This is a genomic window from Bacillus sp. RK1064, assembly GCF_051488405.1.
Taxonomy (GTDB): Bacteria; Bacillota; Bacilli; order Bacillales; family Bacillaceae; genus Bacillus.
This window is the reverse complement of sequence record NZ_JBPSCZ010000001.1, coordinates 978,588-1,204,174: the sequence shown is the minus strand read 5'-3', so window position 1 is coordinate 1,204,174 and position 225,587 is coordinate 978,588. Positions and strand designations below refer to the sequence as shown.

Annotated in this window: 268 protein-coding genes, 1 tRNA gene, 6 pseudogenes, 8 riboswitches and 2 other annotated features (2 of these 285 cut by a window edge); of the genes and pseudogenes, 213 read left to right on the top strand and 62 right to left on the bottom strand. The window is 42.9% G+C overall.

Going from position 1 to position 225,587, the window contains the following annotated elements:
* The 8 genes from fabF to ACSSTM_RS06460 form a co-directional block, all read left to right on the top strand.
* Positions 1–109: the end of a beta-ketoacyl-ACP synthase II gene (fabF, locus tag ACSSTM_RS06495; protein ID WP_034663293.1), read on the top strand. 1,133 nt of this gene lie to the left of the window's left edge; the window shows 109 of its 1,242 coding nt (coding positions 1,134–1,242); its start codon lies beyond the left edge, outside the window; its stop codon occupies positions 107–109.
* A gap of 77 nt (positions 110–186) precedes the next feature.
* Positions 187–981 carry a DUF2268 domain-containing protein gene (locus ACSSTM_RS06490; protein WP_034663290.1) on the top strand — a complete coding sequence of 265 codons (795 nt, stop codon included), beginning with the start codon at positions 187–189 and terminating at the stop codon, positions 979–981.
* 168 nt (positions 982–1,149) lie between these two features.
* Positions 1,150–2,130, top strand: coding sequence for an ABC transporter ATP-binding protein (locus ACSSTM_RS06485; protein ID WP_045210037.1), 981 nt, complete (start codon positions 1,150–1,152; stop codon positions 2,128–2,130).
* Positions 2,127–3,149, top strand: a complete 1,023-nt coding sequence (locus ACSSTM_RS06480; protein WP_034663288.1) for an ABC transporter ATP-binding protein — start codon at positions 2,127–2,129, stop codon at positions 3,147–3,149. The genes ACSSTM_RS06485 and ACSSTM_RS06480 overlap by 4 nt, the downstream gene beginning before the upstream one ends.
* 83 nt (positions 3,150–3,232) lie before the next feature.
* Complete coding sequence (locus ACSSTM_RS06475; protein ID WP_034663286.1) at positions 3,233–4,867, top strand: peptide-binding protein; 1,635 nt, start codon at positions 3,233–3,235, stop codon at positions 4,865–4,867.
* A 228-nt stretch (positions 4,868–5,095) separates the two neighbouring features.
* On the top strand, positions 5,096–6,046 hold the full coding sequence (locus ACSSTM_RS06470) for an ABC transporter permease (protein WP_034663283.1): 951 nt from the start codon (positions 5,096–5,098) through the stop codon (positions 6,044–6,046).
* 33 nt (positions 6,047–6,079) lie between these two features.
* Positions 6,080–6,979 carry an oligopeptide ABC transporter permease gene (opp4C, locus tag ACSSTM_RS06465; protein WP_080869534.1) on the top strand — a complete coding sequence of 300 codons (900 nt, stop codon included), beginning with the start codon at positions 6,080–6,082 and terminating at the stop codon, positions 6,977–6,979.
* A 179-nt stretch (positions 6,980–7,158) separates the two neighbouring features.
* Entirely contained in the window at positions 7,159–7,911 is a 753-nt protein-coding gene (locus tag ACSSTM_RS06460) for a YjbA family protein (RefSeq protein WP_034663278.1), read from the top strand.
* Positions 7,912–7,946: 35 nt separating this feature from the next.
* Here ACSSTM_RS06460 and trpS read toward each other — a convergent pair whose 3' ends face one another.
* Positions 7,947–8,942: a tryptophan--tRNA ligase gene (trpS, locus tag ACSSTM_RS06455; RefSeq protein ID WP_034663275.1), complete on the bottom strand. Its 996-nt coding sequence runs from the start codon at positions 8,940–8,942 to the stop codon at positions 7,947–7,949.
* A gap of 53 nt (positions 8,943–8,995) precedes the next feature.
* Positions 8,996–9,214, bottom strand: a binding site (T-box leader).
* 481 nt (positions 9,215–9,695) lie between these two features.
* Between trpS and ACSSTM_RS06450 the strand changes: the two genes are divergently transcribed.
* From ACSSTM_RS06450 to spxA, 7 genes are all read left to right on the top strand, one after another.
* Positions 9,696–11,333, top strand: a complete 1,638-nt coding sequence (locus ACSSTM_RS06450) for a peptide ABC transporter substrate-binding protein (RefSeq protein WP_034666712.1) — start codon at positions 9,696–9,698, stop codon at positions 11,331–11,333.
* A gap of 116 nt (positions 11,334–11,449) precedes the next feature.
* A complete protein-coding gene (locus ACSSTM_RS06445; protein ID WP_034663268.1) occupies positions 11,450–12,394 on the top strand; it encodes an ABC transporter permease in 945 nt (314 codons plus the stop codon).
* Positions 12,395–12,397: 3 nt separating this feature from the next.
* Positions 12,398–13,315 carry an ABC transporter permease gene (locus ACSSTM_RS06440; RefSeq protein WP_034663265.1) on the top strand — a complete coding sequence of 306 codons (918 nt, stop codon included), beginning with the start codon at positions 12,398–12,400 and terminating at the stop codon, positions 13,313–13,315.
* 12 nt (positions 13,316–13,327) lie between these two features.
* Complete coding sequence (locus ACSSTM_RS06435) at positions 13,328–14,407, top strand: ABC transporter ATP-binding protein (RefSeq protein WP_034663262.1); 1,080 nt, start codon at positions 13,328–13,330, stop codon at positions 14,405–14,407.
* Position 14,408: 1 nt separating this feature from the next.
* Entirely contained in the window at positions 14,409–15,329 is a 921-nt protein-coding gene (locus tag ACSSTM_RS06430) for an ABC transporter ATP-binding protein (protein ID WP_034663259.1), read from the top strand.
* Between the two features lie 434 nt (positions 15,330–15,763).
* Entirely contained in the window at positions 15,764–16,342 is a 579-nt protein-coding gene (locus ACSSTM_RS06425) for a GNAT family N-acetyltransferase (protein WP_034663254.1), read from the top strand.
* A gap of 193 nt (positions 16,343–16,535) precedes the next feature.
* The gene (spxA, locus tag ACSSTM_RS06420; RefSeq protein ID WP_003211421.1) at positions 16,536–16,931 is read left to right on the top strand and encodes a transcriptional regulator SpxA; all 396 of its coding nucleotides are present in this window, start codon (positions 16,536–16,538) and stop codon (positions 16,929–16,931) included.
* Between the two features lie 39 nt (positions 16,932–16,970).
* Here spxA and ACSSTM_RS06415 read toward each other — a convergent pair whose 3' ends face one another.
* A complete protein-coding gene (locus ACSSTM_RS06415) occupies positions 16,971–17,636 on the bottom strand; it encodes a TerC family protein (RefSeq protein ID WP_095285018.1) in 666 nt (221 codons plus the stop codon).
* A gap of 175 nt (positions 17,637–17,811) precedes the next feature.
* Here ACSSTM_RS06415 and ACSSTM_RS06410 point away from each other — a divergent pair.
* The 5 genes and pseudogenes from ACSSTM_RS06410 to pepF all read left to right on the top strand — a co-directional run.
* Positions 17,812–17,932 (top strand): annotated as a pseudogene (locus ACSSTM_RS06410) (hypothetical protein); the annotation flags it as partial.
* The gene (mecA, locus tag ACSSTM_RS06405) at positions 17,899–18,564 is read left to right on the top strand and encodes an adaptor protein MecA (RefSeq protein ID WP_012009573.1); all 666 of its coding nucleotides are present in this window, start codon (positions 17,899–17,901) and stop codon (positions 18,562–18,564) included. The pseudogene ACSSTM_RS06410 and the gene mecA, both read left to right, overlap by 34 nt.
* An 85-nt stretch (positions 18,565–18,649) precedes the next feature.
* Positions 18,650–20,170 (top strand): cardiolipin synthase, encoded by a 1,521-nt coding sequence (gene cls, locus ACSSTM_RS06400; protein WP_034663247.1) that lies wholly within the window; start codon positions 18,650–18,652, stop codon positions 20,168–20,170.
* A gap of 161 nt (positions 20,171–20,331) precedes the next feature.
* Positions 20,332–21,492 carry a competence protein CoiA gene (locus ACSSTM_RS06395; RefSeq protein WP_095285019.1) on the top strand — a complete coding sequence of 387 codons (1,161 nt, stop codon included), beginning with the start codon at positions 20,332–20,334 and terminating at the stop codon, positions 21,490–21,492.
* Between the two features lie 214 nt (positions 21,493–21,706).
* A complete protein-coding gene (pepF, locus tag ACSSTM_RS06390) occupies positions 21,707–23,533 on the top strand; it encodes an oligoendopeptidase F (protein WP_302621039.1) in 1,827 nt (608 codons plus the stop codon).
* 102 nt (positions 23,534–23,635) lie between these two features.
* On the opposite strand, the gene ACSSTM_RS06385 is transcribed toward pepF, so the two are convergent.
* The 5 genes from ACSSTM_RS06385 to ACSSTM_RS06365 all read right to left on the bottom strand — a co-directional run bounded on the left by ACSSTM_RS06385 (position 23,636) and on the right by ACSSTM_RS06365 (position 27,056).
* Positions 23,636–23,809 (bottom strand): hypothetical protein, encoded by a 174-nt coding sequence (locus ACSSTM_RS06385; RefSeq protein ID WP_034663238.1) that lies wholly within the window; start codon positions 23,807–23,809, stop codon positions 23,636–23,638.
* A 296-nt stretch (positions 23,810–24,105) separates the two neighbouring features.
* The gene (locus ACSSTM_RS06380) at positions 24,106–25,017 is read right to left on the bottom strand and encodes a ClpXP adapter SpxH family protein (RefSeq protein WP_437404103.1); all 912 of its coding nucleotides are present in this window, start codon (positions 25,015–25,017) and stop codon (positions 24,106–24,108) included.
* Positions 25,014–25,412, bottom strand: a complete 399-nt coding sequence (locus tag ACSSTM_RS06375; protein ID WP_003211417.1) for a thiol management oxidoreductase — start codon at positions 25,410–25,412, stop codon at positions 25,014–25,016. Before ACSSTM_RS06375 ends, ACSSTM_RS06380 begins: the two co-directional genes overlap by 4 nt.
* Before the next feature lie 276 nt (positions 25,413–25,688).
* A complete protein-coding gene (locus ACSSTM_RS06370) occupies positions 25,689–26,456 on the bottom strand; it encodes a lytic transglycosylase domain-containing protein (protein WP_034663232.1) in 768 nt (255 codons plus the stop codon).
* Between the two features lie 21 nt (positions 26,457–26,477).
* Positions 26,478–27,056, bottom strand: coding sequence for a CYTH domain-containing protein (locus tag ACSSTM_RS06365; protein ID WP_034663230.1), 579 nt, complete (start codon positions 27,054–27,056; stop codon positions 26,478–26,480).
* Positions 27,057–27,292: 236 nt separating this feature from the next.
* Here ACSSTM_RS06365 and ACSSTM_RS06360 point away from each other — a divergent pair, with 236 nt between their 5' ends.
* The 4 genes from ACSSTM_RS06360 (at position 27,293) to ACSSTM_RS06345 (ending at position 30,098) form a co-directional block, all read left to right on the top strand.
* Positions 27,293–27,658 carry a hypothetical protein gene (locus ACSSTM_RS06360; protein WP_034663228.1) on the top strand — a complete coding sequence of 122 codons (366 nt, stop codon included), beginning with the start codon at positions 27,293–27,295 and terminating at the stop codon, positions 27,656–27,658.
* Positions 27,659–27,691: 33 nt separating this feature from the next.
* The gene (locus ACSSTM_RS06355; protein WP_034663227.1) at positions 27,692–28,321 is read left to right on the top strand and encodes a GTP pyrophosphokinase; all 630 of its coding nucleotides are present in this window, start codon (positions 27,692–27,694) and stop codon (positions 28,319–28,321) included.
* Between the two features lie 65 nt (positions 28,322–28,386).
* Positions 28,387–29,187 (top strand): NAD kinase, encoded by an 801-nt coding sequence (locus tag ACSSTM_RS06350; protein WP_034663225.1) that lies wholly within the window; start codon positions 28,387–28,389, stop codon positions 29,185–29,187.
* Between the two features lie 44 nt (positions 29,188–29,231).
* A complete protein-coding gene (locus ACSSTM_RS06345; protein ID WP_034663222.1) occupies positions 29,232–30,098 on the top strand; it encodes an RluA family pseudouridine synthase in 867 nt (288 codons plus the stop codon).
* A gap of 42 nt (positions 30,099–30,140) precedes the next feature.
* Here ACSSTM_RS06345 and prpE read toward each other — a convergent pair whose 3' ends face one another.
* Positions 30,141–30,884 (bottom strand): bis(5'-nucleosyl)-tetraphosphatase PrpE, encoded by a 744-nt coding sequence (prpE, locus tag ACSSTM_RS06340; protein WP_034663218.1) that lies wholly within the window; start codon positions 30,882–30,884, stop codon positions 30,141–30,143.
* A 162-nt stretch (positions 30,885–31,046) separates the two neighbouring features.
* Here prpE and ACSSTM_RS06335 point away from each other — a divergent pair, with 162 nt between their 5' ends.
* From ACSSTM_RS06335 to ACSSTM_RS06290, 10 genes are all read left to right on the top strand, one after another.
* Entirely contained in the window at positions 31,047–32,888 is a 1,842-nt protein-coding gene (locus ACSSTM_RS06335; RefSeq protein ID WP_034663215.1) for a monovalent cation:proton antiporter family protein, read from the top strand.
* A gap of 59 nt (positions 32,889–32,947) precedes the next feature.
* Positions 32,948–33,057: riboswitch (TPP riboswitch) on the top strand.
* Between the two features lie 78 nt (positions 33,058–33,135).
* Positions 33,136–33,846 (top strand): thiaminase II, encoded by a 711-nt coding sequence (gene tenA / locus ACSSTM_RS06330; protein WP_034663213.1) that lies wholly within the window; start codon positions 33,136–33,138, stop codon positions 33,844–33,846.
* Positions 33,821–34,438 (top strand): thiazole tautomerase TenI, encoded by a 618-nt coding sequence (gene tenI, locus ACSSTM_RS06325; protein ID WP_034663211.1) that lies wholly within the window; start codon positions 33,821–33,823, stop codon positions 34,436–34,438. The genes tenA and tenI overlap by 26 nt, the downstream gene beginning before the upstream one ends.
* Positions 34,422–35,534: a glycine oxidase ThiO gene (gene thiO / locus ACSSTM_RS06320; RefSeq protein WP_106037854.1), complete on the top strand. Its 1,113-nt coding sequence runs from the start codon at positions 34,422–34,424 to the stop codon at positions 35,532–35,534. The genes tenI and thiO overlap by 17 nt, the downstream gene beginning before the upstream one ends.
* On the top strand, positions 35,531–35,734 hold the full coding sequence (thiS, locus tag ACSSTM_RS06315; protein ID WP_034663206.1) for a sulfur carrier protein ThiS: 204 nt from the start codon (positions 35,531–35,533) through the stop codon (positions 35,732–35,734). Before thiO ends, thiS begins: the two co-directional genes overlap by 4 nt.
* Before the next feature lie 4 nt (positions 35,735–35,738).
* Entirely contained in the window at positions 35,739–36,506 is a 768-nt protein-coding gene (locus ACSSTM_RS06310; RefSeq protein ID WP_034663204.1) for a thiazole synthase, read from the top strand.
* Entirely contained in the window at positions 36,503–37,516 is a 1,014-nt protein-coding gene (locus ACSSTM_RS06305; RefSeq protein ID WP_034663202.1) for a thiazole biosynthesis adenylyltransferase ThiF, read from the top strand. The genes ACSSTM_RS06310 and ACSSTM_RS06305 overlap by 4 nt, the downstream gene beginning before the upstream one ends.
* A gap of 16 nt (positions 37,517–37,532) precedes the next feature.
* Positions 37,533–38,339 (top strand): bifunctional hydroxymethylpyrimidine kinase/phosphomethylpyrimidine kinase, encoded by an 807-nt coding sequence (thiD, locus tag ACSSTM_RS06300; RefSeq protein WP_034663200.1) that lies wholly within the window; start codon positions 37,533–37,535, stop codon positions 38,337–38,339.
* Positions 38,340–38,489: 150 nt separating this feature from the next.
* Complete coding sequence (fabI, locus tag ACSSTM_RS06295; RefSeq protein ID WP_034663198.1) at positions 38,490–39,266, top strand: enoyl-ACP reductase FabI; 777 nt, start codon at positions 38,490–38,492, stop codon at positions 39,264–39,266.
* Between the two features lie 113 nt (positions 39,267–39,379).
* A complete protein-coding gene (locus ACSSTM_RS06290) occupies positions 39,380–40,066 on the top strand; it encodes a CotO family spore coat protein (RefSeq protein WP_034663195.1) in 687 nt (228 codons plus the stop codon).
* Between the two features lie 35 nt (positions 40,067–40,101).
* Here ACSSTM_RS06290 and ACSSTM_RS06285 read toward each other — a convergent pair whose 3' ends face one another.
* The 5 genes from ACSSTM_RS06285 to ACSSTM_RS06265 form a co-directional block, all read right to left on the bottom strand.
* On the bottom strand, positions 40,102–40,545 hold the full coding sequence (locus tag ACSSTM_RS06285) for a CotY/CotZ family spore coat protein (protein ID WP_034663193.1): 444 nt from the start codon (positions 40,543–40,545) through the stop codon (positions 40,102–40,104).
* Between the two features lie 206 nt (positions 40,546–40,751).
* On the bottom strand, positions 40,752–41,243 hold the full coding sequence (locus ACSSTM_RS06280) for a CotY/CotZ family spore coat protein (protein WP_034663191.1): 492 nt from the start codon (positions 41,241–41,243) through the stop codon (positions 40,752–40,754).
* Between the two features lie 146 nt (positions 41,244–41,389).
* The gene (locus ACSSTM_RS06275) at positions 41,390–41,887 is read right to left on the bottom strand and encodes a spore coat protein (RefSeq protein WP_034663188.1); all 498 of its coding nucleotides are present in this window, start codon (positions 41,885–41,887) and stop codon (positions 41,390–41,392) included.
* 88 nt (positions 41,888–41,975) lie between these two features.
* Positions 41,976–42,311 (bottom strand): hypothetical protein, encoded by a 336-nt coding sequence (locus ACSSTM_RS06270; RefSeq protein ID WP_034663892.1) that lies wholly within the window; start codon positions 42,309–42,311, stop codon positions 41,976–41,978.
* A 43-nt stretch (positions 42,312–42,354) separates the two neighbouring features.
* A complete protein-coding gene (locus ACSSTM_RS06265; RefSeq protein WP_034663185.1) occupies positions 42,355–42,741 on the bottom strand; it encodes a spore coat protein in 387 nt (128 codons plus the stop codon).
* 177 nt (positions 42,742–42,918) lie between these two features.
* On the opposite strand from ACSSTM_RS06265, the gene ACSSTM_RS06260 reads away from it, so the two are divergent.
* The 5 genes from ACSSTM_RS06260 (at position 42,919) to ACSSTM_RS06240 (ending at position 44,395) form a co-directional block, all read left to right on the top strand.
* Positions 42,919–43,269 carry a DUF1360 domain-containing protein gene (locus ACSSTM_RS06260; RefSeq protein ID WP_034663889.1) on the top strand — a complete coding sequence of 117 codons (351 nt, stop codon included), beginning with the start codon at positions 42,919–42,921 and terminating at the stop codon, positions 43,267–43,269.
* Positions 43,270–43,340: 71 nt separating this feature from the next.
* On the top strand, positions 43,341–43,469 hold the full coding sequence (locus ACSSTM_RS06255) for a hypothetical protein (RefSeq protein WP_258182060.1): 129 nt from the start codon (positions 43,341–43,343) through the stop codon (positions 43,467–43,469).
* A gap of 86 nt (positions 43,470–43,555) precedes the next feature.
* Positions 43,556–43,777 carry a hypothetical protein gene (locus ACSSTM_RS06250; protein WP_060596024.1) on the top strand — a complete coding sequence of 74 codons (222 nt, stop codon included), beginning with the start codon at positions 43,556–43,558 and terminating at the stop codon, positions 43,775–43,777.
* Between the two features lie 84 nt (positions 43,778–43,861).
* On the top strand, positions 43,862–43,999 hold the full coding sequence (locus ACSSTM_RS06245; RefSeq protein ID WP_003212017.1) for a YjcZ family sporulation protein: 138 nt from the start codon (positions 43,862–43,864) through the stop codon (positions 43,997–43,999).
* Positions 44,000–44,137: 138 nt separating this feature from the next.
* Entirely contained in the window at positions 44,138–44,395 is a 258-nt protein-coding gene (locus tag ACSSTM_RS06240; protein ID WP_003212292.1) for a stage VI sporulation protein F, read from the top strand.
* A 16-nt stretch (positions 44,396–44,411) separates the two neighbouring features.
* Here the strand turns inward: ACSSTM_RS06240 and ACSSTM_RS06235 are convergent, their stop codons facing one another.
* Positions 44,412–46,724 (bottom strand): UvrD-helicase domain-containing protein, encoded by a 2,313-nt coding sequence (locus ACSSTM_RS06235; protein WP_034663179.1) that lies wholly within the window; start codon positions 46,722–46,724, stop codon positions 44,412–44,414.
* Positions 46,725–46,850: 126 nt separating this feature from the next.
* Here ACSSTM_RS06235 and ACSSTM_RS06230 point away from each other — a divergent pair, with 126 nt between their 5' ends.
* Complete coding sequence (locus tag ACSSTM_RS06230; protein WP_034663177.1) at positions 46,851–47,108, top strand: hypothetical protein; 258 nt, start codon at positions 46,851–46,853, stop codon at positions 47,106–47,108.
* 79 nt (positions 47,109–47,187) lie between these two features.
* On the opposite strand, the gene ACSSTM_RS06225 is transcribed toward ACSSTM_RS06230, so the two are convergent.
* The 3 genes from ACSSTM_RS06225 to ACSSTM_RS06215 are packed head-to-tail and all read right to left on the bottom strand — an operon-like array spanning position 47,188 to position 48,937.
* Complete coding sequence (locus ACSSTM_RS06225; RefSeq protein ID WP_034663175.1) at positions 47,188–47,622, bottom strand: GNAT family N-acetyltransferase; 435 nt, start codon at positions 47,620–47,622, stop codon at positions 47,188–47,190.
* A 6-nt stretch (positions 47,623–47,628) separates the two neighbouring features.
* Positions 47,629–48,144 carry a YjcG family protein gene (locus ACSSTM_RS06220; protein WP_034663172.1) on the bottom strand — a complete coding sequence of 172 codons (516 nt, stop codon included), beginning with the start codon at positions 48,142–48,144 and terminating at the stop codon, positions 47,629–47,631.
* A 52-nt stretch (positions 48,145–48,196) separates the two neighbouring features.
* Positions 48,197–48,937 (bottom strand): alpha/beta hydrolase, encoded by a 741-nt coding sequence (locus ACSSTM_RS06215; RefSeq protein ID WP_034663170.1) that lies wholly within the window; start codon positions 48,935–48,937, stop codon positions 48,197–48,199.
* Between the two features lie 221 nt (positions 48,938–49,158).
* A riboswitch (SAM riboswitch) is annotated at positions 49,159–49,280 on the top strand.
* A 78-nt stretch (positions 49,281–49,358) separates the two neighbouring features.
* On the opposite strand from ACSSTM_RS06215, the gene ACSSTM_RS06210 reads away from it, so the two are divergent.
* The 18 genes from ACSSTM_RS06210 to ACSSTM_RS06125 all read left to right on the top strand — a co-directional run bounded on the left by ACSSTM_RS06210 (position 49,359) and on the right by ACSSTM_RS06125 (position 61,173).
* Entirely contained in the window at positions 49,359–50,477 is a 1,119-nt protein-coding gene (locus ACSSTM_RS06210; RefSeq protein ID WP_034663169.1) for a methionine biosynthesis PLP-dependent protein, read from the top strand.
* Positions 50,474–51,652, top strand: coding sequence for a cystathionine beta-lyase (gene metC, locus ACSSTM_RS06205; protein ID WP_034663166.1), 1,179 nt, complete (start codon positions 50,474–50,476; stop codon positions 51,650–51,652). Before ACSSTM_RS06210 ends, metC begins: the two co-directional genes overlap by 4 nt.
* A 129-nt stretch (positions 51,653–51,781) precedes the next feature.
* A tRNA-Val gene (locus ACSSTM_RS06200) sits at positions 51,782–51,854 on the top strand.
* A gap of 158 nt (positions 51,855–52,012) precedes the next feature.
* Entirely contained in the window at positions 52,013–53,059 is a 1,047-nt protein-coding gene (locus ACSSTM_RS06195) for a tyrosine-type recombinase/integrase (RefSeq protein WP_437404102.1), read from the top strand.
* A gap of 134 nt (positions 53,060–53,193) precedes the next feature.
* Positions 53,194–53,637: a group I intron-associated PD-(D/E)XK endonuclease gene (locus ACSSTM_RS06190; RefSeq protein ID WP_437404101.1), complete on the top strand. Its 444-nt coding sequence runs from the start codon at positions 53,194–53,196 to the stop codon at positions 53,635–53,637.
* A gap of 89 nt (positions 53,638–53,726) precedes the next feature.
* Complete coding sequence (locus ACSSTM_RS06185) at positions 53,727–54,050, top strand: helix-turn-helix domain-containing protein (protein ID WP_437404100.1); 324 nt, start codon at positions 53,727–53,729, stop codon at positions 54,048–54,050.
* A 241-nt stretch (positions 54,051–54,291) separates the two neighbouring features.
* The gene (locus ACSSTM_RS06180) at positions 54,292–54,594 is read left to right on the top strand and encodes a hypothetical protein (protein ID WP_437404099.1); all 303 of its coding nucleotides are present in this window, start codon (positions 54,292–54,294) and stop codon (positions 54,592–54,594) included.
* Positions 54,584–54,919 carry a hypothetical protein gene (locus ACSSTM_RS06175; RefSeq protein WP_437404098.1) on the top strand — a complete coding sequence of 112 codons (336 nt, stop codon included), beginning with the start codon at positions 54,584–54,586 and terminating at the stop codon, positions 54,917–54,919. The genes ACSSTM_RS06180 and ACSSTM_RS06175 overlap by 11 nt, the downstream gene beginning before the upstream one ends.
* Before the next feature lie 23 nt (positions 54,920–54,942).
* Entirely contained in the window at positions 54,943–55,137 is a 195-nt protein-coding gene (locus tag ACSSTM_RS06170; RefSeq protein WP_437404097.1) for a hypothetical protein, read from the top strand.
* Positions 55,134–55,526: a hypothetical protein gene (locus ACSSTM_RS06165; protein ID WP_437404096.1), complete on the top strand. Its 393-nt coding sequence runs from the start codon at positions 55,134–55,136 to the stop codon at positions 55,524–55,526. The genes ACSSTM_RS06170 and ACSSTM_RS06165 overlap by 4 nt, the downstream gene beginning before the upstream one ends.
* On the top strand, positions 55,519–55,878 hold the full coding sequence (locus ACSSTM_RS06160; RefSeq protein ID WP_437404095.1) for a hypothetical protein: 360 nt from the start codon (positions 55,519–55,521) through the stop codon (positions 55,876–55,878). The genes ACSSTM_RS06165 and ACSSTM_RS06160 overlap by 8 nt, the downstream gene beginning before the upstream one ends.
* Before the next feature lies 1 nt (position 55,879).
* The gene (locus tag ACSSTM_RS06155) at positions 55,880–56,722 is read left to right on the top strand and encodes a hypothetical protein (RefSeq protein WP_437404094.1); all 843 of its coding nucleotides are present in this window, start codon (positions 55,880–55,882) and stop codon (positions 56,720–56,722) included.
* Positions 56,723–56,905, top strand: a complete 183-nt coding sequence (locus ACSSTM_RS06150) for a hypothetical protein (protein WP_437404093.1) — start codon at positions 56,723–56,725, stop codon at positions 56,903–56,905.
* On the top strand, positions 56,895–57,656 hold the full coding sequence (locus ACSSTM_RS06145; RefSeq protein ID WP_437404092.1) for an ATP-binding protein: 762 nt from the start codon (positions 56,895–56,897) through the stop codon (positions 57,654–57,656). Before ACSSTM_RS06150 ends, ACSSTM_RS06145 begins: the two co-directional genes overlap by 11 nt.
* Positions 57,656–58,012 (top strand): DUF2493 domain-containing protein, encoded by a 357-nt coding sequence (locus ACSSTM_RS06140; protein ID WP_437404091.1) that lies wholly within the window; start codon positions 57,656–57,658, stop codon positions 58,010–58,012. The genes ACSSTM_RS06145 and ACSSTM_RS06140 overlap by 1 nt, the downstream gene beginning before the upstream one ends.
* A 16-nt stretch (positions 58,013–58,028) precedes the next feature.
* Positions 58,029–58,661, top strand: a complete 633-nt coding sequence (locus ACSSTM_RS06135; protein ID WP_437404090.1) for a hypothetical protein — start codon at positions 58,029–58,031, stop codon at positions 58,659–58,661.
* The gene (locus ACSSTM_RS06130) at positions 58,658–60,049 is read left to right on the top strand and encodes a DnaB-like helicase C-terminal domain-containing protein (protein ID WP_437404089.1); all 1,392 of its coding nucleotides are present in this window, start codon (positions 58,658–58,660) and stop codon (positions 60,047–60,049) included. The genes ACSSTM_RS06135 and ACSSTM_RS06130 overlap by 4 nt, the downstream gene beginning before the upstream one ends.
* Positions 60,050–60,171: 122 nt before the next feature.
* Positions 60,172–61,173 (top strand): toprim domain-containing protein, encoded by a 1,002-nt coding sequence (locus ACSSTM_RS06125; RefSeq protein ID WP_437404088.1) that lies wholly within the window; start codon positions 60,172–60,174, stop codon positions 61,171–61,173.
* Here ACSSTM_RS06125 and ACSSTM_RS06120 read toward each other — a convergent pair.
* Positions 61,170–61,460 carry a helix-turn-helix domain-containing protein gene (locus ACSSTM_RS06120; protein ID WP_437404087.1) on the bottom strand — a complete coding sequence of 97 codons (291 nt, stop codon included), beginning with the start codon at positions 61,458–61,460 and terminating at the stop codon, positions 61,170–61,172. The genes ACSSTM_RS06125 and ACSSTM_RS06120 overlap by 4 nt on opposite strands.
* Before the next feature lie 19 nt (positions 61,461–61,479).
* Positions 61,480–61,698, bottom strand: coding sequence for an XRE family transcriptional regulator (locus ACSSTM_RS06115; protein WP_437404086.1), 219 nt, complete (start codon positions 61,696–61,698; stop codon positions 61,480–61,482).
* A gap of 130 nt (positions 61,699–61,828) precedes the next feature.
* Here ACSSTM_RS06115 and ACSSTM_RS06110 point away from each other — a divergent pair, with 130 nt between their 5' ends.
* The 33 genes and pseudogenes from ACSSTM_RS06110 to ACSSTM_RS05950 all read left to right on the top strand — a co-directional run bounded on the left by ACSSTM_RS06110 (position 61,829) and on the right by ACSSTM_RS05950 (position 83,575).
* Positions 61,829–63,016 carry an AimR family lysis-lysogeny pheromone receptor gene (locus ACSSTM_RS06110; protein ID WP_437404085.1) on the top strand — a complete coding sequence of 396 codons (1,188 nt, stop codon included), beginning with the start codon at positions 61,829–61,831 and terminating at the stop codon, positions 63,014–63,016.
* A 281-nt stretch (positions 63,017–63,297) separates the two neighbouring features.
* Complete coding sequence (locus ACSSTM_RS06105) at positions 63,298–63,828, top strand: hypothetical protein (RefSeq protein ID WP_437404084.1); 531 nt, start codon at positions 63,298–63,300, stop codon at positions 63,826–63,828.
* A 134-nt stretch (positions 63,829–63,962) separates the two neighbouring features.
* Positions 63,963–64,106 carry a hypothetical protein gene (locus tag ACSSTM_RS06100; protein WP_437404083.1) on the top strand — a complete coding sequence of 48 codons (144 nt, stop codon included), beginning with the start codon at positions 63,963–63,965 and terminating at the stop codon, positions 64,104–64,106.
* A complete protein-coding gene (locus tag ACSSTM_RS06095; protein ID WP_309415880.1) occupies positions 64,103–64,627 on the top strand; it encodes a hypothetical protein in 525 nt (174 codons plus the stop codon). The genes ACSSTM_RS06100 and ACSSTM_RS06095 overlap by 4 nt, the downstream gene beginning before the upstream one ends.
* A gap of 249 nt (positions 64,628–64,876) precedes the next feature.
* On the top strand, positions 64,877–65,656 hold the full coding sequence (locus ACSSTM_RS06090; protein WP_437404082.1) for a hypothetical protein: 780 nt from the start codon (positions 64,877–64,879) through the stop codon (positions 65,654–65,656).
* A 13-nt stretch (positions 65,657–65,669) separates the two neighbouring features.
* Positions 65,670–65,924: a hypothetical protein gene (locus ACSSTM_RS06085; protein ID WP_437404081.1), complete on the top strand. Its 255-nt coding sequence runs from the start codon at positions 65,670–65,672 to the stop codon at positions 65,922–65,924.
* Positions 65,925–66,359: a hypothetical protein gene (locus tag ACSSTM_RS06080; protein WP_437404080.1), complete on the top strand. Its 435-nt coding sequence runs from the start codon at positions 65,925–65,927 to the stop codon at positions 66,357–66,359. It abuts the gene before it with no gap.
* A gap of 40 nt (positions 66,360–66,399) precedes the next feature.
* Positions 66,400–67,149 carry a hypothetical protein gene (locus tag ACSSTM_RS06075; protein ID WP_437404079.1) on the top strand — a complete coding sequence of 250 codons (750 nt, stop codon included), beginning with the start codon at positions 66,400–66,402 and terminating at the stop codon, positions 67,147–67,149.
* Positions 67,150–67,302: 153 nt separating this feature from the next.
* On the top strand, positions 67,303–67,443 hold the full coding sequence (locus ACSSTM_RS06070) for a hypothetical protein (RefSeq protein WP_181462041.1): 141 nt from the start codon (positions 67,303–67,305) through the stop codon (positions 67,441–67,443).
* Positions 67,444–67,476: 33 nt separating this feature from the next.
* Positions 67,477–69,720 (top strand): DNA polymerase, encoded by a 2,244-nt coding sequence (locus tag ACSSTM_RS06065; RefSeq protein WP_437404078.1) that lies wholly within the window; start codon positions 67,477–67,479, stop codon positions 69,718–69,720.
* Complete coding sequence (locus ACSSTM_RS06060; RefSeq protein ID WP_437404077.1) at positions 69,717–70,439, top strand: 3'-5' exonuclease; 723 nt, start codon at positions 69,717–69,719, stop codon at positions 70,437–70,439. The genes ACSSTM_RS06065 and ACSSTM_RS06060 overlap by 4 nt, the downstream gene beginning before the upstream one ends.
* On the top strand, positions 70,440–71,507 hold the full coding sequence (locus ACSSTM_RS06055) for a hypothetical protein (RefSeq protein WP_437404076.1): 1,068 nt from the start codon (positions 70,440–70,442) through the stop codon (positions 71,505–71,507).
* 253 nt (positions 71,508–71,760) lie between these two features.
* Entirely contained in the window at positions 71,761–71,958 is a 198-nt protein-coding gene (locus tag ACSSTM_RS06050; protein WP_437404075.1) for a hypothetical protein, read from the top strand.
* Positions 71,955–72,515: a hypothetical protein gene (locus tag ACSSTM_RS06045; protein ID WP_437404074.1), complete on the top strand. Its 561-nt coding sequence runs from the start codon at positions 71,955–71,957 to the stop codon at positions 72,513–72,515. Before ACSSTM_RS06050 ends, ACSSTM_RS06045 begins: the two co-directional genes overlap by 4 nt.
* Entirely contained in the window at positions 72,516–72,779 is a 264-nt protein-coding gene (locus ACSSTM_RS06040) for a hypothetical protein (protein WP_437404073.1), read from the top strand.
* Entirely contained in the window at positions 72,772–73,161 is a 390-nt protein-coding gene (locus ACSSTM_RS06035; RefSeq protein ID WP_437404072.1) for a hypothetical protein, read from the top strand. The genes ACSSTM_RS06040 and ACSSTM_RS06035 overlap by 8 nt, the downstream gene beginning before the upstream one ends.
* A 2-nt stretch (positions 73,162–73,163) precedes the next feature.
* On the top strand, positions 73,164–73,367 hold the full coding sequence (locus tag ACSSTM_RS06030) for a hypothetical protein (protein WP_437404071.1): 204 nt from the start codon (positions 73,164–73,166) through the stop codon (positions 73,365–73,367).
* Complete coding sequence (locus ACSSTM_RS06025) at positions 73,364–73,537, top strand: hypothetical protein (protein ID WP_437404070.1); 174 nt, start codon at positions 73,364–73,366, stop codon at positions 73,535–73,537. Before ACSSTM_RS06030 ends, ACSSTM_RS06025 begins: the two co-directional genes overlap by 4 nt.
* Positions 73,534–73,698 (top strand): hypothetical protein, encoded by a 165-nt coding sequence (locus tag ACSSTM_RS06020; protein ID WP_437404069.1) that lies wholly within the window; start codon positions 73,534–73,536, stop codon positions 73,696–73,698. Before ACSSTM_RS06025 ends, ACSSTM_RS06020 begins: the two co-directional genes overlap by 4 nt.
* Positions 73,695–74,051: a class Ib ribonucleoside-diphosphate reductase assembly flavoprotein NrdI gene (gene nrdI / locus ACSSTM_RS06015; protein WP_437404068.1), complete on the top strand. Its 357-nt coding sequence runs from the start codon at positions 73,695–73,697 to the stop codon at positions 74,049–74,051. The genes ACSSTM_RS06020 and nrdI overlap by 4 nt, the downstream gene beginning before the upstream one ends.
* Positions 74,048–75,178, top strand: a pseudogene (locus tag ACSSTM_RS06010) (ribonucleotide reductase N-terminal alpha domain-containing protein); the annotation flags it as partial. The gene nrdI and the pseudogene ACSSTM_RS06010, both read left to right, overlap by 4 nt.
* Before the next feature lie 161 nt (positions 75,179–75,339).
* The gene (locus ACSSTM_RS06005) at positions 75,340–75,846 is read left to right on the top strand and encodes a hypothetical protein (RefSeq protein WP_437404067.1); all 507 of its coding nucleotides are present in this window, start codon (positions 75,340–75,342) and stop codon (positions 75,844–75,846) included.
* 195 nt (positions 75,847–76,041) lie between these two features.
* Positions 76,042–77,010 (top strand): annotated as a pseudogene (locus ACSSTM_RS06000) (ribonucleoside-diphosphate reductase subunit alpha); the annotation flags it as partial.
* A 185-nt stretch (positions 77,011–77,195) separates the two neighbouring features.
* On the top strand, positions 77,196–77,993 hold the full coding sequence (locus tag ACSSTM_RS05995) for a DNA-methyltransferase (RefSeq protein ID WP_003212938.1): 798 nt from the start codon (positions 77,196–77,198) through the stop codon (positions 77,991–77,993).
* A gap of 279 nt (positions 77,994–78,272) precedes the next feature.
* Positions 78,273–79,265, top strand: coding sequence for a class 1b ribonucleoside-diphosphate reductase subunit beta (nrdF, locus tag ACSSTM_RS05990; protein ID WP_437404066.1), 993 nt, complete (start codon positions 78,273–78,275; stop codon positions 79,263–79,265).
* 385 nt (positions 79,266–79,650) lie between these two features.
* The gene (locus ACSSTM_RS05985; protein WP_340910216.1) at positions 79,651–79,860 is read left to right on the top strand and encodes a hypothetical protein; all 210 of its coding nucleotides are present in this window, start codon (positions 79,651–79,653) and stop codon (positions 79,858–79,860) included.
* Entirely contained in the window at positions 79,857–80,411 is a 555-nt protein-coding gene (locus tag ACSSTM_RS05980; RefSeq protein ID WP_437404065.1) for a dUTP diphosphatase, read from the top strand. The genes ACSSTM_RS05985 and ACSSTM_RS05980 overlap by 4 nt, the downstream gene beginning before the upstream one ends.
* On the top strand, positions 80,411–80,587 hold the full coding sequence (locus ACSSTM_RS05975) for a hypothetical protein (RefSeq protein ID WP_366560722.1): 177 nt from the start codon (positions 80,411–80,413) through the stop codon (positions 80,585–80,587). Before ACSSTM_RS05980 ends, ACSSTM_RS05975 begins: the two co-directional genes overlap by 1 nt.
* Positions 80,588–80,590: 3 nt before the next feature.
* Positions 80,591–80,803 carry a hypothetical protein gene (locus ACSSTM_RS05970; protein ID WP_437404064.1) on the top strand — a complete coding sequence of 71 codons (213 nt, stop codon included), beginning with the start codon at positions 80,591–80,593 and terminating at the stop codon, positions 80,801–80,803.
* 15 nt (positions 80,804–80,818) lie between these two features.
* The gene (gene thyX / locus ACSSTM_RS05965) at positions 80,819–81,601 is read left to right on the top strand and encodes an FAD-dependent thymidylate synthase (RefSeq protein ID WP_437404288.1); all 783 of its coding nucleotides are present in this window, start codon (positions 80,819–80,821) and stop codon (positions 81,599–81,601) included.
* A complete protein-coding gene (locus ACSSTM_RS05960) occupies positions 81,601–82,113 on the top strand; it encodes a 3D domain-containing protein (RefSeq protein WP_437404063.1) in 513 nt (170 codons plus the stop codon). The genes thyX and ACSSTM_RS05960 overlap by 1 nt, the downstream gene beginning before the upstream one ends.
* Positions 82,114–82,127: 14 nt before the next feature.
* Positions 82,128–83,018 carry a hypothetical protein gene (locus ACSSTM_RS05955; RefSeq protein WP_437404062.1) on the top strand — a complete coding sequence of 297 codons (891 nt, stop codon included), beginning with the start codon at positions 82,128–82,130 and terminating at the stop codon, positions 83,016–83,018.
* The gene (locus tag ACSSTM_RS05950) at positions 83,015–83,575 is read left to right on the top strand and encodes an AAA family ATPase (RefSeq protein WP_437404061.1); all 561 of its coding nucleotides are present in this window, start codon (positions 83,015–83,017) and stop codon (positions 83,573–83,575) included. Before ACSSTM_RS05955 ends, ACSSTM_RS05950 begins: the two co-directional genes overlap by 4 nt.
* Here the strand turns inward: ACSSTM_RS05950 and ACSSTM_RS05945 are convergent.
* Positions 83,554–83,928 (bottom strand): hypothetical protein, encoded by a 375-nt coding sequence (locus ACSSTM_RS05945; RefSeq protein ID WP_100325186.1) that lies wholly within the window; start codon positions 83,926–83,928, stop codon positions 83,554–83,556. The genes ACSSTM_RS05950 and ACSSTM_RS05945 overlap by 22 nt on opposite strands.
* A gap of 77 nt (positions 83,929–84,005) precedes the next feature.
* Here ACSSTM_RS05945 and ACSSTM_RS05940 point away from each other — a divergent pair, with 77 nt between their 5' ends.
* The 5 genes from ACSSTM_RS05940 (at position 84,006) to ACSSTM_RS05920 (ending at position 86,924) form a co-directional block, all read left to right on the top strand.
* On the top strand, positions 84,006–84,755 hold the full coding sequence (locus ACSSTM_RS05940; RefSeq protein ID WP_437404060.1) for an N-6 DNA methylase: 750 nt from the start codon (positions 84,006–84,008) through the stop codon (positions 84,753–84,755).
* Positions 84,755–85,138 carry a sigma factor-like helix-turn-helix DNA-binding protein gene (locus ACSSTM_RS05935; RefSeq protein WP_437404058.1) on the top strand — a complete coding sequence of 128 codons (384 nt, stop codon included), beginning with the start codon at positions 84,755–84,757 and terminating at the stop codon, positions 85,136–85,138. The genes ACSSTM_RS05940 and ACSSTM_RS05935 overlap by 1 nt, the downstream gene beginning before the upstream one ends.
* Entirely contained in the window at positions 85,138–85,335 is a 198-nt protein-coding gene (locus ACSSTM_RS05930) for a hypothetical protein (RefSeq protein ID WP_437404057.1), read from the top strand. The genes ACSSTM_RS05935 and ACSSTM_RS05930 overlap by 1 nt, the downstream gene beginning before the upstream one ends.
* Before the next feature lie 234 nt (positions 85,336–85,569).
* The gene (locus tag ACSSTM_RS05925; protein WP_437404056.1) at positions 85,570–86,073 is read left to right on the top strand and encodes a hypothetical protein; all 504 of its coding nucleotides are present in this window, start codon (positions 85,570–85,572) and stop codon (positions 86,071–86,073) included.
* A 41-nt stretch (positions 86,074–86,114) separates the two neighbouring features.
* Positions 86,115–86,924 (top strand): hypothetical protein, encoded by an 810-nt coding sequence (locus tag ACSSTM_RS05920; protein ID WP_437404055.1) that lies wholly within the window; start codon positions 86,115–86,117, stop codon positions 86,922–86,924.
* Between the two features lie 129 nt (positions 86,925–87,053).
* Here the strand turns inward: ACSSTM_RS05920 and ACSSTM_RS05915 are convergent, their stop codons facing one another.
* From ACSSTM_RS05915 to ACSSTM_RS05890, 6 genes are all read right to left on the bottom strand, one after another.
* Positions 87,054–87,230, bottom strand: coding sequence for a hypothetical protein (locus tag ACSSTM_RS05915; protein ID WP_404841336.1), 177 nt, complete (start codon positions 87,228–87,230; stop codon positions 87,054–87,056).
* 43 nt (positions 87,231–87,273) lie between these two features.
* Positions 87,274–87,405: a hypothetical protein gene (locus ACSSTM_RS05910; protein ID WP_264188711.1), complete on the bottom strand. Its 132-nt coding sequence runs from the start codon at positions 87,403–87,405 to the stop codon at positions 87,274–87,276.
* Positions 87,406–87,418: 13 nt separating this feature from the next.
* Entirely contained in the window at positions 87,419–87,760 is a 342-nt protein-coding gene (locus tag ACSSTM_RS05905) for a hypothetical protein (protein ID WP_437404054.1), read from the bottom strand.
* 35 nt (positions 87,761–87,795) lie between these two features.
* Positions 87,796–88,248: a hypothetical protein gene (locus ACSSTM_RS05900; RefSeq protein WP_437404053.1), complete on the bottom strand. Its 453-nt coding sequence runs from the start codon at positions 88,246–88,248 to the stop codon at positions 87,796–87,798.
* Positions 88,248–88,433, bottom strand: a complete 186-nt coding sequence (locus ACSSTM_RS05895; protein ID WP_437404052.1) for a hypothetical protein — start codon at positions 88,431–88,433, stop codon at positions 88,248–88,250. The genes ACSSTM_RS05900 and ACSSTM_RS05895 overlap by 1 nt, the downstream gene beginning before the upstream one ends.
* A gap of 404 nt (positions 88,434–88,837) precedes the next feature.
* Complete coding sequence (locus ACSSTM_RS05890) at positions 88,838–88,978, bottom strand: hypothetical protein (protein ID WP_226014778.1); 141 nt, start codon at positions 88,976–88,978, stop codon at positions 88,838–88,840.
* Positions 88,979–89,096: 118 nt separating this feature from the next.
* On the opposite strand from ACSSTM_RS05890, the gene ACSSTM_RS05885 reads away from it, so the two are divergent.
* The 4 genes from ACSSTM_RS05885 (at position 89,097) to ACSSTM_RS05870 (ending at position 92,278) form a co-directional block, all read left to right on the top strand.
* Positions 89,097–89,324 (top strand): helix-turn-helix domain-containing protein, encoded by a 228-nt coding sequence (locus tag ACSSTM_RS05885; RefSeq protein WP_437404051.1) that lies wholly within the window; start codon positions 89,097–89,099, stop codon positions 89,322–89,324.
* Between the two features lie 1,203 nt (positions 89,325–90,527).
* Positions 90,528–90,830 (top strand): hypothetical protein, encoded by a 303-nt coding sequence (locus ACSSTM_RS05880; protein WP_437404050.1) that lies wholly within the window; start codon positions 90,528–90,530, stop codon positions 90,828–90,830.
* Complete coding sequence (locus ACSSTM_RS05875) at positions 90,827–91,102, top strand: hypothetical protein (protein ID WP_437404049.1); 276 nt, start codon at positions 90,827–90,829, stop codon at positions 91,100–91,102. Before ACSSTM_RS05880 ends, ACSSTM_RS05875 begins: the two co-directional genes overlap by 4 nt.
* A gap of 930 nt (positions 91,103–92,032) precedes the next feature.
* Complete coding sequence (locus ACSSTM_RS05870; protein ID WP_437404048.1) at positions 92,033–92,278, top strand: hypothetical protein; 246 nt, start codon at positions 92,033–92,035, stop codon at positions 92,276–92,278.
* 14 nt (positions 92,279–92,292) lie between these two features.
* On the opposite strand, the gene ACSSTM_RS05865 is transcribed toward ACSSTM_RS05870, so the two are convergent.
* Positions 92,293–92,838, bottom strand: coding sequence for a tyrosine-type recombinase/integrase (locus ACSSTM_RS05865; RefSeq protein WP_437404047.1), 546 nt, complete (start codon positions 92,836–92,838; stop codon positions 92,293–92,295).
* Between the two features lie 102 nt (positions 92,839–92,940).
* On the opposite strand from ACSSTM_RS05865, the gene terL reads away from it, so the two are divergent.
* From terL to ACSSTM_RS05735, 26 genes are all read left to right on the top strand, one after another.
* A complete protein-coding gene (terL, locus tag ACSSTM_RS05860; RefSeq protein WP_437404046.1) occupies positions 92,941–94,707 on the top strand; it encodes a phage terminase large subunit in 1,767 nt (588 codons plus the stop codon).
* A 17-nt stretch (positions 94,708–94,724) separates the two neighbouring features.
* Entirely contained in the window at positions 94,725–95,150 is a 426-nt protein-coding gene (locus ACSSTM_RS05855; RefSeq protein ID WP_003213159.1) for a phBC6A51 family helix-turn-helix protein, read from the top strand.
* A 3-nt stretch (positions 95,151–95,153) separates the two neighbouring features.
* On the top strand, positions 95,154–96,755 hold the full coding sequence (locus tag ACSSTM_RS05850) for a phage portal protein (RefSeq protein ID WP_437404045.1): 1,602 nt from the start codon (positions 95,154–95,156) through the stop codon (positions 96,753–96,755).
* A complete protein-coding gene (locus tag ACSSTM_RS05845; protein WP_437404044.1) occupies positions 96,755–97,585 on the top strand; it encodes a phage minor capsid protein in 831 nt (276 codons plus the stop codon). Before ACSSTM_RS05850 ends, ACSSTM_RS05845 begins: the two co-directional genes overlap by 1 nt.
* Before the next feature lie 63 nt (positions 97,586–97,648).
* The gene (locus tag ACSSTM_RS05840) at positions 97,649–98,335 is read left to right on the top strand and encodes a phage scaffolding protein (protein WP_437404043.1); all 687 of its coding nucleotides are present in this window, start codon (positions 97,649–97,651) and stop codon (positions 98,333–98,335) included.
* 11 nt (positions 98,336–98,346) lie between these two features.
* Positions 98,347–99,450 carry an SU10 major capsid protein gene (locus ACSSTM_RS05835; protein WP_437404042.1) on the top strand — a complete coding sequence of 368 codons (1,104 nt, stop codon included), beginning with the start codon at positions 98,347–98,349 and terminating at the stop codon, positions 99,448–99,450.
* Positions 99,451–99,499: 49 nt separating this feature from the next.
* Positions 99,500–99,784 (top strand): hypothetical protein, encoded by a 285-nt coding sequence (locus ACSSTM_RS05830; protein ID WP_066030316.1) that lies wholly within the window; start codon positions 99,500–99,502, stop codon positions 99,782–99,784.
* Positions 99,784–99,993 (top strand): hypothetical protein, encoded by a 210-nt coding sequence (locus ACSSTM_RS05825; RefSeq protein WP_309415805.1) that lies wholly within the window; start codon positions 99,784–99,786, stop codon positions 99,991–99,993. Before ACSSTM_RS05830 ends, ACSSTM_RS05825 begins: the two co-directional genes overlap by 1 nt.
* 15 nt (positions 99,994–100,008) lie before the next feature.
* Entirely contained in the window at positions 100,009–100,395 is a 387-nt protein-coding gene (locus ACSSTM_RS05820) for a hypothetical protein (RefSeq protein ID WP_309415804.1), read from the top strand.
* The gene (locus ACSSTM_RS05815; RefSeq protein WP_437404041.1) at positions 100,396–100,734 is read left to right on the top strand and encodes a hypothetical protein; all 339 of its coding nucleotides are present in this window, start codon (positions 100,396–100,398) and stop codon (positions 100,732–100,734) included. It begins immediately after the preceding gene.
* The gene (locus ACSSTM_RS05810) at positions 100,731–101,141 is read left to right on the top strand and encodes a hypothetical protein (RefSeq protein ID WP_437404040.1); all 411 of its coding nucleotides are present in this window, start codon (positions 100,731–100,733) and stop codon (positions 101,139–101,141) included. Before ACSSTM_RS05815 ends, ACSSTM_RS05810 begins: the two co-directional genes overlap by 4 nt.
* Positions 101,141–101,515 carry a minor capsid protein gene (locus tag ACSSTM_RS05805; RefSeq protein WP_105926449.1) on the top strand — a complete coding sequence of 125 codons (375 nt, stop codon included), beginning with the start codon at positions 101,141–101,143 and terminating at the stop codon, positions 101,513–101,515. Before ACSSTM_RS05810 ends, ACSSTM_RS05805 begins: the two co-directional genes overlap by 1 nt.
* Before the next feature lie 42 nt (positions 101,516–101,557).
* A complete protein-coding gene (locus tag ACSSTM_RS05800) occupies positions 101,558–102,100 on the top strand; it encodes a hypothetical protein (RefSeq protein ID WP_437404039.1) in 543 nt (180 codons plus the stop codon).
* 56 nt (positions 102,101–102,156) lie between these two features.
* On the top strand, positions 102,157–102,540 hold the full coding sequence (locus ACSSTM_RS05795; RefSeq protein ID WP_437404038.1) for a hypothetical protein: 384 nt from the start codon (positions 102,157–102,159) through the stop codon (positions 102,538–102,540).
* Positions 102,541–102,596: 56 nt separating this feature from the next.
* A complete protein-coding gene (locus ACSSTM_RS05790) occupies positions 102,597–102,854 on the top strand; it encodes a hypothetical protein (protein ID WP_437404037.1) in 258 nt (85 codons plus the stop codon).
* 21 nt (positions 102,855–102,875) lie between these two features.
* Entirely contained in the window at positions 102,876–105,677 is a 2,802-nt protein-coding gene (locus ACSSTM_RS05785) for a phage tail tape measure protein (protein ID WP_437404036.1), read from the top strand.
* A 15-nt stretch (positions 105,678–105,692) separates the two neighbouring features.
* Positions 105,693–107,120 carry a glucosaminidase domain-containing protein gene (locus ACSSTM_RS05780; protein WP_437404035.1) on the top strand — a complete coding sequence of 476 codons (1,428 nt, stop codon included), beginning with the start codon at positions 105,693–105,695 and terminating at the stop codon, positions 107,118–107,120.
* An 11-nt stretch (positions 107,121–107,131) separates the two neighbouring features.
* Positions 107,132–108,523: a phage tail protein gene (locus ACSSTM_RS05775; protein ID WP_437404034.1), complete on the top strand. Its 1,392-nt coding sequence runs from the start codon at positions 107,132–107,134 to the stop codon at positions 108,521–108,523.
* 12 nt (positions 108,524–108,535) lie between these two features.
* Complete coding sequence (locus tag ACSSTM_RS05770) at positions 108,536–110,416, top strand: right-handed parallel beta-helix repeat-containing protein (RefSeq protein WP_437404033.1); 1,881 nt, start codon at positions 108,536–108,538, stop codon at positions 110,414–110,416.
* 14 nt (positions 110,417–110,430) lie between these two features.
* Positions 110,431–111,867, top strand: a complete 1,437-nt coding sequence (locus ACSSTM_RS05765) for a BppU family phage baseplate upper protein (protein ID WP_437404032.1) — start codon at positions 110,431–110,433, stop codon at positions 111,865–111,867.
* Positions 111,868–111,878: 11 nt separating this feature from the next.
* Positions 111,879–112,166, top strand: coding sequence for a hypothetical protein (locus tag ACSSTM_RS05760; protein ID WP_437404031.1), 288 nt, complete (start codon positions 111,879–111,881; stop codon positions 112,164–112,166).
* Complete coding sequence (locus tag ACSSTM_RS05755; protein ID WP_074041882.1) at positions 112,166–112,306, top strand: XkdX family protein; 141 nt, start codon at positions 112,166–112,168, stop codon at positions 112,304–112,306. Before ACSSTM_RS05760 ends, ACSSTM_RS05755 begins: the two co-directional genes overlap by 1 nt.
* Positions 112,307–112,338: 32 nt before the next feature.
* The gene (locus tag ACSSTM_RS05750; protein ID WP_309415785.1) at positions 112,339–112,650 is read left to right on the top strand and encodes a hypothetical protein; all 312 of its coding nucleotides are present in this window, start codon (positions 112,339–112,341) and stop codon (positions 112,648–112,650) included.
* A 25-nt stretch (positions 112,651–112,675) separates the two neighbouring features.
* The gene (locus ACSSTM_RS05745; protein WP_437404030.1) at positions 112,676–113,503 is read left to right on the top strand and encodes a peptidoglycan recognition protein family protein; all 828 of its coding nucleotides are present in this window, start codon (positions 112,676–112,678) and stop codon (positions 113,501–113,503) included.
* Entirely contained in the window at positions 113,500–113,739 is a 240-nt protein-coding gene (locus ACSSTM_RS05740) for a phage holin (RefSeq protein ID WP_437404029.1), read from the top strand. The genes ACSSTM_RS05745 and ACSSTM_RS05740 overlap by 4 nt, the downstream gene beginning before the upstream one ends.
* A 92-nt stretch (positions 113,740–113,831) precedes the next feature.
* Complete coding sequence (locus tag ACSSTM_RS05735; protein ID WP_437404028.1) at positions 113,832–114,383, top strand: hypothetical protein; 552 nt, start codon at positions 113,832–113,834, stop codon at positions 114,381–114,383.
* 15 nt (positions 114,384–114,398) lie between these two features.
* On the opposite strand, the gene ACSSTM_RS05730 is transcribed toward ACSSTM_RS05735, so the two are convergent.
* From ACSSTM_RS05730 to ACSSTM_RS05720, 3 genes are read right to left on the bottom strand one after another with little or no spacing between them, the layout of a single operon-like run.
* Positions 114,399–114,743: a YolD-like family protein gene (locus tag ACSSTM_RS05730; RefSeq protein ID WP_437404027.1), complete on the bottom strand. Its 345-nt coding sequence runs from the start codon at positions 114,741–114,743 to the stop codon at positions 114,399–114,401.
* Between the two features lie 45 nt (positions 114,744–114,788).
* On the bottom strand, positions 114,789–115,040 hold the full coding sequence (locus ACSSTM_RS05725) for a hypothetical protein (RefSeq protein WP_047204072.1): 252 nt from the start codon (positions 115,038–115,040) through the stop codon (positions 114,789–114,791).
* Between the two features lie 59 nt (positions 115,041–115,099).
* Positions 115,100–115,315 (bottom strand): helix-turn-helix domain-containing protein, encoded by a 216-nt coding sequence (locus tag ACSSTM_RS05720; protein ID WP_437404026.1) that lies wholly within the window; start codon positions 115,313–115,315, stop codon positions 115,100–115,102.
* A gap of 143 nt (positions 115,316–115,458) precedes the next feature.
* Between ACSSTM_RS05720 and ACSSTM_RS05715 the strand changes: the two genes are divergently transcribed.
* The 3 genes and pseudogenes from ACSSTM_RS05715 (at position 115,459) to ACSSTM_RS05705 (ending at position 117,127) form a co-directional block, all read left to right on the top strand.
* A complete protein-coding gene (locus tag ACSSTM_RS05715; RefSeq protein WP_437404024.1) occupies positions 115,459–116,250 on the top strand; it encodes a helix-turn-helix domain-containing protein in 792 nt (263 codons plus the stop codon).
* A 346-nt stretch (positions 116,251–116,596) separates the two neighbouring features.
* A pseudogene (locus ACSSTM_RS05710) lies at positions 116,597–116,844 on the top strand (peptidoglycan-binding domain-containing protein); the annotation flags it as partial.
* A 106-nt stretch (positions 116,845–116,950) separates the two neighbouring features.
* A complete protein-coding gene (locus tag ACSSTM_RS05705; RefSeq protein WP_187704447.1) occupies positions 116,951–117,127 on the top strand; it encodes a hypothetical protein in 177 nt (58 codons plus the stop codon).
* 138 nt (positions 117,128–117,265) lie between these two features.
* Here the strand turns inward: ACSSTM_RS05705 and ACSSTM_RS05700 are convergent, their stop codons facing one another.
* The gene (locus tag ACSSTM_RS05700) at positions 117,266–117,541 is read right to left on the bottom strand and encodes a hypothetical protein (RefSeq protein ID WP_106037847.1); all 276 of its coding nucleotides are present in this window, start codon (positions 117,539–117,541) and stop codon (positions 117,266–117,268) included.
* Positions 117,542–117,829: 288 nt separating this feature from the next.
* Here ACSSTM_RS05700 and ACSSTM_RS05695 point away from each other — a divergent pair, with 288 nt between their 5' ends.
* The 4 genes and pseudogenes from ACSSTM_RS05695 to ACSSTM_RS05680 form a co-directional block, all read left to right on the top strand.
* Positions 117,830–118,663, top strand: coding sequence for a sialate O-acetylesterase (locus tag ACSSTM_RS05695; protein ID WP_187704448.1), 834 nt, complete (start codon positions 117,830–117,832; stop codon positions 118,661–118,663).
* Between the two features lie 154 nt (positions 118,664–118,817).
* On the top strand, positions 118,818–119,480 hold the full coding sequence (gene catA, locus ACSSTM_RS05690; protein WP_034663155.1) for a type A chloramphenicol O-acetyltransferase: 663 nt from the start codon (positions 118,818–118,820) through the stop codon (positions 119,478–119,480).
* A 204-nt stretch (positions 119,481–119,684) separates the two neighbouring features.
* Positions 119,685–120,803 (top strand): tetratricopeptide repeat protein, encoded by a 1,119-nt coding sequence (locus tag ACSSTM_RS05685; RefSeq protein ID WP_437404023.1) that lies wholly within the window; start codon positions 119,685–119,687, stop codon positions 120,801–120,803.
* Positions 120,804–121,059: 256 nt separating this feature from the next.
* Positions 121,060–121,428, top strand: a pseudogene (locus ACSSTM_RS05680) (SMI1/KNR4 family protein); the annotation flags it as partial.
* Positions 121,429–121,470: 42 nt separating this feature from the next.
* Here the strand turns inward: ACSSTM_RS05680 and ACSSTM_RS05675 are convergent.
* Positions 121,471–121,719, bottom strand: a complete 249-nt coding sequence (locus ACSSTM_RS05675; RefSeq protein ID WP_095285027.1) for a DUF2651 family protein — start codon at positions 121,717–121,719, stop codon at positions 121,471–121,473.
* Positions 121,720–122,263: 544 nt separating this feature from the next.
* Here ACSSTM_RS05675 and ACSSTM_RS05670 point away from each other — a divergent pair.
* A complete protein-coding gene (locus ACSSTM_RS05670) occupies positions 122,264–123,160 on the top strand; it encodes a macrolide 2'-phosphotransferase (RefSeq protein WP_095285028.1) in 897 nt (298 codons plus the stop codon).
* A 43-nt stretch (positions 123,161–123,203) separates the two neighbouring features.
* On the opposite strand, the gene ACSSTM_RS05665 is transcribed toward ACSSTM_RS05670, so the two are convergent.
* The 4 genes and pseudogenes from ACSSTM_RS05665 to ACSSTM_RS05650 form a co-directional block, all read right to left on the bottom strand.
* Positions 123,204–124,079, bottom strand: coding sequence for a LysR family transcriptional regulator (locus ACSSTM_RS05665; protein WP_034663143.1), 876 nt, complete (start codon positions 124,077–124,079; stop codon positions 123,204–123,206).
* A gap of 23 nt (positions 124,080–124,102) precedes the next feature.
* Positions 124,103–124,801: an aspartate/glutamate racemase family protein gene (locus ACSSTM_RS05660; protein WP_034663141.1), complete on the bottom strand. Its 699-nt coding sequence runs from the start codon at positions 124,799–124,801 to the stop codon at positions 124,103–124,105.
* Between the two features lie 160 nt (positions 124,802–124,961).
* Positions 124,962–125,462 (bottom strand): annotated as a pseudogene (locus ACSSTM_RS05655) (GNAT family N-acetyltransferase).
* Positions 125,463–125,478: 16 nt separating this feature from the next.
* Positions 125,479–126,369, bottom strand: coding sequence for a LysR family transcriptional regulator (locus ACSSTM_RS05650; RefSeq protein WP_106041620.1), 891 nt, complete (start codon positions 126,367–126,369; stop codon positions 125,479–125,481).
* Positions 126,370–126,496: 127 nt separating this feature from the next.
* On the opposite strand from ACSSTM_RS05650, the gene ACSSTM_RS05645 reads away from it, so the two are divergent.
* From ACSSTM_RS05645 to hag (ACSSTM_RS05595), 11 genes are all read left to right on the top strand, one after another.
* On the top strand, positions 126,497–127,654 hold the full coding sequence (locus ACSSTM_RS05645) for an MFS transporter (protein WP_095285031.1): 1,158 nt from the start codon (positions 126,497–126,499) through the stop codon (positions 127,652–127,654).
* A 427-nt stretch (positions 127,655–128,081) separates the two neighbouring features.
* Positions 128,082–128,603 carry a ClbS/DfsB family four-helix bundle protein gene (locus tag ACSSTM_RS05640; protein ID WP_095285050.1) on the top strand — a complete coding sequence of 174 codons (522 nt, stop codon included), beginning with the start codon at positions 128,082–128,084 and terminating at the stop codon, positions 128,601–128,603.
* Positions 128,604–128,847: 244 nt separating this feature from the next.
* Positions 128,848–129,981, top strand: coding sequence for a Rap family tetratricopeptide repeat protein (locus ACSSTM_RS05635; RefSeq protein WP_268496166.1), 1,134 nt, complete (start codon positions 128,848–128,850; stop codon positions 129,979–129,981).
* Positions 129,971–130,102, top strand: coding sequence for a hypothetical protein (locus ACSSTM_RS05630; RefSeq protein WP_262417147.1), 132 nt, complete (start codon positions 129,971–129,973; stop codon positions 130,100–130,102). The genes ACSSTM_RS05635 and ACSSTM_RS05630 overlap by 11 nt, the downstream gene beginning before the upstream one ends.
* Positions 130,103–130,348: 246 nt before the next feature.
* Positions 130,349–130,807: an AraC family transcriptional regulator gene (locus tag ACSSTM_RS05625; protein ID WP_106037839.1), complete on the top strand. Its 459-nt coding sequence runs from the start codon at positions 130,349–130,351 to the stop codon at positions 130,805–130,807.
* Positions 130,808–130,940: 133 nt separating this feature from the next.
* Positions 130,941–131,561, top strand: a complete 621-nt coding sequence (locus ACSSTM_RS05620) for a hypothetical protein (protein ID WP_437404022.1) — start codon at positions 130,941–130,943, stop codon at positions 131,559–131,561.
* A 167-nt stretch (positions 131,562–131,728) separates the two neighbouring features.
* Positions 131,729–132,910: an alanine racemase gene (gene alr / locus ACSSTM_RS05615; protein WP_034663119.1), complete on the top strand. Its 1,182-nt coding sequence runs from the start codon at positions 131,729–131,731 to the stop codon at positions 132,908–132,910.
* A 102-nt stretch (positions 132,911–133,012) separates the two neighbouring features.
* Positions 133,013–134,584, top strand: coding sequence for a Kelch repeat-containing protein (locus tag ACSSTM_RS05610; RefSeq protein ID WP_437404020.1), 1,572 nt, complete (start codon positions 133,013–133,015; stop codon positions 134,582–134,584).
* Positions 134,585–134,816: 232 nt separating this feature from the next.
* Positions 134,817–135,719, top strand: a complete 903-nt coding sequence (gene hag / locus ACSSTM_RS05605) for a flagellin Hag (RefSeq protein ID WP_034663114.1) — start codon at positions 134,817–134,819, stop codon at positions 135,717–135,719.
* 290 nt (positions 135,720–136,009) lie between these two features.
* On the top strand, positions 136,010–136,915 hold the full coding sequence (hag, locus tag ACSSTM_RS05600) for a flagellin Hag (RefSeq protein ID WP_034663110.1): 906 nt from the start codon (positions 136,010–136,012) through the stop codon (positions 136,913–136,915).
* Positions 136,916–137,203: 288 nt separating this feature from the next.
* Positions 137,204–138,103: a flagellin Hag gene (gene hag / locus ACSSTM_RS05595; RefSeq protein ID WP_034623420.1), complete on the top strand. Its 900-nt coding sequence runs from the start codon at positions 137,204–137,206 to the stop codon at positions 138,101–138,103.
* Positions 138,104–138,135: 32 nt separating this feature from the next.
* On the opposite strand, the gene ACSSTM_RS05590 is transcribed toward hag (ACSSTM_RS05595), so the two are convergent.
* Positions 138,136–138,273 (bottom strand): hypothetical protein, encoded by a 138-nt coding sequence (locus tag ACSSTM_RS05590; protein ID WP_252067763.1) that lies wholly within the window; start codon positions 138,271–138,273, stop codon positions 138,136–138,138.
* A 331-nt stretch (positions 138,274–138,604) separates the two neighbouring features.
* Here ACSSTM_RS05590 and ACSSTM_RS05585 point away from each other — a divergent pair, with 331 nt between their 5' ends.
* The gene (locus ACSSTM_RS05585; protein ID WP_095285039.1) at positions 138,605–139,429 is read left to right on the top strand and encodes a methyl-accepting chemotaxis protein; all 825 of its coding nucleotides are present in this window, start codon (positions 138,605–138,607) and stop codon (positions 139,427–139,429) included.
* 35 nt (positions 139,430–139,464) lie between these two features.
* Here the strand turns inward: ACSSTM_RS05585 and ACSSTM_RS05580 are convergent, their stop codons facing one another.
* A complete protein-coding gene (locus ACSSTM_RS05580) occupies positions 139,465–139,836 on the bottom strand; it encodes a DUF5412 domain-containing protein (RefSeq protein ID WP_034663103.1) in 372 nt (123 codons plus the stop codon).
* Between the two features lie 247 nt (positions 139,837–140,083).
* On the opposite strand from ACSSTM_RS05580, the gene ACSSTM_RS05575 reads away from it, so the two are divergent.
* Positions 140,084–140,707, top strand: coding sequence for a poly-gamma-glutamate hydrolase family protein (locus ACSSTM_RS05575; protein WP_034663100.1), 624 nt, complete (start codon positions 140,084–140,086; stop codon positions 140,705–140,707).
* A 26-nt stretch (positions 140,708–140,733) separates the two neighbouring features.
* Here ACSSTM_RS05575 and ACSSTM_RS05570 read toward each other — a convergent pair whose 3' ends face one another.
* Positions 140,734–141,282: an ImmA/IrrE family metallo-endopeptidase gene (locus ACSSTM_RS05570; protein WP_095285040.1), complete on the bottom strand. Its 549-nt coding sequence runs from the start codon at positions 141,280–141,282 to the stop codon at positions 140,734–140,736.
* A gap of 310 nt (positions 141,283–141,592) precedes the next feature.
* On the opposite strand from ACSSTM_RS05570, the gene ACSSTM_RS05565 reads away from it, so the two are divergent.
* The gene (locus ACSSTM_RS05565) at positions 141,593–142,492 is read left to right on the top strand and encodes an N-acetylmuramoyl-L-alanine amidase (RefSeq protein WP_309415451.1); all 900 of its coding nucleotides are present in this window, start codon (positions 141,593–141,595) and stop codon (positions 142,490–142,492) included.
* Between the two features lie 220 nt (positions 142,493–142,712).
* On the opposite strand, the gene ACSSTM_RS05560 is transcribed toward ACSSTM_RS05565, so the two are convergent.
* The 5 genes from ACSSTM_RS05560 to ACSSTM_RS05540 form a co-directional block, all read right to left on the bottom strand.
* Positions 142,713–142,883, bottom strand: a complete 171-nt coding sequence (locus ACSSTM_RS05560; RefSeq protein WP_034663884.1) for a type II toxin-antitoxin system SpoIISB family antitoxin — start codon at positions 142,881–142,883, stop codon at positions 142,713–142,715.
* On the bottom strand, positions 142,858–143,628 hold the full coding sequence (locus ACSSTM_RS05555) for a type II toxin-antitoxin system SpoIISA family toxin (RefSeq protein ID WP_034663092.1): 771 nt from the start codon (positions 143,626–143,628) through the stop codon (positions 142,858–142,860). The genes ACSSTM_RS05560 and ACSSTM_RS05555 overlap by 26 nt, the downstream gene beginning before the upstream one ends.
* 146 nt (positions 143,629–143,774) lie before the next feature.
* Positions 143,775–144,773, bottom strand: a complete 999-nt coding sequence (locus ACSSTM_RS05550; RefSeq protein WP_034663089.1) for an inorganic phosphate transporter — start codon at positions 144,771–144,773, stop codon at positions 143,775–143,777.
* A gap of 15 nt (positions 144,774–144,788) precedes the next feature.
* Positions 144,789–145,406 carry a DUF47 domain-containing protein gene (locus ACSSTM_RS05545; RefSeq protein WP_003212390.1) on the bottom strand — a complete coding sequence of 206 codons (618 nt, stop codon included), beginning with the start codon at positions 145,404–145,406 and terminating at the stop codon, positions 144,789–144,791.
* Between the two features lie 206 nt (positions 145,407–145,612).
* A complete protein-coding gene (locus tag ACSSTM_RS05540; RefSeq protein WP_060596067.1) occupies positions 145,613–146,071 on the bottom strand; it encodes an ASCH domain-containing protein in 459 nt (152 codons plus the stop codon).
* 227 nt (positions 146,072–146,298) lie between these two features.
* Here ACSSTM_RS05540 and ggt point away from each other — a divergent pair, with 227 nt between their 5' ends.
* The 14 genes from ggt to ACSSTM_RS05470 all read left to right on the top strand — a co-directional run bounded on the left by ggt (position 146,299) and on the right by ACSSTM_RS05470 (position 160,122).
* The gene (gene ggt, locus ACSSTM_RS05535) at positions 146,299–148,050 is read left to right on the top strand and encodes a gamma-glutamyltransferase (protein WP_106037834.1); all 1,752 of its coding nucleotides are present in this window, start codon (positions 146,299–146,301) and stop codon (positions 148,048–148,050) included.
* 496 nt (positions 148,051–148,546) lie between these two features.
* Positions 148,547–149,014 carry a PTS sugar transporter subunit IIA gene (locus tag ACSSTM_RS05530; protein ID WP_095285042.1) on the top strand — a complete coding sequence of 156 codons (468 nt, stop codon included), beginning with the start codon at positions 148,547–148,549 and terminating at the stop codon, positions 149,012–149,014.
* Positions 149,015–149,068: 54 nt separating this feature from the next.
* On the top strand, positions 149,069–150,442 hold the full coding sequence (locus ACSSTM_RS05525) for a PTS galactitol transporter subunit IIC (protein ID WP_095285043.1): 1,374 nt from the start codon (positions 149,069–149,071) through the stop codon (positions 150,440–150,442).
* Between the two features lie 19 nt (positions 150,443–150,461).
* Positions 150,462–150,740 (top strand): PTS sugar transporter subunit IIB, encoded by a 279-nt coding sequence (locus tag ACSSTM_RS05520; RefSeq protein WP_003212259.1) that lies wholly within the window; start codon positions 150,462–150,464, stop codon positions 150,738–150,740.
* A 61-nt stretch (positions 150,741–150,801) separates the two neighbouring features.
* Positions 150,802–151,248 carry a hypothetical protein gene (locus tag ACSSTM_RS05515; protein ID WP_003211419.1) on the top strand — a complete coding sequence of 149 codons (447 nt, stop codon included), beginning with the start codon at positions 150,802–150,804 and terminating at the stop codon, positions 151,246–151,248.
* Positions 151,245–152,276, top strand: a complete 1,032-nt coding sequence (locus tag ACSSTM_RS05510) for an alcohol dehydrogenase catalytic domain-containing protein (protein WP_437404018.1) — start codon at positions 151,245–151,247, stop codon at positions 152,274–152,276. The genes ACSSTM_RS05515 and ACSSTM_RS05510 overlap by 4 nt, the downstream gene beginning before the upstream one ends.
* 182 nt (positions 152,277–152,458) lie before the next feature.
* On the top strand, positions 152,459–153,442 hold the full coding sequence (locus tag ACSSTM_RS05505) for a thiamine pyrophosphate-dependent dehydrogenase E1 component subunit alpha (RefSeq protein ID WP_437404017.1): 984 nt from the start codon (positions 152,459–152,461) through the stop codon (positions 153,440–153,442).
* 31 nt (positions 153,443–153,473) lie between these two features.
* Entirely contained in the window at positions 153,474–154,454 is a 981-nt protein-coding gene (locus ACSSTM_RS05500; protein WP_034620051.1) for an alpha-ketoacid dehydrogenase subunit beta, read from the top strand.
* 17 nt (positions 154,455–154,471) lie between these two features.
* Positions 154,472–155,794: a dihydrolipoamide acetyltransferase family protein gene (locus tag ACSSTM_RS05495; RefSeq protein ID WP_106037832.1), complete on the top strand. Its 1,323-nt coding sequence runs from the start codon at positions 154,472–154,474 to the stop codon at positions 155,792–155,794.
* Positions 155,795–155,806: 12 nt separating this feature from the next.
* The gene (gene lpdA, locus ACSSTM_RS05490) at positions 155,807–157,189 is read left to right on the top strand and encodes a dihydrolipoyl dehydrogenase (RefSeq protein ID WP_268496358.1); all 1,383 of its coding nucleotides are present in this window, start codon (positions 155,807–155,809) and stop codon (positions 157,187–157,189) included.
* A 25-nt stretch (positions 157,190–157,214) separates the two neighbouring features.
* Complete coding sequence (locus tag ACSSTM_RS05485) at positions 157,215–157,916, top strand: SDR family NAD(P)-dependent oxidoreductase (RefSeq protein WP_437404015.1); 702 nt, start codon at positions 157,215–157,217, stop codon at positions 157,914–157,916.
* Complete coding sequence (locus tag ACSSTM_RS05480; protein WP_268496406.1) at positions 157,894–158,679, top strand: SDR family NAD(P)-dependent oxidoreductase; 786 nt, start codon at positions 157,894–157,896, stop codon at positions 158,677–158,679. The genes ACSSTM_RS05485 and ACSSTM_RS05480 overlap by 23 nt, the downstream gene beginning before the upstream one ends.
* A gap of 93 nt (positions 158,680–158,772) precedes the next feature.
* Positions 158,773–159,729 carry a sugar-binding transcriptional regulator gene (locus ACSSTM_RS05475; protein ID WP_034663059.1) on the top strand — a complete coding sequence of 319 codons (957 nt, stop codon included), beginning with the start codon at positions 158,773–158,775 and terminating at the stop codon, positions 159,727–159,729.
* Between the two features lie 63 nt (positions 159,730–159,792).
* Positions 159,793–160,122, top strand: coding sequence for a hypothetical protein (locus ACSSTM_RS05470; RefSeq protein WP_008358910.1), 330 nt, complete (start codon positions 159,793–159,795; stop codon positions 160,120–160,122).
* A 174-nt stretch (positions 160,123–160,296) separates the two neighbouring features.
* Here the strand turns inward: ACSSTM_RS05470 and ACSSTM_RS05465 are convergent, their stop codons facing one another.
* Positions 160,297–161,622: an APC family permease gene (locus tag ACSSTM_RS05465; RefSeq protein ID WP_034663056.1), complete on the bottom strand. Its 1,326-nt coding sequence runs from the start codon at positions 161,620–161,622 to the stop codon at positions 160,297–160,299.
* Positions 161,623–161,951: 329 nt separating this feature from the next.
* On the opposite strand from ACSSTM_RS05465, the gene ACSSTM_RS05460 reads away from it, so the two are divergent.
* Entirely contained in the window at positions 161,952–162,908 is a 957-nt protein-coding gene (locus ACSSTM_RS05460) for a ring-cleaving dioxygenase (RefSeq protein WP_034663055.1), read from the top strand.
* 230 nt (positions 162,909–163,138) lie between these two features.
* Here ACSSTM_RS05460 and ACSSTM_RS05455 read toward each other — a convergent pair whose 3' ends face one another.
* Entirely contained in the window at positions 163,139–164,455 is a 1,317-nt protein-coding gene (locus ACSSTM_RS05455; RefSeq protein ID WP_034663053.1) for a S1C family serine protease, read from the bottom strand.
* Positions 164,456–164,622: 167 nt separating this feature from the next.
* Here ACSSTM_RS05455 and proG point away from each other — a divergent pair, with 167 nt between their 5' ends.
* The 10 genes from proG (at position 164,623) to ACSSTM_RS05405 (ending at position 175,018) form a co-directional block, all read left to right on the top strand.
* A complete protein-coding gene (gene proG, locus ACSSTM_RS05450) occupies positions 164,623–165,447 on the top strand; it encodes a pyrroline-5-carboxylate reductase ProG (protein ID WP_034663051.1) in 825 nt (274 codons plus the stop codon).
* A 189-nt stretch (positions 165,448–165,636) separates the two neighbouring features.
* The gene (locus ACSSTM_RS05445; RefSeq protein WP_034663049.1) at positions 165,637–166,461 is read left to right on the top strand and encodes a M55 family metallopeptidase; all 825 of its coding nucleotides are present in this window, start codon (positions 165,637–165,639) and stop codon (positions 166,459–166,461) included.
* Between the two features lie 18 nt (positions 166,462–166,479).
* A complete protein-coding gene (locus ACSSTM_RS05440; protein WP_034663045.1) occupies positions 166,480–167,415 on the top strand; it encodes an ABC transporter permease in 936 nt (311 codons plus the stop codon).
* Positions 167,412–168,374 carry an ABC transporter permease gene (locus tag ACSSTM_RS05435; RefSeq protein WP_044138912.1) on the top strand — a complete coding sequence of 321 codons (963 nt, stop codon included), beginning with the start codon at positions 167,412–167,414 and terminating at the stop codon, positions 168,372–168,374. The genes ACSSTM_RS05440 and ACSSTM_RS05435 overlap by 4 nt, the downstream gene beginning before the upstream one ends.
* Before the next feature lie 7 nt (positions 168,375–168,381).
* Positions 168,382–169,392: an ABC transporter ATP-binding protein gene (locus ACSSTM_RS05430; protein WP_034663040.1), complete on the top strand. Its 1,011-nt coding sequence runs from the start codon at positions 168,382–168,384 to the stop codon at positions 169,390–169,392.
* Complete coding sequence (locus ACSSTM_RS05425; protein ID WP_437404014.1) at positions 169,392–171,014, top strand: peptide ABC transporter substrate-binding protein; 1,623 nt, start codon at positions 169,392–169,394, stop codon at positions 171,012–171,014. The genes ACSSTM_RS05430 and ACSSTM_RS05425 overlap by 1 nt, the downstream gene beginning before the upstream one ends.
* Positions 171,015–171,125: 111 nt before the next feature.
* The gene (locus ACSSTM_RS05420; RefSeq protein WP_034663036.1) at positions 171,126–172,067 is read left to right on the top strand and encodes a S66 peptidase family protein; all 942 of its coding nucleotides are present in this window, start codon (positions 171,126–171,128) and stop codon (positions 172,065–172,067) included.
* Positions 172,064–173,143, top strand: a complete 1,080-nt coding sequence (locus tag ACSSTM_RS05415; RefSeq protein WP_034663034.1) for a mandelate racemase/muconate lactonizing enzyme family protein — start codon at positions 172,064–172,066, stop codon at positions 173,141–173,143. Before ACSSTM_RS05420 ends, ACSSTM_RS05415 begins: the two co-directional genes overlap by 4 nt.
* Positions 173,143–174,060 carry an NlpC/P60 family protein gene (locus ACSSTM_RS05410; RefSeq protein WP_437404013.1) on the top strand — a complete coding sequence of 306 codons (918 nt, stop codon included), beginning with the start codon at positions 173,143–173,145 and terminating at the stop codon, positions 174,058–174,060. Before ACSSTM_RS05415 ends, ACSSTM_RS05410 begins: the two co-directional genes overlap by 1 nt.
* Positions 174,050–175,018 carry an ABC transporter ATP-binding protein gene (locus ACSSTM_RS05405; RefSeq protein WP_106037823.1) on the top strand — a complete coding sequence of 323 codons (969 nt, stop codon included), beginning with the start codon at positions 174,050–174,052 and terminating at the stop codon, positions 175,016–175,018. Before ACSSTM_RS05410 ends, ACSSTM_RS05405 begins: the two co-directional genes overlap by 11 nt.
* 39 nt (positions 175,019–175,057) lie before the next feature.
* On the opposite strand, the gene ACSSTM_RS05400 is transcribed toward ACSSTM_RS05405, so the two are convergent.
* Positions 175,058–175,939: a dimethylarginine dimethylaminohydrolase family protein gene (locus tag ACSSTM_RS05400; RefSeq protein WP_342689938.1), complete on the bottom strand. Its 882-nt coding sequence runs from the start codon at positions 175,937–175,939 to the stop codon at positions 175,058–175,060.
* Between the two features lie 179 nt (positions 175,940–176,118).
* Between ACSSTM_RS05400 and ACSSTM_RS05395 the strand changes: the two genes are divergently transcribed.
* The 5 genes from ACSSTM_RS05395 to ACSSTM_RS05375 all read left to right on the top strand — a co-directional run bounded on the left by ACSSTM_RS05395 (position 176,119) and on the right by ACSSTM_RS05375 (position 179,011).
* A complete protein-coding gene (locus ACSSTM_RS05395; protein WP_060596084.1) occupies positions 176,119–176,640 on the top strand; it encodes an acyl-CoA thioesterase in 522 nt (173 codons plus the stop codon).
* Positions 176,641–176,754: 114 nt separating this feature from the next.
* Positions 176,755–177,081, top strand: coding sequence for a PadR family transcriptional regulator (locus ACSSTM_RS05390; protein ID WP_034663027.1), 327 nt, complete (start codon positions 176,755–176,757; stop codon positions 177,079–177,081).
* A 4-nt stretch (positions 177,082–177,085) separates the two neighbouring features.
* Positions 177,086–177,838 carry an HAAS domain-containing protein gene (locus tag ACSSTM_RS05385; protein WP_106037822.1) on the top strand — a complete coding sequence of 251 codons (753 nt, stop codon included), beginning with the start codon at positions 177,086–177,088 and terminating at the stop codon, positions 177,836–177,838.
* Positions 177,839–177,958: 120 nt separating this feature from the next.
* Complete coding sequence (locus ACSSTM_RS05380) at positions 177,959–178,447, top strand: small multi-drug export protein (protein ID WP_034663025.1); 489 nt, start codon at positions 177,959–177,961, stop codon at positions 178,445–178,447.
* Positions 178,448–178,465: 18 nt separating this feature from the next.
* On the top strand, positions 178,466–179,011 hold the full coding sequence (locus ACSSTM_RS05375) for a GNAT family N-acetyltransferase (RefSeq protein ID WP_034663021.1): 546 nt from the start codon (positions 178,466–178,468) through the stop codon (positions 179,009–179,011).
* Positions 179,012–179,029: 18 nt separating this feature from the next.
* Here ACSSTM_RS05375 and ACSSTM_RS05370 read toward each other — a convergent pair whose 3' ends face one another.
* Positions 179,030–180,073 (bottom strand): bifunctional transcriptional activator/DNA repair enzyme AdaA, encoded by a 1,044-nt coding sequence (locus ACSSTM_RS05370; RefSeq protein ID WP_034663018.1) that lies wholly within the window; start codon positions 180,071–180,073, stop codon positions 179,030–179,032.
* A 279-nt stretch (positions 180,074–180,352) separates the two neighbouring features.
* Positions 180,353–180,460: riboswitch (guanidine-I (ykkC/yxkD leader) on the top strand.
* Positions 180,461–180,526: 66 nt separating this feature from the next.
* On the opposite strand from ACSSTM_RS05370, the gene ACSSTM_RS05365 reads away from it, so the two are divergent.
* Positions 180,527–180,856, top strand: a complete 330-nt coding sequence (locus tag ACSSTM_RS05365; protein ID WP_034663015.1) for a DMT family transporter — start codon at positions 180,527–180,529, stop codon at positions 180,854–180,856.
* The gene (locus tag ACSSTM_RS05360) at positions 180,853–181,167 is read left to right on the top strand and encodes a DMT family transporter (protein WP_034663013.1); all 315 of its coding nucleotides are present in this window, start codon (positions 180,853–180,855) and stop codon (positions 181,165–181,167) included. Before ACSSTM_RS05365 ends, ACSSTM_RS05360 begins: the two co-directional genes overlap by 4 nt.
* A gap of 32 nt (positions 181,168–181,199) precedes the next feature.
* On the opposite strand, the gene ACSSTM_RS05355 is transcribed toward ACSSTM_RS05360, so the two are convergent.
* On the bottom strand, positions 181,200–181,385 hold the full coding sequence (locus ACSSTM_RS05355) for a hypothetical protein (protein ID WP_034663011.1): 186 nt from the start codon (positions 181,383–181,385) through the stop codon (positions 181,200–181,202).
* Between the two features lie 162 nt (positions 181,386–181,547).
* Between ACSSTM_RS05355 and purU the strand changes: the two genes are divergently transcribed.
* The 6 genes from purU to ACSSTM_RS05325 all read left to right on the top strand — a co-directional run bounded on the left by purU (position 181,548) and on the right by ACSSTM_RS05325 (position 187,141).
* Positions 181,548–182,450 carry a formyltetrahydrofolate deformylase gene (gene purU / locus ACSSTM_RS05350; RefSeq protein WP_034663009.1) on the top strand — a complete coding sequence of 301 codons (903 nt, stop codon included), beginning with the start codon at positions 181,548–181,550 and terminating at the stop codon, positions 182,448–182,450.
* 43 nt (positions 182,451–182,493) lie between these two features.
* Positions 182,494–182,712: a binding site (T-box leader), on the top strand.
* A 55-nt stretch (positions 182,713–182,767) separates the two neighbouring features.
* A complete protein-coding gene (gene proB / locus ACSSTM_RS05345) occupies positions 182,768–183,865 on the top strand; it encodes a glutamate 5-kinase (RefSeq protein WP_034663006.1) in 1,098 nt (365 codons plus the stop codon).
* A 12-nt stretch (positions 183,866–183,877) separates the two neighbouring features.
* Positions 183,878–185,125, top strand: a complete 1,248-nt coding sequence (locus tag ACSSTM_RS05340; protein ID WP_034663003.1) for a glutamate-5-semialdehyde dehydrogenase — start codon at positions 183,878–183,880, stop codon at positions 185,123–185,125.
* Positions 185,126–185,254: 129 nt separating this feature from the next.
* Positions 185,255–186,391, top strand: a complete 1,137-nt coding sequence (locus ACSSTM_RS05335; protein ID WP_095285060.1) for a Rap family tetratricopeptide repeat protein — start codon at positions 185,255–185,257, stop codon at positions 186,389–186,391.
* Entirely contained in the window at positions 186,381–186,515 is a 135-nt protein-coding gene (locus tag ACSSTM_RS05330) for a hypothetical protein (RefSeq protein WP_034662996.1), read from the top strand. Before ACSSTM_RS05335 ends, ACSSTM_RS05330 begins: the two co-directional genes overlap by 11 nt.
* Positions 186,516–186,712: 197 nt before the next feature.
* On the top strand, positions 186,713–187,141 hold the full coding sequence (locus tag ACSSTM_RS05325; RefSeq protein ID WP_437404012.1) for an organic hydroperoxide resistance protein: 429 nt from the start codon (positions 186,713–186,715) through the stop codon (positions 187,139–187,141).
* A gap of 32 nt (positions 187,142–187,173) precedes the next feature.
* On the opposite strand, the gene ACSSTM_RS05320 is transcribed toward ACSSTM_RS05325, so the two are convergent.
* Entirely contained in the window at positions 187,174–187,620 is a 447-nt protein-coding gene (locus tag ACSSTM_RS05320; RefSeq protein ID WP_034662988.1) for a MarR family winged helix-turn-helix transcriptional regulator, read from the bottom strand.
* Between the two features lie 161 nt (positions 187,621–187,781).
* On the opposite strand from ACSSTM_RS05320, the gene ACSSTM_RS05315 reads away from it, so the two are divergent.
* Complete coding sequence (locus tag ACSSTM_RS05315; protein ID WP_034662985.1) at positions 187,782–188,198, top strand: organic hydroperoxide resistance protein; 417 nt, start codon at positions 187,782–187,784, stop codon at positions 188,196–188,198.
* Between the two features lie 59 nt (positions 188,199–188,257).
* Here the strand turns inward: ACSSTM_RS05315 and ACSSTM_RS05310 are convergent, their stop codons facing one another.
* The 3 genes from ACSSTM_RS05310 to ACSSTM_RS05300 form a co-directional block, all read right to left on the bottom strand.
* Positions 188,258–188,728: a nucleoside deaminase gene (locus ACSSTM_RS05310; RefSeq protein ID WP_034662982.1), complete on the bottom strand. Its 471-nt coding sequence runs from the start codon at positions 188,726–188,728 to the stop codon at positions 188,258–188,260.
* A 138-nt stretch (positions 188,729–188,866) separates the two neighbouring features.
* Positions 188,867–191,155 (bottom strand): 5-methyltetrahydropteroyltriglutamate--homocysteine S-methyltransferase, encoded by a 2,289-nt coding sequence (gene metE, locus ACSSTM_RS05305; RefSeq protein ID WP_309415470.1) that lies wholly within the window; start codon positions 191,153–191,155, stop codon positions 188,867–188,869.
* Positions 191,156–191,308: 153 nt separating this feature from the next.
* Positions 191,309–191,500: riboswitch (cobalamin riboswitch) on the bottom strand.
* A gap of 112 nt (positions 191,501–191,612) precedes the next feature.
* Positions 191,613–192,572, bottom strand: a complete 960-nt coding sequence (locus ACSSTM_RS05300; protein WP_034662977.1) for a S8 family peptidase — start codon at positions 192,570–192,572, stop codon at positions 191,613–191,615.
* 434 nt (positions 192,573–193,006) lie between these two features.
* Between ACSSTM_RS05300 and ACSSTM_RS05295 the strand changes: the two genes are divergently transcribed.
* The 4 genes from ACSSTM_RS05295 (at position 193,007) to ACSSTM_RS05280 (ending at position 196,415) form a co-directional block, all read left to right on the top strand.
* Positions 193,007–193,693 (top strand): response regulator transcription factor, encoded by a 687-nt coding sequence (locus ACSSTM_RS05295; protein WP_034662974.1) that lies wholly within the window; start codon positions 193,007–193,009, stop codon positions 193,691–193,693.
* Positions 193,694–193,696: 3 nt separating this feature from the next.
* Entirely contained in the window at positions 193,697–195,046 is a 1,350-nt protein-coding gene (locus tag ACSSTM_RS05290) for a HAMP domain-containing sensor histidine kinase (protein ID WP_034662971.1), read from the top strand.
* Between the two features lie 67 nt (positions 195,047–195,113).
* Positions 195,114–195,803: a PepSY domain-containing protein gene (locus ACSSTM_RS05285; RefSeq protein WP_034662968.1), complete on the top strand. Its 690-nt coding sequence runs from the start codon at positions 195,114–195,116 to the stop codon at positions 195,801–195,803.
* A gap of 93 nt (positions 195,804–195,896) precedes the next feature.
* A complete protein-coding gene (locus ACSSTM_RS05280) occupies positions 195,897–196,415 on the top strand; it encodes a PepSY domain-containing protein (protein WP_034662966.1) in 519 nt (172 codons plus the stop codon).
* A gap of 166 nt (positions 196,416–196,581) precedes the next feature.
* Here ACSSTM_RS05280 and ACSSTM_RS05275 read toward each other — a convergent pair whose 3' ends face one another.
* The gene (locus ACSSTM_RS05275; protein ID WP_262417166.1) at positions 196,582–197,874 is read right to left on the bottom strand and encodes an aminotransferase class V-fold PLP-dependent enzyme; all 1,293 of its coding nucleotides are present in this window, start codon (positions 197,872–197,874) and stop codon (positions 196,582–196,584) included.
* 261 nt (positions 197,875–198,135) lie between these two features.
* Here ACSSTM_RS05275 and ACSSTM_RS05270 point away from each other — a divergent pair, with 261 nt between their 5' ends.
* The 3 genes from ACSSTM_RS05270 (at position 198,136) to ACSSTM_RS05260 (ending at position 200,639) form a co-directional block, all read left to right on the top strand.
* Positions 198,136–198,276, top strand: a complete 141-nt coding sequence (locus ACSSTM_RS05270; RefSeq protein ID WP_003212346.1) for a hypothetical protein — start codon at positions 198,136–198,138, stop codon at positions 198,274–198,276.
* 132 nt (positions 198,277–198,408) lie between these two features.
* A riboswitch (M-box (ykoK) riboswitch) is annotated at positions 198,409–198,572 on the top strand.
* A 208-nt stretch (positions 198,573–198,780) separates the two neighbouring features.
* A complete protein-coding gene (mgtE, locus tag ACSSTM_RS05265; protein WP_034662959.1) occupies positions 198,781–200,139 on the top strand; it encodes a magnesium transporter in 1,359 nt (452 codons plus the stop codon).
* Between the two features lie 101 nt (positions 200,140–200,240).
* A complete protein-coding gene (locus ACSSTM_RS05260; RefSeq protein ID WP_034662956.1) occupies positions 200,241–200,639 on the top strand; it encodes a hypothetical protein in 399 nt (132 codons plus the stop codon).
* A 110-nt stretch (positions 200,640–200,749) separates the two neighbouring features.
* Here the strand turns inward: ACSSTM_RS05260 and ACSSTM_RS05255 are convergent, their stop codons facing one another.
* Positions 200,750–201,613 carry a LysR family transcriptional regulator gene (locus ACSSTM_RS05255; protein ID WP_437404011.1) on the bottom strand — a complete coding sequence of 288 codons (864 nt, stop codon included), beginning with the start codon at positions 201,611–201,613 and terminating at the stop codon, positions 200,750–200,752.
* 187 nt (positions 201,614–201,800) lie between these two features.
* Between ACSSTM_RS05255 and ACSSTM_RS05250 the strand changes: the two genes are divergently transcribed.
* Positions 201,801–202,172: a cupin domain-containing protein gene (locus tag ACSSTM_RS05250; RefSeq protein WP_080869519.1), complete on the top strand. Its 372-nt coding sequence runs from the start codon at positions 201,801–201,803 to the stop codon at positions 202,170–202,172.
* A 118-nt stretch (positions 202,173–202,290) separates the two neighbouring features.
* Here the strand turns inward: ACSSTM_RS05250 and ACSSTM_RS05245 are convergent, their stop codons facing one another.
* Positions 202,291–202,620, bottom strand: a complete 330-nt coding sequence (locus tag ACSSTM_RS05245; RefSeq protein ID WP_012009715.1) for a MerR family transcriptional regulator — start codon at positions 202,618–202,620, stop codon at positions 202,291–202,293.
* A 188-nt stretch (positions 202,621–202,808) separates the two neighbouring features.
* On the opposite strand from ACSSTM_RS05245, the gene ACSSTM_RS05240 reads away from it, so the two are divergent.
* The 3 genes from ACSSTM_RS05240 to ACSSTM_RS05230 all read left to right on the top strand — a co-directional run bounded on the left by ACSSTM_RS05240 (position 202,809) and on the right by ACSSTM_RS05230 (position 203,994).
* Positions 202,809–202,967, top strand: coding sequence for a hypothetical protein (locus ACSSTM_RS05240; protein ID WP_412072003.1), 159 nt, complete (start codon positions 202,809–202,811; stop codon positions 202,965–202,967).
* A gap of 38 nt (positions 202,968–203,005) precedes the next feature.
* Positions 203,006–203,170 (top strand): hypothetical protein, encoded by a 165-nt coding sequence (locus ACSSTM_RS05235; RefSeq protein WP_034662950.1) that lies wholly within the window; start codon positions 203,006–203,008, stop codon positions 203,168–203,170.
* Between the two features lie 359 nt (positions 203,171–203,529).
* A complete protein-coding gene (locus ACSSTM_RS05230; RefSeq protein ID WP_088004396.1) occupies positions 203,530–203,994 on the top strand; it encodes a MarR family winged helix-turn-helix transcriptional regulator in 465 nt (154 codons plus the stop codon).
* A gap of 230 nt (positions 203,995–204,224) precedes the next feature.
* Here ACSSTM_RS05230 and ACSSTM_RS05225 read toward each other — a convergent pair whose 3' ends face one another.
* On the bottom strand, positions 204,225–206,648 hold the full coding sequence (locus tag ACSSTM_RS05225; RefSeq protein WP_034662947.1) for a bifunctional diguanylate cyclase/phosphodiesterase: 2,424 nt from the start codon (positions 206,646–206,648) through the stop codon (positions 204,225–204,227).
* 246 nt (positions 206,649–206,894) lie between these two features.
* On the opposite strand from ACSSTM_RS05225, the gene ACSSTM_RS05220 reads away from it, so the two are divergent.
* The 4 genes from ACSSTM_RS05220 to ACSSTM_RS05205 all read left to right on the top strand — a co-directional run bounded on the left by ACSSTM_RS05220 (position 206,895) and on the right by ACSSTM_RS05205 (position 210,731).
* Positions 206,895–207,509 (top strand): DedA family protein, encoded by a 615-nt coding sequence (locus tag ACSSTM_RS05220; protein WP_034662945.1) that lies wholly within the window; start codon positions 206,895–206,897, stop codon positions 207,507–207,509.
* A 78-nt stretch (positions 207,510–207,587) separates the two neighbouring features.
* A riboswitch (yybP-ykoY riboswitch) is annotated at positions 207,588–207,759 on the top strand.
* Between the two features lie 31 nt (positions 207,760–207,790).
* Complete coding sequence (locus ACSSTM_RS05215) at positions 207,791–208,582, top strand: TerC family protein (protein WP_034662942.1); 792 nt, start codon at positions 207,791–207,793, stop codon at positions 208,580–208,582.
* Between the two features lie 215 nt (positions 208,583–208,797).
* Positions 208,798–209,553: an RNA polymerase sigma factor SigI gene (sigI, locus tag ACSSTM_RS05210; protein ID WP_034662939.1), complete on the top strand. Its 756-nt coding sequence runs from the start codon at positions 208,798–208,800 to the stop codon at positions 209,551–209,553.
* Positions 209,550–210,731 (top strand): anti-sigma-I factor RsgI family protein, encoded by a 1,182-nt coding sequence (locus ACSSTM_RS05205; protein WP_437404010.1) that lies wholly within the window; start codon positions 209,550–209,552, stop codon positions 210,729–210,731. Before sigI ends, ACSSTM_RS05205 begins: the two co-directional genes overlap by 4 nt.
* A 39-nt stretch (positions 210,732–210,770) precedes the next feature.
* Here the strand turns inward: ACSSTM_RS05205 and ACSSTM_RS05200 are convergent, their stop codons facing one another.
* Positions 210,771–210,965 (bottom strand): alpha/beta-type small acid-soluble spore protein, encoded by a 195-nt coding sequence (locus ACSSTM_RS05200; RefSeq protein WP_003211343.1) that lies wholly within the window; start codon positions 210,963–210,965, stop codon positions 210,771–210,773.
* A 105-nt stretch (positions 210,966–211,070) separates the two neighbouring features.
* Entirely contained in the window at positions 211,071–211,799 is a 729-nt protein-coding gene (locus ACSSTM_RS05195; protein ID WP_034662934.1) for a DUF1836 domain-containing protein, read from the bottom strand.
* A gap of 280 nt (positions 211,800–212,079) precedes the next feature.
* Here ACSSTM_RS05195 and htpX point away from each other — a divergent pair, with 280 nt between their 5' ends.
* The 5 genes from htpX to ACSSTM_RS05170 all read left to right on the top strand — a co-directional run bounded on the left by htpX (position 212,080) and on the right by ACSSTM_RS05170 (position 215,434).
* A complete protein-coding gene (gene htpX / locus ACSSTM_RS05190) occupies positions 212,080–212,979 on the top strand; it encodes a protease HtpX (RefSeq protein ID WP_034662931.1) in 900 nt (299 codons plus the stop codon).
* Between the two features lie 143 nt (positions 212,980–213,122).
* Complete coding sequence (locus ACSSTM_RS05185; protein ID WP_080869518.1) at positions 213,123–214,472, top strand: TrkH family potassium uptake protein; 1,350 nt, start codon at positions 213,123–213,125, stop codon at positions 214,470–214,472.
* Positions 214,473–214,569: 97 nt separating this feature from the next.
* Entirely contained in the window at positions 214,570–215,088 is a 519-nt protein-coding gene (locus tag ACSSTM_RS05180; protein WP_034662926.1) for a DUF421 domain-containing protein, read from the top strand.
* A gap of 6 nt (positions 215,089–215,094) precedes the next feature.
* The gene (locus ACSSTM_RS05175) at positions 215,095–215,259 is read left to right on the top strand and encodes a hypothetical protein (RefSeq protein WP_088004399.1); all 165 of its coding nucleotides are present in this window, start codon (positions 215,095–215,097) and stop codon (positions 215,257–215,259) included.
* Positions 215,252–215,434, top strand: a complete 183-nt coding sequence (locus ACSSTM_RS05170) for a hypothetical protein (RefSeq protein ID WP_034662925.1) — start codon at positions 215,252–215,254, stop codon at positions 215,432–215,434. The genes ACSSTM_RS05175 and ACSSTM_RS05170 overlap by 8 nt, the downstream gene beginning before the upstream one ends.
* Positions 215,435–215,461: 27 nt before the next feature.
* On the opposite strand, the gene ACSSTM_RS05165 is transcribed toward ACSSTM_RS05170, so the two are convergent.
* Positions 215,462–216,481: an acyltransferase family protein gene (locus ACSSTM_RS05165; RefSeq protein ID WP_034662922.1), complete on the bottom strand. Its 1,020-nt coding sequence runs from the start codon at positions 216,479–216,481 to the stop codon at positions 215,462–215,464.
* 292 nt (positions 216,482–216,773) lie between these two features.
* On the opposite strand from ACSSTM_RS05165, the gene ACSSTM_RS05160 reads away from it, so the two are divergent.
* From ACSSTM_RS05160 to ACSSTM_RS05150, 3 genes are all read left to right on the top strand, one after another.
* Positions 216,774–218,969: a PAS domain-containing sensor histidine kinase gene (locus tag ACSSTM_RS05160; RefSeq protein ID WP_034662920.1), complete on the top strand. Its 2,196-nt coding sequence runs from the start codon at positions 216,774–216,776 to the stop codon at positions 218,967–218,969.
* A gap of 1 nt (position 218,970) precedes the next feature.
* Positions 218,971–219,462: a methylated-DNA--[protein]-cysteine S-methyltransferase gene (locus ACSSTM_RS05155; RefSeq protein ID WP_066030983.1), complete on the top strand. Its 492-nt coding sequence runs from the start codon at positions 218,971–218,973 to the stop codon at positions 219,460–219,462.
* A 91-nt stretch (positions 219,463–219,553) separates the two neighbouring features.
* Positions 219,554–219,688, top strand: coding sequence for a hypothetical protein (locus ACSSTM_RS05150; protein WP_262417168.1), 135 nt, complete (start codon positions 219,554–219,556; stop codon positions 219,686–219,688).
* Positions 219,689–219,713: 25 nt separating this feature from the next.
* On the opposite strand, the gene mtnA is transcribed toward ACSSTM_RS05150, so the two are convergent.
* The gene (gene mtnA / locus ACSSTM_RS05145; protein ID WP_034662913.1) at positions 219,714–220,775 is read right to left on the bottom strand and encodes an S-methyl-5-thioribose-1-phosphate isomerase; all 1,062 of its coding nucleotides are present in this window, start codon (positions 220,773–220,775) and stop codon (positions 219,714–219,716) included.
* A gap of 6 nt (positions 220,776–220,781) precedes the next feature.
* Complete coding sequence (gene mtnK / locus ACSSTM_RS05140) at positions 220,782–221,975, bottom strand: S-methyl-5-thioribose kinase (protein ID WP_034662911.1); 1,194 nt, start codon at positions 221,973–221,975, stop codon at positions 220,782–220,784.
* A 79-nt stretch (positions 221,976–222,054) separates the two neighbouring features.
* Positions 222,055–222,213, bottom strand: a riboswitch (SAM riboswitch).
* Between the two features lie 163 nt (positions 222,214–222,376).
* Between mtnK and ACSSTM_RS05135 the strand changes: the two genes are divergently transcribed.
* From ACSSTM_RS05135 to ACSSTM_RS05125, 3 genes are all read left to right on the top strand, one after another.
* Positions 222,377–223,567, top strand: coding sequence for a pyridoxal phosphate-dependent aminotransferase (locus ACSSTM_RS05135; protein WP_034662908.1), 1,191 nt, complete (start codon positions 222,377–222,379; stop codon positions 223,565–223,567).
* Between the two features lie 44 nt (positions 223,568–223,611).
* A riboswitch (SAM riboswitch) is annotated at positions 223,612–223,713 on the top strand.
* Between the two features lie 101 nt (positions 223,714–223,814).
* A complete protein-coding gene (gene mtnW / locus ACSSTM_RS05130) occupies positions 223,815–225,035 on the top strand; it encodes a 2,3-diketo-5-methylthiopentyl-1-phosphate enolase (RefSeq protein ID WP_095285067.1) in 1,221 nt (406 codons plus the stop codon).
* On the top strand, positions 225,036–225,587 hold the 5' portion of the coding sequence (locus ACSSTM_RS05125) for a 2-hydroxy-3-keto-5-methylthiopentenyl-1-phosphate phosphatase (protein ID WP_034662901.1). 144 nt of this gene lie beyond the right edge of the window; only the first 552 of its 696 coding nucleotides appear in the window; its start codon is at positions 225,036–225,038; the stop codon falls past the right edge of the window.

The window sequence follows — 225,587 nt, the reverse complement described above, 5'->3', positions numbered from 1 at the left end:
TTATGTGGCAAATGAAGCACGTTCAAAAGAAGTACAAGTGGCTCTAAGTAACTCACTTGGCTTTGGCGGACATAATGCGACAATTATCTTTAAAAAATACGAAGCGTAATATTTCCTAAGAAGGCGGCGATCTATAAACAGATCGCCGCTTTTTTGCATATGATGAAAATGGAGGTGTTTAGCGGTATGGGTCTAGTCAATACACAATATCTCATTCATCAATCATCATCATTTCAGGAGCTGGCATCGCGCTTTATTCCTTATTTTAAAGGGGCAGAGGAAAAAGAATGGTCCTCTATTCTCTCCCACCTGCAGCATCACGGAATGATTCGGTCTTTTAGATCATGCAAAGACATGATCGACAAGCTCAAAGAAAAAGGGTACTTCCAGCTCGTCATGAAAGAATACCAAACGCTGCAAAAGCAATGGAAAGGCCCTGACATTCCTGTCTTTATTTTGCCAGTTAATGAGAGCAGCAAAGAAATTAGAGAACAATTTTATTATCAATCCGGCATGGCATTTGACGACAAGGTCTTTCTCTTTTTGTCGCCAAATACTCCGAAAGAACGTATCGGTACATTGCTGACTCATGAATATCACCATGTATGCAGGTTGCATTTTCTCACGAAAGAAGAAAAAGATTTTACATTCCTTGATACAATCATGATGGAGGGGCTCGCTGAATATGCTGTGTATCATAGATACGGAGAAAGCTATACAGCCAAATGGACCACTCTCTATGACGAAACGCAGCTTCAGCACTTGTATAAGAAATGGGTATCCAGTCATCTTGATCAAAAAGTGCAGGACGACGAAAGACTGATACAGAACCTCCTTTATGGAAAAGGGAACTACCCCAAAATGCTTGGTTACGCCACCGGGTTTTATATCGTGAAAAAGTATTTCAGTGAGCACCGAATCAGCGAGGAGTCTATGATTGCAGAGCCGTCCGAAACTTTTTTAAAGGCGGTAGACTCATAAAGTGAATGATTAACATAAAAAGAGACATATTACAAATTTACTAAATTCTTCTTGATTTCGTCATAACAATGTAATAATATACAAATATAAATTTTGATAATTCTTTTTATTCAAAAAAGACAGAATTTTTTATTCATTTCTATTGTCTATGGAGAAAGGGGCGAATGAATGACCAAGCTGCTTGAAGTGCAAAACTTAAAAACATATTTTTTTCGAAAAAAAGAACCGATACCTGCTGTTGATGGCGTTGATTTCAGCATCAACAGAGGAGAAACTGTCGCATTAGTCGGTGAGTCTGGATCTGGTAAAAGCATTACGTCCTTATCCATTATGGGGTTGATAAACGGCACTGGTGGAAAAATTATGGACGGTTCCATCAAGCTTGATGGAAAGGACCTAGTTACATATGGAGAAAAGGAATTATGCAGCATTCGTGGTAATGACGTATCTATGATCTTTCAGGAACCCATGACCTCACTTAATCCCGTCCTAACCATCGGGGAACAAATAACAGAAATCCTCATCTATCACAAAAAACTTTCAAAAAAAGAAGCGACGAAAAAAGCGATTGATCTGCTGAAGATTGTTGGTTTTTCCAGACCGGAACAAATCATCAAAGATTACCCGCACCGTTTATCAGGCGGCATGCGGCAAAGAGTGATGATTGCCATTGCGCTAAGCTGCGATCCGAAGCTTCTCATTGCAGATGAACCGACAACTGCCCTAGATGTAACGATTCAAGCCCAGGTGCTCACATTGATGAAAGATTTATGCACGACATTTGGTACATCTATTCTTCTCATTACTCATGATCTAGGTGTCGTGTCTGAAGTGGCAGATCGAGTCATTGTCATGTACTGCGGACAGGTTGTTGAAAATGGGACCGTCGAAGAATTATTTGATCAGCCGCTTCATCCTTACACAGAAGGGCTGCTTGAATCGATTCCTGTCATTGACGGAGACATACAGCCGTTAACGGCGATCAAAGGGAATGTCCCTGCGCCAGATCAGCTTCCGGCTGGCTGCCGCTTTGCTCCTAGATGCCCGCAAGTGAAGGAGCGCTGCCTAGGAGAGCTGCCTAAGCTGAGGACATTTGAGAATGGCAGAAGCGTCAGATGCTTCTTATATGAGGAGGCAGACCATACATGACCCTTGCTCAAAATCAACCACAGCCAACAGATCTAACAGAGAAAGAAACCATCCTTGAACTGAAACAGATCCGAAAACATTTTCCGATTAAAGCGGGCGTCTTTCAGAAGAAAGTCGGTGCAGTTAAAGCTGTTGACGGCATAGACTTGAAGATTTATAAAGGTGAAACGTTAGGCATTGTTGGGGAGTCAGGGTGCGGTAAATCTACACTAGGCCGGACAATGATTCGCTTATATCAGCCAACTGACGGTCAAATCTTTTTTAAAGGGCAAGATATCTCCCGCGTATCAGAATCAAAGCTAAGACAATCAACACGAAAAAACATCCAAATGGTTTTTCAAGATCCCTTTGCATCACTCAACCCTAGAAAAACACTTCGAAGCATCATCAAAGAACCCTACAAAACACATCACTTATATTCCTTAAAAGAAAGAAATGAAAAAGTAGAACAGCTTTTATCAAAGGTGGGCCTTCATCCAAGCTTTGCAAATCGCTACCCTCACGAATTTTCTGGCGGGCAGAGGCAGCGAATCGGCATCGCTCGTGCGCTTGCCATGAATCCCGAAATGATCATCGCAGATGAGCCGGTATCAGCACTTGATGTATCCATTCAGGCGCAGGTGATTAATCTGATGGAGGAGCTTCAGGAGGAATTTGACCTGACATATCTATTTATCTCTCACGATTTAAGTGTGGTCAGGCACATTAGTGATAGAGTCGGCGTGATGTATCTGGGCAAAATGATGGAGCTTGCCGATAAGCACAGCCTGTATGATGAACCGCTCCATCCATATACACAGGCACTGCTTTCTTCTGTTCCTGTTACCCGTAAAAAGGGTCAGATCAAAAGAGAACGTATCATGCTTCAAGGCGATCTGCCAAGTCCTGCGAATCCGCCAAAAGGCTGCGTATTTCACACAAGATGCCCGCATGCAAAGGGAATCTGTAAAGAAAAAATACCAGCATTTCAGGAATTAAAAACAAACCACTTCGTTGCCTGCCACCTCTACGACGCTTAATCAGCTTGGAAGATCTCATCTTTGAGAGGGGGGATGAAGCGGCATCTGTCGTCATTTCTAAAAAAGGATAGGGGGAATTGTATATGAAAGGTAGAAATAGAAAACCCATTTTGGTCAGTTTACTGCTGATCTTTACACTCATGCTTGCGGCTTGCTCTAGTGGAAATAAAACATCTGGAGACAGTGAAAAGAAATCAACTGGAAAACCTGTACAAGGCGGAGACCTTGTCATCGGTTCAATTGCAGAGCCTACGTTATTTAACTCGCTGTATTCAACAGACGTGGCAAGCTCTGATATTGAGGAAAGAATCTACAGCTTCTTACTTCAAACTGACGGAAAGCTGAACCCTCAGCTATCGCTGGCAGAGGATATTAAAGAATCTGATGACGGCAAGCAGTTTGATGTGACCATTAAAAAAGGCGTAAAGTTTCATGATGGTGAAGAACTGACGGCTGATGATGTTGTGTTTACATACAGCATTCCGATCAATAAGGACTACAATGGAGAGCGCGGATCAGGCTTTGAAGTATTAGATTCCGTTAAAAAGACAGGGGATTACTCAATCGAATTCAAGCTCAATAAAAAAGATCCCTATTTCTATAATGTCACACTAGGAAGCTATGGCATTTTGCCTAAGCATATTTTAGGTGATGTGCCTGTAAAGGATCTCGGTGAAAATGAATTTAACCGAAAAAATCCAATTGGTTCAGGTCCATTTAAATTTGCCGAGTGGAAAGAAGGAGACTACGTTAAACTAGAAGCCTTTGACGATTATTGGGATGGACGTCCATACCTTGATACCGTCACGATTAAAACCATTCCTGATCAGAATGCAGCGATTGCCCAGCTGTCAGCAGGCGATATTGATTTCTTTGCTGTACCGGGAGCAGAGCTGCAAACAGCTGAAAAAGTCAGCAACATTAAAATTGAATCTGATCTAGGGCTCAATTATTCATACATTGGCTGGAACCAGAAAAATGATCTCTTTAAAAGTAAAAAGATCCGCCAAGCGCTGACACATGCCATTGATCGCCAAACGATTGTCGATCAAGTGTTAGATGGAGACGGCAAAGTAGCCAACATTCCAGAAAGTCCGCTGTCATGGAACTATCCGAAGAATGATCGTGTTCCAGTATTTGAGTTTGATCAAGAAAAAGCGAAAAAGATGCTGAAAGAAGAGGGCTGGGAGGATACAGATGGAGATGGCTATCTTGATAAGAACGGCAAAAAATTCTCCTTTGTCTTAAAGACCAACCAAGGAAACAAAGTCCGTGAAGACATCGCTGTCGTTGTCCAGCAGCAGCTCAAAGAAATTGGTGTTGAAGCGAAGCCGCAAATTGTGGAATTCAGTGCACTCATTGAGCAGACGACACCGCCTAAATGGGATTACGATGCGCTGCTGCTCGGCTGGAGCCTTGCCACATTCCCTGATCAATTCAGCATCTTCCACTCAAGCCAGTCAGAAAAAGGCTTGAATAACATCTGGTATAAAAATGAAGAGGTCGATAAGCTGTTAGTGGATGCTAAGAACTTAAGCGATCGAAAAGAATATTCAAAGGCATATGAAAAAATTTATGAACTGATCGCAGAAGATCAGCCATATACGTTCCTTTATTATGCCAACTCACATCGCGCGATGCCATCTAATCTCCAAGGCTACTCTTACCACCCGAAAGATGAGTATTACAAAATCGAGAAATGGTGGATTGAACAGTAGGCTGCTATTGAAGAAGGGGAGGGTTCTCCCCTTTCAGTGTGAAGACAAACCTTTCTATTCGGTGTCAGTCCGGCGCGCTGGTGCTCACGGTGATTTCATTCACCAAGCACCAGTTAGATTTAAAGGGTTCTCATATCACGCTGCAAAGAAGACAGAGGGCTAAAATAAAGACTATTTTAGCCCTTTTTCATCACAGTATGGCGATCCGATGAAAAAGGAGTTGTGCATATGGTTACATATATCATTAGAAGGACACTGCTTTCCATTCCCATCTTATTTGGGATTACCATTTTGTCCTTCGCCATTATGAAAGCAGCACCAGGCGATCCGATGTCACTCATGATGGACCCGACCATTAGTGCCACAGACCGGGAAGCCTTTATTGATAAGTACGGCTTGAACGATCCTGAATATGTGCAATATATGAAATGGCTTGGCAATATGCTTCAAGGTGACTTTGGCACCTCCATTGTTAAAAAGGGAACGCCCGTGGCTGATTTGATTTTTGCCCGGCTGCCAAATACCCTCATCCTCATGATCTTTTCTACATTAGTCGCACTGATTATCGCCATCCCATTTGGTGTTCTTTCAGCAAAACGTCCATATACAAAGCTTGACTATGGCATTACGGTTACATCTTTTATCGGACTGGCTATTCCGAACTTTTGGTTTGGACTCATTCTGATTATGGTTTTATCTGTGAATCTAGGATGGTTCCCGACAGGCGGTGTTTCTACCTTAAATGCCGATTTTAATGTGTTTGACCGGCTCCATCACATCATTTTACCAGCCTTTGTTTTAGCAACTGCTGATATGGCAGGGCTCACCCGGTACACAAGGTCGAGTATGCTTGATGTCATGAGGCAGGATTATATTCGCACCGCAAGAGCGAAAGGCTTTCGAGAAAACAAAGTCATTTTCAAGCACGGGTTAAGAAACGGTCTTATGCCTGTCATTACGATTTTCGGATTGATGGTTCCATCCTTTATTGGCGGCGCAGTCGTGGTGGAACAAATTTTCACTTGGCCAGGGCTTGGAAAGCTGTTCATCGATTCTGCCTTTTCGAGAGATTATCCGGTCATTATGGCGATGACTGTTATTTCCGCAGTGCTCGTGGTGGTTGGAAATTTAATAGCGGATATTCTATATGCGATCGTTGATCCGCGTATTGAATATTAGAAGGGAGCTGAAGCACAATTGGCACAGCCTAATATGGGAACACCTCCTGTTGATCTCAAATTAAAAGAGGGTCTTCCGCCAAAGCCAGAGACGATGCTGCGTTTATTTTGTGAGAAATTTTTCAAAAATAAACTGGCGGTTGCCGGCTACGTGATCTTATTGGTCATTATCTTTTCAGCCATTTTCGCTCCAGTGATTGCCCCTTATGCACCAGAGCAGCAAGATTTATTGAAGCGGCTCCAGCCGCCAAGTGCTGAGCATTTGATGGGAACTGACAAGTTTGGCCGAGATATTTTCTCAAGGGTGCTTTATGGAGCGAGGGTCTCTCTGCTAGTTGGCTTCGTCTCAGTGGTCGGGGCGATCACCATTGGCACCGTCGTTGGAGCGGTAGCAGGGTATTTCAAAGGATTTGTTGATTCTATCTTAATGAGATTTGTTGATGTGGTATTGTCGATTCCTGACATTTTTCTATTGATCACGCTTGTTACCATTTTCAAACCGGGCATTGATAAATTGATATTAATCTTTGCTTTGACCGGCTGGACCACAACCGCGAGACTGATCCGCAGTGAATTCTTATCACTACGAACAAGAGAATTCGTACTTGCGGCAAGAACCATTGGAACGAAAAACCATGTCATCATCTTTTCGCATATTTTACCGAACTGTATCGGTCCTATTATTGTGTCAGCTACACTAAAAGTAGGTTCCGTCATTTTAGCCGAATCAACGCTGAGCTATCTAGGGTTTGGCATACAGCCGCCAACAGCAAGCTGGGGCAACATGCTGCAAGATGCACAAAACTTCTCGATTATGGTGCAAGCGTGGTGGTATCCGCTCTTCCCAGGTTTACTGATATTGCTGACCGTTTTATGCTTTAATTTCTTAGGAGATGGGCTGAGAGATGCGCTTGATCCTAAAAAGCTAAAGTAATGCCTCATTTTTTATGACAAGATGAAAGGGACTCTGCGACACGCACTTTGTTTTCTTTATAAAAATAAAAAAATGCACGCCATCATACGCTCCGCTTGAAGTTTTGATAAAGTTGGAATAATTTCTCTATCCCTTGCCCATACTGTGGACAACAGTTTTTAAAAAGTGAGGGATTGGTTATGTTATTTCTTCATGACGTATGGGTGAATTGGTTTGAAGGGGAAGAAAATGGCTACAATGTGTGTCATTTTCATGAGTGGCGCAAGGAGGACAGCGTTGAGCTGTTAGATCAAGTGCCTTTACTCAAGGTGCAGAGTCCTTTGTTTGATTACATAGAGAATGATCTTTCAGAGCTGCCGAAGACGCTGCTAGAATCTGTATTTGAGAAATCATATATTCGAAAAAATCATGAACGGCGTAAATTAGAGTATTGCTTTGTGGTCACAGACGGCATTCGAATCATTGCCGTGGATACGATTGGGTACTCCATTCCTGTGAGGAAAAGCCGCTTAATCCCAAGGCAGGAGCAATTGGTGTATGAAATGGTGAAAGATGTGAAGGCTGAGGAATATGAATTCTCTCAGGGCAGCCTTGAGTCGGCGAAGGAGTATCATATTTTGTCATTGCCGCCGCAGCACATCAGTGGATTAACGAGAAAAGAAAGACAGCTGAAGCAGCTAATGTTTATGGCGCTCGATCAATTAAAAGGTCTTCAAAACAGGGCGGAGATTGCGTATTGGTATACGGAATGGAACCCGCACATGTACAACCAAATCAAACGAATGTCATTCGAAGAGATTTGGAACATGCTTTACAATGAAACCATTGATGGATGGTCAGAGAATCATTTAGCTTTCTGTGAAAAAATGATTAAAGGACAGCCGTTTTTTGAAAAGCTTTGGGAAATGGAAAACGAATCAAAGGTGAATTAGAAAAAGCTTGCAGCGTGATGTGCTGCAAGCTTTTTTTATTTGCGTTTTCTGCCAAGACCCATCGCATTCTCCATTTTTTTCAGCATTTTGTTTGCCGCGCGGTTTGCTTTTTCAGCACCTTCGTCAAGAATGCGGTCAAGCTCGTCTGACTCAATGAGTTCATAGTACCGATCTTGTATTGGTTTTAAAGCATCAACGACTACGTTCGCAAGATCTCCTTTAAACTCACCATACCCTTTGCCTTCGTACTTTTGTTCCAGCTCTGAAATCGATACGTTACCTAATACAGAATAAATCGTCAGCAAGTTGGCAATACCAGGCTTGTTCTCTTTGTCGTATTTGACGATGCCTTCTGAATCCGTCACAGCACTTTTGATTTTCTTTTCTAGCTGCTTTGGTTCATCTAATAAGGTAATGAAGGATTTTTGGTTCGGATCGGATTTGCTCATCTTTTTCGTTGGATCTGTTAAGGACATAATCCGAGCGCCTTCTTTTGGAATTTTCACTTCAGGTACAGTGAAGATGTCATTGTATTTTCGATTAAAACGTTCAGCAAGCGTTCTAGTCAATTCAAGATGCTGCTTTTGATCTTCTCCAACAGGGACTAAATCAGTACCGTATAATAAAATATCGCCAGCCATTAATGGGGGATACGTTAATAGGCCTGAAACAACCGCTTCCTTACCAGCGGATTTGTCCTTAAATTGGGTCATTCTTTCTAATTCCCCAATATAAGCAACACATTGCAGCATCCATCCTGCCTGGGCGTGAGCAGGTACCTCTGATTGGATAAACAATGTTGCCTTCTCTGGATCAAGTCCAACTGCTAAATAAAGAGCTGCTAAGCTTCTAATATTTTGGCGAAGAGCTAGCCGGTCCTGACTCACCGTAATCGCATGTTGATCGACTACACAAAAATAGCCATGATAATCATGCTGCAAATCGACAAATTGCTTCATTGCTCCAATATAGTTCCCTAAAGTCACAGAACCGCTCGGCTGAATGCCTGAAAAAATTGTCTTCTTTGTCATACTAAAACCTCTTTTCTTCAATATAAAAAGGCCCACCCGTCACTTTTCAACAGAAAAGGGACGAATGAACCGTGGTACCACCCTTGTTATTTCACATAGAAATCACTCAAGACGTTGATATCGGAGACTGCTCCGTCTAAGCCTACTGACTTTCAAAAGTGTTCGGTTAGCTGCTCCAAAGCCCATTCCATACATGCCATTATCTGCTCGCACCAGCCGCAGACTCTCTGTAAATGGTGAATATATGTACTCTTCTTTTTCATCGCAACAGTATGTCTATCTATTATAAAGGATGACCATAAAAAAGTCACGAAGCCCTCATGTGACCTTCTCATCATGCCGTTTGACACTTAAAATTTTAGATAAAAAACCAACTATCTGTCAGAATTTTTTAAAAAATGAGGATTAATTATATGTATAAAACATTATTCCTGCTGAATTTGTTAAATTATTTTAATCAATTTACGCTTTAATTTGTTGAAGTGATTGAGACTTTAGTTTATAAAAATCCCTCTTTATCCCCATTTACGTTTTTTAAAAATATATGAAATTGATATTGCAATAAATTATTCTATTCATTATAATTAATTTGTTCACACGTTTGTGCTAGGCTCTATACATAGTGAAAATTCAGAAAAAACAAAAGAAATAGAAAGTAAGCTATTTAGGGACTTTTTTACGCTATTTCTTAAATCTGAATCTCATCTTCTATCGAGACCTTTGAACTAAAACATATTATAAGGGGGAATACAGTTGAAAAAGCGTTGGTCTGTTGTTACTTTAATGCTTATTTTCACACTTGTATTAAGCGCTTGTGGTTTCAGCGGAAACAAATCAGGCGACAGCACGAGCAGTTCTGGAGAGGCTAAAACAACATTAAATGTGAATATCTCCACTGAGCCTTTTTCTCTACATCCGGGATTGGCAAATGATTCAACTTCAGGAAGTGTCATCCGTCAGACTTTTGAGGGATTAACAAGAATTAACGCTGAAGGTAAGCCAGAAAATGCAATGGCTTCTGATATCAAAACAAGTGCTGATGGTAAAACATACACATTCACACTTCGTGATGCAAAATGGTCTAATGGTGACCCTGTCACAGCTAAAGATTTCGAATATGCTTGGAAATGGGCATTAGATCCTAAAAATGAATCTCAATATGCTTACCAGCTTTACTATATTAAAGGTGCTGAAGCAGCGAACAAAGGGAAAGCGAAAGTTGCTGATGTTGGCATTAAAGCTAAAGACGACAAAACGCTTGTAGTTGAGCTAGAGAACCCAACACCGTTCTTTACTGAACTAACTGCATTCTATACGTATATGCCAGTCAACAAAAAAGTGGCTGAAAAGAATAAAAACTGGTTCACAAATGCTGGTGAAAACTACGTATCTAACGGTCCATTCGTTCTTTCTAAATGGAAACATGGCGGTTCTATCACGCTTGAAAAGAACAATGAATACTGGGATAAAGATACTGTGAAATTGAAAAAGATCAACATGTCTATGATCAAAGATACAAACACTGAGCTTAGCATGTTCAAAAAAGGCGAGCTTGACTGGGCTGGTTCACCAACTGGAAGCCTTCCAACTGAGTCTTTAAAAACATTGAAAAAAGAAGGCGGTCTTAAAATCCAAACGATCGCAGGTATCTATAACTACAAATTCAACACAGAAGTAAAACCTTTAAACAATGCAAACATCCGTAAGGCCCTTGCATACTCAATCAACCGTCAAGCGATCGTTGACAAAATTACGCAAGGTGAGCAAGTGCCAGCTATGGCAATCGTTCCTCCAACAATGGAAGGATTCACTGATAACAAAACGGGCTACTTCAAAGATCACGATGTAGCAACTGCGAAAGAATTTCTTGAAAAAGGTGTGAAAGAATTAGGTTATAAGTCAGTTTCTGATCTTCCAGCATTGAAACTTTCTTACAACACAGATGAAGGCCACCAAAAGATTGCTCAAGCAATTCAAGAAATGTGGAAAAAGGATTTAGGCGTGAAAGTTGAACTTGATAACTCTGAGTGGAACGTATACATCGACAAAATCCACAGCGGAGATTACCAAATCGGACGTATGGGCTGGTTAGGTGACTTCAACGATCCAGTGAACTTCCTTGAGCTTTACAAAGATAAAGACGGTGGAAACAACGACACTGGATGGGAAAGCAAAGAGTACAAACAATTGTTGAATGATTCTGCTAAAGAAACAGATAAAACGAAACGTGAAGAAATGCTGAAAAAAGCAGAAGAAATCATCATCAACGATATGCCTATAGCACCAATTTACTTCTACACTCAGCTTTGGGTACAAGATCCAAAACTAAAAGGTGTGGTTGTATCTGGACTAGGTGATGTTCAATACAAATGGGCACATTTCGAAAAGTAAGAATTATAGTGTAAGAGATCTACGGCAAGGATCTTAAGGTATATGGAGGATGTCTCTCCATATACCTTTCTTGCTGATTAGAGAAAATGTTGTAAAATCATGGAGGTGCAATTCCGTTGCTTAAATATATCGGTAAGCGATTAATATATATTTTAATCACACTGTTTGTTATTGTAACTGCAACTTTCTTTCTCATGCAGGCAGCACCGGGTGGTCCATTCTCTGGTGAGAAGAAACTTCCTGCTGAAATTGAAGCAAACCTAAACGAGCACTACGGGTTGGACAAGCCCTTATTTGTTCAATATGTAAACTACTTAGGTTCAGTTGCAAAATTAGATTTTGGTCCCTCATTTAAATATAAAGGACAAACTGTAAATGACTTAATCAGTTCTGGATTCCCCGTTTCCTTTACCCTCGGAATTGAGGCAATTCTCCTCGCATTAGCATTTGGTGTATTGTTTGGGGTCCTTGCAGCGCTCTATCATAACAAGTGGCAGGACTATACGATTGCCATTTTAACGATCTTTGGAATTTCAGTTCCAAGTTTCATTTTAGCTGCGCTGCTACAATATGTATTTGCATCTGAGGCAAGCGTTATAGCGATTTTCCCAGTTGCAGGATGGGAGTCTTGGGCCAGCACCGTACTACCTTCTATTGCACTTTCCTTCATGCCTATGGCATTTATCGCTAGACTTGCACGGTCAAGTATGCTTGAAGTTCTAAACAGTGATTACATTAGAACGGCTAGAGCGAAAGGATTAACGAAATCAGCTGTGACGATTAAACACGCAATTCGAAACGCATTGTTACCTGTCATTACATATATGGGACCAATGGCTGCTTCAGTGTTAACAGGTAGTTTTGTCGTGGAGAAGATTTTCGGTATTCCTGGATTAGGCTCTCACTTTGTCACAAGTATTACAAACCGTGATTACACCGTCATCATGGGTGTCACAGTCTTCTACAGTATTATTCTATTAATCAGTATTCTAGTCGTTGACGTCCTCTACGGTATTATCGATCCTAGAATTAAACTGACGAAGGCGAAGAAAGGGGTCTAACACATGGAAGAGATGAGAAAAGATTTATTTGTTCCTGCGACAGCTGACGCAGCAGAATCTGAAAAAATTTCTAAACCTAGTCTATCTTTATGGAAGGATGCTATGCTTCGCTTCCGTGCAAATAAACTTGCAATGGTTGGTCTTTCAATCATTTTTATTATTGTGATGCTGGCCATCTTTGTTCCGATTTTTTCTAAATATGATTACTCGACGACCGATTTACTGAATGCAGACCAGCCACCTTCAAAAGAGCACTGGTTCGGTACAGATGATTTAGGACGTGACATGTTTGTCCGTACATGGGTCGGGGCAAGAATTTCGATCTTCATCGGTCTTGCTGCAGCGGTCCTTGACGTGATCATCGGTATTATCTGGGGAAGTATTGCTGCGTTCAAAGGCGGCCGTACAGATGAAGTCATGATGCGTATCGCAGACGTTTTATGGGCAATTCCAACACTATTAATGGTTATCTTAATGATGGTTGTTCTGCCAAAAGGATTATTAACAATTATCCTCGCCATGACAGTCGTAGGCTGGATAAACATGGCACGTATCGTTCGGGGACAGGTTCTACAATTAAAGAGTCAAGAGTACGTTCTTGCTGCACAAACATTAGGTGCGAAAACATCTAGACTTTTATTTAAACACTTAATTCCAAACTCAATGGGACCAATTCTTGTCACAATGACACTCACCATTCCTTCAGCTATTTTCACGGAGGCATTCTTAAGCTATCTAGGACTTGGTGTACCGGCTCCATTAGCGAGCTGGGGAACAATGGCGTCTGACGGAATTCCGGCCATGACGTACTATCCTTGGAGATTATGGTTCCCAGCCGCATTTATCTGTATAACAATGTTTGGTTTTAACGTGGTTGGAGACGGACTAAGAGACGCTTTAGATCCGAAGTTGCGTAAATAAGGAGTGATTAGGATGGAACGTGAACGTATTCTAGAGGTGAAAGACCTTGCAATCTCATTTAAAACATATGGTGGAGAGGTTCAAGCCATTCGTGGTGTGAACTTCCACTTAAATAAAGGCGAGACACTTGCTATTGTAGGTGAATCTGGCTCTGGTAAAAGTGTGACATCACAGGCCATCATGAGATTAATACCGATGCCGCCGGGTTATTTCAAGCGCGGACAGATCCTGTTTGATGGGCAAGATATCGTCAAGAAAACAGAAAAACAAATGCAAACCATTCGAGGAAAAGACATCTCAATGATCTTCCAGGATCCGATGACTTCTTTGAATCCAACGATGAAAGTCGGGAAGCAAATTACAGAAGTACTGTTCAAGCACGAACAAATTTCAAAAGAAGCGGCTGAAAAAAGAGCCATTGAATTACTGGAGCTTGTTGGAATTGCAATGCCTGAAAAAAGAATCAAGCAATACCCGCACGAATTTAGTGGCGGGATGAGACAAAGGGTTGTCATCGCGATGGCGCTCGCAGCAGATCCAAAGCTATTGATTGCCGATGAGCCGACGACAGCACTAGATGTAACGATTCAGGCGCAAATTTTAGAATTAATGAAAGAAATTCAGCAAAAGGTGGAAACATCTATTATCTTTATTACGCATGATCTAGGTGTTGTCGCCAACGTCGCTGATCGTGTAGCCGTTATGTATGCAGGACAGATTGTGGAGACAGGGACTGTTGATGAAATTTTCTACAATCCAAAACATCCATATACGTGGGGGCTTTTAGCATCAATGCCGAGCCTTGACACAGATGGCGGAGATGAAGGAAAGCTGACTGCAATCCCAGGAACACCGCCAGATCTGACAAACCCGCCGAAAGGAGATGCATTTGCACTCCGAAGCGATTATGCAATGAAAATTGACTTTGAACAAGAACCGCCAATGTTCAAAGTATCAGATACGCATTATGTGAAATCATGGCTACTTCATCCAAATGCACCTAAAGTTGAACCGCCTGCTTCTGTAAAGGCGAGAATGCGTGAACTAGAAGGTAGCTACGAAAAACCTGTATTAGTAAAAGAGGGTGAATAGCATGGCAGAAAAACTGTTAGAAATCAAAAATTTGAAGCAGCATTTCCATACAGCAAGAGGGACTGTGAAAGCAGTTGACGGAGTTTCATTTGATATTTATAAAGGTGAAACACTTGGCCTTGTAGGGGAGTCTGGTTGTGGTAAATCCACTACGGGCCGCTCCATCATTAGACTTTATGATGCGACAGATGGTGAGGTTCTTTATAAAGGGGAAAGTGTACACGGGAAGAAATCAAGACAAAAAATGCTTGAGTTCAACCGTCAAATGCAGATGATCTTCCAAGATCCATATGCCTCACTCAACCCTAGAATGACAGTGCTTGATATCATTGCAGAAGGCATCGACATTCATGGCCTTGCAAAAACAAAGCAAGCACGTAAAGAGCGTGTATACCAATTGCTTGAAACCGTTGGATTGAACAAAGAGCATGCAAACAGATACCCGCATGAATTCTCAGGTGGTCAAAGGCAGCGTATCGGAATTGCCCGTGCATTAGCAGTTGAACCAGATTTCATCATTGCCGATGAACCAATCTCTGCATTAGATGTGTCGATCCAAGCACAGGTTGTCAACTTAATGAAAGAACTTCAAGAAGAAAAAGGCTTAACGTACTTATTCATTGCCCATGACCTGTCTATGGTAAAATACATCAGCGATCGTATTGGTGTGATGTATTTCGGAAAATTGGTAGAGCTGGCACCAGCGAATGAATTATACGAAAATCCGCTTCATCCATATACAAAATCATTACTATCTGCGATTCCGCTCCCAGATCCAGATTATGAGCGTAACCGCAAACGAATCAAGTATGATCCATCTGTTCACAAAGGAACGAACACCGAGTTCCGTGAAGTGAAGCCAGGTCACTTTGTGAGCTGCACAGAGGAAGAATTCAAAGAGCTTCAAGCTAAACAATCATAAGAAGAAAGAAGCGCTGCTATGTCAGTGCTTCTTTTTTTATTTTACAAAAAATAAGATGATGGTAATTTCTAGATAACAACAAGCGGTTTCTAGGAGGAAATCAGATGTCGATATGGAAGACGTTTCGCTGCTCATTGGCATCGTGTCTTTTTCCGTGGAATATATGCTAAACCGAAAGACAAGCAATCAGAAGCAAGAATCACGGCGCATGAAGTATCTTTATTTCATTATGTTTCAAACTGGGATGACACTCATCCTCTTTGTTTGTTTTCAATTACTCATGGACCGTACGATATAAAACTTTTTTCTGTTGTTTGAAAAAAAGTGAAACTAGTGAAGTCTTTACTGCGTCTTACTAGTACAGGCGTTTAAATAGCAGAAAATCGGGAATATCTAAGGAAGTGGTTCTTAACGATATCATAAGGAGCGGATCCATGAATTGGTATGAAAAGCTCAGTGAATACTTCCCGATAGAAGAAATGAAGTCAAAAGAGCATATGGAAGCTTTATTAAAGGAAAGAAGTGATATTTATCATAAGGAGGAAGGACCTCATCATGTGATGATGTACGCCGAATTTGATTCTTTCATCTTTATTGATTATTTATTTGTTTCCAGAGATGCAAGAGGTGAAGGCCTCGGATCAAAGCTCATTCATAAGCTGAAGGAAAAAAAGAAACCGATCTTGCTTGAGGTCGAGCCTGTAGATGAAGATGATGCAGATACTGCAAAACGCCTAAAGTTTTACCAAAGAGAGCACTTCAAGCACGCAGAATCAATCGGTTATAAACGCAGGTCACTTGCAACAAATGAAGTGAACCGCATGGAAATCCTTTATTGGTCGCCTCTTACAGATAATGAGGAAGAAATGATGGAGGCTATGAGGAAGACCTATGAACGAATCCATACGTATAAAGATGAAGAATGGTATGGGCAGTCGTATGAGGATGTTGATGATGTATTGAAGGTCATTGAAAATAGAAAACAAAAAAATATTTTCGATCATCTCGACTAAATGAGAATGTTCAGACATCAAACGGCACCACAAAATGAATGAAATTGTCTAGTTTTTGTCACAAAAATTGCAAGAAAATCTGTTCACACTTACTTTTTTATAGTATAATCACTATAAAGATTACTTATTTAGAACAATTTTAATTTAAGAATACAGATCAATATTCATTCTACAAATTGAGGAGTGAAGATTTATGGTAACATTATACACATCACCAAGCTGTACATCATGTAGAAAAGCAAGAGCGTGGTTAGAAGAGCACAATATCCCGTATCAAGAGAGAAACATCTTTTCTGAGCCTCTTTCAATCGATGAAATCAAAGAAATTCTTCGAATGACTGAAGACGGTACAGATGAAATTATCTCAACACGTTCAAAAGTATTTCAAAAGCTAAATGTGAATGTTGAGACAATGCCGCTTCAACAATTGTATAAACTGATCAATGAGCATCCAGGTCTTTTAAGACGTCCAATCATCTTGGATGAAAAAAGACTACAAGTTGGCTACAATGAAGATGAAATTAGACGTTTCCTTCCAAGAACGGTTCGTACATTCCAACTAAGAGAAGCTCAGCGACTTGCTAACTAATAGAAAATTGAAAAGCTGCCGATCATTTGGCAGCTTTTTTTATTTGTTTTCAGCTGTTTGTTCGTAAAATAGGCTGGCTAAAATGACCATTACGACCGTTAAAAACGGAAGCATAAATTCGAGAGTCGCATGCTGAGCCATAAATTCATTCAATTTCACATCACGAACAATCATTTCACCGCCAGTAAAAGCCAAAAGAGCACTTCCTCCGTATAAAAGAAACGGGAATTTGGTTAAAGCGGCATGAATCAGTTTACTTCCCCAAATAATAATCGGTACTGAAATCATAAGGCCGAAAGCGGTCAGCAGCATGTTGCCTTTTGCCGCACCTGCAACTGCAATCACATTATCAAGTGACATAAAGAGATCTGCAATCACAATGGTCTGAACCGCACGCCAAAGGGAGCCGCTGCTTTTAATGCGAATCGATTCTTTCTTTTGTTCAATTAACAAATTGTATCCTATATAAAGGAGAAAAAGCCCGCCGATAAATTGCAAATAAGGGATGGTCAATAAATAAACTGCGGCACCCGTCATCATAATTCTCATCAGCACTGCCAAAAGTGTGCCGATCCATATGGCTTTATTGCGTTTGTCATTTGACAAGTTGCGGCTAGCCATCGCAATGATCAACGCGTTATCCCCGCCTAAAATCAGATCTATGCCAATAATCATTAGTAAGGATACGATCCACTCTGTTTCCATCCATTTCACCTCATGTCTAATAGAGCTCGTACAACCAATATATGAAGACAATTCAAATATATGTTTCTGCAAGTTTTCTCTGCAAAAAATGCGTTTTTATTTCTTTTATTCATGTTTTATCATAAAATAGACAGTACGAAGTAATACCTCAATTCTTTAAACGGTTAACATGTAGACGGAACGGGTAAAGTGTAGTAAAGTACTATTAATTGGGAGCTTGTATGTCCCTTCAACATCTTATATAGAAGGGAAGGTTGGCAAAATGGAAATTGAAAGAATTAATGAACATACAGTGAAATTTTATATTTCCTACGGTGATATTGAAGATCGCGGATTTGACCGTGAAGAGATTTGGTATAATCGTGAACGCAGTGAAGAGCTGTTTTGGGAAGTAATGGACGAAGTGCACGAAGAAGAAGAATTTGCAGTAGAGGGACCGCTTTGGATTCAAGTGCAGGCACTTGACAAAGGTCTTGAAATTGTCGTGACGAAAGCCCAACTTTCTAAAGATGGACAAAAGCTCGAATTGCCGATTCCAGAAGATAAAAAAGATCAAACAGATGAAGAAAGTCTAGACGCACTGCTTGATGATTTTCAAAAAGAAGAGCAGGATCAAGAAGACCATAATGAGAAAGACAAAAAACTTCAACTTCAATTTGTGTTGAAAATGGATGACTTTGAAGATTTGATTGCACTTTCTCAATTAAATATGCAGGATTTTACCACAAGTTTATATTCGTTTGAAAACCGTTATTATCTATATGTTGACTTCCACGAGGATTTGTCAGATGAGCAAGTGGAGAATAAGCTCAGCATTTTGCTTGAATATGCTCATGAATCAGTGGTCAGCATTTACAGACTGAAAGAATACGGTCAGCTGATTATCGAAGGAAACGCCCTTGAAACGATTCAACAGCACTTCTCGTAACCAACAAAAGTCGATTTCTATAGAGGAATCGGCTTTTTTATCTGAATGAATAGGTAAATAAAGAGATCGGCAAGGAGAAAATGAAATGAGAAATTTAGTCAAAGTTCTATTTTTTCTTATCATTACGATAGGTGCTTATTTAGTCATTCAATTAATTGCCGGTGATTTAGCGGTAAGTGTATTAAGTTCTGTCAGTGTTCTATTCACTTTATCGATTATCTTCATCGGGTTTGTCATATTCTTGGAGAACCGGAATCCATCTCAAACGATTACGTGGCTTGTCCTGCTTGGCAGCTTTCCGTTATTCGGCTTTTTGTTCTACATTTTCTTTGGACGCAATATCAAAAAGCGCCGGCTGTTTGAAAAGAAAGCCATCCTGGACGAACAGTTAATCCAGGAAGATGAACATATTCATAGAGAAGCGATTGAGAAAATGACGCATATGGGTGATCATCAGCAGCTCTTATTTAAGCTGGCTCACAGACTTGGACATACCCCTATTACGTATCGCACGTCCTCTAAAGTCCTGACCAATGGAGAAGAAACATTCTCTCATATTTTTGAAGAAATCAAAAAAGCGACACATCACATTCATCTAGAATATTATATTCTTCGCCACGATGACCTTGGGCAAGAATTAAAGGATATTCTAATTGATAAAGCGAAAAATGGCGTGATTGTCCGCTTTTTATATGACGATGTAGGAAGCTTAAAGCTCTCTCGTCAATATATTGCTGACCTCGAAAAGGCTGGCGTTCAGATCGTTCCGTTTTTACCAGTCAGGCTCCCCCTGTTAAATAATAAAATCAATTTCCGAAATCACCGAAAAATTGTCGTGATTGATGGAGAAGCCGGATTTGTCGGCGGGCTGAACATTGGAGACGAATATATGGGCAGAAGCAGACAATATGGATTTTGGCGTGACACGCATTTGATGATTAAGGGGGAAGCTGTTCGTGACCTGCAGCAGATTTTCATGCAGGATTGGTACTATATGACGAATGAGAGATGCGCAGGTGTGGACTACTTCAAAGATTTCAGCCACCTTGAGAGCACAACAGAAGGCGTACAAATGATTGCTGGCGGTCCTGATAAACAGTGGGAGGTCATTAAAAATCTCTTTTTCTCCATGATTATCTCTGCCAAAAAGTCTATTTGGATCGCTTCACCGTATTTTGTGCCGGATGATGATATTTTGTCTGCATTGAAAATTGCTGCATTAAGCGGAGTAGACGTACGGATTATTGCTCCGAAGAATCCAGATAAACGGATCGTCTTCCATGCGTCCCGTTCATACTTCCCAGAGCTTTTAGAAGCAGGAGCAAAGGTGTATGAGTATGATCAAGGCTTTATGCATAGTAAATTTATCATTGTGGACAGCGAGCTGGCTTCGATAGGAACGGCCAACATGGATATGAGAAGCTTTCATTTGAATTTTGAAGTGAATGCCTTCCTATATAAAACGAAAAGCACAGAGAAGCTCGTGAACGACTTCTTAGGTGATTTAGAGCAGTCGCATGAAATTGTCCCAGAAGAATTTGCAAAGAGACCGTTAAGGGTAAGACTGTTTGAATCCACAGCAAGATTATTATCACCATTACTATAAAGATTGTATTTTCCCCCTTTTTATCAGGGGGTTTTTTCATTTTCCTCAGGAAAACATTAGTAAAATCATGTTTTGATACGATAAAAGTTCATTTTGCCTATTCGCTTCATAATAGACGAACAAGCTATAATACGGTCATCAAAGAGTAAGGGGCGAGCTGAATGAATACAGCGATCATGGATAATGGAAAGCTTATTCGAATTACACATCATTTATCGAAAAACCGGCTGGAGCATGTAAGAACGACATGCAAATTTTATTGTCCTGATTGCAGGGAGGAGGTGCAATTAAAGCTTGGTGAACAACGTGTCTATCATTTTGCACATAAACAGCTGACAGCATGTCCACTAGCCTCAGGCGAAACGGCTTATCATCAGGCGGGGAAAGAAGCCATCATGAATTGGCTTCAGCAGCTGGGACATAAACCGGTGCTTGAAAAGTATGTGTCAAAAGTTCATCAGCGTCCTGACGTGGCCGTCTCTATTGGAGGAACAAGCTATGCAATTGAATATCAATGTTCAAATATTTCCCGGCAAGAGCTGCGTAAAAGAACGGCAGGACTCCGTGAAGCGGCGCTCATCCCTATATGGGTAATAGGGGCAAATCGTTTAAAGCGAATATCTGCCCAGCTCTTTTCCTTCTCCTCCATTCATTGGGGAATGTTAAGGGAATCACAGAAAGGGAGTCTGATTTTTTACTGTCCGCTCCAGAATAGATTCATCCATCTTGCTCAACTTCTCGTATTTCAACCAACGAAAATATGTGCCGCCATGACTGTCAGACCGCCAACAGCATACCGCGAACTTTCGGCGCTCCTATCTCAGCCCTCAAGCAAGCGTCCAGTCTACAAGCAATGGCTTAGATGTATACAGCAATTTAGGCAGCGGCCTCCCCGCATTTTATCAAATGAAAGCAAACGGTTGAGAGACATTTTCTATGAGCATCATCAAATGACTTTCCCTTTTCTGCCAACTGAATTATTTATCCCGCTGAAAGAAACGTATATTTTTACAAGTCCTGTTTATGTCTGGCAGGGGTGTCTATATGATTGGATGATGAGGAAAAAAGGAAGCAGTCCAGTAACGGTTCAACTGCTGATGAAAGAAATCAAGCGGTGTGTCCAGATGAAAGAAGTAAAGCTCCGATACGGTGATGTTTCAATAGAAGAAATACAAGAGGTCATCACTGCATATGTTAAGGCGCTTGTCAGACAAGGGTTTTTACACATGACGAAAGAGGGTAATTATGAAGTAGCGTCGAATCAAATGCCGATACGAACAGTAGATGAAGCGTTCAAACGAGATGCTTTCTTATTTCATTAGCATGTTTCATGCCCACTTTGATCATGATAAGAAAAAGGTGGTGCTGCGATTGAATAGAAAGAAACGCTTTTTTCTTATTTTTTTAGTCTGTTTGGTATTTATTTCTGCATATGATTTGACAAATATAGTTCAAAACAAAGAAGATAAATACAACACCAATTTCTTTCACTTTCCGAAAGGTTGGTTCAACACAACTTATGCAAGGGGGATTCATATGACTTCACAAAGCAAAAATAACCATTTACCAGACAGAAGCGAAGTAAAAGAAGAAAACAAATGGCGTCTTGAAGATATTTTCGAAAGCGTTGATGCATGGAACAAGGAATTCGAAGCTGTCAAAAAAGAAATTCCTAAGCTAGCCCAATTTAAAGGCAAGCTGGCCCATTCTGCTGATGTGCTGTATGAAGCCCTAACCTTTCAGGATCAGCTTTCTGAAAAGCTTGGTAAGCTTTATACATATGCGCACATGAAATACGATGAGGATACAACTAACTCATCATTTCAAGCGCTGAATGATAAAGCATCGAATTTATTTACACAGCTCTCTAGTACTTCTGCTTATATTGTTCCAGAGATTTTATCGATTCAAGAAGATAAGTTGCAGCAGTTTATTCTGGAAAAAGAAGAATTAAAACTGTATTCCCATGCTCTCGAAGAAATTAATAAAGAGCGTCCACATATTTTAAGTGAGGAGCAAGAAGCTTTATTAGCTGAGGCCTCTGAACCACTCTCAACTTCATCTACTACTTTTAGTATGTTTAACAATGCTGATATTTCGTTCCCTTCTGTAAAGGATGAAAATGGGGAAGAAAAGAAGATTACCCACGGCAACTTTATCACATTTTTAAACAGTGATGACCGTGAAGTGAGAAAGAATGCCTTTAAAGCTGTGTATAAAACGTATGATCAGTATAAAAACACGCTTGCTTCGACACTGAGCGGTTCGATTAAAAAGGATAATTTTTATGCAAAAGTACGAAATTATAACTCAGCAAGAGAAGCGGCACTATCTCGGAACAGTATTCCAGAAGAAGTATATGACAATCTGATTGATACAGTTCATCAATATTTACCGTTATTACACCGTTATATTGAATTGCGTAAAAAGGTATTAAAGCTTGATGAAGTGCACAATTATGACTTATATACACCACTTGTAAAAGATGCTGGTATGAAGCTAACCTACGATGAAGCAAAGGATTATATGCTAAAAGGGTTAGCGCCATTAGGAGAAGAATATGTGTCCGTGTTAAAAGAGGGACTGAGCAATCGCTGGGTAGACGTTTATGAGAATAAAGGGAAACGCAGCGGTGCGTATTCATCTGGAAGCTATGGCACAAATCCATATATCCTCATGAACTGGCAAAATAATATTGATAATTTATTTACTCTGGCTCATGAATTTGGGCACTCTGTCCACAGCTACTATACAAGAAAGCACCAGCCATATCCGTATGGAAACTATAGCATCTTTGTAGCTGAAGTGGCTTCTACGACAAATGAAGCGTTACTAGGCGAATACCTGCTGAATCACCTAGATGATAAAAAGCAGCGTTTGTATGTGTTAAATCACTTGTTAGAAGGATTTAGAGGAACGGTATTCAGACAGACGATGTTTGCTGAGTTTGAGCATCTTATTCATGTGAAAGCGCAAGAAGGAGAGGCTTTAACGCCGGAATTTATGACGAACCTTTATTACGACCTGAATAAGAAGTATTTTGGAGACGGCATGGTTGTGGATAAAGAAATCGGATTAGAATGGACGAGAATTCCTCACTTCTATTACAACTATTATGTATATCAATATGCAACAGGCTATAGTGCTGCTCAGGCATTAAGCAAGCAAATATTAGAAGAAGGAAATCCTGCGGTGGAGCGCTACACAGACTTCCTTAAAGCAGGAAGCTCTGATTATCCAATCAATGTGTTGAAAAAAGCAGGCGTTGATATGGCTTCCAAAGAACCAATCAAAGCAGCATGTCAATTGTTCGAAGAAAAGCTGAAAGAAATGGAAGAGCTCATCTCTAAAACGGGTGAGTGATGAAAAGACTTCTGTCAGACGCGTGAGTGCAAACTCATCTTTTGACAGGAGTTTTTTTCTCATAAAAAAAGACCTCTTCGCATGTAGAGGCCGTTCCTTACATCAACCTTTAAATCCCTTAAAGGTCTTCCGGTGGTTCATTCGATAAAGTGTAAAAAGAATAGAAGCAAATAAGAGTGGGGATGTTAGATAAAGAGGAAGCATTTTCATTAAGCCTAATATATTTAAAAAGAAACATAAGCCAATGGAAACAAGTCCAATGGTTGTGCTGCGCATGCAGATCCCTCCATTTTTTCGTTACTTTCACTATATGAAAGTGACAACCCTCTTATGTTTTGTGACAAAAATATGAACATATAGTATATCTGTTGTCATAAGTCGACAAAATTTGATATACTACAGATGTGAAATTAATCACATACAAACATTACCCCTTTGTTTGACCGTGAAAAATTTCTCCCATCCCCTTTGTTGTCGTTAAGACATAGTGAAACCGCGCTTATCCCGGCGCGGTTTCTTCGTGCTTAAAAATAGAATGTATGTTCCTTTTTAGGGTAAAGAAAAAACATGGGTCAGCACCCATGTTCATTCTCACAGCGGTAGAGATCAAGATCTGAATGATGATCATTTACTTTATAGCGCCAAAACATTTCTTGATGTACTTGTACACGTTCTACCTTTTTAGCGAAAGCCAGCTTTTTCATTTCTCGTTCAACTTCTTCAAGTGTCAGGTCATAAACGACAGCAATCTCTTTTGCAGATGCAAATTGAAAGTAAGCAATAAACCATTCAATTGGAGGCCGTTCTGAAGGTGTTGGTTTTTCACCAATCATTTCAAAAAGGATTTCCTCGTATACATCATAAGAGTACGCACCTGAAATTTTTAATCCTTCATCCCCGTTTACTGTATTAAAAAAGGCAAAGGTCGGAAGCTCAGATACGTCCATTTCAGCTGCAATTTTCATATCACATTGTAGTGCTTTAACAGCACTTTGAGAATGAATATCGCGCTGGAATTCCTCGATGTCCAGTCCAGCACTTTTTGCATTTTCTAGCAGCACATGTTCACTTGTCACATCTTGCTGATGGCAAAAAAGTGATTCTTGAATGAGACGCAGAAACTTCATTCCGCATTTTCTGCCTTGAAGCTCAGCCGCTTTTAATGCAAGCGAGGCGAGGTAGGGAGAAGTCACAATTTGTTCGGACAGCATTTGTTCTTTTTTGGTCTGAGTTTTGGTAGCAAATTTCCCCCATGCTTCGGTCAGTAAATGCTTTTTTCGTTTTCGATTCAATGCATTAATACTAGAACTTGTCACCGTTCGTAAAGTGAAAAAACGGCCGTACTTCATTTTCAATTTTTTAATGGATGGCTCTAATAACCAGCAGTCTGGACTTAGAGGGTCAATGAATACATAGATTTCAATCGGCTTTTGAGGATGTCCGTGACAGTGTGAGAAATATTGATCGTGCGTATTGCAGCTCAAGATCGTCCATCCTTTTCAGGTGTTTGATTGACCATATGACGAGCCGTTAGAGAAAGCCGCTCAAATAAAAAGTCACGAATATCGCCGGTTAATCCTACTTGATCCATCGCATCCTCCATGCATTCAAGCCATGCGTCAGCCCGCTCCTCAGTAATCGGAAAAGGGAGATGTCTCGCCCGCAGCATAGGGTGGCCATGCTCCTCTGTATAAAGCGAGGGTCCGCCTAAATATTGAGTTAAAAACTGTTTTTGTTTTCTTGCTGTTTCTTTTAAGTCATCCGGGAAAATAGGATGAAGCAAAGGATGACACTTTACATTTTCATAAAAAGTATCAACAAGTTGCGATAGAAGTTCCTCTCCAACCGCTTCGTAAGGTGCGTTAAACGATTGTACCATGTTGACTACTCCTTTTACTCGTAGTTAATAGGATGAAGCGCCCTATTGTAAATTCATTTATTTCAAAAGTGATATTCAGTTTGTTCTATTTTATTGTTTCTATTCTTGTATACTTATTTTAACAACCTCAACTCAATTCCACAAACAAACCGCTTTGGTCTATTGGAAATAAGGGGAGAGGCGGGTTCCGTGATCAATTGACCATATCATAACACATTCAGTCAAAAAAGGGTGAAAAGCGACATACAAAAAACCGAAGAGGTTATTCTCTTCGGTTTAAGCGAAATATTGTGCTGTGATTTTCTTTACATAATTTTGTGTTTCTTTAAATGGTGGTATGCCACCGTATTTATCAACATTTCCTGAGCCTGCATTATAAGCAGCTAAGGCGAGTGAGACATTTCCATTATATTTCTGAAGCATTTGTTTTATATACTTCGTGCCGCCTTCGATGTTTTGAGCCGCATCAAAGGCATTATTCACACCAAGTGACTTAGCAGTAGATGGCATAAGCTGCATGAGGCCAAGTGCTCCTGCATGACTGACTGCATTCGTACGATAGCCGGATTCTTGCTTGATGACCGCATGAATCAGCTTCTCTGGAACGCCATGCTTTTGAGCCATTTGTGACACGATTTGATTAATTTCTTTTGATGATGAGCCGTTTGAAACAGCCTTTTGAAGCGGCGGCGTGTAGCTGTTGTTTAAGACATTCCCAATGCCGTTCGCTGTATTCAATTGAGCGTCATTCGCATATGAAGATGGAGATTGAAGCTGCTCACTGCCAGCGATAGCAGACAAGTATGGGTTTGTACGTGCGTATTGCGTGTTCGGAGCCGTTGATGGGTCCGTTCCCATAAACGCAGAAATAGAAAGCGGCAGGCGTGATAATTCTGATCCGCCTAAAAAATCTTGCAGCAGCGACTGAAATGAAGCTTGTGCATTCGATTCTTGGCCGGCCGGTATTTGTGTTTGTCCAGGGTCTGATTGTAACGTTTTAAGCGCTTGAAGCTGCATAAAGGATTGAAGTTGATTGACGTTCATCATGTTCCTCCTTCAAGGAATTCATCTATTCTGTGTTTTCATTTTCTCTTCATAAAAACGTACGACTTTGTTTTTCGTGTTTCGTACAGGGATTTGGAATTTTTGGAGCAATGCGGAGAATGCGGCTTGTCCGATTTCCAGGTCGCTCACTTCAAATTCAAGTTCATAGTCCTCTACTGTTAAATATCGGCTGTGATCCAAAACAATTAAGCCTTCTTTGATCATTTTTTCAGCTCTTGATGTTTCAAGTGAACCAAAATACACAATTTGATCCTTTTGAATGTTCAGATGGTCTAACCTGTCAGCTACTTCACCTTCTGGCAGCTGAAAATCGTCAAGGCTTGAAGGAGGAGCGATCGTTTGGTGGGTTTCGAGCAAGCCTATTTCGTGTGGTTCCTTTAACGTGAGAACCCACTGACCGTCTTTTTCTCTCATTCTTAGTGCAGCGAATTGAGATTTTATATCAAATTGAGGTGTATCAAAGTAATAGTTGGTTTGTGTGTGAAAATCCGAATCCTTCAATTGAAAATGTTGTTTCAGCTGTTCAAATTCTTCTTTCATTAACAATTGCTTTAGCTCTATTTCAATTTCCTGTGCCATTTTGACATCAACCTTTCATTTAGAGGAAATATGATTATTGTACATGAAGTGTGTTCATCATGTAAAAGGCTGTTTTTATCTCTTATTTCTCTTTCCACATGTGCCAAAATAAATGGAGAATCATGTGAAAGGATCATTTATAAGAAGAAAATAGGATTTTCTCAAAAAGTTCGGTTTATCAATATTGAACTTGATATGATAAAATAAAGCTGTACTTTGTTGTAAAGGAGATCATGATGCAAAACCGAATTGAAATCACAGAAGCAACTTTAAAAGAAGACAGGCTAATTTTGACGACCACGTCAGAAGAGCAAATCCAAAAAGCAAAAGCATCAGGACAAATGCTTGTTGATTCTGATCACTTTGCGTTCGTTTACATACTTGAAAACGAGGAGTCCTTTTCGTATCTTATCTTAGGGGAACATACATGGGCTCCATTAAAAGAAGCAATGAATCTTGACATCCCTGTCTATTTGGCAGCGGGAGAACATTCGTTAGAACTCATTCAGCTTCATCAAGAATTACATTATTTAATCGACAATATTAAAGACAATGCCAATTACGGAGATATGGAAGAGAAAGTGAAGAGCACATTCCTCTGAAATAATTAGGTATATGGAATTGGGGGAAGTTTCATGGACAAAAAACAATGGGATCAATTCCTCGCACCGTATAAACAAGCAGTCGAAGAATTAAAAGTGAAACTAAAAGGCATTCGAAAGCTGTATGAATTCGAGGATGACCATTCACCAGTAGAATTTGTCACAGGCCGAGTGAAACCTGTTGCCAGCATATTAGAAAAGGCAAAGCGTAAAAACATCCCGATGCATGAAATTGAAACGATGCAGGATATTGCTGGGCTTCGCATTATGTGCCAGTTTGTAGAAGACATACAAGTCGTGAAAAAAATGCTCCAGTCACGAAAAGACTTTGTGGTTGTTGATAAACGCGACTATATTGCAGAACATAAAGAAAGCGGATACCGTTCGTACCACCTTGTTGTGTTATATCCGCTGCAAACGATCAGCGGAGAGAAGCAGCTCCTCGTCGAAATCCAAATTCGTACACTTGCGATGAACTTTTGGGCGACCATTGAGCATTCTCTGAATTATAAATATAGCGGGAATATCCCGGAGAAAGTCAAGCTGCGCCTTCAAAGAGCTTCTGAGGCAGCATCTCTTCTTGATGATGAGATGTCTGAAATTAGAGGGGAAATTCAAGAAGCACAAGTGGCATTTTCCCGGAAAAAGAAAAACGACAGCTGAGCCTGAGCTTGATCAAATATGATGCTGCCCTCTCATAGCAGCAAGGTGGAAAAGGAGAAGAATTCATGAAATTTGCAGTTTCTTCGAAAGGGAATTCTGTATCTGACACACTCAAAAATAAAATTCAGACCTACTTATTGGATTTTGGGATGGAACTCAATGAAGAGGAACCGGATCTTGTCATTACGGTTGGTGGAGACGGCACCCTTCTTTATGCGTTTCACCGCTATAGCAACCGTCTGAATGAAACAGCTTTTGTCGGTGTTCATACAGGTCATCTTGGTTTTTATGCTGACTGGGTGCCAAGTGAAATTGAAAAACTCGTCTTAGCTATTGCGAAAACGCCTTATCACATTGTGGAATATCCGATCTTAGAAGTCATTGTCAGATACAACGACGGCGGCAGAGAAGAGAAATATTTAGCGATGAATGAATGTACCATTAAAAGTATGGAAGGGACGCTTGTGGCAGATGTTGAAATTAGGGGTCAGCTGTTTGAAACATTCAGAGGTGACGGTCTTTGTCTGTCTACACCGTCTGGCAGTACAGCCTATAATAAAGCACTTGGGGGCGCCATTATTCATCCTTCCATTAGAGCCATTCAGCTGGCAGAAATGGCTTCAATCAACAACAGAGTGTTTCGAACGGTCGGTTCACCGCTTATTTTGCCAGACCACCATACTTGTGTCATTAAACCGATGAATGATGTCGATTTTCAAGTAACCATTGATCATTTGACGCTGCTTCATAAGGACGTCAAATCCATTCAATGCCGGGTAGCCGATGAGAATGTCCGTTTTGCCCGATTTAGACCATTTCCGTTTTGGAAAAGGGTGCAAGATTCCTTTATCGGAAAAGGAGAATAAGAAAGAGGTCGTTCTCGCTGGAATACTTTACGCTAAACAAAACCATGACAGCCAAAGAAGAAGGGCTGCTTTTAAAGAATTATTTAATAGATCTTGGCATTTCAAAAAGAATGCTGGCGGATATTAAATTTGATGGCGGTGATCTCCTCATTAATGGAGAGCATGTGACTGTGAGATACAAGCTGCATAACGGAGACAGGCTCACCATTTTATTCCCAGAGGAAAAAGTGAGTGAAGGGCTGAAGCCTGCTCCGATTCCGCTTGATATTTTATTTGAGGATGAGCATGTCCTTGTGCTGAATAAAAAGCCATATATCCCGTCCATTCCTTCTCGGGAGCACCCAGAGCACAGTATTGCGAATGGATTGCTGCACCATTATACAGAGCATTCTGTTCGGCTGACGGTTCATTTGGTGAACCGCCTTGATCGTGATACATCGGGCGTCATGCTCGTGGCCAAGCATCGCTTTGCCCACAGCCTTTTATCAAAGGCGCAAAAAAGTGGAGCGGTCAAACGAACATACAGAGCGTTTACACATGGCATGATCTCGGAAAAGTATGGAACCATTCGTGCAAAAATTGCCCGAAAAGGAGATAGTATCATCGAGCGAATGGTCGATGATACTGGACAGGAAGCAGTGACGCATTTTACAGTGCGAGCGGTGGACGCTGAGTTGAACATGTCAGATGTGGCTCTATCACTTGAAACTGGGAGAACACATCAAATTCGTGTTCATATGAAGTATCTTGGTCACCCCCTCATCGGAGATACGCTATATGGCGGAACGAGTGAGCGGATGAACCGACAGGCACTGCATAGTGAGACTCTTGTCTTTCCTCATCCGATGACTGGGGAGGAAATGACATTCTCGGCTCCGCTTCCTGAAGACATGAAATCATTGCTGCTTTAAATAAAAAAACCCGGCTACCTGCAAGCGCAGGACCGGGTTTTTTTATGATGTGAAATGCTGAAACCTTGAATCGTCATAAGGCATAGAGGAAGGAACAGAGACCGTTTCAAGCTCAGGATATGTGAGGGCAGACAGCCGGTGGCCAAATACGCAGCCTGTATCAATATTGACGGTTCTGCCAACGAATCGGGGTTCTTTCACTGGTGTATGTCCGTATACAATCCACGGTTTTCCGCGATATTCCTTTGCCCAATCCTTCCGCACAGGTCGTCCATCTGGCCATGTTTCTCCTGTGACCGCGCCAAATAATAGATAGGATCGCATCTGTTTGTTCGGCTTTCTTCCAATGTCCTTTTCCTTCATCGCTGCGTGAGCAATAATCAGTTCATCAGGAATGAGTACATCGTAAAGCGGAGCCTTCTCAAATAGCTGCTTAAATTCATGTGACAATTTGGTTTGTTCATGAAGGGGCAGCTTTTTTATTTCGTTCACTGTGGTTTCGATGCCATGAAGTAATTTCACGGGATTTCCTTTCAAATAGCGATAAAGCTTAAAGCAATGGTTGCCAGGTACGTAGCGGATCGCGCCGTGTGCGTAGGCATGAATGACAAATCGCATCACATCTACTGACTGAGGGCCTCGATCTGTTAAATCACCGACAAGGGCTAGCGTTCTCTTATCAGGATGGACGGGTAATCCATGTTTGAGTTCGTATCCTAGTTTGTGTATGAGGGTAAGCAGCTCTTCGTAGCAGCCGTGGATATCTCCAATGATATCAAATTTCATAAGATTTCCTCCTGATCTTTCTCATCCATTCATCGGGGTTAAAGAAGTTTGAATTTTAGAACATATAACGAATGGCTTTCTTTTCATTTAGGCAATTGTTAGAATCAATGCTTTAATGTAAAACTTAAAAGATTAAACATCAATGTTAGGAGGCTTTAGCCAATGGAGCATACATCTGTTTCATCACTCGTTGTCGTTATTATTGTCGCCTTTTTCACCCCACTTTTATTGCACCGATTTAAGCTGACCATTCCGGTCGTTGTTGCTGAAATCATCATGGGGCTCATCATTGGAAAAAGCGGTCTTCAACTGGTAGTTGAACATGATGCATGGTTAGACACGTTATCCATGCTCGGTTTTATTTTTCTGATGTTTTTAAGTGGACTTGAAATAGATTTCTCTTCTTTTGAGTCAAAGAAGAAAGCACGAGAACTGCCAAATGGTCTAAAAGAACCAAATACGTTTAAGGCAGCCACGATTATTTTTGTTGGCGTATTTAGTATTTCTTTTATCCTGTCCTATGCGTTTGTACTTGCAGGGTTTATCCAAAATGCCTTTTTAATGACGCTCATTATATCGACCATCTCATTAGGGGTCGTGGTTCCCACCTTAAAAGAGGAAAAGTTAATGCAGACGAATATCGGTCAAATCATCTTGCTTGTCGCCGTCATTGCTGATTTGGTGACGATGATTTTACTTGCTGTGTTTTCCTCCATTTATGGCGATGGTACAGGGAATATGTGGCTTCTGCTCTTATTATTTGCTGCGGGCATTCTGCTTTATTTATTTGGCCGCGTATTTAAGACAAAGTCAATTTTTCAGTCCATGTCAAAAGGGACCGTGCAAATTGGGACAAGGGCGATCTTTACTCTCATTATAGTCTTAGTTGCCTTATCTGAATCACTCGGTGCTGAAAATATTCTTGGGGCGTTTTTAGCGGGCGTACTTGTGTCCCTTCTTTCGCCGAATAAAGAGCTTGTCCAGCAGCTGGATTCATTTGGCTACGGATTTTTGATCCCCATCTTCTTTGTGATGGTCGGAGTGGATTTGAATATATGGGCACTGTTCAAGGACCCAACCATTATGATCATGATCCCGCTGCTGTTTATTGCATTACTGGTTAGTAAGCTCATCCCGATTCTTTATTTGAAAAAATGGTATGACATGAAAAAAGTGATCGGTTCTGGCTTTTTATTAACATCGACGTTATCACTCGTCATTGCAGCTGCGACGATCGGGGAGCGGCTCGGAGTCATTGACCATAAAATGTCTGGAGCGCTGATTCTAGTCGCGGTACTGACGAGTATTTTAACGCCTGTTTGGTTTAAAGCGCTGTTTAAAAAAGAACAAGCTGCGAGCCATAAAAAACGTGTGACCTTTATTGGTGCAAATCAGCTGACCTTACCTGTCACACTTGATTTACATCAGGATGAATATGATATTCGGATTTTGCATGTCTTTCAAGAAAATAAAGAAGCGCTGCTTGCTGACTCCATCTTTGAAGTCGAATCGATTGAAAAGTACGACGATGAGACGCTGCGAAAGGCAGGCGTTGGCCAGGAGGATGTCCTCGTCGTCGCAACAGGCAGTGAGACGAAAAATAAGGAAATTGCTTTATTTGCAAAGGAAGAAGGAGCGAAACAAGTCATTGCTAGTGTCAACAAAGCTGAGACAGAGCTGACATTGAAGGAAGCAGGCATTGATACGTTTTCTAATTTCCTATCATCTAAAACGGTGCTAAGAGCCTTGATTGAAGCACCTGATGCGATTCGATTATTAACAAATGAGGATACTTCCTTGTATCAAATTCAAATGAACAATCATCGTTATCACAATGTCATGCTGAGGGAATTTCCGTTTACCGGTGATTTGGTCTTTGTCCGTATTTTCAGAGGGGTAGACAGCTTAGTACCACATGGAGATACCACGCTTAGAAGCGGCGACCGTGTGCTTGTGTCAGGCTCTCGTGAGTATGTGGCAGGACTAAGAGCCCAATTAGAGTAAGAATGAACCCTTGACCAATGAACAATTCCTGATTAAGATAGAAGTACAACATCATATATTTGATCCACTAGGGGAGTCCTTTAAAAGGGCTGAGATAAAAGTGTCGACTTTTAGACCCTCATTACCTGAACAGGTTCATACCTGCGTAGGGAAGTGGTGCGGTTTTTGACTATGCTTTTTACAAATTCCAAGCCACTTTCCACGAGGAAAGTGGCTTTTTTATATGGAAAAACAGGAGGAGAGAAACATGACGTTTTCAACTGAATGTAAAGAAGCAGCAGCAACATGGTGGAATGGAAGCTTCACACACCCATTTGTCAAAGGGATTGGAGATGGCACGCTTTCACTCGATCGTTTCACGTATTATGTGATGCAGGATTCATATTATTTAACTCATTTTGCAAAGGTGCAAGCATATGGCGCAGCGATTAGTGAGGACTTACATACGACGGGCAGAATGGCGTATCATGCGCAGGGTACGTATGAAGCAGAGCTGTCGCTGCATAGAAAGTTCACAGAGCTTTTGCAGATTTCAGATGAAGCCATCGAGAACTTTAAGCCTTCTCCGACTGCTTATGCGTATACCTCTCATATGTACCGATCTGTGAAAAGCGGACGATTTGAAGAGATTTTAGCCGCATTATTGCCGTGCTACTGGCTATATTATGAGGTGGGTGAAAAGCTGAAACAAACCACACCTGACCATCCGATTTATCAGGAATGGATTTTGACATATGGAGGGGATTGGTTTAAGGAGCTCGTCTTTGAACAGGTCAACCGCTTTGATGAACTAGCTGAGAAAGCACCAGAACATGTACGGGCCAATATGAAAGAAAATTTTGTGATTTCAAGCTATTACGAGTACCATTTCTGGGAAATGGCGTATCAAAAAGAAACATGGCAAACAGCATGCTTAGATGGGGTTGGTGCAAATGGAACTCCACGCAGTGACAAATGATTCGCTTCCTGTGGATGAACTGATCAAACAAATAAAAGCCATCGCACCTGAAGTGGATTTTATTCATATCCGGGAACGGTCTAAAACAGCAAGTGAGCTTGTTGATCTCGTGAAAAGACTCTTTTTAGAAGGTGTACCGAAAGAGAAGCTCATCATCAACGACAGAGTAGACGTTGCACTGCTCACCAATATTCACCGGGTACATCTCCCAGGCCATAGCTTTTCGCCAAAAGAGCTGCGGCAAAAATTCCCTCACCTTCATGCGGGTGTCTCTGTTCATTCGATAGAAGAAGCGAAAGCAGCGGAGAAAAATGGAGCAGAGTATGTCATGTTTGGGCACGTATATGACACTACTTGTAAACCAGGACTTCAGGCAAGAGGCGTACAGCTTGTGAAAGAACTGACATCTGCACTGTCTATTCCAGTGGTGGCGATCGGTGGATTGACACCTGACCGCATTCCAGAATTGAAACACGCGAATGTGAAAGGGATTGCTGTCATGTCTGGGATTTTTACTCATCATCAGCCGCGCATGATGGCACAAGCATTTTCTAAACAGGTAAAGGAGCATCCTTATGAAGAAGCATTATGACGTTGCAATCATTGGTGGTGGAATCATAGGAATGTCCATTGCCTATCACCTTGCAAAAGCAGGAAAGCATGTCGTCTTACTTGAGGCGAATGAGGTAGGGAAGCAAACGACAAGTGCGGCTGCTGGGATGCTCGGTGCACATGCTGAAGGAGAGGGTCATGAGGATATTTTTTTTCAAGCAGGCAGAGCAAGCCAGGCATTGTACGAGAAGTTAAAAGTCGATCTACAGCATGAATCTGGCATTGATATTCGGACATCAGCGGGCGGTATCATGAAGGTAGCCTTTACAGAAGAAGAGAAACAAGCACTTTGCCGGATGCAGTATTTGTCTACATTTGATTGGCTTGACGCAAGCAGCGTAAAAAAATGCATGCCTCAAATGGCAGATAACATCTTAGGGGCAGGTTTGATTAAAGAGGATGTTCATGTCGAACCTTATGCGGTATGCCGGGCATTTTGGCAGGCGGCGGTAAGGTTCGGGGCAGATGTGAAAGAATGTACACCCGTGATCGAAGTGAAGCGGGAGAAAGAAGCGTTAGCAATTAGAACAACGAAGGGAACATTCACATGTGATGATCTGACTGTAGCGAGTGGTGTATGGTCTGGCCGTTTTTTTGAAGAGCTTGGATTATCTCATTCTCTTTATCCAGTAAAGGGGGAGTGTGTGTCTGTATGGAATAATGGCCCAGCACTCGCACACACCATTTACCATGATCATTGTTATATCGTTCAACGAGATAGCGGCAAACTGGTCGTTGGCGCAACGATGAAGCCAAACGAATGGCAGGCTGTTCCAACGCTTGGCGGCATCGAAGCAGTGATTCAAAAGGCGTCTCAGCTTATGCCTTCGATCAAGGAGATGCCGATTGATCAGTGCTGGGCTGGTCTTCGTCCGGCTACAACTGACCGGCATCCCTACATTGGAAGACATCCAGAAGATCAGCGTATTCTTTTTGCTGCAGGGCATTACAGAAATGGCATTTTACTTGCCCCGATTACTGGAGAGATCATTCGCGACCTGATATTAGGTGAACCGGTCAAAAAGGAATGGCTTCACGCGTTTCGTATTGGCCGAAAGGAGGCACTGTTTGTATGAAAATTCAATTGAATGGCAGAATCGTTGATTTCGATCAAGAGAATGGAACGATCTATGATCTGCTATCAGCCTATCAACTTGAAAATCGAGTAGTGATCGTGGAAAAGAACCAAGAAATTATTGACAAAGAAGCGTTTCAACAAGTCAAAATTCAATCTAATGACACGATTGAAATCGTTCACTTTGTAGGAGGAGGATGACAACATGCTGCACATTGGCGGAAAAACATTCACATCAAGATTATTACTTGGTACAGGGAAGTATCCATCATTTGAAGTTCAAAAAGAAGCCGTGAACGTATCAGAAGCAGAAATTTTAACCTTTGCTGTGAGAAGAATGAACATTTTTGAAGCATCTCAGCCTAATTTTTTGGAGCAGCTTGATTTATCAAAATATACGCTGCTTCCGAATACAGCTGGTGCAAGTACAGCCGAAGAGGCAGTTCGTATTGCTCGTTTAGCGAAGGCTTCTGGACTGTGTGACATGATCAAGGTAGAAGTCATTGGCTGCTCAAGGTCTCTTCTGCCAGATCCAGTCGAAACGTTAAAAGCAGCGGAAATGCTACTCGAAGAAGGGTTTATCGTGCTGCCCTATACATCTGATGATGTGGTGCTGGCGAGAAAATTAGAAGAGCTCGGTGTCCATGCTATCATGCCAGGGGCTTCTCCGATTGGTTCAGGTCAAGGCTTACTAAACCCTCTGAATCTCTCATTTATTATCGAGCAGGCGAAGGTACCGGTGATTATTGATGCTGGTGTAGGCTCTCCAAAGGATGCAGCTTATGCGATGGAGCTAGGGGCTGACGCTGTATTACTGAACACAGCTGTGTCTGGTGCAAAGGACCCTGTGAAAATGGCAAAAGCCATGAAACTGGCGATTGAATCAGGAAGACTAGGCTTCGAGGCAGGACGGATTCCTTTGAAAAACTATGGGACAGCAAGCAGTCCGCAGGAAGGAATGCCGGCATTTTGAGCACACGTTATTCGCGCCAAGAGCTATTTCAGCCAATCGGCACAGAGGGGCAAAAGCGGTTAAAAGACTCAAAGGCTGTCATTATTGGCGCAGGGGCACTTGGAACAGCCAGTGCTGAAATGCTCGTTCGTGCTGGCGTTGGATCTGTCACCATTTTGGATCGAGATTATATTGAATGGAGCAACCTTCAGCGACAGCAGCTTTACACGGAGCAAGATGTGCATGATCGGCTGCCAAAGGCTGTGGCGGCTGAAAAAAGACTCAAGCAGGTGAACAGTGACGTGCATGTCAAAGGAATTGTCATCGATGTGACCGCTCAACATATTGATGAACTTGTCAGCGGGGCTTCGATTATCGTGGATGCAGCGGATAATTTTGAGGTGAGGATGATTGCAAATGATGCTGCTGTCAAACATCAAATTCCGTTCCTTTACGGAGCCTGTGTAGCCAGCTATGGTATTCAATTCACTGTGATTCCTGGTGAGACGCCATGTTTACACTGCCTGCTTGAACATTTACCCGCACAAGGCATGACCTGTGATACAGCCGGTATCATTAGTCCAGTGGTGCAGCAGGTGGCGGCATATCAAGTGGCAGATGCCCTTAAATATTTAACAGGCCATCAAGTGACGCCAATTTTAAGATCCTTTGATTTATGGACCAATGAACGATCTGACATCCGATCAGCCAGTTCCTTAAAGAAGAAGCAATGTCCAAGCTGTGGGCTGAAGACATATCCTTTTCTCTCCTATGACAAGAGAGCGAAGGCAGATGTACTATGCGGCCGCAATACGGTACAAATCCGCAGTGCTGCTGAAATCCCGCCGCCATTACACGAAGTGGCTATTCGCTTAAAGAAAGCAGGAATGGATGTGCTTGAAAATCCGTATTTACTTTCTTGTCAAAAGGATGAATATAAGCTTGTTTTATTTAAAGATGGCAGAGCACTTGTACATGGTACAAATGATATGGCCAAAGCAAGAACCATTTATCATCAATGGATTGGCTAATGAGAGGTGTGATGAAATGACGATCAAAAAAGCATTCACCATCGCGGGTTCTGATTCTGGCGGCGGAGCTGGCATTCAGGCAGATTTGAAAACCTTTCAGGAGCTCGGTGTATATGGAATGTCTGCGATTACAGCGATTACAGCGCAAAACACACTTGGCGTTCACGGGATATATCCACTTTCAATCGAGGCGTTAGAGCGCCAAATAGATGCAGTGGCAGAAGATTTACGGCCAGATGCCGTCAAAACAGGAATGCTGTGGAGTGCCGAAATGATCAATACGGTTGCTGAAAAAACGGTTCAATATGAGATGAAGCTGATTGTCGATCCAGTCATGATCGCAAAGGGAGGGGCTTCTTTATTAAATGAAGATGCGGTCTCTGCGTTGAAAACACACTTGCTGCCTGTCAGCTATGCCGTAACGCCGAATCTTCCTGAGGCAGAAGTGCTGACAGGCATGCGCATTCAGACAAAAGAGGATCGCTATCTAGCAGCGGAACGTCTATATGAGCTTGGTACGAAACATGTCGTGATCAAAGGGGGACACGGCCCCTCTGGCGGTATGATAACAGATCTGTTGTATGATGGAAAAGGCTTTATAGAAGTCACAAACGAACATATTGATACCCCACATACACATGGCACAGGCTGCACGTTTGCAGCGGCATTAACAGCTGAAATTGCGAAAGGATACTCCATGAGAGAGGCTTTTGAAACAGCAGAAACCTTTGTCCATGAAGCCATCAAATTCCCTTTGAATATTGGCGCTGGACATGGACCTACCAATCATTTTGCTTATCAGCAAAACAGGCTCAAACGATAAGAGAATCGAACCGTCTTCACTTGCGAGGACGGTTTTTTGATGAAAAAGAAACTTTCTTTCAGCGGAAATTGTCATTCTCTCATGATCTGTGATAATATTATGATCAGGTACTAATACTATGTCTTGAAAAAATAGGAGGCTTTATTACATATGAACTTTTCTTTAGAAGGCCGTAATATCGTGGTGATGGGTGTTGCCAATAAACGAAGCATCGCTTGGGGAATTGCCCGCTCACTTCACGAAGCTGGAGCTCGTTTGATTTTTACTTATGTTGGAGATCGTCTTGCTGAATCTGTAAAAGAACTTGCAAGCACACTTGAGCGCAATGATTCAATCATTCTTCCATGTGACGTGACAAGTGACGAAGAGATTGAAAAATGTTTCGCTACAATTAAAGAAAAAGTACAAGTCATTCATGGCGTTGCGCATGCGATTGCATTTGCAAACAAGGAAGAGCTTGTCGGTGAATACTTAAACACGAACCGTGAAGGTTTCCTTTTGGCGCACAACATTAGTGCATACTCATTAACAGCTGTAGCAAAAGCAGCACGTCCATTGATGACAGAAGGTGGAAGCATCGTCACGCTTACATACCTAGGCGGAGAGCGTGTGGTATCTAACTACAACGTAATGGGTGTAGCGAAAGCAGCACTTGAAGCAAGTGTGAAATACTTAGCAGCTGATTTAGGCGCAGAAGGTATCCGTGTGAACAGTATTTCTGCTGGTCCAATTCGTACGCTGTCTGCAAAAGGCATCAGCGGCTTTAATACAATCCTGAAGGATATTGAAGAACGTGCACCGCTTCGCCGTACAACGACTCCTGAAGAAGTTGGCGATACAGCTCTATTCTTATTCAGTGATCTATCACGCGGCATGACAGGTGAGAATCTGCATGTTGATTCTGGCTTCCATATCATTGCCCGCTAAACGAATTATTGACTTGCAGCATACCAAAGATGGTATGCTGTTTTTTTATTTTTCTTCTGATTTGAGACATCCGCTCATATATATAAGGAATGAATCATTCGGGAGGGATTAGTATGTCAAATAAAGGTGATGAGAACCAGAAGCCGCTTATGTATATTGTTCAGCCGAGCTATGATGAATCAATGCCGGCCATGCAAAATATCGTGAGAAAACGAAAGAAATCAGAAAAACCGCAAGAAAGTCATCAGAGTGCAAAAGACGTGATCGAAGAAAGCACGCACGAGGAACCCGTGGCTCAAGAAATAGAGAAGAAAAAAGAAGTCGGGCCGCCTGAACTTCAGCAAGAACAAGACATGATGCAAGAAGCAGAACTTGCACAAGAACAAGACTTCACACAAGAAGCAGAGCTTACACAAGAACAAGACATCACGCAAGAAGCAGAGCTTACACAAGAACAAGACATCACACAAGAACCAGAACTTATACAAGAACGAAAACCCCAGCGAGAAGAGGAAAAGCCGCCAGAAGGTGTATTTCATGAAACAAAAGAAGAACGTAGAAGAAAACGAGTGAAAAAGCCTTTAAGTCAGATGAGTATTGACGAAAAAGTCGATTTTCTCACAAGCCTGCCTCATAATATGCCAAGAGCCCTTTGCCTGATTGAAGCTGATGGTAAAACATATAGAGGGATTATCATGGATCGAAAAGAAGATCTAGTGGTCATTCGAACAGCGGGCGGGGGAAATCCAGTTGAATTAGCAATAGATGAAATTTCCTCGATTCATCCGCTTGGCTTTTAACGAATAAAAAAAGTCCCATAGAGGGACTTTTTTTGTTAGCAGTTACGGTTGATGAGTCGTGGATTTAAGCACTCGATTGCGCAGAAGCAGTCAAGATCTACTTCAATGCAATACTTCGATTTTTCTAATCGGAACACATCACATAAGGAATCTTTATCTGTAAAATCTAAAATATGACGGTCTTTGTCAAATGCAATAAGCAAGCTGAGTGTTGCGCAGTGATCACAGATGTGTTCGACTCTGAAAAATGCAGTGCTGAAGCAAGGACCTGCATCTACTTCTCCGACGTTTCCGAATGCGACGAATGGTTTTGATTTGGATGTAAAGAGAACAAACGGGACAGTGTCACCTAATGAATGGGATGTAGAAAGGAGATTGCTGTAACAGCTGGTCGGGCAATCTTCTTCGACGGCACTTTGTAAGTCGTTAATATTTTCAACAGCCTCTGCTACACAGCTCCATGAATGTTTGCGGCTCATATTCAACCCTCCTATACTAGGAAATTTGTTTGAGTGTTTGAGCACTGTCATCATCTACAAGCTTTTTTGTTTTGCCAGTTGATACTTCTACTTTCAATCAATGCGGAAGCGGCAGCTCTTATGCTGACTGCTCCGCATGATTGGCTGTCATTCGTAAGGAAGGGGATGCTTTGACTCATGACAAGTTAGGTCAACGGACGATTGGTTTAGCCGTGGTGATGATGCTTTTTATCTTTCGATGGCATGACTCTGTCGACAAGCTCTGGGTTTAAACATTGGATCGCGCAGAAGCAGTTTAGATCAACCTCAATACAAAAGTCCGTTTTTTCTAGACCAAAGAAGTCAGGGTCACAAGGGTGACACACGCTTAGCGTATGTCCGTGTACATCAACAGGTCTTAATACAGATAACGTAGCACAGCAGTCGTGTAATTTTTCAACCCGGAAGAAAATGGATTCGAAGCATTGGCAATCGTCAACAAATCCTCCAATGTTTCCGAAAGTAGAAAACAATCCGCCCTTTTTATCAAAAATTAAAAACGGAATTGTATCTTTTCCAGAAACTGTCGGGCTTAATAAATTACTGTAGCAGCTCGTAGGACACTTATCTTCTACAGCTTCCTGCTCTGCTAAAATCTTATCAACCGCATCGCATACACAGTTTTCATCATGTCGGCCATGGTGTTTTCCGCAGCTCATGGATTTCAGCTCCTTTAACAAGGTATTTGACTTTAGTCCTTAACAACATATGTATGCGCCCTCTAGTTGGTGTGGGTAAATGACTATTTATATTTGTTGTATTTTTATAAAAGGAAAAGCAGAGCTTTTCGCTCTGCTTTTGGACATTAGAGGATACCAATTGCAACGATTGTCGCAACAAGTGTTTGAGTAAGTGTTTGAATCGCGATCGAGATATCCGCATCGATTGTCGATACTGTAACGTTTCTAGAGTTTTCGATGACAAGTTTCTGGCGGTTTGTTTGTTTGTGAGTAGCGGCTTGTAAAAGATCTTGTGTGACGCGGTCAGCCAGATCACCGTCTGCGATTGAGATATTTGTAATGGTGATGATCGCTGTTTGAACAGCTACTTGGATAGATGCTGCAACCTGTGCATCAACAGAAGAGACGTTAATGTCACAAGAGTCTCTGACGATAATGACTTCCTCAGATGTCTGCTTTGTAAAACTCAATTGATCAAAGTCTTGCAAGACATCTTCATCATCATAATAGTGGCCATCACAAACTGCTTTTCTTTCATAGTTGTAATCGCCGTGGTGTCCGTGGTGTCCGTGGTGTGTACAGTTACGATCTAGAGCGACCCAAGAATATGGTTTAGAATCCATTTCTATTCCTCCTTCCGTTTACTTTATTAAATGCTGGAATGCGTGGTTTTGTCTCGGGCATTTACCCTAGGAGGCAACCCATTTTTATTTAATCGTTATTACGCTGCGCATCACGGCGCTGCTGAATACGATCTCGAAGTGAATTTCGTTTTGGACGTACTTTTGGTTCAGGCTGTACTTCTTCCGCATGTTTTGCTGCCTCAGCCTGCCTTTTTTTCTCCTGCTGCTGTTCTACGAAATCATTTGCTTTCTTTTGTAAGTCCTCGACTAATTTCAAAATCATTCTTCTTTGATCATCTGAGATATTTGCTTTCTGATCATCTGTGATATTGTTTTTGTTTAACACATCACTTACAAGAAGACTCGTTAATGGATCAACATCAGTATTGATTTGAAACTCCTTTTTTTCGTTCTCTTCAGCCACGATGATTTCACCTCTTTCATACGTCATGTTAGAAAAGAAAGGGTCAAAGAATGCCGGCTTCAACTAAGAGTACATTCAATGTTTGAGTGAGAATTTGGACGGAGTTCATAATGGATGCATCTGATAATGTAATCGTAATGTTATAGCAGTTGATGATTTGAATCACAGTTTTCTTTTGGACTGTCACTTGTTGTGTGGATAAAAGCTGATCTGTGATGTCTGCAGCCAATTCATCGTCTGGTACAAGAAGTTGAATTAAAAGAGTAATGATTGTCGTTACGGTCGCTTGAAGGGAGAGTGCAGCTGTTACATCTGTTTTATGAATTGTGACATTTTCGGAATCTTTGATCTCAATGAAATCATCATAATTGCTGATTAATTCGTTTAACAGTTGTGTGTATAATAAATCAGCACTTTCTTCAATAGACAATACTTTCACTCCTTTCTTATCTATACATTATTTAATGCAGCAGAGGCTCAAGGTGGAATCGGAAAGCGTGAAAAAGTACAACCCAATTTTATTTCCGCTCGATTCATCATGGCGGTCTTTCTTTTTGCATATATAAAGAAAGGACGCAAAAAAGAAGAAAGAAGGAGGTGGAGGCTCCTGAGCGGTGCTTTGTCATTTGTCGTGTTTGCCCTCGCATCCTTTAGACTGACGAGGCTGATTGTGTTTGATACCATTACTGCTCCTTTCCGCCGTTTATTTCATGAAGAACAGGAAGAGGTCAATGAACAAGGTGAAGTGGAGACATATATCATCATTAAAGGTAAAGGGCTGCGGTCTTGGGTAGGAGAGCTGTTAAGCTGTTATTGGTGTACTGGCATGTGGTGCACTGCTGCTTTACTTCTGATATACATACTATTTCCTGTCTTTAGCATGTGGCTTAATTTACTATTAGCAATTGCCGCAGCAGCAGGCATTATTGAAGCGATCGTCTCAAAGCTGGTGAAATAAACAGGCATACTGATCAGACACGCTTTCAAAAAATGCATATACTATCATGGAATAGGAAAGGAAGGGTTGCGATGAAACCAACTGAAACACCGTCACATATGCTTCAAGGTTATCCAGCGCAGTCAAATCAACAATCTGTTTATACGAAGAAAATCAAAAAAGCAGATTGCGGCTGTGGAAAGAAAAAGAAACCTCAATAGAACAAAAAACAAAAGCCGGATTTATCCGGTTTTTTTGTTGCCCTTTTTTTGAGTGATGCATATGTAAGAGAGAAGGGGTGACCAGAATGGATGCATTCGAACAATTAATCGGCTCCTTGTTCACTAAACCTCATGATGGAAAAGAACAAGCGCACGAAAAGGGTGAAATGGATCTAGCGGATAAAGCGAATGATCTTGAGCAGCACTTAAAGGTATTTGGCGAGAAGATGGATGCTTTTGCGAAAGAAACAGAAGCATTCATGATGCGTCATGGAGAGGCAGATTACGTCTTTAAACAGCAGAAATAAAAATTCCGCACTTTTTTATGTGATCGTCCAAACCATTTGTAGTATTTTTCATATTTTGTAAGGGAGAAGAGGAGGTGCTTATATATGAGTTGTTACGGTTACGGTGGCGGTTCTTGCGGCGGCTACGGCGGAGGTTATGGCGGCGGATATGGATCAACATTTGTTCTTGTCGTCGTGCTTTTCATCCTTCTAATCATCGTTGGTGCTTCTTTCTTTAACTAAACAGTAAGAAGGTGAGGGAAGCAATGGGGGAGCCTTTTGCTTTCCTTTCTCTTTGGGCAAACAAGGCTTTAGGATAGGCACATATCTCGCCTATTTTCATATAGTAAGGTGATTACTCCACAAAGAGGAGGCAAATGAATGGATAATAAATTCTTTAAAAGCGTTGAAAATAAAACGGGTGTGAATATGAATGATGTTTTTAAGCTTGCAGGTTCTTTGCAAAATGCCAACTTTAAAGATGAAGCAACGGTTCGAGGCGTCATTAAAAAAGTAGCGCAGCTTGCGAATAAGCGTGTACCTAAAGAAATGGAAGACAAAATCGTTCAATCGATTACAAGTGGAAAAGAAAAGCTTGATTTCAATACAATCGCTAAAATGATGAACAACAAAAAATAAACAACAGGTCCTCCGCTTAAAGGGGGGCCTGTTGTTTTTCTGTGAATAATTCTCGGTTTTTCTTTAGTAGGGGATACAAAAAGCGCGAGCGATGAGCGGTTTTTCCACGTCTAAATGATGGAACAGATAGATAAAGAGATTGTTCAGCTCTTGTCATGGCCACGTATAATAAACGGCGTTCTTCTTCTAGGGCTTCTTCATCACCGTTTCTTAGTTCATCGAGTGAGAAATCATGAGGCAGTGCTCCGTCGACCACGCAAGTGATGTACACCGTTTGGAATTCAAGTCCCTTTGCGCGGTGAATCGTCATGAGCTGAACACCTGGTTCATCTGTTTTTTCCTTTTCGGCAGATTTCATATGTTCGGCATGTGCGAGAAAGGCTTCAATCGTTTCAAAGCGTTTGGCGGCGGTTTTTACATCTCGTACATCATCCGCCCCTTTTTCAAGCACATTCGTATCGTTCACTCGTTTTTTTAAGTAATCACCAAGTCCCATCTTTTGTTCAATAAACGCCACAGCGTCAGACGGCTTTAACGTTCGTAACGTGCGGAACAGAGGAACAATGGATTGCAGCTTTTTCCGTTGAAACGGCTGAATATCTGTTAGTTTTCCGAGTGCGTCTACCATTGAACAATCTTCCGTGATGGTCGATGCCTTCATCGTGTTCAAGGTCTGCTGCTTTAAAAAGAAAACCGGAAGCAGCTGTTTCATAGCAGCCACATCATCGGCATCCTGACTTAAAGAGAGAAAGGCGAGAAGAACCCGAACAATTCGTCTGCTGTAGAAGGCTTTGACACCAGCCTCCGTCTCATACGGAATCGCGGATTGATGCAGACGCTCATAAATCGCGCGGCCTCCTGTATTGGTGCGAAAGAGCACGCAGATATCATTCGGCTTTGTGCCGTTTTTAATTTTCTCCTGAATATCTGCCACGATCATGGTCGCTTCCTCTTCCTCGTCATATGGATAAAAGAGCGTAGGCGGGATTGTCTCCGCACGGACGGCTTTTAACGTTTTTTCATAACGATGCTGATTTTTCTTAATAATGGCATCCGCACTTGCGACAATCGTATGATGCGACCGGTAATTCGCATGTAAATGGACGATTTGAGCCGAAGGATAGTCACGTTTGAATTCAAGAATGAAAGCAGGATTGCTGCCCCTAAAGGCATAAATGGCTTGATCATCATCACCTACACAAAATAGCTGCTCAGATTCTCCAGCTAAAAGCTGAATCAATTGATATTGAACTGGATTAATATCCTGAAATTCATCCACTAAAATATACTTGAACCGTTCTTGATATCGTTTCAGCAGTTCAGGCTGTTCTGTCAGCATGTGCAAGCAGGCAATCGCCATGTCATCAAAGTCAAATTGCTGATTGTCGCGTTTTTGTTGTTCATAAGATTGATAAATCGTCCACATATGCTTTTCCTTTTCATCTTTCAAATCAGGAAGCTCGCCTGGTAAAAAAGCATTTTTCCAAAAGCCGATCGATTGCAGTACTTGATCGGTAGGGTAGTCTTTTTCATCAAGTCCTTCATTCATGATGGCTTTTCGAATGTACTGTTCCTTCTGCCAGTCAAACTTGATCAGGTGCTGGCCGTTCCATTTGCTTGCGTCATCGTGAAGCAGCATTTTATAAAAAAGACTGTGGAAGGTGCCTGTCACCACTTGGCTTGCTTGTGATGGGTGCAGCTGGTATTGCTTGCGCAGTCTTTCTTTCATTTCACTGCTGGCTTTTGTGGTGAAAGTCACGAGTAAGATATGGTGAGCAGGAATATGATGATGTGACATGAGATATGCCGCTCTTGCTGTCAGGACTCTTGTTTTCCCGCTGCCAGCGCCAGCCAGCACAAGCATCGGACCGTCTTTATGTGTGACAGCTTGAAGCTGCGGTGTGCTAAAGGTAATATGCGGAAAGAGATCGATGGTATGTGCTTGTTCATTCTCTTCTAAATGTAACGCATCGCTAAATTGAATCGACCTTGGTTCCTGCCAGTCATATGATTCATTCGTTTGCGAGATGATTTGTTTACCTGTTGGAAAACGGAAGCCCCCAAGTTCTTTATAGGAAGCACTTTCCTCTTGCTCTGCATTTTTTTTCTGATCTTCTTGTTCTTCTGCTTGTTCACACATCTCTTGCTGAGTCATATGTTTATGAATAAAGGCAGGTTCTTCATGTATATTTAATCTGAAAAAGACTGGTTGTCCGCAATATGGGCAGGATAAGTGCCCTTTTTTTCCCTCGTCATGGAGGAATTGATAATGTTCTCTCGAATACGTATGTAATGAGATCGTTCGATCATGTCGTCGTGCGCATTTCAAAGCTAGTCCTCCAATAGTTAATCAATCTTAAAAAGAAACACATCTAATCATATCAAATGAGACGTGTTTCAAACAGTCATAATTAGGGAATAGTAGAGTAGAAGAGAAGCAAAGGAGGCGTTCTTGATGGGATATATAGCCCCGATTCAGCCGGATCTGTATTTTCAATATATCAATCGTCCTGCTCCTCAGGATAAAGAAGACTACGCGAAAGTAACAAAGGTTACTCGCACCTTTCATGACAAGGTATACAGAGAGCTGGAGAAAAAAGAGGACTTAGTGACAGAAGCAGAAACGAAAGTCCAGCAAAAAAAGCGGGAACGCTTTGTACGAGATATGTTTATGGAAGAAGGCAAAGGCGTTCATATTAATGCGTATATATAAATGATTACGCTTTCTTCCCTTGACGAACGATGATAAAGAAAAGCGAGGGCATCATGGATGCTCTCGCTTTTTCTTTTGGTCAAACAGATAGTGTTTTTGTCATTTTGACATGTGTGATCCCTGCTTCTTCAAACGGTTCAGAAACGGCTTTGTAGCCTTTCTTTTCGTAGAAAGGAAGAGCTTGGACTTGTGCGTGCATAACCGCTTCCTTCGCTCCATTAGCAATGGCTTCTGTTTCCAGCGCTTCTAATAGTTTGTGGCCAAGGCCGAAAGCGCGCGCCTCTTTTAACACACAAATTCGTTCCAGCTTTGCCTTTGGTCCTTCAATGATCCGCAGTCTAGCGGCTGCCTGAGGCTTCATTTCATCATTATAAATGACAAAATGAATGGCCTCGTCCTCTAGTTCATCTATTTCAATCTCTAACGGGACTTCTTGTTCTTTTACGAACACTTCTTTTCGAACGTAGTATGCATCTTCTCGTTGTATTTGTGCTGTTGCGATGACTGTTTTCAAATGTCTTTAACCCTCTTCTCCTAAAATAAATGTTTCATAGACGGTCCAAGATCCGTTCTCTAACTGATATAAAAGGTGGAAGCGATCCACGGTTTCTTCATGGTCAATCTTTCTCAGCTTTAATGTACCAAGTACGTCTGAATGCTCATCATCTGATAGTTTTTGAGCTACTGTCACATGCGGAACAAAAGCATATTCAGGTGTGCCAGCAAGTGGATCTGCGTACAACCTTTCATTGAGCGCCATGATTTCCTCGTTCGGTTCTACTTTCATATAAATGACGTTGTTTACAGGAGCGAATGAACTGAATTTTTTAATACGTAACGTAATAGGAGAAGCATTTTTTGCATACTCTCTTAACGTTGAGACGACCTCAGCCGCTTCTAGATCCGTTAATTCAAAAGGTGTTCTTAATGTTAAATGAGGCGGTATAAGTGCATAGTTCGGATCATAACGCTTCCGGTAAGAGTTCGCAATATCTTGCAATTTTTTTGATGGAAATATAACAACTCCGTATTTCATCGTGTTCCCTCCTGATTAAGAAAGTATTTATTATTGTTTATTATAACAAAATTCAGTTGATTAACGAATATGGGAGCATTCTTTTTAACGAAGGCGCAATGAGCGGCTGCCAAAACGTCCATTTATGATCCCCTTCGAATGTCTCAAATAAATAATCCGCACCTGACTGTTCAAGAAGGGCTTTTAAATCTTCGTTCGGCTGAATAAAATCAAGCACTTGGCCATCTGTCGTTTTCACAGCCGTTTCTTCCACCCCAATTTGATGGATAATGGCATAAGGAGAAAGGGCTGTCGACTGTTTAACGGCTTCTAGGACTGAATCATCAACGTAAGGAGACTGCAAAATCAGCCCGCCAAATAAAGAAGGATAATCAATCGCTGTCATAAGAGAAATCGTAGCACCTAGCGAATCACCAATAAACGTGCGTCCTGATCCAATTTGATAGGTTGGATAGTGCGTATCAATATAAGGGACAAGTTCATTTGCTAAAAAGCGTTTATATGCTTCAAACTTTGTGCCATCTGGATGATACGTATTCCGTCTTTCCGAGACATTTTCATAAGGGACACCAATGATAATCGAGCGTTCCATTTCTTTGTTTTGCATCAATTCTTCCGCCTGTCTGCCTATTTTGCCTAAGCGGAAATAATCATGACCATCTTGGGCAATGATGACATGATATGTATAAAGGGGGGAGTAATTGACTGGTAAATAGATCAAAAGGGTCATATCCGCCCCAAGTTCTTTTGAATGTAAGGTTTCTTCTTGAATAATGCCTGTTTTCTTCACCATAATCCATTCCTCCAGCTAACCAATTTCATCACAAAGTGAAACGTTTCCATTCATTGTAACATGAAAAACAGCGTTGTTCCTATATGCTAACATGCAATCCATTCAGTTGACATCGAATCTGTTATAAAATACAGAAAATTTTAATTAATTGGTCCGATTCCTCTTGAAAAATGAGATTTAATGCGTTACAGTATTAAGAATTAGAACAGACAGACAACACATTCTTATCGTGAGAGGTGGAGGGACTGGCCCTTTGAAACCTCAGCAACCGGTATGCATCACTTCATGTGATGTACCAAGGTGCTAAATCCAGCAAGCAGCTTTTTTGCTTGGAAGATAAGAGGAAGCGATTAAACCCCTTCTTCTTATGAAGAAGGGGTTTTCTGTTTTGAAATCAGATTTTTACTTAGGATGGTGTCAAATGACAGAACATGTGGAAACGACATTAGCGCAAATTGGAAACCGCAGCGAAGAGGCGACTGGCACGGTCAGTCCCCCCGTTTATCTCTCAACAGCATACAGACATAGAGGCATAGGGGAATCAACCGGATTTGATTACATTCGAACGAAAAACCCAACAAGGCAGCTTGTAGAGGATGCGATTGCTTCACTCGAAGAAGGGACGGCCGGCTTTGCCTTCAGTTCGGGAATGGCTGCGATCCAAACGATCATGGCATTATTTGAAAGCGGAGATGAACTCATCGTCTCATCAGACCTATATGGCGGTACATACCGTTTGTTTGAAAACGAATGGAAAAAGTACGGCTTACGTTTTCTTTACGATGATTTTTCAGATGAAGACTGTTTACGTTCTAAAATCACGCCAAACACAAAAGCGGTCTTTATTGAAACGCCGACAAATCCACTTATGCAGGAAGCGGATATTCAAAAAATAGCGAAGATTGCAAAAGAACACGGCGCTTTGGTCATTGTCGATAACACCTTTTACACACCCGTTTTGCAAAAGCCGATTACGTTTGGAGCGGACATTGTTATCCATAGCGCAACCAAATATTTAGGCGGACACAATGACGTCCTTGCCGGTCTTGTGGTGACAAAAGGAGAGCAGCTGTCTGAAGACATGTTCCAGCATCAAAACGCAATTGGAGCCGTTTTATCTCCGTTTGACTCATGGCTTTTAATGAGAGGAATGAAAACACTGGCTCTTAGAATGCGCCAGCACGAGGCAAATGCGAAGGAGCTGGCAGAGTTTTTAAAGAAACAGCCAGAAATTCAAGATGTCCTTTACCCAGGCAAGGGAGGAATGCTGTCATTCCGTGTAGCCAAGGAGGACTGGGTCAATCCATTTTTGAAGCAGCTGAAAACGATCTGTTTTGCTGAAAGTCTTGGCGGAATCGAAAGCTTTATTACGTATCCTGCAACGCAAACGCATATGGATATCCCAGAGGAGATTCGCATTGCAAATGGCGTTTGTAACAAACTGCTCCGTTTCTCCGTTGGCATTGAGCACGTAGATGACCTGAAAGTAGACCTGAAACAGGCACTATCACAAGTAAAAGAGGAGGTACACGCCAAATGACCACACACGATTGGACACTCGAAACCCAACTCGTTCATAATGCATTCAAAACAGATCGTTCAACAGGTGCAGTCAGTGTGCCAATTCAGCATGCATCCACCTTTCATCAAAGCAGCTTCGATGATTTTGGCCAATATGACTACTCAAGATCGGGGACTCCTACACGTCAAGCGTTAGAGGATACGATTGCGGCGCTAGAAGGAGGAACAAGAGGGCTTGCTTTTGCATCAGGCATGGCAGCCATTTCAACTGCTTTTCTACTATTATCAAAGGGAGATCATGTCCTTGTCACAAGAGATGTGTACGGTGGTACATTTCGAATGATCACCCAAGTTCTTTCGCGATTTGGCATCGAGCATACCTTTGTGGACATGACCGATTTGAATGAAGTCAAAAGAGGCATTCAATCAAATACAAAGGTCATTTACATGGAAACACCGTCCAACCCGACTCTAGGTATTACGGATATTGGGGGCGTCGTCCAGCTTGCCAAAGAACATGACTGTCTGACATTCTTAGATAATACATTTTTAACACCTGCTCTTCAGCGTCCGCTGGACCTTGGCGTTGACGTAGTCCTGCACAGCGCAACGAAATTTTTGAGCGGTCACAGTGATGTACTGTCAGGCTTAGCTGTCGTGAAAGACGAGAAGCTGGGAGAAGAACTCTATTCGCTGCAAAACTCCTTCGGTGCGGTGCTTGGCGTGCAGGATTGCTGGCTCGTGTTAAGAGGGTTAAAAACCCTTCAGGTCAGATTAGAAAAAGCAAGCCAAACGGCCTTCGAACTGGCCTCATTTCTCAAAGAGCATCCTGCGGTGAAAAAAGTGTACTATCCAGGCTTAGATGACCATCCAGGGGCGGACATTCAGCGAAAGCAGGCAAGCGGAGCAGGAGCTGTTCTTTCATTTGAATTAGAAAACCAAGCAGCTGTCAAAGAATTGGTGGATGCTGTCACATTACCTGTATTCGCCGTCAGCCTTGGCGCCGTCGAATCCATTCTGTCATACCCAGCCAAAATGTCACATGCTGCTATGCCAAAAGAAGAAAGAGAAAAAAGAGGGATTACGGACGGCCTGCTTCGATTAAGTGTAGGGGTCGAAAACGGAGAAGACCTCAAACGCGACTTCAAACAAGCACTAGATCAACTTAAGCCTGTTCTTGTAAACCAATCATAAAAGAGAGAAAAAAGCCGGTCCATCTGCCGGCTTTTTGACCTTTTTTGAACAAAACCATTGACGACTGATCATGATGGTTATATAATAGAGAATGTCAGTAACAGAAAGCCCAGAACTGATACATAACCCGATTCCGTAGCTCAGCTGGGAGAGCGCTACCTTGACAGGGTAGAGGTCGCTGGTTCGAGCCCAGTCGGAATCATCCACGGCGGTTAGAGGCGTTATATCAACGTTTCTAGCCGTTTTTTATTGCGTTGACTTAGCGGTGACTTAGGCGTTTTAGGACGCAGGGTAGCGGTCGTATAGTCGGCAAGGTAGCGGTTTTCATTTCGATGTCTTAATCGATTTGGAGGCGATACTATGTCCGCAAATAGATCGGGCAAGCGTGTTAAAAAAGAACGGACTTTACGTAAAACGTCGAGCAATCTCGATGTATTATTTATTCAATTCCGCGCGATAAAGAAATCGGAGGGGCGAGCTGAAGGTACGATAGAGCAATACGAAAATAACTACGGCTTCTTCATCGAATATCTAGACCGCCACAAAATAGCGCGGTCAATCAATGAAATAAATAGGGACGTCATTCGTAGATATATCGTCTACATGAAGGATGAGTGGGTGAAATTCGAGGACCACGCATTTAAGAAAGAACGACATATGACAAAAGGGTTGGCACCGTCTACTATTAATACCCGACTTAAAACCTTGCGGGTGTTCTTTAAAACGATCCATGACGAAGGGTTAATTGAATCGAATCCAATGTACGGTATAAAGAACGTTAGAGAGCCGGAAGAAGAGATCATTATACTAGATGAGGATGAACTTAGGTTATTGTTTGCGGCACCAAACCAGCGTGATTATGCTGATTTTAGAGATTACGTTTTAATGAACGTCTTATTGGATGGCATGATGCGTATCTCCGAAGCGTTGGGTTTGCGGACAGAGAACTTCGATTTTAAAGGGAGTTCATTATATATTCCGGCTTCTATCGCTAAAAATAGGAAAGCGCGAACCGTTCCCATCGAGTTTGGTACAGCGAAACTTTTAAACGAATTAATTACCGAGAATAAAGCCGATTTTGATTCTGACTATTTATTCCTTGCAAACTACGGAGAGCCGTTAACGCGTGATCATTTTAGAAAAAGGTTAGTAGAATACGCAAAGGAAGTCGGTATAAAGAAACGTGTACATCCGCACCTTTTCCGGCACACATCCGCAACAATGTACTTAGAAGCCGGGGGAGATATAAGACATCTTCAGATGTTACTAGGTCATAGCGACTTGCGTATGGTTATGAGATATACTCATCTGTCGGGAAGGTCTTTAACAGAACAACACGATAAATATTCCGCAATCAATGCCGTAAGAAAAAAACTGAATAAACAACGGAAACTTAAAAGAAGATGACTCGGCCACTAGGTCGGGTTATTTTTTTTTGTTTTGAATGTCCCGATTTCGACCGACTACATGCGACTGTACTTATGAAAGCGAAATTAGACGAAACATTATCCAATAACAACGTAAAAATCGGAGGTGATCGAATGTTACCTAAAATGAGAATAACCGGTGCGGCAGCGGAATTGTTTGTGGCTGGCGACCTAGTAACGCAAGGAATGATTCCGGCGTTCCCATCGATTGAAAACACAGCTTACGATGTTCTCGCGGAAAAGGACGGAGTGGCTTATCGCGTTCAGGTAAAAAGCTCTTCGGGTGACGGGGAGAAGGTAAAATTCGACTTAACTAGGCCGAGCGCTTCAAATCGATACTACGATAAGAGTGATTTCGATATACTCGCGCTATATGACTTCAATAGTAAACAGATTGCATATCTTTCGTGGGATACGCTTCCTCATAAAAGGAGCATTACTCTTAGATACGTAGATACGGTAAGGAAGAACGCATTCGTTTCGGGAAATGGTCGGTTATTCTTCGATGACTTTACATCGTTTCCTAACGAAGTAAGGACGGGTGGTGTGGTAGCGTGACAAACGAACATCAGCGGCTCGTCTCCGTAGAATCTCAGTCGGAATATAACTTAACGTCCGGAAAGTCAGAGACTCGTATCTTCGTTAAGATGTACGTCGATGCCGTAAAGAAAGGGCTAATCGCGGATATCGGACCCGAACGTTGGCAGACGCTTTGCGTACTATCATCGTTTATGAACGCAAACGGGGAATGCTACCCGACGCAGGAACAGATAGCCGGCGCATTAAACGTAAGCCGAGAGACGGCAAACAGACGGATTAAGGCGCTTTGTGAATATCGGTGGCAGGATCGTCCTCTCGTCATTAAGAAACAAGGACGCGAAGGAAAGTCGCAGCGGTGGGAAAATGCGCGGTATACGATACTTCCGATTAGCCAGCTCGCGATATTTGACGGAGATACGGAAGAGTTATAAAACGCCGTGTGACGTCTATTCATATACGGCGGACCCGCACACGGCTCGGCGTCACACTAACTAGAACCATCTTTTAACTAGAGCCATTAATAACTAGATAAATAATAGCGCTCAATTAAAACCTTTCGCGCAGATACTTATTTTAAAAGATATATCTATCGCGATAAAGGATATATGCAAAGAGTGAGCGTAAGCGAACGAATTGCTACGGTTTTAAATAACAAACGGAAAGAGGTGCGCTATGTTTACGGAATATGAACTCGTTACTATATACGAAGCACTTGACGAACTTCACCCATGTACTCGCGCCCAATTTAAAGACGGCGTAGAGGTAGCGGTATCTGATCTAAGCGCCAAAGTATTGCGTCTAATAAACGAAAGTGAGTCGACAATTTCCGAAGAACAGGCGATGAGGATTCTCGCACTCGATCCGGTCAATTTACCGCCATCTCAGTACGAAATAGATGAACTCGATAAGGCACGAAAGATTCTAGAATCGCGTCGACTAATTAACGAAAAGGAGTCCGATAATCATGACGATTGAAATTCCGATCTCACCCGACTACCGCCTTACATCCGACGTCCACAACATCATCGTAAATGAACGCTATTTCACCGACCCGACCAAAGCGCCGGGCTGGGCGCGCCGACTAGCCGAAAACCCTGACGCCGACCCAACGCCTGTCGAGCGCTGGCGAGAAGTTTCGTTCCATTCTACGATTGATCGCGCTGTTCTAAACGTAATGAATCGACGGATCAAAACGTCGGACGCGGCTTCACTCGCCGAGATCGCGCAAATGGTACAGGAATTTCGCACGGAATTAGCGGCGGCACTGACGATCGAGGGCGATAATACTGCCGACAAATAAAACGGCTGGGAGGAGGTTAAATCGTGACTAAAACGAAGGATCAAGAAATCGCAGAATTACGTCAGGCAATGGCGGCGCTTATCGCGGAGAATGAACGAATGGCGCGCCTATTGAAATTAATCGAATGGAAGTCTGATATAGTTGACGAAAATGTCGATACCGTTTCGATAATTCTACTATACGAAATTAATTCACACGCAAGGGAGGCGTTAAAATGAAACCGGAAATCACGAAAGAACAGGCGGAAGCTATCGAGTTTCTACGGGAGCACTACGACGACCATCGAATACTGGAACTATATGACGAGGATGTTATCGGGCATGTACACGACGCATACGGGCATGACTGCGGTTCTTTACACGATCTTGATTTAATAGATTTTGCAGCCGCATTAATCAACGGGTACGAAATCGAAAAGTCGCCGGAACAAAAGGTACGAGAGCATTACGAAAAACTAGCCGCTAAAAGACGCTATGTTCCCGGCTGTATTGACGAAATTAAAATTTATACGGAAATGGATGCGATTAGACGTACGCTTGATATGCTCGGAATCGAAATCGATTTTGTAAACGTCAGACGTGAGGAGGCGGTTGACTGTGATGGATAAACCCATCGAAAAATGGACGGCACGCGACTTTATCGTCTATCTACACGACCGCCATCTCGAAGTCTACGGCATTAAGTACGTCGCCAATAATCGCGGCATGGAAGCGCGGAATTTAAAGACGATGGTTGACGAACATGGGGCGCCTATCGTACGGGACTTTATCGACGCATGCTTTGCGGCTAAAAAGCCGACGGCGCAATGGCCTGGCTGCAACTTCGGCTTTATGTTTTCGTATATGCGAGATCGACACTTGCCGCCGTTACTCGTAAAGCAAAAGACGGCCGAACAGACGGAAGAAGACGATCAAAGGGCGGCGGCACAGTCGCAAATAAACTACGGGGAGTTGTTTTAGGATGACGCAATATAAGACGGAGAAACGTAAGGCGCGTGCAGGCGAGCGGATATTGATTACGAATGTCTCGGAAGTCGAAGACGAATATGAGAACGGTGATGTATTTGAAGTAGATCGCGTTAATAGTGACTGCTCTGCGGTTAACACTGAAGGCGACATTATACTTGATTATGAATACGAAGTCATCATTGGTGAACAATCGCCAGCACCGAACCTAGATGAAATGAGCTATGACGAATTAATCTCGCTAGTCGAGGACGCAATGAAGGCGCTAAGAACGCGGTCATATAAGCTAGGCTACGATCAAGGACGTTTTGATGCGGATATTGAAGCGACGCATGGTACGTATGAAAAGTCCGATCAGCAGAAACGGGATGAGATCGTAGCGCAGGCGAAAAGAGACGTATCAGCGTTGATCAGACGAAACTTCACAGCTAGAACCGCGTTTATCGTCAATACTGAAAAAAGAACCGTTGTTGCTTTACGAAAGTCGTATAGACTCGGTTACGTTAGCGAGAAGGGAATCGCCAAATGCGCACCTAACGACTGCTTCAACGAACATATAGGCAAAGTTATTGCGCTAAGACGTGCGCTAGGGCTTTCGGTGCCGGCGGAGTATCTAAACGCTCCGCAGCCGACAGAAGTACGTGTGGGAGACGTGGTTGAGACGACATTTCTTAACGGCGAAACCTTAAAGTTTACAGTAGAACGTATTGAGAACGGGAGGGCGTATAGGAATGATGTACTAGGAACTTACGTCCGCTTAGACGCTGGTAGGCGCTACGGATACCCTGCATCAGATCCGAAAACGATTGACGATTCGAGGACGGAAGGAGGCGCTTAATTGAAGCTTCATCGATGGCTTAAAACGCAGACTTTCAAGAACTATAGCGGGTACGACTACGCCTACGATGGGATGTACCCAAAGCCTCGCGTTAAAGGCGAAGATAAAAAGATGCGCTCAAAGCACGAACGTACTTTACGTAAACGAATTGACCGAAAGGAGGCGGCTATGAATGACGAATGAATCACGATGCCTACTCGCAAGCAAATGCGCCCAAGCAGGCGGCGTTAATTGTACGAAACACTGCGAACTGTACCTCGGCTTGCACGGCCTAGATGGCGGAGGCGGACGGTCGGGCGCGGCTGGACTGGCGGAGGACTATCGCCTAGTGACGCTCAAGAATTCGCCGGCTCGCGCAGACCAGCCCGGGGCTTACAAGGCGGCGGATGCGTATGCGCAGACCTTCGACCGTCAATTTGACGCAGAGGCCGAGCGCCTTAAGTCGTTATATTTATACAGTGCGAAATCAGGAACCGGCAAAACGACAACGGCGGCGGCTTTACTAAACGAATATTTAACGGTCCATTACATCGGCGCCTTAAAACGCGGCGTTCAGCCCGACCAGCGACCGGCGTACTTTCTCGACGTCAACGCGTGGCAGAATGAATACAACGAGTTTAATAGACCGCGTGTTCCGGATTCGATCGCAGAACCGGCAGCCAAGCGATATTATGCCGCGCTAGAAGCAGCAAAACGGGCGCCTTTCGCAGTGCTGGACGAAATAGGCATGAGAGACGTAACGGAGGGATTTCGCGGCGATTTGCATACGATAATCAACTATCGCGTGACTAACCGAATGCCGACCGTTTATACGTCGAACATTAAATTGGAAGACCTGCCGGAAGTATTCGGAGAAGCACGACTGGCGGACCGTATTGCCGACCAGTGTAAAGAAATCGTCTTCGCGGGCAGATCAAAAAGGAGGCCTTTGTAATGTTTAAAGTTATAGTGGCGGGCGGACGTGAATTTAACGATTACGCACTTCTTCGGACGAAGTTAGATCAAGCGCTCAGAAATCGCCAAGGCGACGATATTTTAATAGTATCCGGGAAAGCAAGAGGAGCAGACGCTTTAGGGGAGCGGTACGCGAAAGAGAGGGGATATGAGGTTAGCGAACACCCGGCGGATTGGGATAAGTATGGAAAATCAGCGGGCTATATTCGCAATAAAGAGATGGCCGAAGAAGCAGACGCTTTGATGGCTTTTTGGGACGGTAAAAGTCGAGGCACAATGCACATGATAAATTTAGCGAAGGAAAAAGGGCTAAAAACGTTAGTTGTACGTTATTAAAAGGAGGCGACCGTAAATGAGCGGATTATCATTGACGGAAATTCAATACTTACGTGACCTACTCGTTGCGGATTCGTTGGCTAACGGAGACGGCGCCGCCAAGCTCGCCATTTTAGATAAACTAGATGCGCTTGAATTTGCGGACCATGAACCGGCCTATAAAACTGGCGATCTAGTGGCGGTCGAAGGCTACGAGGGACGCGTCTTCTACGTTGATTGCACCCGTTATATCGAGGAGACATCGAAAGAGGTCGTCTTTAATTTCATTGAATACGACCTGTATGACGCGATCAATGGCGAATGGCTAGAAGCGTTCGAGTCCGATATGCGACTGATTGCAGATGCGCTTGTTGCGGAGGATTTTTTGGCGGACTTTAATCTCGAAGGGTATCCGCCTGCTAGAAGTACCGTTTATCTAATAAACTACGAAACGGAGGCGGTTGATATGGCGGCAAAAGAACAGCCGATAATGAGCCGAGTGCAAAAGCGTAAGCAGGAACGTAAAGAGTCGGCGGCACAAACCGATAACCTACTCGATATTTACAACTGGAACAAAGCGCAATATGAAAAGACGGGTGAATTGACGTTTAAGGCGAAAATGGACGAAACTATGGCGCGATTGACAGGCGAGGGAGCTGATCGCCGATGAGTTTCGGATCTAGCTTGTTATCGAAAGTAATCGAAGCGAACGATCCGTCGGCTTTATTGCGATACGGTCTAACGCGCAAAGATTTTCAAACGGATGGCGAACGGGCAGCCTTCGAATACATCAGCGCCTATGCGGAAAAGCACGGAAACCAAGCGCCGACCGCCGAGATGGTTGCGACTGAAGTACCGACCTTCCAGCCGGAATTCAGTATCGATGCCACGTTTGAATACCTAGCGCAGAAGGCGAAGGAAACGGCAGCGATGAACGATTTCGCTTCGAAATTTAACGATAAATACGGAGCTAACGGCGTCAAGACGGCAGACTCCGAGTTCGTTCAAAGGTTCAATCGCGTCCAAGAAGGCGGGAACCCACAGGAATTTTTTGATTGGTTGCAAACCGTAGCAGAACAGAGTAAAATAAGAACAAGCGTTCGTAAAACGGTAGGAACAAACGTCGTAAGAGACGTAGATAAATTCCGTGCCGAATATGAAAAACGGAAGGCTGGCGAGTCATTCCGCATTTGGAACAGCAAATTTCCGGCGCTTAATAAGGCGATCGGTGGCTACGTCAGTTCGAACATGTACGTCGTATATGGAAAATCAGGGCGAGGTAAGTCGGCGATCACGCTTGAAGAATCGATAAATTGCGCAGTTCAAGGCGCTAACGTGCTTATATGGTCGATGGAGATGGGATGGTTCGAGGTACTCGTGCGTATCTACGTTTCACTTTCCGGCGATCAAGGCGTCGCATTAACTGAAATCGACGGTCAACAAATGGAGGCCGGCTTTGATTCGAGGTCAGTTCGCCAGGGCAAGTTATCGGAGGAATTCGAGGCGGCCTTTATGGACTTTATCGAGACGTTAAATACGATTATCGACGGTTCTATTACAGTGCGTGCAGTTGACGACAAAGACTTCGATTCTCGTTCGCTAAAAGACCTTAAAGCGGACATTGAACAAACGAACGCAGACGTCGTGATGATCGATCCGTTCTATTACTTAGATTACGAATCCAACTCGAATAAGACGACGGGTGGGGCAGCCGCCGATACGTCTAAAAAGATGCGCCGTTTAGCCGGAACGATGGACGTTGTTATTTTCGCAATTACTCAAGCCGGAGAAGATGACGCGACAGAAGACGATGCCGGAAACCGAGAAATTAAGTTGCCGAAGCGTAAGGACGTAATGAAAACGTCTGCCCTTCTTCAAGACGCAGCGGTACTAATTCCGGTCGATACGAACGTACGAGAAGGACGTGGCTTGATTGGCGTCAATAAGGGGCGCGATGGAGGCGAGGATGAAGTCGTCGAGATCGTCTATCTTCCGCAAGTTGGCCTCATCAAGCAGGTGGCAGCCGGAGAGATTGAGTTAAAAGCCTACGGTTTCTAGCGATATGGTTTTAAATGTAATACGTACCAACAATTACACTAAATAATTCTGAATTTTTTCGACAAATTACGACTACAATGTCGATTGGTTTAGTGTAATATAACGAAAGGAGTCGTATATACATGTCGATAATTACGATCAATGGCGTTGCTGTAGACGTCGACATACGCGAAGAATTAGAACTTTTTGAATGGGATCGTCCAACGTGGCACGCTGACCGTTTAACGGCGGCAAGCCCTTTTCGCGATGATCGTACTCCTAGTTTTTATGTTTATTACGAGGACACAGAAACCGCAAAGGCCGGTTACTTCGGCGACAGCGGAACAGGTGAACGCGGCGGCTTCATTAAACTGCTTGCGTTCCTGCGTGAAGAAACCGAAGAAGAAACGGCTTATTACCTCGTCGAGACTTATGGTACCGGAGAGGGTGAAACACGCCTGAAACTCCGCATTCCACGTTTGAAAATCGTTGAACCTAGACGCCCATTAACTGAGGACTTATTGGCAGGCGTAGAGATCGGGCCGAATTCGTACTTAACTAATCGCGGCATAAGCGTAGAAGTCCAGCTCAAAGCAGGCGTAGGTCTAACCGGACAAACGGCGGTGATACCGTGGCGGCTGCCTAATAAGCGCCTGGCGAACGTAAAATATAGATCAACGCGTAATAAAGCGTTTTGGTACGCTAAAGGCGGCTGGCCGATCCGTGAATTAATATACGGAATAGAAACTGCTTATGATGATCGCGCTAAAACAGCGGTTTTGGCCGAGGCTGAAATCGATGCGCTTTCGTGGCGTACGGCGGGCTTTTGTGGCATTGCGACAGGCGGCAGTAAGTTTTCCGCAGAGAAGGCGGACATAATTGCGCAATCGCCAATCGAATGTTTAATAGTAATTACGGACAACGACGAAGCCGGTGAGAAATTACGGAAGGATGTCGAGCTAAAGATGCGCGGCAAAGTCAGGCTTGCGCACGGTTATATAACGGAGGGACTTAAGGATGCGAATGAATTATTGATGGCGGAAGGTGAGGAAGCTCTTAAGCGAGTTGTTGATCGTGCGGAGGCGGTAAGTATTAACGTGAGGTTCGGGAATATCCGAACTATCGGTCGGCGGAGGTTGTCTTAACCCTCCGTGTTGCTACCGGATAAAGGACGCCAATTATATAAGGCTTCGACCGGGCAGTCGAGGCAGCGCGCTAAGGAATACGCCATTTCAACGTTAGGGACGTTTCTAAGCGCTATATAATCGGAAAGCTGTGTTTTTGAGATTCCGACCATTTCTGCGAGTTGAGTAAGTGAATAACCGCGATTATAGCACAGCTCCTTTATCCGGCAATCGACGACCGAATACTGCGAGATAAACACCTCCGCAAAGCGAATGCTACGTGCTTTACGAAGGAAATTATACCACATAACCGCGCCGATTCCATCGTCATTCGGGCGGATTTGGAAGAATACGGACAACCTTTTCGATAGGCACGTCCAATTCGAGGCAAATACGTTCTATGACACGGAACTCCATGTTAGCGCCGTTCATCGCAGGCTCTTTTGTAATCTTGGCCTGAGTGGACGACGACATAAAATTACGCAAATAACTTTTTGATTTACCCTGTTCTTTCAGGGTGTCAAAAAGAGGCGAGAAATCAACCAATTTAAACACCTCCATAACTTATTGGAAAAATATTTAAAATAAATGTTTACGTACGCGAACATTTACTGTATACTTCAATTATACTCAACCTATACAAAAAGACAAGAAGAAACGAAGGGGGTCAGAGCTTTTGGAATCGATTAGACGAGAATTATGTAGTTTGATTGAAGATAGTGATTTGAAGTATAAAGAGATCGCAAAAATCATTCGAGCAGATAAATCAACCATGACACACTTCCGGAACAATGGGACAATTAGTTTTAGGTCACTAGTAATCCTCGCACATTTCCTATTTCCGAATAACTCCAATAAAAAAATTACCGAATGGTGTTTGTCGATTCAAAAGACTGATAATAATGATTACTTAAAACAAATGATGGAGTACGCAGCAGTCACAAGGAATACAGATTTACTGAATTCATTAGTCGATGTTCACAAAAATACACTCGGTTTAGAAGATCATGTTCAAATTTACAAAACTATCTTGAATTACATTAATGCGGAAATTAGTATTGATGATATGATCAAAGAAATGAGCCTTTTTTCAAAGAGTAAGCATAAAGAATTACGAATATTATCTTCAATCTATATGTGTTATGGTTATTATGGAAAGGGTCAGATTCACTCGATCATTGAGAAGGCGTCCTCAATCGGAGACAGCATCAAGTCCTTAGGCGATAAAAAGAAGCTATTCATAAAAGAGTGCTACGTGCATCGTTTCGCTGAGTTAATGGCGCCTGTATATTTACGTTTAAATAATCTTGGGGCAGCAGAACACTACGCAACCATAATAAAGAATGGGAACATCTCAAATAAGTCAGTTTCCGACGCGAACTATATCTTAGGTATGATCGCAATGTCAAAAGGTAAACGAGACGCGATGGACATTTTCGAAGAGAGCTATAAGTACGCTTATAAAACGGGTGTTGATTTCATTATCACAAATGCAAAAAACAACTTCTTACTCGCAGAAGCGTATGTTAATAGGAAAGACCCCGATAAACTGTCGGCATTACTCGATCAATTAAAGGAGGTGATATACGAAGAGAGAACGGACGACTTTTACATATACCTCGAAAAATATAAAAAAGGTAGTGTCGAAGGGTTATTCGAATGCCATCGTCAATTTCTTTTCAATTCAGATTTTTTCTTTTCAGCATTAGTAATGAGAGATTTTAAAGACGCAGGGGTGCCTAAGTACCTAATTGATACATTTAGGCACTATAACTACACACAAAAGGGGATGCTTTATTTTGAAGAAGATTTTATTGAGTGTTTTATTGATTTCAGCAATCGCGGTATCAACTGTACAGCTTAACAAAGGAACGGAAGGCGCGCTAGAAGCGGATCAACCGTACAAAACAGCAGATATACGTCCAGGAGGATAACGAGGCCATTAGGCTTCTTTTTTTTGTCTAAAAATAGAATCTAGTTTAAAATCAAAATCTTTTTTAAGTTTTTCAACTTTCAAATAATACATAGTTGCTTTTGGTACTATATGGACATGGAAGAAAATTTATAAAAAACTTTAAATCAAATGTCCCGATTCTAACAGACCTCATGCGACTGTATAAGTGTAAGGGACGGGAGGAGAAAAACTTGAATAAAGAAAAATTTAATAGACTTCAGATGGCCGCAGATTACGGAGCGATTCCGTATGTACAAAGAGAATCGCAACGAATCGCACACTTAGTTCCCGACCAAACATCGTTCGAGCAGCGGTGCTTAAACTCGATAGGCTACTGGTTGGAGCGCTATGAAGGTAATGGTCGCGATAAGAAAGCGCTGATCCAGCGCATTATCGTAAGGGAACGGAACAAGTACCTAAAGGCATCACGAAAAGAAGCGGCCTTATCTATAGAAGGAATGCGAGACGACGGTAATGTCTCGTGGGAGCCTGAAGACGTTTTAGCGGACGTCGAAGGCGAAGTTGTACTAAAGGAAAAGACCGCCCTGTTAGCGCAAGGCGATCTTCGTAAAGAAATGATATTAACGAACTGGTCACGGGGATGCACGAATAACACTGAAATCGCCATGCTGTTAGCGCAGCACTTTGGCGGCAATATCGAGGGTTATCGAAAATACATCCAACGTTTCCGATTAAAATGCCAGCGGGAACTGGCTTTTTAATCACGTATCTAGGCACGAGGGCTTCGCTACGTAACCTAATAATAATCGCTTGACAAGCGAATTTCAAGCGAACACCATGCGAACAATCCTCTGTCTAGTACGTTTTACCTAAAAATTAAGGAGGCTAACGTACTATGAAACAACCTACAAACGATTTCCCACCCGTAGTAAACATCCAAAAATTAACGGAATTACAATACGAAGGCGCGTTATACCGCGAAGATGATCCGGCTGACTTTTACCGACCAACTACGATCAAGGCGGTGCGCGTCGGATGAAACCTTCCGAAATAACCATTACTCACCACGCGAAGCAGCGATTTAAAACCCGATTTGGCATCGATAATCATTATGCCGCACGTAATTGGATCGCGCAGAAAATGGAACACGCTCAGTATCTCGGAATCACTGTAGATGAATCCGGCAAAGAGGCCCGCATGTACGCGAGTAAAGGCGTAGTTATTCATTTTGCGGTAGACACAAACGTCGTTATTACCGTTTATAAGGAAAAAGATAACGCAGGATCAATCGCCAAGCGTTTACTTATTGACGCCTATAATATCGTACAAAAGAACGCAAACGAGGCGCTTAGTAAAACAGAAACGTTCTCGGAGGAATTAGACGAAGAATTACGATGGTTAGCCGATGAACTCAAACGTACTCGTTCGAAAGCTAAAAGAATGGCGCTACAAGCACGAATTAATGCCGTTCAAATGCGTGTCGACGAGCTTCCAACTGAATCACTCGAAATCAAGCGCCAGGTAACGCGTTATGCGAGAGGAGTTGCCGCGTATGTTTGACGACTTTCTAATGTATTTTTCATTCGTCGGCAGTATCTCGACCTTTATTATCGGCGGTATGTACTGGTCAATTGTGTGCGAAGAGAGACGGAATAAAGGCGGCAACTGACCGCCGACGCTCGGAGAATACCGGGGCGTTCGTTAAGTAAAACTGTCGCGTCGCTATGTCGTGCGCTGGCGGCGTCTCGGGCGCAGATACCGGTGTTTTGCGAGGGTCAAACCCTAAAACAAATTAACGGAGGTAATCGGATGACAAAGTACACTAGCGGAGCTGACGCTCTAAACGCATTGAACGCAACAAATGAAGGTAATGGCGGTAATAGCGCTGAGTTTGCGAGCTTTAAGACGGGCACGGTTTATAAGGTACGCGTAATGAGTGCGTTCGATCTGATTCGCTTCTTCTCATACGGAATCTATAAGAAGGTAAATTCGTTCTCGGCGGCTAATCCAAGCACGCTAAATAAGAACGGCTTTCCTGAGTCGAACCTAACGTCATGGGATCGCGCATGGAAGTATTATCAAGACCAAAAGAAAGCGGCTGCTGATCGCGGAGATGCTAAAGCGGAAGAAGCGGCTAAGCAAGAAGCGGCTAAATATCGCGTAAAAGAACGTTATGCGCTAGGATTTATCAACCTCGAAACTGGCGAGCCAATCATCGTCGATCTTTCTAAGCCGCAGGCTACGACTGTTCATGCGGTCATTAAGAAACAAGAGAAGAAGCTCGGTCGTATCGCGTTTGAGTTAGAGAAGTCCGGCTCAGGAACGAGTACAGTCGTTTCGCTAACGCCTCTTATCGATATGGAAGAGGATTTGACGGAAGTGGAACGCAAGCATTTCGCAGCGCAAGACGGCAAAGAGTTCGACATGTCTTTATTTGACGGCTTAATTTACGAAGCTGACGAAAAGGAAATGCTCGAAAACCTTGTCGCGGCAGGATTTGATCTATCGCTAATTGGCGAATCACTTGGCGGCGGATCTCAGACGGAAGCAGACGAAGAATTACCGGCTGAAGAAAACTTCGGATTCTAAGGAGGGCGAATAGATGCGAGAAATTAAAACGGAAGCGCAGACGTTAGATTTATCGAAAAAGGTCACCGTAGAAGTTTCGTTGGCGGAATTGATTGTTATTAAGGCGTCAATTTACGAAGCAGCAACTTCGACCGTGTGGAGACTCATCGAGGCAGTTTACGGTGAGAAAATAGCGAATAATGCGCGTCAGTTAATGACAAACGACGTTGAAGTTGCGGAATCTATTAGCGATATTTTAGCCGGGCATATCACGAAGGAGGACGAATAGATGGCGCACAAAGAAGAAACGATCGGCAAGTTCGCCGAAATGATCGCCCGAGCTGCCTTAATGGCGGCCGGCTGGTCAGGCGTCAGCAAGCCGGAAACCGAAGAGCCTTATGATATTCTCGCAGCCGATCCGTTTAGCGGCGAGATCAAGCGGTTTCAAGTAAAGACGATTCGTGATCGCAGGAAGAAGCGTGATACTTTAACAGTTAGTGGGCGCAAGAACACCGGCAAACCGTACACGAAAGCCGACACGGACTATTTTATCGGCGTGCTAATCGAAGCCGACGTAACCAAAGCGTACATGTTCGAGTGCCGCGGCATTACGGACTATTGGATGCCGAAGCGAAACGAAGGTAAGCGGGAATGGACCGAACTAAAACTTAATTTGGATCGCGATTTCTTGGCGACGATTGAAAACGAAGCGGAGGCGGTTTGACCTTACCGGGTCGGACGGTCAATAAAAGGAGGACGAACCAATGGCGGCATTAAAAGGCGTAAAGACGATCGATATGGTCGGCGGAGAAATCACGAAAGTAGCGTATAAAGGTGCGGAGTATGAGCGCGTTGAGGGAGACGCAAAGGTTGGCGATTTATTTTTGCCGAGGAAGGGATTCCACGATATGACCGCTGGATCATTTTATGTAATCGAAGAGGTTGATCCCGATGGCGACGCTTATTTCGTTGACGATGGGGGTTGGTCAGCCGTCATTTGTAGCGATGATTACTTTCCATTTCGCAAGAAGCGTGTACGCCTAAAGGCCGGTGATTATGCGAAGGTGATCGATTGCGCTGAAGAATGGAAAGTTGCTCAGGGAGACTTCGTTAAGGTTTTGATCGATGACAAAAAGTACCGTCCGTTTCAGTGCAAGGTTCAGAACGGAGAGTTTGTTGGAGAAACCGTTTGGATGCATGAATCCGAACTAGTCCTCGCAACCGAAGACGAAGTGACAGCCGCCAAAGAAGCGGAAGCAAAACGCTCTGTCGAAGCGAAGTGGGCGAAGATCGGACGCAAAGTTGGTGAGTATCGTAAAGGCGATATTGTAGCGTATGATGATCCGGCATGGTTCGGAAATAAAGGAATTGGAACGGTGATTAAGGACACTGACCAGTGTTGCGATCCTCTCGTAGAGGCTGTAACTTCGGCAGGTGTGCTTATGCCGTATTGTTTGAGAGAGTCAAAACTAACGCTAATCACTCCGGTCGAGGCACGTTTTGACCGCAGCTAAATGCGCCGCCTGCCAAGCGCCCATAAACGAAGGCCAGCGCGCCATCTACGACTCGCTATACGATGTGTATTTTTGCGATGTGAGGTGCTGGTCGGAGTTTTATGTGGAGAATGAGGCGGCTCATAGACGGAAGTGGACGGAGGAGGTCGATCTATGAGAACCGCTATCTACACGTGTATATCGTTAAGCATAGTCGGCGTTGCATACGCGTTGACACAAGGAGATTACGGACTTGCGATTCATAACGGGATCAACCTCGTTTTGTTCGCATTCTTAAACCGATATTACGGCTAACATCGACTTTTAACGAAGAAAGGAGGACGCGACGTGGAAATCAAGCCGTTAAAACTAAACGTAAATGCGGGCAAGGCGGCTCCGGCGACCGAAGTTGCCCAGCGCAAAAAAGCGGCCAATGCCGTCGAGCCAATCGAGGATGCATGGCGACGCATCTACGCAAGCAAACTAAGCGATTCGGACCGGCAGAAATTAAACGAAGTCAAGGCGGCTATGGAGGACGGCCGGTTGGCGCGCGATCCTTCTGACCGAGTTAATAAAGCCGGCAAGCCGAAGAAATTCAGCAAGGCGGAAGCGCTGCGTCTATGGAAAACGGTGCAGGCGCAGAACCGCGAAGAAAAGCTACGCAAGATGGTCGAGGAAACGCCGGATAATTACGAACTTATTACGACTGAACATAAACTTGCGAATTTACTCGACGATCTTGGGAACGAAAAGATAATCGCAGTCGATACGGAGACAACGGGCGTAGATGTGTACACGGACGTTATTGTCGGCATTTCACTCACTTTACCGCAAGCTGACCGACATGTGTATATACCGGTTGATCACGTTGATTGCGAACAGCTTAGTCGAGAATACGTACTCAGCGAATTAGCGGTCGTATTTAACGACGATAAGATCGGAAAGGTCTTGCATAACGCTATATTCGATATCGCAATGCTACGAAGACATGGGCATGACATTAAAGGCGTCGTGTGGGATACGATGACCGCGATGCATATTCTCAACGAGAACGAAGGAGATCGAAGCACAGGCGGCGCCGGATCGTTTAAGTTAAAAGACTTGGCGCCTAAATATCTAAAAACGCCCTCGGACACCTACGACAGTCTATTCGGAAAGAATGCACAATTTCGGGAAGTTCCTGTAGATATCGCGCTAGTTTATGCTGCGAAGGATACGGAGTTAACTTGGAGACTTTACGAATTTCAGCGAAAACATATGGCGCAAATGCCGACGGTCTTAGAGTACTACGAAACCGTAGAAGTACCGTTACTATATGTAATCGTAACCTTAGAAGCCAACGGATATGTACTCGACTTAGACTTTGCTAAGGAATACGGAGAAAAGTTACGTAAGCGTGCAGAAGAGTTACGCAAGGAATTAATTTCGGAGTTAACACCATTCCACGAAGGCGACGGACCATTAAATTTAAACTCGACCCAACAGATGCGCCCTGTCCTTTCGAAGAAAATCGGCAAAGAGCTTCCGAACATGGACGCAAAAAAGACGTTAAAGCCGTTGAAAGGCGAGCATGAGGTAATCGCTAAATTACTAGAGTATAAAAAAATCACAAAGCTATCGGGCACCTACATTGAAACTCTACCGTTAAAGCAAAACCCGACAACAAAACGCTGGCATTCGCGATTTAATCCGATGGGGACGGTAACGGGTAGATTTAGTTCTGGAAAGGACGAAGAAGCTAAAACGGAACAAGGATTCAACGTACAAAATCAGCCGAAAGATGCTCGTAAAATGTTCGTTGCTCCTCCTGGAAAAGTCATTATCGGTGCGGATTTCAAGGCGCAGGAAATAAGATGTGTGGCGCGTTTATCCGGAGAACGGGTACTGATTGACGCCTTTTTAAATAATCGCGATCCATATGCGACGCTGGCGGCAAAGTTTCATCAGAGGCTATACGAAGAAGTATATAAGCTTTCTAATGGAGACGACACGCCAGAAAGGAAGCAAATGAAAGTCGGAATGCTGGCGGCTATATACGGTACATCAAAATGGACTCTCGCGGAACAGTTAGATACAACACCAGACGAAGCACAAAAATTTCTCGACGACATGTTCGCGACTATGCCGGACTTAGCCCGTTGGATTGAAGATACGCAAGAGTTCGCGGCTAGATACGGGTTTGTATGGATGGATAACCAACAACGAAAGCGGCGATTGCCTGACGCTAAATTGAAAGCGAAGTGGGGCGATAGAGATACTTGGCGTAAGGTAAATCGGGCTAAACGACAAGGACCGAACGCCCGTGTACAAGGATCGTCATCTATTCAAACGAAAGTAACGATGATAAAAGCAGCGGAAATGTGTTCGCAAAAAGGAAACGGTTGGAGGTTGTGGGGGACGGTCCACGACGAATTGCTTTTCGAGGCGCCGATCGATTTTACTCGACAGGATATCGAGGATGTTAGAAGCGTAATGATTGATTCATATACGTGGGGGGAAGTGCCAAACGGAACGGATATAGAAGTCATGACGCGGTGGGGTGAAGGTGTCCCTGTCGATAAATGGTTTAAAAACAAGGAGGCGATTAAATGATTCCACAAACATACGTAGTGCTCGATTTAGAAACGACGGGACTCGATCATAAAAAGGATCAGATTATCGAGATCGGCGCAATTAAAATTCGACTTGGCGGGCGACTACGTGCATTCGAAGAAGTAGACCGATTTCACACGATGGTCGCGCTAGATGAAGGACGTGATCTACCGGAATTTATTACGAATTTAACCGGAATTACAGAAGAAGACCTCGAAGATGCTCCGGAAGAATGGGACGCGCTGGACGATTTAAAAAACTTCATCGGAGACGCTGTCGTTGTTGCGCAGAATGCACCGTTTGACCTTTCGTTCATTAGCCGCGGCGGCATCGAGCCGGAACGTTTCTATTGCACGAGAGCTATGGCGCGTTTTGTAGAGCCGGAGTTATCGGCGTCATTAAAGGACGTGACCAAACGAAACGGAATTTCGCTAGACGGTCATCACCGCGCGCTGAATGACGTGGAAGCTACAATCGAAGTTTTCCGTAACTACTTACCGCAAGTAGTCGGTGAATATAACGATTTTATGAACGTTGTTATGGAGGCGCCGGACAGACCGTTGAACTTCGTTCCCAAGCGCGCCATGGTTTGGGAGGTTCAGATGGTTGCGCTATCTAAAGCGGATCTGCTGCGCATTTATCAAGCGTTGAGAGATAACGAAGCGATGTCGTTAAAGATCGGCTCTATCATCGAGCGCAATATGAAGGGACGTGATTAATTGACGACAGACAAACGAAAATTAGCGGCTCAATTACTTAGTAACGGCGGAAATATACCATCACCGTTTTCTCAAATGATTGCGGACGATTTTAACGATATGTTATACGAATTTCACAAGCACCCGCAGCCGTATGACGATTTAATGGACGCAGAACTCCATGAACAATATGCGCGTGTACTACGAGAGCAATCGAAGTACGGCTATTTTAATTGGAAAACCGCACCTGACGGAACACCTCGGCCTGTTTTTTCGCCAAGCAGCGCAAGTAAAACGGAAAGAGAACTTTACGAAAAAGCGCGCAAGTCAGTGCGTGATCCACAGACACCAACGCCTAATCAGCGAGATTGGACCGGGCTCGGTTCGCAGGTCGGCGACTATATTCAACGTGAAGTTCTGCTAATAGAACGTCATTTTGAGAGACTTACGGGCACTAAGCCGAAATTTAGATTTGAACGGACGGAGCGAAACGAGCCAGCGTTTGAGCATTTCAAAAAGACAATGCACGAAGTGACTTCCGGCGAAGAAAAGTTCGCAATTCACGGACTTCCCGACGGCATTCTGATCTATACCGCAGATGATGGTCAGGAGTATCGCGTAGGTTTAGAAGTTAAGTCTTTTCAAAAAAGCTACGTAGATTTCAAGAAAGTCGTAGAGCCGAAAAAGGAGCATGTTGAGCAATCGATTTGCTATTCGGAAATGTACGGACTCGATTATTACATCGTCATTTACCACTTGACTTACGGCGTGAAATGGGATAAGGAGATTAACCGTAATAAAGTGTTTGGGATTGAGATTCGCGATGAAGACCGTACTAGGATATTTGAGAAATTTGAGCGTGTAACTAAAGCCGTCAGATTGAGCGAAGCACCGTCGTTAGATTTATTTGAATGGGCGTTCTATGAATACAAACGATCTACAGCTAAGAATTTAACGGACGGAGAACTGGCGGATCTATACGATCTTAAAAGTCGGATGATGCGTACTAGACTTCCGGATTGGAAGAAGCAAAGAATCATAGATGCGCTCGCATTTATCGAGAGAGTACGAGAAGGGGAGGCGGTTTGATGTCGTTTAAACTTATCCGAGTTCGAAGTATAAAAAACAAAGAGGTGCCGGAGTGGAAGAAAAGCCTTACGGGAGAATTATGCCGTATCGGAATCGTTCGTTTGGGGGAACGTCTAGTAGTCAATTTTCCAGACGTAGATTCACACCTTGTCACTACCGAAATAGTCGCATACAACTCCGACTGGAGGGCGAGTAACAGTTTAATCGTGCAAACCGAAAATACAGTTTACGTGTTCTCAAAGGAGGCGGTTTGATGACGGTCGATGACGTTCGAAAACGCGTTGAAGATATCCGAAAAGCATCCTTCGATGATGAGGCGGCACACTGTATGGAGTCCGAATTGTATTCCGAGGTTTTAAAGGAAATCGCAAAAGGCGCAGATAACCCGGATAAACTTGCGTCAGAAGCGTTAAAGACGGAGAAAATCGAATTTTTTCGGTGGTTCGGATGACTAGCGCCAAGCCTATCCGATGCCTTGCGTTCGACACGTCGATGACCTGTCCGGGCGTCGCGATCATAGAAGTCCGTAAAGGCAAGCCGACCATCAAGGCGCTAAGCCACGTTAAGCCGAATACGAGCCGATCGCATGCGCACCGAGCGGAGGTTATCGAAGGATGGGCGATGCTGTTTCTCGATAAGCATGTCGGAACCGCCGGCTTTGATTACGTGGTTCGCGAAGACTTTGCGGGCAAGACGTCACGGTCGAATTATCCGGTACTCAGTGCATGGAATGCGTGCGAACGAGCGACGTCGCGATTCGGGCTCACGTTCGACAAATACAAGAAGCCGGGCAAAAAGACGGAAGACCTCGGCATATCAGCGACGCGCGTTAAGTCATTGGTCACCGGATCGGGCAACGCAGAAAAAGACGAAGTAGAAGCGGGCGTAAGACGGCTAACAGGCTACGAAGGCACCTTCGCAAACTATGATGAATCGGATGCGGCTGCGATTGGGCTTGCGTGGCTGATCGATGAAGGCGTACTTGAGAAACCGAAAGGGGCGAAATAGATGGATAAACACGAACAATATACGATTAAAATTGCATGCGCATTAGAGGAAGTATTTAACGAGGATTCCGAGCATTTTATTGCGGAATTAAAGAACGTCGATCTAACGGCTTTCTATACAGCGGCCAATGCTGCGTTAGGAATAATGTTCAACCGACATACAGGCGATCATAAGAATGCGATTGAATTTACGTATTTGCTAAACGGATTGGCGGTTCAGAAAGCGATCGAGAACGTGGAAAAGGAGGCGGGCGCAAATGGATAAGGCGGTGGCTTACATCGACAAATTAGCCGCAAAGCTCGGAGTGGCGGCGGAACATGTTTACGGGGTTCTCGTTAAGCAGAGTTACGTCTTCGGAATAATTAACATAATTGTAGGAACGATCTTGTTGGCGGGATTTGCTGTACTACTCCGTTTGAATTACCTTATTATCGCAAAAGGCGAAAGCCCTTCGTGGGGAGAAGAGGAGACGATTTACTGTAAGCTGCGAGAGGTTGGAGACGGTATGTTATTTATCGCAATAATCATCGCTACAATTTTAGCTGTGATCTTCGGAATGGTCGCATTGTTCAGCGGTATCATGCAAACGTTGAACCCGGAATACTACGCAATCAAAGAAATACTCGACACGATCGGAGGTAAATGACGATGGAATATGGAGATATTTTCGTTGCGCCAATCGCTAATTTACTCGACATGAAACGTCGCCTTGAATCGGATTTAGGCGATCATGAATACGCATTAAGCCGGCTAGAACTAAAGCGTACCGAGACGGAAATCGAACGAGATCGGACGGCTGCTAGAATCGCGGAATTAGAAGCGGAAATTGAACGGAGAGGTGGACGCGGATGAGAACGAGAGGAGAAATCGAAGCAGAGCTATTAGAAATTTACGACAACATCGACATGATCCAAAACGATATTGACGATTTACGGGACGAGATGGGTACCCTATTCAAGGTAGTTAACGGACTAGAATCCGAACTTTCCGCGCTAGATCAATCGGAAGGTGGAGACGAATGAGTACGTACATTGCGTTATTCAGCCTCGCGATCCTCATCATTTTTGTGGGCGGAATGAAGGCGAAATCATACGAAGAAATCACGACGAAAATCGCCGGCCTCGTCTTGCTGATCATTCCTACTGCGGTGTTGTTGGCGTACGCGACCAGGGTTCAACCGTGAACGTATATTTCTACTCACTGACGGGGAACGTGCGGCGCTTCATCGCTAAGACCGGACTAGGCGGTCAGGCACGTGAACTAAAAACGGGCGAGGTCGTCGAGGAACCGTTCGTGCTGGTAACGCCGACTTACGACTTCGGTCAGCCGCCCGCAACGGTAAGCGAATGGCTTAAGGATAACGTCGACTTGATGGTCGGGGTGGCTGCGTCGGGAAATCGTAATTGGGGTGACGGATTTGGTGCGGCTGCTGACGTTATTGCGGCGCTTTATGACGTGCCGGTGGTCGCCAAGTTCGAATTAGCAGGGACGGAAGAGGACGTACGATTATTTACGGAAAGGGTGAAGGCGCTTTGAAGCGACACATAGAGTTAAATAACGAAATTATGATTCAAAAAGACGGACGGTTTCAGTTTGAGAAAGACGCAGAAGCCGTCCGTGCTTATTTTATAGACTACGTAAATCAAAACACCGTATTTTTCCACGACTTACGCGAGAAGCTCGACTATCTACGCGATAACGATTACTACGAGACGGAGTTCCTAGACGCTTATACATTCGATGAAATCAAAGCGGTCTATAAAACCGCCTATGCCGCCAAGTTTCGATTCCCTTCGTTCATGAGCGCATTCAAATTCTATAACGACTACGCGCTGAAGACGAATGATCGCAAAAAGATCCTCGAACGCTACGAAGATCGCATCGCTTGTTGTGCGTTGTACTTCGGAAAAGGAGACGGCATCAAAGCGATCGAATTTGCGAAACTAATGATTCGCCAGGAATATCAGCCGGCGACGCCTACGTTCTTAAATGCCGGACGCAAGCGCAGAGGCGAGATGGTGTCGTGCTTCCTGCTCGAGGTAGGCGATTCACTAAACGATATCAACATGATGAATTCGACGGTGCGCCAGTTATCGAAAATCGGCGGAGGCATCTCGGTAAACCTTTCAAAGACTCGCGCAAAAGGTGAGTCGCTTATGGATTACGAGGGCGTGACTAGCGGTGTCGTTCCGATCATGAGAAACCTCGATCAATCCTTGCGTCATATTAACCAAGCCGGACAACGAAGCGGCGCAGGTGCGGCGTATCTAAACGTATTCCACGCGGACATTAACGATTTCCTAGATACGAAGAAAATCTCGGCAGATGAAGACGTCAGAGTCAAAACGCTATCGATTGGCGTCGTTGTGCCCGATAAATTCATCGAACTAGCGCGAGAAGATCGTCCGGCTTACGTTTTCTATCCTCATACGGTTTACAAGGCGTACGGTACGCATCTTGACGAGATGGATATCGGCGCAATGTACGATGAACTCGTAAATAATCCGGCGGTACGTAAAGAACGTATCAATCCGCGCCAGCTACTCGAAAAAATGGCCGTGCTGCGTTCCGAGTCGGGCTATCCGTATATCATGTTCGAGGACAACGTGAACGCCGCACATGCGCTGAACCATATCAGCCGCGTTAAATTTTCTAACTTGTGTTAACTGTAGCACCTTCGATCAGTAATGATCGTAGCAAACCCGCCTAAACGGTGAAACTCTTTTATAAGACAATACCGTGCTAAATCTTCGTCGCAGGAGAAAGGGAGCGGGAGGGCATACGTTATGGATTCATTTATATAACGGTTAATAAAAAGAACAACATGAGATATATAGGTAAGTGTGTTTATACAAGGATAAATTCATGGGAAAAGTATCTCGGCAGCGGTGTCTACTTAAAGAGAGCAATAAGGAAATACAGCAGAGATAACTTCTATCGGATTATTATAGACGAAGCTGATTCAGAGGAAGAATTACGTGAAATCGAAGAATACTACATTGATATGTTTGACGCGGTTAGTAGTAAAGAGTTTTATAACTTAAAAGGAACTTCGATCGGCGGAGATACATTCACTTGCCATCCGGAAAAAGAGAGAATAAGAAAATTAAAGAGCCGTAACTCAAGCGGCAGCAGAAATCCTATGTTTGGTGTTCCTAAAACGGAAGCAATGATTGAGGCAACGAAAAAAGCGAATAGTAAGCCGGTAGAGATAGACGGCGAAATCTATAGAAGCTCTACTGAGTACGGCAAACTATTCGGCATAGGAGTTACGACGGTTTTATACCGCCTAAACTCACCTAATTACCCGAATTATAAACGAACTGGCTAAGTAAGTCAAAAACCTGCGACGAAGAAAATGCCGAACGACTATCGAAACCACGCGCAAGGCGGAAGGGAGTAGAGTACACCGCAAGTGTATGGCGGTGGAAACGGCGGGCGGCCCTAGTGGTCGATGATATAGTCTACTCTTACGAGTGATCGTAAGCAGTTCATAAGAGAACGGGCGAGTGTGTTGCGTCATTCGTCGAATAAAAGGTCAGAAGTGCTTCAGGCGTCAACCGTCTCGGAATATACCGATTACGGCGAACCGGACGACATCGGCTTAGATATTTCGTGCAATCTCGGCTCTCTTAATATCGCGAATGTAATGGCGGGCGGCTCTATCGAAAACGCCGTCAAACTAGCCGTCGATGCGCTTACGGTTGTCTCGGAATCTACGAATATCAAGAACGCGCCGGCCGTCGCAAAGGCTAACCGTGAGATGCGTTCTATCGGACTTGGCGCGATGAATCTGCACGGCTATTTAGCGCAGAATGGAATCGCATATGAATCGGAAGAAGCTCGTGACTTTGCTAACGTATTCTTCGCTACGGTCAATTACTGGACGTTAGTGCGCTCGAATGAATTGGCGCAGGAAACGGGAACTACGTTTGAAGGCTACGAGGGATCTACGTATGCGAGCGGAGAGTATTTCGATAAGTACCTCGAAGGTGATTACCGACCAAAAACGGATAAAGTGCGGGCGTTGTTTAAAGACATCGTGATTCCGACGCCTCTCGAATGGCAAGTCCTGAGCGATAACGTAAATCTTCACGGACTATACCACGCCTATAGACTTGCGATTGCGCCTAACGGATCTATTTCGTATGTACAGTCGGCGACAGCTTCGGTCATGCCGATTATGGAGCGCATTGAGGAACGGACTTACGGAAACTCGAAGACGTACTATCCAATGCCGGGGTTATCGCCGCAAAACTGGTTCTTCTATAAAGAAGCGTACGACATGGATATGTTTAAGGTCGTCGATATGATCGCTACGATTCAGCAGCACGTCGACCAAGGCATCTCATTTACGCTGTTCTTAAAAGATACGATGACGACGCGCGATTTGAATCGAATTGACCTGTACGCGCACCACAAAGGCATCAAGACGCTTTATTATGCGCGCACTAAAGATACTGGGCAGGAAGGCTGTCTAAGTTGCGCAGTCTGACAATAATATTTGGGCATACAAATTTCTCAGGGGAAACCCTGTAAATAATTAACAAGGTAGATTAGCAGTTACGTCAACTTTCATAGGGAATCTTCGGCAAAGGATCCTGTGTGGGACTGTATGAATATTCATGTTAGGTAGATGAATGTTTATACAAAAAAAATATAAATATTCGGAGGCGTTATATGGAGAAAGAGTTACTCGGGAGCTTAGAACTTAATAGAATATATCAAATGGACTGTCTCGAAGGGATGAAATTAATTCCTGATGAATCCGTAGACTTAATTTTATGTGACTTACCTTACGGAACAACTGACGTTAAAAGGTGGGATAAAATCATCCCAATTGAAAAGTTATGGGAGCAGTACAAACGAATCATCAAAGAAACTGGCAATGTCGTTCTGTTCGGTAGTCAACCGTTTACAAGTTATTTAGTTAACAGTAATCCTTCTATGTTCAGGTACGAATGGATTTGGGATAAAACAAAGGGAGCGAATTTCCTAAACTCTAACCACCAACCACTTAAGGTTCATGAAAATATTCTCGTTTTCAGTAAACTTCCTGCAAGTCCAAACAAAAAGGGTACGGCAACTTATTTTCCGCAAAAAACAGAAGGGAAGGAATATAAGGTTAAGAGAAGCAGCCACAAGGGAGAAATCTTCAACGGAGGCTCGTTGCGAGACAATTTTGAAAAAGTAAATGAGGGCAGACATCCAGTAAGTATCCAAACATTTTTAAAAGATAAAGATAATATCCACCCAACACAAAAACCTGTGGAGATGTGCGAATATTTGATACGAACTTACACAGACCAATCAGATATAGTTCTCGATAACTGCATGGGTTCTGGCACAACAGCTGTCGCATCTATAATCAGCCAAAGAAAATGGATAGGTTTTGAGACTGACCCAACGTTTTACCAACTTGCTAATAAACGTCTTGAACAAGTCCAATTAGGTGATGATTTAGCTTCCTACCAATAAGACTTTCTCGAAGTCATTCAAAATCGTTACAAATGCCCTCACTGCGATTCTACATTCTCTGACTACTTTATCTCTATCGCAAGAAACGACAAGATTACAGGGCGATTATTCAAGCGCATAGGCAAGGAATCTATCAAAGGTAAGAACACATTTACCAGTGTAGCAGAGCAGTGTGGAGTGGCGAATACAACGGTTAAGAAAGCCTTCTTTCAACATGTAGATGTGCTTTAAAGTGTCTGAATCAAACTTTTTAAAAAACTATCGTTAGGAGGATTAATAATGACGGAACCTATCGAAAATGAAATATACACAGCGGCCAACTGGTCGCAATCAGACGATAATTTTACGGCCATGTTCTACGATCAGAACGTCAAGCAGTTTTGGCTACCGGAGGAGATTTCGCTTAACGGCGACCTACTCGCGTGGAAAGACCTGACGCCTGCCGAACGCGACACGTATATGAAAGTGCTCGCCGGCCTGACGTTATTAGATACGGAGCAAGGAAACACCGGCATGCCCGCCATCATGGCGCACGTAGACGGTCACCAACGCAAGGCCGTCCTCAACTTCATGGCGATGATGGAGAACGCAGTACATGCGAAGTCTTACTCGAATATCTTTCTAACGCTTGCGCCTTCGGAAACTATTACGGCCGTCTTCGAATGGGTTAAAGAGAACCGGTACTTGCAACGCAAAGCGAAGCTGATCACCGACCTTTATCGCGATATCAAGGCAGGCGACGACATTTCGTTGTATAAAGCGATGGTCGCTTCGGTATATCTCGAAAGTTTCCTATTCTACAGCGGCTTTTATTACCCGTTGTATTTCTACGGTCAAGGGCGCATGATGCAGAGCGGCGAGATTATTAACCTTATTATCCGTGACGAAGCGATCCATGGCGTCTACGTCGGTTTGCTTGCGCAGGAAATATACAACCGTCAGACGGACGACGTGAGGGCGGATTTACATGAATGGTCGCTCGGGTTATTAACGGAGCTGTACGAGAATGAAGTCGCATATACGGACGATGTGTACGGTGCGGTCGGCTTGGCGCATGACGTTAAGGCTTTCGTTAGGTACAACGCGAATAAGGCGCTCATGAACCTCGGATTCGATGCGCACTTTCCGGATGAGCTGGTCAACCCGATCGTGATTAACGGGCTGAGTACGAAGACGAAATCTCAAGACTTCTTCTCGATGAAGGGCACGGGGTATAAAAAGGCGACGGCCGAGGCGCTTAAAGACGAAGATTTTTATTTTTCCGCCGATTAATGTCCCGATTTCCGCCGCCCACATGCGACTGTACTTATGAAAGCGAAAATAAGGAGCTGATCGTATGCGACAGACGATTAACCGAGGCGCTCTAATAGCGGCGTCAATTGTGCCGGCCTTTTGGTACGCACATGCAGCGGGCTTTTGGTGGTTCGCGGCGGCGGCGGCGCCGTTTCTACTATACGTAGCAACAATGACGGATGAGGACGGTAAGAGGGTGGAGGAGGGCGAGTAGATGAAATACGTTTTAGCTTCCGTAACAATATTCGGATTCTTGTCGTGGCTGGGATTCTTTAGTCCGTCGATTATCGAAGCAGTTATCTTATATGTGTCTATTACGTCGGCACTATTAGTTGGCGGTATCACTAAAAAGGAGGGCGAGTAGATGTATCGGATTATAATCGAAGCCAAAAACAACTTAAGATATTCCGCAGATGTAGACAGCGGGGGTTTATCTAAATTCATAGACGATCATAACTACGAAAATAATGAGTTTATCGATCTGCAGTGTAATCGAACTGATTGGATTTATCATATCAGACGCGGTGATATTACGGGTGTCTCGATTGAGAATATCGGGGAGGAATCGCAATGAACGTAAATATTAAACGGCTATCCGCCGACGCAACTACGCCAACATACGCACATTCGACGGACGCCTGCTTCGACCTATACGCGGCGGACGACGTCATTATCGAGCCGGGTGAGACGGCATTAGTACCGACGGGCTTGGCGTTCGAGATTCCGAAAGGCTACGAAATGCAGATTCGGCCACGTTCGGGCATTACGCTGAAGACGCGCCTGCGCGTTCAACTAGGTACGGTAGATAGCGGATATGCGGGCGAGGTCGGCGTGATCGTGGATAATATTGCGGAGGACATCGGGAAATTCACGGTATTACTTAATAGGACTGATGGGAGTGACGCTTATTCTCCGGATTTAGAACTTGTTCGATTAAATACTTATTCCATCCGCAAAGGAGACCGCATTGCCCAAGCGGTCATCAAACCGGTAGAGCAAGCGACCTTTACGGTTGTGGGTGCGCTGGAAGATACGGAACGAGGTGCGGGCGGCTTCGGAAGTAGCGGAGTCGGAAAGGCGCATCCGGAGTATTTTGACGAACCGGCGGGCAAGGAGCGATTATAGTGACGCAAATATACGCGTGCTTATTAAACGGAAAACTTTACGGAACCGGCGACCTTGATTATATGAACGCTTTATTCCGTGATTGGGTTGTCGATTGCGAGATGTACGGAAAAGATGACGTGACTTTCCGAATAACTACGGTTGAGAAGATGCGCGAAATAGTAGAGGAGGCGTAATTTATGGGATTCGAATATGGGTCGTTATTTGTATACGAAAGAAACCTGTGGTTTTTCGAAGGATATTCGACGGACGAAGAAAGGTACCAAACGCTCAAATTACGAGGAGCTGGCGGTGTTGAGTTAGAAGCGTTAGCATCCGAATGCTATTTCTTGGGCGCGCCGAGCGAATTTGACTACGAAGAAATAGAACAGAACGCAAGGAGGGGCGGATAAATGGCGGAAACCAAAATGAACGTACAGTTACTCGCACATACGCAATTAACGCAAGAATTTTTCGATGTTGCTGGTGACGAATTTCGCGACGTTGTATTAAATCAACTTTCGACGGATGGGCAGGTCGTCGCCTTATCCGCAATCAGAACATGCTACAGCGCCAACAAGCCGTCCGAAATCGTAGCCAAAGAAGGCGCCAAGTATTTCGGCTCTAAGGCTTCAGATGGCGGCGCGGGCACGGATGCCGACCGACTATTCCGGAAGATTGTCGCATCGAAACATACGTCGACTCTTGAACACCTAACGTTCACCTTTGCGATTGAAGGCGTAAGCCGCGCCCTATTAGCGCAATTAACACGCCACCGCACCGGATTTAGCTTCAGCGTCCAATCGCAGCGTTATGTGCGGATGGGTAGCGGAGATCGATCGGGCGGTTTCAATTACGTCGTGCCAAAAAAGGTTATGGGCGATAAGACCGCAGTAGAGTGTGCTGATTACGACTTAACTGCGGTAGATGTTTTTGATGACGCAATGAAATACGCTCAGGAGTGCTACGATCTTTTGCGTAAAGCAGGCGTTCCAGCCGAAGATGCCCGCGCCGTTCTACCGCAAGCGGCGGCTACTAATCTCGTATTGACCGTTAACCTGCGCGCTCTACTAGACTTCTATGCTAAAAGACGGAAAGGAAACGGTGCACAGGCGGAAATCGCCGACCTAGCCGAAGCGCTTCGCCGAGAAGTGGTCGAAGTCGAGCCGTGGACTGCGCAATTCTTCGAGGGGGTGTCTGCATCGGTATAATGACGACCATGACGCTTGCGTGCGGGTTACTTTGTACGCAGCAACCAGCGACCGAAAAGCCGGCGCCCATTTTAACGGATGATCAAGCGGCCTTACAGCGGGCTAACCAACGTATCAAGACGTTAGAGGGCGAAGTCGAGGCGCTGAAGAAGCCGGCGGAAAGGAAGCCGACTCAGAACGTAGTCAAACGCAAGAAGGCGGCACCAAAACTAGCGCAAACCTACGAAGTGACTGCGTACACGAACGACGTCGAGTCTACCGGAAAATCAGCGAGCCATCCCGACTATGGCGTAACTGCAAGCGGCGCACGCACTAAAACGGGCCATACGATCGCCTGTCCGCCGTCAATGGCGTTCGGGACTCGGCTGAACATAGAGGGCATCGGCGTCAGGACTTGCGAAGACCGAGGCGGCGCAATTACGGAAGGACATATCGACCTGTACGTTGCGGGCGTTTCTGAGGCGAAAGCATTCGGTCGTCAGCGGATAAAGGCGGAAATCATAACGAAATAGGGAGGCGGATGTAGATGATGACGGAAGAAAAACGTACCAAACACGTATTAAAGGACGAAAAGCTCGGTATTGATCGCGAATATGTTGCGGTGGATAGGAACGCGAAGGTCGGCGAGACGATCGTTGTAACTAAAGCTGAATACGTCGAAGGAGAAATTTACGAAATAGGTCATTACGGAAAAGTCTACAATGCTCATGGAGACGGCGTGGTCAGCGTCGATTTCAACGGGTTTGATAACAGTTTCGTCGATGACGACGGGGAATGGATTGTCGGGGATGGAGTGAGTGCCTACCACGTACTAGAACCGACCGACATCTTCCACATTGACGGAGAGCGCTATCGTTTAGAAGAACGGAAGGCGGAAGTAGGCGAAAAAGTGATATACGTAAATAATGAAAACGGAGAATCGGATGGGGTAGTCGCAGTGGTATCCGACGTAGGTCTGTCATCCGTAGATGTAATCGAATATGAAGATTACGATGGAGAGACTATGTGCGGGTTTTCTCACGATGCTTATCGTGTCCTTACTACAGTTAAAGATGCTGCCGAGCCGAAAGAATCCGACGTCATCACCGTACTTGCCAACCTAGGCGCAGAGGTGGCGGAATTAAAACGGAAAAACGAGCAATTCGAGCAAGCCCTCGGATGGAACGAAATGGGGCCGGGGCACATCCCGAATCTACGCAACGGATTAAGCGAATTAAAGTCGGTTGTCTCGGTATTAGAAGAAAAGTATGAAACGGAGCTTGAACGTATGCAAGCGGAGATCGACGCTCTCCTCGAGGATAAAGTCCGTCTCGGCGAACAGCTCGCAACTCTAACGGCTGACATCGGCGGTAAAACGGAGCTTTCCGGTACCTTTATCGCGGACGTCATCATCGGCTTAAAGAGGGCCGGCCTATGAAACTCGCAATCACGGGTAAGCTAGGCGCGGGTAAAGACGAAGCCGTCAAGTATCTCGTAGCTATGTACGAATTCTTTCCGTTCACATTTTCCGCAAAAGGTAAGTCGGTGTTTGGCGATCTGTTTCCGGAATTAGACGGCGACGAAAAACAGCGTCAGCCTATGCGTGATTTCATTGAGGGCATCCGAGAACTACCGATACCTGGCGCTAAAGACGTATGGGTGAATGTAGTATTTCGGCGCATCAAGGAACACGAAAAGGTACGCTGTTGCCGACCTAGCAACGTACTAATCACGGACATGAGGACACCGGAGGAATATGCACGAGCCAAGGCGGAGGGGTTTACGATACTACGAATTACTGCGCCGTATGAAACACGATTTGATCGCGCCAAAAAACGTGGCGACAAATTCAAAGCCGCCGATATGGACCACCCGACAGAAACCGCGCTCGACCGGTTCGAAGTCGATTATGAAATCGAAAATGACGGCACGCTTGACGACTTATACGCACGACTGGACGAAATCATGGCCGATCAGCTTAAAGAGAACGCGTAGGTACCTTTCGGATAGGCTAGATGCGGCTGCTTAGACGCCTCGCCATCGCCAATCAAAAAGAAGCGCAACGGTAATTCACGTTCTTCGAGGCCAGCGCCTTCTAAAACGTGACGAGCACGCTTACTATACGCTTCTTTATTGAAATGAAACGGCTGGACGTCCGCTTTAACCATTTCCGGCTTTGCAACGACTAGGCACGCTTCATCTTTGTCGTAGCCGATCGTAAGTTGAAACGGCGTGTTTGGCGGTATACCAAGTAAAGCCCTAGCCGCAGCGTTAACATATATTCTCTTCTGACTATCCAACGTTATGTACGCGGTATTACTGACCGCGGAAATCCACTCTAATGCCATACGGATACACCTCGCTTATTATATAAGACGATTATAGACGTTTTGCAGGCGGAAAGCAAACGAAGGAGGCGGTAATATTGGGCGAATCAGTAGCGGAAAAAATTAATCGTATATTTGGTATAGATGACGCGTATAAAGCTCCGTCAAGGCTTATGGAGATTTTGTTTGATCGGGATCGTCGTGAGGAGGTGTTCCGACAATTCGTAGCTGATCCGATGCTTAACTGTACTGAGAAGGATGTGTTTCACGAATACTTTCAGGATGAGCACGCGGATAGAAAAACTAAGAAACAAGATTTTACTCCGCGTAGTGTGGCCGATCTTTTAGCGAGGGTTACTGACGGCGGACTTGAGTCGACTACTAGCTACGATGGGTGTGCGGGTACAGGCGGACTCACAATCGCAAAATGGCAGTCTGATCGCATTAAGCACTCACCATTTGATTACAAGCCTTCGTGGTATTTCTATCACTGCGAAGAGATGAGTGATCGCGCAATACCTTTCCTGTTGTTTAATCTACTATTCCGAGGAATGAATGCCGTTGTCGTGCATTGCGACGTCCTGACTAGGAAAAGTAAAGGTGCGTTTTTTATTCAAAACGACCATGACGACTTTATGCATTTCTCAGCGCTGAACGTACTCCCATATACGGACTTCACCGCAGATGAGTTAGATGTGACTTGGGACGATGACTTAATTCCTTACGATGATCTAATCGAATCGGAAGAGATTCCCGAACATGTAGTAAACCCAACAGAGTACGGCGCAGTTAGTGCCGAAACTAAATTCCTGCATTTACTATGCGGAATAGACGGAGAGGTGTCGTAATGGGCGCATCAACGAACAAGCCCGACCAGCATTTACGATATGAGACGCAATACAAACTCGACGGACCCGACGGCGTCAAGGCGCTTCTAGCCGATTACACAACGTTAAGACAGCGGCGCTTCTTAGGGGATACGGCTGCTTGCGATATTCTGATCGACCTGAACCGCGCCATCGAATTGGCGGCGTTGACCGGAAAGCAATACGAAGCACTGCGCCTAGTCTATTTCGATGACCTATCGCAAACACAGGCGGGCGCGGCGCTCGGCATTACGCAGCAAGCCGTAGATTATGCGATTAATGCAGCGGTAAATAAGATCGTCGACATTTATTACTATTGGGCGTCTCACGGCGAAGGTTACAGAACGACGAAAGGGGCGGTATGATGGCAGAAGAATTAATGAATAAAGAGAAGTTTGAAACATGGCTTGAATCTAAGATAAAAAGCTGCGCGGCTTACAAGGCGAAGGATGACAAAAATAAAGCCTATATGTTAGGCGCTTTAACAGCTATGAATGAAATAAAGGCTCAAATTGAGAAAGGGTGGTTTGATGGCGGAAGAACTGACGAAGGAAGAGATTGAGCAATTACGAGATTACTTGCGTTGGTGCTACGACACTATGAACCATCCGAAAATTTCGCCGCGGGTACTGTCTATTTTGCTAAATGCGTATACGAAGGAGTGTTCGAAATGTTCTCAGTAGCACTTACAAATATCGGTTTAATCGCGCTTATAGGCTTCGGCATTTACGCTACGGGAACATGTTGGCCGCTAGTTGCGTTGGTATTCTTACAATTTTACGGGGAGGGCGCCTAATTGACGAAGGAAGAACTGCACGAAGCCATTACGGCTCTATACGAACGAACAAAAGCCGGCGCCTTAGAGCGTGAAGAACGTATCGCAGCCATTAGCGCTTTGCTTGCGAAATACGACGGCAAACCGCCGGAAAACGCACTAGAACGTCTATCCGACTTAATCTTATACGAAGAACTATCGGATACGCGTCGCAATAAAATGTCGGCTGAAGAATACCCGATCATGTCCGAAAATCAAGAAAACAGACGCAAGGACGGCCGGCATGTACGTAAAAGACCCGAAGGAGCTGGTCGAGAGGTTTCGTTGCGTGAAGCTAGTTCTGTCGATATCGGCGGACGTAATTACAGACGTCCTGTTCGGAAATTATGGAGCAACAAAGACGTCAAATCTCGAAACAGGAAACTACGTAAACGATACAACGATTTCGTCAGCGGCAAGTCTAGCGGTCAATTCACCGTAAATATAGCAACCGGCATCAAAACGGTAATGTCAGACGCTCAATAGGCGTCTTTTGTTTTGTGATAAATACGAAAAGGGGCGTATGTATGAATCAAAATCGACCACGCATCATTGACGTTAACACAGGTGAAGACCTGTCCGGTGTCTACTCATTAAGGCACCGAAATCAAGACGCTGCTTTCCGTCAGCAATTAAATAAAACGGAGGACAGGCGCGAATTTACCAATGCGGAAATGCCGAATATAAACGAAGTATACGACGTCCTCACAACGGCTCAATGCGGCTATTTAATGCTTCTGCAATGCTACGTTGATTACGGCGGTCTTTTAATCAAGTCCAGTCGCGATAAGACGCCGATGGATACTTCGGACATGATGGACGTTCTTCAGCTTACGAAAAAGCGGCAGACTTTCTACGACTTCATTTCGGCCGCTATTGAAAACGATATTATACGAAAAGATGGCGTGGGGTATTCCGTAAATGAACGTTATCATTTTAAAGGTAACTTCCGAAGTCCGCACGTTGTTAAAATCTATAGCGCCAAAATTAAACGAGTTTACAGCGAAGTCAAAGCGACCGACATCGGCCTTATTTATCGCATGCTTCCGTATATTCATTTCGATACTAACGCTCTATGCGAGAATCCAAACGAATCTAATCCGAGGGCCATACGGTGGTTCAGTCGAGCCGGTCTAGCTGCCGCGATAGGTGTAGTGCCTGATACGCTTGGGCGTCGTCTGAAAGCGATGAAATTCGGAAGCGAATACGTTATTGCTCGCGTTAAAGTCGGAAGTGAGCCGGAACGATACACGTTTAATCCTAACGTTTTCTATCGCCAATCTAAAGCGCCGGATAAAACGTTGATCGCGTTATTTAACGTTGAGAAGGCACGCTAATATGGTATGATTTTACTGCGGGAGGTGAGACGGATGATCAAAGCGATCACTAAATCGGTTCCAAAGCCGGGCGGTTCTGCGTCTAAATAAACGAAAAAGGACGCCTTTGAGGGCGTCTTTATTTTTGCGCTATATTCGTTTAGTCATTCCGCATTTCGAACACTTACGGAGAAACACTCCGCCTTTGATCGAACTGTTAAACTTCGACGTATCGCAATTGTCGCATCGGCCGCTCTTAACGTCCGGTAACTCGCGAATATCATAAACGACAGATACGTCATAATCGCCTGGCTGCGGTCTATTCACGTCTTTCACCTCACAACCTTCGTATTATAACGTATCTTGGCGCCTATTTAAACAACTTGCCGAAAGCCCTTCCGATGCCGCGTCTCATGATGCGTCCACCTACGTCGTTTTTCTTCACCGCGTTCACATCGCCTAAGAACCGTGCCCATCCGTACAAGAATCTGCGGAATTTCATATCGTCGTCCTCCTTATCGCGTCACTGCGAAACTTTTCGAATAGTATGTGCCGGTATGCTTCGTCTTGCCTGCGTTGCTGTATGCCTTTAGTTTAATGCGGTATTGACCCGTAATCATTGTCGAAATGTAAAATCGTTTGGTGGGCGTGCTTTTAACGAATTCGCCTTTCAACGATTGTTTCGTTTTCCACCCGTCGGTATAGAGCTGCTGCAAATACATCGTGTAATATACGCGCTTTCCGCTGCTTTTCGATGCCACTACGTCTACCGACTTTGCGCCGGGCATATAGTATGGTGCGTCTACCTTTACCGTAATCGATGCCGCATTAGCCGGCGTTGTCAAGCCGAGAGTCATTAGTACCACCGCGATTGTTATCGTAATAAAACGTTTCATTCCGATTCCTCCCGTTGTTCAATATTTTCGTAAACGGTGCCTATGATCTTATACGAATCTACATCATTCAATGATCTTTGTTCATGGTAATCTGCGACGATCCTACGATCTTTTTTGTCGCGGGCATCGGGGTTCAGCGCCTCAGCATAAAAACCTACACACTCTCTAGGTTCGTACTCGCCTGCACTCCCGTCCTGATCGTATTCTCCTAGTTTTACAACTGCTGTATAGCTTATATCACCGTAAGCCACCTCGATTAAATCTCCGACAAAAACGCCTTTTTCTTCGTCAAAACATAAATCTCTGGATATTAAGTCGTAATTCGAGTCATTGCCGAATGGAGCGAGAGCTTCCGTTGGATTCGTTTCTAATTGCGATAAATAACATCGTTTTGTTTCGATCTTGCCGGTATTTTTATGTTTAAATACGTATCTGATGAGGCGGTTCATTATACGTCATCTCCTTCGAGGGTTATTAGGGTTATATCGTATCCGAACGCGATTAGAGCAAGTCTAAATCCGAAGTCAAAGCCGGCAGGCGCATCGTCGCGTTCTCTTTTAAATAGTTCGACCGCGCGCTGTAGCGAATCGGTTGGCGCATTTGAAGTGTCTAAAGCCGTCAATTTTACGTCCATTAGGCGATCTCCTCCTCGATGTTTAGAAGGCCGCCGCAGTTCGGACATTTAGCGGCCGTTTCGATTTCTACGTCTAGCCGGGCGAATGAACAGTCCGGGCAGTTATACTCGATCATATTCAACGATTCCTCCACGATTTTAGTACGTCAGCGCCGTCTAATTAGCGTCGTAATAGTCTAGGCTGTACCGGCTGCTCGACGTCTTATTTTATTAGCGTTTTTATTGCGACCGCAAAGCCGAAAATAATTAACGTTGCAATGGCTGCGCAGTCTATCGGCTGCATTGCGTTATAATCTGTGAATGCGATCCAAGCGACCAGGACGATAATGAGCAACGTATCAAGCGTATTAATTTTGCGCATGTGTGGTATAATTGATTGAACCGGGGCTTAGCGCCCCGTCCGTTTACTTGCGACGTTTCTTCTTGGCGGGAGACCGTCGCTTTTTCTTTGCCTTCTTGCGTAATGACGTGATTTCCATTGCGGTTTTGATGATCGCCAACCACGACGCAAGCAAGACGGATATTTTAGTAGCTAGTTCAATCAATTCGTGCACCTCCTTTCTGTACCTTTATTATACGATATCGTATAACGTATGTCAACGGATATTGCGAAATAATATTCGATATCGTATAATTACTTATATAAATACGGAGGTGGTGCGGATGAGCAAGCGCATAAACGTACGGCCGCGTCTAAAGGAACTAATGAAGGCGGATGGCTGGACGCAAACAAGACTGTCTGAAGCGTCGGGCGTTTCGCAGGGTTCTATCTCGCGGTTCGACTCGAATGGGCGGCACGAAGATTGGCAGGTCGTTGCGATCATGAAAGCAGGCGGATGGAAGTACGAGGATCTGTTCGAAATAGAGGACGAAGGCAACGACGAAGAGTAGGGACGTTCAGGGCGAGCGTCTCTTTTTCGTGTTCTGTTTTCGCCACACTGAACGTATTGATATACGTATAAATGAATAAAAATACGTTCGTGTTGCGTAGACAATACGGGTAGACTTGCGTTCATTCTCAATTACGTCGATTTAACTGATAATCAATACGACTTCATTCGTACAAAATCGCCAAAAGTACGACTTCATTCGTACAAGCGAAAATGGGGTTGGCGCTTAGAGCCACGTGGGATACAGCGTTTTGAGGGCGGGAATTACTTCTTATCTTCTAAATCTAAAACCTAGTGATCCTCCGCTACGCTTCGTCTCACATATACGCAATATGTATAATGAATGAATAACGGCGGCTTATTAATTGCGGACGAGGCGGAGCCGAGGGCGCTGTACTTAAATAAATACGGAATAGATAACGTTAATAGGACGGAGATACAAACGATAGCTAATCGTTATGATTGCGTAGTTATACTTGTGAAACATACGAATATGTGTCCTATATAATGAGGACGTAAATGAACGTAACATACTAACGGTAGGGATGCCGTATGAGCAGACGATAGGCAGCGGTTTAACCAACGGATAGGGTACCGTCCTAGAGCCGCTATGTAACGGTAGGCACAGGCGGTGTATATAATATAGTACGAAGGCGGTCGATAGGGTGACGGTGAGGGACAGGCGAAGACATCCGCAATCAAGAAGACGCCGCCAGCGGACGAGGCCTCCGAAAACTCGAGGGGTCAGCCACCGAAGCCAAACTGTTTATGCACGATCCTATACATACCGGCCGGCATAGGTAGCCCGCACGAATGGCGGCATGGCGGGGTTGGTACGATGCATAAAGTTAATTCGTTTCATTGCGCTGAACTAACGGCATCCAGCCGTGGTGCATCAACGTTCGTCATCAATGCGAATGTAACAGAAAGTCTTTTTGTTACTTTCGTTATGCAACGTTATGAATGCGTTATTCAATAATAAATGCGAAAAAATAGACGAAGCCGCCCGCCCCCAAGCGCCCTGGCCAAAACCGCCCGATCTGACGAATAAAACTTGCGCACAATTTTTTAAACTCGGGGTGTTAGTCGTCTACCCGTACGTAGACATGCGTTATGCTGCGAATCGCGCGGTCGTAGCTAACCGACGATGGTCGGAGCGGGTGGAGGATTAATACGCTAAATTAAACGAAGAGGAGGCGTACACATGACGCTAGACACCGACACATGCATTCAAATCGCAGAGAACGTTTTTGTAGTGGACGATGGTAGCGCCTCATTCCGGAAATCTTTCGGAGAGAATGCATCGGAATTTTTAGCGGGCTTGCACCGAAAATATGAACCGGAAAGGTATGCATTCGAACAATTTGGCGACTATATACTCTGTGCTTACGAATATCAAATTAGTAATGAAGACTCGAAAATACTGACGCAGCGAGCGCCGTTTTGTATCGGCGAAGATGGAGCGGCTTGGCTCGTCGTATATGAAAGGAGTGCTTCTCGAACATGACCTTCGTCACCTGCGACTCATGCAACCAACGGACCGCCGTCGTATTAAAAGAGCGCGACGTGCGAAAAGGCGTCGTCGAAACGTACTTTGATTGCATCGTCTGCGGCGTTCACTATTCGACCGCGATCACGAACAGCGCGCTACGGACGAAAATAGAAACGTTGAAGCAATTACGGCTGACGGAAGGCTCAGAACCGTCTTCAATCGACGCACTCAAAGCGGCCATAACCGCCGATATGAAAGTATTGCGGGAACGGTACGGACTAGCATAACGATTTTAACACGTAAAATAACACGAAATTAGCCGTTTTGGTAGCCGACTAGTGTATTCGTAAGGGTGGCCGGTGAAAAGCGGTGATTTCGTGTTATTTTTAAACAAAAAAAAGAACTCACCAGTCGCAATCTGAATGAGTTCATTTAAGTAATGCCGATATCTAAATTTGTTAGTTTAATTATAGTACATTAATTAATCATTGTCAATAGTTATTTTACACGTAGAATATCGGTGACGACCACAAAGAACATCACCGATAAACTCCTGTTTTCAATTCTGCAGTTCAGAACAGAAATTACACGTATCAGCATTGACGGGGTTTCCGTCTTTGCTATACGTTCCGCAATCAGGACAGTGCGGAGGTGTACCAACAAATTTAGATATCAGCACTACTCGATGCCTCCTTTCACCAGCGCCTTCTACCGGTTTGCGAGTCCGATAGAAGTCCGCCTGCTTAATCCACTAACAAATGGACTAAGTAGACGGCTCTATACGGTGACTCCCCCTTGGTCATCGAGCTATACTCTAAAAATTGGTACCTTTCTTTAGGCAATATCTACTATACTACAAATTTATTGAAAAATCTACAAAATTCTACCTTCATTAAAAAATCTTTAAAGAGAATTACAATAAGGTTTGAGAATAAAAGCAATCGCAATCAGAACGAGGCTTCCGGTCAGCTCCGGAGGTCTTTTTGTGCTTGCGTCTAACTGATCAGGCGGCTAATACCCGTTGACGTACGTACATTCACCGGCACGCCTCTCGAAGAAGCGGACCACGGCCGGTGTGACAACATAGGGGCGCATGTTCCAAGGTGGCGATACGGTCTCCAAAACCGCGTGGGCAGGTTCGATTCCTGTCGCCTCTGTAAAAAGCGTGTTTCACGATGAAATGCGCTTTAATAAAACGGACAAAGGGGATGACGTGAATGGCGGAAAACAAACGCGAATCAGTCGGCAATTTAAACGTAAAGGTAGACGTAGATGTTGCGGAGGCTATCAAAGGGCTCAAAGCGGTCCAGCGCGCAGCGAAAGACGCGACGAAAGCGTTGGCTGAGTTAGAAGTGGCGATGAAAGGTTATGAAAAGCCTCCAAATAATCGAAGAAAAGGCGGGTATGGTGTCGTGACACATCCGTATGATGTCGACCGAGTTTACCTAGACGATTCTGTTTAAAAAAGCACCACGACCTAAATCGCGATGCTTTCGTATGCGTCCGAAATCTCGTCGGCCGTGATTCCTATATATTTCAGCGTATCTTTTTCGGACGAATGGCCGAGAATCGCTGCGATACGATCGACTGCGATACCCATTTCGTACAAACGGTAGCCAAACGTTTTTCTAAGCGTGTGAGTACCGATCTTGCCAATCTTTTCAGCGATCTCAGCGCGCTCGGCAGCTTCGTTTAGAATGCGATATGCTTGGACGCGGCTAATCGACTCGACGCCCTTGCGGCTGGCAAATACGTAGTCATCGTCGGCGCCTTCGAGTTCATTGACGAGCTTTTTAACAGGTGCTGAAAATGTAATGACACGCGTTTTGCTGCGCTTGGCTTCGGTTATTTTAAGAGACGTTTGACCGCGAAGATCGCCGACCTTAAGTGAAAGTAAATCGGAAATACGAAGCCCAAAAGCCGTCCCTAGTTGTAATAACAGACGGTCGCGCCCCGGTTTGAGGGCGTTTTTTAGTTTATTAAAATCGCGTTTACTTTTGATCGGATTCACTGCGTTAGACATACGTCTTCACTCCAATGTACTTTAATTATTTTTAAGTTACATTCATTATACGATAACGAATACGGTAAGTCAACGGCAAATAGACGGAAGGAGGACGATAACTTGGCGTATATAAATGGCAAGTTTTTAGAACGTGAAGAAAGACAGGCACGGATAGAGGCCGTCACGGAGCGGCTGAAGAAATTACGCGACATTATCAAAGCGGGAAAACACTCGGACTACCATGTCGATCTTATGCGGAAAGACCGCGATGAACTCATCAAACTAAAACGGGTACACCGTGCCGAGGTCGATATGCTCTATTTCTTCTACGAATACTTTTCGGAAGCGAGAAACCCGGGAAATCCGGATAACCTCGTGCCGACAAAAGCGGTAGACATGGACGACGCGCCGAATTTCCACGCCAAGTTATCGTCGATCCTCGACTCGGTATCTAACCGGAATAAAACGGCTCGTATCGCTTGGGCGGCTTCGAGGGGACACGCAAAGTCAGCGTATCTATCGAATGCATATCCGGTGCGTGAAATCGTATATAAAAAGCGACGCATGATCTTGATTATTTCGGAAACGAACGCCGGATCGATCAAGTTCATTAAATGGGTCGCGGGACAGCTTAAGTACAATCAAAAGCTACGCGAAGACTTTGGCGAGGTCCTTTACGAACAAAAAACGCGCAATGAAAAGGATTCCGAGACGGCATTTATTACTACGACCGGAATCAAAATGGAAGCGACGTCCCTCGGAACTCAGATTCGGGGATTCCGTAATGGTTCACAGCGACCGGATTTAATTCTTCTGGACGACTTGGAATCGCTAGACTCCACTAACACGCCTGAACTGCGCCAAAAAGCGAAGGATTGGCTTAACCAAGACCTTATGCCTGCGGGTGACCCTACGAAAACAGCGTTCATTTTCATGGGAACACTTGTACACTTTGACTCTTTGCTGAACTACGTACTGCAAGAACGTCGCGATTTCATCAAGAACAGCTTCCCGGCGATCATTAAGCCACCAAAGAGAGTCGATTTGTGGGCGGAATTCGAGCGCATTTATGAGAATTACGTACCTAGCGATGAAGAAATCGAAGAGCTGATGCAGGCAGAATCGGAAGACTCGATGTCTACACCGAATGCAAGGGCGGCACTTCGTTTTTATGAAGAAAATAAGGAGGAAATGGACGAAGGCGCAGAGGTTTTGTGGCCCGATCGTTTCCCTTTGCCAGCTCTATTAATAGAAAAGGCTAATATTAAAACAAAAGCATTTAACACGGAGTTTATGAATAACCCAATCGATGAGGAATCGCAGTTATTTAAGCCGGATTCTTTTTCGTATTGGTCTGACTTCACAATGGATCACAAAGAATATGCGGTTTATATGGGCGTAGATTTTGCGATGGGTAAAGAACGCGGCGACTTCTCGGCGATTGTGACGATAGCGAAGCATAAAAAGACCGGAAAGATATATGTCATTGACGCATACGGAGAACGTATTCATCCCGATAAGTTTTTACGAAAAATTGTCGAGAAGGTCGTGGAATATCAACCGGATCGAATTGCGGCGGAGTCACAGATGGCTCAGGAATTTTTCATCGATACACTAAAACGCGAGTTAGTCATACAAGGTTATCCGGCGGGATCGCGAGTCACAAAAATAAATCAACGATCGCGAAAAGAACTTCGTATAGAAGCTCTCATGCCGCAGATCGAAAAAGGCGAGATCGAATTTCATCGCAGTCAAAAGCTTTTACTCGAGCAGTTTGAGCGGTACGGCTCGAATTGGCACGATGACCTACCGGATGCGTTAGAAATGGCGGTGAGTGTCAGTAAACGAGCTAAAACGGTGCTTCAATCGAAGCCGAAGTATATGTAACGAAAGGAGGACGTTAAATGTCGAGAATTAAGCAGCTAGAGGCGCAATTGTCGTTTGAGAAGCGGAAAGCCGCCCAGGCCTGCGCTTTGAATGAAATTATGCCGGAAGGCGGCGAGAAGAAAACGCAGGAGCAACTCGCAGAAGAACTAGGGATGTCGCGAATGGGGTTGTATCGTTGGCGAACGCAGGATTCCGCGTTCATTGAATACATGAATTTACTTGCGGATGACATGCTTTCTAGTCACAGGTCGGAAGTATACGGTCAATTAATGAAGCTGATCAAGGGTCCGCAACCATCCGTTAAAGCGATTGATTTATTCATGAAACGATACGGACTGCTTACCGAAAAGCAAATTATTACCGACAACACAACAACCGACGAGTCAGTCGATGATATTCAAAATGAAGCGGATAAGTTAGACGCACTTCTAAAGGAGGAATAAGCGATGGGTTTTACGGACTTATTTAAGCACCGCAACCACGAACCCGACGACGGATCACATACGAAAACGTATAGCATCATCCGACCTGGCGCGCAATTTCCTCCGGCTGATTCAATCGAGCGTCTAGCGAAATATCGGCGTATGAAAAAGTTGTTTGAAGGACGGCAGCGAGACGTTTATGAGCGTGCAACCGAGGTGCTCAAAGACTCGCCACAAGCCGAGCAATTAAAGAAGCTATATATCGCGGTCAATCTTGCCGACATTCTCGTAACGAAGCCGGCTGACCTTCTCGTAGGCGAACCGGTTCAGTTTGAAAGCGGCTTACCCGACGACAGCGAAGAACAAAAAGCGCTCAATCGCTACGTAGAGGAAAACGATATTAATCAGCTTCTTCACGAAAGCGCAACGGCTAATGGATTTCGCGGTGATTCGTGGTTTAAGGTTCGATACGGCTACCGTCAAGACTTTACTGAAGTTGAAAAGCTCGGCTTACCCGTGCCAGCAGATGTCGAGATGGAAGCGATCATTGAACACGTAAGCGCTGGCGCAGTCTTTCCGGAGTTCAGTGTCGGGAACGTCAAGAAGTTAAAGGCGGTCAATATTGCGCAGATTGAATGGGTCGAAACGGAGAAGACGGAGATTCCGTTTTTAAACGTTGAACGACACGTACCAGGTTATATTCTGTACTCGCGGCATCGTTTGAACGAAAATGGCGTTGATACTTCAACGGGCACGCCGGTACCCGTATTTAAGATCGGTGAACAATTGCCGACAGGACGCGAAGAAGATATCGAAGAAACGCATCTGCCACACATTCCGGTCTTTCATGTTCCATACAAGTCGATTGACGACGAGTTTTTCGGAATTGGCGGCTTAGAAAAGTTAGAGACGACGTTTGCTGCGATTAATGACCGTTTGGTTCAGATTGATTATATCCTATGGAAGCATAGCGATCCTACTGCGTATGGTCCGGAAATTCAGGACGATGGCGATACAGTGAAATTCGGAGGCGCTTATATTCCGGTAACAAAAGACGATCCGACGCCGGGTTATATGGTGTGGCAGGCGCAACTAGACGCGGCTTTTAAGGAGCTCGATGTCTTATTTAGTAGCGTATTTATGCAATCAGAAACACCGCAGTGGCTTTTTGGGACTGTAATGTCCGGAGATAACTCCGGAGGAACCGGAACGTCTCATACAGACGGCGCCGCAATCAAAGCGCGCTTTATGCCGATTCTTTCGAAGGTAAAACGAATAAGGGCGCACTATGATAGAGCGATCCGAGACGCGTTGTGGACGTGTATGCTTTTAGAGAAGGCGGTCAAACGCATTAAAATCGACGAGGCTGTGTATCCGCGCGCTGTTTGGAACGACGGAATTCCGCAGAACGAAAAAGAGTGGGCGGAGATCATGCAGATCAGAACGGCGGGTAAACCGACACTTGACGTAAAGAGCGCAATTAAGGCGATGGATGACGTCGATGACGAAAAGGCGGATGAAATTATGCGCCGCATTGAAGAAGACGAAACTTCCGCAAATGGCTTTGTAGATTCTTCGATCTTTAATGAGTCGGGAGCGACACCGGAACCCGAGGACGATGAGTAATGGCGAAAGTACCGGAACCTAACTACGACTACCAAACGAAGCAGCTTGCCGGCTATTATAGAACCGCCATCAAAGATATTCTCGCCGAGCTTGATCGCGTTGATATTACGGATTTCCGACGAGCCAATGCTCTTGCTACGCTGCAATCAATCAGCGATATTCTAGCGGATCTCGATACTAAGTCGGCGCAGTGGGTTAGTGAAAACGTACCTATTGCGGCGCGAGAAGGCGTAATCAATACGCTCGTTTCGCTTAAGGTTGCTGAAACGGTTGAACAAGCGGCTCTTATCGTAAAGTTCAACGAGTTAAACGAAGCAATGGTCGCGGCAGCTATTGCGGATACTCAAACGGATCTTTTAGCTGTCACGCAGAACGTAGACCGGAAAACGAAAGCCGCAGTCAGGCGCGCCGTTTCCGATTCTATCAAGTACAACATGGCGTCGGGCACAAACGGCCGCCGAACGATTCGGGACGATATAAAGAAACGCCTCAAGGAATCGGTGATGACCGGAATCGTCGACGCAAAAGGGCGGCGGTGGAAACCGGAAGTATATGCCGACATGGTGACTCGAACGAAAATGATGCAGACATACCGCGAAGCAACGACTAACGAAGCCGTCGATCGCGGCGTTTTGTATGCGCAAATATCGGCACATAGCGCCAAAGACGCCTGCCGTGGCCACGAAGGCGAGATCATAAAGTTGACGCCGGATGCGCCTGGCGATTTTAAGACTTACGAAGAATTACAGGCGACGGGCGAGATATTTCATCCGCGCTGTAAGCACGTATATTCACCGATCAGAGATGTCGGTTTATTGTCCGAACGTTAAGACGTTAAACTAAACGGCTGTTTTATCTAATAGGCGACGGCCTTAAAACGGTTGGAGGACGATATGTTTGTAAAACGATTTATGCCGTTATTTGACGCAGATGATCAAGCGGGCGGAGGCCTAGTCGAAGAACAAGTGACGCAGCAGCCAAGCGGTGATCAGCCGAAGAAGCTCGAACTCACGCAGGAAGAACTAGACGCACTGATTACCAAACGCATTAGCCGCGTTGAATCTAAGTATGCAGATTATGGCGACTTAAAAGAGAAAGTATCGGCGTATGAGAAAGCGGAGCAAGAAAAGGCAGACGCAGAATTGACGGAACTCGAGCGCATCAAAAAGGAACTCGAAGCGAAATCGGAGACTGAGATGTCTCTTGCGAAGCAGATCGAGGATCTTAAAAAAGCGGACGAACAAAACAAAATTACGAACGAGTTTATTAAGATTGCTACGGCTCACGGCATCGCCTATGTTGATGACGCATTACGTCTCGCAGACTTATCGGAAGTTAAGGTCGATGAGGGTAAAGTGCTCGGAATCGAGGGTGTTGTTAGGGAGATCGTTGACAATAAACCATACCTGATTAAATCCACTCAAAATAGTAAGCCAATAGGTCAACCTACAAATGGAGGCGGAGAATCGGGTGGGGAAATCAAGACTTTAGAAGCTCAACTAACTACTGCGAAGAAGGAAAAAAACTTTTCAAAGGTTGTTGAGATTTCTAACAAAATAAAGAGTCTACTAAATAACTAGGGGGAAACTAAATGTTAAAGAGTTATGATTTTAAGGATCAAGTACGTCAGTTGGACGCGGGAATCGAGCTAATTCTTCAAGACGAGCCGACTCTTTTAGGGCTTGTGGGACTAAATGGTGAAGCTCTCTTCCAAACTAAATTCGAGTGGATGTCAGATCGTTTAAACTCGAACTTAGCAACGATTAAAGAAGTAGGGGCAGACGGTAAAATTACTGTTGCAGAAGATGACGGATCTAAGTTCCGTAAAGACGCTATCGTTGTTGTCGGGGAGGAATATCTTAAAGTTACCGACGTTTCGGGCGATGTGCTGACAGTTATTCGAGGATTCGACGGTACTACCCAGGAAGAGCTAAAAGCTGGCTCTGAGTTGCGAATTGTTTCCCGCCCACAAAATGAAGGGGCAGGCGTAGGTATGGACGAGGGGCATGATCGCTACGTTGATTACAATTTCACGCAAATCATCGAAAGATATGCGGCGGTTTCCAACACTCAACAAGCTGTTAGAACGCACAATGTTACGGATGAACTCAATTACCAAGTGCAATTAAGACTGAAAGAAATGGCGCGTGAGTTTAACGACTGGTTGATTTATGGACGTAGAATTGACGGTAAGCCGCGTATGACTGGTGGTCTTTTAAACTTTGCGAATCTTAAAGGATCAGCAAAAGCAAATTTAGAAGGAAAAGAAGTAGAGGCTAAAGATATTAACGCACTGATGGAGCAGGTCTACCTCAGAGGCGGCTCTGTAAATACGATTTTAACGAATACAGCAGGCGCTCGTCAGATTTCAAAAATGGCGACAGATACTATCCGAACTGAACGTACAGACGCAGCTACAGGCCACAGAATCAGCACATTTGTTTCAGACATGGTTGGCGGCGGAGTCGCTACGGTCATTGTTGATCCTAACTTCCCGAAAGATAAGATCGCTTTGTTCGACCGAAGCATCCTTTCGCTACATCCTTTGACTGGGCGTTCTGTATACGATACGGACGCGAGCGTTCCAGGCGCAGACTTTGTCGCAAGACAGATTCGCGGGGAATACGGCATCAAAGTTAAAAACGCTAACGAAAAAATTGCGATTCTCGAAAACATCGCAACGACTGTATCTTAATCGACGGGCTTAATTGCCCGTCTTTTATTTTTGAAAGGGGGAAATACATTTGGCGATAACGGAGAGTCAAAAACAACGTTTGAACGAGTCTATGCCTATTGCGAATGAATTGAAACTGGGTGACATTATCCAAAACCTTCAATCTTCTGAAGGCGGGTCATTAGTTATTGAGGATGGAGCAATTAAAAATAGGCATATTGGAGATGGGGCCGTAAACTCTCGAACCATAGGAAAAGGCAGCGTTTTTCTCGATAATCTTAATACGGAAGTCAAGTCGATTTTAGATGATTATCGAAGTCGTTTGGAGGCGTTAGAGGGAAAGGGGTCTAGCTAATGGCACTTTATAAAGCGGCACCTTTTTATATGATTGGAAGTTCCCAAAAGATTGTTTTTGATCACAATGGGACATATGAGACGGACGACTCGGACGAGATCAAGTTGTTAGATGAATTATGTCCGAAGTGGGTTACTTGTATAAAACCGGAGGATAAACCGAAGCCGGCGCCAGCTAAAAAGCCCGCCAAGAAATCCTCCGCAAAATAACAGGAGGTGGGGCGATTGGCGGCTACGGTCGAAGGTGCAAACGAATATATCAATACGTTTTTAGTAGATACCGAGGATTGGATCGATGCAGATGAAGCGAAGAAGAACCGGCTAATAAACCGGGCTTCTTCGACTTTGTCGCGTGTTTTTCCTACGTACGTTATACCCGACAAAGCAGTTTACGAGTTTGTTAACGTTCTAGCCATCGCGTACAACGACACGAACCGGCTGAACAAGCACGGTATTTCTTCGTACTCAATTACTGGCGTCGCTGCGTTTAACTACAAAGATACGCTTCGTAGCGAAGACGAGGACCTTATCCCGCGCGAGTCAATCAGCGCCATCGAAGACGAAAACGGCGTCCAAATCGGAGGCAAACGCATCAGAAGGACGGTGCTGTAAATGGCGATATTTCCTATGCGCCAAACTATTACGGTGAAGCGCCTATCTGCTGAGCGAGACGTTTGGGGAAACCCGATAAACGAAGCCGAAGAGTTAACGCTAAAATGCCGAATCGACGAAGGCTCTACCGCGGTCAAGTCGCGCAACAACGGCGTCACTAAGTCCGAGGAAACAGTCGCATCGGCTCGTATTCTATTAGATCGCCTAGCTGACGTACGTTATACCGACCTTATCTCTTTCACGAATGAACTCGGAGAAACGATGGAAAAGAGACCGAAGGAAATCAACGTTAAGAGACATATCGGCGGTAAAGCGATTCTGACGGAGGTGCTTCTATGAGTTTTACGTTTGATGCGAGTAACTTTATCAGCGGAATCATCGCCGCCAGTCGAGGCGCTCTTGAAGGCGCAGCACAGGCGCTTGGGGACTCGGGTGATGACCTCGCAAGGGTTGCGCAGAATATCGCGCCGATCGACAAAGGTACGTTGAGGCAAAGCGTTAAGAAAAAGTTTAAATTGACGGCAGGAAAAGCGTCGGTTGACGTTTCATTCAGAGCGGTCGAGGACGGCTTTAACTACGCAATTTGGACGCACGAAATGGATTACAAACTCGGACCTACGTCGGCAGGCGCTGGCGGAATTGACGGCTATGAGGTCGGAAACAAATACCTTGAAAGGCCATTACGAGGAAACGCGGATAAGTACGTTCGTTGGATTGCGGATGGTGCACGTGGAGGGCTGACCTAATGCGTATAGTCGAATTAATTAACTTCATCAAGGCGAGAGTCGACGGTAACTATTACGCAAATAAGTTTTCAATAGACGGTGAGGGAGCGGAAATATCGGTCAAGTTAACGGGAGGCTTCCCGACGTCTAAGTACACCGGACTTAAGCGGCCGTCTTTCCAAATACTCGTTCGTGGCGAATCAAGGGACGGTGCGGGGGCGGAAGACAAGGCATTTGAACTATACGATGCGCTTACGAATTTGTCCGAGGTTCAGGTCGGCGAAAGCTCAATCGTACAGATACGATGCAATAACTCGGCGCCGTTGTATTTAGGAGACGACGAATCCGACCGACCAATATATTCATTAAATTTCGATTGCGTAGAGCGTCCTTAGGGGCGCTTTTTATTTTGCGCAAATATAAAAGGAGGAAAACGAATGGCAGCAGGAAAAAGAGGTATCGACGTGCCTATCGGTCCAGCAATCGTTGAATACGGCGAAGGCGCCGAAATGGTGACATACGAGATCACCAAGGGTGGTATTGTATTTAAAGCTGAAACATCGATTAAAGATGTTACGGTAGATCAGTTCGGTGAAACTCCCGTCAAATCGACTACTCAAGGCGGTAATGCAGAAGTAGAAGTACCGTTTGCCTTACACGACTTAGAGAGACTAGCCGCAGCAATGCCTAATAGCAAATTAATCAAGGACAGCTCAGATCCGACAAAAATGAAATTAATGGTATCAGGAGAAGCTGGCTATGACATGCTATCGGCAGCCAAAAAATTGGTCATCAAGCCAACGGCGCCAGGGACAACACCAAATGATTACATCACAGTCCCCCTTGCCGGAGCTGTCAGTAATCCGGAATATACGTACAACTCAGACGATGAGCGAATTGCTAATCTAACGTTCAAAGCGTATCCGGACACGGACAATGACGGTCTTTTATATATCATGGGTGACGAATCAGCAGAATAACAACGGAAGGCATCGCTTAGCAGCGGTGTCTTTTTATTTTGAAAGGAGGTTACGCAATGAGCTTATTTGGTATCGGTGGTACGAAAAAGGTATCAAACGAACTTACACTCGGCGACAAAACGGTTCAAGTACCGAAGCTAACGCCGGTCAAATGGAAGGAACTATTCGAGGTAGTTGATCGCTTGCCGCATTTATTCTTTACGGTTTTAAGCACGAACGGTCAAGACGATTTTGCAGCGACCCTAGTTGCGGCGATTAATCTAGCGATGGATGAAGTCGTAAAGGTTGTCTCGGTCCTTTCCGGACTAGATAAAGACTACGTACATGAAAACGTCGGTGCCGACGAAATTGTCGAGTTTTTAATCGCGGTCGTCGAAAAGAACCGTCTGCAATCCCTAGCAAAAAACCTGAAAAGCCTTCTTCCGAAAGCCGCACAGTAAAGCAAGCGGATGAAGGCGAGTACACAATCGATGACTACTTAATAGATGCGTCGGTATTGCTTGGCGTCACACAGCGGCAGATTGAAAACGATTATTACATGGTCGATATTCCGAAAATCTTACGCTCCAAAACGAAGGCTAGTGCGATCGATCGTTTGTCGATGATTTCGCTACTTGTCGGGTCTGAAGGGCGCGCCATGGAAGACCGAGAGTATCAACGTCTTGTGAAGGACTTACGCAAACAGGCCGGCTATGTGGATCGCGAAGAATTTGACCGTGAAAAGTTCGAGCAATTGCGGAACTTCTTTAAATAACGGAGGAAAGGAGGAAATCTATTGACGGGTGTATCAGTAGGCGAAATCACAGCGACGCTGACGCTACAATCGAACCAATTCACGGCCGGCGTAGCGCAAGCCCAAGCGCAGATGCAGCAGATGGGCAATTCGGCAAAGTCGTTAAGCTCGCAAATGGGTCTCGTTCAAAAAGCGGCTTTAGCGGTCGGAGGCGCAGTCGTGGTCGGCATCGGGGCATCAGCAAAAGCGGCGGCAACGTTCGAGCAGCAAATGAGCGCCGTCAAAGCGGTATCGGGCGCAACAGCCGGAGAAATGAAGACGTTGACCGATCTCGCAATCAAGCTAGGCGAATCGACGTCTTTTAGTGCGACCGAAACGGCGCAGGCAACCGAGGAGCTCGTAAAGGCCGGCGTAACGACGAAGGATATCATAAACGGAGGCCTAGCGGGCGCACTCGATCTAGCAGCGGCGGGCAACTTAAATCTTGCGGATGCGGCCGAAATCGCCAGTACGGCACTTAACGCGTTCAAGGCCGACAGCTTATCGGTATCTGAAGCGGCTGACATTCTCGCAGGCGCAGCCAACGCCTCAGCGACGGACGTAGGCGAAATGAAGTTCGGCTTGGCACAGGTATCGGCGGTCGCGTCCGGAATCGGAATGTCGTTTAAGGATACGGCGACGGCACTTGCCGTTTTCGCACAGAACGGGATCAAAGGATCGGATGCGGGTACGTCCCTTAAAACGATGTTATCGCGACTAGAACCGCAGACGAAGCAGCAACGAGAAGAAATGATGGACCTTGGCCTTATAACGGCTGATGGGACGAATAAGTTCTTCGACCAAGCCGGCTCTTTAAAAGACTTGGCGTCTATTTCCGGTCTTCTACAGAACGCATTTAAAGGCCTAACGGATCAGCAACGGCAGTCTTCGCTTCAAACGCTATTCGGTTCGGATGCGGTGCGTGCTGGAACGGTCTTCTATAAAGAAGGCGCAAAAGGCGTTGAGGATATGGCGGCGGCCATGTCGAAAGTAACTGCGGCTGAAGTATCTAAAGTAAAGCTCGACAACTTTCTCGGATCAGTCGAAGAACTAAGCGGCGCAGTTGAAACGCTCGGCATTAAGCTCGGAAACGAGTTCTTACCGCACCTACGGAAGATAGTCGACATCGGAGCCGATTTAGTGCGGGCATTCAGTTCGATAAATCCTAGCGTAGTAGCGACCGGTCTTGCGATGGCAGGAACGTCGGCCGCGATCGCTCTTACGGCTTCGTCCGCGATCAAACTCGGCTTCGCATTACGTGGGCTATTCGCGGCGATGGGGCCGGCAGGCTGGATCATAACGGGCCTTTCGGTGCTTGGCGGCTTGTTAGTCGGCGTCAATGCGGGTTATAAAGCGATGAATACGGTCAGCCTAGAAGCGGCAAACGCGAAGCAAAAGGAAGTCGACGGAATCAACAAAACGATCAAAGAATACGACGGCCTACAGGCGAAAATGAAGCTGACGAACGATGAATTACTGCGCTACTTAGACAACAAGGACGCTCTGGCTAACGAGAAAGATTCGGCTGCGATTAAAAAGCTAAACGCGGAGCAAGATGGCTTACGTAAAAGTTCGGGGCTTACGAATGAGGAGTTCGACCGGTTCCTGCAACTGAACGATCAGATCATCAAGAAGTCACCGGAAACAGAAGCGGCTTTCTCAGCGCAAGGTAATGCGATCGCGAAAAACACTGAGGCGATGAAACGTCTAAGTGCGGAGAAAGCGGAAGAATTGCGCTTGGAGCTCGAAAAGCAAAAGACGCTCGCGGAACGGAACATGGACGGTCAACTACAGAAAGAAAAGCAGCTTAAACAAGAGATAAACGGCATCACGGAACAGCGAGCAGGGAAAGAGCAGGCGGTCGCAAACCAATTAGCTGTTGTAGAGAGCATTGAACAGAAAATAGCACAAGCCAAACAGAACGGTGATAAAGCAACTGCAAATATGCTCGAAGTAAATCTCGCACAAGAGAAACGTATTTTAGAAGCAAAGCAAACCGAGCTAGTTAAGAGCACCGAGTCTTTGCAGAAAAAACGCGCCAGCCTTGCGGAAACTCAAAAGGAGCTTTCGAAACTCGATCAAGTAAATCAGAAAATGATTCAATTAGAGCTTCGACAGGTCGGTCTTACTGCGAAAAAAGGGCAAGGCGTCGCAGTCATAGACAGAGAGATAAGTAAACTTCGAGATGCGCGGGCAAACCTAATCAACAATACGACCGAAGCAGACAAGAAGACGGCAGAATACCGAGAGTCATTAGCCGCAATTGAAAGCGAACTGTCGCAGCTAGAACGTACGAAGAACAAGGTTATTGAAATCACCGGTCAAGCATCGGTTATGAACGCGGAATTGAGTAAGGACCTTAGTAAGCGTATAACGGTTATCACAACGGACGTCACACGTAAAACGGAGCGAGCTGTCAGCCGTGGCCGAGGAAACGAAGGAACGTACCACGTCGGAGGCATCGTCGGCAAACCGGCCGGCAAGCTACATTCAGGCGGCCTTGCGTCCAAGTTCGGCAAACCGATGAGCCGTGAAGTGGATATCCGTGCGTTAAGGAACGAAATGGTATTGACAGAAGCGCAACAAGCGAATCTATTCCGCATGATCGACGCGGGGCATACGGCTCGGGTTGCGTCAGCAGGCGGCTACAGCCCGCAAATGCAGTCGGACCTATTAGCGATCAGAAATGCGATCGAAGCGAGCAAAGGTGCGACTGTCATCATGGATTCGGAAGTGATAGGAAGACTGGTCGAACCGCACGTTAGTAGACGGCAGATGGACGAAATAGATCGAAGCAGTTATTAGGGAGGAGGTGAGCGGTTGAGCAACGCTAGCTTTATTAAGGCAATAGCGCCAGACGCGCAGAAAATATACCGGAATTACAACATACTCGCGTCGCTTGTAATTGCGCAGGGGTGCTTGGAGTCCGGCTACGGTAATTCGGGCTTGGCTACGAAAGGGAAAAACCTATTCGGCGTCAAAGGGTCGTACAAAGGCGCCTCCATTCGGATGCTTACGTGGGAGGTTTATAACGGGCGGAACGTTCAGGTCTACGCCGACTTTCGTAAGTATCCGTCATGGTACGAGTCGATGCAAGACCTCGCGAAGCTATACATTAACGGAACGAGCTGGGACCCGAATCATTACAAAGCGGTCGTCGGGCAGACGAACTATCGTAAAGCAACGAAGGCGCTCGTAAGTGCGGGATATGCGACGGACCCAGCGTACGCGACGAAACTGAACAACATTATCGCGACGCATAACCTAACGAAGTACGATACGAAGAAGACAACGGATACGAGTACCGACGTTGATAAGCCCGCGCAACCGAAGCCGGAGCCGACCGTGGTTGATATTGACGAAAACTTTAATGAAGATGCGTTCTCGCCGGATATTGTTTTCGGGCGATCTTCAGCGATTCCACGTTCGGATGCTAACTTCCGTATTCAGTATCGCAATGGAACGATTATCGACATGGCGCGAGACCTATCTGTTTTAGTACGTAGTCTAGTCATATCTGCGCCGGCTCCGAATATCACCTACGAAAACATACCGGGGAAAAACGGTTCTTATCGTACAGGCAAGGATTTCGGAAATCGCCGGATCACAGCCGAATGTACAATGTATGCCGAAGACGCGGCCGACTTCTACTTGCTGCGCGATGAAATATATAACGCACTTTATAAGGAAGACGAATTTTATCTAGTTGCGGAAGGCAATCCGAAAAAACGTTGGCGAGTCGAACTGAGCGATAGTTTTGATCCGGAAAGAAGCGGAAGCGTAGCCGATTTTACGCTGTCGTTCGAAAGCGCATCTCCTTACTGCGAATCGGTCGGAACGACGCAGGACCCGTTTACTTTTGACGCGAGTCTTTGGCAGTTCGGCGAAAATCTAGAAGATACGATCCCGGTCTATAAACATAAGACAAAGAGCTTCCGTATTTACAATGCGGGGGCTATTCGTATTGATCCGTTAGAATTACCGTTCGTCATTTCGTATAAAGGCGCCTCATCTAAGTTAAAGATCACGAACAAAACTACGGGCGATGCGTGGCAATATACCGGAGATTCGACGGCTAAAGAGACGATCGTATTGGATGGGGTCAAGGCGCGTAAAGATGGCGTAAGTATTTTCGGAGATACCAACCGGCAGACAATCCGACTAGAGCCGGGATGGAACGAATTTGTGTTGTCGGGAACGAGCGGATCATTCGAAATCAAATTCGATTTCCGATTCTATTATTTCTAGGAGGTGGCGCGATGGAGCTACTTATAAAAACGGTAAGAGGCGAAGTCGAGGCGCTTACTGACTACGACTGTACGGTACGAGAAACGGCTGAGAATGAGAAATCGCTTGACGTGTCGGTTTTGAGTACGAGAAACAACGATCACTCATTCGGGTTGATCGAGAACGAAAACATCTTCGTTTGCGACGGAGAGGAATACGTCATCAAGAAGACGCGTCCAGTCACGGCAAATAAAACGATAAAGATCGAAGCATCAGGCGTCTATAAGCCGTTAATCGACCTCGCTGACAATTACGTTTATAGCAAATCCGGCAAGAAAAAGAAGATGACTATTGACGACATGGTTGCGATCGCCCTCGAAGGGTCCGGCTATTCATACGACATATCACCGGAAGGCCTTGACGCTACGTTTGAGCTCGAAGATTTCGGCGATGGTTTCTCTAACGATTTATTGCGAGATATCCTCGATAAATACAAAGCGGAATATACCATCGAGGGGAAAAAGGTAGTCATTGCGAAGGAATTGGCTCGCGACACCGATTATCAGATTCGGCATAAGTTCAATGCCCGCGACGAATCCGTTGAGATCGATACGAGTTCGTTAAAGACGTACATCCGCGGTTATGGAAAACAGAACGACAAGACGAAGGCATACGCGGTCGAGCTTGAGTACACGAGCCCGTTAGCGGAAATCTACGGAATCAAGCACGCCGCACCTATACGCGACGATGCTTACACCGATAAAAACGCAGATGAACTCGAGCTTCGACTGCAAGAAGAACTAACGGATACGATCGAGCTATCTTTGACGCTGACATATACGGAGCTACGACATTTCGGCGTCCAAGACATCCGCAAAGGCGACTACGTATGGTGCATGATCGATCCGTTCGGAATCAATAAGCGAATTAAGGTTGTCGGTGTTGAGCGTTATTCTGATCCGAATAAGTCGCCGGTTTACACATTCGGAAAGCTGAAACGCGATATTAAGACGGACATGAAAAACTTTCGGAAGACTGAGAAGCGCGTATCCAAGTTGTTCGATGCGTCCGGAAAAGTAAAAGGGCCATCGGTAGGTTCCGGTATACGTATCGGAAGCGACGCAAACTTTGACGACGGATATGACCCGACAACTATACCGAAGTATGGACCAGCGACGGCGGTTTCCGACGGCTTGATGACGTCGAGCGATTTTCAGAAGCTACAAAGCATCATAGTTGGGCCGGATGGTAAGCCGCAAGTAGACATGGCTAGCTCATCAAAGGCCGGATTATTGTCCTCGGCTGATTTTATAAAAGTTTCGAAGATCATCGTCAGTTCTTCCGGCGCAAATGTGGACCTTAATAAACTTGTATCGGATTTATCGGCGCTTACTGCGAGAGTGGCCGCGCTAGAATCAAAATAAAGGAGGCACTAAATGGCTAACGTATTTTTAAAGCGAATCGCATCGGCGTGGGATCGCATTGCTCGTAATAACTTGAACGATAACTTCGATAGTATCGAGCAAGGCTTTACGAAGGCGGCCGCCGAGCTAAACGCCCATAAAAACGCATCGCCCGCACACAAGTCCGAGCAAATACAGCACGGGCTTTTTACGGCTGCTAATCGCCTGGATAACTTGAACGCTCGCTTTGCGAATCTAGTCGTTAACCACGACGGTGAAGACGTCAAAGAAGTCGTCGATCTACGGGTAGCACTCGATGCATCCACGCATCCTACGGCGAAAGATAGATTCGACTATGACTTCGCGAAGCTGATGAAGAAAATCGAAGACATGGCCGTATTTGTTTCGTTGCGTCCGTACTTAGAGAAATACGGAAACTTCGATGACGCAATGCAGGCGGCACTGGACCTTTCGAAGTCAACGCCCATTACGCTTGTGGTTCCGCCAGGTAACTACACGCAAACGCGAACGCTACGTATCTTCAGAAACACGAGACTTATCGTTCAGGGTGGCGCAGTTATCAAAAGAAACTTCGTCGGGTCAATGTTGGTCAACGGACTTGAAACGGATAATTTCAGCGGCTATAACGGGCACGGAAACATCGTAATCGAGGGCGGAGGCACCTTCGACAGCAACGGCGCAGTAATCAAACAACAATGTTCCGTGTTCGGGTTTGCGCACTCTGACGGAATTATCATCCGTGATATTACCGTATTAGATGTATGTGGAGGGCACGCTTTTGACTGTGCAGGCAACCAAAACGTACTGATCGAGAACGTAAAATTCAAAGGCTACGCTGACTACGTGGGCGACCGATGGTTCTCGGCGGCCATTCAGATAGACTTAATGCGTTCATCCGCAAACTTCGGCGCCTTTGGAGCGTACGATCAAACTGTCACGAGAAATATCATTATCCGCGGCAACTATTTCGGGCGTTCAAGTAAGCTCGGCGGATGGGCACGTGCGGTCGATTCGCACACGAGTACGGACGGCGTTTGGTATTCGGTTATTCGCATTTTAGACAACGTAATCGAGGACACGACGGAATACGCTATCAGCGGCAACAAATGGTATGACACGAGGATCAGCGGCAACAAGATAAACAACTGCGCTTCCGGTATTCGTATTCTTCTGCCGAGAGTCACGACGCAATATACGCAGGATGCAAACGGCAATCCTACGGGGCGCGTCAATAAAACGAAGCACCATGTTATCACGGAAAACACGATCACCAACATTACGAAGAATCATGCGATACAGGTCTACGGACGGAAGGATTATCAGACGATCGACGACGTAGTTATTTCCGGCAACGTAATTGACGGAGTTGTTGCGCGTCATGGTATTCACATCTCCGACGTTTACAACTATACGATCGCAAATAACGTAGTCGATAACGTAGGACATCACGGTATTCTTATAACACGAAGCACGTACGGTTCTGCAACGGCTAATACTTTGCGGGACGTCAAAGGAAACGGAATCCGTATCGAGGAAGGGCGCTGTAATAACGTTACTGTCGCAAATAACGTGTTAAAGAACGTCGGCTTTTCCGGAATCTCTGTATCAGGAGACTCACGGAGAGTACGCGTCTTTTTTAATACGCTTGTAGATGTCGGAACGAGGGCGACCGAAAGCGACGGTTATGACGGAATCATTTTCTTATCCGGCGTAGCCCGATCTATGTGCGCATTTAACGATATAACCGGTCTAGGAATGCGTCACGGTATTTATCTGACGAATACATGCTCGCAAATTTCATCGTACGGCAACTACGTAAAAGGCGCGGGCTTTGACGACAGCTATAACGACAACAGCATCGACCCGATCACTTCGACTGCGAACGTTATTTAAAGGGAGGAAAACGGATGTTAGCAAAAGATGGCGCTTTGTCATTCGACGTCAATGCGCAAACAAAGCGGCCTATCAATGCCGCCATACAATTTAGCACGCAGGATATAAAAACGGCGCGCCTGTCCTTTAAGCTCACTAAAGACGGCGTCCCTTTACCGTTATCCGCGGTCGTAGGTAAATTAGTCCTTTCGATGGCAGACGGAAGCCGTTTTGTACGAGCGATCACACTAGTAAATAAGCCGGAAGGACTTGCCGAATACGTTTTAACAGCGGACGAGATTCGTCATTATGGAAACGTAAAAGCCGAACTGATTCTTTACTACACAAACGGCCAGGCGCTTTCGGTTCATAAATTCGGCTTTAATATCGAGCAGTCACTTATCGATCAGAATATCGTCCCAGTTGCGGAATATTACATCGACGACTTTGAAACTTTACGGGGTCAAATTAACGATCTTTATGACGACGTAGTAGCAACTGTTGCGGAAATTGAAGCAAAATTCGAAGACTTGGACAACGTAGAAACAAAGGTCGGCGCGCAAGAAAAAGTAGATGCTCACGCAAATAATGCGGATGTCCATGTCACGCCGCAGAAGAAAGCGGAATGGGACGCTAAAGAGACGACGACCGGCGCCCAGGCGAAAGTGACCGCACACGCAAATGATTCAGTAAAACACGTAACTAACGAAGAACGGTCGGTGTGGAATTCGAAGGAAACTACGTCCGGGGCACAGTTAAAATCGGATGAAGCTCTGCGTCAGGCGAAAGAATATGTTAGCAATTACCAAAAAAGAAGAATCACAGAAGATACTGGCCTTCCGTTAATTTCTCTAAAAGATACTTCCGGAAGTATTTTAGAGTCAATAACCAATAATGGACTAGGTCAGGGGACATTCTACGCAATTGCTAATTCTCGTGATTTACCAAACACTCGATCCTTTAGAGGCATGTACCATATGACTGACGCTTCTAACGGTAAAGCAACATACGGGTGGGTATACGCCACCGATTTTTTAAACAACATATTCACGAATTATCTCAATAACGGTGTATGGAGCGGTTGGCGACGCGTCGTAACGGATGCGGATTCTAATGTCACATGGAAGTACCCGACTCCTGGAAACGGTTGGGTTCAATACGCCGCGACAGATGGATCTACTCATACACTCCGATATACAAAAGATGCGGGCGGGGTGGTTGAAATTCTAGGTTCAATATCCGGAGGTGCTATCGGCGCTAACGTTACCGCATTTACACTTCTTCCTGAGTATTTCCCGGCGCAATCGATGCATTTTATTGGAGTGGCTTCTAGCGTCGGAACGCCTGGTGTGCCGCAATACCACCGAACTTATATCAGTACGGATGGAAGAGTATGTATTCAATCGTGTTCTAATACGGCAAATCCAAATGAATTCATCACGTTTGGCTTCCGTTTCAGAGCGAAGAATTAGGAGGTGCTTTGATGATATGGGTTTATAAATACGACGAAAAGTTTATTTGGATGCCGACGGAAGATATCCTAATAGACCTAGAAAATGGTGAAGAAATTCCGGAAGGATACACGCCAGTTAAACCACAAGGCGGTCTGTTTATCGCGACGTTTGATCCGGAGAAAGAAGAGTGGTTCGAAGGTGCTACACAAGAGTATATCGACAGTCTTTTTCCGGAAGCGGCGCCTACTGAACTCGAACTAGTCCGCCAGCAACAAGCGGAATTGGTTTTCACGTTAATGATGAAGGGAGTGATTTAATGAACTGGTTTGCGATCATCAAGAAGTTTTATGCAGACGGAGATTGGACGAAGGAACAAGTCGCAGCCGCGGTCGTTATGAAGAAAATTACGCCGGAACAATACGAAGAAATCACAGGCGAGCCATACGTAGAAGCGTAGGCTTTTTATTTTGTCCTTAAGGAGGATTTGCGGTGACTCAACCGACTACACACGAACTTAATGAAAAGATCGCGAAGATACAGGTCGACATCGCCACCATCATCGCAACCCAACAACACCAGACACGCATCTTCGAAGAGTTCCGAGAAATGGCGGCTACGGCGCTATCTAGAGCGGACACGGCAGACGATAAAGCGAGCGAAGCACTTCGTATCGCTACGACCGCCCGCGACGATCTACGTGACTATCGGGAACAGGTTAAAGGTGATCGTCGTTGGCTTATCGGAATTGCGGTTCCAGTAATGCTGGCGTTGGTGCCGGTCCTGTTCCGTTATTACTTCTAAATAAAACGAAAAGGGAGACGATTATATGACGATTAAAGTACGTAAAATGCTCGTATCTTCTGCGAAAAATTCAATTAAATGCCCGTATTCAATGAACGCGAAATATATTACGTTTCACAATACGGCAAATGATGCGTCTGCGGAAAATGAAATTAACTACATGCGCAACAACAACGCAACAGTATCTTTCCATTACGCGGTCGACGATAAAGAAGTTATTCAAGGGATCGAAACGAATAGAAACGCATGGCATTGCGGGGATGGTTCTGCTGTGAGTAGCGGAAACAGAACGTCAATCGGCGTCGAGGTTTGCTATTCAGAGTCCGGCGGTGATCGGTATAAAAAGGCGGAAGCACTGGCGATTAAATTCATTGCGCAGCTTCTAAAAGAGCGCGGATGGGGGGTTGATCGCGTCAAAAAGCACGAAGATTGGAGCGGAAAGCATTGTCCGCATCGCGTGTTAGACGAAGGTCGTTGGGGCGCAGTGAAAGCGGCTATCGCGAAAGAGCTAGCAGCACTAAACGGAAGCAAAACGGGCGCAGCGACTAAGCCGGTGAAAGCGCCTAAACCAAAAGCGCCGTCCAAAAAACTTACGGTACCGACCGGCGTGATCCGTCAAGGTGCTCGCGGCACGGCGGTTACGCAACTTCAAAACGCATTGGCTGCCGTATATTTCTACCCGAACAAAGGCGCCAAGAATAACGGAATTGACGGCATTTACGGTCCGAAAACGGCTAACGCAGTCAAGCGATTCCAGTCGACGCAGGCCGGCATCGCAAACGACGGCATCTATGGACCAGCAACACGCGCCAAACTGGTAGCGGCACTTAAGAAAGCGGGGTATAGCGTATGAAGACGAACATTAGCGCAGGAACGGTGACTAGATTTATTTTGCTTGCGTTGGCTCTCGTAAATAGCGGGCTGACGATGTTTGGCGTTCAGACGATTCCGGTAGACGAAGCGGCAGTGTCCGACTTTATTGCGCTGTTATTTCTCGGGGCAACTTCGCTTTTAGCGTACTGGAAAAACAACGATGTGACTAAGAAGGCGCGCGAAAGAAAAGCGTTGGATGAAGTCGGGGAGAAGTAGACGGAACTTTCGGCGGTTGCTTACGTATAAAAACGTAGGTAGCCGTTCTACATAACAATAACGTATAATTAAAAGAAAAAGGTCGTGGTTAAATGAAGCGTGTTAGACTACTTTTTTCTATAGTAATAGCCTTGCTGATAGTTGCGGGGTGTTCGTCGAATACTCAGCCGAGTAGTAAAGACGAAGAGGTCCAAGCGGAAGAAACCAACGCAAATGAAAACTTACGTGAGGACAGCGATCTGTGGGCCTATAGTTCGGAAATTAATGACGAGGATAATATTGACGGGCTGAATATAAAAGTTGATCGAATTCTTATTTCGCCGTCAAGCGCCCATATCGCAATAAAAGGTTCGATCGAAAATATCGGCCATTCTTCCTTCGAAGCCTTTCCGGCATCCGAAACGATTAAGTTAAACACAGGTGAAGAACTCGGTCCGGAAGAATTAATCAAAGTATCGGAAGAAGGTACGCCTAAGCTGAAGAACAAAGGCGATAGGCTCGACTTCTTTTACGCATGGCCTATGTCGAATACGTCACCAAACGAAGTAACTAGCGTTAGTTTATCGTGGAAAATTTACGAAATGTCCGGTAAGGACGTTTCTGACACGTCTTCATTTGCGCGCGAATATACGTTTAATCAATAACGAAAAGCCCCGTCCCTAACCGGATGGGGCGTTTTTTACGTTTAATATATCCGCAAACTTAACGAAATTAGTATCGCCTCGATTATCCTTCACACGAAATTCCTTCCGTTGATGGTCCACGTATACAACGCGGCCACTTACTTCGCGAACAAAGCCGTCATCATATAGTTCGAAATCGAGCGGTATGCCCTCGTTGATGGACGCAGATATTGCGAATTCAAACTCTTCGACTTGTTCTTCGCTTAATGCCGGACGTTCTATCTTCTGCTTCGCGAGGCGTAATTGGCGCAAAGCTTCGTTGTGCTCCGGCAGTATGAACTTCATTTGCCAACGATTCTGATCCTTCCGTTCGTCCCACATCGGCGACACCTCCGGTTGAATTATAACCGAATGTGTGTTCGTTTATCAATCGTTACTTTTATACACTTTATTCATAGCTTCTCTCAATTGTTCGTTAATAGATGGCGCGTCTGTTTCTATTTTTATCAGAAGGTCATTAAGATACTCTTCTATTTGCATCGCGTTGGTGTATAGAGATCCATCACTTCTGTTATTGGTTAACTCATATATCTTGTCGTTTTTTAATTCTTTTAGTTTATTTGTGATCTTCGAAATTTCTCTAGAATAGCGTTGGATCGTGCCATTAGAATTTTCCACGTTTCAACAACTCCCTTTTTCGTTATATGCTTCATCAAGACAGTTTATAAAAATTCTGATTACCCTTCATTTTCAATTATTAACAATTCGGAAATATCGTCTATCTCAAACGTATTGATGATGCGGTCTAAATGATCGACAGAAACCCTCGCTACATGATTACGTGCTAGTTGCGAGATGGCAGCTTGACGTATACCGACCTTCTCCGCAAATTCAACCTGTGTCAAGCCGTACTGTTCCATAAGTTTATCGATGCGCAAAACGACATGTCTCATAAAGGACCTCCGTTGCTTTTTTGTTTATTATACCGCATTGATTCGTTTACGTAAATACGTATAAACGTAATTGTTTTCGTTGACTTATTATACGTATAAGCGTAATATACGTATTAACGAATAAATGTATAGGAGGTATCGATATGCATTACTTAGCGGAACACCAATCGTTCTCATCGACACAAGCCCTAAACACGGCCGTCTACGAACACATCAAACGAAACTCATACGACCTATCCGACACAGCGCGGGCCGCACTTAAACAGATCGCACGTTATGCAGTCAAGTTCGCAGGCGCAGCGCATCTCAAAGCGGAAACTTTAGCCGACCTAATCGGTAAATCCGTCAAGACGGCACGCCGCGTTCTTAATCAATTGGCCGCGCTGAACATCGTCAAGAAGGTCGCAACGACTCGTAAAATCAACGGAGGCAAGGGCGCGAATATCATCGTCATCTTACCGTTAACCGCGAATGACCAGTCGACAATGACCACTCGACCAGCACCGGAAAACGCCGATGCACCAACGGCTGAGACGGCGAAATTCGAAAATGAACCATCGGATTCTATTAATCTTAAAAATCAAAAGCACGTTAAAGATACGGCTGCGGTGCCGGCTGAAGCGCTGAAAAACTCGTTACCAACGGAAATCTACAACGCAATGAGTCGCTACTTTGACGCAGCAGAAATCTATAAATATTACGGCTTGTTATTGCGTGCTAAGGCATCCGTAGACCCTTCGCTAATGATCGAGCATGATCCGGAGCCATTCGTAGATGCGTGGCACAAGACGATACTCAAAGCGAAATTGAACGAAATTAGCCGTTTTGATGACTACGTATATATTGCGTTCCAACGTGCGGCAAGCGAGGCAAAACGTAGGAAAATGCGTGGTAAATTAGAGGCGTTCGAGGCGTTTCTATCTGACGGCGAGTGACCGTTGAGGGGTTTCGCCTATAATTCTTGCAGGATAGCGCTCCTATCGTTTATAATACGTACTATCGAAGTGAATTCGTTTGACTTACCGACTGACTTAACGTCCATATACCAACGTTTGACTTACCGACTGACTAACCGGAGACTTCACGGATACCTTGACAGGGTAGAGGTCGCTGGTTCGAGCCCAGTCGGAATCATCGTTGAAACCCTTGCACAGCAAGGGTTTTTTGTTTTTTTGACAACGAATATTTGTTCTGTTTCTCTTGATTGGGGACGAATTGGGGACGAACTTTATCCACCAGATTTTGTTTCTGAGTATTTTTAGGATTAAAACGATTAAAGTGTTCAACTTACCATCTGGCATCGTTAAAGTGACCGAATTGACAAGGGGCGCTAGAGTAAAAGCCCTACAGGGAGCACTGGCTGCTGTATTTTTTTATCCTGAAAAGGAAGTCAAAAACAATGGGAAAGATGGCTACTTTGGAACAAAACAGAAAATGCGGTCAAACGATTCCAGCTCATGCATGGGCTTAGCGCTGAAGGTATCTATGGTCCGAAGACAAAAGCAGCTCTTCAAAAAGCATCGAAATAAGTAAATCCTGTCCTTTATTGGATATGGGTTTTTTGTGTTTTAATTGGGAAAAGTTGGTTATAAGGGTAGGTAAAACGTGATATGATTGTAAAAAGGAGGTAATATGATGACATTTAAAAGAGCGTTCAATATAGGTTATTTTGTTTTGCTTTTATTTTTTATTGTCGTATATTTCTTGCTTCCAGTCGATCAAATATTTACTGCAATCATCATCCTAACCGTACTATTTGGAGTATATCAATTTGTGATTTTCAAAAAACTAAAAGAACAAAAACAGCAATAAAAGACGCCCTAGTGCATTAGACTGGGGCGATTTTTTTCAACCAGTTCCACACATATACACTTTTCCTGGAGAACTTATTTCGTCCAGTTTTTTATTTTTACGTTTACTGTCTGAGAACATTTTCAAATGGCTCTTTCTTCATAAGTAACAAATGTCAGTGTCTGCACGTGTTCCCCAACGTACGGAGAAGTAACCTGTTTTCATTTTCAATTGGATCATTACTTGAGCAGCAGCAATCCAGCCAACATAAGGAATACGGTTTAAAATTGCTGCTGCAATTACTCCTACAGCTGCCTTTCCCTCTACTGTAACACGGTAATGATCATATTTGGACCACGCCCATTTTCCCTTTTGTTTTTGTGTTGTGAAATTATTATTCGCTAACTGTTCAAGAGAATTACTAACTTTATTCATATGATTTTCTAATACAATGCTATTTGCAATCTTATTTACTTGTTCTTCAATTGCGGCTATTTCGTAAGATTTTAGTTAGTTACTAGAAACAGAAATATTACCTGTCTCTTTGTTAGAGGTATAGGTGGTTGTTCCAAGTTCAGTTTTAAAAATTGTAGATTAATAGCTTTATGCACTTTTCGAATAAATTAAAAGAAGCCCTAATCTAGAAATAACAGAGGAAAGATAAACTGATAACGTTCAGGAGAATACACATTTGATAAAATATTTAGTGGAGGAGAGAAAGATATGAAGTCACTTTTACTAATTGGACAATCAAATATGGCGGGGCGCGGCTTCAAGCATGAAGTGCCTCCGATTTATAATGAAAGAATCATGATGTTGCGAAATGGTAGATGGCAAATGATGACTGAACCCATTCATTTTGATAGGCCGGTAGCTGGTGTAGGACTGGCGGCTTCCTTTGCGGAGGCTTGGTGCAAGGATCATGAAGGAGAGAAGATTGGTCTTATTCCATGTGCAGAAGGTGGCAGTTCCATTGATGAGTGGTCGCTAGACGGAGCATTATTTCGTCATGCAATAAATGAAGCTAAATTTGCAAAGGAAAATAGCGAATTGGTCGGGATATTATGGCATCAAGGAGAAAGTGACAGCCAAGATGGGAAATACAAAGCATACTATGAAAAAATACTAAGATTATTTTTTCATGAACTAAGAACTGAATTATCTGTACCTAACATTCCGCTTTTAATAGGAGGTTTGGGCGATTACTTGGGAAAAGTGGCATTTGGCGCAGGGTATGTGGAATATCAACGTATTAATGAGGAACTACAAAAATATGTACATCATCATGAAAATTGTTATTATGTTACTGCGAAAGGTCTTATATCTAACCCAGACGGAATTCACATCAATGCGATGTCCCAGAGAATATTTGGTATAAGATACTATGAAGCTTTTCGAAAAAAAGAACATATACATGAGCCATTACCAAATGAAAATGAGTTAGTCAATGAATGTCATAATAGAATGAATACCTCAGCGGAGAAAAAATACATAGCACTAGAAAAGTTCACGTTGGGCAAGATTACTTACGAAGAGTTGCTGGAGGCTTTATCGTAGGTTAAGCTTATGGTAGCCTTTGAATGAAACCGTTATAACTCATAGTTGTGATAGACAGAAACATTACATATCTCTTGAAAGGATGATTGTGGTGGTGAAATCAGATAAAGTCTCCTCCTGAATACATGAAATCACATTCAGGAGGAGATAAAAAATGTTTAAACAAATAGACGAAAATTACCCGCGAAAAGAGCACTTTCATCATTATATGACGTTAACCCGATGCTCATATAGCCTGGTGATCGATTTAGACATTACGACTTTGTATTCCATATTGAAAGAAAAAAAGCTAAAAGTATATCCTGTGCAAATTTATTTGTTAGCAAGAGCTGTGCAAAAAATACGAGAGTTTCGAATGGATCAAGTGAACGATGAACTTGGCTACTGGGAACTTCTCCATCCTAGTTATACGATTCTAAATAAAGAAACAAAGACATTTTCAAGTATTTGGACGCCTTATGACGAAAACTTTGCTCAGTTTTATAAAAGCTGTGCAGCGGACATTGAAACATTTAGCGAAAGCAGCAAACTATTTCCAAAACCTCATATGCCAAAAAACATGTTCAATATTTCAAGTCTGCCGTGGATTGATTTCACTTCTTTTCATCTTAATATATCTACAGATGAAACTTATTTACTGCCAATATTTACGTTAGGTCAATTTAAGATGAAAGAAGAAAAAATCATCCTGCCAGTCGCCATTCAAGTACATCATGCTGTTTGTGATGGCTATCATGTAGGTCAATATGTGGAATATTTGAGATGGCTTATAAAACATTGTGAAGAGTGGTTAAATGATTCATTGCAGATTACCTGAAGACAAAAGGTGTTCTCATGGAAATCTAGAAGATGAAGGCAGACTGAAATGAGTCTGCCTTTTTGTTTTGTGATAATCATGAAATGTGCCAAAGGTTTACGATGCTACATTTGTTCTTTTTGCGGTTTCTTTTCGGTACTTTGTAAATAATTGTATGTGATAATAAATGTCATATAAGGGAGTTTAGTGGAAGGGGAATAAGGGATGGAGAAAGTTCTTTCTTCACATGTAGGTGTGAAAATAAATGAATGGTATAAAATGATTCGGCAATTCAGTGTACCCGATGCAGAGATTTTGAAAGCTGAGGTAGAACAAGAAATTGAACGGATGGAAGAAGAACAGGATCTACTGATTTATTATCAATTGATGTGCTTTCGACATCAGCTTAGGCTTGATTATATCAAGCCTTCAGAAAAAAGATCACCTTCTGTTTCTGATTTGGTTGATAAAATTGAGCATTCTAATCATCAACTTTCCGGTATGTTGCAATATTACAATGCCTTTTTTAGAGGAATGCATGAATTTAGTAAGAAAGAATATGTACAGGCCATTCAATATTACAAGATCGCTGAGAGGCAGCTCGCACTGGTTGTCGATGATATTGAGCAAGCGGAGTTTCACTTCAAGGTGGCTGAGGCTTACTATATTATGAAGCAAACGCATGTGTCTATGCATCACATAATTAAGGCACTTGAAATTTACGATCAGTATGAGTTATACAAGATTAGAAAAGTTCAATGTTTATTTGTAATAGCAGGAAATTATGATGATTTTAAGCAGTATGAAAAATCATTAATACACCTGAATAAAGCCTGTTCCATCGCTGAAAAAATAGCGGATAAAAGGTTGATTGCCAAGGTGCTTTTAAATATAGGAAACAATTATGAAAAAAAACAAGATTATGCAAAGGCTATCCAATATTATCAAGAGTCCCTTGAAATATCAGAAGATGGTATGGACGATGTAAAATCGGTCATATATGTTAACCTTTGTTGGGCGCTATATAAGACAGGAGAAACTGATGAAGCATCCAAATTAGTGGATAAAGCTTTGAAACTGATCTCTCATAAAGAGAACCCGCACGAAATTCTATTAATACGTTCTATAAGAACTACATATGAAAGTAATGATGAGGATAAGATTCAAGCTATGCTTCAGACATTTGAAGAAAAGCAGTTGTTTGTTTTCGTAGAAGAATTCACTAAAAATCTTGCAGTTATTCATGAAAAAAGAGGAAAGTTTGAGAAAGCAACAGAATATTACAGGATGGCATTTCAAGCCCAACAAAATATTCAAAAAGGAGAGTGTCTTTATGAGTATTAAAAAAATAATTATTATAAGCTCTATAATCTTTCTTGGTGCAGGTGTGTATGAAGCATCTAGTACGATAAAACCAGCATCAAATCGAAATACAACAATGGAGGATTCGAATAGAAATACAACTTTCATTCCACACAAAATCGATCGAAACACAGCCTCTCAAAACGTATAGATGAAAAGAAAACAGACCTTAAGGAGGTCTGTTTTCTTTTTGGGAAACATGTTAAAACAGCAAGGCTTATCATAAAACCTTCACAGATATCCTCTACCTTTATTAACCAAAGCTTCGGATGTATATGTCAGTAAAGAAGAGCTTGAACACATATTTGAGAGGCAAGACCTTCGTCAGCAGAATCTCTTCAAAATGGCACATTATCCGATGGAAGAAACGGAAGAGATCGAATGGTTTTTCGATCGTATGAAACAATACATCCAACAAATAAAAGATCAACATGTCTTGTATGAAACAGCCACAACGATTCACTCCACCCTTCTGTTAAACCCAGATATGCCAAGAAATGACCGTATCAATCAAGAGCTGCAAGAAATGGCTGAGTTTTTAGAAAAGAGTGGTGATCCTAATAACGCTTTTTTGGGAGAAGACATTCATCCAGTGGAAAAGCGATAGTGAAAGAAGAAAAGCCCCTGTAAAGGGCTTTTTAAATGTAGTTTAAGACCTCTTTTTATTTAAAATTTTCATGATGAATAATGCGATATATGAAGCAATAATTGAGCCTAAAGTGTAGACAACTACCCAGCCTAAGAAAGAAATATTAAAAAGTGTAAATGTCAGGATGAGTAAAATGATAAAGCTCACAACTGGCATGAAATAAATCTTTTGTACAATCAATGTGACGATAAAAGAAGCGATGATCATACTGACTGGAAGCAAGCCGAATGTGAATTCTAAATGAGTCATACCAATTCTCCCTTTAAATGACTTAGCTACATTTGAGTTTAATAAATTATTAGACAAAAGAATTAATAACCATATCATAACATGAATAAATACAATTATATCATTTTATGTAATTTAATAGGATGTGTGATGATTTTAAATCCTGCTTTTTGTAATCTTATTGAAAGTCATATTAAAATAAAGTATAGTAACTTTATATTACAAAGAGGAGGATGGTTAAAGATGATGCATGCAGGAAGATTACGCCAGCAAACTTTGAACAATCAGTAATTTCATATGTTCAAAGGCTCTGTTTTCATCAAGCGGAGTAAACGGGGGGAGTCTGCACATTTTTAATGATCTTCAGCGGAAAAGTATGCAATTTCACTAGAAGACAGGCAGATAATCGTTCTGTCTTTTTTTGTATGTTTTTTTATGATACAAAGAAAGACATAAGTCTAGCTTTGTTTACTCTGACCACATAAAGTAGCCTGTTTGTGGTTTTTTGTGATGATATTCTTGATGTCTATTGATCATGACTAAATGAGCAATTGGAGGAATGAATATGAATAGACTGGAATTAAAGCAGTTAGCCAATCATCACGGATTAGAAATTTTAGAGAATACCTTCAAAATAAATGAACAAGGTGTTGATTTCCGTGTCGCACATGTCGAAGATTTACATGGTGATCAATGGATATTAAGAATGCCTCGCAGACCTGAATCAATGAAACATGCCTTACAAGAAAAAAAGACATTAGATCACATTAGTAAGCAGGTTCACTTTCAGGTCCCTAAGTGGTCTATTTTTACAGAAAGTCTGATTGCTTATAAACAATTAGAGGGTGTACCGGCGGCTAGTATTGATGTGGAACAGCAATCTTATGTGTGGAGTTTTGATCAAACGAATGTACCGCAAGCTTATTATGAATCATTAGGAAGCGTTTTAGCGAATGTACATTCCTTAGATCAACAGCCTTTTAAAACGATCGGAGTGGAGATGCTCAGTGCTCATGAATTAAGAGCATCAATGAAACAGCGAATGGAACGTGTCAAATCGCAATACACCATTAACAGCGGTTTATGGGAGCGCTGGCAAGCATGGCTAGCTAAAGATTCTTTATGGCCGCCTTTCGTGGGGGTGAAGCATGGAGATTTACATCCTGGCCACATTCTGATTGATGAAAATCAATGTGTTACGGGTGTTATTGATTGGTCTGAAGTGGGGGTTGGTGATGTATCTGCAGACTTTTTGTCGCATCAACTTCTCTTTGGGAAAGAAGGATTAACAAAACTTATCCATGCGTATGAAAAAGCAGGCGGGAGAACTTGGTCAAGAATGGATGAACATATAAAAGAGCTTCTGACTACAAGTGCGATCACTGTGGCCGAGTACGCACAGAGATCAGGATTGAAAGATATGCATGAAACTGCAGCATACATGTTGGCAAACGAAAGATAATCAATCAGAACGTATCCAAAAAAAGCCCTGAAAAGGGCTTTTTTTAATCTAATTCATGAAAAAACTGTTTGAGCTGATCAATGAAAACTGATTTGGATTTTCCCTTTTTATAAATGAACTCGATATTGATGTTGAAATTGATGGATGGATCGATTGAAATTTGTTTTAATGTTCCTTGTTCTACCTCATTTCTAACGCAATGATGAGGTAGAAACGATAGCCCCATTCCTTGCAGCACTAAATTTTTTGCGGTTTCCATATGATCAACCTCAATGGAAATGTTCGGTGTGATGTTGTTCTTTTGAAATAATCGGTGGAGCATCAGCCAATCAAATGACCCATAGTCAAAGAAAATAAAAGGCTGTTCTTCTAGTTCTTTCATATTGATGTTGTCAAGGCTGGCAAGCGGGTGATGAGTTGGGACGAACAGCCCGATAGGATCACTGAAAATAGGGATCGATTCAATTTGAGGATGTGTTTCAGTCCTGACAATCCCAAAGTCCACTTGATTGTTGATGACTTTTTGAACAACATCCTTTGAATGTCCTGTTACAATTTTCACTTTCAGGTTTTCGTATTTTTCTTTCAGGGCAGGCAATATGTTAGGCAATAGATTATTGGAAATAGAGGATGCGCATCCAATCGTCAATTCATAAGGGATCATCGTTTGCTTGAGACTATGCTTTGCTTCTTGATAAGAATGGAGGATCTTTTTGGCATGCGGGTAAAACTGTTCACCTTTTTCCGTCAGAGACAGCTTATTTCTCTGCCTATCAAATAATTTCAGGTCTAATTCTTTTTCTAACGATTGAATACGTGCCGAAACAGAAGGCTGGGTTAAATACAGTGCTTCCGCAGCTTTATTGATACTGCCTAGCTGGCACACATAAATAAACGCTTCTATATTCTCAATATTCATTTTATCCCCTTATGTTGCGTTCTTTAAATGTTTAGCTTTTCAAGCTCATACACTAATTTTACAGCTTCTTTCGCCAAAATGACAGTAGGGTCAATCATTTTCACATCTTTAGTTGACCTTAGGACTAAGGGGATTTCTGTACAGCCGGCTATGATGGCTTCTGCCCCTTGATTGATTAAAATTTCTGCAGCTAACGCCAATTCACTTTCGCCTTTACTTAATTTTCCTGCTTTCACCGCATATATCCCATTCATAACGTTTTTCTGAAGATTTTCACTAGGAGTCATGACGTCAATATTGTGATGAGCACAAGCCTTTTGATAGAGCTGGGTTTTTAATGTTCCATCAGTACATAGTAAGCCCACAGATGTATAGTGATGTTTGTTCAGGTAATTTGCGGTTTCTAATGGCATATTCATGATAGGGATATGAGTGGAATGTCGTACGTTTTCTAAAAAGAAGTGAGCGGTATTGCATGCAATGAGAATAAAGTCCGCTCCTGCACGTTCTAATCTCTTAGCTGATGCAATCATATCATCTGTAGGATCTTCGCCTTTCCCAAATATGGCATTGGTTCTATCAGGGATTTGAGGATAATTATCAGCAATCACATGGAGATGATCCTGATCTTTTATCGCTGGAGTATGTGAAATGATTTTTTTCATCAGATCTATCGTTGCTAAAGGACCCATCCCGCCCATAATTCCGATCGTTATAGACATATACGCCACCACATTTCTTTTTTTTCTATTATAAAAAAAGAAAGCATGGTGATCGTTATAGAAAAGTTCTATATGTATATAGAAGGTTTATCAAAAGCGTCTTTTAATGGCGCTTAGCGGCCCACTCCGATTGAAGAATCGCATATTGATATTCATCAATTCAATGTCCTTTTGACATATAATTTTGAAGTAAATGTCCTTCGCGTCTCATCTTTAAACGTTCCAGCACTTGAATAGATTTTTCATTGCGCACATCAGTAAAGGCAATGATTTTATACTTGTCCAGTGTAGTGAAAATATATTCGATCATTGAACTCAAGGCTTCGTGAATATAGCCCTTTCCTTGAAATTCAGGTGGGAGAGTAAATCCGATTTCAACGTTTCTGGGCTCACTGGCAAGTGTGTGAATTGCGCAATCTCCTATCAGTTGATTGGATTCAGGTAAGGCAATAGCGTATTGAAACCATGTCCCCGGTTGATTAGGTTTTTTTTGATGTTAAACAAATGATTCAGCTTCTTCGTACGTATAGTTTTCCCAAGATTGATATGTTGCAATAGAGGGATTTGCTCGGTACTGATAAAATGCTTCAATATCTTGCAGATCAAATTGACGAATAACTACCCGGTTTGTCCTTGTGAATATGCTGTTTGCATTCTTCATGTTTTACCCTCATTTTTTAGTTTGTTTTTGATTTGAAAAAGTCTATCAGCCATTCAGATAGCTGCTGCTGTGCTTTACTGACAAATCGATCTGCATAATAAGTTAATTCTAAGTGACGAACAGGTGCCGGATCAGCAATAGGAATCGAAACAATATTTGGCCACGTCGAATGGTATTGCAGCAATCCTCGCGGCTGAATGGTTGCACCGATGCCGGCTTCAACCAGCTGCAATAATGAAGATGCGGACCCAACCTCCATGACAGTGTCTAGTTCAACACCCTGTTCTTTACATACGTCATCTACTAAATCCCTTCCTAGATATCCCTTCGGATACATGACCAAAGCATGCTGCATCAGCTCTTCCAATGTCACTTCACTCTTTTGGGCTAGATCACTTTCTGAATGAACAAATAATTCGTAGGGCTCACTTCCAAGTGGAATTTGAACGAGACGCTTATCCGCAGGCCCTCGCAGCCCGATGCCGAGATCCACTTTATGCGACAGTACTTCTTCACGAACGTAGATCGTTGAATATGCTTTCAGATTGGTTTCAGGATAAAGTGTTTTAAATTCTACAAATAGCGGAACAAGCTGAAAGTCAAGATCGGAGGGGAGTACTGCAAGTCGAACGTTTCCTCGTTTTTCAGATAACAGTTCTTTCATCGCATTTTTCGCATCTCTTTCAGCTTGAAGCATTTTCATACCATATTGATAAAGCAGAGAACCCGCTTCAGTTGCAACGACTTTTTTACCGATTCGATCAAAGAGCGGCATCCCAACTTCAGCTTCAAGCAGCCGGATCTGCTGGCTTAATGTAGGCTGTGATATCCCTAATTGCTCAGCAGCTTTTGTGAAATGTAAATGGTCGAATACAGCCATGAAATATGTAATATGACGAGTATCCATTTGTCATCCTTTCATAAATAATAGTTTTTTACTATCATCATAATACGAATTATTGTATTGATCAATGAATGCGGCAGATTTATACTCAAAGTAACTTCAACAAGATGAGAGAGGAAGAAGAGCATTGATGAAAAAAATATTTTATTTAGCCGCTTTATTTTTAGCTGCATTAAACTTGCGCCCAATCATTACGTCCGTGGCTTCTATGATGAGCATGATCCAAACAGACCTTGGAGTCAGTGCGCTGACAGCAAGTCTTCTAACCACTTTACCGGTCTTGTGCATGGGGGTGTTTGCACCTGTAGCAACTAAACTAAGCCGCCGTTTTGGTTTAGAGAGAACGCTTTTTTTCTCGATTCTTCTCATCACAATCGCTACTGGACTACGTGGGACGAGTCAAACGGTTGCCGTCCTTCTCATCACTGCATTTGCAGGAGGCGTTGGGATTAGCTTTGCAGGACCTTTATTGTCTAGTTTTATCAAAAAGTATTTTCCGAAAAGCCCGGGGATTGTGAGTGTCTATTCTATTTCGATGACGATTGGGGCAGCACTTGCTTCTGGCTTCACCATTCCGATATATCTTCGCAGTGAGCATAACCTTCCGCTCGCCTTGTCTTGCTGGGCGGTTTTAGGGATGATCGCATTAATCTTATGGCTAGGGCTGGCTCGGAAAAAACAACAGGCTGATCATACGGCCTTGCCGCTAAGGCTGCCGCTGCGAAACAAAAAAGCCATTCAATTCACCTTGTTCTTTGGCTTTATGTCCAGCATGTTCTATTCGTTAACAGCATGGATTTCACCCATCGCCCTTAGTTTTGGAAATAGTCCACAGTATGCCGCCATGCTGCTGACGATATTTACACTGATTCAGATTCCGGTGGCACTACTCGTTCCAGGAGTAGTCACTCGCTTAGGAAAACCGAAATTATTTCTGATTTTATGCAGCGTGTCAGAGCTGATCGGCCTTATTTTCCTTCTACTTCCAATGCCTATTTTGCCAGCCGTCATTTTTCTAGGGATTGGGGCAGGTGGATTATTTCCCTTAGCACTTATGCTGCCCATTATTGAGACGCGTACACCGGAGGAGGCTGGTACATGGTCCGCTATGTCGCAGATGGGCGGATACATCATGGGCGGGTTTGGTCCGTTTTTCATTGGCTTGGTTTTCGATCTAAGCGGACATTTTCAAGCTTCCATTGTTGCAATGCTCGTCATTGTCTCATTGATGATTGGCGTTCAGTTATCAATGAAATTAGGTAGAAAAGAGGAAGAAGTGTCGAGTTAAATCATGCAGCTTCACATTTCAATCAAAACGGGGAGGTTTTATTGCTTAAGAAGGGGAGCCTGGGGAGAGATACTGGGTGTTTGTTTATGATGGAACGTAAGGAATGTCTTCATTTTTCGCAGCCGCTTTTATAGCTTTTCTTTATTGAGTTTGCGCAATAATGGAATATTTCACAAAATAATAGAGTCACCTAAAGGAGGCAAGTATTGTCTCTCTTTTGTTGTTTTAGGAGTAAACACCAGTGATACTTTCATTTAACTAGAAATGCTATTGCTTTTTTGCTCGATTAAGAGTTTGATTATAATAGAGACTGTAAAACAGAAGACGATAGAATAATTCAGTATCGTGAGCTCCAGTGAATTTTTTTGTACTTTTGCAAGATATGTTCCGAGAAAAATTTGCACAAAAAGAACTAGAGGTGAATAATATGACAACCTATGAGTCGAAAGACATTTTAAAGCAAGCAATCATGAAGACGTACAATCAATACGATGAAGAATTCAATATGATTCGAGAAGAAATGAAAGATGATCGAATAGAGGATGTAAGCCGAACTCCTGCAGAAAATTTGGCCTATCAAGTTGGTTGGACAACCCTGCTGCTTCAATGGGAGCAACACGAAACTGAAGGAAAGGTTGTCCATACGCCAGCAGAAGGTTATAAATGGAATCAGCTTGGCACATTATATTCTCTTTTTAATGAGAAGTATGCCTGCCAATCACTAGTCGCATTAAGAGCTCAGCTCAAACAGAATGTTTTAACTATTTGTGATATGTTGGATCGTATGAGTGAAGAAGAAGTGTTTGAACCTCATCAACGAAAATGGGCGGATGATGCGACAGCAAAGGCTGTTTGGCCAGTTTATAAATTTATTCATGTGAATACCGTTGCTCCTTTTAAAAATTTCCGTACTCAAATTCGTAAATGGAAACGATTAAAACAAGTATGACGTGAAGGATATACGATGTACATATTTCGTTAGAACTAAACTTGATTGTATCATCTTATTTTAGAGAGAACAGGGGGCGCTGATTCGAGCCCAGTTATTCCTTCTTATCAAAATTACGATCACTCACATGGCTTCTTTACAGGAGCTTTTTTTCTTATTTTTGCGGTTTCTTTTCGGTGTCGGACGATTCACAAAATGATAATATATGTCATTATAGGGAAAATAGAGGGAGGGGTAAGGACGGATGGAGAAAGTGCTTTCTTCTCACGTCGGCTTGAAAATCAATGAATGGTATTATCATATTCAAAGATTTAACGTACCGGACGCCGAGGCATATAAAGAAGAAATCAAATCAATGCTTGATCATATGGAAGAGAATCAGGATTTATTATTGTATTTCTCACTTATGGAGTTCAGACATAAATTAATGCTTGATTACTTGAATCCTTTAGAAAATGGGAAAGAGCGGGCGAACTTTAGGGAACTCGCAATGAAGATCAAAAGGGATCAAGAGAAATTAACAGGATTGCTCGAGTATTACTTCAATTTTTTCTACGGCATGTACGAATTTGAAAACTACGAATACCTCAATGCGATTACCTTCTATAAGCGGGCAGAAAAAAAGCTGTCTCTTGTCAGCGACGATATTGAACGTGCCGAGTTCAATTACAAGATGGCAGAAATCTATTACCACATGAAACAAACCCATATGTCGATGCACCATATCGCACAGGCAATAGAATGTTATCGAGAAAAAGATACATACACAGTAAGAGAAATCCAATGTTCTTTTGTCATTGGATTAAACTATATAGATATGGGCTGCCCCGAAAAAGCAATACCCCATTTTCAACACGCACTAGAAAAAGCCGCCGACAACTCAACAAAACGATTAAAAGGATCAGCACTTTATAATTTAGGGTTGAGTTATTTTCATAACAATGATCTTTCAACTGCAATTAAATATTTTAATGAATCTATTCATTCGTTTAAAGAACAGGGATATGAGCATTTAAATAAAATTCTTGATCCGCTGGTCATGTTGACAAAATCATATTTTAAAAATGATCAGAGAGATTTAGGTTTATATGCATTAAACTATGGACTTGAATTAGCTGAAAAATTAAAGGATGATATTTTTATCAATACATTCGTTATGTTGAGATCACTTTATATTGATAACAATGAAAATCGTATAAAAGAGTCAATGGCTTATTTGGAATCAAAGTCTTTTTTTGCTAATCTTGAAGATTTAGCGAAAGATGCAGTGAAGCATTATAATAAAGCAGGAGATATAGAACGCTCAAACGAATTTTATGAGAAGATTCTATATTTCCAACACCAAATTAAAAGGGGAGACTGTCTTTATGAAATTTAAGTCAGTAGCAACCGTATTAATAATTGTCAGTGTGTTAGGTGCTTTTAGTTATGTTTCATCAAACGATATCCATAATGAAGCCCAAAGAGGACATACATCAAGTATCGGTTATTTTGCTTAAACTTAAAAAGCCTGTTCAATGGCTTTTTTTATTTAATTGTCGCTTTTCTCAATGTTAAGTCTTCAGAAAAAGCAACTAGGCGGACAATGTCCGTTCTTTTTTGTTTTAAAAGATTGAAATCTTGTTATGTTTTTCCATCATACATTCAATTATTTTTAATCACCTGCTGTATTATATTTTAAAGGATGTTACCGTTGTATGTAAGGAATGATTGGCCAATCTTCCAATAAGAGTTGGAGGGAAATCATGAATTGCAAAATTGAAATATTAAGCAATATGAAGATGGTGTATATGAGAAATATAGGACCATATGGAAGCAAAAAGAATATAGAGATGATGAAGCATTTTAAAAAATGGATCAACCAACATCAATTAAATGATGAATTAAAGAAACATGGCATATACGGTGTTCCTCAAGATGATCCTGCAAGGACTTTACCTGGAAAATGCAGATATGACCTCATGATCATGACAAATAGAGATTTCTCAAATAATCAAATGGTTCAGACTGGTTATTTTGAAGGAGGAAAGTATGCTGTTTTTACAGTGACGCATACAACTGAAAAAGTGAATTTGTTTTGGTGTCAATTACCTGACTATATTCAGAACAATCAATTGAACATGCGTCAAGCCCCTATTATAGAGCGATATAGAGAAGAGGAAGGCGAAGATAAGGTGTGTGAATTCTTACTGCCTATCTTTTAGACAATTTATCGAACGTCAATGAAAACAGACCTTTATGGTCTGTTTTTATGGTTAAATCATCTAGGACTCGTTGCTTCAAATGCTATACTAAGGCTAAACTATAAATGAAGGGTCATGATAGGAGGAGCATTGTGTGATATTCATCATAGGCATTGTCATTGCTTTTATGATTGCTATTTTAGGTTTTACTGTTTTCGTAGAAGTAGGAAATGGACTGGGGACGGCTCTCAGCATCATCGGAGGACTGGTCATTTTATTCATAGCCGGTAGATTACAAAGACGAAAAGAACAGAATGATCCCAACATATTATTAGATAAGATGATGATGCTTTTTCACGAAGATGGATTTCAGGCATCTGCATATATCTTTTCAGAGCAAGTTGATAAGGGATTTGCGATTGATGATGAGTTAAAGAAAATGCGCTTTATTGAACATCAACCTGGCGGGTTAACTAGAAAAAATAGATTTGCAGTCACTGAGCTTTCCTTGAAAGATTTGAAACAAGTTGAGATATTAGAAGATGGTGTGCCGATTGAATATTCAGCTGAGAGTGATGATAAAGAAGAGGTCTCGACGCTTGAATTAAGATTAACTATGAATGATCAAGAATCATCAACGATCACGATCAACTTCTTGCAATTTGATGGACCTGTTCGTAAAAGCAACGCTCATTACTTAGCTGAACGGGAAAATTTGCAGGAGGTTTATGATGATATTGAAGCAATGATGAAATCTGCTAATCACCGCTCATAGAGAAGAAATCACAGTTTGATGTGGTTTCTTTTTTTTATGTGTACCCAAGAAAAGCTGGTCCGGTCATTGTAGTTGAATGTTTTTCTCAAAAATGAATAAAGATAGACTAGACGCGAAAGCGAACATGAAGATAGAAAGAACTCTCATGTGATGAGGAGGAAAAATAAATGAAAAAGCTTTGCAGGGAAGTTTGGATCGAAGTCAACCTTGACGCGATTAAAAGAAATATCGGGGCCATTCAAGCGCATATTCCGAGGAAAAGTAAGATCATGGCTGTCGTGAAGGCGAATGCTTATGGACACGGTTCAGTGGAGGTAGCGCGGCAGGCACTGGAAAGCGGTGCGACGGAGCTCGCAGTTGCTAGTTTGGAGGAAGGCATTGTATTGCGAAGAGCAAAAATTGAAGCGCCGATTTTGGTTCTTGGATTTACCCCGCTAGATTGTGTGAAAAGGGCTGCGGCCTGGAGAATTGACCTCTCCGGCCTTCGAGAAGACTGGATTGTTGAAGCAAATGAGATCTTAGCGGAAGAAGATAGTCAGCGCCGGCTTGGGATTCATGTCAATGTCGACACAGGGATGGGGCGATTAGGTGTACGAACGAAGGAAGAGCTGTTAGGAGTGGTGGAAGCACTTGAAAAGAGTGGAAATCTTAGATGGGACGGGATTTTTACGCATTTCTCCACTGCAGATGAGCCTGACCCTGATTTCACGCTGCTGCAGCACAGCATTTTTATTGATTTTCTTCGGTTTTTGAAAAAACAAGGAATTAAGCTGCCGACCGTACATATGAACAATACAGCGGCTGCCATCGCGTTCCCTGAATTTAGCGCCGATATGATTCGGCTGGGCATCGGGCTATATGGGCTGTATCCCTCGCAATACATTGAAAGCTTAGACGCTGTTCAGCTAGAGCCCGCTCTCAGTTTAAAAGCAAGGATTGCGTTCGTGAAGGAAATGGTGACAGAGCCAAGGACCGTCAGCTATGGTGCAACTTATGTAGCAAAACCTGATGAAATCATTGCCACCATACCGATCGGTTACGCAGATGGGTACTCACGTGCTTTATCAAATCGGGGATTTATGCTTTTCCGCGGCAAACGAATGCCGATTGCTGGCCGAGTCACAATGGATATGACGATGATCAGTTTAGGAGAAATGAAAGCAAAGCAAGGCGAGGAAGTCGTCATTTACGGCCGTCAAAAGGACGGAGAAATTTCTGTCGATGAAATCGCCGAAATGCTCAATACGATCAACTACGAAGTCATCGCCACCTTAAGCCGCCGCGTCCCAAGATTTTATCGTCGAGGCGGGAAGATTATTAAAATATCGACACCGGTGATGTATGTATGAGGATTTTATTATAAAAAGTTTATTTAAAAAACCATTAAATTGTAAACTTTGCAAATATTAGATCGATAAAAGGAGGGAATATAATGATGTGGGGGAAGAAAAATGAAAAAGAAATTTTTACTATTTATCATGGTACTTCTTTTAATAAGTACCCTTAGTCCATTTAAAGCAGATGCAGAAACAAAATCAACTGGATGGACGAAACGAGCTGATTTACCAGAAGAACGTATTAATGCCGGTGTAGGAGTGGTAGATGGAAAGATTTATTTATTTGGTGGAGCAAGTGAAAAAAATAAGTTAAATAATCAAACATTTATGTATGACCCTAAGAAAGATGTTTGGGAAGAAAAAACGAGCATGCCGAGAAATAGAACAGGCGGTACATATGCTACAGTAGGTAAGAAAATATATCTAATAGGTGGAATAAACGAAGAGACAAAAACAGCTTATAACACGATTGATATATATGATACAGAACTTGATCAGTGGGCAGAAGAACCGATTCAAATTCCAAGAGACCCTGTATTTTCAACTTATAACAAAGGAACTTTGTACGCAGTTGCAGTGAAAGAGGATATATATATTGTATCTTCAAAAAACTCTTATAAGAATAATGTCTATCAATACAATACAGCCTCTGGTGAATGGAAGAGCTTGAACTCATCGGCTTTACCATCTCGAAATGGGAGAGCCATTTCTGCAATTGACGGCAAAATATATGTTGCCGGTGGAGAAAATTCGATTGGGCATAGTAGAGAAAGATCTTTATTCCAGTATGATATTTCAACAGATAAATGGAGTAAATTAAAAGATAGTGACTTAACTTCATATTCATTTGAACCAGCCTACGAAACATATAATGGGAAATTCTTCGTTATTGGTGGACAGCGGACTGGTGATGATTCAAGTGAAATAATGAAGAAAGTTCAAATTTTCAACCCTGAAGATGGACATTTTAAAAATTCAGCTTATGAATTGCCAGAAGGAAGAGCATCAGCTGTTGCAGCAATTGTTGATGAACAATTATATGTCATTGGCGGACGTGACTACTCGTATCATATGAGACATCTTTCTGTAAAAAGTGATTACAGATCAGTGATTTCTATTTCATTAAAAGACTTACAAGTGACTGAAGATGAAACAAAGCCGGATGATGGGACAGCAGAAGACCCAAAGGATCAAGACGGAACAAAGCCAGATGATGGCACAACAGAAGATCCAAAAGACCAAGACGGAACAAAACCTGGTGATGGGTCAACAGAAGAACCGAAAGATCAGGACGGGACTAAGCCTGGGGATGGGTCAACAGAAGAACCGAAAGATCAGGACGGGACTAAGCCTGGGGATGGATCAACAGAAGAACCGAAAGATCAGGACGGGACTAAGCCTGGGGATGGATCAACAGAAGAACCAAAGGATCAAGACGGAACAAAACCTGGTGAAGAAGCAACAAAAGGTATACTTTCAATTACCATGATAAACGGGCTGCAAAAGGATTATTTGCTCTCAATGAAAGAAATCAACGATTTTCTAAACTGGTATAAAGAGAGAAGCTTTGGAATTGGTATGAACTTCTATGAAATCAATGATGAACATAATAAAGGACCATTCACTAGTAAGAAAGATTACGTGGTGTACCAAAATATCTTAATGTTTGATATCAAGCAATACTGATATTTATAAAATGGTAAAGCTGCTGATGATAGATCAGCAGCTTTTGTCTTTATAAAATTGTTAAAATTAGGATCATCGTCATGATAAAAATGTGATATCTTTTAAAGAATCTGCTAAACATCCTATAACCACGACCGATAATAGAATTGTCAGGGTTGATAAGCCCTAGAATAAAGGACTTTTTTCAGACAAGGACGTCTGTCAGGTCCCGCATACATGGAGGTAATAGGAAATGAGAATTAACCACAATATCGCAGCACTTAACACATTGAACCGTTTGTCTGCAAACAACGGTGCGAGCCAAAAGAACATGGAGAAACTTTCTTCTGGTCTTAAAATCAACCGTGCAGGAGATGACGCAGCAGGTCTAGCAATCTCTGAAAAAATGCGTGGACAAATCCGCGGATTAGAAATGGCTTCTAAAAACGCACAAGACGGTATCTCTCTTATCCAAACAGCTGAAGGTGCATTGACTGAAACTCATTCAATCCTTCAACGTGTTCGTGAACTAGTGGTTCAAGCTGGAAACACAGGTACTCAGGATGATACAGATCTTGGTGCGATTCAGGAAGAAATCAGCAACCTAGTCCAAGAAATTGGTAACGGTACTGATAAAAATGGTATTTCTGACCGTACTGAGTTCAACGGTAAAAAATTGTTGAATGGTGCTTTTGCTGATGGTACAGCTACTTTAACTTTCCAAATCGGTGCAAATAAAGCACAAAAATTAGATGTAAACATTGAAGCAATGTCTTCTGATAAAATTGGTGCTACTCAAGCAGATGGAACTCTTGTAGCTGGTCAAGCGGTCTCTAACCTTGATGTTACACAATTCGCTGCTGCTACACCAACACTTACATTTGATCAACAACTAGACATCGTAGATGGTGCGATCAAACAAGTTTCAAATCAACGTTCTAAACTAGGTGCAGTTCAAAACCGTTTAGAGCATACAATCAACAACCTTGGTGCATCTTCTGAAAACTTAACAGCTGCTGAGTCTCGTATCCGTGACGTTGACATGGCGAAAGAAATGAGTGAGTTCACGAAGAACAACATTCTTTCTCAAGCGTCTCAAGCTATGCTTGCACAAGCGAACCAACAGCCACAAAACGTACTTCAATTACTACGTTAATGACAGGCCCCTTAATGGGGCTTTTTTTTATGTCTACTGATATTTGAAAGAAGCAGATCTTGAAAATATCATGTGAGAACCACTTGGTGCGCGTAGCACACAATACGTCTTTTCCATAGAATTAAATCATGAATTAAGCCGGATAAATTAATAAATAAATATTAAAAAGTGTTAAACTTCCTATAAAAAAATCCGATAAAAGAATTGTCAGGGTTGTTAAGCCCTAGAATCAAGGACTTTTTTCAGACAAGGATGTCTGTCAGGTCCCGCATACATGGAGGTAATAGGAAATGAGAATTAACCACAATATCGCAGCACTTAACACATTGAACCGTTTGTCTGCAAACAACGGTGCGAGCCAAAAGAACATGGAGAAACTTTCTTCTGGTCTTAAAATCAACCGTGCAGGAGATGACGCAGCAGGTCTAGCAATCTCTGAAAAAATGCGTGGACAAATCCGCGGATTAGAAATGGCTTCTAAAAACGCACAAGACGGTATCTCTCTTATCCAAACAGCTGAAGGTGCATTGACTGAAACTCATTCAATCCTTCAACGTGTTCGTGAGCTTGTTGTTCAAGCTGGAAACACTGGTACACAAGACGGTACAGACCTTGGTGCTATCCAAGAAGAAATTGATGCTTTAGTCCAAGAAATTGGTAACGGTACTGATAAGAACGGTATCTCTGATCGTACTGAGTTCAACGGAAAGAAATTACTTGACGGAACTTTCAGTAAGGATGGAGCAACACCTAAAAAATTGACTTTCCAAATTGGTGCTAACGGTGCACAGCAATTATCTGTTCACATTGAAGCAATGTCTGCTGATAAACTTGGATCAGATCCAACTGATGCAACTAAAACAGTTTCAGCTCTTAAAGTAACTGATTTCGCAACTATTGCTGCAGACGCTGCAGGTGGTTTCAATGATCAATTAGATATCGTTGATGGTGCAATCAAACTAGTTTCAGACCAACGTTCTAAACTTGGTGCAGTCCAAAACCGTCTAGAGCACACAATCAACAACCTTGGTGCATCTTCTGAAAACTTAACAGCTGCTGAGTCTCGTATTCGTGACGTTGACATGGCGAAAGAAATGAGTGAGTTCACGAAGAACAACATTCTTTCTCAAGCTTCTCAAGCAATGCTTGCACAAGCGAACCAACAGCCACAAAACGTACTTCAATTACTACGTTAATGACAGGCCCCTTAATGGGGCTTTTTTTTATGTTCTTTTTTCTTCGATTTTTATCCAGTCTTATGCTTCTTAAACCCATCTGGTAAATTATGAAAAATGACCTTTAAATTTGGTATACACTAGCGAAATGATCATAATGAATGAGACTTTTTACTTATTTAATCCTTTTTTGTTAAACAAATTCCATTAATGTTCGATAAATGGATTGTAAGGCTTACAAAAAAATTCTAATTTAGAACTTTTGGACAAGGATGTTCAATTGGTTCAAACACATGGAGGTAATAGGAAATGAGAATTAACCACAATATCGCAGCACTTAACACATTGAACCGTTTGTCTGCAAACAATGGAGCAGGACAAAAGAACATGGAGAAGCTTTCTTCTGGTCTTAAAATCAACCGTGCAGGAGATGACGCAGCAGGTCTTGCCATCTCTGAAAAAATGCGTGGACAAATCCGCGGATTAGAAATGGCGACGAAAAATGCTCAAGACGGTATCTCTCTTATTCAAACGGCAGAGGGTGCATTGACTGAAACTCACTCAATCCTTCAACGTGTACGTGAACTAGTCGTACAAGCTGGAAACACAGGTACTCAGGATGATACAGATCTTGGTGCGATTCAAGAAGAAATTGATGCACTAGTTCAGGAAATTGGTAACGGTACAGATAAGAACGGTATTTCTGACCGTACTGAATTCAACGGAAAGAAACTTCTTGATGGTACTTTTGCTGCTGAGCCAGAAGGCGGAGAAGCGAAGAAATTAACTTTCCAAATTGGAGCTAACGGTGCGCAGCAATTGTCAGTTCATATTGAAGCAATGTCTGCTGATAAACTAGGAGTTGAGGATAAAACAGTTTCTACTATTAAAGTAACTGATTTCGCCGAAATTGCAGCAGATGAAGAAGGTGGATTTAACGACCAATTAGCAATCATCGATGGAGCCATCAAACAAGTTTCAGACCAGCGTTCTAAACTAGGTGCAGTCCAAAACCGTCTAGAGCACACAATCAACAACCTTGGTGCTTCTGCTGAAAACTTAACAGCTGCTGAGTCTCGTATTCGTGACGTGGACATGGCGAAAGAAATGAGTGAGTTCACAAAGAACAACATTCTTTCTCAAGCGTCTCAAGCGATGCTAGCTCAAGCAAACCAACAGCCGCAAAACGTACTTCAATTATTACGTTAATGAAAAAGCCCCATGAAGGGGCTTTTTTTGTTTCAATCTAATGAAAGCAAGTGCTGCAAACGAAAGTCAGGAACCGCTTCATGGAAAAAAGCTCGATTGCTTTCATCATCCTCTTTATCCCACTGACTCCACCATTCAGCAGTTTCTCCAGAAGTGTCGGCTTGAATCATGACATGCAGCTGTTCTAAGTTGATAACGTTGATAAAACTTTTGCAGCGAGCATTCCCGTCATACCGCCGCCAATGACGATGGCCCGCTCATATGTCATAGGTTGTCTCACAACATGCGCCTCCAATGAATATGTAAAATGATTACATGACCATTTCATCATATGTTGATGCTTAAATTATAGCAAATTTGCGTTTTGTTGAATATAGAGAGGGAATCTCCTTCTTTTTACTCGTACATATGAGAAATAACTTTAATCATCATCATTATTTTTAAAAAATAACTATTATTTTAAGAAGGACGACCGATAAATAACATAAGGGGGTAGAGAAATTGGATATACTACAGAGTATTGTGACAGCAGCACCTTATATGATGCAGATTTTAAAAAATGAAGTGACGATGGGTATCATTGACCGAGAGAAATTTTTGCTGTATTTGCCATCGAAAGATGTTGATTTTCAAATTCGAGCTGGTGAACATATTAAACCAGATGATCTGAATATGAAAAAAGCGCTGAGAGGTGAGACATCAAGTATGTTTGTACCTGAATCAGTGTATGGAGTACCATTAAATGCAATGGGATTGCCAATTTTTGATGAAAATGGGCAAGTGATTGGTGCCCTCGCTTTAGGATTTCCGCTCAAAAATCAAATAGAGCTTGAAGCGTATATGGAATCATTAAATGACATTATTCAAAGTATTCAAGAAAAGGTGCACGTGGTGGCGGCACATTCAGAGGAGCTTTCTGCTACAAGTGAGGAGATGACCTTACAAACGCAGCAAACACTTGAAAGCTCGAAACAAACAGCCGATATTACAAAAATGATTAAAGGCATCTCGAAACAAACGAGTTTGCTAGGATTGAATGCGTCAATTGAAGCGGCCAGGGCAGGAAAAGAGGGAGCTGGTTTTAGTGTTGTAGCAAGTGAGGTTCAAAAGCTTTCAAGTGAAACTTCACGTGCAACAGAAAACATCGAAAGCTCATTACAAGGAATTTCCTCCAATATACATACATTACTTGAAAGTATGGACCACATGAAAGGTTCTTCATCGGAACAGGCTTTACTTGTAACAGAGTTTAGCGAAATTGTGGAACGATTGACGATCGTAAGTAAAGAAATGAAAGAATTCATGCAGCATGTGATGTCAACGTAAAAAACGAATCCAAGAGGGATTCGTTTTTTGATGCGCTATTTTCTCTTGTTCTGATCAAAGCGATAATCATACGTGTCGCCCTTCACCACATTTAAAAACTCATGTCCAATTTGAACAAGCTGTCCGTTTTTCCATTTGATGAGAGGGTCTTTGTCAGGGTATTTCCAGTAAATCGTCTTCTTACGGTGGGTCAGTTTGTTTTCAATTTCTGCTCTAACTGCGTTTTCCTTTAGCTTTCCTCCGCTATGCTGATAGGTGTTGATGATGTACATTCCGTCAGGTGATGACATCGAGCGGATGAATGTTCCGTGAGACACGCCTTGAAGAGAGAAGCATTTCCAATAAATAATGCCAGCGAAGCTAAGGAGTAAGATGATAAGGATGAGGGTGGTTTTCTTTTTTAACATGAAAAATTCCTCCAGATGTAGATCACAATATTTCTAATTTATGAGAGAGAATACAAAAAGATTCATATAGTCCAAAAGTTCTATTCATTTCAATTATCGGTCATTTTTTCTCAAAATTCAACAGAAAGCCGTAAATGTAAGGAAAATTTAAGGAAGAATTCAAGTGGTGTATTTGATTCGAAACCTCTTTACAAAAGAATAAGGGATCAGTAGACTTATGCTCATATAGAGAAATGGGGCAGATGACATGAGACAAATCATCGATACGTATCAAAGTTATGAAGAGCTTTCCGCTCATGAAAGAATAGGAATTGATTATCGAATTCTTCACGAGCGGAAAGGTGACCAGCTTCTGGTTTTGTCGCCTCATGCCGGAGGAATTGAATCCGGCGTGAGTGAGCTCATTCATGAAATATCTAGTGATTATTCTATGTATCTATTTGAAGGCCTTAAAGTAAAAGGCAATCATGTTCTTCATATTACAAGTACACGTTTTGATGAGCCGGTTTGCCTTTCACAGGTGCATACCCATCATTATACGTTTGCACTCCATGGTTATGGAGAAACAGAGGTGCTTCAAACGTTAGTGGGAGGTACGGACAGAGAAAGAGCGGCAGAAACTGTGAAACGTCTAACGCTAAATGGCTTTCACGCATTGCTGCTATCTGAATCTGATCGTTTTTCTGGAACACATCCTGATAATATTAATAACCAATGTCTGACGGGAAAAAGTGTACAACTTGAAATTAGTCAGGCGCAAAGAAGAGCATTTTTTCAAGACTTTAGGCGTCGCTATCGGCGTGATACACAAACTGAACAATTTTACCGGTACACAAATGTACTCAAACAAGTATTAGCCCTTTATGAATAAACTTTTATCGTTTTATGTCCGAGTATTTACGTTTGATAAACGGCTTCTTTTTCAGCGACCCTTTCTGCTTTCATTAAATAAGACGTAAACTCCTGTTGAAAGCGAATGCCTGTTTTTCGCTGTTCGAATAAGGCAAGCCGCTTTTCAGCAAAAGCTCTGGTGACGTGAAACGTTTGAGCAATATGCAAAATGGCTTGCTGCCGAAGGGTTGGAAGCTTCATTTGCAGCAGCATAAAGGTTGGAACACAAAAGTGATACATGAATTGTTTTGCCTGAAACTCCTGCAGTTCTCGAAAAAGTTTGTTCATTTTGAAATGATTGCCTGTATGCTTTAGCACATGACAAAGCTCGTGGGCAAAATCCTGCCATTGTTCTTCAGATGATAGGGATCTGTTTAATATAATACTGTAAAGACCTTGATGCTGGATCATCATACTGCCAGTCTCCTCGTAGTGGACCCATACATGAAATTCAGAAGCGATCCTTTGCATCTCTCTATAAGCAGGACCGCTTATTTGTAATTGAGCATATAACCGCTTAATATCTTCTTCTAAATGGGTTAAAAAACCAGTCATTTAAAAAACCTCCATACAAACGTATGTTCTATTTTTGGCGTAAAAGAAAAGTCCATATAGGACTAAATAGCTAATTGAGCTATTACTTACTTTTTATATCGGCTTATTTTTAACAATTTTAACATAAATTCAAGGAAAAATGGAAGTAATTCCTGTTTTTTTCTGTATTTTTGCACTTTCCACTACTAAAAAGAGTGATTGAATTCAAATTTTACCATAGTCTTCTCATGAAAACAAACAAGTATTGTCTTACGAACGCCACCGATTGATGAGAAAGATCAATTCAATCTAGCAAAAGGGAGTGCAGAACATGGTACAAATTTATCAAGATTTTATTCCAGTTGGAAACGGAAACCGCCCAGGATATGCGATGACACCGGAGTATGTGACGGTGCATAACACAGCAAACACGTCAAAGGGAGCGGATGCGAAAAGTCATGCGGCCTATGTAAAACGCCCAGCGACAGAGGTGAGCTGGCATTTTACAGTGGATGATCATGAAATATTTCAGCATCTGCCGTTAAATGAAAATGGCTGGCATGCAGGGGATGGACATGGGAATGGTAACCGGAAGTCGATCGGAATTGAAATTTGTGAGAATGAAGATGGAAATTTTCAGCAAGCGGTCAAACATGCACAATGGCTTATTCAAAAGCTATTAAAAGAACATCACATTCCGCTAGCAAACGTGGTCACACATCAGTACTGGTCTGGAAAAGCATGTCCACGCCAGCTTCTTTCTACATGGGATGAATTTAAAAAAGGGATTGAAACGGCAGAAGATCCGGAGCCGGTCATCACGTATGTCGTTAAAAGCGGAGATACGTTAACGAGTATTGCGAAAGCTCATGGGGTCACAGTTCAAGATTTACAGAAGTGGAATGACATTAGTGATCCGAATAAGATTCAAATTGGACAGGTTCTCAAAATTTATCGTAACGATGCAAAGAGCATGTATGAGCTGCCAGATGGGGTTTTAAAGGTGACGTCTCCATTGACAAAGGGAGAGCACGTACGTCTCGTTCAACAAGCGCTTGCTGCTGTTTATTTTTATCCTGATAAAGCAGCTGCAAATAAAGGGATCGACGGAGTTTTCGGAGAAAAAACGGCGAACGCCGTAGCGCGTTTTCAGCTGATGAATGGTCTGACAAGTGATGGGGTATACGGCCCTAAAACGAAGGAAAAGCTTCTGGAGCTGTTAAATAAGTGAGTGTTTCTGTTTGTATGATTGGATGACTGTTTCACTTTGTTCATTTAATCGACGAATATAAGGCGACGACTTATATTCAGCAAACTGAACATATCTCAATTGTTTGATTTTCTTTTTCATTTATTGGCACCTCAATTGTTGCAGCGTATAGATTATTGTATGCAAGTTTATGTAAAAAAGGAAACAGGACGCGGATTTTGTTCCGCGTCCTTTAGTGTAATCAAGCCCTTTTATTTTTATACTCATCCAAGAGCTGTTCATTCTTTTTGAAAATACGCTCTGTATGGGGGCTTACTTTGTAATCCGCCATACTGATATGGTGCTTTTTCTTTAAAATCTTAAAAGGGTTTTTCTTGCGATTGTTGTTATTCCCTTGAAGTGCGTGGTCCATCTTCATCACCTTCCTCTTCGTCAGGCAAGATTAGGTCATAAATTGTTGTAAGTGACGTCATTAATAAATAGTCGAACTCAGTGACAATCTCATCAGAGGTGAGCTTAATGACAAAGTGATCATCTGCTACAGAAAACGGGATGAGCACCAATTTGCCGAAATCATCGTAATAGACTTCCTGCCTGTCAAGCTTCGCCTGAATAAGAGCTCGCTGGTCAAGTGTCCGCAGCAGGTCATCTTTTTGTTCCTGCGTATCGTATGGACAAAGAACCGCTTGAATATTCATCTTGTCGGCAAAAGAATAAATGAGCCGTTCAATTCCCTCTATATATGCCTCTACACTTCCATAATATACATGGATCGGTTCGTTTTTCAATAGGTATTGGTACGTTTTTAGTTTGTTGAGGTAAGAATGAAGTAGATCGTTATTTTGTTCTAGGAGTTGGTGGGTGTCGGTTTCCAGTTCGTGATTTCCGAGTTTTTTAATATAGGAGCTGAGAAAGATGAATGCATCGGTTAATGCAAAAAAAACAGCAATAATCAAGTAGTGCATCCAATCGGTGAAGATTGAAGAAGGGTCATTTGTCCAGTACACAACAGCACCAGCTACATAAATCCAATACCACGTTTTTCGAATGGCAAACATCTTTTCTTTTACTTTTTGTTCAAAACGCCATACGGCAAATACATATACAGCAAGGGCACCTAGCAATAACCACACGGTCAATTGAAAAAATAGTAGCATGTTCTTCTCTCCCATAGACAGATGGATACTTATTTATTTCTATGGATATGATTGGAAACCCTGCTTCATGAAAAAATGGCTTGTAGGAACAAGGTGTTGAAGTGTGCGGGCAAATAAAAAAAGACCTGTCAGACAGGTCTTTGATATTAGATAATCGCATTTAACACAAAGTATATAAGAGCCCCTAGAGTTCCTGAAATCGGTAATGTGATCACCCAAGTGACAAGCATGCGTTTTGCCGTACCCCAGTTTACTCCTTTTACTCTGTGTGCAGAACCTACACCTAGAATAGAAGATGAGATCACGTGAGTGGTACTAACAGGTAAGTGAATAAATGTCGCACCGAAGATAATCGCTGCACCCGTTAAATCGGCAGATACTCCGTTTACTGGACGAATTTTCATAATTTTACCGCCGACTGTTTTAATAATCTTCCAGCCGCCAATAGAAGTACCTAGTCCCATTGCAAGCGCACAAGAGAATTGTACCCAGAATGGAATGTCGTCTGTTGTATGCAAATTACCTGCAATTAAAGCCATCGTAATAATTCCCATCGCTTTTTGCGCATCGTTTGTTCCGTGGGTATACGATTGCAGTGCAGCAGTTAAAATTTGAACACGTCGGAATTGTTTATTTGTTTTTGCGAGATTGTTGTTTCTGAATACAAATTTGATAATGGTATACACGATATATCCCAATACGAAAGCTAGGATAGGTGAAAGCAATAGTGCTTGAATGATTTTAATGAATCCCGAATAGTTTAAAGCGCCAAAACCAGCAGAGGCAATAACAGCTCCTGCAATTGATCCGATCAGTGCATGTGAAGAACTACTCGGAATCCCGTAATACCAAGTAAGCAAGTTCCAAGTAATGGCCGCAATTAAAGCAGCCAAAATGACAACAGAACCGTTTTGAAGTGTAAAAGGATCTGCGATGTCTTTTGTGATGGACTTTGCCACACCTGTAAATGTCATTGCTCCTAAGAAGTTCATGAACGCTGCCATAATAATAGCATGTCTAGGCTTTAACGCCTTTGTTGAAACCGAAGTGGCAATGGCATTTGCTGTATCGTGAAATCCGTTGATGAAATCAAAAGCAAGTGCACAAATGACAATAAATATGGTAAGGATGAGTAATGTGTCCATGTTTAACTAACCCCGTTACGCATTCTTCATAATGATTGTTTCTAGATTGTTGGCAACACTTTGACAGGAATCAGCGATTTCTTCAAGTGTTTCGTAAATTTCTTTGTATTGAATGACCTTGATTGGATCAGTTTCTTTTCCAAACAAGTTCTTTAGTGATTTACGATAAAGATTGTCACAATTATGCTCGATCTCTTTGATTTTGATTGCGTGTGGTTGAATATCTTTTAAGCGATTTTCAGCCAGTAAATCAATTGTAATTAAAATTTCCTTTGCACATTCTCTGATGTAGTGGCTGAATTTGTCGATATGTTCGTCAGAGCTTGTCATTGAATAAATTTCCATTGTCGCTGAAAAATGCTCAATTCCATCTAAAACATCGTCGAGGCTATTCGTCAATTGAAGAATGTCTTCACGTTCAATCGGTGTAATAAAGGCTTTGTTCAGCTCTTTAATCATAGTATGAACATGATTATCACCTTTTGTCTCATATTCCTTCAATGTGTCAGAAAATTCTTTCAGAGTGGTTTGATTTGTTACTTTATAGCTAACAAAATACTCAGCAGTTTCATCTAAATTTTTAGCAATTTCCGTTAACAAGACGGAAAACTTGTCTTTTTTCCTTTTTAACATGTAAAAACCCTCCATTGTATAAATGAGACAATGCACACATCAAATAATTATATATTCTTTTGTCGAAAAAAAACAGGTGTAGTCGAAAATTTCTTCACTTTTTCTATTTGATCTTATTCTGACCTAAAGATGTGTTCTCAACACACCTTTTTCAGAAAGGAGAAAAGAAATGAAAAAAGCGGTCCGTTTTTGGCGCCGCTTAAAGCTTAAGAAGCTGAATAAACAAGTTTAAATCGCTCGCAAACAAGGAGCATGTCTTCTTTAAATTCTAATCCGTACGGTTTGAGTGCTTCTGTAAAAAATTCTTGATGGGCTCTGTACCAATAGTTATATGAAAGATCGCCTTCACCTTCTGCTTGTGCAAATGATTCTGGAACCTCATTCATTGGCATGACATCTACATGCGTGATCTCTATGATGGCTTTTGGTTCGTCATGGCTGTCCAAAATGACCGCATATTGTCCTGCCTTTGGAAGCGGCTCCTGTTCCTTTTCGTAAAAAAGGTGTCCAGAACAAGTCGCTGTTTTTTTCCCTCGCAGAACAAGGTCAAGCAAATGATCTGGGTCTGCTCCAAATGCCCAAGCGGAAACAGACGCGTCAATTGGTGCACTTTCTGATTTTTCTTCCCAATATGTTTCCCAAAATAAGGTGCTTTTCTGATTCATCATTCTTCCCCCTTTGTGATGTGTTTATTATACCGTGAAATCAAATACATGGAAGTATAGTGTCTTTATCCCTACTGAGTAAGTATGTCATATGTTTTGAAAATCCGCTTTATATTTGATGAATATAGGATGATAGAATGAAAATTTTAGAAATTTTAGAATAATCTATTGTATTCTGGTCAAGAAGTCGGTATGGTCAAAGTAAGAATATGGAAGGGGTGTTGGGTATGAAACGCATTTCTTTAACTATTTTGTCCATATGTCTGCTGGTTTTCTCGTTTTTTCTGCCTGTCAGTCAGGTCACTGCAACCGAAACTCATGGGAATAAAGTAGCTGTTGGGAAAGATGGCATGGTGGCTACTGCCCATCCGCTCGCATCAGAAGTGGGGGCAGATGTTTTAAAGAAAGGTGGAAACGCTGTTGACGCTGCTGTTGCCATCCAGTACGCACTGAATGTGACAGAGCCAATGATGTCTGGAATTGGCGGCGGAGGATTTATGATGGTTTATGATGGGAAGACTAAAGAAACATCCATCATCAATAGTCGAGAAAGAGCACCACAAGGCGCAACACCAGACATGTTTTTAACAGATGAGGGGAAAGTCATCCCGTTCGCTGAGCGATCCACACACGGTAATGCTGTTGGTGTTCCAGGGACTGTAAAAGGTCTTGAGGCGGCATTAGATAAGTGGGGGACCCGCTCGATGAAGGAATTGATTAAGCCTTCCATTCAGCTTGCAGAGGATGGATTTGAAATCGATTCTGTCCTGGCAAAAGCCATTGATGATCATCAAGGAAAATTGAAAAAAACGGCCGCAGCGCCAATCTTTCTTCCAGATGATCAGCCGCTCAAAGAAGGGGACCTCCTAGTTCAGCCAGGTCTTGCAAAAACATTTAAGCTCATTGCGAAAAAAGGAAGCAAAGCATTTTATGAAGGAAAAGTAGCAAAGGCACTTGCAAATACAGTCCAAGATTTTGGCGGAACGATGACAACTGATGACATTGATCGTTATGAGGTCAAGACTGACAAGCCTATCTGGGGAGACTATAAAGGATATCAGCTTGCAAGTATGCCTCCACCAAGCTCAGGCGGGGTGTTTATGCTGCAAATGCTCAAAATACTTGATCACTTTAACCTATCTCAATATGACCCCAAATCATTCGAAAAATATCAGCTGCTTGCTGAAACGATGCATCTCTCCTATGCTGACCGTGCTGCATATGCCGGCGACCCCGAATTCGTAGATGTTCCACTAAAAGGACTATTAGACGATGATTACATTTCAGAAAGAGCCTCTCTTATTGAATTAGATCAAATGAATCGTAACCCGAAAGAAGGAGATCCATGGGCGTATGAGGATGAAAAAACCCCATCCCCTATTGTCCCGCAGCCAGAAGATAAAACCATTGGTGAGACCACACATTTTACTGTTGCCGATCAGTGGGGAAATGTTGTGTCATTCACAACAACCATTGAACAGTTATTTGGTACAGGGATTCTCGTCCCGGAATATGGATTTTTCTTAAACAATGAACTAACAGATTTTGATGCAAGACCTGGCGGAGCAAATGAAGTTCAGCCGAATAAACGTCCATTATCCAGTATGACACCGACCATCATATTTAAAGATAACGAGCCTGTCATGACAGTAGGTTCACCGGGAGGAACGACCATCATTGCTTCTGTTTCACAAACCATATTGAATTTGCTTGAATATGACATGGAGCTTCAGGATGCAGTTGAAGAACCAAGGATTTATACAAACAGCCCAACTTCTTATCGTTATGAAGTAGGTGTCCCTCTCGATGTGAGAACAAAGCTTAATGATATGGGGCATCGTTTTGGCAGCTCGCCTATTGATATAGGAAATGTTCAAGCTCTACTCATTGATCGAAAAGCAGGAACCTTTACTGGAGTGGCTGACTCCTCGAGAAACGGGACTGCTGTTGGCGTCAATTTAAAACTCTCTGCCGATTAAGAACATTTCCCGGGAAAAGAAGCGCCTCTTGAGGATGGCGTTTCTTTTTTGTCTAAATATAAGGAAAACAGAGTAGAAAACTGAGAATAGTTTGAATCATACATAGTTGATCAGACAACCGAAGGCTCTTGGCCATTTGAAGTACAGGACTGTGATGTATTTCAATGGCTAAGGGCTTTTTTTGCGTATGAATGACAAGGTTGTTGCTGACATCAAAGAGCAAGTACATGAGCTTTTAGAGAGAGGAAGTCACATTTAATAAGAAGTAGAGCAGATTTGAAGAAAGATGAAGCAAAGACATCATCTTTTTTTAAAAGATTTTTCTTAGGAACATTGACTTATAATTTCGAATATTATAATATCTTTACAAAGGTAACAACATTGAACATTTTTTAGGATGTGTAATTGTAAGCGCTTTATATGAGGTTTTATTCCAAAATGTTCTTTCTTTTTGTTACATGTGTTCATATTTATGCCAAATGAAAGGGGTGGTTGTTTGAACAACTTGTTTGAGTTAGATGAACAGCTGATCAAGCTGCAGTACGATGCATCTTCGAGAGAGGAGGTGACCACATATTTAGCAGAACGATTAGAAGCGGGAGGATACATTAAATCGAGCTTTTTACCTGCCGTGCTTGAAAGAGAAAAAACATATCCTACAGGCCTTCCACTGGCGACCTTTGGGGTAGCGATTCCACATACAGATCCTGAGCATGTGAACAAACCTGCGATTAGTGTAGCCACTTTAAAGGAACCTGTTATGTTTCACAAGATGGGGAGCCCTGATGAAACTGTGCTAGCCAAAATTGTGTTCGTCCTAGCAATCTCTGAACCTAGTAAGCAGCTCGTGATGTTAGAGAAGCTCATGACACTTTTTAGAAAAGAAGAAGTGATGACGAGGCTGTCTCACATGACATCGTATGAAGAAGCGGTTGACGTGCTTGAGCAAGAATTAAACCAATAGCCTTTCACAAAAAAAATGTAAGCGTTTTATCTGAAAAATCCAGGAGGTGGATGTATGATCAAGCAAGCTGTCGATTTTATATTAGACCTTGGGCCAACTATTATGCTCCCGATTATTATGACGATTTTCGGTATGATTTTAAGGCAAGGCTTTAAGAAATCCTTCCGAGCCGGTATTACGATCGGCATTGGCTTTGTCGGTGTCAATCTTGTCATTAATTTGCTTGTGAGCGGCCTTGGGCCAGCAGCAAAAGCCATGGTTAATTCCCTTGGGCTAAAGCTCGATATTTTGGATGTTGGATGGCCGATTGGAGCTGCTATATCCTTTGGTACACCCGTTGCCCCTTTGATGATTCCTCTTGTGCTTTTGTTAAATGTCATCTTATTGTCCGTTAACTTTACGAAAACGCTGAATGTGGATATTTGGAACTTCTGGCATTTGATTTTCGCAGCCTCTGTGACTTACTACGCTTATCATAATATGTTCTTGGCCCTTGCTGTTGGTTTAATCGTCTCTGCTATCACGCTTAAATTAGCCGATTGGACGGCACCGACAATCGAACACCATTTTGGATTAAAAGGCGTATCGATGGCTCATGCTGAAACGGTCAACTTCGCGCCGCTTATGTATGCGTCCAACCGTATCATTGACAAGATCCCTGGCTTAAACAAAATTCATGCTGATCCAGAAACATTGAAGAAACGTTTTGGCATTTTTGGCGAACCGCTTGTGATGGGTCTCATACTTGGTATCATTATTGGTCTTCTAGGCGGCTATGATGCGAAAGGCGTCATGACGCTTGGTATTCAAATGGCAGCAGTTCTTGTACTAATGCCAAGAATGGTTGCGTTATTAATGGAAGGTCTTATTCCAATCTCTGAGGGCGCTCGTTCTTATATTCAAAAGCGTTTCCCTGGGAAAAATGTCTATATTGGTTTAGATACAGCGATTGTGATTGGTCATCCGGCGAATATGGCGGTAGCCCTTCTCATGGTGCCGATTACGATTTTACTTGCTGTCGTTCTGCCTTACAATGGCATGCTCCCGTTTGCAGACTTATCGGTTCTTCCATTTACAGTTGTTTGGGCAGTAGCAGCCGCTCGTGGAAATATTATTCGCGGTCTTATTAACAGCATTTTTACATTGATGATTGTCTTCTTTATCGCAACGAATCTCGCACCGCTTGCGACAACAATGGGGAAAGCAGTCGGCTTTGATTTCCCAGAAGGGGCCAACATGATTTCAGGTATTGACCTTGGTTCCCACGTCATTCCTTGGATCATGGTGAGACTTCTTGATCCGAGCAACCCGTACTTTATTGCAGCCATCATCTGTGCTCTGGCTTATGCGCTTCTATGGTACTGGGTGCGAAATGATATTAAAAAGCAGTATGCGAAAGAAATGGGTTTAGATCAGAAAGAACAATAAACGAGCTGGAGGGATTCTTATGGCAAAGAAAATATTGGTTTCATGCGGAACGGCGGTTGCAACTTCAACGGTTGTTGCAAAAAAGGTTGAAGAGACGTTAAAGGAAAAAGGATATGATGTTGTGGTGGAACAGTGTAAGGCATCTGAAGTCCCGCAAAAAGCGGAGGGCGCCGATTTAATCGTGACGACCACGCCAGTGAGTGATACGAAAGGAACGCCTGTGATTCAAACATTATCCTTTTTAACCGGATTTGGCATTGAAGATGATATTGAAAAAATCATCGATCATATTAAGTAAACACTCATTCCATTGAGGAGCTTTCGCGGCTCCTTCCATTTACCTGAAAGGAGGACGTCTCATGCAGCATCATGCTTATAGCCGAACGTCTGCAGTGTTGTCTATTTTTCTTCCAGCCGTGCTCATCTGTCTGTTTTTCCTCTGGTCTCTTTATACGTTAATGTCAGCAGGACCTGAGCCGTTAGCTGTGTTAGGCGTTTATACGCTGCCTATCCTCATGCTTTCTAGTATTACTGGACTGAACCAGCCGACAAACGTCATCATTAGTGAAGATAAGCTGAAAATCGGCGCTTTTGGCAGATGGCACACATATGCGGTCTCTGATATTAAAGGAAAGCTTTTTATCAAGCCATATCCTCATATCGGGAAAGTCTATGTCAGGGTGGGCCCATCGCGCATATTCGGAGGACGTTACTGGATATCCAGTGAGATGAGTGAGTACAAGCAGCTTGTGCAAACGTTGCAGGATTTTGCGAAGGGTGATGAAAAGGAGGATGCAGCTACATGAAATCAGCTGTCTTTTATTCTTCAGAGAACATTCGGTATGAGGAGCGGAACCGGCCTGCGATTGGTGATGATGAAGTGCTATTAAGAATGCGTGCCTGCGGCTTATGCGGAACGGATATTTACAAGGCAACACATGAGACGGTACCCTCTGGAACGGTGCTAGGGCACGAAATAGCTGGTGATATTGTTGAAACCGGAAAGCATGTGACAAATATCCGAACGGGAGACAGGGTTTATGTTGCGCACCATGTGCCTTGCTTTACCTGTGACTTTTGTCAAAAGGGATTTTATACAATGTGTCCGCAGTTTGCAGCCACTAATGTAGAGCCAGGCGGGTTTTCAGAGTATATCCGCGTACCTGCATTGCATGTCAAGCACACAATGGGCAAGCTCCCGAAGGACGTCTCATATGAGCAAGGGGCAATGGTGGAGCCAGTCGCCTGCTGCCTCCACGGGTTTGAACGAGCACCTGTTCATCCAAGAGATTCTGTGCTGATCCTTGGAGCAGGGCAAATTGGCTGTATCCAACTACAGCTCGCCAAACATTACTTGGCTGGGAAAGTGATGATAACGGATGTGAATGAGAACCGGCTGCTGCAAGCGAGAAATTTAGGTGCAGATGTTGCTTTTCATCCAGCCTCTGAGCCGGTGGAAGACCGGGTCATGAGAGAAACAAATGGAAAGGGAGCAGACCTCGTCATGATATCTGTTGGGAGCAGTGCGCTTTTAAAAGAAGCGTTTCAAGCGGTAGCGAGAGGTGGAACGATTTTAGTGTTTGCTCATTTTCCAAAGGGAGACGTCTCCATTCCGGCTGATCGGTTTTTCCATGATGAAGTGAAAGTCGTAGGAGCCTATTCCTCGCATCCTTATCACTATCGTGAAGCCCTTGAACTTCTAAGGGCAAAAGTAGTCAACACAGAAAAGATGGTGACGCACCGTTATCCGTTAAGTCAGCTCCTTCAGGCGATAGAATGCGCAAGGCACCCTGAAGGTGAGAGTGTCAAAATCATGATGTATCCAGATGAATGAGAACGTAAGAGATTGGAAGAGAAAGAGAAGTTCTTTAGAAAAGGGCTTTGCCTTTCTCTTTTTTTCTGATAAAAGATGAAAACGCTTAAAAATGAAAGAGAAATGCTTGACTTCAATGATACTTAAACGTATGATAATTACAAATGTAACACATAAGAACAAATGTAAAGGGGAGAGAATAAATGCAAAAACAAATCACTTTGCCTGGACAGATTAGTCATGAGAGATTAGCGGATTTATATAAACAAATGTGGTTGGTGAGATATTTTGATGAAAAGGTCGATCAATTCTTTGCCAAAGGACTTATCCATGGAACCACTCACTTATGTGTCGGACAGGAAGTGTCAGCTGTTGGATCGATTGCCGTATTAAAGAATGAAGATAAGATCGTCAGCACACACCGTGGACATGGTCACTGTATTGCAAAAGGTGCAGAGGTCAATAAAATGATGGCAGAACTATTCGGACGTGAGACTGGCTATTGTAAAGGAAAAGGCGGCTCGATGCATATCGCTGATTTAGAAAAAGGGAACCTTGGCGCAAATGGAATCGTTGGCGGCGGTATCCCGCTGGCAACAGGTGCAGCGCTCACATCTAAAATGAAACAGGAAGGCTTTGTCGTTCTTTGTTTCTTCGGAGATGGAGCGACAAATGAAGGCAGCTTTCACGAAGCGCTAAATCTTGCATCCATTTGGGATCTGCCTGTTGTATTCATTTGTGAAAACAACCAGTACGGTATGTCTGGTCCTGTAAAAGAAATGATCAACATTGAAGACATTTCAACAAGAGCAGAAAGCTACGGAATACCAGGGAAATCGATTGATGGAAATGACATGGTCGAGATTATGAACACAGTAGATGAAGCAGTCAGCCGCGCAAGAGCTGGAGAAGGTCCATCACTTATTGAAATGAAAACGTATCGCTGGAAGGGTCACTCTAAGAGTGATGCGAAAAAATACCGTACACGTGAAGAAGAAACAGAGTGGAGACAAAAAGATGGAATCAAACGCTTTAAGTCTCTCTTGATTGAACTGAATGTTTTGACAGAAGAGCAGGCAGCGGTTTTACAGGAAGAAGCGAAACAGGAAATTGAAGCGTCTGTTGAATTCGCCAAAAACAGTAAAGAACCGTCAATCGATACACTATTAGAGGATGTATACGCCTAATTAGGAGGGGAATCACGTGACAAAAACAACAGTGAGAGAGATTTCATATTTAGAAGCCGTTCGAGAGGCTATGAGTCAGGAAATGAGAGAGAACCAAGATGTATTCATTTTAGGTGAGGATATCGGCGTATATGGCGGCGCTTTTGGGGTTACGCGCGGCATGATTGAAGAATTCGGTCCAGAGCGTGTACGTAATACACCGATCTCAGAGGCAGCCATCGCAGGAGGCGCAGTCGGAGCGGCTTTGACCGGTATGCGTCCGATTTTAGAACTTCAATTCTCTGACTTTATTACAATCGCGATGGATCAGCTTGTAAACCAAGCAGCCAAAACACGATACATGTTTGGCGGAAAAGGAAAAGTGCCGCTCGTTGTGAGAACACCAGCAGGATCAGGGACGGGTGCCGCAGCGCAGCATTCACAAAGCTTAGAAGCGTGGATGGCTCATATTCCGGGATTAAAGGTGGTTCAGCCTTCAACAGCTTATGATGCCAAAGGACTTTTAAAAGCAGCAATGGATGATGACAACCCTGTCATTTTCTACGAGCATAAGCTTTTATATAAAACAATCGGCGAAGTGCCTGAAGAGCCTTATTCGATTCCTTTAGGGAAAGCTGATGTGAAAAGAAGCGGGAAGGACGTCACGATTGTAGCAACAGCGATTATGGTACACAAAGCGTTAGAAGCGGCGAAGGAACTAGAAGCAGAGGGAATCGATGTTGAAATCATTGATCCAAGAACACTCGTCCCATTAGATGAAGAAACCATAATCGAATCTGTGAAGAAAACAGGTAAATGTATCGTGGTTCATGAGGCGGTCAAACGAGGCGGCTACGGTGGAGAGATTGCAAGTATGATAGCGGAAAGTGAAGCGTTTGACTACTTAGATGCGCCGATTAAACGACTTGGCGGTCTTGCAGTCCCAATACCATACAACCCGACACTGGAAAAAGCGGTCATTCCACAAGTACCAGATATTATTGAAGCAGCAAAAGAGCTTGTGCGCTCTTAAATAAAGGGGAGAAGATCATGCCAAAAGAGATATTTATGCCGAAGTTAAGCAGTACGATGGAGATCGGAACCTTGCTTCAATGGTTTAAAGAAGAAGGAGATTCGGTTGAAATCGGTGAGCCTCTTTTTGAAATTATGACAGACAAGATCAACATCGAGGTGGAAGCCTATGATGACGGCATTTTTCTAAAGAAATACTACGAAGCTGATGATCAAATTCCAGTCAATGCTGTCATTGGATATATCGGAGAGGCAAATGAACAGGTACCAAGCGAGCCGCCAGCACAGGCAGATGAAGATTCCTCAGAAAGCGGCGAATCGTCTTCACCAGACACGGCTTCATCCAGTTCTACTGAAGCCCCAAAAACATCTGATGAAAAAGTACGTGCCACGCCCGCAGCGAGAAAAACGGCAAAGGATCATCATGTGGCGATTCATGAGGTATCTGGCACAGGGCCAAAAGGCAGAGTCCAAAAGCGGGATGTCGAGGCGGTCGTTCATTCTAGCGAGAAAGATCAGCGCGTCTCACCGCTTGCAGAAAAAATCGCTGCCCGTGAAGGAATTGATTTAGCAGCAGTTTCTGGATCTGGCGCTCATGGCAAAATCATGAAGAGTGATGTAAAAGCAGCAGCACAAACAGCAGAGGCTTCGCCTGTGAAAACACAAAAACTAGCTGGCATGAGAAAAGTGATTGCTGATCGCATGTCACAAAGTGCCTTTACAGCACCGCACGTCACATTAACAAGTGAAATTGATATGACGAAAGCAAAAGAAGTGCGTCAGCAGCTACTGCCAGCGATTGAAAAAGAGACAGGCTACCGATTGTCGTTTACAGAAATCATCATTCTTGCGGTCAGCCATGTACTCACGCGCCACCCGCAGATCAATATGACATTTGAACAAAATGAGCTCCATTTCCATGAGGATGTACACATTGGTCTTGCTGTTGCAGTGAAAGACGGCTTGATGGTACCAGTCATTTCTCATGCGAATCAAAAAGGATTAAAACAACTGACAAAAGAAGCGAAAGAAATTGGCCGAAACGCACGCGATCAAAAACTGCTTCCTGACCAGTTGAAAGGGTCCACTTTTACGATTAGTAACTTAGGCATGTATGCCATTGATACCTTTACCCCGATCATTAATCAGCCGGAAGCGGCGATTTTAGGTGTAGGACGGATTCAAGATAAACCTGTTGCAGTGGATGGAGAAATTCAGGTGCGGCCAATGATGGGGGTCAGTTTATCGTTTGATCACCGAGTCGTAGATGGCGCACCAGCGGCTGCCTTTTTAACAGACCTTAAGAAAGTGCTTGAACAACCATTTGAATTGCTAATGTAGGAGATGAATCGGATGACGAAAACGTATGATCTGACAGTCATTGGCGGAGGGCCTGGCGGGTATACTGCCGCCCTTCAAGCAGCTGAGCGCGGACGGAAGGTTGCTTTGATTGAAGAGGATTTTTTAGGCGGTACTTGTTTAAATCGAGGCTGTATCCCTTCAAAGACCCTGCTGAAACATGCAGAAGTGATTGAATCCATTGAAAAGGCGAAAAGCTGGGGAATCGAAACAGGTGACATGATCCTTTCCTTCGATAAAATGAGAAAGCGCAAAGATGACGTCATTGAAAAGCTCAGAGGCGGAATCGCCTTTTTATTAAAGCAAGGAAAGATTGATGTGTATAACGGCAGAGGCACAGCTGTGACAAAGCATCGGATTGAGATTGAAAAACAAGATGGATCAGAATGGATTGAAACGAAAGAACTGATCATTGCCACCGGATCTACACCGGCCATTCCGCCAATACCGGGGCTTAGAGACATTCAATTTGATACAAGTGATACGATCTTTGACATCTCAGATATCCCAGCTTCTGTCGTCATTATTGGCGGAGGTGTCATTGGGCTTGAGCTGGCTTGTATTTTCCAGAGTCTTCAATCAAAAGTCACCATTATTGAAGCAGCACCGTCCATTATTCCGCAAGAGGATGAAGAAGCATCTAAGCTGCTAGAAAGAGAATTGAAGAAAAAGGGCATCCATATCGCGAAGAAAACCACTGTGACAGAGTTGACGGAAAGCGAAGGAGTCAAAGCGGTTCATGCAACAGATGATAAAGGGGAGACACACATCTTTACGGCGGAAAGACTGCTTGTCTGCGTTGGAAGAAGACCGAATGTATCAGCTGTTAGCCAGCTTGATCTTCAACTGGATGGTCTGTTTATCAAGGTGAATGATCAGATGCAGACAAGTGCTGAGGGTGTATATGCAGTTGGGGATGTCGCTGGCGGCTATCAGCTGGCTCATGCGGCGATGGCAGAGGCTGCTGTTGCGGTCAGCAATATTTGCGGCGTGCCTGAAAAAATGAATGCTGATATTATGCCTAGATGTATTTATACATTACCAGAGGTAGCAAGTGTCGGTCTTACAGAGAAAGAGGCAAAAGCCAAAGGGCTCAGCGTACAAACAGAACGATTTGATTTAGCGGCAAGCGGTAAAGCGTTAGCGGCAGGTGTTCAATCAGGCTTTATTAAATTGGTGTACGATACAGCATATGGTGAAGTGATCGGTGCAACGATGGTTGGTCCGCACGTCACAGAGATGATTTCAGAAGCTTCCTCCTTTATGTATTTAGAAGGAACAGCAGAAGAGATGGCGAAAATGATTCATCCGCATCCGACCATCTCAGAAGGTTTTTATGAAGCAGCTCTTGATATCGTGAGTAAGCTGAGAAAATAAATGCCAAACAAGGGATAGGGAGGAGATGCATGTGCACGTCCAGCTTCATCAGAAAGCGGCACTTGTGACAGGTAGCACAGATGGATTTGGAGAAGCCATCTGCCTGGCTTTAGCCCGGGCAGGTGCACATGTTTTTTTACACACATTTTATGATGAATCAAAGGCTAGATCCATTTATGAAGACATTCAAAAAATGGGCGGTCAGGCGAGTATCATCATGAACCCGCTAGAAACGCCGCGTGATGCCACGCGCATGCTGAGGCAAGTGATCGATACAAGCGGGAAACTAGATATTTTGGTCAATCAAGCAGCGCAAGGAGCAGAAGCGGAGCTTGATGCCGCTCATCCTGATAAATGGGTGGACGAAGTGGAATCAGCTGTGAATACTGTCTTTCTTTCCAGTCAAGCCGCCGTATGGCACATGGTGGACCAGAAGCAAGGCTGTATTATTAATATATCATCATCAGGCAGTATCACAGGTGATGGCGGGATCTCACATGCTACATCGAATTCTATGCTGAATGCCATGACAAAAGGGCTGGCGCGAGAATTTAAAGACAAAGGTATCCGTGTGCTCGCCCTATTGCCGCCTCCTCTCCATTTGGTTCCTGACACAGAGCAAATCAAGGAGACTGTGGCCCATATGACGGTCTTTTTAAGTACATCATATGGCGCTTTTACAGATGGTGCAGCGATTATGCTTGATGGGGGTGAGAGTGCTGGCTAATGATCAAAAACCAGTTCTCATCGTTGGTGGTGCCCAAGGGATTGGAAAGGAAATTGCCGAGCGATTTTTAAAAGAAGGGCACAGAGTCGCTGTGTCCGATATAGATGAACAGGGACTTTCGCTTTTAAAAAAACAGCATTCTCAGCTGCTGACATTTCAAGCTGACGTTTCATCGTGGGAAAGTGTTCAGCAGATGATCTCAGCAGCTGAAAGGGAGCTCGGCGGCATTGCTCATCTTGTGTATTCAGCAGGGATGACAAAATCACTTCCTTTTTTAGAAGTTGATTTTTCACTTTGGAAAAAGACACTTTCTGTGAACTTGTATGGTCTTTACTATTGCATCAAAGCGTCGGCACCTTATATATGTGAGCGGCAAGAAGGAAGCATTGTCATGATTGGATCAGGATCTGCTATAACTGGCTCAGGCGGCGGTATTCAGTATTACGCCTCAAAAGCAGGTGCTTTTGGCCTGATGCGTTCGCTTGTAAAGGAATTAGGGGCACACCAAGTGCGTATCAATGTGATTGCACCCCGTGTGATTGAATCTCAAATGCTTGATACGCTCTATCCTACTGAGGAGGAGAAAAAGCAGCTGCAATCGCTCATTCCTGTCGGGAGATTAGGAAGACCAGACGATATCGCAGGACTCACTTTATTTCTTACAAGTGACGAGGGAAGCTATTTGCACGGACAAATTATCCTGCTAGACGGCGGGAGAACGTATCAGCCAAAATATACGGAGGGAAAAAGAGCGGAGAGGTAATCGCTCTTTTTGTCATTTTCGTAACAATTGTTCCAATTAGAAACGAATGTTTGGTATACTGGGAATCATAGTATATTAAAAGGATGATGTCACATGCTGAATTGGGAAGAAAGACGACAGCTCGTCAAAGTTGCTCATCTTTATTATACAGACGGGTGGACGCAGCAGGAAATCGCAAAAAAGCTCAATGTCTCAAGACCAGTCATTTCAAAGCTCTTACAAAAAGCAAAAGATGTGGGAATCGTTGAGGTGTACATTAAAGACGAAAGTATTCATACGGTGGAGCTGGAAAAGCAGCTAGAAACAACATTTCAATTAACAGATGCTGTCGTTGTCCCAAGTGTCGGGACAATGTCTGAGATGGTGAAACGGGCAGTCGGTCAAGCAGGCGCCTATTATCTATCTAAAAACATGAAAGATGCGGAGAAAATCGGCATTTCATGGGGAACCACACTGGCTGAGCTTGTAAAGGAATACCCGTTTGAGCGAAGAAACGATGTGAAGGTCATTCCATTAGAGGGCGGAATGGGCAGGCAGGCAGTCGACATTCATGCCAATCAGCTGGCATATGAGCTGGCAAAGAAAATGAATGGCACGTGTTCCTATTTATATGCCCCGGCGATTTTAGAAACAGAAGAATTAAAAGAACGGCTTATGGCAATGCAGGATATAGAAGCTGTGCTTGAAGAAGGTAGAAATGTAGATATTGCCCTCATCGGTATTGGCAACCCGCATAAAGGTTCAACGTTAAAAACAGTTGGTTACTTAAAAGAAGAGGATTTATCTGGTTTAAGGCAATCAGGGGCTGTTGGTGATATTGGCTTTCGTTTCTTTGACGGTCAAGGCAAACCTGTCCAAGATGAACTGAACCAAAAGGTCATTGGTTTATCACTGGAGCAGTTAAAGAGTGTCAAAACGGTCATCGCTGTTGTAGAAGGAACCCATAAAGCTGAAAGTATTTTAGGGGCTTTAAATGGCGGCTTCATTCAAGTGCTGGTGACAGACGAACTAACGGCGGCAGCCATTTTAAAGGAAGCTTCCGTCCAATAAACGGCTGCTAGCAATCGAATTGTATAAAAAGAGCAACATCAAACGAGAAAGGAGCTGTGTATCTTGAAGAAAACCGAAATGGAAGCAAACCTACATTGTACTCGGTGCCAAGAAGAGACCCTCCACAGCATCGTTTATGTGAATGATCAGATGAAAAGCGTTGAGTGTACAGAGTGTCATCAGAAGATCAGTGTGCAAGTCGACATCATGAAGGAATTTTACAAAGAAGTATACGAAAAAATTGCGACAAAGCCGAAGCGGATGACGCAGGAATATAAGGCGAATTTGAATGGGTTTATATCAAGACTCCCAATCCGCGTGCTTAGTAAGCCATACCGGCTCATGAGATATTTAAACGAATCATACAAAGTGATCAAGCAATATAAAAAATAGCAGAGCGCTGTTTAGCGCTCTGCTTCAGCGTGTAGATAAACCCTCGCATTCTTTGTCAGTTCTGCGCGCCGGTGCTCACGAATGTCAAATTCGCTCCGCTCCGGTACTCGTCCTTCCTAGGGCTGCAAAGGTTTTCTATCACGCTGAGAAGAAGGAAAAAAAGCAGAGCACTGTTTAGCGCTCTGCTTTTTTTTGTGCTTTTTTCATATAATAATAAATAGGCAGTCCAGCAATCCCGATCAGCATGGAGATTAGACAGCTTTTCCAGTCGGTGATCATGGTGCTGATTAAGACGAATAAAGAACCGATAATCGCAACGATCGGTGTGAGCGGGTAAAGTGGTACGCTATAAGCACGCTCCATTCCGCTATTTTGTTTTCTCAGCTTAAAGACTGCGAAAAAGGCCATGACATAAAAGATGTAGATCATGAAGATCGAAACCTCTGACAGCTTTTCTGGATTACTGACGATCATAAACACAATGGCGATCAAAATTTGCACAAATACAGCAATCCAAGGTGTTTTGAAGGTAGGGTGAATACGCGAAATCGCGTTTGCGAAAGGAATTTGCTTTCGTTCAGCCATCGCGAAAATCACACGTGGGAATGAAAGAACCTTTCCGTTCAAACAGCCAAAGATACTAATGATGATTCCGATACTAATGATCTTACCGCCGATTGGTCCAAAGAGCATTGTCGCAGCAGTACTTGTCGCATTTTCACCTAGCTGGACGATTTGATCTGCTGGTAACACGTGCAAAAGAGCGACATTAATAAAGAGATAACAAGCCGTGACGATTAAAATCCCGCCTGCCATTGCACGAGGAAGCAGCTTCTCTGGGTTTTTCATTTCACCGCCAAGTGCTGCAAGCAATATCCAGCCATCATAGGCAAACAACGTAGCCAAAATCGCTGCACCGAAGTTCATTTGAGCGATACTCTCGTTGACAGCCATAAAGATATTTTCGTTTCCTTTCCATAAGCCAAACACAATAATAGCGGCAATCGGGACAAGCTTTCCGATGGTGGTCAGCCCTTGTACAAAACCGCCGTATTTCGTTCCCATAATATTGATCAAACATAAAAATAAAACAGTGATAATGCCAATTGTTGTCGACCATAAAGAAGAAAGAGAAAATAAATTGGCTAATAATGAACCAAAATAAAGACCGAGCGCTCCAATGATGGCAGGTCCGTAAATGATAATCTGCACCCAGCCGCATAAGTAGCCCCAAAATTCACCATACACTTCTTCAAGATAGGCATACAATCCGCCAGTCCGAGGGATTTGTGTACCAATTTCAGCAACAGTCAGTCCGCCTGCAAGGGTTAAAATTCCACCTAGCAGCCAAGCAAATAAGGCGATGTCTGAGCTTCCTGAATAGGAAAGGACGTTGCCTGGCTTCATAAAGACGCCGGACCCGATAATGGTCCCGATGACAAGAGATAGGGCAAAAAATAAGCCGATGTCCTGTTTTAACGCTGGTTGTTCTTTGTTCATTACACACGACCTCCTGCATCACTTTCGTACGTTACTGTGACATGTATTTTGTTCATTGTAATACGATTTTAGGAAAACAAGAATTAAAAAAATTTTCTGATTTTCGTATTTGTATTTAAAAGTGTTCGTTTATTGGAGATATCAGGGTGAATGTTGCGTTAAAAACGAACAATAAAAGAATATTTACGATTTAATGTTAATTTAATCGCCAGAAACCGAACGTCCAGTAAACGTGCAGCCAAATGGTTGACTTTTCTTGAAAAATGACCTATTTTATTCATAAGGATATTATCTTGAATTCGAGATATTTTGAAATAGGAGTGAACGTAATGAAAATCAATGGGATTCACCACGTATCTGCATTAACAGCCAATGCTCAAAAAAATGTTGATTTCTACCGCCAGATTCTTGGCTTAAAACTTGTAAAGAAAACTGTCAATCAGGATGATCCATCTATGTATCATTTGTTTTATGGAGATGAGGTTGCTTCACCGGGTACGGAGCTCACCTTCTTTGAAATTCCAATGCTTGCCCGTCGTTTGAAAGGAACAAACGCCATCACAAGCACAGGCCTTCTCGTTTCTTCTGAGGAAGCACTTTCATTTTGGGAAAAGCGGTTTGATGAGACAGGTGTGCAGCAAGAAACGGCTTCCTTGAGAGGCGGAAGACCTGCCTTGCGTTTTCAAGATCCAGAAGGGCAGCAGCTATTTTTAACAGTAGAACCGAACGCACAAGAAGCGGGCTCACCGCCAGTGCATGACGATATTCCGGCAGAGTTTGCAATTAGAGGTTTGGGTCCAGTTGAATTAACCGTTGCAGAAGCGGACAAAACGATCCGTGTTTTAACAGACATCCTTGGCTTCACTGAAAGAGCGCGTGAACAATCAAATGATGGTGAGATCGTGACCATTTTTGAGTCAGGAAATGGCGGTGCTGGAACAGAAATTCATGTGATCGAAAAAGCTGAAGGACCTTCTGAGCGTTCCGGCAGAGGAAGTGTGCATCACGTAGCTTTTCGCGTGGAAGATGCAGATGAGCTGGAAAAATGGTATGACAAAATATCAAAAGCAGGCTTCACGAACTCTGGTGTTGTGGAACGATTCTACTTTAAAGCCCTTTACTTTAGAGAACCGAATGGTATTTTATTTGAAATTTCAACAGACGGCCCTGGGTTTACAGTCGATGAAGGGGTAGATGAGCTTGGTGATCAATTAGCCCTTCCGCCATTTCTAGAGCACAAACGAGCAGAAATAGAACAAAGATTAACGCCAATTCAGTCATCATAAAAAAAGCAGCTCATTCATGAGCTGCTCAGCGTGTAGACAAACCCTCGCATTCTTTGTCAGGGCTGTGCTCCGGTACTCACGAATGTTCAATTCGCTCCGTTCCGGTGCTCGCACTTTCCTAGACTGCAAAGGTTTTCTATCACGCTGAAAAGAAGACAAAGGGCTAAAATCAAGATGATTTTAGCCCTTTGTCAACAATCTGGGCAGCTCATGATGAGCTGCTTTTTGCTTTAGGAACTTACCTGCTTAGATTCAGATTGTATTAATGTAACCTTCTTTGTTTCTTCTTTTCCGTTTCGAATGAGTGTGATGCTCACGGTGTCTCCTACTTTTGTATTCGTGTATAGCTCATGACGTAATTCACTTCCGGTTTTGATTTGTTTCCCATCGATGGCGGTAATGACATCCTCTGACTTAAAGCCAGCTTTAGCAGCAGGTGAGCCTGCGGCGATTTCTTTGACGTACACACCTTTATCGAGCTGACTATTTTTGAGCCCGAGTGTTTCTTTCTGATACACGTCCGGGACTTGTTCGAGATCCAGCATGCTGATGCCGATATATGGACGCTCAATCTTTCCTTTTGCGAGAAGCTGATCGGCGATTGGTTTGACATCATTGATTGGAAGCGCGAATCCAATGCCTTCAACACCTGTTTCAGAAATTTTCATACTCGTGATCCCCACAACCTTTCCATTTGTCGTAAGAAGCGGGCCGCCGCTGTTTCCTGGGTTAATAGCTGCATCTGTTTGAATGACATTAATGCTGCTTTCGCCTGCTGATGTGTTCATAGAGACTGATCGGTCGACACCGCTGACAATTCCTTGTGTCACGGTTCTTGATAGATCTTCACCAAGCGGGTTTCCAATTGCGATGACGGTTTCCCCAGCACGCAGCGAGGAGGAATCGCCTAATGCCGCGACCTTCGTTACATGATTGCTGCTAATTTCTACAACTGCTAGGTCAGTCAGCGGGTCAGCTCCGACTAATTTACCTTCAACGGTTTTGCCATCGTGCAAGGAGACCGTTAGTTTATTTGCCCCTTCAATGACGTGGTTGTTTGTTAAGACATAGGCTTTACTTCCGGATTGTTTGAAAATCACTCCTGAGCCTGTACCTGTTTTTTCCTCTTGACTGCTTTTATTTTGCTGTGACTCATCAAAAGGTGTATTGAAATCGCCAAAGCTCATGTCTGTTTGACTTTGCGCTTGATAGTTTGTAATGCCGACAATGGCTGGCGATACATCTTCGACCATGCTTGAGATGCTGCTTGATGAATGTGATGTTTGGACGGCGGTTGTTTTTGACGATTTGGCACTTGTATCATTTGTCGATACAGCTTCTGTTTTTGCTGCTGAATTGTTTGCTGTGTTGTCTGATGCGTGCTGGGCATATGGCGTAAGGATGTAGACACCTAATGCTAGCGTACCACCCACAATGCCACTGACGAATGGCTTAAACCAGCCACTGGGCTTTTTCTTTTGTTTTTGTGGCTGTTCAATTGTTTGAAGTTCATGAGAAGGGTGTTTTTCATTTTTGTGATGTGTCATTCGAATCACTCTCTTTCTTCAATTTTTCATGTATGGTTCGATGGGGTTTACCTTAAGTGGTGGATACTGACTATATCGTAAGAAAAAAGTGTGGGATAAAAATGAAAACATTGTGGGAAATTGTTAAAATAAGTAGTGAATCTAAGCAAAATAGAGGAGATTAAACTGTGGAGACAATTGGAATGATTGGATATGGAAGCATGGCTGATATGATGGTGCAAAAATGGCTGGAAAAAGAGGTACTCAATGCCCATCAAATCATGATCCATACAAGAAGTGAAACGGACCGCTTGCATCAGCTCAAAGACAAGCATCAAGAAATAAATATCTGCTCATTAGACGAACTTTCTGCCTTATGTGATGTACTTTTTGTCTGCGTGCCGCCGCTTGCTGTACTTGATGTGCTCGATCAACTGCCTTCAGCAGCCAAATCGGTACATATTGTGTCAGTAGCCGCGGCTGTGACGTTAGACAAGTTATCAAAGCATACGACTCAACCAGTTTCGAGATACATCCCAACGCTCACGTCAGCTGTTGGAACGGGCGTATCCCTCGTTGCGCATGGTGAAACCGCAGGTCAGGAAGAAAAGGCGCGTTTGCACCGTCTCCTTTCAGCTTTTAGCATCGTCCGTGAAGTAGAGGAAGACCGGTTTGATGCGGCGAGTAATTTGACGAGCTCTTCTCCTGGTTTTATCGCTGCTCTTTTTGAAGAAATGGCGAGAGCGGCTGTGAGAAATAGTGAGCTTTCCTTAGAGGAAGCGTATGAATTTTTAACGTATGCCCTCTTAGGCACAGGTCAAGTCCTTGTAGAACGCGGCCTCACCTTTGCTGAAACCGTCGATAGAGTGGCGACAAAAGGGGGCATTACAGGTGAAGGTGCTGAGGTCATTCAAAAGCAGGCACCTCAGATGTTTGATGATCTATTTACACAAACCATGAAGAAATATGAACAGCTGAAATCACAGATTAACGAAGCTGACAAACACCACTAAAGACATAGTTAGTGGTGTTTTATTTGTTAAAAAAACCCTTTGTCATACAGTCTTTTGACCTGTATTATCTGAGTCTAATTTCCTTATTTTCAGACATTGTATTGAAAAATCAATCAAGTAATCATATAATTTTTTAGAAAATTTAGAAAAATATACACAAATTTTAAGTTTAATTAAAGGGGGATGGGGATGAAGCTCTATGTATCTGTCGATATGGAGGGGATTACTGGTCTAGCTGATCATACATTTGTCGATGCCCGTCAGCACAATTATGAACGGGGCAGAAAGATCATGACAGGTGAAGTGAATGCCTGTGTAGAGGCACTTCTTCAGCATGGCGCAACCGATATTTTGGTCAATGACAGTCATTCTAAAATGAATAATCTGTTGATCGAAGAGCTGCATGAAGAGGCTGCTCTTATATCTGGTGACGTCAAGCCTTATTCCATGGTGCAAGGATTAGATCAAACCTATGACGCTGCTGTTTTTTTAGGCTATCATGCGAGGGCATCTATGAAAGGCGTGATGTCTCACAGTATGATTTTTGGTGTCAGACATTTTTACATAAATGATCACCCAATTGGTGAAATGGGCTTTAATGCGTATGTTGCAGGCTACTATGGTGTGCCGGTGATTCTTGTTTGCGGAGATGATCAAGCAGCACTTGAAGCGGAAAAGCTGATGCCTGGTGTGAAAACAGTAGCAGTGAAAGAGACCATATCAAGGTCTGCTGTGAAATGTTTCACGCCTGCCAAAGTCAATCAACAAATCTCGCAGCAAGTGGAAGCCGCAATGAAACAGATTCATCACATCAAGCCGCTGACGCCTCCTGATCAGCCGCTGCTGAAGATTGAGTTTGCCAATTATGGACAAGCTGAATGGGCGAATTTAATGCCGGGTACTGCCTTCATAGAAGGAACAACAACGGTGACGTATCAAGCAGAGAATATATTAGAAGCCTACCAAGCGATGCTTGTCATGACAGAGCTTGCCGCACGTACAACATTTTGTTAAGCGAGGGGGAGACGGCAGATGACCAGCTTTTTGCTCAAGCGTTTTATTGCGATGATTGCCACGATCTTAACGATTACGACTTTAACGTTTATTTTAATGAAGGTCATCCCAGGATCGCCCTTCAATGAAGAACGAAATACAAACGAAACCGTCCAGCGAAACCTCGAAAGCTACTATCACTTAGATGAACCACTGTATGTTCAATATGTCATCTATTTAAAATCCATCGTTACCTTTGATTTTGGTCCTTCCATTAAAAAGCCTTCAGAAAGTGTCAATGATCTATTGGCAAGAGGCTTCCCAGTCTCATTAGAACTTGGTCTTATCTCAATATTGATTGCTGTCATCTCCGGCATCCTGCTGGGGGTCATGGCTGCCCTCCGGCATAATGGCTTGATTGATTATATCGCCATGACCATTGCTGTTTTCGGTATATCCATTCCAAACTTTATCTTTGCTACCTTATTAATTCAGCAGCTTGCTGTGAATTTGAAACTCTTTCCTACAGCGATGTGGACAAGTCCGATGCATATGGTGCTGCCAACCATCGCTCTTGCTGTCGGTCCAATGGCTATTATTGCCCGTTTAACAAGATCGAGCATGATTGAAGTGCTGTCTCAGGACTATATTCGCACCGCCAAGGCAAAAGGACTTTCTCCCTTTAAAATTGTATTTAAACATGCGCTTCGGAATGCGCTTTTGCCTGTTGTGACCATTCTTGGGACACTTGTCGCAAGCATTTTAACTGGAAGTTTTGTCATTGAAAAAATATTTGCGATTCCTGGAATGGGAAAATACTTTGTCGAGAGTATTAACAACCGTGATTATCCTGTCATCATGGGGACTACTGTTTTTTACAGCATTATTTTAATCACACTTCTTTTCATTGTCGATGTGGCGTATCGCCTGCTTGATCCAAGGATTCAGCTGCATCAGAAAGGAGGAAAGGCATGAGTATACACCTACAGCAGGATCAACCGAATCCGCATCATGAAGTGCCAGACGAATGGTTTTCTCCGAGAGAGCAAAAGAAAACGGAGGCCCATGCCATTAAAAGACCCTCTCTTTCGTATTGGGCAGACACGTGGAGACGGCTGAAGCAAAATAAGCTTGCGATGTTTAGTCTATCGGTACTGATTTTTCTTTTTATCATGGCGCTATTAGGCCCATTGCTTGCGCCTAATAGTGTGACAGAGCAACGTCTCTCGATGCAAAATCTGCCTCCATCAGCTGCTCACTGGTTCGGAACGGATGAGCTTGGACGAGATGTGTTTACGCGTACATGGTACGGGGCGCGTATTTCGTTATTCGTAGGCGTCATGGCAGCCCTTATTGATTTTGCCATCGGCGTGATTTATGGAGGGATTGCCGGTTATAAGGGCGGGAGATATGACCATGTCATGATGCGAATTGTCGAGGTGCTCTACGGTCTTCCTTATTTACTCGTTGTCATTTTATTAATGGTCCTGATGGGGCCAGGGCTTGTCACCATTATTGTAGCGCTCACTGTCACCGGGTGGATTGGAATGGCAAGAATCGTAAGAGGTCAAGTTCTTCAGCTGAAAAGCCAGGAATATGTCCTTGCCTCAAAAACCTTTGGTGCAAAGAGCCTGCGTATCATTCGCCGCAACCTGCTGCCGAATACGATGGGGCCGATTATCGTTCAGATGACCTTGACTGTGCCGACCGCGATATTTGCTGAAGCGTTCTTAAGCTTTCTTGGTTTAGGCATCCAAGCACCGTTTGCAAGCTGGGGCGTGATGGCCAATGATGCGCTGCCGACAGTACTGTCAGATAACGGACATTGGTGGCGTTTATTTTTCCCTGCGTTTTTTATTTCACTCACGATGTTTTGCTTTAACAATTTAGGTGATGGCTTGCAAGATGCGCTTGATCCAAAGATGAAGAGGTGATGGCGCTTTGAAAAAAGTTCTACAAATCATCGATCTGCACGTCAGCTTTCGGACATATGGCGGTTCAGTTCGAGCGGTACGCGGAGTGAATGTGGATGTATATGAAAAAGAAACCCTTGCCATTGTGGGAGAATCAGGCTGCGGGAAAAGTGTGACTTCACAAAGCATTATGAGACTGCTGCCGGCATACAGCGCTCATGTCGATCAGGGAGAAATCTGGTTCGAAGACCGCAATTTGCTGTCATTATCTGAAAAAGAAATGCGCGCCATACGAGGTGTCGATATCTCGATGATTTTCCAAGATCCAATGACCGCACTGAACCCAACCTTGACAATAGGCGACCAGCTCATGGAGGCGGCAAAGGAGCATCAAAAGCTGACGAAAAAAGAAGTGAAAGAAGCCGCCATTCGGATGCTTGATTTGGTCGGCATTCCGCAGCCGAAGGAAAGGTTAAAGCAATACCCTCACCAGTTCAGCGGGGGAATGAGGCAGCGGCTCATGATTGCCATGGCACTGATTTGCGAGCCCAAAGTGCTGATCGCAGATGAACCGACGACCGCGCTGGATGTGACCATACAGGCACAAATATTAGAGCTGTTTAAAGAGATTCAGAGAAAAACAGGTGTCACCATTATTTTAATCACACATGATTTAGGGGTCGTCGCCCAAGTCGCAGACCGAGTGGCGGTCATGTACGGGGGGAAAATGGTGGAGGTCGGAACGAGGCGAGATATTTTTTACAGTCCGCAGCATCCTTATACAAAAGGACTTCTGCAATCCGTTCCAAGACTTGATATGAAAGATGAACTCATTCCAATTGAAGGAAGCCCGCCTGATCTATTTGCTCCGCCAAAGGGCTGTCCTTATACAGATCGCTGCCCGGCCGCCATGAAGGTGTGTGATCATATCATGCCGCATGAAACGCAGCGGTCACCTACCCATACAGTGCATTGCTGGCTCCAAGATGAGCGAGCGAATCAAACGGTTTTATCTTCAACACAAAGGGGGAGTTTTTGATGAGAAAAAAAGGGTGGATCATCAGTGTATGTTTGTTCACGATCATGCTGCTCGCAGGATGTACAGCCAATGAGCAAGCAGGGAAAGGATCATCAAGCAATAAAGGTGAAAAGAAAGTGTTAACCTTAAATAACGAAAATGAACCGACGTCGTTTGATCCGCCGATTGGTTTTAATAATGTATCGTGGCAAGGACTCAATAACTTAATGGAGGGGTTAACAAGACTGAATGAAAAGCACGAACCATCTCCTGCAATGGCGGAAAAATGGGAGATATCAGAGGATGGAAAAACGTACACGTTTCATTTAAGAGATGGCATCAAGTGGTCAAATGGTGATCCAGTGAAAGCGAGTGATTTTGAATATGCGTGGAAACGGCTGCTTGATCCGAAAACAGGCTCTTCTGCATCGTTCTTAGCGTACATGATTGAAGGCGGAGAGGCATTTAACAGTGGAAAAGGCAAGAAAGAAGACGTGAAAGTCAGTGCTGTAAATGACAAAACGCTTAAGGTCACACTGGCTTATCCGCAGAAATCGTTCTTAAATATGACCGCAAACCCTGCCTTTTTCCCAGTCAATGAACAGGTAGCTAAGAAGGATCCAAACTGGGCAAAAGACGCCAAAACCTTTGTCGGAAATGGACCGTTCAAGCTGACAGAGTGGAAGCATGATGAGAGCTTCACAATGGAAAAAAGTGAGACGTATTGGGACAAAAAAACAGTCAAGCTGGATCAGGTGAAGTGGCTGATGATCAGTGATCGAAACACAGACTATCAAATGTATCAATCAGGAGATTTAGATACTGCCTTTGTTCCAGCAGAGCAAAGTGAAAATCTGCTGAAAAATAAAGATGTACAAATTGAAGACCAGGCTGGATTGTTCTTTTATCGTCTGAATGTGAACATGGAACCATTTCAAAATAAGAACATTCGCAAAGCTTTTCAAATGGCGATCAACCCGCAAGATATTGTGGATTATGTGACGAAAAATGAAGAGAAGCCAGCACGCGCTTTCGTCTCGCCAGGCATCCTAGATTCAAAGGGTGAGGATTTCAGAGAAGCTGGCGGTGATCTTGTGAAGAATGATAAGAGTGAAGCTGCGAAGCTATTAGAAAAAGGGCTGAAAGAAGAGAACTATTCGAAACTGCCAGCCGTCACATTAACATATAGTACAAAGCCTGAGAACAAGAAAAAAGCGGAAGCCATCCAGCAGCAGCTGAAAGAAGCGTTAGGTGTAGATGTGAAGCTTGCAAACATGGAAGCCAATGTATTTGCAGATGATCAAAAGGCGCTGAAATTCCAATTCTCACAAAGTTCATTTTTAGCAGACTATGCAGATCCGATCAACTTCCTAGAGAGCTTCCAAACAGGGAATGCCATGAACCGGACAGGATGGTCTAATGACACCTATGATCAGCTGATCAAAAAAGCGAGCCAGGAAGCAGACGAACAAAAGAGAAACAGCATCCTTCATGGTGCAGAGGCACTTCTCATTGAAGAAGCACCGATCATTCCGATTCATTTTTATAACCAAGTCCATTTACAAAAAGAAGGCGTGAAGGGAATTGTCCGCCACCCCGTTGGGTATATCGATTTGAAATGGGCACAGGTAGATGGAGAGTGATATTAGGATCAAAAGACGCTTTTAGATAAAAGCGTCTGTTCCTTTATTCGTTCATGTTATGAAGCAGAAGCCCATAGATTGAAAGAAACAAAGAGAAAGAGGGGATATGGCATGAGCCAGCTGCCAGTGGCACTTCAAACAGGGGATACGGTGGGGATTATTGCACCAGCAAGCCCGCCTGATGAGCTGAAATTAGCAAAAGGGATTGCCTTTTTAGAAAGCCTCGGGCTAAAGGTGAAAAAAGGAAAGTATATCGACTGCCGGTATGGGTATTTAGCAGGCTATGATCATGAAAGAGTGGAGGATCTTCATCGCATGTTTCAAGATCCAGAAGTGAAGGCGGTTATTTGTGCTTGCGGAGGATACGGGACTGGAAGACTTGCGGAAGTCATTGACTATGACCTGATTCGCCGGAATCCAAAAATCTTTTGGGGCTATAGTGATATTACGTTTTTACATACCGCCATCCAACAGCAGACTGGTCTTGTGACGTTTCATGGGCCAATGCTTTCCTCTGATGTGGGACTTGAGGAGGTTCATCCTTATACGAAAGATACCTTTTTACAGCTGTTTGCACCGAAAGTCTTTACGTATGCGCACCACTTGTCACCCCTTCATACTTTCTATCCGGGCACCGCTTCAGGTGAGATTGTAGGAGGAAATCTTGCCCTCATCGTGACAACACTTGGTACACCTTTTGAAATCGATACGAAGGGAAAGCTTTTGTTCATTGAAGATATTGACGAAGAGCCCTATAAAATTGATCGAATGATGCAGCACCTCACATCTGCTGGGAAATTGGATGATGCGGCTGGATTCATCATTGGAGATTTTCATCAATGTGAGCCAAAAAAGAAAGATCAGTCCCTTACATTGAATCAAGTATGGGGCACCTATATTGTGCCGCAAAAGAAACCTGCACTTGGGGGCTTCCGGATCGGTCATTCTTCGCCGAACTTTGCTATTCCAATGGGCACGCAGGCTGCATTAGATGCGACAGGAAAAAAACTGCACATTTCTCCAGGCGTTGCAGCGAAAGAGGCGATCAAATGAAAATCGTCGATGTTCGTACATGCAGAATGAGTGTACCGCTAAAAAAGCCTTTCAAAACCGCTTTACGAACGGTGTATGACGCAGCATCTCTGATCGTTATCATCACATATGATCAAGGTGACGTCAGCTACGGAGAAGCAGTCCCGACAACGGTGATTACAGGTGAAACGCTGGAAAGCATCGACTATGCCATATGCGAAGTGATCAGACCGATTTTGCTTGGAGCTTCCTTGTCAGAATATGAACAAATTTTTTCTCATATGAACCGAGTGCTCGCTTGCAACACAAGCGCAAAGGCAGCGGTTGACATGGCCATTTATGATGGCTTAGCGAAGCAGGCAGGACTTCCGCTTTATCAATACCTTGGCGGATATCGCAGTCAGCTTGAAACCGATTATACGGTCAGTGTAAACCGTCCGCTTGAGATGGCGGAAGATGCGAAGCAATACGCAGCTGAAGGCTTTCAGACGTTAAAGATCAAGGTAGGAAAAGATGACATAGATACGGATATTCAGCGTATCAAGCGAATTCGAGAAAAGGTCGGGCCGGATATTCAGATCAGGCTCGATGCGAACCAAGGATGGACGTGGAAGGAAGCGATCATAGCCATTCGGAAAATGGAGGCGCTGAATATCGAACTAGTAGAGCAGCCGGTTCCGAAAGAAGATATCGAAGGCCTGCGCCGTGTGACAGAAGCAACAGATACATTGATTATGGCAGACGAAAGCATTTTCAGTTTTCATGATGCGATCAAGGTGCTTGAAACGAGAAGCTGTGATCTGATCAATTTAAAATTAATGAAATCAGGCGGCATAAAAGAAGCCCTAAAAATCAATGCTCTAGCAGAAGCATACGGCGTAAAGTGCATGGTTGGCAGTATGATTGAGTCAAAACTTGGAATTACAGCAGCCGCTCATCTCGCCGCCAGCCAGCCGAATATCACCCGCTATGATTTTGATGCCCCGCTGATGCTAAAAGAGGACATGGTAGACGGAGGAATCGTGTACAAAGGAAAAGATATCTTTTTCCCACCGCATCATGGGTTAGGCATTCAAGGGGTGAAAGGAGTCTCATGATGGTATTTGAATCAAAGGTTCCAGTTGCGAACGTATGGACAGCGCCGCAGTCACCGAGAGAAATCGATCAAAAGGTACTTCAGGGTTCCTTTAAGATCCAAGAGTGGATTGACCAGCAGACATATGAAGAAAAACTGGCTTTATGTGAAGAAAATCTGATCCAGTCGCAAGTACTGCTCGGCGAACAAGTCATTGGATTAGAAGAGACAGACGGCTGGATGAAAGTCGTCATTCCGCAGCAGGCCAGCCGGAAACATCCGCAAGGCTATCCTGGCTATATACCTACGAACCATCTAAAGCAAGTGACAGAAGGAAGTGCGCCAGCTATATCTCATATCGTTTGTCAGAAAAAAGCCATGCTCTATCGAAATGGGCAAGCGGACATGAAAATTAGTTTTTTAACAGAGCTCGCAGCTGTAGAAGAAACGAGTGATTGCTTTCGCGTTGTCACACCAGCAGGGACGAGAGAAATCAATAAAGTAGATGTGCAGTCAGTTTCATCCATTTCTTCTATGACCGGCAAAGATGTTGTAGAGAAGGGAAAACAATTTATTGGTCTTTCGTATTTATGGGGCGGCATGAGCAGCTTTGGCTATGACTGTTCAGGCTTTGCTTACAGCATGTACAAAGCGTGCGGATATCTTTTGCCGAGAGACGCAAGTGACCAGGTAGTGCAAGGAACACCGGTCGCATCAAGCCATTTAGAACAAGGCGACTTATTGTTTTTTGCCAATGACAACGGAAAGGGAGCTGTCCGCCATGTTGGGATCTACGCAGGTGACGGTATGATGCTTCATTCGCCTAAAACCGGCAGGGAAATTGAGCTGCTTTCCCTTTCTGGCACTTCATATGAAAAGGAATGGGCAGGTGCAAGACGATATTTGCCAAGCGAGAGGAGGAATGGTCATGGCAGTTGAACCACTTTTACAAGTAAACAATCTCAAAAAACATTTTCATCTATCGAAAGGAAGAACGTTAAAAGCGCTAGACGGTGTCTCTTTTCAGCTGAAACAAGGCGAAACGTTTGGTCTTGTTGGCGAGTCTGGCTGCGGAAAATCCACACTTGGAAAAGTGCTCATGCGTCTTTATGAACCGACAGATGGGGAAGCCTTATATGAAGGGAAAAGCCTTCATCACCTTTCTAAAAAAGAATCATTTGATTTTAATCGGCAAATTCAAATGGTGTTTCAAGATCCGTATTCCTCCTTAAATCCGCGGCTGTCTGTAAAAGATATTATGCTGGAGCCAATGGAGATTCACAACCTTTACGGGAGTCAAAAGAAAAGAGTTGCCCGGGTGAAAGAACTACTTGAAGCAGTAGGACTTAGCTATGATTTTGCCACTCGCTATCCCCACGAATTCAGCGGAGGACAGAGGCAGAGAATCGGTATTGCGAGAGCACTCGCCTTAGCGCCGAAATTTATTGTGGCAGATGAGCCAATTTCTGCACTAGATGTCTCCGTTCAAGCGCAGGTTGTGAATTTGCTGAAGAAACTACAAAAGGAGGAAGGGCTGACATTTCTCTTTATTGCGCATGACTTGTCGATGGTCAAATACATCAGCGACCGAATCGGTGTCATGTATTTAGGTCATCTCGTCGAATTGACCAGCAGTGATGCATTATATCAAACACCGCTGCACCCATATACACAAGCCTTGCTGTCAGCGATCCCCATTCCAGATCCTGACGTGGAGGACAAGCGCAAAAGATTCATTTTAAAAGGAGAAATTCCAAGTCCAGTGAACCCGCCAAGCGGCTGTGTATTTCGAACAAGGTGTCCTGCAGCGATGGATGTGTGTGCTGAAAAAAAGCCAACATTACAAGCAGTAGAAGAAGGACATGATGTCGCCTGTCATTTATACGATCGAACATAAAAATAGACAGAAAAAAAGCCAGCAAGTAGACAAGCTGTTCTACACGCTGGCTTTTTTAGTGGATGAACGCCGAATCGGCAATGTGCAGCATCTATAAGAGCCGCCAGATTTAATGATTTCTGAAAAATCCACTTCAATGACAGTGTACCCGTGAGCGGTTAATGCAGCATTTGTTTGTTGATTGATAGGCAAACTGATCACTTTTTTCTGCCCAATGGATAAAACGTTTGGTCCGAGTGTGAATTGCTCTTGTTCGCTTATTTCAATCAGATCATAATGCATTTTGAGCAGGTGAAGATCCTCTTTTTTGAACGCTTCAGGATAAATTAATATCTCATCATGAGACAGAATATTCATCACACAATCGAGATGCAAAATGTGAGGAGGAAGATGAATGGGAATGATGTCATGATCAGGCAGTTCTTTTTTGAGCTGATGGATAGCGGATGGGTTTGTTCTTTTGCTCGTTCCGACAAATACGCGTGTTTGATCCACAAGCACATCGCCGCCTTCAATCGTTCCATTTGTCAGGGTAACAGTTTTCAATCCATTTCCCTGTGCCCACTCTTTTAACAATTGTTCTTCCCCTTGCCGGACCGGGGCGGCCATGCTTGAAACAAATAGTGTATGTCCAATCGTAAACCCAATATCCCGAGTAAAGACTTGCTCAGGAAAGCGGTCATTTGCCGGAAGCATGATGGGGCGTACTTGATGGTTCTTTAGGGTTTGGATCAATTGCTTATGCTGAGCAACGGCTTTCATTTGAGAAATATTTTCTCTCGCAAAATGTTTCTGGGTTTCGTTGATGATCTGTTTGATTTCCATATAGATGGGACTGCATAAAAGGACTTCTTGTAAATCGTCATATTCACTCATGCATTGCGGCATTTTGTGTATTTGTTCTGCTCTCATAGAATCCATCAAATGGCCTCCTTGTTTGTTCATAGTTCTATTATTCCTCGTTCTAGTCATGGTTGAAACATTTCCGAAAGAAAATCTCTCACAAGAGACTAAAGCAAAAAGTTTAGACAAACCTAAAAGAATAGTGTTTAATAAAAGTCGTTCCGCATTCACGAAAACAGCAAGAAGGAGCTATGATGATGAGTGAAGAAAATTTCAAATACTGCAAGGAATCGAAAGTTGTTAAAACCAGCAGGGTATTCCCTCTCGATACGAATAACCACCAAACCTTATTTGGCGGGAAATTAATGAGTTATATAGATGACATTGCTTCCATCTCGGCAGCAAGACACAGCCGCAGTGAAACGGTCACGGCGTCGATGGATTCTGTTGACTTTTTAGAGCCGATTGGACAAAAAGAGTCAGTATGCTTGGAATCCTATGTGACGTGGGTCGGCACGTCTTCCATGGAAGTGTTTGTCAAAGTCATGAAAGAAAACTTGATGTCTGGAGAGCGCAGACTTGCAGCGACTTCATTTCTGACTTTTGTCTCGCTAGATGAAAACGGAAAGCCAAAACGAGTACCACAAGTCGTACCGGAAACAGAGGAAGAAATCATGCTGCATCAAACAGCGAAGCAGCGGGCAGAGGAAAGAAAAAGCCGCCGAAAGCATAGCAAGGCACTGGCTGACGCACTTGGAACAGATAAACCATGGGCGTAAAAATCACCCTTTCAGCGGTGATTTTTTTCTAGGATAGTATCTTGCATGACAAGATAGTGTGTGGTAAGATGATACTATCTTGTGATGCAAGGTACTGGAATCGGAGGAACAAAGATGACAACATCCACACAAATGCTAAAAGGAATTTTAGAAGGCTGCCTGCTGTCGATTATTTCTGAGGGTGAGATTTATGGGTATGAAATGACAAAGAAGCTCGCGCATTACGGGTTTGATCAAATTAGTGAAGGAAGTATCTATCCGATCCTGCTGCGTATGCAAAAGGAACAGCTCGTGACCACTGTCACAAAAGCATCAGCGAGCGGACCGAAAAGGAAATACTATACGCTCACACAAGCTGGAGAACAAGCGCTCACAGAGTTTATTACCCGCTGGAGTGAGCTTTCAAAAAATGTAAACCGCTTATTACAAAAAGGGAAGTGAGATTATGGTATCAAAAGAAACAAGACACGTTCTACTAGAGCTGAAACTCTATCTCATCTCAAAGGGGAAAAATGAGGACGAAATTGATGAGCTGATGGATGAACTGACGACACATGCGGTTGAGGCTGAAAAAGATGGTAAAACAGGGGAGGCTTTGTTTGGCGGAGATCCGCGGGGCTATGCTGATGAACTCGCAAAAGAGCTGTCAGGACACCATAAAGACTGGGTTCCCTTCATCAGTGCCTTCTTAATCGGGTCTCTCTTCTACATGATTTTATCAGATGCGATCAGTCAAAGTTTATCGTATTCTTGGTATGCTTTGATTGGCTATCCGCTCGTTTTAGTGGCCAATGTCATTATGATCATTCTGATGTTTAGAGCGTCTGCCTTTCAGACAAGCCGCCGGGCATTTCTTTACTTTTGGATCTTAGGGATCTTTCAGCTGACCGCGATGGTCACAATCAAACTATTGGATCAAAAACTCGGCACACCATTACTTGTCCTGACCTCAGGTCAAAGATGGGGCGTCATCCTGCTCATGCTGCTATGTATCATTGTCTTTAATGCAATATTAAAGGCGAATGTCGTTTCATTGATTCCGATCATCTTTTTCGGACCGCAGCTCCTATTTGAATGGATTGGCTGGACATCACCAAGCGTGCTTCTCTTGCAAAGTCTACTATCGGTTGTGATCTTAATAGGGCTTATGCTCATTGTCTTACGCCGGACGAATAAGAAAAATGAAAATACGTTGTAAAAAACAGAGCACATCTATAATCCTATAAGATGTGCTTTTCTTTTTCTAAAAAAATGTAGAAATGGTATCGTGTTTTTCATTACAATGGGAAGAGGACAAAAATGAAAAGGGGTTCTGTGCTTGGATATTTTATGGGGATATGTACTTGTGTTTGTATTGGCTGCTCTGCCTTTTTTTGAAGTGGTAGGTGTCGTTCCGTTGGCCATTTTAAGTGGCATGCATCCTGTACCGACTGCGGTCATTGGATTCATCGGCAATTTTTTTACCGTTTTACTTCTCATTGTTTTCGTAGACCGCTTCAAAGCATGGCGGTTGAAGAGAAAAGAGGACAAAAGTGATGAAAAAGGAGAGAAAAAGCAGCTGCGGGCCAGAAGAATTTGGGAACGATATGGTCTCCCGGGATTAGCACTCGTCGGTCCTTTTATCATCGGCAGTCATCTAGCGGCATTTATGTGCATGAGCTTCGGGACGAAAAGAAAGCAAGTCGCAGTGTGGATGACAGTCAGTTTAATGATGTGGACAGCGCTGGCAGCTAGTTTAACCGGTGCGGGAATCCATTACTTTGCCCCAGATTCAAATGGATTGTTCGGAGATATTTTTAGTCAGTAAGTGAGGGGAGGATCATAAATGAAACTTCAAACACGGACAGTGCTTGAAACAGAGCGCCTTAGACTGAGAACGATGAATGAACATGATGCGCCATTTTTATATGATATGTTGTTCCAAGATGAAGAAGTGATGAAGTATTATCCTTCTTTGAAGGATGAGCAGCAGACGAAAGAGTGGATTGCATGGAATCAAAAGAATGACCGCATGTATCATACTTCCCTCTGGATCATTGAAGAGAAAGAAACGAATGAACCACTTGGACAAAGCGGGATTGTTCTGCAAAACATTGAAGGACAAACAGAACTTGAAATCGGCTATATGCTAAAGAAAGCAGCATGGGGGAATGGCTATGCTGCTGAAGCCGCAAAAGGCTGTCTCACCTATGGCTTTGAAGAAATGAAGGTCAGACGAATGGTCAGCTTAATACGCCCAGAGAATGAATCGTCTGTAAAGGTCGCTTTAAAAATGGGTATGAAAAAAGAAAAAACCATTTCAAAATGGGATCAGATCATCGATGTATACAGCATCACCCGTAACGAAGAAAACGGCTCGCTTACCGAATAAGCAGAGCCGTTTTTTCTTTTATATACGCTGTTCTAGCTGAAGCAAATATTTCTTCCGTTCAACCCCGCCGCCGTAGCCCCCGAGTTCACCACTTGTTTGAATGACGCGGTGGCATGGAATGATAATCGCTAATTGGTTGGCACCATTTGCATTACCAACCGCCCGGACCAAATGAGGATCGCCCAGCATCATAGCAAGATCTCGGTAAGAACTAGTTTCGCCTGAAGGAATGCGTGTGAGCAGGTCCCACACCTTCATTTGAAAAGGGGTGCCATGCAAGGAAAGTGGTACTGTAAACTGCGTCAGTTTTTTTTCAAAATATAAGGTCAATTCCTTTACCAATTGCTGATGGACGTTTGTTTCCCCGACTAAAATACGGGCTTGATGCTTTTTTCTCATGTTCTCAATTTCCTTTTCGAGTCCCCGCCTGTCCACAAATTCCAGTAAATACACATGCGTCGCATCTGTCACGCTGATCATCCGCCCGATCGGTGTAGAAATAAAATTAGCGTGGAGAATCTTGGTTTGCGTCTTTTTAGGGGGATTTCCCATAATTTTCGTAAATGCATCATTGAAGGCACTCGAAGATTCATAGCCCAAGGCGACCTGCTGATCAATCACTTTTTTTCCATTCAGAATTTCTTTAAAGGCAAGTCCCATTCGGCGTGATCTCGCATATTGAACAAAGGTCATACCATAGATTTCTTTGAATTTCCGCCGTGCCGTTGCAGAGTGAATCCCTAATTGATGAAAGTCTTCTTCTTTCCAGCGTTTTTCAGGATGTGTTTCAACTGCAGAAACGAGTGTTTTGACTTCTTCCGGAATGCTGTTAGGGTATGTTAATGGTGTGCAGCGCTTGCACGGACGATATCCTGCTAGCAGTGCTTCCTCTGCTGTAAAGAAAAACTCACAGTTCTCATATTTTGGTTTTCTAGCGGTACATGTGGCATGGCAGAAGATACCAGTGGTCTTAATGCCGGCAAAGAATGTGCCGTCATATTGCGGGTTCTTGTCAACCAGTGCTTGATAAAATTCATGTTTCTGTTCGTCGGTTATCATCATACGATCCACCTCTTGGTTTCCTATAAAATGTGATTCAGCGTACTTTGTGCTGGTAAACAAAGCGTCATCTTGGATCGTTCATCACATCAATCTTATTTCATTATATCAGCGATGTGATCATTTCTCTGTCTATCATTTAGTATACGCCGGTCTCATATCATTTCTTTCGAAAAATGAACAAGTATATTTGAAGAGGGAGAGCAAACTGGTAGACCGGCATATCGGGGTGTGATAAGATTTTTAATACAGAATCTGCTCTAAGTCAGGTCTGTATATCATGAATTGGTTTTCTAGGGTTCCGTGCGCTGGTGCAGTCTGGTCCGAGAGAAAACACATAGGGTCTTAGAAGAGGCCATATGGACACGGAGGGATAAAAGCCCGGGAGATTTGATCAAACGATCGATTTCCAGGCTTTTTTTGTTGGTTGGAATCGTTCAGAAAGGAGAAGATCAGATGAAATGGGGAAATGTCTTTATTGCGGCCATATTTGAAGTCGGCTGGGTGATGGGGCTGAAATATGCTCACTCGCTCATAGAATGGGGCGCAACCATCGTTTGTATTATCGTGAGCTTTTATTTACTCATGAAAGCAACAAGTGTACTGCCAGTTGGCACACTTTATGCCGTTTTTACCGGGCTTGGGACAGCAGGTACCGTCCTCATAGGCATGGTGCTTGGTGAGCCGGTTCAGCTTGTCAAACTGCTTTTGATTGTCATGCTTTTGTGCGGTGTATTAGGGCTGAAGCTGACAACAGGTGAAAAGAAGGGAGAGGCTGAATCATGAGCTGGCTTTTACTCATTGGAGCAGGCATCTTAGAAATGCTTTGTGTGACCATGATGAATCAATTCCAAAAAGACCGGCATGTCAAATGGATTTTATTCATTGCAGCTGGCTTTTCGATGTCCTTTCTGATGCTGTCTCTTGCGATGAATACGATTCCGATGGGAACGGCGTACGCCATTTGGACTGGAATCGGAGCTGCTGGAGGCGCCATGGTCGGTATGCTGTTTTACGGAGAGTCGAAAGACGCAAAACGTATTTTCTTCATCGCCTTGATTTTATCTGCGGCAGTAGGATTGAAAATCATTGAATAAGAAAAGGCTGGCAGATAGATGCCAGCCTTTTGTTACATTGAATGATGATTGGAATCGTTTTCATTTTTGCGGTAAAGCTGGCTCACAAGCAGAAAACACACACCAAATGTGAGAAAAGGAATGAGTCTTTCACCGGCTATAAAAAGGGAAATACCTGTGATCAGACAAACGATGCCGAGCCAAAAGCTCACTTTACCAAACAAAGTCATACTTTTCATCTCCATCACTCCTTTTATGATAAAAGGTCTATTCACATTATATCACGCCAGGTGCAGAATTGAATGAATATTCAATAAAAAATAGGACTCTACATTGCTTTTTCTCTTTCCAGTCCAGTATAATATTTCATTAGAATGAAAACGTAAATGAGGTCATGATACATGAGAACTTTGATAACAGAGAAACTTGAATTACACAGACAAAAGCATGAGCAAAAAGGAAGGTTGCTTGTCAGCTGTCCGGATCAGCCTGGAATTGTATCAGCTGTTTCTTCCTTTTTATTTGAGCACGGAGCGAATATCATTGAATCCAGCCAATACACAACAGATCATGAAAGCGGCCGGTTCTTTTTAAGAATTGAATTTGATTGGAAAGACATCTCGGCAAATATGGATCAGCTGAAACATCAGTTTGAGCCAATTGCAGCATCATTTCAAATGACGTGGAGCATGTCGCGTGCAAGTGAGCTTAAAAAGCTGGCGATCTTTGTGTCAAAAGAGCTTCATTGTTTACATGAGCTGCTATGGGAATGGCAAAGCGGAAATGTCATGGCTGAAATTGCGGTCGTGATCAGCAATCATGAAACGGCAAAAGATACAGTAGAATCGCTTGGAATCCCGTTCCATTTTGTGAAGGCGAACAAAGACATTCGCAAAGAAGCGGAAAAACAGCAGCTCGCATTATTAGAAGAGTATGATATTGATGCCATTGTGCTTGCTAGATACATGCAAATTTTAACGCCTGAATTTATTGAACAGCACCCGAACAAAATCATTAATATTCATCATTCTTTTCTGCCAGCGTTTATTGGTGCAAATCCATATAAGCGGGCATATGAGCGGGGAGTCAAATTAATTGGCGCGACTTCTCATTATGTGACCAATGATTTAGACGAAGGACCGATCATTGAACAGGATATTGAGCGTGTAGATCACCGGGATGATGCAGAAGCATTAAAAAATATTGGCCGAACAATTGAGCGGAGTGTGCTTGCACGTGCCGTCAAATGGCATCTAGAAGATCGAATAATTGTGCATGAGAATAAAACGATTGTATTTAATTGACGGCTTGACTTTTCCTGAGCAATTGGTGATAATATAAAAAAATTAACGAGCGTTGAAAAGGAATAGTAAGCAGGAACTGATGCGTAAAGAGAGCAAATGATATGCTGAAACATTTGCCGCAGACAGCTGCTGAACCTGCCCTTTGAGCCTTAGAGGAAAAATCTAAGCGCGTGCCTGGCGTTACAGGAGTTGAGTGGAATAAGCTAGATGTATGCTTATTCAATGAAGGTGGTACCACGGAAAATCCCTTTTCGTCCTTTACATAAGGAGAAAAAGGGATTTTTTTGTGCCTAAAGGTATAGCGGAGGGAATCAATAATGAAAAAGCAAAGGATCGTCATCAAAATTGGCAGCAGTTCATTAACAGAGCAAAAAGGAGCCATTGATGAACAAAAAATGCAGGATCATGTGAAAGCGATAGCAAAGCTGAAAGAGGCTGGGCATGAAATCATTTTAATTTCGTCAGGAGCCGTTGCAGCAGGGTTTGGCAGCTTAGGGTATCCATCAAGACCTGTGACTTTAAAGGGGAAACAGGCAGCAGCAGCGGTTGGACAGGGCTTGTTAATGCAGAAATATACAGAGCTATTTTCACAGTTTCACATGACACCTGCACAAATGCTTTTAACCCGTAATGACTTTTCAGATCGAACAAGATATCGAAATGCTTACGCTACGATGATGGAGCTGCTGGAAAGAAAAATTTTACCGATCATTAATGAAAATGATTCTGTTTCCATTGAGGAGCTTACCTTTGGGGATAATGACATGCTGTCAGCTCTTGTCAGTGGATTAATCCATGCAGACCAATTGATCATCTTAACGGACATTAACGGAATATATGATGCAAATCCAAATGAGCATCCTGAGGCGAAGCGTTTTGATGTACTGACACACATTTCAGAAGAATTGTTTTCATATGCGAAGAGCACAGGCTCAAAAGTGGGAACAGGCGGGATGAAATCAAAGCTGTCTGCTGCACAAACGGCACTTTCACTAGGCGTTAAAGTCTTCATTGGCACAGGTACTGGAGAAGACAAGCTGCTTCACATTCTAGCGGGTCAAGGAGACGGAACGTATATCGGAGAACAGGACTTATCAGCCGTCAACAACCGCCGTCAATGGATTCAATTCCACTCACCCGTCTCTGGGAAAATCATGATAGATGCAGGAGCGGAAGCGGCGATTTTGCATAACGGCAGAAGCCTTCTTCCGGCTGGAGTCATTGATGTCGCTGGTGACTTTTCTAAAGGAGAGGTCGTTGAAGTGGTCGGTCCGAACGGATTAGTGGGTAAGGGACAAACCTTGTACGCATCCGATGAGCTTCTCGGCATTAAAGGGATGCGAAGTGATGAGCTTTCAAATGAGAAGCCTGAGGTTATACACAGAGATCACTGGGTACAGCATGTACAAAACTGAGGAGGGAATACGATGAATGAAGTTCTTGAAAAAGCAAAAAAAGCAAGTACAGCCAAAGATCAGCTGCTGCTAAAAACGACGGAGCAAAAAAATGCAGCTTTACATGCCATCGCAACTGCACTTAAAGCATCTTCCGCTTATTTATTGGGGGAGAATAAAAAGGATGTTCAGGCTGCTGAGGACAAGCAGTTCACGCCTTCTGTCATTGACCGGATTACACTCACAGAAGAGAGAATTGACGCCATCGCAGACGCTACTCTTCAGCTGATTCACTTAAAAGACCCAATTGGTGAAACATTAGAAACCATTCAAAAAGAAAACGGTCTGTTCATCGAAAAGGTGCGTGTGCCTCTCGGAACGGTTGGAATGATTTATGAAGCAAGACCAAACGTGACAGTAGATGCTGCCACCCTTTGCCTCAAAACTGGGAATGCTGTTATTCTTCGCGGGAGCTCCTCTGCCATTCATAGTAATAAAGCAATTGTCAAGGTGATCCATGAAGCGCTTCAGACAACGGATATTCCAGTAGACAGTGTGCAATTGATTGAAGATACAGGCCGTGAAACGGCGAAAACGCTGTTCACTTTAAATGAATATCTGGATGTCCTTATTCCGCGCGGCGGGAAAAATTTAATTGATCTTGTCGTGAGAGAGTCTACCGTGCCAGTGCTTGAGACAGGTGCAGGGAACTGTCATATCTACATTGATGAAACAGCGAAAAACGAAATGGCTGAGCAGATTGTGCTGAATGCTAAAACCCAAAGGCCATCTGTTTGCAATGCGATCGAGAGCATTGTCATTCATGAAACATGGGCAAAAACATATGGCGCTTCGTTATTTGAAGCCCTTCATGCAAATGGGGTAGAGATACGGGGCGATGAAGCCGTATGTGCCCTTGCGCCTAGTGCTTCATTAGCGACAAAAGAGGACTATGAAACAGAGTTTTTAGCGCCGATTGTCAGTATTAAAATCGTAGAGAGCATAGAAGAAGCGATTCAGCATATTCAAACGTATAGCTCCAAGCACTCTGAAGCGATCATTACGGAAAATGATCAGCATGCTTCACTTTTCTTAACAGCTGTCGATGCTGCCGCTGTCTATCACAACGCTTCTACTCGGTTCACAGATGGCTTTGAATTTGGCTACGGAGCAGAAATAGGGATTAGCACACAAAAACTGCATGCAAGAGGGCCGATGGGTCTGCCGGCTTTAACCTCTGAAAAATTTGTCATTCGTGGTCAAGGACAAATAAGAGAATAACGAATTCAAAAGAGAGTCTTGTGACAGCAGGCTCTCTTTTTCCTTTCATTTCATTTTTGTATTTCTTCGGTCAAGTATGATAAAATATGGTAATGTTTTATATTTTGAGAAGATTGGAGAAGGCAACGTATGGCGAAAATCATTCCCTCTTCGGATATTGGAGTGAAAATCAACAAGTGGTATGAATTAATCCGCAGATTTGATTCAGAACAAGCAGAACAATTAAAGCAGGAAATTCGCACCTCTCTTGATTCAATGGAAGAAGATCAGAATTTGCTTCTCTATTTTTCTTTAATGGAATTCAGGCATGAGGTCATGCTCGATTACTTAAAGCCATTAAAGGAAGGAAAGCTTCGCGCCAACTTTTCCGAGCTTTCGAAAGAAATAGATGAGCATCAAACACATGTCACAGGCATGCTTGAATACTACTATCATTTTTTCAGAGGCATGTATGAATTTGGCCGTAGGCAGTATATTGCTGCCATCTCGTCTTATCAAAAGGCAGAGCACAAGCTTTCTTTTGTGTCAGATGATATTGAACGTGCGGAATTTCATTTTAAAATGTCAGAAATATATTATCACATGAAACAAACACATATTTCGATGCACCATGCCAAACTGGCGCTGGATGTCTATATTCAGCATGAGCTATATGCGCTTCGCACGATCCAATGCGAATTTATTGTGGCCGGTAACTATGATGATATGAGAAGGCATGAAAAGGCATTACCACATCTCGAGAGAGCGCTTGCGAGATCAAGAGACTTTCAGAATGTGCGTTTTATTGCTTCCTCTTTGTTTAATATGGGCAACAGTTATTACCGTATGGGAGATCTTGACCGCGCACTCGAACTAATGAAAGAATCCATCTCGTTATTTGACCAAAATCAATCCGATCACCTTCGTCGATCTATAGACCCTCTTTATACCGCCGCTCAGATATTATACAAACAAGGTAAACACGAAGAAGCCTTACACTACAGAGAAGAATGTATGAAACGAGCAGAAGCACTTCAGGATGACATCCATATTCAGAAGACGATATTTTTAGAAGCATTGTACTTAAAGCAAGATGCGGAGCATATTAAACGAATTTTTCATTTTTTAGAGTCCGCCTATGCATATCCAGATATAGAGGAACTGGCATTAGACACCGCAAAGTATTATAATGAAATGGAGGATTATGAAAAATCTTCCATGTTCTACGGAGAAGCGGAACATGCTCGAATCTATATTCAGAGAGGGGATTGTTTATATGAATTTTAAAAAATGGGCAGTCGTCTGTACAAGCATCACCATCCTGGCGTTATGGCTGGCAGCAGCAAATGCCGACCCGGATAACAGAAACCACACGCTAGAACAACCAAATGCGCAGCATGACATCATCTAAAAGCTCTTGTCAACAATTTGAAAAGCCCTTATTAAAGGGCTTTTTTTACTGTCTAAAAATGAATCTGCGTGACATGCTCATAAAATAGAGGTGAGAAGGAAATCTTAAAAAAGAGTGTTTATTCATTGACTCTTGAATTTAAATTGTGTACAATTCAATTGTAGAAAATATTATTAGAGAGAAAGAGGGTTATATTCATGTCAGACGTTTTATTTACTGCAATGGTATCAGCTGTCGGAGGAAGAGAAGGAAAGGTTGTTTCAACCGATGGTGTGCTTGAGCATGATGTAGCAATGCCTGGAACACCAAGAGCGAAAAAACTTGAAAAAGCAACAAATCCAGAGCAATTATTCGCAGCAGGCTACTCTGCATGTTTTGATTCAGCCCTTCAAATGGTCGCGAGACAAGAGCGTATCCGTTTTGAAAGTGAAGTAACAGCACATGTGAGCTTAGTGAAAGACAGTTCAGATGACGGCTTCAAACTAGGCGTTAAGCTAGAAGTAAAAGGAACTGGAATCGAGCAATCAGCATTAGATGAGCTTGTTCATAAAGCACATGGCGTATGCCCATATTCAAAAGCAACTCAAGGAAATATCGAAGTAGAACTAGTAGCTGTCGCACAATAATTGACATCATAAAAGGCTGAGGGTATGTTCCCTCAGCCTTTTGGTTGTGTTAATTTTTGCAAAAGCTCATGTAAAGAGGCGCGCAGTGTTTTTAACTCTTCTTCCGATCTGCCTGTCCCAGACAGCATATGAAATGGAATCGCAGTAGCTTTCTCTTTTAGCTGTTCGCCATATTCCGTTAAACGAATTTGCACAGAACGTTCATCCTCTTTCGAGCGCTCGCGGATGATGAGTCCGTTTTGCTCCATCCGTTTCAGCATAGGTGTGAGTGTACCGGAGTCTAAATATAAAAGCTCTCCCATCGTTTTCACATTTAATGTCCCATGCTCCCACAATAAAAGCAGTGCCAAATATTGCGGATACGTAATGTCTAACTCTTCTAATAACGGTTTATATTGCTTCGTCATCTCTCTTGAACTTGCATATAACAAGAAACAAAGCTGATTTTCCAGCTTCATATGCTCGAATTCATTTGTCATGTCAGTCACCAACTATTTTTTGTCATACTTATTATTGTATAAGATTTTCTTCCTTTTTAAAATAAATACAGCCCAAAAATGAAAAATTCTTTAATGTGCGATAAATGTTTGAGAAATGGATAGAACGTGAAAAGAATAAATAGATAAAGGAGGAGATGAAGATGAAACCATTATTCACAGCAAAAGTAAAGGCGCAGCATGGAAGAGCAGGACATGTTCGTTCAGAAGATGGTGTACTCGATCATAACATTGTCATGCCTAATGCAAAGAAAGACGGAGAAACTGGTACGAATCCAGAGCAATTATTTGCAGCCGGCTATGCAGCTTGTTTCGGAGGGGCACTTGAACAAGTAGCGAAAAAGCAAGGGATAGACATTGAATCAGAAGTAGAGGGACATGTCAGTCTTTTAAAAGATGAAAGTGATGGCGGTTTTAAGCTTGGTGTCAAGCTGATTGTGTCTGCAAAAGGCCTTGACCATGACAAAGCGAGAGAGCTTGTCGAGGCTGCGCATGAATTCTGTCCATATTCAAAAGCAACAAGAGGGAACATCGAAGTAGAGCTTGAAGTGGCTGAATAAAAAAGGTTTTCTATCACGCTGAAAATCAGAAACACCTGCTTACCAGCAGGTGTCTTTTTTTAATATTCTTTCTTTTGTTCGTATGTTTCCCAAGCTTCAAACGGTGCAAGGGTTTTTTGAAGTGTCAGCTGATAAAATGGAATATTTCTTGATTCGTAATCCTTGTTGATTTCTTCATAAATAAACGAGTCATCAAAACCAGAAGTCGCTGCATCCTGATGTCCAGCAGCAAAATACACCGCTTTTGGTCTAGCCCAGTAAATAGCGCCAAGGCACATCGGGCAAGGCTCACAGCTTGTATATAAAATACAATCTTCTAATTGGTATGTATGTAGCGTCTGGCACGCCTTTCGAATGGCTGTGACTTCTGCATGTGCGGTTGGATCATTTGTTGTTGTCACATTGTTGCTTCCCTCGGCAATAATCTGTCCATCCTTGACAATGACTGCTCCAAAAGGGCCGCCAGTACCACTATTGACTCCTTCTACTGCAAGATCAATTGCGCGTTGTAAAAAATCTTCGTGATTCATTGTCTTCCTCCCTTTGTTCGACTGACTTCTCTAGTATAAACGAATCATGCTAGAAAAGGAAACATCCTAGTAGATGGTCAAACAGGACAATCTGCGCATAAAAACCCCCGCCATGTTCGGCAGGGGAGAGGGAATCAATTATGCATGCTGCGCCAGCTTTTTACGAGCGACTTCAGCAGCCGTCACCATGTTTTTCAAAGCAGCAATGGTTTCAGGCTCTTGTCTCGTTTTTAGACCACAGTCAGGATTCACCCAGAAGCGATCTGTCGGACATACGTTCAGCGCATCATCAATGATTTGACTCATTTCTTCGACAGATGGAACGCGCGGGCTATGAATGTCATATACACCAAGTCCAAGTCCTTTCAAATACGGATGCTTTTCTAAGTAATCGAGGAATCCGCCATGACTGCGTGAATGTTCAATCGTAATTACGTCGGCATCAAGGTCTTCGATCGTATCGACAATATCCTCGAAGTTACTGTAGCACATATGTGTATGAATTTGCGTTTCATTTTGAACAGATGATGTTGATAGTCGGAACGACTCTGCTGCCCAGTTTAAATATTCTGCCCAATCACTTTCTTTGAGTGGAAGACCTTCTCTTAGCGCAGGTTCATCCACTTGAATAACTTGAATCCCTGCTTCTTCTAACGCTTCTACCTCTTTACGTAATGCGAAAGCGATTTGGAAGGAAATGTCTTTCCGGGAAATATCTGTTCTTGGGAAAGACCAGTTTAAAATGGTGACAGGTCCTGTCAGCATTCCTTTGACCTTTTTCTCCGTTAAGCTTTGTGCGTAAACCGTCTCTTTCACGGTCATTGGCGCTGTAAACTCGACATCTCCATAAATGATTGGCGGCTTCACGCAGCGTGATCCGTAGGATTGTACCCAAGCAAATTTCGTAAAGGCAAATCCGGCTAGCTTCTCACCGAAGTATTCAACCATGTCTGTACGTTCGAATTCTCCATGTACGAGAACGTCCAGACCGATTTCCTCCTGAATATCAATCCATCTTTTTGTTTCTTTCTTAATAAATTCATCATATTCTGCATCTGTCCATTCATTTTTACGCCATTTTTGACGAGCACTGCGCACTTCAGCAGACTGCGGGAAGCTGCCAATAGTTGTTGTTGGCAAGAGCGGCAGTTCAAGAGATTCGTTTTGGATACGAAGGCGCTCTTCAAAGGCAGCTGGACGCTTAAAGTCTTTCGATGAAAGATTGTTGCGTTCTGCTGTGAAATCCGCATTGGTTCCTTTTGCAAATTCTTTTAAAGTAAGAAGTGCTTGCTTGGCTTCATTGATGGCGGCTTCAATCGCTGCGGCTCCTTTTGTTAAGCCTTCTTTTAATGTTGTTAATTCATCCAGCTTTTCAGTGGCATAAGACAGTCCGTTTAATAGTTTTTCTTCAAGCTGTTCGCTTGGGTGTTTTGCAACTGGTACATGCAGCAAACTGCTTGATGGCTGCAGCCATACTTCCTTCGGCTGAGCGTCAGCAATGACCTCAGAAATGAATGACAATCTTTCTCCAAGATCTGATCTCCAAATATTTCTTCCATCAATGACGCCTGCTGCTAAAATTTTATCTTTCGGGAAGCCATGCTTTTTCACTTGATCAAGATTGCGTCCTTGATCATGGACAAAATCAAGACCGATGGCTTCAACAGGATATGTGACAAGCTCTTCATAGGCATCTACTGAATCAAAGTATGTTTGAAGAAGAATGTTTAAGGCAGGTACGGCTTCTTTAATCGTTTGATAGATTTCTTTTACGGCTTTCACGTCTTCATATGAAGCGGTGACAAGTGCTGGTTCATCAATTTGAACCCATTTGACGCCAGCTTCTTCAAGTTCTTTTAAAACCTGAGTATAAAGCGGCACGAGACGCTGCTGAATCTCTTTTACTTCATTTGGTTCATAGCCTTTAGAAAGTGAGACAAATGTATAAAGACCAAGTACAACAGGTTTTGTTTCAACACCAAACGCCGTTTTCACCTTTTCGTAAGCTTCAAGCGGTTTGTTATGTGTGAGTTTGAATTCGGTGCTTTTTTCGTATTCTGGAACGATGTAGTGATAGTTTGTATTAAACCATTTTGTCATTTCACTTGAGACAGCATCTTTTGTTCCTCTTGCCATCGCAAAGTATGTATCTAGCGGGTCTTTTAAGCTGCGGAAGCGCTCTGGAATCCAATTGAACATAACAGCAGTATCGAGCACGTGATCGTAGAAGGTGAAGTCTCCAGAAGGAACAACATCAATTTGTTGGTCAATTTGCGTTTTAATGGCCGTTAAAAATTGTTCATCCAGTGTGCTTAAGAGGGTTTCGCGGTCTGTTTGACCTTTCCAATAAGACTCAAGTGCTTTTTTCCATTCTCTGTTTAAACCAATTCGCGGAAAACCTAGATTACTTGTTTTAACAATTGTCAATTCCAATTCCTCCTCTAAATATAAAAAGACATTTACACTCATGGCGAAGATTGATGAGGGCAAATGTCTGGTTTAAAAAGACAAAATGTGTGTGCGAAATAAGGCGTGAGCATAACTGACGCTTTTTCCGACATCTCCTATCAACCGTAGGGGGTTTGATGTGATAGAGCGGCTGGTATCCTGGCTGGTGAATCTGCAAGCTTTTCATCCTTCCCATCCTTATGACAGTGGATTCATGAGAAAAGCTCTCCTCACTCACAGTGGCGGGACCGCGCCGGATTTTCACCAGTCTTCCCAATTAAAATTCGACGTATGATCGAATTACCGACTCTCAAACTATGAATTTATTGTGTTCGATTATATAACGTCCACTTCATTTCGTCAAAGTAAATTTTGAATAATTTTAATTAAAAAAATCCTGAGAAAATTCAATCTATTCTCAGGACCTCTATTCAAGCTATAGAGATAAAAGATCTGCTTCCAATGTTTTTTCTAAAAGGACATCAGGTGCAGTTAAATATAAAAATCCATTTCCTACGAGGGCTTTCGACTGCTTCAGTGGAAGGGTTCTTCTGACAAGCTGAGCATAGACCTCAGGCTCTGTCAGCTTGCGCTGGAACGCTTCTTCCTCGGCATTTTTAATAATGGCTAGTGCACCGCTTACGTGAGGGGCTGCCATTGAGGTGCCTGTGAGTCTGCCGTATTTATGGTTTGGGAGAGTGGATAAAATATCTTCTCCTGGAGCGACGAGGTCGATTTCTTTATTGGCATTAGAAAATTCTGAGGATTCTCTTGCAAGGGAAACAGAGCCGACGGCAATGACTTCATTGTATGCTGCTGGGTAGGAGAACTCTTCCGTACGCTCGTCCCCGTCCCCTTCATTTCCTGCTGCGCACACAACAAGTACACCGCTTTTCACAGCGTTTTGAATGGCTTCCTGCAAGGCGGGCTCATTGCTTGGACCACCGAGAGACATGGAGATAATATCCACCTTCTGCTCAGCGGCATAGTTGATGCCATTAATGATCCATTCGTATTTCCCGCTGCCATTTTCACCGCCAAGAACTTTCACGATCAGCAGCTTAGCTTCAGGGGCAACCCCTAAAATTCCACCATTTTGATCTGTTGCAGCAATCGTTCCTGCTACATGGGTGCCATGCCCGTTGTAGTCTTTCACATTTTCAGCATCTCCGTTGTCATCATCGGTAAAGTTCTTGCCTCCGATAATCTGATCTTTTAAGTCGGGATGCCCCGTGTCGCAACCTGTATCAAGGACAGCAATGGTTATGCCTTTTCCTTTGAAGCCACTTGACCAAAGTTCGGGTGCTTTAATCTCCTGAATACTTTCCGGCGTCTCTTTCGCTTCCATCACATTGGCTTTTACTTCATACGGAATTAAGCGAATTTCACCTTTCATAAGAAAGCCCTCCTTATTTTGTTTTCAAAGTAGATTCAGGCTGCGTAATGTTATTGTATAAAAGAAACTTTTGATCGGAAAGGGTCAATTGTAATAATTTTTCAAATAATCAATCTATTATCAAAAGTGCAGTTCTCCTCACTTCTTGACGAAAGAACTCAGCTTTTGAGGAAAACTCTTGATATCATATGAAAAAGGAGGATATGCTGCATAGTGAGCTTGCACCTGTCCAGATGAAAATGGGTGAAAAGGACTAAAAGAGGCAAACTAAAAAACAAGGAAATCAAGCATTAAATGCGATATAAAAAGTTTTTGTTCAAAAATAAATGTTTCTTTCATAAAAAATAGACGTGAAGATTGTGACTGTTCCAAATGCGAAAGGCAACATATAATAATGGAAAGACAAGCTTGCCTTTCAGATAGGAGAGATAGAGATGAACAAAGGGAAGATACTCGTAGTCGAAGATGAAAAGAAAATTGCAAGGGTGCTGTCACTAGAGCTTGAATATGAAGGATATGAGGTGACAGTCAAAGAGACAGGAATGGATGGACTCCAGGCTCTTGAAGAGGAAAGCTTCGATTTGGTGCTGCTTGACGTCATGCTTCCAGAATTAAGCGGTCTTGAAGTGCTGAGAAGGGTTCGAAAGACAAATACAGCGACACCTATTATTTTGATAACAGCAAGAGGGAGTGTGCCTGATAAAGTAAGCGGCCTCGATCTTGGGGCGAATGATTATATTACAAAGCCCTTTGACATAGAAGAATTATTAGCGCGAATTCGTGCGCAGCTAAGGTTGAATATAAAGGCGCAAGAAGAAAAGGAAACAGAGCTTAGCATAGCAGATTTGACCGTCAACGAGAAAACAAGAGACATACAAAGGGCCGGGCAAATGCTTGAGCTCACACCGAGAGAATATGACCTGCTTGTCCACTTGCTGAAGCATCAGCAGCAAGTGCTCACAAGAGATCAGCTTTTAACAGCCGTTTGGGGCTTTGATTACTTCGGTGACACAAACGTAGTGGATGTCTATATTCGTTATTTAAGGAAAAAAGTCGATTACCCATTCGAAAAACAGCTGATTCACACAGTGAGAGGTGTGGGTTATGTGATGAAAGGATAAAGAATGAGATTAAAAAATAAAATCCAGCTTTATACATCGTTGTCCTTGTTTTTAATGGTGCTTCTGTTTCATACAGCCATTTATTTTATTTTTTCGATAACCTTGACGCAAAAAGATATGTCCCGGCTGTCTGAGGTCGCTGAAAATATTGCCATTGCTTTAAAAAAATCAGAAGAAGAGGGTCTTCCATCCTCGGAGCTGCTGAAAGCGTACTTGCCCCAAAATGGCATGATCCGTGTCGTGACAGAAACGGGTGAATCAAAGCTGACTGTCACAAAGGAGTCAACGTTTAGTTCACTGCCTTTTACATATGAATCTGGGCAGACAGCAGAAATCAAAGAATACAACAAGCATATGACTGCGTTCGCTGCAATTCCGGTCATTTGGACAAATGGAGAGATTGTGTCGCTTCAAGTATATGAAGAAATCGAAAATACGGAAGAAAATTTGGCGTTATTAAGAATGATTTTAATCGCTGCTGGCGTTTTAATTATAGTGCTTTCCTATTTTGCTGGCCACATTTTAACAAAACAAATCGTACGCCCTATTAGTAGAATGACGAGCACCATGAAGGCAAGTATGAAGGAGAAGGCGTTTAAGCGAATCAAACTAGCAGGCGATTCAAAGGATGAATTGTATCAAATGGGACAAACCTTTAATGAAATGTCAGAAATCCTCGAGAAGCATTATGAGAAAGAGCAGCAATTCTTGCATGATGCCTCTCATGAATTGAAGACACCGATTACCGTCATTATGAGCTACAGTAATTTACTAAAACGCTGGGGACAGACACGTCCAGAAGTGATAGAAGAATCCTCTCAAGCGATTCATGATGAAGCGAAAAAAATGAAAAGGCTGACAGATCAATTATTAACACTTGCGAAAAATGGTCAGCCGCTTTACTTGGACATGAAGCCAGTTGATCTTGGTCATTTATGCAAGCAGGTATGTCATACACTTGAAGTCGCAACCAATCGAACCATTCAATCTCTTGTGCAAACAGATCAGCCGCTCGTCGCTGAGGGGGATGAAGAGAAAATCAAACAGCTTTTGACCATCTTGATTGATAATGCAGTTAAATATAGTACAGAGCCAGTTGATGTGACATGCGGATGGGCGGGAGAGAAACCGTTTATTTCAGTCGTTGACCATGGGATTGGCATAAAAGAAAAGGATCTGCCGAAAATCTTTGACCGCTTTTTTCGTGTGGATGAAGCAAGAAACAGTGAGACGGGCGGAACCGGACTTGGTCTTTCAATTGCGAAGCAAATTGCGGAAGAGCACGGGGCCGACCTGAAGGTGGACAGTCATATCGGCGAAGGGACAACCATGACCATTCTTTTTCAGAAATAAAATAGGTCTTTTCTCATCAATTTCTCATTTCCTCCTTATAAAATAGGAAATAGGAAGGAGGCGCTGCATGTCTAGAAAAACGAAAATGGTGCTTGCGCTCGCAGGATGTCTCGTCGTTCTTGCTGCCTTTGCAATGCTCATGATTCAAACCATTGATCAAAAAATATTAAGTGAAGCAGAAATCAAAAAAATCATCGCAAAAGACTACAATGGAAACATTACAAATATTGATTTAATCAATCATAAACAGGACTATACATTGACGCTGGAAAATGCAAATGGCATCTATCAAATCATTGCATCTTCTGCAAGCGGTCAAATGAAAGAAATCAGACAGATCAAAAGCTATCAAAAGCCAAATGAAAAAAATGCTGAGCTCCAGGCAGAGGAAGCGGCTGTTAAAAAAGTAAGCGGTACTGTCATCCAAAAGAAAGAAAAGTCAGATCGTTTTATCTTTACGATCCAATCAAAAAAAGAATTATATCAAGTCGATGTCGACAAGCAAACGTTTAAGGTGCTTGTAGCAGAAAAGAAAAGCCCAACCTCTAAAGAAAAGAAAATGACAAAAATCACGGTCGAAGAAGCCATCCGAATTGCGGTAAAAGAAGTCGGAGGGACAGTGGATGATGCAGATCTTGAAACATTTAGCGGTATGCTTGTCTTTGAGGTGGAGCTGGATTTGCCTGACGGGCGAGAGGCAGAGGTGCTTGTGAACGCATATACAGGAGACATTGAAGGTATTACGTACGAAAACTAATCCTTTTCTCATGATTTTCTCATGTTTCTTTCCTTCCTTTATCATCTTCTTTCTTTAAGATAAAGGAGAAATCAAATAGAGGAGGACATGAACATGATGAAAAAAGTACTAGTAGCTACAGCATTAACAGGAACTCTTGTCGCAGGTGGTTTCACACTTCAAGCGCAAAATACAAATCAAACAGCACACGCCGAGCAGGTGGTGCAAAAGAAATCATCGTTTGTCTCAAAGAAACAAGCTGAAAAAGCAGCCCTAAAAGTGGTGAAAGGGTATGTGGACGATGTCGATCTTGAGCGTAAAAAAGGAAAATGGGTGTATGAGGTCGAGATTAAAAAAGGCGGCTTTGAATATAAAGTATATGTCGATGCCAAAACAGGAAAAGCGCTGAATGATCCAGTCAAAGAAAAGAAACAGAATGTGAAAATCACTAAAAAGCAGGCTGAAAAAATTGCCCTTGCAAAAGTAAAAGGAACAGTCACAGATTCTGATTTAGATAAAGAAAATGGTGTGTACTTGTATGAAGTCGAAATTACCACACCAAACGGCGAGGAAGTTGATTTTGAGATTTCCGCTAAAACAGGCAAAATCCTGAAGCAAGAATGGGATGATTAAGCCGCCAGCAATCCTAAGATAAATTTGTATGCGGTCTGAACCATTTATCCATCATGGATAGCTGGTTCAGACCGCTATTTTTGCTTAAATGATTGTATACAAGTACAAATGAATATCATCTTTTAAACTGAATAGGGTACTTCCATGTATCTGTACACCAAGCATGTTAATGCTTTTTATGTTGATTGCTTATCATTTCAGTTGTTCTTAAAAATGTCTCAATATCTTGAATATTATGACAATGGAGAGGTGATATTCTAATAGCCCCTTTAATTCCAAAGGAATCCAGCATCCTTTTAGAATAAATGCTTGTATTCAACCTTTCATATACGATCACACCGTGCTGTTCATATTCTCTTACTGCATCTTCATGGTTTGTTCCTTCTAACGATATGGCCACGATGAAATCTCTTTTTGATAAATCACGGTAATCAAGATGCACGGTCACTCCTTCGATCTCTCTTAGCCCTTTTACGTTGGGTGTCCCGTCTAGCATTATTTTTAATAAAGCCCTTTCTTGTTTTCCGATAGCTTCCATACCTGCTGCGAATAACTGTCGTCTGGCATTCACTGTTGTAAAATGACTTCCAAGCCAGCACACATAATCAACAATTGCGCTAATAGCCGCATAATGCGCAGGTGCTGGAGTTCCTAGACCCCATTCAGTTTCTTTCTTTCCTTTTAACTTATGATGAGGGAGAAGAGCAGCTCTTTCCGATAAATAAGCAACCCCGCAGCCTCTAACACCAAAAAATTTATATGGGGCAAAATTTATCACATCAACAGGGGTTTTTTCAATATCAATTAAACCATGAGGTGCATGTTGAACGGCATCAACCATGATAAATAAGTTTGGCTTCTTTTTTCTTGCCTCTTGTACAATTTGTTCAATGTCTAAAATAGCACCAGAGATATTCGAAGCATAGATGACGCTTAGAAGAACAGTATCTTGATCGATTAATGCCAAGATGTCTTCTACGTTCACTCCACCTGTTAAAGGATTAGACTTGGCCACTCTCAGCTCCTTGTTTAATTTATTTGCATAAAAACTAGCTGCGTCATAAGCTGCTGGATGTTCTAAGGATGTTGTGACAATATTTGTTCCTTTAATATGTTCTGCAATGATACCCGTAGTCTCAAAGATAGCTTGTGACGCTGTCAGATATGTAGCGAAGCTTCCTTGTTTCACGTTAAAAATGGTTTGAAGATCAACAATCCCCTTTTTCTGGATATCAATCAAGTGTTTTGCTGTTTTATGATTTCTTTCAGAACAATCTGGGATGCCATCAATGATTGAAAATATATGATTTGCCTGTTTTAAACGAAGGGAACCACCTGCATTATCAAAAAAAAGGCGTTCCTTTTTTAGGATAGGGTCCTCATCAATATATAAAAATTGTTCTCTTACTTTTTTTAATAAATCATTTGAAATGTGCATGTTCAGGTTAGTTTGGTTCATCATCTTATCCCCCAATATTCAATTCTTATACTTAGTATTATACATTGTGTTATCAATCAATGGTTGTACCCTAATCAGAGAGATCCTTTTTTTCTGTAAACAATATTTCATTTTTAGCTAAAGCGACAGTTGTCAGCGCATTGTCAATGTGACATTCGCCGCACCTTTATGAGTTCAGCTGTTTTATACTAATCACTCCTTACACTTTCATGTGTAAGGTTTTTTCATTGGGACAAACTACGGGAAAGGAGGCGAGAGAATATGAAGAAAAAAGAAGAAGAGCAGACAATGGACCATGCGGAATATGTTCCGCATCCTGATGGAGAAGGATATGCTTTGTTTTTGCATGATTCCTTTCATCTCCTCTCCCAAGAGGATATGAATCAGCCAGAAGAGGAATAAAAGACATGAAAGGGCGATGGTTTACTTTGTCTATCGCTCTTTTTTTCAAAAGTAAGCGAATACATGAGGAAACTTGGCATCTTGCTTATTGACATCACTGCGCTTTTTCTGTAATCTCAGTGTGTCAACAATATGAGACTTCGTTAGGTGAGGCTCCTGTATGGAGATACGCTGCTGCCCAAAAATGTCCAAAGACGCCAATGGGTCAACAGAAATCATCGACATAAGGTGATTTTTAATGCAGCTGGATTTTTCCTATGCCATACAGTGCTAAAGCTCTACGATTGAAGGAGCAAGTGTTTTATTTGTCATGCTTACAAAGCGCCTTCATTCGGTTGAAGGTGCTTTTTTATGGGAAAAGGAGGTGTGGGGATGGATCATCCCGATTCGAGACACATAGAGAATATGTCAAAAGATCAGATTGAGACATCAGATAGAGGAGATCCTGACCCCCGCACATTCTAAGGGATTCGGGTATCTCCTGACTTTGGGGAGGTAACAGCTATGATACAAAATATTACGTATGATGAACTCATTTTACGCATCATTATTTTACTAAGAGATGGAAAACGCAAAGAATTTAAAAACATCATGGAAGAACTTCAGCCATATGATATGGCCTACTTATTTAAAGAGCTTCCAGAAAAACACCGCGGCCGCTTCCTTAGCTTTTTACCAGTCGATGACGTGACAGAAATGATGGGTGAGCTGGAGCGGGAATACCAAGAAATCGTTCTTGAAAAAGTAGGGAAAGACAAAGCTACGTTCGTCACAAACAAAATGGATAACGATGATCTAGCCAACTTATTTGATGAGATGGAGGATGAGCTAAAGGATCAGCTTTTATCTAACATGGAAGCAGAGGAATCAAAGGCCGTCCAGCTTCTTATGAATTACCCTGCTGAGACAGCGGGACGGATCATGACCAACCGGTACGTTTGGATTCCTCAGCATTATACGGTGCAGGATGCCGTTGTGAAGCTGAAAAGCTTTGCTGAAATTGCAGAATCAATCAACTATTTATATGTGATTAATGATCAAAAACAGCTTGTAGGCGTTCTCTCATACCGTGACCTTATTTTAGGTGAACCGGATGAAAAGGTGCAGGATCTCATGTTTACAAGAGTCATTGCTGTTGGAGCCTTTCAAGATCAGGAGGAAATCGCAAAGCTGATTGAACGGTATGATTTTCTTGCCATTCCTGTTGTGGAAGAGAACAATGTCCTAGTCGGAATCGTTACAGTCGATGATATCATTGATGTTGTCATTCAAGAGGCAGGCGAAGACTATGAGAAGTTTGCTGCCTCTGGTAAAGATATTACGTTCGACACGCCGGCATTTGTGGCGGCATACCGCCGTCTTCCATGGCTCATTTTGCTCTTGTTCATTGGGCTGATTTCAGGCAGTATTTTAAATTATTTTGAAGATACCCTTCAGCAAGTCGTTGCTTTAGCGTTCTTCATGCCGATGATTGCCGGGATGACAGGGAATACAGGCACACAGTCTCTTGCCGTCGTGATTAGAGGGCTTTCAAAAGAAGAATTAACGAAAAAAACCATTATGCGTCTTATTTTTAGAGAGCTGAGAACAAGTATTTACATTGGGATCGTCTGTTCCATTATTATTACAGTCGTCGCAATGGTGTGGCAGGGCAATATGATTTTAGGTTTTGTTGTCGGCTCCTCACTGCTTGCAACACTGATTATTGGGACAATGGCAGGTACGGTCGTGCCGATTATTTTACACAGATTAAACGTGGACCCAGCCATTGCATCTGGCCCGCTGATCACAACATTGAATGATATTCTATCCTTACTGATCTATTTTGGAATTGCAACAGCATTCCTTCATACACTGATGTAGCAAGAAGACTGTAAAACGTTACGTTTTACAGTCTTTTTTGAATAAAGATTGCATATAGCGCTTCCATCCTTTACATTTTAAGGAGAAGGTGGGAGAGAAAAATGAAGAAGTTTTTATTCATTTTAATGTGCATTGTTTTGCTAGGTGCATGTTCAAGGGAAGACGAGGGGAAAGACAGAAGACTTGTGGCAGCAGAGCATATGATTGAAGCGATTACCGAAGGAAATAAACGAAAAATAGAAAACATCTATGTTGAAGGCGCTGTCCCAAGCCCAAATGACATTCTAAAGCTGAAAAAGGAATGGGGCATAGAGACGCTTTCTTATGAAGATTTTCAATTAGAAGAAGCCAGCATTCATGTCTTTCATGCGAATTACGAAGATGAAAAAACAGGGAAGAAAAAGGCACTTGCCCTGCGGGTAATAGAAGATCCTGAAAAAGGCGGTGTACGGATTGACTTTGTAGGGGTCGTTGAAGGAACTGATGCTTCCTCTCAATGAAAAATTTTATTAAAAGACAAGGTATAAGCTAAAATGATTTTATTTAAAAGGATAGAAGAGCTGAAAGAACTTCGCTCTATCTATCCTCTTTTTTACCACAAATGACCTGATCACATATGAGTTATGCCCATTAACTCCATAAATCGTGAGAGGGCACTGGTCATGTACGAATCGCAGCGCCTTATAAACACAGTGGGCACGATTCTATGTGGTTCCGGTAATGGATGACAGGTAAATCTGCCTTGCATCCGAGCTTCAACCATAGATTTTGGTAATACGGTGACTCCTAGCCCGTTTTCAACGCATTTAAGCACGCCCTCTAAAGTGCCATATTCCATTACCTTCATCGGAGCAAAGCCATTGCTCTCTAACCATCGCTGCCAACGCCCCAAATAGATGCAATGCGCGAATGACGAAAGCAATGGTTCATGTAAAATTGATTCTACCTGGAATTCCTCCCGGGAGTAGCTTGTAATCAGAACAAGTGATTCTTCCAATACAGGGTACTCAATAATGTCCGGATGAAGAATTGGCCCATCAACCAATGCACCGTCTACCTTGTAGTTAAGAATAGCACTAACCTGATCTACAGTAGGTGCCATATACATGCTCAATTCTACTTGTGGAAATGTCTTATGATATTCTGTAAAAATGATTGGCAATCTTGTAGAAGCGGTTGACTCTATAGATCCGATGTGTAAAGTTCCCCGCGGAGTAGAGGAAAGCTTTACTGCCTCTATCGCTTCTTCAAAATCGTAGAGTAATTTGTTTACATATGGCAACAGTTCACGTCCTGCAGGCGTTAAGGATATCTTCTTGTGATATCGATAGAGAAGAGGAACACCTAATTCTTGTTCAAGACGTTGGATTCGTGCAGTGACATTCGACTGCACATAATTTAATTTCTCAGCAGCTTTTGTAATGCTTTGTTCAATAGCTACTGCTTTAAATATTTCCAAAGATTTAATATCCAAAATAACGCTCCTTTTGCATCGCAAATTGTGATGAACTATACACTATTTTTTGATTTTACGTGATCCAATAGAATAAGTAAACTTAATGATATAAGAGATTTATCATGAGGAGGAGAATTGAGAGATAGGAAATTTTAGCTAGGAAAAGATAAAACAGGCGTTTCCAATTAAATGAGGAGGGAATTTATTGATTTCAAAGATTAATATCCAAGAGAAATTTTTGCAAATAAATGATTATTGGAATCCTAGAATAAGTGGAGAGTTGAACGACTCATACATTAAAATGGTAAAAATTAAGGGTGAATTCATTTGGCATCACCATGATGACGAGGATGAAATGTTCTTTGTATGTAAAGGGAATCTAGTCATCCGTTTTAGGGATAGAGAAATAGCTCTTAATGAAGGGGAGTTTCTTGTGATTCCTAAAGGAATTGAACATCAGCCAATTGCTGAAGAAGAAGTTCATTTGCTATTAATTGAACCAAAAACGACTCTAAACACGGGGAATGTGGTCAATGAACGAACTGTTTCGATTCCTGAACGAATGGATGAACACTAGATCGTGCACTTAACAGGTGCTTTAGTTGAAAAAGAGGCAGCAATCGCTGTCTCTTTTTACTACGTTATCATACATTCACTTGTCTTTAATTTTAAAGAGTAAGCGAATCTTTATTTGTTTATCGATTTTTGTACCGGAAGTGTGCGTTAATCTGGCCTTCCAGCATTTTTTTCTTATATTGTCCGCTTTTTAATGCCTGTTCTTTTTTCTTCATGTCTTTCAAAATCTCGGCTGTTTGCACACCGTCTTCTCGTTTGTTGGCGATGTCCATTAAACGTTCTACATCAGAAAAAGAATATTTACGCGTGCCTCTTGTTGAGCGCTGGGGGTAGATGAGTCTGCGTTCCTCATAATATCGGATTTGCCTGACGGATAGCCCTGTTAATTCACTGACAATCCCGATTGAAATGACTTTTTTATCTTTATAAGATACATCTTCCTGCGTCATATACTCACCCCTGCAAGTCTTTTCTTCATATTATACAGAACGAGAAGGAAAAAAACCTATCATTTGTCAGAAAATATAACACAAAAACGAAAAAATGAAAAAACAATGGAAGGAAAGATAACAACAAATGTGAAATGAGTGTTGCGCGTGCATATAATGATGATGAGTTGAACTAGGAGGAGGAGCAAATGATGGAGCAAACACAGATCATCTGTATGGCAAAAGAAATCATCGCATTAGATATGAAGAGGGATGAATTACTGGAGCGATTCATGCAGGCGGCAGGTCAGAATGCACATGCTCTTCTAAGAGCCGTACAAAATGATTTGTATAAAAGCTCTTCATAAGCACCTGGTCCAGATCACTTGATAGGAGGGGATAATCGGTGCGGCGTATCTTAACAGAAGCTTTAGCAAAGGAAAGACATTATTATACGAAGCAGCTCTGTTCATTAGGAGTTTACAGCCCTGATGCGGCCAAGAACATGACAATTAGTGACTTAAAAAAAGAGTATCACTTCTTTTTCAACAAAACAGAGCGTAATTTGTGAAAATCCCTTGAAATGTGCGTATGTCACATAAAGGGTTCTTTTTTTGCGTGCTTAATATTATAGCAATATTGAATTTTGTAGAAATTTGACGAATACAGTGTAAGGAAACGCAGTTCCTTTACAGATTATGTTAAACTATGTCGCATCTTGATGGTTTGCTAAAAAAGCTTTTTTTCGAGATGATTGTGAAAAATAAGAAGGATTTTAAAAGTTTATATCGAAATCTTATATATAACACGAATGGAGTCACTTATGTGGTTGAAAGGGTTTTCAAAAACGTACTTCTATTTTTTACGAAAGGCTCCAACTGCACCGCAAGAAAGCCTTGAAGTTAAAAAAATATTATAAGAGGTAGATATGTGATGAGACTATCGTTTAATGAAGAAGAAGTAGAACGTTCAATGACACTTTACAAGGTATTTGCAAGAGCATTTAAAAGCGTTTCAGAACACAGTATTAGAGACAGCAAAGAGCATGGATTTAATCCAACTGAATTTGCCGTTCTTGAATTGCTGTACACAAGAGGTGCTCAAAAACTTCAGCAAATCGGCTCAAGACTCCTGCTTGTCAGCGGGAATGTGACGTACGTAATTGACAAATTAGAACGAAATGGTTTCATTGAAAGAGAGCAGGACCCAAAGGATAAACGGTCGGTTTATGCCCATTTAACAGATAAAGGGCGCAGTTATCTTGATAAGATTTACCCGATTCATTCTCTCCGGATTGCGCGAGCGTTCTCTGGCCTCTCGCGTGAAGAACAAGAACAATTGATTAGTCTATTGAAAAAAGCAGGCATTCACAGTCAACATTTATTATTTAGATAGAACGAAAAGGTGCCATGATTGGCACCTCTCAGATTGTTGACAAAGGGCTAAAATGATCTTTATTTTAGCCCTTTGTCTTCTTTTCAGCGTGACCTGAAAACCTTTGAAGTCTAGGAAGGACGAGCACCGAAGCAGAGCGAATTTGACATTCGTGAGCATCGGAGCGCAGAACTGACAACGAATGCGAGGGTTTGTCTACACGCTGAAAGGTGCCATGATTGGCACCTTTTTTATGTGTCCAGCTGATGCGCCGGATAGGCAATGAATTTTTCGATATCGGTTGCTGGAAGGGGCTTTGCATAATAAAAACCTTGCAGGTCGTCACATCCTTGCGCAGATAAAAGCTGCGCCTGCGCAAAGGTTTCAACACCTTCTGCTATGACTTCGAGAGATAATTGATGTCCCATCGCGATAATGGCACCTGTAATCTGTTCAGACTTCGAATCATTTAAAATATCTTCAATGAAGGATTTGTCGATTTTCAGTCGATGAATGGGCAAATCCTTTAAATAGCTTAAGGAGCTATGACCTGTACCAAAGTCATCAATACTAATGCGAACGCCCAGATGTTTCAGCGACGTCAGCACCTGTTTTGATTGCTTGATATTGTCCATTGTCATACTTTCTGTCACTTCAAGCTCGAGCAGTGACGATGTCAGGTTGTATTTTTTCAGTGTCAGCTTAATCAAATCAATTAAGTCTTCAGAATTGAATTGTTTCGCAGATAAATTGACAGCCACAGGAATTTTCAGCCCGTTGTCATACCACGTTTTAGCCTGCCTGCATGCGGTATCAATGACCCATCTGCCAATATCAATGATCAGCCCTGATTCCTCTGCCAGCTCAATAAAAGCCTCAGGTGATTTTAAGGAACCATCTGGTGCCTTCATTCTTAGAAGAGCTTCTACGCCAGTCATCTTTCTTGTTTTCGCACTGACTTGCGGCTGGTAATGAAGCACAAACTGTTCTCTCTGAATGGCATCCCGCAACTCAAGCTCTCGATTTAACCTGTCTTCACTTGATCTTTCCATTGATTCGGTAAAGAACTCATACCGGCTTTGCTTATGTTTTTTGGATAAATACATCGCCATATCGGCTTTCCTCATCAATTCCATCCCATCTTTGCCATTTTGAGGTGAGATGGCGATCCCAATGCTGATAGATGTAATGAGCTGATGATTCTGGATGAAAAAAGGACGTTCAAATTGACGAATGATATTTTGAGAAAGCTGCTCAATTTTGTGTGTGTCATGTCCCATGTGAGGGAAGATCATTAAAAATTCATCCCCGCCTAGTCTTGCAATAAAGCCATTGTCCGGTAAACATTGTGTCAGTCTGTTTGCAGCTGCTTTAAGTAGTAAGTCTCCTATGTTATGACCAAGTGCATCATTAATAATTTTAAAACGATTCAAGTCAAGAAACAGAACAGCCGTCGATGTTCCTGTCTCTTCTTGAGCGGAGAGAACATCATTTAAATGGTTGATGGCGTGGCGCCGATTAGGAAGCTCAGTTAACGCATCATAATGTGCCATGACATGAATTTCTTTTTCTGCAATCCGCTGCTGCGTTAAATCTTTTAAGACAAGATAAATACTGTCAAGAGTATTGTTGACATGAACAGGTATGTAAGTGACATGATAATAATAAAAACGATCTGCTGCTTTCAGTTCTGCTTCACGTGTGATGGCTTTTTTTGACCGGGAAATAAATTCTTCCCACATCTCAGTCGGCATCACGTATTGACTGACATCATCACCAATCCAAGAATTGCACATTTTTAAGATTTGTTTACCTGAGTCGTTCGCAGAAAGCACCTTTCGATCGACAGATAACACGATAATGCCATCGATATTATGTTTAATGAGCGATTGAAACCGCTGTTCATTTTCCTTTAACTGATCTGACTGCTTCATGATTCGGTGATCTATATAGGCACCAAAGATCATCAGTGTTTGGACAATCAGTGTCATCAAGCCGATGAAAATCGACAGACTGAATGGCGACATTTCAAGAGAGCCGCCTGCAGCGGACTGTCCATCTGAATGAACAAACATAGTAGAAGCAGCCATACCAGTATAATGCATGCCAGAAATAGCCCCACCCATCACGAGTGCACCAGCTATTTTTAACAGATGATCCTCCTTTTTTTTCTCGGATCGATGGAGCCGAAAAAAGAGATGCAGTGAAAAGAAAGATGCCAGCGCAGCAATGAAAAACGAAAGAAAAAAGAGGACTGGATCATAGCTGATTGAGACATTGGCCATTGATTCCATTCCAAGATAATGCATGCTGCAAATAGCTGAGCCCATGGTGATTGAACTAATGAGCAGCCGTCTTATGGAAAGCTGCTCTTGAATGCATATCGAGAATGCGATCAAAGAACCGACAAAAGACGCCAAAATCGATAAAATCAGTAAGGGAGTTTCATATGTGATGCCGGTTTGCATGTGAAATGCCATCATGCCAATAAAATGCATCGACCATATGCCCATCCCCATGATCATTGCACCAATGACCAGCCATACCTTTTTCTTTGCACCGCTTGACTGTATCACTCGGCTGGCTAACTGAAGAGCTGAGTAGGAGGCCACAGCGGCGACAGCGACTGACAGAAAGACAAGCCATCCGTTGTAGCTTCCTGTTAATTGGGTCATGTGAGAAAACCTCCAGTATCTTAAAACAGACATATACTTAATATATCGGATCGCATGGCTTCTGTGTTCACTTTTCCTTCACTTAAATACCACAATCAACGTTTTTTTCACGTGTCTTTTATAGTAAAATCAAATTTAATGTAAAAAAACGACGAAAAGTGAATCGTTTCTTCGGTTTTATTCGTTTAATATATGGTGTGATTCTAAAAGAGATAGAATCATTCAAACGATTATGTGTGAAAGGGATTGATAAACATCGAAGATTTTATTATTTCTTTAGCTGATGCTTTTAAGAACTTGTCGTACTTTGGCATCTTCCTCGCATTATGCATTGAATTTGTTCCTGCTGAAGTGGTTCTGCCTCTTGCGGGTTACTGGGTCTCAGAAGGGGACATGGCCTTCATCGGTGTTGTGGCTGCCGGCTCCATTGGCGGCGTGGCTGGCCCTTTGACCTTGTACTGGTTAGGACGTTATGGCGGCAGACCCTTTTTAAATAAATATGGGAAGTACTTTTTTGTCAAACCTGAGTCGCTTGATAAATCGGATGCTTTCTTTGAAAAGCATGGTGGTTTCGTCGCCTTTAGCGGCCGGTTTATTCCAGGGGTCAGAACGCTTATTTCCATCCCGTGCGGTATTGCCAAGATGAATGTGTGGGTCTTTTGCTTGTATACGTTTTTGGCGATTACGCCCATTACATTTGTGTATGTGTATCTTGGGTTTGTGCTCGGGGAGAACTGGAAAGAGGTTGGCGCTATGTTAGATCCATATCTTTTACCGATTGGGATCGGGGTTGTGTTGTTGTTCGTTGTTTATATATGGCTGAAACGTAGAAAAAGAAAAACAGAAACACCCACTGCCTAATCACTGAATCGAAGTGAAAGTCACCTGTTGACAATCCAGTGTCTATTGATTATGATATAAGTAATCTAAATATTCTTAAATCCCACCAAAGGGGAGTAGCGTCCGGTTTTTACCGGAAACAAAGTCGTCATTACATGGACTTAAGTTCCATCGGCTTTGTTGGCATGATTCTACATATCACATGTCTAGCAAGACCTTTGCCATTACAGGCAAAGGTCTTTTTTGTATTCATAAGCCTTTGTCTGTTGTGGGACAATAGATAAAAACAAGGAGGAATGATGATGGATGCAGCAACTATTTTAGAGTACGGGTGGGTTCTTCTCGTACTGATTGGATTAGAAGGGATTTTAGCAGCTGATAACGCGCTGGTCATGGCTGTGATGGTTAAACACCTTCCTGAAAAGCAAAGAAAAAAGGCATTGTTTTACGGACTTGCGGGTGCGTTTGTCATGCGATTTGGTTCCCTGTTTCTTATTTCGTTTTTAGTGGATGTGTGGCAAGTTCAAGCCATTGGCGCAATTTATCTTCTTTATATTTCCATTCACCATATTTTAAAATCGCACGTATTTAAGAAAAAGGAATCAGACACAAACATGAAGCAAAGCGGCTTCTGGGCAACAGTCGTAAAAGTCGAGCTTGCCGACATCGCTTTTGCTGTAGATTCCATCTTAGCGGCCGTCGCATTAGCCGTGACATTGCCGAAAACGAGTCTTCCGCAAATCGGCGGACTCGATGGCGGTCAATTTATTGTCATTCTTTTAGGTGGTATCATCGGTCTTATCATCATGCGATTTGCAGCTACTGTCTTTGTGAAACTGCTCAAAACAAGACCGAGCCTAGAAACAGCAGCCTTTGTCATTGTCGGATGGGTTGGTGTGAAGCTCACGCTTTATACACTGTCACATCCAGCTATTGGTATCGTGTCCTCTCATTTTATTCATTCAGCATTATGGAAAGTGATTTTCTGGACGGTGCTTCTCGCAATTGCAGCATTTGGCTGGTTTTTATCAAGTCCATCAAGAAAAGGCGGCCAAGAAAACGATGGAAAACAAGAGGGACGCCTAGAAGAGTAGGTTTTTTGAAAGAAATATCATTTCATTTTCATAACACGTATATTACAAATAAGGGGGAGATACCCCCTTATTTCTTTGCTTTTAGACGAAACATTGTAAAGTAGATGATGATATACATGTCATAATTGAGTAACAGGAAATGAATTCCTCATTTCTTCCTTTGCGCTTCCCTCATAAATTAGCTATCATAAATGAGTAATATAGGGAGAACTGAGGTGAAACCATTGCTTAGCCTTTTGTTTAAAAAAGGAAAGAAAAAGCAAACATTAGAGCAGTCGGCTATCAGTATTCAACAAGGTGATATCGAGCTGCAAAATGCATTAATAGAGCAATACAAACCATTTGTCGCTAAGACGGTTTCATCCGTTTGTAAACGATATATAGATGAAAAAGATGATGAATTCAGCATAGGCTTAATTGCCTTTAATGAAGCGATAGAAAAATACTCTGCCGAAAAAGGAAACTCACTCCTTGCTTTCGCAGAATTAATTATTAAAAGAAAAGTGATCGACTATATTCGAAAAGAAGCGAGAAATGCGCCAACGGTTCAAATGGACCTGCAAGAAAGTGAAAATGGCGAGTACTCTCAAAGCATGATTGAAGCAGAGCTGTCTACAAATGAATATAGACGTTTAATTGAACAAGAACATAGAAGAGAAGAAATAGAACATTTTAAAGAACGATTAAAAGTATACGGTCTCACGTTTCAAGAGCTGCTTGAACATTCACCAAAGCATGCAGATGCCAGGCAAAATGCCATTAAAGTAGCCCACACACTCGTTGAACACGATGAGCTCAGAACCATTTTATTTCAGAAAAAACAATTACCAGTCAAACAGCTTGAAAAGCTAGTGGAAGTCAGCCGCAAAACGATTGAGAGAAATAGAAAATACATCATTGCGATGGCGATCATTATGACAGGAGATTATGTGTATTTGAAAGATTACCTTAAAGGGGTGCTTAATTCATGAGAAGAGGCATTATAGTAGAGAAAAACAAAAAATATGTCACGCTGCTGACCCCTGATGGACAATTTCTGCGGACAAAATATGAACAGCAAGACTATGAAATCGGTCAAGAAGTGACATTTCCGAATGAATCACGTCTCGAAAGAAAAAGAGCCGGTTTTTTTGACCTGCTTCGTTTACGTCCGTTAAATGCAGGAATCCTATCAATCGCAGCGATTATTGTCGTGATTTTTACTATGATGCCATCTTTCTCAAGTCAAAAAGCATATGCATATATGACAATTGACATTAACCCGAGCTTTGAACTGAAGCTTGATCACGATTATCAAGTGATCGGTGTCACACCACTGAATAAAGATGCGAAACAAGTACTGGCCAGTATGAAGGATTTGGAAAAAAACGACATGACCAAAGTCGTGCAGGAAATCATAGATGACTGTGACAAAAAAGGTTACGTGAACCACTCTAAGAGCATTTATATTTCAACGGTTTATGAAAACAAGCAGGACCATACATATAAAACCAACGTCAAAAGTAAAATTAACACCATCTCTGGTGAATATCAAAAGCGCAATTACAAGCTAGAAACTGTAGAAAGTGACCTGGAAACAAGAGAAAAAGCTCAAAAGGCAGGCATTTCAACAGGCACATATATCAGAAATCAAGAAATGCAAGACAAAGAACAAGAAGACATTCAAAAGGATGAAGACGCAGCAGAGAGTGATGCTGTCAAAGAGGAAGACCCTAAAAAAGATGATGAAGATCAAACAGACAAAGACAAACAAGAAGACGTCAAGACAGACGATAGCGAAGAGATGAAGCCAGATCAAGAGGCTCCTGAAGCTGAAGACAAAGAGCAGAAGGATCAAGAGAGGGAAGAGCAAGGATCTATTCAAAAGCCTCACCAAACAAAACCTGATGATGAAAGCAAAGACAATCAAATAAAGGAAGAAAAGGATCGTTCTATCGATAAAGAACAAAAAAAAAATCACTCAACGGAACCTGATGACAAAAGAAATCCAAACGGCACATCACGTGGTGGCGCTGAAAAGCACACAAAAAAAAACGACAGGGATCAGAAACGGCCGTCCGCTGAACGAAAAAGAGAACATATGAAGCAAGGAAAAGGTGTACCGTCCCCTTATCGTGAGAACTGGGATGAGCACACATATGAACAATAAAAAAACGCCAGAATAGCTCCGGCGTATTTCACCATGTTTTTATTTAGATTGATTGCCCATTTGTGATTGAGCCTGTTGAACGAGTCTTTTTGTAATTTCACCGCCAACAGAACCGTTTGCACGTGCGACTGTATCTGAACCGAGAGTCACGCCAAATTCTTGAGCGATCTCGTATTTAAATTGATCTAATGCTTGTTCTACTCCAGGAACAAGAAGTTGATTTCGGTTTGCCATGTCCATATTCCTCCTTTCACCTCATGTTTGTTGCGCCTTCTTATTTTGAAGAAAACAGCGTACAATTATGCTGGCAATTGCTGCACAAAAAACCGAGGTGATGATTCACCTCGGTTCTTCTGTATCCTGATGCTGCAGTGTATGAAACATCATTTCTTGTGCCGTACTTTGCAAGTGTGAAGTAAAGACAGAAAAAACGGTTGAACTGATAATGCCTTTGATCAAATGCCATTGGTGCTGTGTCAATTCAGAAAATTCTTCACGGAGCTTATCTGTCTGTTCCTCTGTGATTTCCCGTAAGTTTGTTTCTTTTAACGGAAAAAGAGTATGATGATAAATAAAATCAAGGACATGCGCATATGCTTCATAAAAGCGCAGTGGACTAATAATATCATCAGTTCGATCCGTAATTGTGTTAAATAAGGCAGATAAGATGGTACGGATGGCATCAAAGTCAAAAACTGATTTTAAATCTCTAACAATTAATAAAATAACGACCTGATCAATTGAGTACTTCTTTCCAAGCTCAGGGTGGCCAATCATATCTTTAATATCACGTTTGATCCAGTTTTGAATCGCTGTCGATTTAAGAGAAGTCAGTTCGCATAGGTTTCCTAATTCTACAATTTCATTTGTGGAGAGTCCATGCTCTGATTTGTGTTTCCGCCGTTCAAGCCTCTCAAAAAAAGAAGGGATTTTTAGCTCGTCATGTTCGTGATGTTTGTCTTTTTTTACAGATAAATTTAATAGCTGAAGCGGAGTCAGATCTCCCTCTCCTTTTAGAGAATAGAGAAGACTTGTCATGTCAATTCTCGTTAATTTAAAAGCACCCATTATTCCACCTCGTTTGTACGTCAAAAACGTCATAATTGATCTAATTCAACATCATAATCTCTTTTTGATGAAAATGCAAAATAAACTAAAATCCAGAAAGCGGCGTCACAATTTGTTCACTTTTCAGCTGTAGCAAATGTCGTAAATATTGAAGTGACGGGGCTTAAGCCGTTATGATAAACATAGGAAATGATTCCTTTTTCCTTGCAATTTGAGACGTTTATTTTTATAATTTTATTAATAAGTTCAAATGAACTTAATATGACAGCGGAGGTTATGTATGGGTAAAAGAATATTTCTGTTTATATTAACGAACATTCTTGTTATCACTACGATTGGTATTGTACTATCGGTTATTAGTGCAGCAACTGGTGTTGGTTCTTATATAGGAGCAGATGGTGGAATTAATTTTGTGGCATTGCTAGTATTCAGTGCAGTTGTTGGTTTTGTTGGCTCGTTCATGTCACTTGCAATGTCTCGCTGGATGGCAAAAATGATGATGGGTGTGCGTGTGTTAAACCCTGAAAAGGATTCATTAACATATGATGAGCAGCAGCTTGTTGACCGCGTGCACAGATTATCAAGAGCAGCAGGCCTTTCTAAAATGCCTGAGGTTGGTATTTATCAATCATCTGAAGTAAATGCTTTTGCGACAGGTCCTTCTAAGAGAAGATCACTTGTTGCGGTTTCCACTGGATTGCTTCATGAAATGGATGATGCAGCAGTTGAAGGTGTAATCGCTCACGAAGTTGCTCACGTTGCGAACGGTGATATGGTTACAATGACGCTGCTTCAAGGGATCGTCAACACGTTCGTTGTCTTCCTTTCAAGAATTGCGGCATGGATCGCAAGCCGCTTTGTTCCGCGTGAAGAGCTTGTGCCGATTGTTCATTTTATCGCAGTGATTGTTTTCCAAATCATTTTCTCTATCTTAGGAAGCCTTGTCGTGTTTGCATATTCTAGACACCGTGAATTCCATGCAGACCGCGGCGGAGCTGACCTTGCCGGTAAAGATAAAATGATTCATGCGCTTCGCTCACTTGAGGCGTATACGTCAAGAATCAAAGATGATGATCAAACAGCAGTTGCTACGCTTAAAATCAGTGGTAAACGAAAAGCTTCTCTTTTCTCAACACACCCTGATTTAAACGAAAGAATCAGAAGACTAGAAGCAAAATAAGAGAGACGAAAAGACATTCTGTTACAGGATGTCTTTTCTTTTTTGATGAAAAAGTAAATAAAGCATAAAATACCTTTAAAATCATGTCTCTTTTCATTAAAATGATAAGTATTGAAAATTGAAAGTTAAAAGAAGGAATGACAATGAACCCAATTAAAAAGCTAATTGACCGGCTATCGGCTTTCCAGCTGATTGCCCTTTATTATTTTCTTGCTGTGACCGTCTCATTTATTCTTCTAAGTTTGCCAGTCGCTCATCAAGATGGGGTGGTGAAGTGGACATTTATCGATGCATTATTTACGGCAGTGAGTGCGGTAAGTGTCACAGGACTCACCGTTGTTGATACCTCCCAAACATTTAGTGTGGCAGGTATGTGGATCCTTGCGTTTGTCCTGCAAATCGGAGGTATCGGCATTATGACGCTCGGTACCTTTGTGTGGATTGTCATGCGAAAAAGGATCGGGATTAAAGAAAGAAAGCTCATCATGGCAGATCAAAACCAGAGCAATTTATCAGGAATTGTGAAATTAATGAAGCAGGTCTTATATTTAATTTTGCTCATTGAGTTTGTAGGCGGTCTGATTTTAAGCATGTATTTTCTCAAATATTACGATGTGCAGGCAGCGTTCTTACATGGCTTCTTCTCAAGTATTAGTGCGACCACCAATGGGGGTTTTGATATTACAGGGAACTCGCTCATCCCTTACAAAGATGATTATTTTGTCCAATTTATTACGATGCTGCTGATCATCTTTGGAGCCATTGGCTTTCCTGTCCTCGTAGAAGTAAAGGATTACTTATTTAATCAGGACCGAAAGCACGCATCGTTCTCATTGTTTACAAAAATCACAACGATTACGTTTGGCAGCTTAGTCATTGTTGGCGCTATTGGGATTTATGCCCTTGAAGCCCGGTTTACGTTTTTAGGGAAGAGCTGGCACGAAGTTTTGTTTTATTCATTGTTCCAATCGACCGCCACAAGAAGTGGTGGACTTTCCACATTAGATATTACTCAATTGACAGAACCGACGCTGTTATTTTTATGTCTGCTCATGTTTATCGGGGCATCTCCAAGCTCGGTTGGGGGCGGAATTCGGACAACCACCTTTGCCCTTAATTTACTCGCACTGTTTCATTTTGCTCGGGGAAATAAGTCCATTAAAATCTTCAAAAGAGAGCTGCATCAAGCGGATATAAACAAATCTCTAATGGTGACGATGATGGCCTTTATATTGGTGTTTGGCGCTACATTCTTATTAACCTTATCCGAGCAAAATACGCTTCTTCAAAATTTATTTGAAGTCTGTTCTGCATTCGGAACAACAGGGCTATCACTAGGGATTACTTCTGAGCTCTCTGTTTTCGGTAAGTGTATCATTATGATGGTCATGTTTATTGGACGGATCGGCATTCCAAGCTTCTTGTACTTAATTGGCCGAAGAGAAAGCGAAGCGAATTATCATTATCCGAAAGAGCGTGTCATCATCGGCTAAACAGCATTCCGAGCGAATGCTGTTTTTTTATTTCCATTATCTAACTGGCTAAATCACGCGAGATGTTCGCAATCTATAGGTAAGAGGTGAACGAGACGTGCTGGATGTAATATGGAAAGCAATTGTCATGCTGCTAGTTGGTACCTTGCTGCTGAGAATAGCAGGGCCTAAATCCATTAGTCAATTAACTGTTCAACAAACAGTGATCATGATTTCAATCGGATCGATTATTATCCAACCCTTTATTGAGCACAATTTACTTGAAACGATTTATGCCGCTGCTACATTTATCATTGCACTCGTCATCATGGAAAAATTGTCTATCCAATCTGATTTCTTTGAAAAATTGGTTTCAGGGAAATCTGTGGTCATTTTGCAGGATGGAGAAATGCTTGATCACAAGCTGAAGAAAACGAGGCTCACTAGGGATGAATTCAAAATGCGCTTAAAGCAGCAAGGCATCACAGACATCAGCTGTCTCAAAAAAGCCACCCTAGAAGCCAATGGACAAATTGGCTATGAGTTAAAGCCAGAAGAAAAGCCCGTGACGGTCAAACAAATGAAGGAACTCCTAGACCAATTAAGAGAAGAACTAAATATGTTAAAAAAGGACTGATTTCAGATGAAAAGAAAAGCAGCGAAAAATGAAGCACTGACAAATAATATGACACCGACAGAAAGCATGGCACATGATCAAGGACAAACCCAATTTGATGAACAATCAAGAGATCGTCAGGCAAACCGAAATTCTCACAAAGGGAAACAAGGAGGAGGATCTCATGACTAAAAAGCATGTGAAGAGCAAGGACATGAAAGATCATAAGAGGCCAATGGACCCAGATATCTTAGAAGAGGAATTTGGCAGTGAGCTTGGAGATATCAACAGCAGCAAATGGATTGATACTCTTGTAAAACCTAAGAAAGATGCTGAATGTCACAATGGACACATGGATGAAAAATAGAAAAAACGATCCTCGCGGGATCGTTTTTTATTTGATATAACTGCCTTGTCTGCCGGTGATTGTACGCAAAAGATTGTTCATTTTGAGCTCAATCACTGGCTGTGCAACGTTTTTAACAAAGGTGCTAGACAGGGTAAAGGTTAACAGAATGGTCAGCAGCAATAACATCAGTACACTTGCTGTATTCAGGGCCCAGTCGTCAAACCAAGTCGTTCTAAGCAGCTTGATCACAAAGCCATGTAGTAAATACACATATAACGTTCTTGTGCCCCATTTTGTAAAGAAGAAACGGCGTGTTGGCACTAATGCAAAGAAGCTGAATGTAGCGCCAAATGCAAGCATGTACCATGCCATTCGTTTCATTGCCGCAATCAATCCCTCATCTCCAAGAGAAGCATATGACTGTGATCCAAATAAGAAGGAATAATCAAATTCATAGAAATAGCAAAATAAGAATACAGCCATTAATACAAGAAGTGCTGCCAGCTTTCCTTTGCTTGTACGGATGAATTCAAAATGCTGCTTTTTTAAATAGAAGCCAGCTAAAAACATCGGCAAAAAGACAAACGTACGCGATAAGCTGAGCGTATTGCTGATGCTGTCCACGTAACCGACAAGTAACGCAATCGACAAACTGACGATCATCGCCCAGTGAAACGGAAGTTTAGAAAAAGGAATGAGCAGCAAATTCCAAAAAAATAAACTAATTAAAAACCATAAAGACCATTGCGGATCAATTGGATTTAAATTGGCCATGCTTTGATCCTGCAAGAGATAATAGTAAACTGAATAGATCACCTGAAAAATTAAATATGGGATGATCAGCTTAACGGCGACTTTTTTCATAAAACCTGGCTTTCTAAAGCCTTTTGCAAAGAAGCCGGAAACCAAGATAAAGGCGGGCATATGAAAAGTATAAATAAACTTGTATAAATAGAGCATCCAATCATTATCATGAATGAATGATCGTAACAAATGACCAAAAACAACTAGAAAAATCAGAAGAAATTTCGCATTATCAAAATAACTATCTCGTGAAGATGCCATAACATCACCTTTCCTGCTTGATTTCAAACATAAATGTTCTATGTGCACTATTCCCGTATTTGCCCCATTTTAAAATACATTTTGGCTCATTTCGCTATTTGATGTGAAATTGTAGAACGGTTGTAAAAGAAGCGTAAGAAAAGAGAATCGCAGTTCGATCCTGTCATCCAAATGAAATAAAAGAGACAGTCTTCGTGTAAAAAGTTATTTTTTTTATGAGTCGAATGAAGGAACAATGAAAATATTGTAGAAATATTGTAGAGGAATGAGGCTGGAAAAGGAGTGTAAGAGAATGACTGAAACGCTCGATGGCGCAGAAGATATCAGAAAATTAGAAAAAGAGAACGAATATTTGCGAACAGAGTTGATGCAGCAAAAGAGGCTGTTAAATAAGACGTTAGATGCCATTTTCATATTTGATCAGCACCTCAATATTATCCAAGCCAACGAAGCGACATGCAGGCTTGTACAGACATCGAAAGAAGACCTCCTCAATAAATCCGTTCTAGATTTCCTATACGGCATCCCGAAAGACAAAATTGAATGCTCCCTTGATTTATTTTTTCGAAAAGGAAAGTTAAGAAGAGAAATCTCCATTCAGCTTGAAAACGGGGAAACAAAATACATTGAATTTGTTGCAGAGAATGACGTCGTGAATCAGCAATATATCGTGGTCATGCGAGATATTTCCTCAAAGAAAATACTAGAACGAGAACGCTCCATGAATGAGCAGCTGTTCAAAGATTTGTTTGACCGAGCCATTGACGGGATGGTCATTTTTGATCAGGATGGCTGCATGATCGACGCCAATCACTCTTTTTGTCAGAGCTTTGAGCTGCAAAAGACCGATTTAACCGATCGTTATTTAAATGAATTTGTCGAAGATGAAAATCTTCCAGCCTTGCAGCACCTTTTAACGTCACTTAAAGAAACAGGGAAAGCCAAGGGAGAGCTTCCCGTTACCCTTCAATCTGGCCAGCAAAAATTATTCGAGCTCACGATTACATCAAATGTCATGAGCGGTTTTTATATGTCCATCATGCGGGATATTACAGAAAAAAGGTTAATGGAAGAAAAGCTGTTAAAAAGTGAGGAACGCTTTAGAGAAATTTTCGAAAATGCAATGGATGCGATCATCATATGGGCAGATGATGGAGAGATTGTGAGAGCAAATGAATCAGCCTGCCGAATTTTTGAATTGCCTATGCACTCACTGATTGGCAAGAAACTCACAGACTTTCTCGTGAAATCTGATCAGAGATATAGGCCGACTAGAAGACGTTATATTCGGAATCATGAAATAAGGGAAGAGCTGTTGTTCAGAATGGCAAATGGTCAGTTTAAAGAGCTCGAGTTTACATCAAAGCATGCGGTATTAGAAGGACAGCACTTAACCATTTTACGTAATGTGAGTGATCGAAAAAGAATGGAAGAGGAGCTGCGCGAAAGTGAGCTCAAATTCCGTAAAGTATTTAATGGATCAATGGACGGCATTGTTCTTTTTGATAACCAGTACCGCATTATCGAAGTCAATCCATCCGCAAGCGAGCTGCTCGGATTGAAAGACGATCATTTAACGGAAATGAACCTTTTCCATATCCTTGCGCCTTATCAAATTGAACATTTGGCACAGCCTGCTCAGGCGATGTCGTTAGATGAAATGGACAATGAAGTTCCGTTTGTGCTGAACCATCCAGATCAGCGTATATTGGAATTCTCTTTTAAACGCAACATTATTCATAATATGAATTTGGCGATCTTTAGAGATGTGACAGAGCGGAAGGAATTAGAAGAGCGGGTGAGAAAATCAGATACCCTTCATGTGGTCGGAGAGCTTGCCGCTGGAATTGCTCATGAAATTAGAAACCCGATGACAGCATTAAAAGGCTTCATACAACTGTTAAAAGGAAATATTGAAGGGGAGTATTCGCTCTATTTCAATGTCATCACTTCAGAGCTGAAAAGAATTGAATCCATCATCACCGAATTTTTGATTTTAGCGAAACCGCAAGCCATCGTATATGAAGAAAAAAATGTTGTGCAAATTATGAAAGACACGATGGATCTTTTGCACGCACAGGCGAACCTCGGCAACGTTCAAATGCATCTCAATGTGTTGGATGAGATTCCGCTCATTTATTGTGAACAAAACCAATTAAAACAGGTCTTTATTAACATTTTGAAAAATGCAATTGAAGTCATGCCGAGAAAAGGAAATGTCTATGTGAGCATTCAGCGGAAGGGCGAAGAGCATATTGTCATTTCACTGCGGGATGAAGGCTGCGGAATGGCAGAGGACAAGCTCAAGCGTCTAGGGGAACCATTTTATACGACAAAAGAAAGAGGAACTGGACTTGGCTTAATGGTTAGTTATAAAATTATTGAAGAGCATCAAGGAACGATTGAGGTAGAAAGTGAGGAAGGGGTAGGAACCGTCTTCCATCTCACGCTTCCACTGAGGCAGAAGAAACAAGAAGGAGAGCACTAACGTGTATTATACCGTCTATCACGCACCAATTGGGGCATTATACATACTAGAAAAAGACGATGCCATCATCGAGGTGATGTTTGATGATGAGCCATTTTTAGTAAAAAAGCAGAAAGCCGATCTAAAAGAAGAAGAAACGCCTGTATTACAAGAAGCGAAAAAGCAGCTAGATGAATATTTCAAGGGAGAGCGCCAAGTATTCGATCTCCCGCTCAAGCAAAAGGGATCTCCGTTTCAAGAGCAGGTGTGGGAAGCACTTTCGACTATTCCATATGGTGAATCAAAAAGCTATGCAGACATTGCAGAAGCGATTGGCAACCCAAAAGCTGTAAGAGCGATTGGACAAGCGAACAGACGCAATGCATTACCTATTTTTATTCCCTGTCACAGAGTGATTGGAAAAGACCGCTCTCTGACGGGCTATGCAGGAACAAAAACAGACATGAAAGCGGTTCTGCTAGAATTAGAAGGTATCCCATTTGTTCAAAAATAAATCGATTGACCTGTTCCAAATGTTTGTCAAGCGACATATCCTTTTATTAAGCTAAAAAAGTTGGTTGAGGGAAAAAGGAGGGCGCTAGGGAATGTTTTGGGGCAAAAAGAATAAAATGTATGCCGTCACATCACTATGTGTCAAAATGAACGTTTTGACAGAAGAACAGAAAAAAGAAATCTTAGCAAAAACGAATGAAATAAAAAAGCGCGGTGCTCTTAAATAATAAGTACACGGCGCTTTTTTTATGATTAGAGTGAGGTGCTTTCAGCGAACAGAGCATCAATCTCTTCTGTATAGTTCGACGTGATAATCCCTTTCTCTGTAATAATACCTGAAATGAGATGGTGAGGAGTGACATCAAAGGCGGGATTGAATACCTGAACATCAGGCGGTGCAATTTGGACGCCGTTTAATTCCTTTACTTCCAGCGGATCACGCTCTTCAATTGGAATATCTGCCCCGTCTTGGGTTGATACATCAAAGGTGGAAAGCGGTGCAGCTATAAAAAACGGAATTTGAAAATGCTTAGCTAAAATGGCGAGACTTAACGTTCCAATCTTATTCGCCGTATCTCCATTACGGGCAATACGATCAGCTCCAACAATGACAGCGGAAATTTGCTTTTCTTTCATCGTATGGGCTGCCATGTTATCTGTAATGAGCGTCACATCTACGCCGCCTTGCATGAGTTCCCATGTTGTCAGCCTAGCCCCTTGAAGAACAGGGCGTGTTTCACAGGCATAAATGTGAAGATCGAGATTTTTCTTTTTGGCTAAATAAAATGGAGCAAGGGCTGTTCCGTACCGGCTCGTGGCGATGGAGCCTGCATTGCAAATGGTCATAATACGATCACCCGATTTAAAGAGCTGGAGTGCATTTTGACCGATTTGTCTGCATGTTTCTTCATCTTCAATTTGAATTTGAATGGCTTCATGGACAAGGTCTGTTTTGGCTGCATTGACCGAAGCTGCACGCTCAATGCGCTGCAATAATCGCTCTAAAGCCCAGGCTAAATTCACAGCGGTTGGACGAGCACTGTTTAAATATTCTTTTATCTGAATGACTTCTTGTTTAAAAACATCAATTTCTTCTGTCTCAATGTCTTGGGCACTGAGCGCCAGTCCAAAAGCTGCTGTAATGCCAATGGCAGGTGCTCCCCGCACTTTTAACGTGACAATGGCATCATACACGTCTTCTTTTGTATATAAATGCTCAAACTCAGTTTCGGCCGGTAATTTTTGCTGATTCAAAATGTTAATATGGTTTTCTTCCCATTCCACAGAACGGGGGACTTCAAATTCTTTAGACAAAACCCGTCACTCCTTTACAGATTGATGGAATAATGCGACGAGGTCAGACGCTGCTTCCACTGCATGATATTGTTTGATCATTGTTTTTCCGAGCGTTAGTGCTGCTTTTTTCTGCTGAATCCGTCTAGATGGTGATGGAATCGCATCGAGATCAGCGGCATGAGCAAGGCCGATTGTTCGGCGGACAAGCTCACAGCCCGCAAAGCCTGCCGCTTCTTTTAAAATACGGTCAAAGGTTGTTTCTAAAAAACTGTCAGATACACTAAACGCTTCAATGCTGTCTTCTTTCCAAGCTTTTGCGAACACTTCTTTGAATGTCGCCCATACATTGATGACATGGTCAAAGAGGTACTGCTGATCGTGTTCATTCTCACGAGACAAAGCATTGAGGAACAGGTTAGCGATAAAGTGGCCAATATCGAATCCAAAGGGACCATAAAAGGCGAATTCTGGATCAATGATTTTTGTTTCCGTCTCACTTGCAAAAATACTGCCTGTATGAAGATCTCCATGAACGAGTGTTTCAGCAGATGTCAGGAAAATACGCTTCAGTTCGGCTGCTTTGGCCTGCACTTCAAGATCTGCCCAAAGCGCTTCGGCAGCTTCTCTTAATTCTTCTTCGAAATCATTTGTGCCGCTATCAAAGAAAGGATCTGTGAAGACGAGCTTTTCGGTAATGTCACAAAGGTCCGGATTCGTAAATTGCTTCACAAATTGTTTTTTGATTTTAGGATTTGTGGCAAAGTCAGAAGTGTAAAAAAGTGTTTTTCCTAAAAATTCTCCGACATGATCGGATAAATGCGGATATTGTTTTCCGGCAATTAGCCCTTTTCTGACGATTTCCAGGTGTGATAGATCCTCCATTGCCGTCACAGCAAGAGCTGTATCTGAATAATAGACTGCAGGTACAAGGTGCGGCGTATATTCTGACTGCTTGATCAGGGCAGCACTTTCAATTCTCGCGCGGTCTAATGTAAGCGGCCAGCTCTCTCCGACCACCTTGGCATAGGGCAGGGCCTGCTTGATGATCAATCCTTTTTCTTGTTTGTGATCAAAAATATGAAAGACGTAATTTAAATTCCCGTCACCGATTTCCGTACATGTCAAATGACTGCTTTCTTGGATCAAGCCAAGTCTAATTGCGAGTGCAACTGCCGAGCTTTCTGTTAATTCTTCATATGATGCCGTAAGTGTAACCAATTGCTATCCCTCCAAATCATATAAAAAAGCCTCTTTCTCTTGAGAGAAAGAGGCTTGATGGCGTGTATGCTCAAAGCCTCTCTTATCTCTCAGCACATACGTCTGATGGAATTAGCACCGTGCCCTATAAGACAATTGTCTTGGCGCTTACTTGCTGCGCCCCACTTCACAGTGGTATTAACGGTCGGTTGCTGTTGGGGTCAAAAGGCCAAATCCCTCGCCCAACTCTCGATAAGAGAAATCAATATGTAATTGTTTCGTGTCTGTTTGCATTTCTTAATTCAAGATATTATCAGAGCTGCGCTTCACATGTCAATCTTTTTTCAAAATTGCTTTACAATTCATAAAACAATCCATTACAGTGTTTGTATTGTTACGTAACTTGAATAGAAGGTGAAGAAATGGAATTCCAGCAATCAGATGTATTGAAACAATTACCGAAACAATTTTTTGCGTCTCTTGTCCAAAAGGTGCAGAAAAAGGTGCAGGAAGGGGCAGATATCATTAATTTAGGGCAGGGAAATCCTGATCAGCCAACCCCTTCGCATATTGTAAAAGCCATGCAGGAAGCGGTATTAAAACCTGAAAATCATCAATACTCGTCATTCCGCGGAACAGCGAAATTAAAAAAGGCTGCCGCCGCCTTTTATGAAAGAGAATATGGTGTCACGCTTGATCCGATGAAGGAGATTGCGATTTTATTTGGCGGGAAAGCGGGACTTGTTGAGCTGCCGCAATGCCTGCTGAATCCTGGAGATACACTCCTTGTCCCAGACCCTGGTTACCCTGATTATTGGTCAGGTGCCGTGCTTGCTGGAGCTCAGATGGTGACGATGCCGCTTCTTGAACAAAATGATTTTTTACCTGACTATGATCGATTGCCTGAGAATGATAAGAAAAAAGCAAAGTTGATGTATTTAAATTATCCCAACAATCCGACAGGTGCCACGGCAAGTCGTGCGTTTTTTGAAGAAACCGTTACATTTGCGAGAGATCACAAACTCTGTGTTGTCCATGATTTTGCGTATGGCGGCATTGGGTTTGATGGGAAAAAGCCGATCAGCTTTTTGCAAACAGATGGAGCGAAAGAGACGGGTATTGAAATTTATACATTGTCTAAAACGTATAATATGGCCGGCTGGAGAGTGGGTTTTGCAGCAGGAAATCCGTCTGTTATTGAAGCGATTGAGCTTTATCAGGATCACCTGTTTGTTTCACTGTTTAAAGCAACTCAAGATGCAGCAGCGGAAGCCCTATTAAGCGACCAAACGTGCGTACAGGTGCAAAATGATCGATATGAGAAAAGGCGAAATGTGTGGATCGCTGCCTGCAAGGAGATTGGCTGGGAGGTCACAGCACCAAAGGGGTCATTTTTTGCTTGGCTAAAGGTGCCAGAAGGATATACATCTGAATCTTTTTCTGACGTATTATTAGAGAAAGCACATGTTGTTGTGGCTCCGGGGAATGGGTTTGGTACTCACGGTGAAGGGTACGTGAGAGTTGGGCTTTTAACAAGTGATGAGCGGTTACAAGAAGCCGCTCGGCGTATCGCTGCCTTGAATCTGTTTGAAAATAAGCCATTGACAACATAAAAAAATGGTGCGATAATTCAGACAATATTTAAGAAAATTGAATATTCTTATCAAGAGTAGGCAGAGGGACTAGCCCAATGAAGCCCGGCAACCGACTTCCATGAAGCACGGTGCTAATTCTTGCAGCAAGCGCTGAGAGATAAGATTCGGATGAATGACACGAAATAACCTCTTTAAGGCGCTGACAAAGCACTTGAAGAGGTTTTTTATTGACCATATGCATGACGCAATCGAAAGGGGATTCCTAGTGAGTGAATTACTGGCAACATACGTATTAACACATCGAGAGGATGAACAAGTGAACCGAAAAGCGGAGCAGATCGCACTTGGTTTAACAGTGGGATCATGGACAGATTTGCCGCAGCTCAAAAAGGAGCAGCTTCAAAAACATAAAGGACGGGTAGAAAAAGTATCAGAAAAGGTTGCTTCAGCCGAAAATGGCCTATATCAATCTGAGGTGACCATTGCTTATCCTGAGGCTAACTTTTCAGCTGATATACCGGCCGTTTTGACGACGATCTTTGGAAAGCTTTCACTTGATGGAAAAGTGAAGCTAGTCGACATACAATTCTCGGATAGATTTAAAAGAAGCCTGCCAGGACCGGTATTTGGAATTGATGGCATACGCAAAAAAGCAGGCGTGTTTGATCGTCCGTTGTTGATGAGTATTTTTAAAGGTGTCATTGGCCGTGATATGGCGGATTTAAAAGAGCAGCTCCGTTTACAAGCATTAGGCGGCGTTGACTTTATCAAAGACGATGAAATTTTATTTGAGAGCCCGCTAGCCCCTTTTGAAGAACGAATCAAAGAAGGAAAAAAGATATTAAAAGAAACATATGAAGAGACAGGGCACCGAACGTTATATGCCGTTAATTTAACAGGCAGAACCTTTGAACTGAAGGATCGAGCAAGAAAGGCAGCTGAACTCGGAGCGGATGCACTCTTATTCAATGTCTTTGCCTACGGACTAGATGTCATGCAAAGCTTAGCTGAGGATCCAGATATTCCATTGCCTATCATGGCCCATCCCGCAGTAAGCGGCGCTTTGACATCATCGCCTGAATATGGATTCTCGCATTCTCTTCTTTTAGGTAAATTAAATCGATATGCTGGCGCTGATTTGAGTCTTTTTCCCTCACCTTATGGGTCGGTCGCACTTCCGAAAAAAGATGCTTTTGGAATCTATGAAGCTTGTGTAAAAGAGGATTTGGTGCAAAAAACGTTCCCAGTCCCGTCAGCAGGCATTCACCCTGGAATGGTTCCAGTATTGATTAAAGATTTTGGACTCGATCATGTGATTAATGCTGGTGGAGGAATTCACGGACATCCGCGTGGAGCCATCGGTGGAGGGAAAGCATTTCGATCGATCATTGATGCGGTGATACATGGAGAGTCGATCCAAGAGAAGGCAGCTTCTTGCCAAGACTTAAAAGCAGCACTTGATCTATGGGGAAGGGTAGCGGAATAAATGAAAAAACCAATTGTATGTTGTGATTTTGATGGAACAATTACGAAAAATGATAATATCATTCGCATCATGAAACACTTTGCACCAAGTGAATGGACGAAGCTGAAGGATGATGTTCTCTCAAAGGAGATCACCATTCAAGAAGGCGTCGGGCAGATGTTTCAATTACTGACGAGTGATCAAAAAGAAGCCATTCAGTCGTTTATTTTAGAAGATACAGAGATTCGAGAAGGATTCACGCAATTTGTTGATTATGTGAAAAAGGCTGATATCCCTTTCTATGTGCTAAGCGGCGGGATGGACTTTTTTGTCTATCCCATACTCGAGGGCATTGTGGGCAGAGACAATATTTATTGCAATCATGCCTCATTTGGGGAAGATCATATTCAGATTGAATGGCCGCATGCCTGCGATTCGCAATGTCAAAATGGCTGTGGATGCTGCAAGCCGTCAATCATTCGAGAGCTGACCCATAAGAATGACTTCATCATCATGATCGGAGATTCAGTCACCGATGTGGAGGCGGCAAAGCATGCGGATCTCACATTTGCG

Coding starts and splice junctions, on each gene's coding strand:
- ACSSTM_RS06215 (WP_034663170.1), bottom strand. CDS start 48,937: ATGGTGAAGAAAACAGGCATTATTCAAGAAGAAACCTTACATTCAAAA.
- ACSSTM_RS06145 (WP_437404092.1), top strand. CDS start 56,895: ATGACGAATGAATCACGATGCCTACTCGCAAGCAAATGCGCCCAAGCA.
- ACSSTM_RS06175 (WP_437404098.1), top strand. CDS start 54,584: ATGACGATTGAAATTCCGATCTCACCCGACTACCGCCTTACATCCGAC.
- catA (WP_034663155.1), top strand. CDS start 118,818: ATGTTTAAACAAATAGACGAAAATTACCCGCGAAAAGAGCACTTTCAT.
- ACSSTM_RS05935 (WP_437404058.1), top strand. CDS start 84,755: ATGGGCGCATCAACGAACAAGCCCGACCAGCATTTACGATATGAGACG.
- ACSSTM_RS06490 (WP_034663290.1), top strand. CDS start 187: ATGGGTCTAGTCAATACACAATATCTCATTCATCAATCATCATCATTT.
- tenA (WP_034663213.1), top strand. CDS start 33,136: ATGACGTTTTCAACTGAATGTAAAGAAGCAGCAGCAACATGGTGGAAT.
- ACSSTM_RS05225 (WP_034662947.1), bottom strand. CDS start 206,648: ATGACCCAATTAACAGGAAGCTACAACGGATGGCTTGTCTTTCTGTCA.
- ACSSTM_RS05980 (WP_437404065.1), top strand. CDS start 79,857: ATGAACGTAAATATTAAACGGCTATCCGCCGACGCAACTACGCCAACA.
- ACSSTM_RS05740 (WP_437404029.1), top strand. CDS start 113,500: ATGAAGACGAACATTAGCGCAGGAACGGTGACTAGATTTATTTTGCTT.
- ACSSTM_RS05495 (WP_106037832.1), top strand. CDS start 154,472: ATGCCAAAAGAGATATTTATGCCGAAGTTAAGCAGTACGATGGAGATC.
- ACSSTM_RS05510 (WP_437404018.1), top strand. CDS start 151,245: ATGAAATCAGCTGTCTTTTATTCTTCAGAGAACATTCGGTATGAGGAG.
- ACSSTM_RS06120 (WP_437404087.1), bottom strand. CDS start 61,460: ATGTGGTATAATTTCCTTCGTAAAGCACGTAGCATTCGCTTTGCGGAG.
- ACSSTM_RS05540 (WP_060596067.1), bottom strand. CDS start 146,071: ATGAATCAGAAAAGCACCTTATTTTGGGAAACATATTGGGAAGAAAAA.
- ACSSTM_RS06475 (WP_034663286.1), top strand. CDS start 3,233: ATGAAAGGTAGAAATAGAAAACCCATTTTGGTCAGTTTACTGCTGATC.
- ACSSTM_RS06370 (WP_034663232.1), bottom strand. CDS start 26,456: ATGAACGTCAATCAACTTCAATCCTTTATGCAGCTTCAAGCGCTTAAA.
- ACSSTM_RS05695 (WP_187704448.1), top strand. CDS start 117,830: ATGAAGTCACTTTTACTAATTGGACAATCAAATATGGCGGGGCGCGGC.
- ACSSTM_RS06310 (WP_034663204.1), top strand. CDS start 35,739: ATGCTGCACATTGGCGGAAAAACATTCACATCAAGATTATTACTTGGT.
- ACSSTM_RS06195 (WP_437404102.1), top strand. CDS start 52,013: ATGTCCGCAAATAGATCGGGCAAGCGTGTTAAAAAAGAACGGACTTTA.
- ACSSTM_RS05885 (WP_437404051.1), top strand. CDS start 89,097: ATGAGCAAGCGCATAAACGTACGGCCGCGTCTAAAGGAACTAATGAAG.
- ACSSTM_RS06360 (WP_034663228.1), top strand. CDS start 27,293: ATGCAAAACCGAATTGAAATCACAGAAGCAACTTTAAAAGAAGACAGG.
- ACSSTM_RS05845 (WP_437404044.1), top strand. CDS start 96,755: ATGGCGAAAGTACCGGAACCTAACTACGACTACCAAACGAAGCAGCTT.
- ACSSTM_RS05165 (WP_034662922.1), bottom strand. CDS start 216,481: ATGGCATCTTCACGAGATAGTTATTTTGATAATGCGAAATTTCTTCTG.
- ACSSTM_RS05400 (WP_342689938.1), bottom strand. CDS start 175,939: ATGGATTCTATGAGAGCAGAACAAATACACAAAATGCCGCAATGCATG.
- ACSSTM_RS05200 (WP_003211343.1), bottom strand. CDS start 210,965: ATGGCAAACCGAAATCAACTTCTTGTTCCTGGAGTAGAACAAGCATTA.
- hag (WP_034663110.1), top strand. CDS start 136,010: ATGAGAATTAACCACAATATCGCAGCACTTAACACATTGAACCGTTTG.
- ACSSTM_RS06130 (WP_437404089.1), top strand. CDS start 58,658: ATGAGTTTCGGATCTAGCTTGTTATCGAAAGTAATCGAAGCGAACGAT.
- ACSSTM_RS05525 (WP_095285043.1), top strand. CDS start 149,069: ATGATCAAGCAAGCTGTCGATTTTATATTAGACCTTGGGCCAACTATT.
- ACSSTM_RS05985 (WP_340910216.1), top strand. CDS start 79,651: ATGTATCGGATTATAATCGAAGCCAAAAACAACTTAAGATATTCCGCA.
- ACSSTM_RS05160 (WP_034662920.1), top strand. CDS start 216,774: ATGACTGAAACGCTCGATGGCGCAGAAGATATCAGAAAATTAGAAAAA.
- ACSSTM_RS06040 (WP_437404073.1), top strand. CDS start 72,516: ATGGATAAACACGAACAATATACGATTAAAATTGCATGCGCATTAGAG.
- ACSSTM_RS06220 (WP_034663172.1), bottom strand. CDS start 48,144: ATGAAATACGGAGTTGTTATATTTCCATCAAAAAAATTGCAAGATATT.
- ACSSTM_RS05440 (WP_034663045.1), top strand. CDS start 166,480: ATGACCAGCTTTTTGCTCAAGCGTTTTATTGCGATGATTGCCACGATC.
- ACSSTM_RS05850 (WP_437404045.1), top strand. CDS start 95,154: ATGGGTTTTACGGACTTATTTAAGCACCGCAACCACGAACCCGACGAC.
- ACSSTM_RS06460 (WP_034663278.1), top strand. CDS start 7,159: ATGTTATTTCTTCATGACGTATGGGTGAATTGGTTTGAAGGGGAAGAA.
- ACSSTM_RS05995 (WP_003212938.1), top strand. CDS start 77,196: ATGGAGAAAGAGTTACTCGGGAGCTTAGAACTTAATAGAATATATCAA.
- ACSSTM_RS05765 (WP_437404032.1), top strand. CDS start 110,431: ATGTTAGCAAAAGATGGCGCTTTGTCATTCGACGTCAATGCGCAAACA.
- mgtE (WP_034662959.1), top strand. CDS start 198,781: ATGATACAAAATATTACGTATGATGAACTCATTTTACGCATCATTATT.
- ACSSTM_RS05360 (WP_034663013.1), top strand. CDS start 180,853: ATGAGCTGGCTTTTACTCATTGGAGCAGGCATCTTAGAAATGCTTTGT.
- ACSSTM_RS05550 (WP_034663089.1), bottom strand. CDS start 144,773: ATGGACACATTACTCATCCTTACCATATTTATTGTCATTTGTGCACTT.
- prpE (WP_034663218.1), bottom strand. CDS start 30,884: ATGAAATTTGATATCATTGGAGATATCCACGGCTGCTACGAAGAGCTG.
- ACSSTM_RS05735 (WP_437404028.1), top strand. CDS start 113,832: ATGAAGCGTGTTAGACTACTTTTTTCTATAGTAATAGCCTTGCTGATA.
- ACSSTM_RS05390 (WP_034663027.1), top strand. CDS start 176,755: ATGACAACATCCACACAAATGCTAAAAGGAATTTTAGAAGGCTGCCTG.
- ACSSTM_RS05610 (WP_437404020.1), top strand. CDS start 133,013: ATGAAAAAGAAATTTTTACTATTTATCATGGTACTTCTTTTAATAAGT.
- hag (WP_034623420.1), top strand. CDS start 137,204: ATGAGAATTAACCACAATATCGCAGCACTTAACACATTGAACCGTTTG.
- ACSSTM_RS05665 (WP_034663143.1), bottom strand. CDS start 124,079: ATGAATATTGAGAATATAGAAGCGTTTATTTATGTGTGCCAGCTAGGC.
- ACSSTM_RS05770 (WP_437404033.1), top strand. CDS start 108,536: ATGGCTAACGTATTTTTAAAGCGAATCGCATCGGCGTGGGATCGCATT.
- ACSSTM_RS06240 (WP_003212292.1), top strand. CDS start 44,138: ATGGATAATAAATTCTTTAAAAGCGTTGAAAATAAAACGGGTGTGAAT.
- ACSSTM_RS06005 (WP_437404067.1), top strand. CDS start 75,340: ATGAGATATATAGGTAAGTGTGTTTATACAAGGATAAATTCATGGGAA.
- ACSSTM_RS06275 (WP_034663188.1), bottom strand. CDS start 41,887: ATGGATTCTAAACCATATTCTTGGGTCGCTCTAGATCGTAACTGTACA.
- ACSSTM_RS05805 (WP_105926449.1), top strand. CDS start 101,141: ATGCGTATAGTCGAATTAATTAACTTCATCAAGGCGAGAGTCGACGGT.
- ACSSTM_RS05395 (WP_060596084.1), top strand. CDS start 176,119: ATGAGTGAAGAAAATTTCAAATACTGCAAGGAATCGAAAGTTGTTAAA.
- ACSSTM_RS06060 (WP_437404077.1), top strand. CDS start 69,717: ATGATTCCACAAACATACGTAGTGCTCGATTTAGAAACGACGGGACTC.
- ACSSTM_RS05375 (WP_034663021.1), top strand. CDS start 178,466: ATGAAACTTCAAACACGGACAGTGCTTGAAACAGAGCGCCTTAGACTG.
- ACSSTM_RS05465 (WP_034663056.1), bottom strand. CDS start 161,622: ATGAACAAAGAACAACCAGCGTTAAAACAGGACATCGGCTTATTTTTT.
- ACSSTM_RS05445 (WP_034663049.1), top strand. CDS start 165,637: ATGAAGCTCTATGTATCTGTCGATATGGAGGGGATTACTGGTCTAGCT.
- ACSSTM_RS05340 (WP_034663003.1), top strand. CDS start 183,878: ATGAATGAAGTTCTTGAAAAAGCAAAAAAAGCAAGTACAGCCAAAGAT.
- ACSSTM_RS05315 (WP_034662985.1), top strand. CDS start 187,782: ATGAAACCATTATTCACAGCAAAAGTAAAGGCGCAGCATGGAAGAGCA.
- ACSSTM_RS05675 (WP_095285027.1), bottom strand. CDS start 121,719: ATGACTCATTTAGAATTCACATTCGGCTTGCTTCCAGTCAGTATGATC.
- ACSSTM_RS05645 (WP_095285031.1), top strand. CDS start 126,497: ATGAAAAAAATATTTTATTTAGCCGCTTTATTTTTAGCTGCATTAAAC.
- proB (WP_034663006.1), top strand. CDS start 182,768: ATGAAAAAGCAAAGGATCGTCATCAAAATTGGCAGCAGTTCATTAACA.
- ACSSTM_RS06435 (WP_034663262.1), top strand. CDS start 13,328: ATGGAACGTGAACGTATTCTAGAGGTGAAAGACCTTGCAATCTCATTT.
- ACSSTM_RS05960 (WP_437404063.1), top strand. CDS start 81,601: ATGACGACCATGACGCTTGCGTGCGGGTTACTTTGTACGCAGCAACCA.
- ACSSTM_RS05560 (WP_034663884.1), bottom strand. CDS start 142,883: ATGGACCACGCACTTCAAGGGAATAACAACAATCGCAAGAAAAACCCT.
- ACSSTM_RS05435 (WP_044138912.1), top strand. CDS start 167,412: ATGAGTATACACCTACAGCAGGATCAACCGAATCCGCATCATGAAGTG.
- ACSSTM_RS06430 (WP_034663259.1), top strand. CDS start 14,409: ATGGCAGAAAAACTGTTAGAAATCAAAAATTTGAAGCAGCATTTCCAT.
- ACSSTM_RS05290 (WP_034662971.1), top strand. CDS start 193,697: ATGAGATTAAAAAATAAAATCCAGCTTTATACATCGTTGTCCTTGTTT.
- ACSSTM_RS05730 (WP_437404027.1), bottom strand. CDS start 114,743: ATGTGGGACGAACGGAAGGATCAGAATCGTTGGCAAATGAAGTTCATA.
- opp4C (WP_080869534.1), top strand. CDS start 6,080: ATGGGAACACCTCCTGTTGATCTCAAATTAAAAGAGGGTCTTCCGCCA.
- ACSSTM_RS06140 (WP_437404091.1), top strand. CDS start 57,656: ATGTTTAAAGTTATAGTGGCGGGCGGACGTGAATTTAACGATTACGCA.
- ACSSTM_RS06280 (WP_034663191.1), bottom strand. CDS start 41,243: ATGAGCTGCGGAAAACACCATGGCCGACATGATGAAAACTGTGTATGC.
- hag (WP_034663114.1), top strand. CDS start 134,817: ATGAGAATTAACCACAATATCGCAGCACTTAACACATTGAACCGTTTG.
- ACSSTM_RS06160 (WP_437404095.1), top strand. CDS start 55,519: ATGGATAAACCCATCGAAAAATGGACGGCACGCGACTTTATCGTCTAT.
- alr (WP_034663119.1), top strand. CDS start 131,729: ATGAAAAAGCTTTGCAGGGAAGTTTGGATCGAAGTCAACCTTGACGCG.
- mecA (WP_012009573.1), top strand. CDS start 17,899: ATGGAAATTGAAAGAATTAATGAACATACAGTGAAATTTTATATTTCC.
- ACSSTM_RS05625 (WP_106037839.1), top strand. CDS start 130,349: ATGAATTGCAAAATTGAAATATTAAGCAATATGAAGATGGTGTATATG.
- ACSSTM_RS05330 (WP_034662996.1), top strand. CDS start 186,381: ATGAATTTTAAAAAATGGGCAGTCGTCTGTACAAGCATCACCATCCTG.
- nrdF (WP_437404066.1), top strand. CDS start 78,273: ATGACGGAACCTATCGAAAATGAAATATACACAGCGGCCAACTGGTCG.
- ACSSTM_RS06245 (WP_003212017.1), top strand. CDS start 43,862: ATGAGTTGTTACGGTTACGGTGGCGGTTCTTGCGGCGGCTACGGCGGA.
- ACSSTM_RS06470 (WP_034663283.1), top strand. CDS start 5,096: ATGGTTACATATATCATTAGAAGGACACTGCTTTCCATTCCCATCTTA.
- ACSSTM_RS06045 (WP_437404074.1), top strand. CDS start 71,955: ATGACTAGCGCCAAGCCTATCCGATGCCTTGCGTTCGACACGTCGATG.
- ACSSTM_RS05700 (WP_106037847.1), bottom strand. CDS start 117,541: ATGAATAAAGTTAGTAATTCTCTTGAACAGTTAGCGAATAATAATTTC.
- ACSSTM_RS06180 (WP_437404099.1), top strand. CDS start 54,292: ATGTTTACGGAATATGAACTCGTTACTATATACGAAGCACTTGACGAA.
- lpdA (WP_268496358.1), top strand. CDS start 155,807: ATGACGAAAACGTATGATCTGACAGTCATTGGCGGAGGGCCTGGCGGG.
- ACSSTM_RS05920 (WP_437404055.1), top strand. CDS start 86,115: ATGAATCAAAATCGACCACGCATCATTGACGTTAACACAGGTGAAGAC.
- ACSSTM_RS05175 (WP_088004399.1), top strand. CDS start 215,095: ATGAAAAGAAAAGCAGCGAAAAATGAAGCACTGACAAATAATATGACA.
- ACSSTM_RS05630 (WP_262417147.1), top strand. CDS start 129,971: ATGAAATTTAAGTCAGTAGCAACCGTATTAATAATTGTCAGTGTGTTA.
- ACSSTM_RS06425 (WP_034663254.1), top strand. CDS start 15,764: ATGAATTGGTATGAAAAGCTCAGTGAATACTTCCCGATAGAAGAAATG.
- ACSSTM_RS05660 (WP_034663141.1), bottom strand. CDS start 124,801: ATGTCTATAACGATCGGAATTATGGGCGGGATGGGTCCTTTAGCAACG.
- ACSSTM_RS05370 (WP_034663018.1), bottom strand. CDS start 180,073: ATGATGATAACCGACGAACAGAAACATGAATTTTATCAAGCACTGGTT.
- ACSSTM_RS05325 (WP_437404012.1), top strand. CDS start 186,713: ATGTCAGACGTTTTATTTACTGCAATGGTATCAGCTGTCGGAGGAAGA.
- ACSSTM_RS05150 (WP_262417168.1), top strand. CDS start 219,554: ATGTTTTGGGGCAAAAAGAATAAAATGTATGCCGTCACATCACTATGT.
- ACSSTM_RS05910 (WP_264188711.1), bottom strand. CDS start 87,405: ATGAAATTCCGCAGATTCTTGTACGGATGGGCACGGTTCTTAGGCGAT.
- ACSSTM_RS05650 (WP_106041620.1), bottom strand. CDS start 126,369: ATGGATACTCGTCATATTACATATTTCATGGCTGTATTCGACCATTTA.
- ACSSTM_RS06365 (WP_034663230.1), bottom strand. CDS start 27,056: ATGGCACAGGAAATTGAAATAGAGCTAAAGCAATTGTTAATGAAAGAA.
- ACSSTM_RS06095 (WP_309415880.1), top strand. CDS start 64,103: ATGAAACCTTCCGAAATAACCATTACTCACCACGCGAAGCAGCGATTT.
- ACSSTM_RS05270 (WP_003212346.1), top strand. CDS start 198,136: ATGAAGAAAAAAGAAGAAGAGCAGACAATGGACCATGCGGAATATGTT.
- ACSSTM_RS06440 (WP_034663265.1), top strand. CDS start 12,398: ATGGAAGAGATGAGAAAAGATTTATTTGTTCCTGCGACAGCTGACGCA.
- ACSSTM_RS06395 (WP_095285019.1), top strand. CDS start 20,332: ATGAATACAGCGATCATGGATAATGGAAAGCTTATTCGAATTACACAT.
- pepF (WP_302621039.1), top strand. CDS start 21,707: ATGACTTCACAAAGCAAAAATAACCATTTACCAGACAGAAGCGAAGTA.
- ACSSTM_RS05590 (WP_252067763.1), bottom strand. CDS start 138,273: ATGATTCAAGCCGACACTTCTGGAGAAACTGCTGAATGGTGGAGTCAG.
- ACSSTM_RS05280 (WP_034662966.1), top strand. CDS start 195,897: ATGATGAAAAAAGTACTAGTAGCTACAGCATTAACAGGAACTCTTGTC.
- ACSSTM_RS05795 (WP_437404038.1), top strand. CDS start 102,157: ATGAGCTTATTTGGTATCGGTGGTACGAAAAAGGTATCAAACGAACTT.
- ACSSTM_RS05475 (WP_034663059.1), top strand. CDS start 158,773: ATGCTGAATTGGGAAGAAAGACGACAGCTCGTCAAAGTTGCTCATCTT.
- ACSSTM_RS05670 (WP_095285028.1), top strand. CDS start 122,264: ATGAATAGACTGGAATTAAAGCAGTTAGCCAATCATCACGGATTAGAA.
- ACSSTM_RS05320 (WP_034662988.1), bottom strand. CDS start 187,620: ATGACAAATGAATTCGAGCATATGAAGCTGGAAAATCAGCTTTGTTTC.
- purU (WP_034663009.1), top strand. CDS start 181,548: ATGAGAACTTTGATAACAGAGAAACTTGAATTACACAGACAAAAGCAT.
- ACSSTM_RS06415 (WP_095285018.1), bottom strand. CDS start 17,636: ATGGAAACAGAGTGGATCGTATCCTTACTAATGATTATTGGCATAGAT.
- ACSSTM_RS05275 (WP_262417166.1), bottom strand. CDS start 197,874: ATGAACCAAACTAACCTGAACATGCACATTTCAAATGATTTATTAAAA.
- ACSSTM_RS05835 (WP_437404042.1), top strand. CDS start 98,347: ATGTTAAAGAGTTATGATTTTAAGGATCAAGTACGTCAGTTGGACGCG.
- ACSSTM_RS05635 (WP_268496166.1), top strand. CDS start 128,848: ATGGAGAAAGTGCTTTCTTCTCACGTCGGCTTGAAAATCAATGAATGG.
- ACSSTM_RS05555 (WP_034663092.1), bottom strand. CDS start 143,628: ATGCTACTATTTTTTCAATTGACCGTGTGGTTATTGCTAGGTGCCCTT.
- ACSSTM_RS06135 (WP_437404090.1), top strand. CDS start 58,029: ATGAGCGGATTATCATTGACGGAAATTCAATACTTACGTGACCTACTC.
- ACSSTM_RS05565 (WP_309415451.1), top strand. CDS start 141,593: ATGGTACAAATTTATCAAGATTTTATTCCAGTTGGAAACGGAAACCGC.
- spxA (WP_003211421.1), top strand. CDS start 16,536: ATGGTAACATTATACACATCACCAAGCTGTACATCATGTAGAAAAGCA.
- thiD (WP_034663200.1), top strand. CDS start 37,533: ATGACGATCAAAAAAGCATTCACCATCGCGGGTTCTGATTCTGGCGGC.
- ACSSTM_RS05240 (WP_412072003.1), top strand. CDS start 202,809: ATGATGGAGCAAACACAGATCATCTGTATGGCAAAAGAAATCATCGCA.
- trpS (WP_034663275.1), bottom strand. CDS start 8,942: ATGACAAAGAAGACAATTTTTTCAGGCATTCAGCCGAGCGGTTCTGTG.
- ACSSTM_RS06085 (WP_437404081.1), top strand. CDS start 65,670: ATGCGAGAAATTAAAACGGAAGCGCAGACGTTAGATTTATCGAAAAAG.
- ACSSTM_RS05170 (WP_034662925.1), top strand. CDS start 215,252: ATGACTAAAAAGCATGTGAAGAGCAAGGACATGAAAGATCATAAGAGG.
- ACSSTM_RS05485 (WP_437404015.1), top strand. CDS start 157,215: ATGCATGTGCACGTCCAGCTTCATCAGAAAGCGGCACTTGTGACAGGT.
- ACSSTM_RS05425 (WP_437404014.1), top strand. CDS start 169,392: ATGAGAAAAAAAGGGTGGATCATCAGTGTATGTTTGTTCACGATCATG.
- ACSSTM_RS05460 (WP_034663055.1), top strand. CDS start 161,952: ATGAAAATCAATGGGATTCACCACGTATCTGCATTAACAGCCAATGCT.
- ACSSTM_RS05295 (WP_034662974.1), top strand. CDS start 193,007: ATGAACAAAGGGAAGATACTCGTAGTCGAAGATGAAAAGAAAATTGCA.
- htpX (WP_034662931.1), top strand. CDS start 212,080: ATGGGTAAAAGAATATTTCTGTTTATATTAACGAACATTCTTGTTATC.
- ACSSTM_RS05855 (WP_003213159.1), top strand. CDS start 94,725: ATGTCGAGAATTAAGCAGCTAGAGGCGCAATTGTCGTTTGAGAAGCGG.
- ACSSTM_RS06080 (WP_437404080.1), top strand. CDS start 65,925: ATGGCGCACAAAGAAGAAACGATCGGCAAGTTCGCCGAAATGATCGCC.
- ACSSTM_RS06050 (WP_437404075.1), top strand. CDS start 71,761: ATGACGGTCGATGACGTTCGAAAACGCGTTGAAGATATCCGAAAAGCA.
- ACSSTM_RS06290 (WP_034663195.1), top strand. CDS start 39,380: ATGTCAAATAAAGGTGATGAGAACCAGAAGCCGCTTATGTATATTGTT.
- ACSSTM_RS06070 (WP_181462041.1), top strand. CDS start 67,303: ATGAGAACCGCTATCTACACGTGTATATCGTTAAGCATAGTCGGCGTT.
- ACSSTM_RS06075 (WP_437404079.1), top strand. CDS start 66,400: ATGGCGGCATTAAAAGGCGTAAAGACGATCGATATGGTCGGCGGAGAA.
- ACSSTM_RS05865 (WP_437404047.1), bottom strand. CDS start 92,838: ATGTCTAACGCAGTGAATCCGATCAAAAGTAAACGCGATTTTAATAAA.
- ACSSTM_RS05745 (WP_437404030.1), top strand. CDS start 112,676: ATGACGATTAAAGTACGTAAAATGCTCGTATCTTCTGCGAAAAATTCA.
- ACSSTM_RS05385 (WP_106037822.1), top strand. CDS start 177,086: ATGGTATCAAAAGAAACAAGACACGTTCTACTAGAGCTGAAACTCTAT.
- ACSSTM_RS05480 (WP_268496406.1), top strand. CDS start 157,894: ATGGGGGTGAGAGTGCTGGCTAATGATCAAAAACCAGTTCTCATCGTT.
- ACSSTM_RS05640 (WP_095285050.1), top strand. CDS start 128,082: ATGACAACCTATGAGTCGAAAGACATTTTAAAGCAAGCAATCATGAAG.
- fabI (WP_034663198.1), top strand. CDS start 38,490: ATGAACTTTTCTTTAGAAGGCCGTAATATCGTGGTGATGGGTGTTGCC.
- ACSSTM_RS05245 (WP_012009715.1), bottom strand. CDS start 202,620: ATGACGCAGGAAGATGTATCTTATAAAGATAAAAAAGTCATTTCAATC.
- ACSSTM_RS05875 (WP_437404049.1), top strand. CDS start 90,827: ATGACCTTCGTCACCTGCGACTCATGCAACCAACGGACCGCCGTCGTA.
- ACSSTM_RS05895 (WP_437404052.1), bottom strand. CDS start 88,433: ATGGACGTAAAATTGACGGCTTTAGACACTTCAAATGCGCCAACCGAT.
- cls (WP_034663247.1), top strand. CDS start 18,650: ATGAGAAATTTAGTCAAAGTTCTATTTTTTCTTATCATTACGATAGGT.
- ACSSTM_RS06020 (WP_437404069.1), top strand. CDS start 73,534: ATGAGTACGTACATTGCGTTATTCAGCCTCGCGATCCTCATCATTTTT.
- ACSSTM_RS06255 (WP_258182060.1), top strand. CDS start 43,341: ATGAAACCAACTGAAACACCGTCACATATGCTTCAAGGTTATCCAGCG.
- ACSSTM_RS05545 (WP_003212390.1), bottom strand. CDS start 145,406: ATGTTAAAAAGGAAAAAAGACAAGTTTTCCGTCTTGTTAACGGAAATT.
- ACSSTM_RS06025 (WP_437404070.1), top strand. CDS start 73,364: ATGAGAACGAGAGGAGAAATCGAAGCAGAGCTATTAGAAATTTACGAC.
- ACSSTM_RS06350 (WP_034663225.1), top strand. CDS start 28,387: ATGAAATTTGCAGTTTCTTCGAAAGGGAATTCTGTATCTGACACACTC.
- ACSSTM_RS05260 (WP_034662956.1), top strand. CDS start 200,241: ATGAAGAAGTTTTTATTCATTTTAATGTGCATTGTTTTGCTAGGTGCA.
- ACSSTM_RS06250 (WP_060596024.1), top strand. CDS start 43,556: ATGGATGCATTCGAACAATTAATCGGCTCCTTGTTCACTAAACCTCAT.
- ACSSTM_RS05825 (WP_309415805.1), top strand. CDS start 99,784: ATGGCACTTTATAAAGCGGCACCTTTTTATATGATTGGAAGTTCCCAA.
- ACSSTM_RS05970 (WP_437404064.1), top strand. CDS start 80,591: ATGGGATTCGAATATGGGTCGTTATTTGTATACGAAAGAAACCTGTGG.
- ACSSTM_RS06035 (WP_437404072.1), top strand. CDS start 72,772: ATGGATAAGGCGGTGGCTTACATCGACAAATTAGCCGCAAAGCTCGGA.
- ACSSTM_RS05520 (WP_003212259.1), top strand. CDS start 150,462: ATGGCAAAGAAAATATTGGTTTCATGCGGAACGGCGGTTGCAACTTCA.
- ACSSTM_RS05415 (WP_034663034.1), top strand. CDS start 172,064: ATGAAAATCGTCGATGTTCGTACATGCAGAATGAGTGTACCGCTAAAA.
- ACSSTM_RS06125 (WP_437404088.1), top strand. CDS start 60,172: ATGTCGATAATTACGATCAATGGCGTTGCTGTAGACGTCGACATACGC.
- ACSSTM_RS06030 (WP_437404071.1), top strand. CDS start 73,164: ATGGAATATGGAGATATTTTCGTTGCGCCAATCGCTAATTTACTCGAC.
- ACSSTM_RS05685 (WP_437404023.1), top strand. CDS start 119,685: ATGGAGAAAGTTCTTTCTTCACATGTAGGTGTGAAAATAAATGAATGG.
- thyX (WP_437404288.1), top strand. CDS start 80,819: ATGAACGTACAGTTACTCGCACATACGCAATTAACGCAAGAATTTTTC.
- ACSSTM_RS06385 (WP_034663238.1), bottom strand. CDS start 23,809: ATGCGCAGCACAACCATTGGACTTGTTTCCATTGGCTTATGTTTCTTT.
- ACSSTM_RS05705 (WP_187704447.1), top strand. CDS start 116,951: ATGACATTTAAAAGAGCGTTCAATATAGGTTATTTTGTTTTGCTTTTA.
- ACSSTM_RS06100 (WP_437404083.1), top strand. CDS start 63,963: ATGAAACAACCTACAAACGATTTCCCACCCGTAGTAAACATCCAAAAA.
- ACSSTM_RS05285 (WP_034662968.1), top strand. CDS start 195,114: ATGTCTAGAAAAACGAAAATGGTGCTTGCGCTCGCAGGATGTCTCGTC.
- ACSSTM_RS05195 (WP_034662934.1), bottom strand. CDS start 211,799: ATGGGTGCTTTTAAATTAACGAGAATTGACATGACAAGTCTTCTCTAT.
- ACSSTM_RS05570 (WP_095285040.1), bottom strand. CDS start 141,282: ATGACTGGTTTTTTAACCCATTTAGAAGAAGATATTAAGCGGTTATAT.
- ACSSTM_RS06190 (WP_437404101.1), top strand. CDS start 53,194: ATGTTACCTAAAATGAGAATAACCGGTGCGGCAGCGGAATTGTTTGTG.
- metC (WP_034663166.1), top strand. CDS start 50,474: ATGACCACACACGATTGGACACTCGAAACCCAACTCGTTCATAATGCA.
- ACSSTM_RS05810 (WP_437404040.1), top strand. CDS start 100,731: ATGAGTTTTACGTTTGATGCGAGTAACTTTATCAGCGGAATCATCGCC.
- ACSSTM_RS05945 (WP_100325186.1), bottom strand. CDS start 83,928: ATGGCATTAGAGTGGATTTCCGCGGTCAGTAATACCGCGTACATAACG.
- ACSSTM_RS05880 (WP_437404050.1), top strand. CDS start 90,528: ATGACGCTAGACACCGACACATGCATTCAAATCGCAGAGAACGTTTTT.
- ACSSTM_RS05755 (WP_074041882.1), top strand. CDS start 112,166: ATGAACTGGTTTGCGATCATCAAGAAGTTTTATGCAGACGGAGATTGG.
- ACSSTM_RS05310 (WP_034662982.1), bottom strand. CDS start 188,728: ATGAATCACGAAGATTTTTTACAACGCGCAATTGATCTTGCAGTAGAA.
- ACSSTM_RS06480 (WP_034663288.1), top strand. CDS start 2,127: ATGACCCTTGCTCAAAATCAACCACAGCCAACAGATCTAACAGAGAAA.
- ACSSTM_RS05800 (WP_437404039.1), top strand. CDS start 101,558: ATGGCAGCAGGAAAAAGAGGTATCGACGTGCCTATCGGTCCAGCAATC.
- ACSSTM_RS06090 (WP_437404082.1), top strand. CDS start 64,877: ATGACAAAGTACACTAGCGGAGCTGACGCTCTAAACGCATTGAACGCA.
- ACSSTM_RS06485 (WP_045210037.1), top strand. CDS start 1,150: ATGACCAAGCTGCTTGAAGTGCAAAACTTAAAAACATATTTTTTTCGA.
- ACSSTM_RS06335 (WP_034663215.1), top strand. CDS start 31,047: ATGGAGCATACATCTGTTTCATCACTCGTTGTCGTTATTATTGTCGCC.
- ACSSTM_RS06165 (WP_437404096.1), top strand. CDS start 55,134: ATGAAACCGGAAATCACGAAAGAACAGGCGGAAGCTATCGAGTTTCTA.
- ACSSTM_RS05930 (WP_437404057.1), top strand. CDS start 85,138: ATGGCAGAAGAATTAATGAATAAAGAGAAGTTTGAAACATGGCTTGAA.
- ACSSTM_RS06230 (WP_034663177.1), top strand. CDS start 46,851: ATGGGATATATAGCCCCGATTCAGCCGGATCTGTATTTTCAATATATC.
- thiO (WP_106037854.1), top strand. CDS start 34,422: ATGAAGAAGCATTATGACGTTGCAATCATTGGTGGTGGAATCATAGGA.
- ACSSTM_RS05950 (WP_437404061.1), top strand. CDS start 83,015: ATGAAACTCGCAATCACGGGTAAGCTAGGCGCGGGTAAAGACGAAGCC.
- ACSSTM_RS05205 (WP_437404010.1), top strand. CDS start 209,550: ATGAGAAGAGGCATTATAGTAGAGAAAAACAAAAAATATGTCACGCTG.
- ACSSTM_RS06345 (WP_034663222.1), top strand. CDS start 29,232: ATGACAGCCAAAGAAGAAGGGCTGCTTTTAAAGAATTATTTAATAGAT.
- ACSSTM_RS05720 (WP_437404026.1), bottom strand. CDS start 115,315: ATGAGACATGTCGTTTTGCGCATCGATAAACTTATGGAACAGTACGGC.
- ACSSTM_RS05955 (WP_437404062.1), top strand. CDS start 82,128: ATGATGACGGAAGAAAAACGTACCAAACACGTATTAAAGGACGAAAAG.
- ACSSTM_RS05815 (WP_437404041.1), top strand. CDS start 100,396: ATGGCGATATTTCCTATGCGCCAAACTATTACGGTGAAGCGCCTATCT.
- ACSSTM_RS05365 (WP_034663015.1), top strand. CDS start 180,527: ATGAAATGGGGAAATGTCTTTATTGCGGCCATATTTGAAGTCGGCTGG.
- tenI (WP_034663211.1), top strand. CDS start 33,821: ATGGAACTCCACGCAGTGACAAATGATTCGCTTCCTGTGGATGAACTG.
- ggt (WP_106037834.1), top strand. CDS start 146,299: ATGAAACGCATTTCTTTAACTATTTTGTCCATATGTCTGCTGGTTTTC.
- ACSSTM_RS05870 (WP_437404048.1), top strand. CDS start 92,033: ATGGCGGAAAACAAACGCGAATCAGTCGGCAATTTAAACGTAAAGGTA.
- ACSSTM_RS05135 (WP_034662908.1), top strand. CDS start 222,377: ATGGAATTCCAGCAATCAGATGTATTGAAACAATTACCGAAACAATTT.
- ACSSTM_RS05840 (WP_437404043.1), top strand. CDS start 97,649: ATGTTTGTAAAACGATTTATGCCGTTATTTGACGCAGATGATCAAGCG.
- ACSSTM_RS05760 (WP_437404031.1), top strand. CDS start 111,879: ATGATATGGGTTTATAAATACGACGAAAAGTTTATTTGGATGCCGACG.
- ACSSTM_RS06210 (WP_034663169.1), top strand. CDS start 49,359: ATGACAGAACATGTGGAAACGACATTAGCGCAAATTGGAAACCGCAGC.
- ACSSTM_RS05900 (WP_437404053.1), bottom strand. CDS start 88,248: ATGAACCGCCTCATCAGATACGTATTTAAACATAAAAATACCGGCAAG.
- ACSSTM_RS05455 (WP_034663053.1), bottom strand. CDS start 164,455: ATGACACATCACAAAAATGAAAAACACCCTTCTCATGAACTTCAAACA.
- ACSSTM_RS05775 (WP_437404034.1), top strand. CDS start 107,132: ATGGAGCTACTTATAAAAACGGTAAGAGGCGAAGTCGAGGCGCTTACT.
- ACSSTM_RS05410 (WP_437404013.1), top strand. CDS start 173,143: ATGGTATTTGAATCAAAGGTTCCAGTTGCGAACGTATGGACAGCGCCG.
- ACSSTM_RS05515 (WP_003211419.1), top strand. CDS start 150,802: ATGCAGCATCATGCTTATAGCCGAACGTCTGCAGTGTTGTCTATTTTT.
- ACSSTM_RS06285 (WP_034663193.1), bottom strand. CDS start 40,545: ATGAGCCGCAAACATTCATGGAGCTGTGTAGCAGAGGCTGTTGAAAAT.
- ACSSTM_RS05335 (WP_095285060.1), top strand. CDS start 185,255: ATGGCGAAAATCATTCCCTCTTCGGATATTGGAGTGAAAATCAACAAG.
- ACSSTM_RS05575 (WP_034663100.1), top strand. CDS start 140,084: ATGAGACAAATCATCGATACGTATCAAAGTTATGAAGAGCTTTCCGCT.
- ACSSTM_RS05355 (WP_034663011.1), bottom strand. CDS start 181,385: ATGAAAAGTATGACTTTGTTTGGTAAAGTGAGCTTTTGGCTCGGCATC.
- ACSSTM_RS05505 (WP_437404017.1), top strand. CDS start 152,459: ATGCAAAAACAAATCACTTTGCCTGGACAGATTAGTCATGAGAGATTA.
- ACSSTM_RS05905 (WP_437404054.1), bottom strand. CDS start 87,760: ATGACTCTCGGCTTGACAACGCCGGCTAATGCGGCATCGATTACGGTA.
- ACSSTM_RS05405 (WP_106037823.1), top strand. CDS start 174,050: ATGGCAGTTGAACCACTTTTACAAGTAAACAATCTCAAAAAACATTTT.
- ACSSTM_RS06355 (WP_034663227.1), top strand. CDS start 27,692: ATGGACAAAAAACAATGGGATCAATTCCTCGCACCGTATAAACAAGCA.
- ACSSTM_RS05420 (WP_034663036.1), top strand. CDS start 171,126: ATGAGCCAGCTGCCAGTGGCACTTCAAACAGGGGATACGGTGGGGATT.
- ACSSTM_RS06185 (WP_437404100.1), top strand. CDS start 53,727: ATGTACGTCGATGCCGTAAAGAAAGGGCTAATCGCGGATATCGGACCC.
- ACSSTM_RS05715 (WP_437404024.1), top strand. CDS start 115,459: ATGCATTACTTAGCGGAACACCAATCGTTCTCATCGACACAAGCCCTA.
- thiS (WP_034663206.1), top strand. CDS start 35,531: ATGAAAATTCAATTGAATGGCAGAATCGTTGATTTCGATCAAGAGAAT.
- ACSSTM_RS06375 (WP_003211417.1), bottom strand. CDS start 25,412: ATGGTACAATCGTTTAACGCACCTTACGAAGCGGTTGGAGAGGAACTT.
- ACSSTM_RS05185 (WP_080869518.1), top strand. CDS start 213,123: ATGAACCCAATTAAAAAGCTAATTGACCGGCTATCGGCTTTCCAGCTG.
- ACSSTM_RS05580 (WP_034663103.1), bottom strand. CDS start 139,836: ATGTTAAAAAAGAAAACCACCCTCATCCTTATCATCTTACTCCTTAGC.
- ACSSTM_RS05215 (WP_034662942.1), top strand. CDS start 207,791: ATGGATGCAGCAACTATTTTAGAGTACGGGTGGGTTCTTCTCGTACTG.
- ACSSTM_RS05300 (WP_034662977.1), bottom strand. CDS start 192,572: ATGAAAGGTGAAATTCGCTTAATTCCGTATGAAGTAAAAGCCAATGTG.
- ACSSTM_RS06155 (WP_437404094.1), top strand. CDS start 55,880: ATGACGCAATATAAGACGGAGAAACGTAAGGCGCGTGCAGGCGAGCGG.